This is a genomic window from Erythrobacter sp. SN021, from assembly GCF_021864455.1.
Map to the genome: position 1 here is coordinate 170,444 of NZ_JAKKUW010000002.1, position 223,408 is coordinate 393,851.

Sequence of the window (223,408 nt, forward strand, 5' to 3'; positions counted from 1 at the left end):
CATAGGCCGGATAGGTCGCATCCGCGCCACCAAGGTGCCTTTCCAGCGCCTCGCCGCGCTCGCTGCGCGCGTTGGAATGGACCGAGATCGTTCCCTTGAGCAGGCCTATCCCGCGTATCGCTTCGATCCGTGTCTTGACCGAGTCCGTCATTCCCCATTCGAACATGATGTTCGCGCCCGCACTTGCGCCCGACAGCACTACCCCCCTTTCATAAGCGCGCCTCAATGCGTCGTCGGCAGACCATTCGCGAAGCAACGTGCGGAGATTCCGCGTCGAACCGCCATCGACATATACTGCATCTGCGCCTTTGAAGAACGTGTCCGGATTGTCGTCCTCGAGCGCGAAGAGATTGAGATGGCGTGGGTCGAAACCGGCGCGCCTGCCGAGGTCGCAAAATTTGCTGACCTTCTCCGATGAGTCGCCGTTCGCCGCGCCGACATGGACGATGACCGGGCGTTCCTTGCCTGTAAGCCCGACGAGATAGCGGGCAAGACAGGGTGGGTCCGGCGGTTCCACAAAGTACGCGGACGAGTTGCTCATCGCCAGGATCTGTTTGCGTTTCTGCATAATGGTTCGTCAGCCTATCCGCCGATCATGCCCATCAACTCGGCTGTCAGGATCTCCGCGTAGGTACCCAAGGCATACCCAAGCACCATCAGCAGGACACCGACCGCGGCGGTGAAGAACACCATGATGAGCGCCTTCGGCCCGAGACCGAGGGTCACGCTGTCGTCGGTTATCATGGCGCGGTCCCATCGCTGCCGCTGTCTTCGGTGCGGGGATCGATTGCCGGAAGGTCCGCTTCGTAGGCTTCCCGTCCAAGGTGCTCCGCATACCACGCAAGTTCGCGATTGATCTTGAACAGCTTATGCGACGGTCGCCGGAAATTGTGCGGTTCGCCCTTACCCAGATAGAGCGCGGTCGGTGTTCCCGTGTCACGCACTGCACGAAACATCAGTATCGCCTGAGTAGGGGGTACGCGCTCGTCATCTCCGCCGCTCCAGAACAATGTCGGCGTGCGGACTTTCCAGGCGTCGAACACCGGCGATTGCGAACGGTAGGATGGCAGCGGGGCGTTTTCCTGCCAGGGCGTCCCGCCGAACCAGCGTATCCTGCCCGACCTGCGGTCGCTCTCGCCGAACAGCGAAACCCAGTCGGCAACGCCGGCACCGGACGAGGCCGCCACGAAACGATGGGTCATGGTGATCAAGCGGTTGGTCATGTGACCGCCCGCGCTCCACCCCATCTTGATCAGGCGGTCCGCGTCCGCGATCCCGTTCGCGACCAATGCGTCCACTCCGCTCAGCACGTCGGTATGCGCATTGCGGAAGTAATTCCCGACCATTGCACGCATGAATGCATCGCCATAGCCAGTGCCGCCCCGATGGTTGGGCAGGAAAACGGCGTAACCTTGCCCGGCGAGCACCGGCACATAACGCGATGCATTCCAGCTTCCGAACTGCGCCGAAGAGCGCGGGCCGCCATGGGTGATCGTCACCAGTGGGTAGCGTTGGCCCGTTTGGTATCCGACCGGATACACCAACAGTCCCTCGAGCTTTTGTCCGTCGGCGGCCGACCACGTGAACGCCCGCTGTTTGGGTAGCGTCAACCCACTGAGCGCAGCCGAGTAGATCGCAGACCTTTGCCGCAAGACGCCTGTCCGCGGGTCGATCTCATGGATTTCACCCGGGCTGTACTCGTTGGCGAAGCGCCCGAAATGCCGCCCACTCTCCGAGTCATAGGTCCAATCGCTCAGCGAGTGATCGCCGAAGGTTACTTGAGTCAGCGCGCCCCCCCTCAGGCTTACGCGATAGAGCTGTGATCGCAATCCGCTGTTGCCAACCACCCAAATCGAGTCCCCCGACCGGTCCCATGCGAAGTCCTGCACTTCGAGCGGCTCATGCGGAAACAGCAGGCGAGGCGCCTCCTCGCCAACCGCCTGCACAAACAGATTGTCTTCGTAATAGGGCTCGCCCCCCGCATTGACGGAGGCGATGTAAGCGAACGTCTCGCCATCGGGCGCGAGACGGGCGCCGTTTTCCCGGATACGGTTGTCGGTCAGCTGGCGCGATTCGCCGCTGCGCAAGTCGATCCGCCAAAGTTCGGCTGCATCGCGGTCTTCCGCTACAGGGTCGAACCGCTGGCGCACGATCAGATACCGCCCATTTTCGGAAAGCGAATAGCCCTCGATCAAGCCGGCGCTCGCGAAAACCACGCTGGTTTCGCCGCTCGTCGTGTCGACCCGGTAGAGCGCGTCGGCATCGGCGCTCCCGAAGGGTTCGATGCTCCATTCGTTTGCCGCGTCGTCCTCGGCCTCGGCATCGCTTTCGTAGATCAGCGCGCTCCCGTCGGGCAGCCAGCTCACCTGACGGACACCACCTGGATGATTGGTGACTTGCGATGCTTCGCCCGTTTCCGGGTCGAAGAAATGGATTTGGTCACCACCCTCCTCCTCGACTTCGGCAACGACGACGAATTGATGCGATCGGGGGCGCCAAATCGCTTCGGTCTCGGGGCTTTCGGGCAGATTGTTCAGCGCCGTCCGGGCACATCCGTCATCTCCGCAGCGCAGGATTCGGAGCGTCTCGACCGTCTCGTCCTCGGCCCAGTCGGGCGCCGAGAGGACATAGCTTAGATAGCGACCGTCGTGTGACGCCGATACGCTCGCCACGCGTGGCAGTTCGAGGAATTCGACCGGATCCAGACTGTTGTCGCCCTGCGTCGCGTCCTGAGCGTAGGTCTGAATCGGCATGGCCATCGCCGACATCGAAAGGACCGTCAACGAGCCGCGAATTGACGATAATTTCCCCATTTGCCCCCTCCGTTTGGGTGCGGCGCCAATCCGCCGAGCCGGTCCGAACGAGGCAGCAAATTGAAATCGACTTCCAGTTCCGATTTCGTTACCTTCAATGCGAAAAATGCAAGATCATGAAAGGCAAGGGCTTTGGAGCTAAAATGGCTGGAAGACCTGGCCGCGGTTGCGCGAATTGGCCACTTCGCCAGAGCTGCGGAAGCGCGCTACGTTACCCAATCCGCACTCAGTCGGCGCATCAAGGCACTCGAGGCCTGGGCGGGTGCGGAACTGGTCGACCGGACCGAGCATCCGATCCGCCTGACTGCCGCCGGAACCGAATTCATGAGCAGCGCAAGCGCGATCATAAAACAGGCAAGCGAGGCGCAGGCTGCAGCAGCCAATTATGCCCGTATCAGCGAGCGCGGCATAACGATCGCCTGCCTGCACACGCTGGCGCTGAACTTCCTCCCACGCCTGGTGGCAGAGCTTCACCGCAAGGTCTCTCCCTTCGAAGCAGCCATCGTTCCGGAAACGCGCACCATCGAGGAATATCTATACGCCTTGCGCAACGGCACGTGCGACTTCTTCATCTGCTACAATCACGCGGCCATTCCCTTCAATGTCGATGTCGACGATTATCCGCGGCTGGTTATCTCGCGCGACCGCGTCCTGCCCTATGGCAATGCGGCGAAGTTCGCCGACATTCTCGAACCCGATAACGAAAGGCCGATACCGCTGCTGGAATATGGTCCGACCTCGATCATGGCGCGAGTGTTGCGAAACGTGCTCAGCGGTGCCGAGTTTGAGCGTCGATTACGGACTGTTTACCGAGCCACTCTAGCCGAAAGCCTGGCCACGGCTGCGCGCGAAGGCCTAGGCATAGCCTGGTTGCCGGAATCGATCGCGGAGCACATTCGCGGGGACACGGCTCTCGATCCGATTTCGCACGACTATACGGCCGAGCTCGAAATCATGATCTTCGGCTCCCGCCACAATAAGCGCCCGGTCGTGCGGCGTATTTGGGAATCTCTTGAGGCAGAATAGCGAGCCGGGAGCTGTCTGCCGTGACACCATTCAGCATCCAGGAATCTGCGACGAGCCCCCAACTAGCGGAGTCACTGTGTCCTGCGCGAACGAGGAAATTCTGAGCAATTTGCGCAGGCGGAAACCGAGCGAAGGGCGAATATCCATCAGATCTTCAAATCACGGGGTTTTTGGATGGCGGTGGTGGACAGGGCTGGATTCGAACCAGCGTACGCTTGCGCGGGCAGATTTACAGTCTGCTGCCTTTAACCACTCGGCCACCTGTCCACACGGGCCATTTCGCTTAGGAAATCGAGGGATCGCGTTGACGATCCCGTGCCGAGAGGCGCCCCTTTGGCGAAGCGAGCCTTGCCTGTCAATGCCCTCGCTGGCACAGGCGCAACCAAAGCTGCATACAGGACGAATTCGATGGCGAAGGGTGAGCGCAAGCGCGCACTGAGAGGACGGGCAGGCCGGATGAAGGGCGGTCGCGGGAGCGGGCGCGCGAGCACGGGCCAGGTCCGATTATGGGGGCGACACGCGGTCGAGGCCGCGCTCAAAAATCCCGATCGGGTGCATCGAAAGCTATGGGCTACCCGCGAAGCGATCGAGGTGCTCGACGGAGAGTTGCCCGACGATTTCCCGCTGGAATACGCCGATGTCACGGATCTTGCACGCTTGGTAGCGAAGGATGCCCCGCATCAGGGTCTGGTGCTCGAATGCGCTCCGCTGGAAGACATGCATCTCGACGAGATCCTCGATGGCGACCCCTCCAGGCCCATCGTCGTGCTCGACCAAGTCACCGATCCGCACAATGTCGGCGCGATCATGCGCTCCGCCGCTGCCTTCGGCGCCGCGGCGCTGGTGACGCAGGATCGCCACGCCCCGCCCGAAGGCGGCGTCATCGGCAAGGCCGCTTCGGGTGCGCTCGAAATCCTGCCCTGGGTGCGCGTCGTCAACCTGGCCCGCGCGCTCGAACAGATGGCCGAAGCCGGATACTGGCGCATCGGCCTGACCGGAACGGCCGAGGCAACGCTTGCCGAAGCCCTTCCCGCAGGCCCCGTCGCGCTCGTATTGGGTGCCGAAGGAGAAGGAATGCGCCATAATATCGAATCGCATTGCGATGCGCTGGCCAAGCTACCGATCGGAGACCGGATCGAAAGCCTGAACGTCTCCAATGCCGGCGCGATCGCGCTCTACGCCGTGGCCACGCGGGAGTAATCCATTGGGGAAGAAAACAATGCTGACCAAAAGGTTTCGCACGGTCGCGCTCGCCGGTGTGGGGAGCCTGGCGCTGTCGGGCTGCTTTCTCTCGCCAGGCCAGTTCACGAGCGAGCTGGAGCTCATGAAAGACGGTAGCTTTGCTTATCGCTACGATGGGGAAATCCAGATGCTCGCGCTGAGCAAACTGGCAGAGATGGATAGCGAAACGGACGAACCATTCGAGGCCGCGTGCCTCGATGACGATTACGAAGCCCGCGAATGCACTAGCGCGGAAATTGCCGAGCAAAAGCGCGAGTGGGATGCAGAAGCCGAAAGCCGCCGTGCCAGGAAGAAGCGCAAGGCCGAGCAGATGAAGGCGTTCCTGGGCGGAATCGATCCGTCGGATCCGGACGCTGCGCAGGAGCTCGCCGAAAAACTGGAGCGTCAGCGCGGCTGGAACACTGTGGAATATAAAGGCGACGGCCTGTTCGAGGTCGATTTCGCGATCTCCGGCCGACTGACGCACGACTTCTCGTTTCCGACGATCGAACGCTTCGCCATGGCGAATACCTTCGTCAGCGTCATTTTGCGCGACCAAAGGCAAGTGCGGATCGATGCGCCGGGCTTTGCCGCGCAAGGCAGCGGCAATCCGATGCAGGGGATGGTAGCCGGCATGGCCGGACTAGCCGACCTGTCTCCGAAAGACGAGGAAACCCCTCCCCGGATCGCAATCGCCGAGGGCCGGTTTTCGATCGTGACCGATGGGCGTATTTTGGCGAACAATACCGACGCCGGTCCCAGCCATCATTCCGGCGGTCAGGTCCTGACGTGGGAAATAACGCCGCGCACCGAACAGCCCCCCATGGCCCTGATTTCTTTCGACTAGCTTCAGTCTCGCAATGCCAACGAAAACGCCGCGCTTCCCATTCTGGAAAGCGCGGCGAAGTTCGATCCCTATCGTTGCACCGCGAGGCGTGGCGGTGCGTCGGTCAGGAGGTTCCGCTTAGTTCACAGCGTCCTTGAGGCCCTTGCCTGCCTTGAACTTCGGCTGGTTCGAAGCCTTGATGGTCATCGGCTCACCGGTACGCGGATTGCGACCGGTCGAAGCCTTGCGCTTGGCAACGGAGAAAGTGCCGAAGCCGACCAGGCGGACTTCGTCGCCGCTCGACAGGGACTTGGTGATTGCATCGAAAACACCTTCGACGGCGCTCGAGGCATCGCTCTTGGAAAGGCCGCTGGAATCGGCGACTGCGCTGATCAGGTCGTTCTTGTTCATCGGTGTAAACCCCCTTGTTCTTATCGTCAGATTAGGTTGGCTGAATCGCCTCGGTGAAGGCGGACGAATTGAGAGTTTTTTAGCCGAAGTGTCAAAGGCAAATTCCGTAAAAACCGGCGGTTTTCGGGGCCAGACCGAACAAAAACAGGATGAAGCGCGGGTTCACCATACAATGCTGCACCGCACCGCCGTGAAAAGGGCCTCGGCAACCCCGAGGCAAGCTTCACGATTCGCTGCAGCGCAGCATGTCCTATGTTAATGCGCGGTTGGCGATGGCACCTGGTGCGCGTGGTCGGGCTGACTGGCGAGGTCGTCCGCCTCGGTCCATTCGATGGGCTCGGGGACACGACACAAGGCTTGGGCCAGCACCTCATCGACATGAGCGACCGGTACAATCTCGAGACCGTCTTTTACATTGCCCGGGATTTCGGCGAGGTCTTTGACATTCTCTTCCGGAATGAGGACCTTCTTGATCCCACCACGTAGGGCCGCCAGCAGCTTCTCTTTCAGGCCGCCGATGGCAAGCACCCGTCCCCGCAAGGTTACCTCGCCGGTCATGGCGACATCCGCCCTGACCGGAATCCCCGAAAGCGTCGAGACGATGGACGTGACCATTCCCACACCTGCGCTCGGCCCATCCTTGGGCACCGCGCCCTCGGGAAGGTGGATGTGAATATTGCGCCGGTGAAACAGGCTCGGCTTAATGCCGTAATGCGGCGCGCGTGCCTTGACGAAGCTGAAGGCGGCCGCAACGGATTCGTTCATCACCTCGCCCAGCTTACCGGTCGTCTTTATCTCGCCCTTGCCGGGGGTCGTCACGCTTTCGATCGTCAGCAGTTCGCCGCCGACCTCGGTCCATGCGAGGCCGGTAACGGCCCCGACCTGCGGCTCTTCCTCGCTCATGCCGTGCTTGAACTTGCGGACACCGGCAAAGTCGCTGAGATTTTCGGGCGTGATCGTGACGCTCTCGACCTCGTTCTCCAGAATCTTGCGCAGCGATTTGCGCGCCAGCCGTGCCAGTTCGCGTTCGAGCGTGCGGACGCCCGCCTCGCGCGTGTAGAACCGGATCAAGTCGCGCAGTCCGTCTTCGGTCAGCTCGAACTCGCCCTTCTTGAGGCCGTGTTCCTCGATCTGCTTGGGCAGCAGATGGCGCTTGGCGATCTCGACCTTTTCGTCCTCCGTATATCCTTCCAAGCGGATGATCTCCATCCGGTCCAGCAGGGGCTGCGGCAGGTTGAGGCTGTTCGCGGTGGTCACGAACATAATGTCCGACAAGTCCAGATCAAGTTCGAGGTAGTGGTCCTGAAACCGGTTGTTCTGCTCCGGATCCAGCACTTCGAGCAGCGCCGAAGCGGGATCGCCACGGAAATCCTGTCCAAGCTTATCGATCTCGTCGAGGAGAAACAGCGGATTGCTCTTACCTGCTTTCTTGAGATTGGTGACGATCTTGCCTGGCAGCGATCCGATATAGGTGCGCCGATGGCCCCGGATTTCGGCTTCGTCGCGCACGCCGCCCAGGGACTGCCGCACGAATTCACGCCCGGTCGCCTTGGCGATGCTCTTGCCGAGCGAGGTCTTGCCGACACCCGGCGGCCCCACGAGGCACAGGATCGGCCCCTTCAGCTTGCGCGTGCGCGCCTGAACCGCGAGATATTCGATAATCCGATCCTTGACCTTCTCGAGGCCATAGTGATCGGCATCGAGCACCTCCTGCGCCTTGCCGATATCTTTTTTGACCTTGCTCTTCTTACCCCATGGCAAGCCGAGCAGAACGTCGAGATAGTTACGGATGACCGTCGCCTCGGCGCTCATCGGTTGCATGCTGCGCAGCTTCTTGAGCTCGGCCTCGGCCTTTTCGCGCGCTTCCTTGCTGAGCTTGGTCTTGGCGATCTTCTCGGTCAGCTCGGCAATTTCGTTGCTGCCGTCATCGTCGCCGCCAAGCTCGTTCTGAATCGCCTTGAGCTGCTCGTTCAGGTAATATTCGCGCTGGGTCTTTTCCATCTGCCGCTTCACGCGGCCACGAATGCGGCGCTCGACCTGCAAGACCGAAAGCTCACCCTCCATATAGGACATGACCATTTCCAGCCGCTTTAGCGGGTCCTTTTCGACCAGCAGCGCCTGTTTGTCGGAAACCTTGGCGCTGATTGCCGCGGCGATCGTATCGGCCAATTCGCCTGCATCGTCGATGTCGCTCAGTTGTTCGGCAGCTTCCTCGCCCAACTTCTTGTTGAGCTTGGCATATTCACCGAATTGTTCGACCACTTGGCGCATCATCGCGACGACTTCACTGCCGGATGCCGTCATGGTCTCGGAGATCGAAACCGCAGCCTCGACATAACCGCCCTTCGGCGTCGACTGGCTCAATACACCCCTCGCGGTTCCCTGTACCAGCACGCGTACCGTCCCGTCGGGCAGCTTGAGCAACTGCAAAACCTGCGCGACAACGCCGACATCGAACAGATCGTCGCGTTCAGGATCGTCGCAACCGGGATCTAGCTGGGCGAGCAGGAAAATATCCTTGCTGCCTTCCATGGCCGCCTCAAGGGCAGCCACAGATTTGTCGCGTCCGACGAACAGGGGAACCACCATGCCGGGGAAGACCACGATGTCGCGCAGGGGAAGGAGGGGAAGGGTCTGGGTCATCTATCAATTCCAATGGAGCCGGTCTGGCCATTCCTCGGGAATATGGTGAGCCCTGCCCCACATCGCAACGTCGGCAATTAAAGTCATGTGGATGACGTGAAATTACAATCCGGACGTCATGATTATAATCTATTAACTCTAGTTTGAAGCGCAAGGAAATATCAATTTCCCATTGGAGTCAAAATGATGTTCGATTCGATGATTTGTAGGATCAGCGATCATCGCGTGAATCGGCGGCGTGTTTGGCACGATGGTGTGCACTTTCGGACGAAATGCACCCGATGCGATACGCCGCTGATCCGCGATTCTCGGGACGGATGGCGACGTTTCGACGAAGAGCGCGACCTCGCGTTCGAGCGCCAGCCTCACCCGCGCAACGCATAGGGGGCGTATACAACCGTCAGTATCTCAGACCGGGATGCTGACGGTCATTCCTGTAAATTTCTTAGGAAAAATGACCCGACGTGTCGCGCGCGCGTCTCTGCGTGCCCGCTGCATGAGTACCAAAGGTTCGTGTCCACGTGAAAGACCGTGAGGCGGGTACACCCGATATCGATGTGCGCGGCGCTTAAGATCGACGCGGTACGGTAGCGGAGCGAGGCGAAGCGGGGGGGCGATTTTCGCGGGATGTGCAGCGTCGGCCACACCCACGGCCTCACATGCCGGGAAGCTTGAACCCCGGCGGCAGGCCTACGCCCTGCTGGATCTTGGCCATCTCTTCGCCCGATACGCGGTCTGCCCGATCACGCGCATCGTTGAACGCCGCCGTTACGAGATCTTCGACGATCTGCTTCTCTTCGGGCTTCATCAAACTCTCGTCGATCGTCACGCCGATGATACGACCGCGCGCGCTGGCACGCACCTTGACGAGGCCACCTCCGGCCGTCCCTTCCACTTCGATCTCGTCGAGCTTGGCCTGGGCATCGCCCATTTGTTTTTGGATGGTTTCCGCGGCCTTCTGAGCCTGCGCGAGCATCTCTTCCATGTTCATGCTTTTCTACTCCATGGTATTTCGCGGCGCTCGGGGGGTGCGCCGCCGTCTTCGATCAATTCGGCATCGGGAAAGGCATCGAAGGCGGCCTTTACCAGCGGATGCGCACGTGTGGCAGCGGCAGCGGCTTCACGCTCCGCCTGCTGCACCTCGACCAGCGACGGCCGTCCGACCCCGCCGGACAATTCTTCCACCGTCCAGCGCCTGCCGGTGTGGCGGTGCAGCGTTTCTTTCAGCACGGGAGCGATGTCGTCCGAAAACTTGGTATCGCGTCCGTATCGCAGCACGCCATCCTCAAGCTCGACCACGCGTACCTGCAAGCGCATGATGCTGGCTTCCTGCATCAGGCCGGATGCGTCAATCGCCTCGACAAGGCGCTCCCAGTCGAGTGACGCCCGAGGCGTATCGGTGGGGGCGGCATCCGATCCCGTCGGCGCGGGCACGGGTCCCGCCTCGGCCAGCGCTTCGATTTTCTTCGCGAGCTTGCCGGGGTCGGGCATCTGTCCGGCATGCAGGGTGCGCAACAGCGCCATCCGCAATGCCACCAGGGGATCGGGCGCTACGCGTACCTCTTCATGTCCTTTCAGCAGCAACTGCCACAGACGGTGCATCTGCGCCACCGGGACCCGGCTGGCCCAGCCCGCAAGCTCGCCGCGTTCGTCGGGACTGACTCCTTCGGGCTCGCCCCCAGAAACCTGCGCCACGGTAATGCGGTGGGCCAGGTCCATCTGGGCGCGCATAAGCGCCAGAGGCTCGACGCCCAGCGCATACTGCTCGTCGATCGCGTCGAGAAGCGCCTTGCCCTCGCCCTCCAGCATATGCGCGAAGAGTCTACGCTGCGCACCCTTGTCCGCAAGGCCGAGCATGTCGCGAACACGCTCTGCGGTGACCCTGCCTTCCGTATCCAGATCGGCATGGGCGATCGCCTGATCGAGGATCGATAGTCCATCGCGAACCGAACCCTCGGCCGCATTGGCCACGATATGCAGCGCTTCGGCATCGGCCTCGACACCTTCCTTGCGACAGATTTCGGCGAAATGGCTTTCGAGCAATTCGACCGGAATGCGCCGCAGATCGAAACGCTGTGTGCGGCTGAGAACCGTGACAGGCAGCTTCTCGACTTCGGTCGTCGCGAACAGAAGTTTCACATGCGCGGGTGGTTCTTCCAACGTTTTGAGCAACGCGTTGAACGCATTGCGCGAAAGCATGTGAACTTCGTCGATGATATAGATTTTGTAGCGTGCCGAAACCGCAGCATAGCGCACCGCCTCGATGATCTCGCGCACATCGTCGACGCCCGTGTGGCTCGCGGCATCCATCTCGATCACATCGATATGGCGGCCTTCCGCAATCGCACGGCATGGCTCGCATTCTCCGCAAGGGCTGATTGTCGGACCACCCTGCCCATCCGGACCGATGCAGTTGAGCGCCTTGGCAATCAGGCGTGCCGTCGAAGTCTTGCCCACCCCGCGCACGCCGGTCATCAGAAACGCATGCGCCAGCCGGTCACGGGCGATGGCATTGGCCAGCGTGCGCACCATCGCTTCTTGGCCGATCAATTCGGCAAAGGTCTGCGGGCGGTATTTGCGAGCGAGCACGCGGTAAGGCTGCGCCGGTGCGGCCTTCGGCGCCTCGCTATCGGCCCGATCAGCGCCTGCGGGTTCGGGAACGGGTTGCGCGCCGGTTCCCGAAGTCGGCGTCACACCGAAGATCGATTCCTGTCCAGCCTCCTCGAGTTCCGCCGCGCTCGGCGCGTCGGCCTCTTCGGCCCCACTCTCCCAAGGAAGACCATCTGGATTGTCCGGTGAATCACCCATGCCTCACTAGGTAGGCATTGGCGCGGCAAAAGTCATGCCGTCGCCGCTACGAATTGTGGGTGAAAATTAGGAGCCGACCGACCCGCCGCAATCCACCTGGGCTGCTTCCTTCCGGACCTGACCCGGTGAGCGAACGCTAACGTCCGACCGACTCCCGAAGCGCCATATGGCGGTATGTTGGCACAGTTTCAAGCTCTCAGTCATTGCGAGCAAAGCGAAGCAATCCAGTCCTGTGCTTACTGGATTGCCGCGTCGCCTTACGGCTCCTCGCAATGACTATCAGCTACCGAAAATTATCGGAGTAGGCCTGGAGTTTGAGGCTCTTCGGAGGGGGCGCGTGCACACGGGCCGATACGCCATATTTTTCGGCATAGGCCTTCGCCTCGTCCTTGCTCGGAAAGGTCAGCGAGACTTGCGCCTGCGTATCGCCGCTGCCAGTCCACCCCATCAGCGGATCGGCATGGCGCGCTTCGGACTGCTCGAATTCGAGCACCCATTCATCGGTGCGGGCCTTGCCCGACTGCATGGCGTTTTTCGGTCGCTGGTAGATTCTCGCGGTCATGGAACTGCCCTGTAATTCAACCTTCCGAACGTGAAAAGGCGTTCTTCGTCTTCAAACTGGGCTTTTCCGCCCAAGGTTCCTCGGGCCAGCGGTGTTTCGGGTAGCGGCCCTTCATATCCTTGCACACGTCCGCCCAGCTTCCCCGCCAAAAACCGGGCAGGTCGCGAGTCGACTGGATCGGTCGCCCGGCGGGACTGGTGAGCTTCAGCAGAAGCGGCGTGTCGCCGACCATCGGGTGGCGCTCTAGCCCGAACAGCGCCTGTACGCGGACTTCGACGCTGGGGGCATCGTCGCCGGTATAATCGATACGGTGCCTCGTACCTGCGGGCGAGGTGAATTCGCGCGGAGCAAGCCGGTCGAGCCGCTGGCGGCTGTCCCAATCGAGTTGACCGAGCAGAGCATCGACCAGTTTTCCCTTGGACAGGCGAAGATCGCGCCGACCTTGCAGCAGGGGCGCCAGCCAGATCTCCGCGGTGTCTGCCAGTCCGTGGCCTGTCAGCCCCTCGACACCAGCGAAACGCGCGCGAGCCAGCAACTCGGCAGGAAGCAATTTTGCCGGATTCTCCAGAGTCTTTTCCACAAGCATATCCACAATGGCCTGGGGATCGGGCGCGGGGTCCGGGCCGCGCGCAAGCGTGATCGCGCCGAGCTTTCGTTCGAGTAATGCCTCGACCCGCTCTCCGGTCCAGCGCAGGACCTGCTTGCGCTCGATCCGATCGGGTAACCATTGCTCGATATCGATTTCTTCGAGCGCGATGGCCGAGGTTATCCGCGCGCCTTTCGCCTGCCCCTGCGCATCGCCGACGACCAGAAACTCCGCTCGCGCCAGGGACGACACAGGATCGAGCACGAAACCGCGTCCTCCCGCCGCGACCCAGTTCTCGCCCGCCTTGTCGCGGCGCTTGGCGATAAACTCGGGTCGCCCTGCCGCGAGCAGTATCCCGGGTGGAGGCAGCGCGGTCGATCGCTGGTCATCGGCAAGTGCCTTGGCACGTTTCGCCCAGCGTCCTGCAAGCTTCCGACTCGCTTCCGCCCTCGGCCCGCGATCGGTATTCCAGCGGGACAAGCGCGCTTCGAGATCGTCGCCCCGCCCCCCAAGCCCGCGCTCCTGCAGCAACAAGGCGATCCGCGCAGCCTGATCGGCAGCCCCATGCTCGGCACCGAACAGCACGGTCGCCGCTCCCTGCGGGTCGAGCGGGAGTTGCGCGAGCTTTCTGCCGCGTTCGGTGATCCGGCCTTCCGCGTCGAGCGCTGCCAAGGCCGATAATGTTTCCCGCGCCGCGCCGACCGATGCGGAGGGCGGTGGATCGAGCCACGCCGGCTCTGCGGGATCAGTGCTCCCCCATTGTGCGAGCGCCAGCACCAAGGGCGCAAGGTCGGAGGTCAGCATTTCGGGTGGATCGTAGCGGGGACGTCCACCATGGCCCGCTTCTTCCCACAGCCGATAGGCTACGCCCGGCCCTTGCCGCGCCGCGCGCCCGGCACGCTGTGCAGCCGCCGCCTGGCTTGCGCGATGCGTGACGAGATGCGTGGTCCCCGCCGCCCGATCGAATTCGGCCCGGCGCGACAATCCGGCATCGACCACAACCGATACGCCATCCAGCGTCAGCGACGTTTCGGCGATGGCCGTTGCCAGCACGATCCTGCGCCGTCCTTCAGCATCGCGGCGGATCGCGGCGCGCTGACCGGCCGGGTCGACCTGGCCATGGAGCGGCAGCACGATTGCCGACGGTAAGCGCGCCTCCACGCGCTCCCGCGTCCGTTCAATTTCGCGCACGCCGGGCAGGAAGGCGAGGATATCGCCCTCCTCCTCGCGCCATGCGGTCGCGATGGCCTGCGCCATGGCATCCTCCACCGGCACCTGCGGCGACGAACCGAGCCATTCCACGCGCAGCGGATGTGCCCGGCCTTCGCTTTCGATCACCGATGCACCGGCGCCCAACAGTTCGGCGAACCGCGCGCCGTCGATAGTCGCCGACATGACCAGCACACGCAGATCTTCGCGCAGAATGCTGCGGCTCTCAAGCGCGAGCGCAAGACCGAGGTCGCTGTCGAGATGCCGCTCATGCGCCTCGTCGAACAGCACGGCGGAGATACCCGCAAGTTCCGGATCGGCGAGAATCGTGTTCACGAATATCGCCTCGGTCACGACCAGAACGCGCGTTTTTGCGGAGCGCTTGCTGTCGAGCCGGGTAAGGTAGCCAATCGTCTCGCCGGGCTTTTCGCCAAGCATCTGGGCCATCCGTTCGGCAGCGGCGCGCGCAGCGACCCTGCGCGGCGATGTCAGGATGATGGTCCCCGTGCACCAGTCTTCGCCCAAGAGCTCCGGGGCGACCGCCGTCGTCTTGCCCGCCCCCGGAGGCGCGACGAGGACCGCTCCGGTCTGCTGGCGCACAGCCCCGAGCAGGTCGGGCAGGACGGAATGGATGGGCAAATCGGGCACGCCTGCGGCCCTAAGACGGATCAGTACCCGCGCGCTACCGCAAACAGCGCGGCCTGGGTCATCGCCTGGCGCGCCTTGCTGTCGGGGAAGATCGACAGCGCATCGATTGCCCGCTGCGCGAAATGGCGGGCACGGGCCTTGGTATCGTCCACGGCGTTGTGGCGCTCGATAAGCGCGATGGCGTGATCGAGATCCTCGTCGCTCGTCTTGAAACCACCGATAGCGGCTTTCCAGAAGGCGCGCTCCTCCTCGCTGCCGCGCGCATAGGCGAGGATCACCGGCAGCGTCATCTTGCCTTCCCGAAAATCGTCGCCACGATCCTTGCCCATGGCGGCAGCGTTGGAATCGTAATCGAGCGCATCGTCGACCAACTGGAAGGCGACGCCGAGATTGCGGCCGTATTCGTCGAGCGCGCGCTCCTTTTCATCGCTGCATTCGGCTACGACGGCGGCAATCCGGCTGGCGGCCGCAAACAGGGCAGCGGTTTTGGCACGGATGATATGAAGATAGCGCTCCTCGCTGGTGTCGATCTTGCGCTGAGCAGTAAGCTGGTCGACCTCACCTTCCGCGATGATCGCGCTGGCCCCCGACAGAATTTTGAGGATCTTGAGGCTGCCATCCTCGGTCATCAGCTCGAAGCTGCGGCTGAACAGGAAATCGCCCACCAGCACGGTGGCGGGATTGCCGTAGATGATATTGGCCGCCGCCTTGCCGCGCCGCAAATCGCTGCCGTCGACGACATCGTCGTGAAGCAGCGTTGCCGTATGGATGAACTCCACGGCGGCGGCGAGCTTGTGGTGGCGCGCCCCGCTGTAACCCACCAGTTCCGCCCCGGCGAGCGTGAGCATGGGGCGCAGGCGCTTGCCGCCCCCCGAAATCAGATGACCCGCCAGCGCCGGGATCAGCGGCACCTCGCTCTGCATCCGGTCGAGGATAACCTGATTGACCTGGTTCATGCCATTCGCGGTCAACGCCAGCATGGGTTCGATGGAGCCTTCCGGCTCCTTGCGCTTCAGGGGGATTACGTCGGCAGACATTTCGGCTTGGCCATGGTCTGCCCAAGCTTTCTTGGCAAGCCGGGATTTGGTGTTAGCCTGATCGCATGACCACATCGTCCCAGCCCGATCCGATCCTGGCCCGTTTTCGCAAGAGTATCGACAATATCGATGCCGCGCTCATCCACATGCTGGCCGAGCGCTTCCGGATTACGCAGTCCGTCGGCGAATATAAAGCAAAGGTGACCCTGCCCCCGGCCGACCCTGCGCGCGAACAGGAACAGATCGCGCGGCTGCGCAGACTTGCCGAGGAAAGCGAGCTCGACCCCGAGTTCAGCGAGAAATTCCTGCGTTTCATCATCGACGAGGTTATCCGCCACCACGAACAGGCTGCAACTCGCTAACGGGCTGCGTCTGAAGCGACCGCACTCCGTCGGCGCCAAGCCGTTTACTGCGCACTTCTTGGCAATGTCAGCTTCACCAGCAAGCCACCCAAATCCTCGCTTGTATCCAGCTCCACCGACCCGCCGTAGATCTCGGCCACATCGCGAACGATGGCAAGGCCCAGCCCCGTCCCGGGCTTGCCCGTATCCAGCCGGGCGCCGCGATCGAAGATCCGCGTCCGTTCGTTTTGCGGGATCCCTGTACCGTCATCCTCGATCCAGATTATGCAGTCTTGCGCCTCGCGATCGGCATCGATGGTGACGAAAACACTGCCCCCGCCGTATTTCGCCGCATTCTCGATCAGATTACCGAGAATTTCGTCGAGATCCTGGCGCTCGATCGAGACCACAGCCTGACGATTACCATCGAGATCGAAGCGGGTGTTCTCGTAAATGCGGGTTACCGCGCGCAGCACGCTTTCAGCGCTCGGCCAGACTTCGGCGCGCGAATGTCCGGAGGCACGTCTGCCAACCGCGCGTGCACGCGCCAGATGATGCTCAACGTGCCGCTGCATGGTCTTGGTTTCCCGGCAAACGAGATCGGAAAGCTTCGGATCGCGCGCGGTTGCCGCGTTGGTAAGCACGGTAAGTGGAGTTTTGAGTGCATGGGCAAGATTGCCGGCATGCATCCGCGCTTCTTCGGCCTGCTGTTCGGTATGGGCAAGCAGCGCGTTGATTTCGTCGACCAGGGGTTCGACTTCGAGCGGAAGCGGCTCGGTAATGCGGTTGGCCCCTTCATTGCGCATGGCCTGGATTGCATTGCGCACGCGGCGCAGGGGCGAAAGACCATACCAGCTCTGCAGCATGGCCATCGCCAGCAGGCCGATGCCCAGGACAGCAAAGCTCCAGAACAGGATCGATCGAATACGACTGATCTGAAAGTCGAGCTCGTCGCGCGCCGACGCCACCGCGAAGGTCCAGCGCGTATCGCTGTCGGGCAGGATCACCGTACGTTCGACCATCCGCAGAGGTTCGCCCTCGAACTGATCGGAATCGTAGAAATGGGGCTCGTCATCGACATACCCCCCTTCGACCTCCAGGCTGCGATCCCACAGGCTGCGGCTCGGAAAGGGTTGATGCCCTTCCCCCGTGATCTGCCAGTAGACACCACTATTGGGCTCGAGGAAACGCTGGTCGCCGAGCGAGCGGTAAAGCTGGACGTCGCCGAAACTGTCTATTTCCGCCGAGGTAATCAGCGCCGTCTGCACATATTCGAGCTGCTCGTCGAAATTGTCCTCGACCAGTCGGACCAGGGTGCGATCGAGCGCAAACCCACCCGCGAGCAGCAACACGCCTATCCATAACGCGGCAATCGCCATCATCCGCCGCGCGAGGCTGCGTTTCGCCTTTGGCGTGACGATGGTCGCCGAATTTTCGGCAGCAGCGCCCGATGGCGGGGCCAGCCCGCCGATCAACCGCCCGCCAGACGCTCCTTCAGGCGCGCGGCTGGTCGGCGGGGTCGTCGAGGCTGTACCCAAGTCCACGGATCGTCGTGATCACTTCCGCGCCCAGCTTCTTGCGGATGCGGGTAACGAAAACCTCGATCGTATTCGAATCGCGGTCGAAATCCTGATCGTAAATGTGCTCGATCAGTTCGGTTCGGCTGACCACCTTGCCCTTATGGTGCATGAGATAGCTCAGCAGCTTGTATTCCTGCGCGGTCAGCTTGACCGGCTCGCCCTTCAGCGTAACGCGGCCCGAGCGCGTATCCAGACGCACGTCGCCCGCGGTAAGCTCGCTCGACGTGTTACCCGATGCCCGGCGGATCAGCGCACGCAAACGGGCGATCAGCTCTTCGGTTTGGAAGGGCTTGGCGAGGTAATCGTCGGCTCCGGCGTCTAGGCCGGCCACCTTGTCGCTCCAGCTATCGCGGGCGGTAAGCACCAGGACAGGGAATTTCCGCCCTTCCTTGCGCCACATGCCCAGAACGGTCAGCCCGTCGATTTCCGGCAGGCCCAGGTCGAGAATGACCGCGTCGTAATCTTCGGTACTGCCGAGAAAATGGCCATCCTCGCCATCGGTGGACAGGTCCACCGCATAGCCGTTCTGTTCGAGCGTCGACTTGAGCTGCTGGCCGAGCGTGGGCTCGTCCTCGACGATCAGGATACGCATATATGTCCGTCCTCGGATAGTTTGGTCCGCGTTTCGTTCATGTAGATGAACGCGTCAACCTGAACGCAGTTTCGCCGCATCGGTTCAGCGGCTGCGGCGCAGCACCCTGCCGGTGCGTGCATCGACATCGACATACATTACCCGTCCGTCACGCAAGAACTTGAGCCGGTAGGCCATCGCCGTGGAGTCGTAAGCCGGGCCGAGATATTCCGCGCCCCGCATCGTCGGCAGGATGCGTGCCTCGATATCGCGCAACTGCATGATATTGCCCGCACTCATCTCGCGACGCGCCTCGCCCTGTTCGGAACGACGCTGCGCGAAAGCAGGTTCGGCCATGATCGGACCCGCAATCAGCCCGAAGGCCAACAAGGAGGTAGCAATGCGTTTCATGATGCCTCCCTGCCTAAGCCCGACGCATTGAACAAGGTGTGAATGTCCACGACGCTCGGCATTCAGCCTATCGGGTCATCTCGTATTTGACCGTGATAGTGACACCGGTGCCCACCTCGCCCGGCTCGATGGGTGTCGCCTGATCTGATCCGGCATCGCTCGCCATCTTGACCATTGCTTCCGGGCGCGGCCCATAACTTTGGAAGCTCTCCGAAATCTCGAGCAGGCGCACACCGGAATATCCCGCCATCTTTGCATAGTCTTCAGCCATGGTGCGCCCGCTCTTGAACGCGCTCCGACGCGCCTCGGCCTTGGCCTCGACATCGTCCTCGAGCATGAAATTGGGACCATAGATATTGTTCGCGCCCGCGCCGACCAGCGCATCGAGAACCTCGCCCGCGCGCTTCAGGTCGCGCAGTTTCACGTTCACCTGATTGTTGACGTTATAGCCAGCGAATGTCTGCTCGCCCGTCTCCCGGTTGTAATTGTAATTTGGATTGAGGTTGAAGTTTGAAGTCTGGATGTCGCGGCGTTCGATGCCGAGCTTGCGCAGTTGCGCGATCAGCTTATCCATTGCCTCAGCATTCATTTGCACCGCCGCTTTCGCAGTGGGCGCACGCGTCGATACCCCCGCTCCGATCTGCGCGACGTCGGGTGCACGGTGGACGATCTCGTTGACGGTCAGCTCGACGACCGGCCCCTGGCTGGCAATCTGCACTTCGGCGGCCTGAGCGCCCGGGGCCATGGCGGCGGCGGCAAGAAGAGGGATGGCGAAACGGATCATAAAGGTGCTCCTCACTGGTCGAACCGGTTGTCGGCCTTTCCGCTTTACGGCTTGCTGAACGGATGTGTTCCCGCTTTCCTCCAAACGCACATGCCGCTAGCCCCTGGATCGAAAGAGGGGAAACGGATGAAATTCTGGAAAGTCGTATTCGCATCGCTGGCCGCAATGGGTGCGCAACCGCTCGCCGCGCAGATGGAATCCGTGCCCGACCGCTCGGCGCAGGAAGGCGAAGGCCCCTTCGACAAACTGCTGATCCGCGGCGCGACCGTGATCGAGGGAACCGGCGCCCCGCCCGCCGGCCCGATCGATATCCTGGTCGAAGGCAACCGGATTGCCGCGCTTTACCCTGGCGGCGCGCCGAAGGACAAGGCCCGGACAGTCCAACGCGTTATCGATGCCAAGGGCATGTATGTCCTGCCCGGCTTCGTCGACACGCACGGACATAATGGCGATCCGGCCAAGGCGCCCCAACCCTCCTACGGCTACAAACTCTGGCTTGCTCATGGTGTCACCACGGTGCGCGGGGTAAGCTTCTATTTCGGTCCCGGAAAACCGGATTTGTCCGATGCCCGCCGCAGCGCCGCCAACACCATCGTTGCCCCGCGCCTGATCCCTTACGCCGTCTTTGGCGACAAATGGTCTGGTGGAAATGCCGATACCCCCGCCAAGGCGCGTGAATGGGTCCGCTGGGCCAAGGCGCAGGGCTATTGGGGCATCAAATTCTTCAATTCGGCCACTCCAGCGGTGCTCGAAGCCGCACTCGATGAGGCGAAGCGACAACAGATGGGCACGGTTGCCCATCTCGCGCAGACCGGCGTGGCGGAAGTGAACGCCCGCAAGGCCGTGGAACTGGGCCTCGGCGGAGCAACCCATTTTTACGGGCATTTCGAAAGTCTGCTGAAGGAGGGTCTTCCCCACTACCCGGAAGACTACAATTACTTCGACGAACAGGCGCGCTTCGGCTGGGTGGCGCGGCTTGCCCCGCAGGCCGTCGAACCGGGAAGCGAGAAATGGGACGACTATGTCGATGCGCTCGTCGAAAGCGGCGTCACGCTGAGCCCCACGTTCAATATCTACTCTGCCAGCCGCGATGTCATGGCGGCCAAAACCCGCGACTGGCATGCGAAATACAGCCTGCCTTCCTTGATGGAATTCTACGCGCCCAGCGCGACCAATCATGGTAGCTATTACAAGGACTGGACCAGCGAGGACGAGACCGCCTGGCGCAATTTCTATTCCAAATGGTTCAAGCTGACGAAGGACTTCCATGATCGCGGCGGGCGCGTCACGGCGGGATCGGATCCCGGCTATATCTACCAGACCTGGGGTTTCGCCTATATCGGCGAGCTCGAAATGCTGCGCGAGGCGGGGCTTTCCCCGCTCGCGGTCATCCGGGCCGCCACGATCGACGGCGCGCGCGAGATTTATGAGCCGCGCGGGCAGGAACCACCGATGGGGCGGATCGCGGTTGGCCAGCTCGCCGATCTCGTGATCGTGCCCGAAAACCCGCTGGCCAACTTGAAGGTGCTTTACGGCACCGGCCATACGCGGCTCAATTACGAGACCGGCGCGATCGAACAGGTCGGCGGCGTGCGCTGGACGATCAAGGACGGCATCGTCTACGACGCGCCCGCGCTGCTGGCCGACGTGGCCCGCATGGTCGAGGAGCAGCACGGCGAACGCTAGACGCTTGCAGCCGGGGCCGCGCGCGCCTACCTCGCGCGGCCTATGGCACAGCCTCCCATCCTCAGCCTCGAAGGCATGGCCCTGCAACAGGGCGGCAAATGGCTGTTCGGCGGGCCGGATCGCGATCCGCTCGACCTCCATATCGGCCCACGCGACCGGATCGCGCTGATCGGCCGCAATGGCGTCGGAAAAACCACATTGTTCCGTATGATCGACGGGGTGATCGAAACCGATTCCGGAACACGCAAAACCAAGCCCGCGATGCGCATCGTCCTGCTCGAACAGGACCCCGACCTGTCCCGCCATGCCACGCTGATGGACTGGGCGCTGGCGGGCGAACACGCGCCGCAGGAACACGAAGTCGAGGCAATCGCCGGGCAGCTCGGCATCGATATGAGCCGCGAGACCAAGGGCGCGAGCGGCGGCGAGAAGCGCCGCGCCGCGATCGCCCGCGCGCTGGCGCAGGACCCCGACCTGCTGCTGATGGACGAGCCGACCAACCATCTCGACCTCGGCGCGATCGATTGGCTGGAAGGGTGGCTCGAACGCTATCGCGGCGCCTTCCTCGTCATCAGCCACGACCGCACTTTTCTCAAACGCCTCACGCGGACAACGCTGTGGCTCGACCGCGGGAATCTGCGGCGCAAGGAAGTGGGATTCGGCGGCTACGAGGCCTGGGAAGAGCAGGTCTATGCCGAGGAAGCACGCGCGGCGGAGAAGCTGGACGCGAAGCTCAAGCTGGAAGCGCACTGGCTCGAACGCGGCGTGACCGCGCGGCGCAAGCGCAATCAGGGGCGGCTCGAAAAGCTCTGGCAAATGCGCGCCCAACGGGCATCGATGATCAGCGCAGGCGGCACCGCCAAGCTCAAGCTGGCGACCGAGGAAGACTTCAAGTCCAAATCGGTGATCGTCGCGCAGGACATTACCAAAGCTTACGGCGACCGCACGATCGTCAAGCCATTCAGCCTACGTATTCAACGCGGCGACCGGATCGGCATTGTCGGCGCGAACGGTGCGGGCAAGACGACGCTGCTCAAAATGCTCACCGGCGAACTGGCACCAGACAGCGGTACGGTGGAAATCGCCAAGACGCTGACGGGCGTGATGATCGACCAGCAACGCCAGCTTCTCACGGCGGACAAGACCGTGCGGCAAGTGCTGGCAGAAGGCGGCGACTGGATCGACGTGCGGGGCAACCGCAAGCATGTGCAGGCCTATCTCAAAGACTTCCTGTTCGACCCAAAGATCGTCGACATGAAGGTCGCGGTGCTGTCAGGCGGCGAACGCTCGCGATTGCTGCTCGCCCGCGAGTTCGCCAAGGCTTCGAACCTCCTAGTGCTCGACGAGCCGACCAACGATCTCGACCTCGAGACGCTCGACCTCCTGCAAGAGGTCATCGCCGATTACGAGGGCACCGTGCTGATCGTCAGCCACGACCGCGACTTCCTCGACCGCACCGTAACCATCACGCTCGGTCTCGACGGAACCGGCAAGGTCGATGTCGTCGCGGGTGGCTACGAGGATTGGGAACGCAAGCGCCGCCAGCCCGTCGCAACCAAGGCGAAGGCTGCCAAGCAGGCCAGCAAGCCCGCACCAGCCCCATCCCCGGCACCCAAGTCGAGCAAGCTCTCCTACAAGGACCAGCGCGATTACGAGCTGCTGCCCGCGCGGATAGAGGAACTCGAAGTGGCGATCGCAAAGGGCGAGGCGATCCTCTCCGACCCCGATCTCTACAGCGCCGACCCGCAGAAATTCGCCAATATCTCCAAGGGCCTGGAGAACGCGCGCGCCGAGAAAGATGCGGCCGAGGAGCGCTGGCTGGAACTCGCCGAGCAAGTGGAGGCATGACTCTGCAGGCCGAGATTGCGGCCTGCCGAACCTGCGCCAAGCACCTGCCGCATGGCGTGCGGCCGGTAGCGAGTTTCTCATCCACCGCGCGGCTGCTCATCATCGGCCAGGCTCCGGGATCGAAGGTCCATGAAAGCGGTATTCCGTGGGATGATACCAGCGGCGATCGCCTTCGCGAATGGACCGGGCTTACCAAGGAGCAGATGTACGATCCGGCTCGTGTCGCGCTGGTGCCGATGGGCTTCTGCTATCCCGGTAAGACCAGCGGCGGCGACAAGCCGCCCCGCCCCGAATGCGCGCCGCAATGGCATGGCCGCGTGTTGGAGCAACTGCCCGAAGAGCGGCTGACGCTGCTCGTCGGCACTTATGCACAGGCGCATTACCTGCCGAACGCAAGCAAGCTTTCGATGACCGATCGCGTTCACGCCTTCCGCGATTTTCTACCGCGCTACCTCCCCCTGCCCCATCCCGCCTGGCGCTCCGCCATCTGGATGCGCAAGCACCCGTGGTTTGCGGACGAGGTCTTGCCCGAGCTACGGCGACGCGTTTCCGACAGCCTCGATTAGTCGACGCCGACTCGGAGTATGTGTGATACTCTCGCTCGCGGACGGGCACCGAAAGGAATGCGAGATGGCAATCGACCAGATGGCGAAAGACTTCACCCAAGCTGTCGCGGAAGAACGGGCCGACGATTACCAGGCCTATTGGGCCGATGATATCGTCAGCCTCGAACCCAATGACGGCCCCATGTCGCGCGTCGAGGGACGCGAGCAATTGTTGCAGAAACATGCCTGGTGGAACGAGAATGCCGAGGTCCATTCGAGCAACACCGATGGCCCCTATGTCTTCGGCGACCAGTTCGCGGTAAATTACGAGATGGACGTGACCATCGACGGCGAACGCAGCCAAATGAAGGAAGTCGGTCTCTACACCGTGAAGGACGGCAAGATCGCCGAGGAACGCTTCATGTACGGACAGCAATAGGCTGTATGTCTGGAATAGGAGTGGTGGAAAGCGTTTCCGCCGATATGGACCGCATGGACCACCGTCTTGGAATAAAGAGCCCGCCTCACCGGATTCGATAGAATTCAGCCACCCGGTCGAGCGCCAGCCGGAGCACCAGCTTACCGCTGCGGGCGGGCCATTCCAGCGCCTTTTCGGCCGCCGGAAGTCCCTCGCCCGCACAGGCGACGCGCCAAAGGATATCGCGCAAACCCGGCCCCGCCGCCGCCATCGCGCGATCGAAGCGGTCCTTCGCCGCGATCTTGCGTTCCGAGTCGCTAAGGCCATGGCTGCCCGAGCCCCCATCCACGCGAACCGGGTCCCAGCGCATGGTCACCGATGGCGCGAGCTGCGCATGCTCGTAATCGGCGCGCACCCGCTCGCCAGCGTCCAGTTGGCGATCGGTCAGATGGCCACGCGCATGCAACCATGTGAGCGGGTTTTCGCCTAGATTGACGGTAACGCTACGCTGCCGCGCACGCCGTCCATCTCCGCGGCGGGGGCCTTCTGGGGTCAATTCACGTTCGACAAGCTGGCGGGGCATCGGGATCTCCTTATGGGGAGATTTCTCCTTGCGCTGCTTCGGTTCATGTAGGAAAGGTCAAAAACCAAATCGGTTATTGGTGGGGCCGACCGAGTGATCAACCGTATCCGCGACATCCGCAAGCAGAAGGGCTGGACGCTTGCCGATCTGGCCGGGGCTTGCGATCCGCCGACTACGCCTCAAACGGTCGGACGGTTGGAAACCGGCATGCGCAACCTCTCGCTCAAATGGATGGAGCGCATCGCCGCCGCGCTCGAGGTCGATCCCGAAATGCTGGTGCGCAGCGAGAAGGCGGATCATCCGCAAGTGGTCGCCGCGCTGGCGAAGGACGGGCCGGAAGCCCTGCCCGCGACGCGCGATGCGCTGCTTGCAATCGACCTCGGCGGCGACGGTGTGCTGATGGTGCTCGACATCGACTATCCTCACGGCGAATACCGGCCCGGCGACCAGCTCTGGTTGCGCCAGCTCGACCCCGCCGAGCTAGGACGCGCGATCAACCGCGATGTGCTCGTACCGAAAAAGGGCGGCCGATTTGCCTTCGGGCGCCTTATCGATCGGCAGGGATCGCTCGTCGGCCTCCTTCCGCCCGGCCACGGCGAGAAACAGCAGGTGGTCGACAATCCAGCGTGGGTTGCGGTTGCCGAAATGCTCGTGCGGCGCCTGTGAGCGTGCGAAAAACCCGCCGTGTCCTGTCGCTTTCGACACTGTTCCCCAACTCGCTCCATCCGCGTTTCGGTATCTTCGTAGCGAAATCGCTGGAAGCGCTGCAGCGCGATACGCAGTGGGACGCGACCGTCATCAACCCGATCGGTCTGCCACCCGTGGCCCTGGGACGGTACAAACCGCTGGCGGCGGCGGCCCGGAACGGCCACGAATTCGGCTTCGAGATCCATCGCCCGATCTTCCGCCTGCTGCCCAAGGTCGGCGGCCGGCTTAACCCGAGGCTGATCGCCAAGTCGGTTCTCCCACTTGCGCGGCGTCTGCACGCCGACCGGCCATTCGACCTCGTCGATGCACAATTCTTCTATCCGGACGGTCCGGCAGCGATGATGATCGCGCGCGATCTGGGCTTGCCCCTTTCGGTCAAGGCGCGCGGCGCAGACATCCATCACTGGGGTGCGCGCGCCTATGGTAGAGCAGCTCTGCTCGAAACCGCGCGGGAAGCGACGGGCGTGTTGGCCGTCTGCGAGGCGCTGGCCGACGACATGGCTACACTTGGGATGGAGCGCGAGAAGATCACCGTGCATTACACCGGGCTCGACCGCGACTTGTTCCGTCCGCTCGATCACCTGGGGCTGCGTGCCCGGTTAACCAACACCTTTTCGGTCCCGATCGCAAATGACGACCTCTTGCTCGTCACGGTGGGCGCGCTGATCGAGCGCAAAGGCCAGGCTTTCGTTATAAAGGCGCTCGCAGACCTGCCGAAAGCAAGGTTGGTGCTCGTCGGCAAGGGAGAGGACGAAACGAGCCTGCGCGCTCTGGCGAAAGAGGTTGGCGTGGCCGAGCGCGTCCATTTTCTCGGCAGCTTGGCGCCGTCAATGCTCCCACCGATCCTTTCCGCGGCCGATGCCATGGTCTTGCCCTCTGCCAGCGAAGGACTGGCCAATGCCTGGATCGAGGCACTCGCCTGCGGCACGCCGATCGTCATCACCGATGCGGGCGGAGCGCGCGAAGTCGTTACTTCGCCCGAGGCCGGCGTCATCGTGGCGCGCAACTGCCGCGCAATCCGCGAGGGGATCGAACTTGTCGCCGACCGCCCCCGCGCACCCGAGGAAGTCGCGGCAGCGATCGATAAGTTTAGCTGGAGTATAAATGGCCAAAGTTTGGCCGAATTCTATTGCCAACTTTTAGATCAATAATGTTAAATGCGCTCAAGCGTGATCCCAGCAATATGCTGCATTGCCGCCGTTGTATATACAAATAACAAAATCTACTGCCCACAAGTCATTCTTCGATTCTGCAATTTTCTCAATAGTTACAACAGAATCACCTTCAAGAACTCTATGCTCGACTTTTTTAGATTTTATCTCATCGAGCCCTGGCATGCCCGCAGCATCCACTCCAGTCGAGACAATCGAGAGGGCCAAAGTCGCAATTATAGTTGCCATTTTCATACAATTATCCTTCCTAATACCCCAACTGGGAGCATCAAGGTATCAACCAGAACGAAAGAGTCAACAATAGCATTGATATTTAGGACTACTAACTCCCGTTAGTCATTTCCCTTAAATACTTCGCGCCTTCTTTTCCTGCTGGTCCGCAACCGTTTCGGTCGGCACGAAGCTGTCACTCGTGACGCCCAACCAGACGAGGATCGGCGCTGCCGAATAGACCGAGCTGTAAGTACCCACGAATAGCCCCAGCGTGATTGCCGCGACCATGCCCAACAGGCTGGCCGGGCCGAACAGCAGCAAAGGCAGCAATGCAACCAGCAAGGTGAGCGAGGTCATAACTGTTCGGGCGAGTGTTTCGTTGACCGACAGATCGAGCAGCGCAGGCAGTTCCATCTTGCGGAATTTCTTCAGATTTTCGCGAATACGGTCGTAAATGACGATGGTGTCGTTGAGCGAATAACCGATGATAGCCAGGATCGCCGCGATGATTTGCAGGCTGAATTCGAGCTGGAACAGCGCGAACATGCCCAGCGTCAGACTGACGTCGTGAAACAGCGCGAACAGTGCACCCACGCCGAACTGCCATTCGAACCTAATCCAGATGTAGAGCGCGATGGCGGCCATGGCGGCCAGCAATGCCAAGACGGCTTTCTCACGGAATTCACCTGAGACCTTGCCCGAAACGTTGTCGTTCCCGTCGAGCCGGAAATCCTCATACTCGGCCTGCAACGTGCTGACGATGGTATTGGCCGCTTCCTGCGCGGCTTCCTTGTCGGCCGATACTTCATCGGGCAGGCGCACACGGATCGAGACCTGATTGTCCTCGCCGAAACGCTGGACCACGGGGCTGCCATAACCGAGGGCCTCGACCTCGCTGCGCAGCTCCGCGATCGGTGCCTCCGTGCTTTGCGTGAAGGTCGCGCGCACCTCGAGGCCGCCAGCAAAATCGACGCCGTAATTAAGACCCTTGGTGAGTACGAGCGCCCAGCTCGCCGCGATCAGCAGAATACTGATGGCAAAGAAAGGCACGCGCCATTTGAGGAATTTGATGTTGGTGTCGTCGGGGACGAGCTTGAGCAGTTTCATATCGTCGCCCTCCTTACAGCACGATGTCTTTGGGCTTGGCCTTGCGCAGCCATCCGGCAACCCACATGCGGGTAAGCGTGACTGCGGTGAAGACGCTGGTGAACAGTCCGATGATCAGCACCACCGCGAAACCACGTACCGGACCCGATCCGAACAGAAACAGCAGCACACCGGCGATGAAGTTGGTGATGTTGGCATCGTAAATCGCGCGACTGGCCTCGTTATAGCCGTTCTCGATCGCCGCGATGACCCGCCGTCCGCGCTTGCGTTCCTCGCGGATACGTTCGTTGATCAGCACGTTCGCGTCGACCGCCGCACCGATGGTCAGCACGAAGCCGGCGATACCGGGCAGCGTCAGCGTGGTGTTGAGCGCCGCCATGATGCCGAGCAACATGGCCACGTTGATACCCAGCGCCGCGGTCGCATAGACACCGAAGCGGCCATAGGTAGCAATCATCAACACGATCACCATGACCGAACCGACTGCCATGGCCAGCATGCCGCGCTTGATCGAATCCGCGCCCAGATCAGGCCCGACTGTACGCTCCTCGATCACCGCCAGATCGACCGGCAGCGCACCCGAACGCAGCGAAATCGCCAGCTGGTTCGCGGTTTCGACTGAGAACCCGCCCGAAATCTGCGCCGATCCCCCGCGGATCGGTTCGTTGATATTGGGCGCTGACAGAACCTGCCCGTCGAGGATGATCGCGAAAGGCTTGCCGACATTGTCGGTCGTCAGCTTGGCGAAGCGACGGCCCCCGTCGGTGTCGAACTGGATGTTGACCACCGGTTCATTGGTCTGCGGGTCGAAACTCTGCTGGGCGCCGGTGAGATTGTCGCCGCGAATGCCGCCCAAGCGGCGGACCGCGAGCGAGCTGCCCGCGAAATCGCTCGTTTCCGCGTAGGGGAAGATTTCCGAGCCCGGAGGGGCAAGGCCTTGCTGCACGTCGGAAGGAAGGGCGTTCTGGTCGACCAGCTTGAACTCGAGCTTGGCAGTCTGGCCGAGCAGCGCCTTGAGCTGGTCGGGGTCCTGAAGGCCGGGGACCTGAACGACGATACGCGTATCGCCCTGCCGGATGATCGTCGGTTCGCGCGTACCCAGCTCGTCGATGCGCTTGCGCACCACTTCGGTTGCGCTCTCCATGGCATCGCTAACGGCCTGGTCGATCCCCTCAGAGGTGGGCGTGAGGATCATGCGGTTGCCGTCCTCGACCGTCAGATCCCATTCACGCACGAGGCCCGTGCCATTTATTGAAGGCAGCAGCAATTCACGCGCGCGATCCACTTCGCTGGAATCGTCGAGCATGAAGCTCAGCCTGCCGTCCCGGGTCGAAACGTCGCCGATACGGATACGCGGTTCGGCACGGCGCATGGTGCCGCGCACGTTTTCTTCCATGTTCTCTAGCCGCTGCGCCGCAACCTGCGCGGCATCCGCCTCAAGCAGGATATGGCTGCCGCCGGCGAGATCGAGACCGAGATTGACCATCGGATCGGGCAGCGCATCGGGCCAACGCACGCTGGTTGCCGACAACAGCGAGGGCAATGCGGCAAAGACGCACAGGCCGGTGATCAGCCAGAGCCAGATCTTACGCCAGGTGGGAAAGTCGAGCATGGAAAACTGCGCTCCCGCCTCAGTCGTTCGCCGCGGACTTGCCGCGCGACGACAGCACATCGCCAATCGTATTGCGAACCGCCTTGACGGTCATGCCCTTGGCAAGTTCGACATGGACGAATTGCTCTTCGACCTTGGTTATTTTTCCGACGAGGCCGCCCGCGGTGACCACTTCGTCGCCCTTGTTGAGCCCGGCAACCCGTTCGCGATGCTGTTTCTGCTGACGCATTTGCGGACGCAGGATGAGAAACCACAGGATCAGAAGCATACCCAGCGGCAGAACCCAGCCGGTCCAGGCGGGCGGCTCGGCGGCGGCGCTTCCGGCGGCGGCGAGAATATCGATCATCGTGAGGAATACCTGTCGGAGAAGTGTGTCTGTCTGATCCGTAATTGGGAGATGTCAGCCGCGCGTTCAAGCGGCTGATACGCTCCGTCATGCGGAAGTGCGGGGCGGTTAGCAGCAATGCGGGACCGGGGCAACGAATTGCCTGCGAACTGTGCTTGCCATGCACAAAACCGCACCCTATAGGGCCGCCTCCACTGGTTTCGGGATGTAGCGCAGCCTGGTAGCGCACCATACTGGGGGTGTGGGGGTCGCTGGTTCGAATCCAGTCATCCCGACCAGTGGTTTCCCTTCACGATTAATATCCTTCCGATCACTCGCAGGCGCGGAGCCGAGCGAGACCTTCAGGGTTGCAGTGCCCGACGATGCGCCTGCGGATGCGACGATATGCTTGTCGCACCTCGGCAGAAGGAGGAATCGGCCTGATGGTCGATGGTCATTTGGCCAAGACCGGCCCTTGCTGCCCTATCGAAAGGACCGGTTCCGGACATACCGCTTTCCTACACGAACCGATATGGTTATTCACAACCTCTTTCCCAATCGGAGGTACGCCATGTCGCTACTGGAAACGCTCATTGGTCCCATCACCTCGATTATCGACAAGGTGATTCCCGACAAGGAAGCGCGCGCAAAAGCGAAGCTGGAGCTGCTCGCGCTGGAAGGCACGCAAGAATTGAAGCAGATCGAAGCCCGCCTGTCGGCCATCATCGCCGAGGCGCAGAGCCGCGATCCCTGGACCAGCCGCGCACGGCCGAGCTTTCTCTACGTCATGTACGCACTGATTCTGGTCAGCGTGCCGATGGGCGTGATCGCCGCCTTCGACCCCATCGCGGCGCGTGCAATCGGGGAAGGCATGACGCGCTATCTCTCCGCCCTTCCTGAAGCGCTCTACGCCCTCTTCGGCACCGGCTACCTCGGCTACACCGCCGCGCGCCAATGGGGGAAGGTGAAAGGGGTGGATCAATAGATCAATAGCCGAGAAGTCGGTAATCGGGTGAAAAGCGGATGCTCTTGTGTCTTTCTGCGAATGCGCGTTTGGCGGGACACTGGTAATATTTGTCTCTAGGAGTTCGAAGTCCGCTCATTAGAATTCGATGATCACTGACGGTGTGCTGCGTAGCGCTTCGCCATGGTACACGACCTCGATGTTGTTTCCATCGGGGTCGAGCACGAAGGCCGCGTAATACGCTGGGTGATAGGGTCTCTCACCGGGCGCACCGTTATCCCGCCCTCCATGAGCCATAGCTTCGCGATAAAAGGCGTCCACTGTCGCACGGTCCTTTGCCTGGAAGGCTAGGTGGTGGCGCCCTGTCAGCATACCTTGGGCCGCTGGACTTTCAGCCGAGGACACGACAAGTTCATCGGCCCAGAAAAAGTCCTCGGTCACAGTCACGATGGGGATATCTAGAACGGCCAGAATGGCCTCGTAGAAGTCCCTGCTGGCCTCGAGATCGCGAACGACGAGCTGGACGTGGTCGATTAGCCGTCCACGATGCAGTTGGTTTGTTTCCATGGCACTTCTCCATCCTTGATACGGCCGCGGTCGGCGGACGCGCTTCCAAATTTCGCAAGCGCCGATCTATCGAGCAAGAGCGGCAGGGGTATTGACAAAGATCAAGCAGCAGCGACTCAGGCAAAAGCAGCCCTTCGCTGCAACATCCTCGAACTTCACAACTCGGGCCGTCAGCCGACCTTTCGCTTTTCGCCTGGACATACAGCCGCTAACCCCGGCGCATGACCGACATCGTCTTCGTCCTTAACGGCCCCAATCTCAACCTGCTCGGCACGCGCGAGCCGGAGATTTACGGCTCGGACACCCTCGCCGATATCGAAGCGATTCTGGCGGACAAAGCGCGCGAACTCGGGCTCGTCATCGATTTCCGCCAGACCAATCATGAGGGCGAGCTGGTAGACTGGTTGCACGAGGCTCGTATAACGGGCGCCAAGGCGGTGCTGCTCAATGCCGCCGCCTATACCCACACGTCCATCGCCCTGCTGGATGCAATCCGGGCAATCGACGTGCCGGTAATCGAGGTTCACCTCTCCGATCCTGCCACACGCGAGGAATTCCGTCACATATCCTATGTCGGCATGGGCGCGGTGGACGAAGTGAAGGGGCTGGGTCCGCGCAGCTATGCCGTAGCGTTGGAGAAGGCGGCGGCGCTCTAATTCGCGCGCTCACCCCTTGCCCTACGCCTCCGCGCAGAGCATAGGCGGCGCAAACAACACACAAGGGGTTCCATGGCCGATCGTAAAGGCAGCGCCGGCAAATCCGGCATGAATGTCGACACCGCACTCGTGCGCGAACTCGCCGAGATGCTGGGCGACACCGGGCTCACCGAAATCGAAGTCGAAGATGGCGATCGCAAGATCCGTGTTGCGCGGGGAGGCGGCGTTCCAATGGCTGCCGCTCCAGCGCCGATGCACGCCCCGGCGGCCGCAGCGCCCGCTCCTGCCGCCCCCGTCCCCGAAAACACCGCGCCGGCCGCCGACACTGCGGGTGCGATCAAGTCGCCCATGGTCGGTACGGTTTATCTCGCCCCCGAACCCGGCGCGGCCGATTTCGTGAAGGTCGGCGACAGCGTCAAGGAAGGGCAGACCCTTCTCATCGTCGAGGCGATGAAGGTCATGAACCCGATCACCGCCGACAAGGCCGGGACGGTCAAGGCGATCCTCGTCGAGAACGCCCAGCCGGTCGAGTTCGACCAGCCGCTCGTCGTCGTCGGCTGAGGTCGGCCGTGAGTATCTCCCGCATCCTGATCGCCAACCGTGGCGAAATCGCGCTGCGCGTCCACCGCGCCGCGCATGAGATGGGCATAGAGACGGTCGCGGTGCACTCCACCGCCGATGCCGATGCCATGCATGTCCGGCTGGCCGACCATGCCGTCTGCATTGGCCCTCCTCCCGCCACCGACAGCTATCTCAACATAGCCAACATTATTTCGGCAGCCGAGGTGAGTCATGCGGATGCGATCCATCCGGGTTATGGCTTCCTCTCGGAAAACGCCAAATTCGCCGAGATCGTCGAGGCGCACGATATCGCGTGGATAGGCCCCAAGCCCGAGCATATCCGCACGATGGGCGACAAGGTTCAGGCAAAGAAAACCGCAGGCGCGCTGGGCCTGCCGCTTGTCCCCGGCTCCGATGGCGCAGTGTCAACGATCGAAGAAGCGCGCGAAATCGCGGCGGAAATCGGCTACCCGGTCATCATCAAGGCCGCCAGCGGCGGCGGCGGGCGCGGGATGAAGGTCTGCGAGAGCGAAGACCAGCTTGAAAGCCTGATGAAACAGGCCGGCAGCGAGGCAAAGGCAGCCTTTGGCGATGCCACCGTCTATATCGAGAAATATCTCGGCGATCCGCGCCATATCGAATTTCAGGTCTTCGGCGACGGCAATGGCAATGCCATCCATCTCGGCGAACGCGACTGTTCGCTCCAGCGCCGCCACCAGAAGGTGCTGGAAGAAGCCCCCTCCCCCGTGCTGGGCGAGGACGATCGCATGCGCATGGGCGAGGTTTGCGCGCAGGCCATGCGCGACATGGGCTATCGCGGCGCGGGCACGATCGAGTTCCTGTGGGAAAACGGCGAGTTCTACTTCATCGAAATGAACACCCGCCTGCAAGTCGAACACCCTGTGACCGAGGCGATTACCGGCGTGGACCTGGTGCGCGAACAGATCCGCATCGCGGCGGGTCATCCGCTCTCGGTCAAGCAGGACGAAATCGAGTTCAAGGGCCATGCGATCGAATGCCGCATCAACGCGGAGGACCCTTGGACATTTGCCCCCAGCCCAGGCGAGGTGACCTATTACCACGCGGCCGGCGGCATGCATGTGCGCGTCGATAGCGGCCTCTATCAGGGCTACCGCATTCCGCCTTACTACGATTCCATGATCGCGAAGCTGATCGTCTACGGGCGCACGCGCGAGGGCTGCATGATGCGCCTCAAGCGCGCACTGGAGGAAATGGTGGTCGAAGGCGTGAAGACATCGATCCCGCTACACCAGGAACTGCTTCAGCAGCCGGATGTGAAGAGCGGCCAGTATTCGATCAAATGGTTGGAAGAGTGGCTTAAAACGCGCGAGAGCTAACGTGGGCACTGCGGCCCGGCAGGGGCGGTGCCACGCATATTCCGGAATTCCTCGTGTCGACGCGGAAACTCGCCCCGCCGACACCGTTCTGCCCCACGTCGATCTATTCCGGCGTACCGGGAACCGCTCTCAGGCGCGCTCGAGCTGAAGGCGGCGTTGGATGACTTCGTCATCCAGACCACATCTCTCGAGCAGTCTGGCGGCGAGCTGGAGGCTTGCCTCGACCGTTTCCGGGACCGCGGCGGTTGCCCCTGCATCGGTCAGGCGATCGGCCTGCTCCTTGTCCCGCGCCCTTACGAACAGCGGAACATGCGGCGCCGCTTCTCGCATGCGCTGGGTCAGCAATTCCGTATTCTTCGCGTCCCCGAGGGTTATGACCAAGGCTGCGGCCTGCCTTACATGGTTGGCCTGGAGGATCTCCAGCCGCGACGCATCGCCAAATCGCACGGGCAACCCGGATGCACGGGCTTCGGAGGCAATGATCGGGTCTTTGTCAATCGCGATATAAGGGAGCCCTTCCCGATCGAGGATCGAGGCAATCATCCGGCCCACCCTTCCAAAGCCCGCGATCAGAACATGTCCCTCCATATCCTCCATCTGATCGACCGCATCCGGATGCCTTTCGTTTTGACGATTTTCGATCCTGTCCGCCAGCTTGCGGGCAAGCCCGGCCAGTCCCGGAGTGAGGACCATGGTCAGGCTCGCGACGATCAACATGAACTGGCCCGTGCTTCCCGGGAGCAGGTCAAGAGACATCGCCAGGCCCACCACGATGAATGCAAACTCACCAGCCTGGGCCAGAAGGAGACCGGCTTCCACCGCACGGTGGATCGGGGTTTTCCAAAGGAGGAAAAGGCTCACATTCAAGACCGCCTTTATAGCGATCAGGCCGATGACCGACGCGGCGATCAACAGGGGCGTTTCCATCAGGACCCGCCAATCGATACCCATCCCGACAGACATGAAGAACAGCCCGAGCATCAGCCCCTTGAACGGCTCGATATCGACTTCGACCTGATGCTGGTATTCGGTCTCGGCAATCAGCAGACCGGCAAGGAACGCCCCGAGCGCCATGGACAGGCCGACTGCTCCGGTAATGGCTGCGGTACCCAGAACGATCAGCAGGATCATGGCCATGAACGCTTCCCGGCTTCCGGATTGCGCGGTGGCCCGGAACAGGGGCCGCAGCACCAAACGGCCTACCGCATAGATGACCACGACAGTGATAGCCGCCTCTCCGAGAGCGAGGGCCAGCCCACCCAGGACCCCTTGCCCTTCGGAAACCGTGCCCAGCACTCCGACAATGAAAAGGATGGGCACGACCGCCAGATCCTGCATCAGGAGGACTGAAAACGCCGATCGTCCCACCGGGGTGGTGAGGCGGCTTTTCTCGATAAGCAACTGCATGACGATCGCCGTGGACGAGAGCGCAAGGCAAGCACCCAGCACGAGCGCAGCCGGACCGGAATTGCCCCAGGCATACGCCACCCCGCCGATCACCACGCCCGTCAGGAGAATTTGGGCACTGCCCAGTCCGAACACCAGGCGGCGCATTGCCCACAAGCGATCGAGCGACAATTCGAGACCGATTGCGAACAGGAGGAAAACGACGCCGATCTCCGCCAAGGCCCGTACGCCGTCGAGATCGTCGATCACCAGAAACGCGGCAAGCGGAAAGGCTTCTGCCAGAAGCCCCAGGCCATACGGGCCGATCAGTCCGCCTATCAGCAGATAGCCAAGAACCGGGCTGACCCTGCGTTGCAGTAGCGGAACCGCGAATCCGGCCACGACAAGGAAGAGGATGACCTCTCTCAAATAAGGGATGTGTAGCTGAGATTCCATTGCGCCGACCTTCGGGAAAACAGCCTGCCTTGTCGATACGCGATCGGCTGAATTTCTTGTCCCCCCGGTAATCGCGTGGTACCCGGAAACCGAGGATGGGTATATCATTCAAAAGGTATAGCCATGAGTAAAAAGATAGTAGTCGGTACGGACTTCCGGGCAGAAGCGGATCGGGCAATTGACCGGGCGTTGAGCCTGGCGGAGGAGTGGGACGCAGAGGTCATACTCGTCCATGCTCTCGACCCGGCTTTGGGCGACCCTCCATCGAGAGGCGAGCTTGACCGACGGATGCGCTCGGTACTTCCGCATCCGGATGCGCGGGTCACATTCCGATACCCGATAGAGCGCGCCGATCTGGCAATCGTTGGCATTGCCGAAGAAGAACAGGCCATGCTGATCGTGCTCGGTGTGGCACGGTTCAACAACATGCGGGACTTCTTTCTGGGAACGGCAGTGGATTACGTAATCCGCCACTCCTCGATACCCACATTGGTGGTCAAGAACCGACCGGTCGATTCCTATAACCAGATCGCTTCAGCAACGGATTTCTATCCACCCTCCCGCTATGCTCTCGAAGATACCGCAGACCTGTTTCCCGAGGCCGATTTCCAGTTGATCCACGCGTATCGTGTGCCGTTCGAAGGGTGGCAGAAGGCCGCATATGTGCGTAACGAGGTGAGAGAGGCCGAAAGCAAGGTCTTCAGGGAGTTCATGAACGAGCTGCGACCTGAAACGCAAAAGAGGGTCACGCCCCACCTCGTCTATGGAAGTCCCGGCGGTGCGCTGGCGAAAGAAATCCGTGAAAGCGAAGCGGGTCTGCTTGTGCTGGGAACGCATGGAGAATCCGCCCTTAGGCACGCGACGATCGGCAGCACGGCCAGCGAACTGCTACGCAGCCTTCCCATAGACACGCTCATCATCAAGAGCGGGGATCGAGACTGAGCGAAGGCGGGCTTATCGCTTTCGGTCCCGCCATCGCGCGGATCAGTCGAAGCGAAAGCCCGCCGCCTCTGCCTCGGCAATCACTTCTTGACCGGTCTGGCGCGGATGGTCGCCTTCGATCCGGCACCAATCGGCGCGCTCATCGACGAAAATCTCTTTCTCGACGGCGAATTTAACCGCCGCATCGAACAGGCCGGCGGAGAAACTGCGATTGCCGGTCGGTAAAAAGCGGTACCAGAGGTTGCTGCCGCATTTCGAGCAAAAGGCGCGTTCGGCCCATTCGCTCGAACGGTAAGCAGTAATAGCATCATCGCCGGAAACCTCGGCATTTTCACCCGTCTGTGCGCTGTAGAAAGAACCGCCCCAACGTCGGCACATGTCGCATTGGCAGATTTCAATCTCGTGCTTGGGGCCATCGAGCGCGATGGTGACCGCGCCACACAGGCAATGCCCCTCGATCCGCTCGGCGCCGCTCACAACGGAACACCCGGTTCGTGCTTGCTGGTGCGGATGGTGAGCGAGGTCTTTACGCTCTCGACATTGGGTGCCGGGGTCAGCTTGCTGGTCAGAAACTCCTGAAAGCTCTGCAGGTCCTTGCTGACGATCTTGATTATGAAATCGATCTCGCCGTTGAGCATGTGCACTTCGCGCACATCGGGCAGGTCCTTCATGGCCGCTTCGAATTCACGCAACGCATCTTCGGCCTGGCTCTTGAGGCTGACCATGGCGAAGACCGTGATCGAAAAGCCCAGCTTCGAAGGGTCGAGATCGGCATGATAGCCCTTGATAACCCCCTCTTCCTCCAATGCACGCACGCGGCGCAGGCATGGCGGAGCCGTCAATCCCACCCGGTGGGCTAGCTCGACATTGGTGATCCGCCCCTCATCCTGGAGTTCACCCAGCAACCGGCGGTCTATATCGTCGAGATTGGCCATAGATTGTGTCCCTGCTACCCTTGTGCCAAAGGCAGGGCATCGCGAAACTTCCACGAAATGTTGACAACGCGATGCAGCCCTCTTGGCTAACATTATTATCTTTGCCAGCAATTGTCCCGCTTTGCAACGCGCAGGCAACTTTCCGTTCAGCCTAAGTTTTACGGCTGTAGAAACCCTGGGCTGCGACAAGGTAAGGCCCGCCTGCCGCCACCGATTCCGGAGAACCGATGCATTTCGACGACCGCCTTGCCACCGTGCTGCGCCACCGCGCCGCCGGCGAGCGTGCGGCGAAAACGCAGTTCCGCCAGTTGCTCGATCTGCTCGGAGAGCGTCCGCAAGCGGGCGATCCAGCGCTGAAAGCGGCGGCATATTTGCGCCTGATCGCGCTGGCGGAAGTCATATCCGTGGCTGATCGAGCCGCCATCCTGAGCGAGAATGGTTGGCGCTTCCGCAATCCCGAACTGGTACGTTGGTTCGGCGAAGCACATCCCTCGATCGCCGGGGCCGCACTTTATCGTGCGCGGCTCACGGGTGAGGAGTGGGCAGAGCTCATTCCCCGTTTACCGATCCGCGCGCGTGGTTTCCTGCGCCATCGCAAGGATTTGCCAGAGGCGGCGATTCGTATTCTCGATCGGCTCGGCGTGTCGGATCGCGCTTTGCCCGTGCCGGTCCATCCGGAGCGGCCCCAACAGATCGAAGAGCCGGAGGCGCGCCCTCTCGACCTGCATGAGCCCGAACCGCTGGTATTGCGCCCCGCGAATGAAAACGGCGCCTCCGACGATCCGCTGGAAGAGCCCCCCCCTTCCGCCCCACCTGGCGCGGTTGGGGAAGCTTCCATGCAGCGTGTGCCAAGCGAGCCCGCAGGTAAATCGGAAAACATCCGGGCCTTGGTCGAACGGATAGAGAGCTTTCGCAAGACGCGCGCCCCCGCTTCGCCCTCAGGCGACGCGCCGACGCTCCCACTGGCTGAACTCGACGATATCCCCCAGCGCAAACCGCTCGACACTTTCAGTTTCGGGACCAATTCGGAAGGTCGCGTCGACTGGGCAGAGCCGCATATTGCGCCGATGGTTGTCGGGATCGACCTGTCGCAGCGCCGCAACGGTACGCAAGCCGGGGAAGATTTTGCGACGGCATTCGTCAATCGCCAGCCCGTGCGGGGCGTGGCGGTTCATCTGCGCGGTGCGGAGACGATCGAGGGTGAGTGGATCGTCGATGCCGCCCCCCGTTTCACGCACAGCGATGGCCGCTTCTATGGTTATGTCGGGCGGTTTCGCCGCGCGGTTGCCCCCCTCGACAATCGAGCCCAGCGGGGGGCCGACCGCCTGCGCCAACTGCTTCACGAATTGCGCACCCCAGTCAATGCGATGCAAGGCTATGCCGAGGTCATCCAGCAGCAGGTTTTCGGCCCGACACCGCATGAATACCGCTCGCTTGCCGCGTCGATCGCAGGGGATTCCGCGCATATCCTGGCCGGGTTCGATGAATTGGACCGGCTGGCCCGGCTTGAAACCGGAGAGCTCGACCTGGAGTCGGGCGAAAGCGATTTCGCGGCCATCGTCCGCGCGCAACTGGACCAGTTGCAAACCGTGCTGGGCCCGCGCGTGGCGCGTTTCGACGCTCGCATTGCCGACCGACCCGCCGCGCTCGCGCTCGCACAGAAAGAAGCGGAGATGCTCGGCTGGCGGGTGTTGGCAACGCTCGCCGGCGCGACCGGTGCCGGGGAAACCGTATCGCTTGTCATGGGACTCGACGATGAACAGGTAACGCTTCGCGCGGGGCTTCCCGCCAAGCTGGCGGATGCGGACAACATTTTCGCATCGGAAGTCCGCTCGGGCGGCAGCACTTTGAGCTCGGGTATCTTCGGGGCAGGCTTCTCGCTGCGGCTTGCCCGTGCGGAGGCCCGCGCAGCCGGCGGCGACCTCTCACGCGTGGAAGACGTCTTGGTGCTGAGCCTCCCGCTCTTGACCGACACCCGGACGCTGCCTAGCCCTGCCGATGCGCCAGATCGCGCAACCGGCTAGGATACGTCCGCTATTTCAAACGCCAATCTCCTCGATCCGCCGAAGCCTGCTCAGATGGCCAGGTTCGCGGATGGCTTCGGCCAACGCACATTGTTGACGGTCGATACCGAGGAAGAGTTCGAGTGGAACGACAGCTTCCGCAGCGATGGGTATGGCCTTGCCCATGTGCGCTGGATTGCGAAGTTCCAGCAATTCTGCGAAGGGATCGGCGTGGTGCCGGTCTATCTTGTGGACTGGCCAATCGCGAAAGATCGGCAAGCGCAGGACATTATCGGCGATGCCGTGGCGCGCGGCAAAGCCGAAGTGGGGGTACAGCTGCACCCCTGGGTCAATCCCCCGCTGAAGGAGGAAATCTGCACTCGAAACAGTTTTGCCGGCAACCTGCCTCCCTCGCTCGAAGAAGAGAAGTTCCGGCGCCTGCGCGATGCGATCGAAAAGGGGTTCGAGGCAGCACCGCTGATCTATCGTGCTGGACGGTATGGCCTCGGCACACAGACCGCCCGCTATCTTTGCGCACAGGGCATTGCGATCGATAGTTCGGTCCGCTCGCGCTACGATTATTCGCGCCGTCATGGACCCGACTACAGCCGCCACCCAGTGACGCCCTACTGGGTCGATCCCGAAAGACGATTGCTCGAACTTCCACTTACCACGGTTTTCTGGGGCATGCTGCGCCAACAGGGACCGCAGATCTTTCCGCTGGTCGAAAAGCTGCCTCGACTAGGGGGGCTCCTCGCCAAGACCGGCATGCTCGAACGCATCGCCCTGACACCCGAGGGAGTTTCGCTGGACGAGGCTCTTCGCGGCTGCGACATCGCGATCGACGATGGTCTCCCGGTTCTGGTGCTGAGCTTCCACAGCCCCTCCTTGGCCCCGGGTCATACGCCCTATGTGCGCGACGAGGACGACCTCGACACCCTCTATGACTGGCTACGGGGCGTCTACGCCTATCTTGATTCGCGCGGGGTGCGGCCGACCACGGTTGCGGAAATCATGGCGGCAGTCGACTCCTAGTGCTTGCAAGGCTCCCTCGGCGAGGCTAGGCGCCCTGTTCCGCACGGCGTGGCTGGGGGCCTGTAGCTCAGTTGGTTAGAGCTGGCCGCTCATAACGGCTAGGTCGCGGGTTCGAGTCCTGCCGGGCCCACCAAGCCTGGCGCCTTGCGGAAGAAATCGGTCGGGGAGTGGCGCAGCCTGGTAGCGCACTTGTTTTGGGTACAAGGGGTCGCTGGTTCGAATCCAGTCTCCCCGACCAGCATTTCATGACCCAAGCCGCCCACGGGCGGATCTCGTCGGAAATACTCGAGCGACAACGCGGGAGTTGCACCGCTTGAACACCTCCGCTTCTTCCAGCATCGATACCCGCCTGATCTGGGCAATCGCGCTGCCCGCCATGCTTACCAATGTTGCGACCGCGCTGATCGGCGTGGGCGATATGTGGATCGTCGGGCGCCTCGGGGATGCGCCGACCCAAGGCGCGGTCGACGTCGGCGCGAAACTGTTTGCCGCCTTGTTCACCGTGATGAACTTTCTCAAGACCGGCACGACCGGCCTGGTCGCGCAGGAAAGCACACGTTCGGGTGCGCGGGCGCAGGCTGAAGTGCTGCTGAAGGGGCTCGTCGTCGGTCTGTCGATCGCCGCTTTGCTGTTGGTCGCCAAACCGTTCCTGATGCCGCAGCTGCTCGATGCGCTGGGCGCGCAGGCCCAGGTTCGCTCCGCCGCCATCGTTTATGCGGATATCCGTTATTGGAGCGCCCCTGCGGTGTTGGTCAATTTCGCCCTCATCGGTTTTCTCATCGGGCGCAGACAAATGCGAGAAGTCTTGGCGATCGAGGTCTGTTACAATCTTCTCAACGTCGCCCTGGGCCTCTTTCTGGCGCTGGGACTGGACTGGGGAATCGCGGGAATCGGTTGGTCCAGCTTCATTGCGGAGTTCGCCAAGCTGACCGTGACTGCCGCGTTGATCTGGCACCTAGCGGGGCGCGACATCCGCGCAGCGCTGGCGGCTAGGACAAGCTTGTCGCCCCGCGCACTAAGGCCCTTCCTTGCCATCAATCGCGACCTGTTTCTGCGCACGGTCGTGCTGATGATCGCGATTGCCGCCCTCACTCGCCTGGGCGCCGAGCGCGGCCCGGTGGTGCTGGCCGCGAATGGCATAGTCTACCAGCTTTTCGTGCTCGCCGCGCTCTTGCTCGACGGGTTCGAAAACGCCGCTCAGGTTCTCAATGGCGAGCGCGCCGGAGCCGCGGACAGGCAAGGATTTACCGCTCATATTCGGGCGATATTGCTGCGCTGCCTCGGCGTGGCGATCTTGCTGGCGATCGTCTTTTCGTTTTTCGGCGGAATGATCACCGACAGCTTCGCCGCGACGCCTGCGGTTGCGGCCGAAGCGCGCAGGCTGTGGCCGTGGCTGGTGGCGATACCGCTGGCAGGCTTCGCCGGCTTCGTACTCGACGGCGTGTTCGTGGGCGCGAGCTGGACTCGTGCGCTTCTGAGCTCAATGGCGGGGGCTGTGGCGGCTTACGGCCTTTTTCTGTGGCTGAGCTGGCCGCTCGGAAACCATGGCCTCTGGGCTAGCTTCATCGCTTTCTTACTGCTTCGTCCGGCGCTTCAATTGGCAATGCTGCCAGCGCTGCTACGCAAGAGCTTCGGCTAGGTGCCCACCTCGCGCAATTCGCCGACTGTCTTCTTGATCGGAGTGATAATGGTGCGCTTCTTGCCCGCACCGTCGCGTACCGTGCGGTTCCGCCCGCCTTCCTTCGCCCGATAAAGCGCCGCATCGGTCCGCGCGAACAGCCTGCCATACCCTTCGCCCTCGCCGCGCCCGGCAACGCCGAAGCTGGCGGTGAGGCGGTGATCTTCGGGCATGCCGACGACCTGTGTCTGCGCAAAATCGCTACGAATACGCTCGGCCAGCGTCTCTGCGGCCTTTGCGTTGCAGTTCCAGGCGAGAATACAGAATTCCTCGCCGCCGATTCGTCCTGCAATATCCGTCTCGCGGATGGTGCTCTTAATGACATCGCCGAACTGCCTGATCGCCATATCGCCAACCTGGTGGCCCCAGACATCGTTTACCGCCTTGAAATGATCGATATCGGCCACGACCAAGGCAACGGGGACGCATTCCAGCTTCGCCCGTTCGATCATTTCCACCACGTTCTGCTCGAACGCGCGCCGCGTACGCAGGCCGGTCAACCCGTCCAGCTCGGCCTGTTCGCGCACAGCCTTGATCTGGTCGTAGACGCAGGCCCCAACCAGCACCATCGCGGTCATAAGCGAGATCACCGCTAAAGACAGGTTGAGAACCGAATAATAGATCGACTGCCGATAAACGTCAGCCGGGATGCTTTGTTCGACCAGAAGCGTGAGCACGGGGCGGATCATAAACTGCGCAGCCAGCAATGCGTGCATCAGGATGAGTAGCTTGTCGATCGCTTCTCGCCGCTGGGCACCGAGCAGCGCCATGACGAGCACGAGATACATCGCCCCATACCCCACATTGACGATAATGAGGCGGGACGAAATATCCGGACTTGTCGCGACGGCGACCGCCAGTGTCGCCGCCGAAAACCCGTAGATCGTCAGCAGGACTCCGAGAAAATTTGGCTGATTTGCACGCTTGGTAAGCGCCCAGGCACCCGATGCGACGCTCAGAGAATAGAAGAACTGCGTGACGTGAAAAACGTAGGGTGAACCGGTATCCAGCAGATGCGTGGCCGCGAAGCCGAGCGCGAAGAACAGATAGCCCGCAGCAAAACCAAGCACATAACTACCCATTTTCCCGCGCCACCACATGATGACGAAGACCGCGAGAAACACGATCGCCATCGTCGGTGTGATCAGACCCATAATCTGTTCGCGCATGGAATGCCCCTGCCCTTCCTGCCCTTCTAATAGGCAGGCCCGGTTAATTGTTGGTGTAAGTAATATCCCCGATTCCGGCCTAAATTCGGACGTTTTGGAGGCAAAGTCCACCAAATATACGGTTTTATTTTCGAAATGATGGGCAAGTTTGGCTTGCACACCATCAAGCGTCCAGGGTGCTTGCCCCTTTGCCGCGGGGCGACTATCTGCGCCTGCAAACCTTGCGGGCAGATGTGCCCGCCCTTCCATTTTTATCCCGAGGACCCAGCCCGATGGCCGCCCAATACGCTTTCGTCATGAAGGACATGACCAAAACCTTCCCCGGTGCTTCCAAGCCGGTGCTCAGCAACATCAACCTGCAGTTCTATCAGGGCGCGAAGATCGGTATCGTCGGGCCTAACGGCGCGGGCAAGTCGACGCTAATGAAAATCATGGCCGGGATCGATACCGATTTCACCGGCGAGGCGTGGCCGGGCGAAAATATCACGGTCGGCTACCTGCCTCAGGAACCTACGCTCGACGAGAGCAAGACCGTCCTGGAAAACGTCAAGGACGGTGCGCGCGAAATCGCGGACAAAGTCGACCGTTTCAACGCCATCAGCGCCGAAATGGGTGATCCCCAGGAAGACACCGACTTCGACGCCCTGATGGAAGAGATGGGCACGCTGCAGGAGGAGATCGATGCGGTCGATGGCTGGACACTCGACAACCAGCTCGAGATCGCAATGGAAGCGCTGCGCTGCCCTCCCGGTGACTGGCCGGTCACCGACCTGTCCGGCGGCGAGAAGCGCCGCGTGGCGCTCACTCGCCTACTGATCCAGAAGCCCTCGATCCTGCTGCTCGACGAACCGACCAACCACCTCGACGCCGAAAGCGTGCAATGGCTGGAAAACCACCTCAAGGAATATGCCGGTGCGGTGTTGATGATAACCCACGATCGCTATTTCCTCGATAATGTGGTGGGCTGGATCCTCGAGCTCGATCGCGGCTCCTACTATCCGTACGAAGGCAATTATTCGACCTACCTCGAAAAGAAGGCCAAACGCCTCGAGCAGGAAAACCGTGAGGAAAGCGGACGGCAGAAGGCGCTATCGCGCGAACTCGAATGGATCCGTCAGACCCCTTCGGCGCGCCAGACCAAGTCGAAGGCGCGTATCCGCAAGTTCGAACAGCTCCAGGATGCCCAGGGCGATCGCAAGCCGGGCAAGGCGCAGATTGTCATCCAGGTCCCCGAACGCTTGGGCGGCAAGGTTATCGAGGCCAAGAACATTTCCAAGGCCTATGGCGACAAGCTGCTCTTCGAAGACCTTTCCTTCATGCTGCCGCCGGGTGGCATCGTGGGCGTGATCGGGCCGAACGGCGCAGGCAAGTCCACACTGTTCAAGATCCTCACCGGCAAGGAAGAACCCGACAGCGGCACGGTGGAAGTCGGCGACACAGTACGATTGGGCTATGTCGACCAGAGCCGCGACCACCTCGATCCGAAGAACAATGTCTGGGAAGAAATCTCGGACGGGCTCGATTACATGAAGGTCAACGGCCACGACGTCTCGACCCGCGCCTATGTCGGTGCGTTCAACTTCAAGGGGCCGGACCAGCAGAAGAATGTCGGCAAGCTCTCGGGCGGCGAACGCAACCGCGTGCACATGGCCAAGATGCTGAAGGAGGGGGGTAACGTCCTGCTGCTCGACGAGCCGACGAACGACCTCGATGTCGAAACGCTGGGCGCGCTCGAAGAAGCGATCGAGAACTTCGCCGGCTGCGCCGTGGTCATCTCGCACGACCGCTTCTTCCTCGACCGGCTCGCCACACACATTCTCGCCTTCGAGGGCGATAGCCACGTGGAGTGGTTCGAGGGCAATTTCGAAGCTTACGAGGAAGATAAGCGTCGGCGTCTGGGCGATGCGGCGGACCGCCCCACCCGGCTGGCTTACAAGAAGCTCACGAGGTAATTCCCAATGAGGTGGAGCGCGGAGACCGAGCATTTGCGCCCACTCGCCATCATTCGTGCGCGGAGACACCGGTCGCTACTGCGTGGCCGGGTGGGTGCCTGCCCGCAGGCCGTCCCAGAAAGCCAGTTACCGCATGACAAACTCGCACGCTGGACCTAACTGCCGACCATGACGAAGCTGGCTTGGTTATATAGCGATGGGAAGCGGTGGCTGTCGGACACCTTCGGGGCATCAGAGGATCTGCTGCACATCCATGCCGGCCTGTTGATATTTGTCGTGGCAGCCCTGCTTTTCCGCCATCGCATGCGATCGAGAGTGCCCATTGCACTCGTCTATCTTTTCGCGGTCGGGAACGAGATCGTGGACGTTTTCGGACCAAGCCCGAACGCCAGCCGACTGGAACCATGGCTGGATATCTTCAACACCGTCTTCTGGCCCACCATCCTGTTTGTCATTGCGCGCAGGCGCGCCCGCGCGGGCGACGTCAACCGGACAGCGTGATCGAACCGCCGGGCTGAGCGCCTGACATTGAGAGAGCCAGAACGCAGCGTTCAGCGCAGAAACAGGCCAGCGCGCCTATTGTGCGTCTATGAGATACTTCTTCGCCCTGATCGCATTGGCACTGGCCCAGACCGGCATCGCGGCTCATGCCACCCCTCCCGCAATGGATTGGGAAATCGGTCCGATCATCCGTGGCCAGAACTATTCACTGAACATGCCGCTGGCCCCGATGCAGACAGAGGGCGGCTGGGCGTTCAATTTCCCGAATTCCACCAAGGCCGACGGGCACGTCCATTATGTGACCTTCGATCCCGGTTCACTGAGAAACGCGTCCCTGATCAGAGTTCGCTATCGCGTCGATGCGCGGCAGGGAACGCGGTTCGTGCCGCAGGAGGATTCTCACAGGCCCGGCACGGTCTCGCTGTTCTTTCAGCGCCGTGGTGACAATTGGAGCGCGAGGGGCCGTTACGCCCTCTATCGCTGGTATGCCCCCGCTCATACAGTGCAGGAAATCGCGCCAGGCATTCACGAGATGAGAGTGAGGCTGGATGACCCCGCATGGGGGTCGGTAGTGGGCGGGATAAAAGCGGGAGATCGGCCACGTGCGTTTGAAAGATCGCTGGCCAACGCAAGCCGCGTGGGGCTGGTTTTCGGATCCACTGCAGCGCGTGGCCATGGCGTCTATGCGACGGCACCCGCCAGGTTCGAATTGCTCGATTTCGAGATTCGGTAGCGGCTCCTTGTCGCCGAGGCGGCGCATATCACCCCGCTTCGAAACAAAGCCGTGAATGCCTTGATCGCAAAGATGTCCAAGCCTGAGCGGGCATGCGGGCGTCCTAGCCCTCCTCGCCCTCTATCCGGTCCTTGGCCGTGTCTTCCTCGAACTCCTCCATCACTTCGCCCGCTTCCTCTTCGTCCTCCGCATCGGGGGCTTTCGCCTTCTCGTTGCGACCCACAGCGGCGTCTGGGTCGAGGCACAGGCGAGCGATCACCGGACGATGATCGGAGCCGACGCTTTCGCCCACGCGCATGTCGGCCAGAAGGAATTCCTCTGTCGCGAACAAATGGTCGAGCGGCCAGCCCAACCACACCATGCCCGACGGGAAGGTCGCATAGGTCCCGCGCCCGATCCGCGGGTCGAGAAAACCGCCAATATCCTTGAACAGACGCGTCGTGTCCGACCAAGCGACATCGTTGAAATCGCCGATCGCCAGCACCGGCATGGCCAGGTCCTGCGATTGCTTGGCTGCCATGATGATTTCTGCATCACGCTCTTCGGTATCCTGCTTGGGCATTGGCGGGCGGGGATGAAGCGCAATCATCCGAAAGCGATGACCACCGACCGCCAGCGTGGCCAGAACCGACGGCGTATCTTTCTGTGCCAGGTCCTGGATCGAGGCATTGTCCATCGGCAGTCTCGAGGCAAACATGATGCCATAGGTATTGTCCAGCGGGCGATCGATCCGGCCGGGATAATTCGCGAGCACCGGTGCCATTGCATCGGCCCACGCCTGATCGGTTTCCATCAGCAGGACGATATCGGGATCGAGGCCGCGGATGAGATCGGCCGTGCGCGCATATTCACGATTATCCTGCAGGACGTTGAGCGTGAGGGCCGTGAAACAGGCTGTAGCGCTGGTTTCATCGGGAGCCACGCGCGATACTTCTGTCGTGGCCAGCGGCGTATAGGGAAATACTCTGTAGAACTGCCACACCGCAAAACCGGCGAGAGCCAGTGGGAGCCACGGCCGCCAGGCACGGTCCAATTTCCACAGTGCGGCCGCGATAAGAACCATTGCGACCAGAATCTGCAACCGCGGGAAATCCCAAATGCGGATCCACCACTGATTGAGATCGGTCGTGCTGAGCACCGATCCGAAAACGAGCAGCGCGGCAATGACCCTGAGAAGCCAGAGTAAGGGCGCACGCCATCCACTACCGGACCTGCTATCCATACGCTTTCTCTCCCAACCCCTTGTTCTCGATCAGTACCCTATAGGGCCAATCCGGCAACTAGCCACCGAAAGTCCGGAGTGAGATTGCGCCAATTGACTAGCGCGGTACGAATTGCGAGACTCGCTGCAAGGCGCTCGGTGCGCGAGCGCGTTTCTTGTCGGCGCATTACCGCCGCGAACACGAAATCCGAAAAAGGACATTCATGACCACACCCAACAACGGTGACACCGTAACCATCGACTACGTGCTCAAGCGGGGCGACGGCGAGGAGGTAGGCAGTACCGCGCAGGCCGGTCCGCAGGCCATCGAACTGGGCGGAGGCAACACTTTCCCGCAGATCGAAGAAGCGCTCACCAGCATGCAGGTGGGCGAGGAACAATCGGTTGCCATACCCTGCGACAAGGCTTTCGGCCCACGGCGCGAAGATCTCGTGCAGGACATTCCCCGATCGCAACTGCCCCCCGGCCCCGATCCGCAGCCCGGCATGGCGCTGCAGGCACAGAGTCCGGATGGCAACCCGATGATGCTGCATATCGTCGAGGTCGGCGATGATTCGATCAAGGTCGATGCAAATCATCCGCTCGCTGGCGAGGATCTCACTTTCGATCTAACTCTGCGCGCTATCGACTCCGCATCCTGACATGATGGCGGCGGGCGGTGAGCAACCCGCCCGCCGCCCCGATCGCTTTCGGCAGGGCTTAGCGCTGGATCGACACGTGGCGTTTCGCCTGCTCCAGAACGCGCTCGTGCAATAGGCGCATCGGCGCTCCGTCCTTGCCGCCGGCGATTACTCCCTCGACCGACAGGCCGATGTCGGCAAGATCGCCGATGAAGATGACCAGCACTTCCGAGCGCGCATCATCGGACACAACCTTGTGGAACTGCGCGCTGAAGGTTTCCACCGGAAAACGGTATCCCGCACGCTCGACCATCTGGATCACCCGTTCCGCTTCCGATCCTTTCGGCGGCTTGTCATAGGCGGCTCCAAATCGCGCACGATAATAGAGGTCCATCGCGCCCAGCGTCACCAGCGGCCAGCCCGTATCGGCAAAGTCGTAGCGTGCATTGGGAACGGTCGGTAGATAGCTTTCGAATTGGATCCACCAGGCGCGCTTTACGACACCGGCTGCATCGGGCTCTACGAACAGGTGAATTTCCGCATCCGCGACTTCTTTCAGATCGAAACGCGTCGAGCCGATATAGCGCGCCGCCTTCGGCATGACGAAACGCGCTGCGGGCATGGTTTTCGATACCACCGCCGAACCATCCACCGTACGCACGGGAGGCTTCGTACCTATGTGGAAGGGCTCGGGTCCGCCGCTCGCACAGGCAGAGAGCATGGAGGCGGCGATAATGGCTGTCGGGACTTTCATGAACGTGCTCTAGGTAGCGGACGACAAAAATGCGGCAGGTGTTCTACAAGGATAGAACAGTGGACGACGAATGGCACAGTCACAAGGTGCCTCAGCATGTCTTCTTCGGGTTTTCGAAGCGCAAGGTGTGATGCCACGCAGCCCGGATACAGCTAGGCTCGAAGGACCTGGACTTGGCCCGTCAGGCCACCCCGACCTTTCCGTCCGTCCATCGGCATCGACCGCTACGGACCAGGTCGCGCCACGGCGAACCTTGGCGGATTACGGGGCGATCCATTCGCCGCCGATGGGCGTCAGAAGCGCGCGGCGATGCCCGGTATGAGCTAGGCTGAACCAGTCGATTTCCTCCACTTCGACCAGGAGAATCGCGAAATTTTCCCGCGCGCGTCGGATTTGGTCGTCGTCGGGTTCCACACCCTCGAGATGTTGGGGCAAACCCGATATCGGCTGGTCGGCGCTCGCGCCCGGCGCTTCGCCCAGATAGCAGCGACGTGCGAAATTCGTGCTGTCCGCCCAGGCAGCATCCACAGCCGCACCCTCCCGTTCTATCCGCCCCGAACCGTGCAGCCGCAGTTGGACCTTTCCCGGTTGATCATAGGCGACCACGGTTAATCGCGCATCTGCCCCGATCGCGGCGACCTTGGGTGCGCGGGCATCGGTATGGAACCGCAAGGTCCATCGCGCGGGATCGAAGTCGCGCAGTACCATCACCCGCGCATCGGCATCGGCGGTAACCACCACCGGAGTATGCATGGGGACGCGGCGGTCCCGCGCAGCTTCGGTCAGTCGCGCGGCGATATCGGTGCGTACTTCTTCGAGTGTGTCGTACATGGACGCCTGCATGCACCGGGCATGTCATGGAGCCAAGCCTGCAATTCGTTCATAAAACCCTATTAAAAGATGAACAATAGGGCGGTGAACCGGTTCAGTTTGGGGTCAGGCCGTTCTGATACACTGAGCGACATCAAGAACGGCCGCTGGTGGTGGAGCGGCACCGACCCATAAAAGGACACGCTCCATGCATCTGACCCAGCTCTTAAAAGGCAGCGCGTTGAGCGCCCTCGCCGTGGCGATGGCGATCACTGCCCTGCCCACCGAAGCCGAAGCGCAATCGCGCGAGCGGCAGGAACGCATCGAGCGAGACCGGGGCGAGCGCGCCGCGGCCCGCCAAGAGCGCCGTGCACAGCGGGCCGAGCGCCAGCAACGCACCGAACGCCGTGCGCAAGGGGAGCGCCGCCGCGACCGGCTGAAGGCGACCGAATCGACCGGAAACAACCGCGTCGACATCGCCCAAGCGCGCCGCGAACGTCGCGAGAATGTGCGCGAGCGGCGTGCCGACAGGCGTCAGGACCGCCGTGAAACCCAGAGCCGCAACCGGACCTACCGCGCCGAGCGCAACCGTACCTATGTCGATCCCAATCGTGCAGAGCGGCGCGCAGAGCGTATTGCCGAGCGTCGGCGGGACGCGCGCCGCGAGGCCCGGCAAGATCGCCGTGCCGAACGTCGACAGGATGCACGTCGCGAGGCTCGTCAGGACCGTCGTGTGGAACGTCGCCAGGACGCACGTCGCGAGGCTCGTCAGGACCGCCGTGCCGAACGTCGGCAGGACGGGCGCCGCGAGGCCCGGGAAGACCGGCGTATCCGCCGCGATGCCTATCGTGACGGCCGCAGGGCCGAACGTCGCCGGGATCGCTGGGAAGACCGCCGCATCCGCCGCGACGCGTATCGCGATGGCTACCGCGAGGCGCGCCGGGATCATCGCCGGGCACGCTATTACGATGGCCGCCGGTGGCGCGATTACGACCGGTGGGACCATCGCCGCTGGCGCGACAATCGTCGTTATGACTGGTACCGCCACCGTTACCACAATCGCGATATCTTCCGCCTCGGTCGCTATTACGCGCCTTACCGGGACTATCGCTATCGCCGCCTGAACATCGGTGTGCAGATTGGCAATCTGTTCTTCGGTAGCCGTTACTGGATCAACGACCCCTGGCGCTATCGCCTGCCGAATGTGTACGGTCCCTATCGCTGGGTTCGGTATTACGACGACGTGCTGCTGGTCGATGTATACAATGGCGAAGTGGTCGACGTGATTTACGACTTCTTCTGGTAGGTTTTACAGCCCACCGGTATTCGAGAGTGGTCCGGTTGGCCCTTGGAAACCCCCGTCGCGCGATCGGCGGGGGTTTCTTACGTCAGCGTCACTCCGGTACCTTGCCGAAAGGCAGCATCCGGAAAATGCCACCGTTCTTGTCGAAGAACGTATGCTTGAGCGCACCGAGAATATGCAGGCCGATCAGATAGAGGAAGATCGTGCCGCCCAGCGCATGCATATCGAAGATCGATCCGCCAAGATCCTTGTTGGCCCCCACTGGAAGCGGCGGGATCGTGAACAAACCGAAGAAATCGATATCCCGGCCCGTCATCGAATTGGCCAGCCAGCCGCCCAGTGGCAGGCCGATCAAGAGGACATAGAAGATGATATGTACCGTGCGCGCGAGCACGGCTTCCCATTTGGCAAGATCGTTCGGCAGCGGTGGAACGGGGTGCGTCCAGCGCCAGGCGAGACGGCCGAGAGTCAGAACGAGGATGAGTATGCCGAGCGCCTTGTGATTCGCGAATATTTCCGCCTTGGCTGGCATTTCGGCTTGCTCGGCCGCTTCGGCGATCCGCCAGTTCACGATCACCGCGATGGCGATCGCCCAGTGAAATAGCATGGCCCCAGTCGAATAGCGGCGCGCGGCTGTCTGGTTCATAGATCCCTCTCCGATATGGTGCAGCCAATCTAGCGGACTGATATCGTGCGGCAAGCCGCCATACTTGATGCAGCGCGCGCGATTGCTAACACAGTGCCACCATGACCAAGACAGCTTCCGTACCCGATCAGGATGCACTGAAGCGCGCTGGCGCGCTTGTCCGCAAACGGCTCGATTCCGATCCGCAGGCTTACAGGATTCCCTCCGACAAGGCGGAGATCTACGCTATCGGCAACTTCCTGTCCGGGGAAGAATGCGCTCGGCTGATGCAAATGATCGACGCCGTCGCACGGCCGAGCGAGCTACATGAAACCGCTTATGTCGCCAAATTCCGCACGTCCTATTCGGGCAATTTCGACCCGCACGATCCCTTCGTGAGGGCGATTTCCCGCCGAATCGACGACAGGCTGGGCCTGCCGGGCAAAGTCGGCGAGAACATACAGGGCCAGCGCTACCTGCCTGGGCAGGAATTCAAACCGCATAATGACTGGTTTTATACCGATCAGGAATATTGGAAGCTGGAACGCAAGCGCGGTGGCCAGCGCTGCTGGACCGCCATGGCCTTTCTCAACGAAGTCGAGGAAGGCGGGCACACCCACTTCGTCGAGGTAGGCGCGTCGATCGAGCCCAAGCCGGGCGTGCTGATGGTATGGAACAATGCCACGCCCGAAGGCCTGCCCAACGAAAACACACTGCATGCCGGCACGCCGGTCATCAAGGGGCAGAAATACGTGCTGACCAAATGGTACCGCACGCGAAAACATAGCTGAGCCTTATCGCCAGGGCGATAATCGCCATCTCGCTGCGCGAGAGAGAGGCAAGGCCCTGCGTCTTCGCTATTTCACGCCTTGGCCAATGCCTCGGCAATCAGCTTGCGGCTGTTCTCGATCCCGTAAAGCGCGATGAAGCTGCCGATCCTCGGTCCCTGATCGCTTCCGAGCAACGTCTGATAGAGCGCCTTGAACCAGTCGCGCAGGCTCTCGAAACCGTATTCCTCACGTTTGCCGATCTCATAAACCTCGGTCTGCAAATCCTGGGCACCGGTATCTGGCGCAGCATCCGCCAAATACGCGTCGAGTGCACGCAGCGCTTCGGCTTCGTTCGCCGCCGGTGCACGCTTGTTCAGTGTCGGGACGATATAGTCGCGGGTATAGGCGATGGCCGTGCCGATCAGCGCCTCCAGTTCGGGCGTGATCTTGCCAGCCCCGATATAGCTTTCGAGATAATCGCGCAGCGCCTCCTCGTTCGCTTCCGCGCCCAAGACGCTGGCGAGGTTGAGCAGGAGGCCATAGGTTACCGGCAGGCTGTCGCCCGCACCCGGCGCTTCGCTACCCTCGAACCCGCCATTGGTGCGCGCCAGATGCCACACCGGATTGCCAAGCTGTTTGTCGAGAGGCTGTTCGGCCAGCCGCTCGCGGAACTGCCAGTAATCGTCGACCGCACGCGGAATCACGCCGACATGGAGTTGCTTGGCGCTCTTGGGATTGGGGAAGATGTAGAATCCCAGGCTCTCCTCCGAGCCATAGGTAAGCCATTCCTCGATCGAGAGACCGTTACCCTTCGACTTGGAGATCTTCTCGCCATTCTGGTCGAGGAACATCTCGTAAATCAGCCCTTCCGGCTTGCGGCCGCCGAGCACCTTGACGATCCTGCCCGACTGCACCCCGCTGTCCGTCAGATCCTTGCCGTACATTTCGTAATCGACCCCCAGCGCATACCAGCGCATGGCCCAGTCGACCTTCCACTGCAGCTTGGACATGCCGCCGAGCGCCGATTGTTCGACCACCGACCCGTCCTCGTCGGTAAAGCGGATCAGGCCCGCTTCGGGATCGACCACCTCGACCGGCACTTGCAGCACGCGGCCCGTCGAGGGCGAAATCGGCAGGACGGGCGAATAGGTCTGTCGGCGTTCTTCGCGCAGCGTGGGCAACATGATGTCCAGAATGTCCTGGTTCTTGCGCAGGACCTGGCGGAGCGCATCGTCGAAGCGGCCGGAATTATACATGTCGTTCGAGGCGATGAATTCGTACTCGAACCCGAAGCGGTCGAGAAATTCGCGCAGCTTGGCGTTGTTGTGCGCGGCGAAGCTTTCATGCCCCTTTTCGAATGGGTCGGGCACACGGCTTAACGGCAGGTGCAGATTGGCCTCGAGCAATTCTTGATTGGGCACATTGTCCGGAACCTTGCGCAGCCCGTCCATGTCGTCGGAAAAAGCGACGAGCCGGGTCTTGCCGTCTTCGGGCTTCGCGCCGATCATGGCCTCGAACGCGCGCCTTACGAGCGTTGTGCGCAGCACTTCCTGGAAGGTGCCGATATGCGGCAGGCCCGACGGGCCATAGCCGGTTTCGAACAGCGCAGGCGAACCATCCGGCTTCGTGCCGTCGGGATAACGTTTGAGCAGGCGCTGTGCTTCCTGGAACGGCCAGGCCTTGGACACACGTGCGGCGGCGATCAGATCGGTCATGCTCATGCCTCGGCCTCTCGCGAAAATGCAGCACCGACGCAAGCAGCAAGTTGCCCTGCGCAGATATGTCCGATTCCGTGGAATCTTCTTCAAGCCGCTTGGCGCGCCTTGGGCGATTGCAACCTTTGTATGCGCCACCATGGACTGAGTCGGATTCGAAAAGCTTTGCCGAAACAGAAACAATCTCCGTGCGGCAGCTAATGTCGCGAACAACCAAACTAGGAGGTTACAATTATGGCAAACTTTCCAAGCTTCAACCAAGAAAAGGTCGAACAGGCACTTGATGCCGCGCGTCGTCATAACGAAACGGTAGGCATCGAAGCCTCCGATGGCAGCCCGAATATTCTAGGAGGCGGCGAGTATGCCGCACTGGCCGAATGTATCAGCGTAACGGTGAAGGACCATAAGGTCTGCCTGGACCTGCCGCTGGGCATCGGATCGGTGTGCATCCCGATCCCGATTTCGGTTCCAGAAGGCACCGCTGCGCAGGCCTGCCTGAGCATCTGCACAACCTGGGGCTTCCCGACCGGCGTGAAAGTGACCATTTCGGTCGCCGGTGTGACGATCATCTCCAAGACCTTCGGCAAATGCTGAACGCGCTCCGGAACGCGATATTCCGGTAAACAGGGGCGGGGTCGGCGAATGCCGACCTCGCTCGTTTGCATAACTCCCTAGGGAAGCTCGACGGTATCCTTGATCGTACTGTAGACTAGGCTGGTATTGATCGTCGCTATTCCGGGTGTCGTGTGCAGCGTGTTGCGCATGAAATCTTCATAGGCATCGAGCCCGGCAACCACGATCTGCAACATATAGTCCGAGCTGCCTGTCAGCAGGTGGCAGGTCAGGATCTGGGGCGTCTCCCGCACACGCCGCTCGAAACCTTCGACCACTTCGCGATCATGCCGATCGAGTGTGACCTGCACGAAAGCTGTAATCGGATAGCCGGCCGCCTCACGGTCGACGATTGCGACATAGCGGTCGATCACTCCCGCTTTTTCCAGATTGCGAACGCGCCTGAGGCACGGCGACGGCGAGAGGTTTACCCGCTCGGCCAGTTCAGCATTCGTTAGCCGACCATCGCGCTGCAACTCGCGCAGAATATGGCGGTCTTTCGTATCCATCCACCCCTCCGATTAGCATAATATGCCAAAGAAGCCTTTTTCATTGGCACAATTTGCAGGCATATTCCATCCATTTGGCTGTATATTGATCCCCAAGACGTATTGAAAGGTCAGTATCATGAGCCGCACGCCGTTATCCGGGTTTTCCAGCCGCGCTATCCATCACGGGTACGACCCGACCGAGAACCATGGCGCGCTCACTCCGCCGATGCACATGGCCTCCACTTTCGCCTTCGACAGCGCGGAACAGGGCGGTGCGATCTTTGCAGGCGAACAGCCGGGCTATTTCTACAGCCGGATATCCAACCCGACGCTCGACTTGCTCGAACAGCGCATCGCCACGCTCGAAGGGGCCGATGCTGGTGTCGCCACCGCCAGCGGTATGGGCGCGATCACTGCGGTTATGTGGACGCTGCTGAGTGCAGGCGACGAGATCGTTACCGACAAGACGCTCTATGGCTGCACCTTCGCCTTCTTCCGTCACGGCCTTACCAAATTCGGAGTGAAGGTTACCCATGTCGATCTGACCGATCCGTCAGCGCTAGAAGCGGCGATGAACGACAGGGTGAAACTGGTCTATTTCGAAACCCCGGCCAACCCCAATATGCGGCTGGTCGATATCGCCGCGATCAGCGAAGTGGCCCATGCCCGTGGCGCCCAGGTGGTGGTCGACAACACCTATGCCACTCCCGCCATCACCCGTCCGGTCGAACTGGGCGCGGATGTGGTTGTCCACTCCGCAACCAAATATCTCGGCGGCCATGGCGACCTCGTCGGCGGACTCGTGGTCGGAAGCGCCGAAACAATGCAGCGCGTGAGGCTCGAAGGCCTCAAGGACATGACCGGTGCGGTGATGAGCCCCTTCACCGCCACGCTCATCATGCGCGGATTGAAGACGCTGGCGCTGCGGATGGAGCGGCACAGCAAAACCGCGCTGGAAGTGGCGCGGTGGCTCGAAGCGCAACCGCAGGTTGCCGCTGTCCACTATCCCGGCCTCGAAAGCTTCGGCCATCACGCCCTGGCCCGGCGCCAAATGGCGCTGCCTGGCGGGATGATCGCCTTCGACCTCGCCGGTGGCTACGATCAGGGCATCCGTTTCATGAACCGGCTGAACATGATCGTCCGCGCGGTCTCGCTCGGCGATGCCGAAACGCTGGTCCAGCACCCTGCGAGCATGACCCATTCGACCTACACGGCGGAGGAACGCACCGCGCATGGTATCGGCGAAGGCCTGCTGCGCCTCTCGATCGGGCTTGAGGATGCCGAGGACATCTTTGCCGATCTCGAACAGGCGCTCACAGCGTCCGATCTCTCCATCGCTGCGTGACACGGCAATAGGGGCGCCTTCCTTGTGGGAGGGCGCCCCTACCGCTGCGACACCATTCGAGGGGTCGGGAGGGGTTTAGGCTGCCGCAGGACGCCAGCCGCGCAGTTCCGGCCAGACATTGGTGTACTGGCTCAGATCGATGCCCGGCTTGCGATTGGTGAAACGGGTTCCGATCGACTGGAGGATCAGGCGGGCACGTTTGGCACGCGCCTTGTACGAGCGGAATGGATTGGCCCGGTCGGGACGCGCTTCGATCAGGCTCCGCAGAAGACGGCCGCGTTCGCGGCGGCTTTCAGGAAGCTGTACGGGAAGCGGCACGGCAACATCGCTGGTCGGCTGGGTGGGGGCCGGATCAACCGGAAGTTCGCGATGGGGCGCTTCGTCAAGGGCGGTCACCACCGGCTCGCGGTCGATAGTCATCGGTGCGGCTACTACCGGGCGCTCAATCGTCGGCACATCCGTAGTACGGCGACGGCGGCGCATCAGAAGGAAGGCAACCAAACCGATGCCGCCGATGCCCAGCAGGGCGAATAAGAGCGCAGCGGAACTTTCATCTCGGATGGGCTCAGGGATCGGCGCAAGCTCGCTTTCCGCAACAATCGGTGTTTCCATTGTATTGTCAGTCACCGGCATGGCCGAAGCGGCTACTCCTTCATTTTCCGACACGGAAATGGCAGCAGCCGGTTCTGAAGCGGGCGTCGACTCTCGGGCGTACGTCTCTCGGACATTCGTGGCCGGGCGGACGGGCGCAGGGTCCGCGCTCACCGGCTCGACCGGCTCAGCTTGCTCGATCTGCACCGGCTGGGTTTCGGGGAGTACCGGTTCGGCTGCAACGGGCTCGACGGGGAGCACCGGCGCGGTTGCCGTTGGCGTGGTCGCAGACGCAGCCGCGGGCGGTTGTGATGCGATGGCCACGGGGGCCGGTGCCGGAGACGAAGCCTGCGGCAGTGTCTCCAGAGCCAGAATGGGCGCGTCCTGAGCACTCGCAGGAGGGGCCTCCTGAGCATGCGCAGGAAGGGTATGAAGCGCGGCCATTGCAGCAATCGCTATGGGGGCGCTGGCGATCAGATGACGGGTCTTGGTCATGCCCAGAAAACGAACACGATTTCGCCACAGTTCCGATGAACGGTTGTTCAGGAAGGTTTAAAAATCTGATTTTTCGCGATTTTTCCAATTCAATTCGCGACTAACCGCTAAATGCTTGCGATGAAGCGAACATGCCTCGGCATAGTCTCGCCGCCCTCTGTTTACTTTTCGTTCCGGCGCTTTCATTGTCGATATGTGACTCAGCCGGTGCCCCTCCCTGCCTTGCACGCAAGCCATGCCGGGACCTGGCTGCGCGACCCGAACGGGCCGACACGCGGTTGCTCCAAGGGTGAGGCGGTTATGGCGGCTGCCGATACGCCTCAATTGCTGATGAATGCTCCGCTGGTGGCAAGCAGGTTGGGTTATCCCGACCTGTCTGGCCTCGACCTGCTGGAACTCTTCGCGTTCGTCCATCCGGCGAGCTTTTGCGTGCCCACGCCCAAGGGGCTTGCCCATGCGCTGGGCCTCGACGAACCGGCCGACGATGCTGCCGTGCCCCTGCTGCTCCAGCAGGCCGCCGGCGCATTGCTCGCAGCCTGCGAGAGCGAGGACTGGGAGCAGCGCGAAGGGGCATGGTCGAGCTTGCAATCGCTCGCACGGCTGCGCTGGCCCTGGGCGAATGTGCTCGCTCCGCATGTGAGGAAACCGCAACGCGCCGAAAAGTGGCTCTTCTCGCGGCTGCCCGAGTGGGAGGAGGCCCCCGAACGAGCGCAACCGGCGCAGGTTCTGATCGAAGAGCCCGAAATCGAGGCGCACCTTGAACGGCTTACCGGAGAAGGTGCCGAGAGGCGCGAGGGGCAGAGGCTCTTCGCGCGCGACGCGGGCAGTGTATTCAGCCCGCGCGACAGGCAGAAACGCCCCCACCTCCTGCTGGCGCAGGCAGGCACCGGCATCGGCAAGACGCTGGGCTATCTCGCACCCGCCTCGCTGTGGGCGGAACGGTCGGGCGGGACAGTCTGGGTTTCGACCTATACCAAGAATCTCCAGCGCCAGTTGCGGCAGGAAAGCAGGCGCGCCTGGCCCAATATCCGCGCGGATGGTTCACCGCCAGTAGTCGTGCGCAAGGGCCGGGAAAACTACCTTTGCCTGCTCAATCTGGAAGACGCGCTTCAGGGCGGCTTTACCGGTCGCCCCGCCATTCTCGCGCACCTTGTCGCGCGCTGGGCAGCCTATTCGCAGGATGGCGATATGATCGGCGGCGATCTGCCGGGCTGGCTCGGCACGCTGTTCCGCAAACGGGGGGTCGCGGCGCTGACCGACCAGCGCGGCGAATGCGTCTATGCCGGCTGCCCGCATTACCGGAAGTGCTTTATCGAGCGCAGTGCGCGTAATGCCGCCCAGGCCGATCTGGTGATCGCCAACCATGCGCTGGTGATGATCAATGCAGCTCGCAGGCGCGATGTGAACGGACGCCCGACGCGGATCGTTTTCGACGAGGGCCATCACGTGTTCGACGCTGCCGACAGCACGTTCTCCGCCGCGCTGACCGGGCAGGAGGCAATCGAGCTGAGGCGCTGGATCATCGGGCCGGAAAAGAACAGCCGCGGTCGGCGCCGGGGCCTGTCCGCCCGTCTCGCAGATGTCGCCAGCTATGACGATGCGGGCGGCGAAGCGGTGGAAGACGCAGTCGAGGCCGCGCATGCCCTGCCCTCCGATGGCTGGCTCGGACGTCTGGCGGAAGGCTCGCCTATCGGGCCGCTGGAAGAACTCCTCGCCGTCGTGCGCGCGACCACCTTCGCGCGCGACGAAAAGGGGCTTGAGGCGGGCTATGGCATCGAGACCGAAACCGCTCAGCTTCCGGGCGAACTGGTCGAGACGGCAGGCACGGCGGCGCAGGCCCTCGCCTCCATCCGTGCGCCACTCCTCAAACTCGCCGGTCGGCTCGAAGCGGTCCTGGAAGACGCGCCCGACTGGCTCGATGGCCAAGGCCGCGCGCGGATCGAGGGGGCGCGCCATTCGCTCGCCTGGAGGATCGACCTGATTGCCGCATGGGAGGCGCTGCTTTCGCGCCTGGGCGGCCCGGCCGATCCCGAATTCGTCGATTGGTTGCAGGTCGATCGCAACGATGCGCGCGAATTCGATGTCGGGCTCCACCGCCACTGGCTCGATCCGATGAAGCCCTTCGCAAAAGTGGTGCTCGAATCGGCACATGGCGTGATGCTGACCAGCGCCACGCTGACCGATCGGGACGAGAGCGGCCCCGATTGGGCTCACGCCATCGCTAAGAGCGGCGCGCCGCATCTAGAATTGCAACCCAAGACCGCGCAGGCGGACAGCCCGTTCGACTATGCCAGCCGCGCCGAGGTGCTGATCGTCACCGACATCAGGCGCGGCGATATTCCCGCGCTCGCGGGTGCCTATGCACGGCTGATCGAGGCTTCCAATGGCGGCGTGCTTGGCCTGTTTACGGCGATCCGGCGGATGCGCGCGGTCTATGGCCGGATTGCCGACCGGCTCGCGCGGGCGGGGTTGCCGCTCTATGCCCAGCATGTCGATCCGATCGATACCGGCACGCTGACGGATATCTTCCGCGACGATCCGCACGCCAGCCTGCTCGGCACCGACGCGCTGCGCGACGGGGTCGACGTGCCCGGCAAAAGCTTGCGCTGCGTGGTCATGGAAAGCGTACCCTGGCCACGCCCCACCATCCTCCATCGCGCGCGCCGCGCCGCTGCCGCCGAGGAAGCAGGAGGTGCCCAGCGCTATGACGACCGGATCATTCGCGCCCGCCTCGCGCAGGCCTTCGGGCGGCTGATCCGCACGCGCGAGGATTCGGGCCATTTCGTCATGCTCTCGCCCGCCTTCCCCAGCCGGTTGCTTTCCGCCTTTCCCGAGGGCACGCCCGTCACGCGGTTGACACTCGAAGAGGCTTTACAGCGCGTTGCCAAGGGTGTTGTTAGCCCCGAGCAGATGGCAGCGGAGACCCAGCCCCAGTGATGACGCGCGCATGAAGATCCTCGGCCTGCTCCGCCACGCGAAGTCCGATTGGGGGCAAAGCGACAAGCGCGATTTCGATCGCGGGCTCAATGATCGTGGGCGCCAAGGGGCGCAGGTGATCGGCGAGCATATCCGCGCGCATGGCGTAGACTGGGACAGGCTGGTCGCCAGCCCCGCCGAACGTGTGAAGCAAACGCTGGCTGCGGCGCTTCCCGCCTTCGTACCGCAATGGGACGAACGGCTCTATCTCGCGGGGACCGACACGATCATGGACGTAATCCGCGAAAAGGGCGGCGATGGCGATGCGCTGCTGGTTTCGGGCCACAACCCGGGCCTCGGCGACATGCTGTTCGAACTGGTCGCGCCCAAGAACGAGAACGCGCTCTACGACGAAGCCAAGGTAAAATTCCCCACCGCCGCCTATGCCGTGTTCGAACTCGACATCGAGGAGTGGACCGACCTGCGCGACGGCTGCGGCGTGCTGGTGCATTTCGCCCGGCCCCGCGACCTCGATCCGGAGCTGGGGCCGGAATATTGATGCCGACCCTCCGGTCTCAGACGCAGGACGCTCCCTAGGTCTTGACCGTTTTTGGGCCGTAAGCCGAAGTCAGGCTCCGCTTTGATAAGCGTCGAACGTGAACACGGCGACCCCACCTAGAAACCAAGGCACTGCATACGCCAACACAGTGGGCCAAGAAATGTCAGAAGCGACCACCACTATTACGGCGGCCAAGAAGGGTATCGCACTTAAGACCTTCGCCAAGGTTGACGTCGGTGTGGGCGCCACGAAGATACGGCCAGTTTGAACGAGACTATCAAGCACGCCTGCGATAGCTCCTCCGACAACCGCAATGAGAAGAAAGCCTGTTTGCTCCGCGAGCAGGAATGCGCTGGTGTATAACGACAACAGGATAAGAAGGCGCGCAAGGTACATCAATTCGCACCCTGTATAGCCTGCACGATATGTCCGCAATCGAGTCGCTAGCTGACCGTCGGCAATCACCGCAGCACCCTCGGCCCCGGCCCGCCCTCGGCGGCGATGTCGTCGGGGTTGTAGAGCTTGCAGGTCTTCAGGCTCAAACAGCCGCAGCCGATGCAGCCGTCGAGATTGTCGCGTAGGGCCTGCAATTGCTCGATCCGGCGGTCGAGGCTTTCGCGGATCGCCTCGCTGATCTTCCACCAGTCGAAGCTCGACGGGGTGCGCCCTTGCGGCAGGCTGCGCAAATGGTCGCCGATCTCTTCGAGCGAGAGGCCGAGTTTTTGCACGATCAAGATAAAACTCAGCCGCCGGATATCGCTGCGCAGAAAGCGGCGCTGGTTGCCCGCGGTGCGGTGCGCCTGGATCAGCCCCTTATCCTCGTAGAAGCGGATCGCCGAGGCCGAGAGGCCGGTGCGGCGCGCGAGGTCGCCGATGCTGAGAAGGTCGTTCGAGTTCATCGATTTCACTGATAGGACTTTTGAAACTTGACCTCAAGTGAAGTTGAGGTTGCAAAGGTATGTGCATCGCAAATGCGGGCGGTCGGCCGGTACTCGGCCCCGCCCCGGAAAAGGAGATGCACGATGGTTACAGGACGCCTCGAACACGCCAATATATCGGTGACCGATCCCAATCGCAGCGCCGCGCTGTTCAAGGACTTACTCGGCTGGAGAGAACGCTGGCGCGGCCAGTCGCAGCTAGGCGGGCGGACGATCCATGTCGGCGAAGCTCACGATTACATCGCGTTATATACGGGCGAGCATGTGAGGGGGGACTATCGCAAAGGCCAGCCGCTTAACCACGTCGCCTTCACCGTCGACGATCTCGATGCAGCGGAGAAGGTCGTCATCGCGCATGGCCTCGAACCCTTCGGTCATGACGATTACGAGCCTGGCCGCCGGTTCTATTTCCTGGACTGGGACGGGATCGAATTCGAGGTGGTCAGCTATGAATGAGCCGATCCTGCGCGAGCCTCTATTCGCGCCGCGCGAGCCTCGCCTGCGGACCCGTGAAAGCCGGACATCGCCGCCAACGGCACGTCCTCGAAACGCCCCAGCCAGCGGCGGGCCATCTTCGCCAGCGGCACCGGGTTGAGATAGTGCCGCTTGCAACGCCCGTCGCGCTCGGAGGCGACCAGTTCGGCCGCCTCGAGCACGGCGAGGTGCTTGGCCACCGCCTGGCGTGTCATCGGCAGATCTTCCGATAGGTCCGACAAAGTCAGCCCGCCCTCCTCGCTCAGCCGGTCGAGCAGCAGCCGGCGGGTGGGATCGGACAGGGCGACGAAAGTGTCGGTCATGGCGGCAAGGTTAAGAAACCCCTGCCGAGTCGCTCAAGTTTCGGGTGCCCGGCTGCGCCTACTTGTCCACTGTGGGGCGCTAGCGCGGGAGCGTGCCGGTCTGCCGCAGTGCCTCCGCCAATGCGATCGCCGCGCTGGTCGCGACATTGAGAGAACGCACTTCCGACCGCATCGGCAAGCGCACCTTCGCGTCGCTCGCCTCGACCACATGGTCGGGCACGCCCGCGCTTTCCTTGCCGAACAGCAACACGTCGTCGGGGGAATAGGTGTAGTCGTAAGCCGACTGGCTTGCCTTGGTGGTGAACAGAACCAAGCGCCCCTCGCCCAGAGTCCCGTAGAAAGCCTCGAAGCCTGCATGACGCACCACTTCGACGTGATCGATGTAATCCATCGCCGCGCGGCGCACGCGGCGGTCATCCCACACGAACCCCATTGGTTCGATTAGATCGAGGCGCGCGCCCAAACACGCACAAAGCCGCATCACTGCACCGACATTGCCGGCAATTTCGGGTTCGAACATCGCGATGCGCATCGGGTCAGGCGTTCCCCACCACGAAGCAAGCGGCGGCGACCAGCGCGCCGGTCCAGCGATTGGCCCGGAAACGGTCGAGCGGATTGCCCGGATCCCCGCCATCGAGCGTTGCCACCTGCCAAGCCAGGTGCCCCGCGGCGGGAAGCAGTGCCAGCAGCGCGACCCAGTCGGCACGATACAGCCAGAAAGCCAGCGCCCACAGCGCGACCGCTCCGCCATAAAACACCGCCACGCCGCCCTGCACGCGCCCGCCGAGCCGCAGAGCGCTCGACCGGATGCCCACCAGCGCGTCGTCCTCGCGGTCCTGCATCGCGTAAATCGTGTCGTAGCCGATTACCCAGAGCGCGGAGCCCGCATACATCGCCAGGAGCGCGTCCCAATTGTCCGCCCGCAATTCGGTCCAGCCGACCAGCAGCCCCCAGGTAAACACCAGGCCGAGCCAGGCCTGCGGCCACCAGGTAATGCGCTTCATAAAGGGATAGGCAGCGACCAGCACCACACTGGCGAGCGCCACACCCTGCGCGAGCGGACGCAGTTGTAACAGCACCAGCAGGCCCACGGCGCACAGGGCTGCCAGCCAGCCCCATGCCAGCTTCTTCGAGATTCGGCCGCTGGCCACAGGCCGCGCGGCGGTGCGCGCCACCTTCCGGTCGAGATCGGCGTCGACGATATCGTTATAGACGCAGCCCGCCCCGCGCATGGCAATGCTGCCCAGCAGCATCCAGCCCAGCAGTTCGAGCTGCCACCCTGCTCCTGTCAGCCACACGCCCCAGGCGCAGGGCCAGAACAGCAGCCACCAGCCGATCGGGCGGTCGAACCGCGCCAGTTGCGCAAGATCGCGGGGAAGCTGTGGCAGGCGCGCGACAAGGCCGCGATGCTCGCTGTCGGGAACGATATCGCCTGTGCCGGTCATACCAGCCCGCATCCGGTTGACAAAGGCGACACGCTGTCACCCGCGAAATTTCCAAAATACATGTTATTATTCAACGATCTGAGTTCCGACTTCAGGGGTGACACACACGCGCACCGGGGGGGGGCGGGTGCTGATGTCCGAGGCACGGCCATGCCTAAATTACGGGTGCCAGATAATGCGCGCGTAGGAAACCGTCGATCGATAAGGGTGACGCGCGCGCGCGCGAACGCTACCGCAGCTTCATGCCTGCCACCCCCGCCTGGCCCCCGAAGAGCGCCCCGCGCCTGTTTGTCGAACAGGAACTCTCTGCCACTGCCGCAATGCAGGTCGAGGGCAATCAAGCCCATTACCTCGCGAAAGTAATGCGCGTTTCCCTGGGAGACGCGGTGATCCTGTGCGACGATATCACCGGCGAATGGGCCGCCGAAGTGGTCGAGGCAGGCAAGCGCCATGTCCTGCTCCAACCCAAGCAGCATCTGCGCCCGCGCGAACCGGTGCCCGATTTCTGGCTCTGCCCCGCCCTGCTCAAGAAAGACCGCTTCGACCTCGTTCTTGAAAAGGCGACCGAGCTGGGCGTCGCGCGCATCGCGCCCGTCGTCACTCGGCGCTGCGTCGCCGACAAGCTCAATGCCGACAGGGCCGACACGATCGTCACCGAGGCGGCCGAGCAATGCGCGCGCACAGCGCTGCCCGAAATCGCGCCGGTGGCCAAGCTCGACGCGCTGCTGCGCGACTGGCCGCAGGAACGTCACCTGTTCTTCGCCGACGAGGAAGGCGGCGAACCCGCAGCCGATGCCTTCTGCTATGCCGAAGGCCCGGCAGCGCTTCTGGTCGGCCCCGAAGGCGGGTTCGACGATACCGAACGCGCCGCCATCCGTGCCCACCCCGCCTCGGTCGCCATCGGCCTCGGCCCGCGCATCCTGCGTGGTGAAACAGCGGCGATCGCGGGCATGGCGGTGTGGATGGCAGAGGCGGGCGACTGGCTCGACGAAGATTAATTTCCTTTCCTCGCAACGTTCGGTTGCCTATCGCCACGCGTCATGAGCACGCGTGAGACGTCAGGGGCGGAAGATCCCGTCATCGAAAACCGCGACCAGTTGGTCGCCCCGATGCAACGCGGCGAGAAGCCGAAAAGCAAATGGCGAATCGGTACCGAGCACGAAAAGCTCGTCTATTGCTGCACGGAACACCGCGCGCTCAGCTATGACGAGCCCGGTGGCATTCGCGATATCCTGTTGAGCCTGCGGGAGTACGGCTGGGAGCCGATCGAGGAGAACGGCAAGGTCATCGCGATGAAGGGCGAGGACGGCACGGTCAGCCTCGAGCCTGCCGGTCAGCTCGAATTGTCCGGCGCCCCGCTCGAGAATCTGCACGATACCTGCGCCGAGACCGGCCGCCACCTCGCGCAGGTCAAGGAAGTGGGCGAACGCCTCGGGGTCGGTTTCATCGGTCTTGGCATGTGGCCCGACAAGACACGCGAAGAGCTGCCGGTCATGCCCAAGGGCCGCTATGAAATCATGATGCGGCACATGCCGCGCGTGGGCAGTCTCGGCCTCGACATGATGCTGCGCACCTGCACCATCCAGGTGAACCTCGACTATTCCACCGAAGCCGACATGGTACAGAAATTCCGCACCGGCCTCGCGCTCCAGCCGCTCGCCACTGCCCTGTTCGCCAATTCGCCTTTCACCGAAGGGCAACCCAACGGTTACCTGTCCTACCGCTCGCATATCTGGAGCGATACCGATCCGCATCGCACGGGCATGCTGCCTTTCGTCTTCGAGGACGGGTTCGGCTACGATCGCTGGGTCGACTATATGCTCGACGTGCCGATGTATTTCGTCTTCCGCGACGGGAAATACATCGATGCGGCAGGTCTGAGCTTTCGCGATTTCCTCGACGGCAAGCTGGAAGTGCTCCCTGGTGAAAAACCCACGGAAAGCGATTGGTGGGACCACCTTTCCACCGCCTTTCCCGAGGTGCGCCTCAAGAGCTTTCTCGAAATGCGCGGTGCGGATGGCGGCCCCTGGAACCGGATCTGCGCGCTTCCCGCCTTCTGGGTCGGCCTGCTCTACGAACAGGGCGCGCTCGATGCGGCATGGGATGTGGTCAAACACTGGACGATGGAAGAGCGCGAGGAATTGCGCAATGCCGTGCCCAAGCTTGCGCTCGATGCCCCGATCCCGGGTGGCGGCAAGCTGATCGATCTCGCCAGGGAAGTGCTGGCCATCTCCCGCGCGGGCCTCGCCGCGCGCGGTCGTCTCAACACATCGGGCGATAACGAAACCGGCTTTCTCGAAACGCTCGACGAGATCGTCGCCGGTGGCAAAGTGCCGGCGCAGGTCCTGCTCGACCGCTATCACGGGGATTGGGGCGGCGATATTTCGCGCATTTACGAACACAGCTTCTGAGAGCCGAGGGAGACAGGCAGTGATCCAGATCAACGGGACGATCAAGCTGGGGCGTCCGATCGATGCCGCCACGCGCAAGGCAATCGTGGAGATGGTGCGCGCCAGCCGCGCGGAAGATGGCTGTCTGGACTACACTTTTGCCAGCGACATCGCCGATCCCGATACTCTGATACTGTTCGAAAGATGGCGTGATCGCGAGGCGCTCGATACGCATGGCCAATCGGAGCACATGGCCGAGTTTCAGAAGGTGATGGCCGCCAATCCGCCGCAGTCACGCGATCTCAGAGTCTACGAGACCGACGAGGGCCAACCGCTCGGCTGACTATTCGGCGGGTTGCGGCGCGATGCCGGGACGCGGCTTCAGGCGGCTCCACAGCTTCGTCAGGGGTGCGGTCAGAAGACCGTGCCGTGCCATCCAGGCGTGATATTCGCGATATTTGGGGTCCTCGGCGAGGAGATGCGCCTCTTCGGTCTTTGCCCGCCAGAAGTAGATGGCATTGACCACCAGGAGGAAAAAGCAGTTGCGGATCGCCTCCACGATCGAACCGCTGGTGACGAGAAAAGGCAGGATGGCAGCCCACCAGAACAGATTCTTCGAAACATAGGCCGGGTGCCGCGTGAAGCGGTATGGGCCGTTGGTCAGCACGCCGCGATAGGTGAGGTTGGAAAACCGCAGACCAAAGGCGAAGGTTGCCCAGGCATAGATCCCGGTCAGGAAGACGAGCAATGCGCCCCACAGTGCGATCAGCGCGTCATTGCCCGCCATCCAGTGTAGCCAGCCAGCCGTCTCGAATTCGTAATTGATCGCCTTGCCGCCGCCGAGAATGCCCCAGACGATGGGTGGATAGCAGATGAGCGCCGCCACCCAGCCGCCCAGTAGCGGGTTGCCCGAGCGGATATGCGCATCGAGCGGGCGCATGGTTACGATATAGCCCACCGTACCGATCATCACATCGATCATGAACATCGCCTCGATGATCGTCAGCGCAATGCGTTCGGGACGCGCGGCGACCTCGGCAAAATCGGCGCTCACGATCGTGCGGAAGGCAAATGGGATGATGGAGATCATGAAGGCGGTGAAGAAGGCCTTGATGATCCAGATCTGCCAGTGCTTTTTCACCTCTGCCAAGTCCCAGCCGGGTCGCATCAGCAGCAGCGCGCCGAAGTGCCAGGCATGGTCGCGCTGGTTCACCAGAGCACGGTCGATCCAGAAAACATAGGGTACCGAAAGAACGACCAGCGGAAGTGCTGCGTAGCCGAGCACCTGCATGGAGAAAACGTACTGCCCATCCCAATACCAGCGGCACAGGCTGTAAAGGCCGGCGATAATGGCCCAGGTCGCCCACAGCCCGGCCAGCTTGACCCAGGTGGCCCCGCGATCAGGCCTGCGCGTCCGCCTTAACGACCAGTCGAGCCCCGTCGAGGGACGAAGATGGACCTTTTCGACGAAGATCGACCATGCCGCCATCGGGATCGCGGCGGCCAGCAGGCCAACCAGCGCAGAATTCGGGCCACCCAGCGTATCGCGGGGAACCGCCCAGCCGAAAGCGTCGGCGATATCGGGAAAAGCGCGCGCGAAGACGACCCAGGCGAACAGCCCGGCAAGACCCACCAGTCCGACGGCCGAAGAGACATCGCTCTTCGGCCGCGCTTGGGGTACATGCTTCATCGCGCTCATGACCGTGCCTTGCTTAACCGGTGTTGGTTAACACAGTGGCCATGCTAGCATGAAAATCACCGGAACGCGGTAATCCGCCCGCTGTCGTCGAGGATATAGAGCGTATTGTTCGCAACGACCGGCGCGAGCGAGATCGGCTGGTCGAGATCGGTGAACAGGCTGGCGGAGCCTTCGCCCGTACTGATCCTATAGACGTGCCCTTCGGAATTTACCGCCCACAGATTGCCGCCGGCCAGTACCGGACCCGACCAGAAGATCGGCCCTTTCTTGTCTTCTTCATTCCGCCAGCGCGGCAATTGGGTGAGCCAGCGAACCTTGCCCGTGGTACGGGCGATGGCCAGCAGACGCGCATCGTCGGTCAGGGCGAAGATCCACTCGCCCGCAATGGCGGGGGTGGAAATTCCGGCAAGGTTGAGTTCCCAGATACGCTGGCCGGTGACCAATTCGTAGGCCGCCATGCGACCGCCCTGACCCAGCGCGTAAACGCGGCCATTGTCGATGATCGGATCGGCATCGATATCGGTGAGCGAACCGACCGAAGTCGAAATCGAGGTGCGGGCAAGCGCGTCCGCCCATAGAGTTCGGCCGTTTTCGTACCGGTGCGCAATCAGTTCTCCGGAACTGTAGCCCGCGATGACGGTGCCCTGTCCCGCGGCTGGCGCGGCCACCCCGAAGACCCCTGCCTGGGTCGAAGAGCCCGACTCCTGCCACTGGATCGAACCATCGCTGGCATCGAGCGCGAAGATCTGGTTGTCCTGCGTCATCACGAAGACCGAACCGAAGGCGATCGTCGGCGATCCGCGTAGCGGGCCGGACGGCTTGACCTTCCATAGCACCGACCCATCGGCTGCATTGAGCGCGATCACATCGCCGGCGCCATCGGTCATATAGACCTTGCCGTCATCGTAACTCGCACCGCCGCCGAAGGCGGACGGCTTGAGGTCGCTTTCCAGTCCCGGATCGTAGGTCCAGCGCTGCGCGCCGGTCTGTGCATCGAAGGCGGACAGCCTCCCGTCTCCGCCGACAGCGAACAGGATGCCATCGCCCACGACCGGCGATGCGCCGAGACGACGGCGATTGGTGGCCCCTTCCACATTGACCGCGAACACGCGCGTAGGCGACGCCCCCAGAGCCAGATGGCCATAGGACTTGTTGGCGTTGCCTCCCGCCTGCGCCCAGACGTCGTTCGACTGTGCCGGCGGCAGGACGACCGAAACGCCGGCCAGCGCCGGATCGACTTCGGCTCCGGTCTGGATACGCGAAAGGATCGGCTGGCGTTCCCCCATGGTCGGCGTGACCCGTTTGTTTTCGCCGCCGCCGAAAAGGCCGCCACTGCAAGCGCCGAGGCCTGTGGCCAGAACCGCGACAAATGCCGTTCGCGTAAAGTTTGTGCGGTGCTTCATCTATATCCTCGTTCCGTAAATCCTGAAGGGCCGCAATCGGCCTTATTCGGTTGCGACCACGGCGCCTTCGCCATCGGCCCCGCCGCGTTCGACCCTTTGCTCTTCGAGCAGTTCGTTCACATCCTCGATCGCATCGACGCCCAGTACGCCTGCCATCTGACGCGCTCTCGATCGGAGCGATTCCGGACTTTCCTCGTCTTTGGCGATCTGGGCGAAAAGGGTGCCTGCCTCGTCGCGCTTGCCCTGATCGAGATAGGCATGGGCGAGCAGTTCACCGGCGCTCGCGAAATAGGCCTTGCCCGGCACCGCCAGCGGTTTGAGAGCAGCGATAATCTCCGCACTTTCCATGCTATCGTAATCGATTGCAATCGCCCGCAGGCGCGCAAGGTCCCGCATGGCAGGTGCAGCGTCGTCGTTATCGGCAACAGCCTTGAACAGAGTCACGGCCTGCTCGGTATCTCCGCGCTGTTCGGCAATACCGGCGCGCATCATCGCCGCCGCGGCCGCGGCACCGCTACCTTCCTTGCCGGCGAGGTCTTCCAGCCGGTCGAACCCGCTGCCGACATTGCCCGCCTGTATCTGGTCGAGCGCACCCACCAGCGCTTCGGAATCGCTCTCCATCGCGGCTTCCTGGCGGCTGTCCCAATAAAGGTATCCGCCGAATGTAGCCAAGCCCAGTATCAGCAAACCGAGCAGCGGCTTGCCCCATTTATCGAGGAATTCCTGGGCATCGCCTTGACGCACGGCATCGTCGACCTCGCGCAGCAAGGCCTCCTGCTCGGCACTCTGCTGCTTGGCGCGCTTTTCTTCATGGGACAATTGGTTCTTGGGCGTCAGGGCCACGGCGGCGGGCTCCATCTGGATAGGTATCGGTTTGCGCGGCTCTTTACGGACAGGCGAGGTCGAGGGCAATGGTCGGCTAAGCCTGTCCCCGCCCGCGTGAATGCTGCCTGAAACGCCTTACAGGTCAATGCGCATCGCGCTCGAATAGAGACGGCGATAGGTCGCAACCATTTTCGCCTCGTCGAATTCGGCAACTGCCTTCGCCCGATTGGCCTCGCCGACTTCCTTGCGAAGCTCTTTGGACACGGCGAGCTGGACCAATGCCATGCCCAGTTCTTCTTCGTCGCCCGGCGGCGCAATGAACTCCGTATTGGCCTCTGACACCATTCCCGCAATGTCGCCCACGGCGGGTGCGACAACGGGAATCCCCGCCGCCATCGCCTCGACCACCGATAGCGGGAACTGCTCGGAATCGCTCGATAGCGCGAAAATGTCGAACAGGCCGATGACCCGCGCGGGAATATCGACCGCCCCCGGCAAGTGGACACGGTGATTGATCTGCAACCGGTCGGCTTCAGCCAGAATCGCCTCACGCGCCTCGCCTTCGCCGAGGATGACGAGCTGCCAGTTGTCCGCCAGCTGGGAAAAGACCCGCACGAGCCGGGGCAGATTCTTGACCGTACGCAGGCCGGCCAGCGTGCCCACCCAATATTCGCCCGGATGCTTGATCAGCCGCAGCGCATCCTTTTTGGGACGCATGGCGAAGGCTTTGGTATCGATACCGTTGGGAATGCGTTTTACCCTGCCGAGCGGCTGCTGCCAGTCGACCAGGGCGATTTCCTCGAGCCGCTCGGATGGAACCACGAGCCCGGCTGCCCTGCCCAGCGCGATCCGGCGATACCAGGTTCGACTCGTCTTGAGCTTCCTCGCCTCGCTCTCGTCGAAACCGTCCTCGTGATGGATCAGCGGAGGCAAGCCGTGAAGGTCCTTGAACAGCGTGTGCGCCATGACTGCGTCCATCGCGCCCCAATTGTATGTGCACACGAGATCGTAGCCGCGCATCGCCCTGGCAAGTTTCTGCAATCGCCCGGGCGTGGGCCGGCCTTTGAGGCTGGGAAATTCGGGTTGCAGGCGAATATCCACGCCCTTGGCGATCCGGTCCGCGGCGCCCAGCCTGTCGGGCTCGGCGGATATGATCGTATGCCGCGCCTTTTTCCCGAACGCATTGATCAACTGGACGGTGCGCACTTCCTTGCCTCCGGGGGCGAAGGTGGATTGCAAATGAAGGATGTGCGGCACCGCACCGCCCCGCGCCCGGCTCACGCGATCAGCGCCAGCAGCCGGTCGACTATGGCACGCGCTTCCGGCTCGTCGAGCGTCGGAGCGTGGCCGACGCCGGGTACCGTGGCGCAGATGGCTTGCGGCGCGCGGCGCTGCATCTCGGCAAAGGCCTGTTCCGAAAGCAATTGCGACAATTCGCCGCGCAGCAGCGCGAGGGGCTTTTCCGCCAGCGCATCGAAAGCGGGCCAGAGATCGGGCGGTACGGCCGCTTCGTCTGCGGCAAGAATGGGTTCGGCGATCTTCATGTCGTAATCGAAGGCGATCCGGCCGTTGTTGCACAGGGTGAGCGTGCGCTTGGCCATGACGATCCATTCCTCGGTCCCGAAGTTCGGAAACGCGGCGCCATGCACGTCCTCGAGCGCGCGCGCGGCGTGCATCCAGGTCGGAAAACTGCGCCCCTGGCCGATATAGGATTTGATCGCGTCGAGCCCTGCGGTCTCAAGCACCGGCCCCACATCGTTGAGCAGTGTCCCGGCAACACGCTGCGGCTGTGTCGCCGCGATCATCAGGGTGATAAGCCCGCCCATCGAGGTGCCGATCGACACGAAACTGTCGATCTGCTCCGTGTCCAGCAGGGCCAGAACATCGAGCGCATAGGTCCCGACATTGTAGCTGGCTGGATCCTCGGAATAGTCGCTGTCGCCGCGTCCGCGAATCGAAGGCACGAGCACCTGCCAACCCTGCCCGGCGATATGCGGCGCAAGACTATCGAAATCGCGCGCGTTCCGGGTCAGGCCATGCAGACAAACGACCGGCGGGCGATCGTTGGCAGCGCCATATTCGCGGAAGTGAAGGGTGAGACCGTCGGCGCTCTGCCAATGGCGGTCGGTATAGCTGATGTCCATTCTGGCGGCAAAAACCTTAGTCGCTTTGCGTTGCTGCCCTTGTTTCGGGCCGTCTTGCCGCCCACTATCGCTGTATGCGCGCCGAACCGCAAGCCGCGAGCTATCGCCCCGATACACCCATCGAAACACTGGGACACTGGATCGGCGATCCGGTAGAGCCCGCCGATTTCCCGAAAACGGTCCTGCGCTTCCGCAACGATCGTCACGCCGCGAGCGTGGGCCTTGCCGGGTTGTCGGATGACGAATGGCTTGCCCGGTTCGGGCGGTTCGAACCGCTCGAGGGCAACCTCCAGCATCCCCTCGCGCTGCGGTATCATGGGCACCAATTTCGCGTCTACAATCCCGAGATAGGCGACGGCAGGGGCTTTCTCTATGCGCAGATGCGCGACGCTGAGGGGCGCCTTCTGGATCTGGGCACAAAGGGATCGGGGCAGACGCCGTGGAGCCGCAAAGGCGACGGGCGGCTCACTCTCAAAGGGGCCGTTCGGGAAATTCTCGCGACCGAGATGCTCGAAGCGCTGGGCGTCGATACATCGAAAACCTTCAGTGTGGTCGAAACCGGGGAGGAATTGTGGAGGGGTGACGAACCCTCCCCCACCCGCTCTGCGGTGATGACCCGGCTCAGCCATGGCCATATCCGCATCGGCACGTTCCAGCGCCTCCTCGCCCTGGAAGAACCCGATCATATGGCCCAGCTCGTCGATTATTGTCTCGGCAATTTCCCCGGCCCGCCCCCGCCCGAGGACGCGCCCGGACGTGACGAACCGGCGGTCCGTCTGATGCATCTGGTGGTCGAGAGACTTGCCGATCTTGCGGCGAGCTGGATGGTCGCTGGCTTCGTCCACGGCGTGCTCAACACCGACAATATGAATATTTCGGGCGAGAGCTTCGATTACGGCCCATGGCGCTTCCTGCCAAAGTGGGACCCGCGCTTCACCGCCGCCTATTTCGATCATCAGGGCCTTTATTCCTTTGGCCGCCAGCCCGAAGCGCTGCACTGGAACTGCGGCCAGTTCGCCGTCGCGCTTCGGTCGATTGCCGAGGCACCGCCGCTGATCGCGGCCATGGAGCGGTTCGGGCCTCTCTACATGGCAGCCGTCGGCAGACGGTGGTGCTGGCGGCTCGGCATTGAATCGCGCGGCACCAAGGCCGATACCGCGCTGGTCGGGGCTTGCGAGAAAGCGATGACCGAAAGCGGCATCGCACCCGATGCGTTTTTCTTTTCGTATCGCGGGGGCAGGAATGTGCCGGGCGAACTCGCGGATGCCTTCGCGGAGTATGCACCGGTCGCGAGCGATCACCCCTATTGGGAGGACGATGCGCCGCAATCGATGTTGATCGACGAGGTCGAGGCGATCTGGGCCGCCATCGCGGACGGTGACGATTGGCAGCCCCTTCAAGCCAAGGTTGCCGCCTTGCGGAGAATGGGCCAGGCGCATGGCTCACCCCCCATACCGGCAGGCCATTCAGGGCCTTTCCCGTCGAGTTGAATTGACGCGGCCCGTCTAACCTCCCACCTAGGCCGCGCATACAGAGACATGAAGGATACGAATAGCGCCATGGCGACCGATCTGGTTTCAACCGAACCTGCCACTGGCAGTGAAATCTGGCACGGCACATCGGGCAATGTCGACGCCGCTGTCGAGCGTGCGCGCGAGGCGATGCGCGATTGGGCACGCGAACCGCTCGGTCGGCGGATCGAACTCATGCGACGGTTCGCCAATCAGGTGCGCAAGCATTCCGAACAATTTGCCGAACTGATCGCACGCGAGACGGGCAAACCACTGTGGGAGGCCCGCACCGAGGTGGAATCGGTCATCGGCAAGGTCGAGATATCGATCACCGCCTATGCCGAACGGACCGGCCAGAAGAAGCTGAACAGCGCCCTGCAGGGGACCGCCGCGCTCCGCCACAAACCCCATGGCGTCATGGCGGTGCTCGGCCCATACAATTTTCCGGCACACCTGCCCAACGGACACATCGTTCCGGCCCTGATCGCCGGCAATGTCGTGATCTTCAAACCAAGCGAAAAAACGCCGGCCGTGGGCGAATTTCTCACCCGCTGCTTTCACGAGGCCAAGGTCCCCGAAGGCGTGGTGCAATGCATCCATGGCGGCGTCGAAGTGGGACAAGGCCTGGTCGAACACTGGATGGTCGATGGTGTTCTGTTCACGGGTTCAGCGCGGGCGGGCATTGCGATCAATCGCAAGCTGGCCTCCGATCCTGGCAAGATCGTCGCGCTGGAAATGGGCGGCAACAACCCGATCGTCATGCTCGACACCCCAAAGATCGACGATGCCGCGGCAACGATCGTACAATCGGCATTCACATCCGCAGGGCAGCGCTGCACCGCAGCACGGCGGCTGATCGTGGTCGATTCGATGTTCGACAAAATCGTCCCGGCGGTGAAAGAACTGGCGGAAAAGCTGATCGTCGACGAACCATTCGCCGATCCGCAGCCCTTCATGGGCTGTGTGATCGACAACGGCACCGCCGATTTGCTGTCCGAAAGCTTCGTTGCGCTGATGAGCCGGGGGGGCAAGCCGATCATGCATATGCGGCGGCCCGACGAGAAGCTGCCCTTCCTGTCGCCCGCGATCCTCGATGCGACCGAGATTCACGAACGCCCGGATATCGAACTGTTCGGCCCGCTTTTGCAAGTGATCCGCGTGGCCGATTTCAACGAAGCGATCTATGAAGCGAACAATACGCGGTATGGCCTTTCGGCCTCTCTGATCGGCGGAAAGCCCGAAGATTTCGAACTGTTCTGGCACGAGATCCGCGCCGGGATCGTCAATTGGAACCGGCCGACCAATGGGGCATCGTCGGCAGCACCCTTCGGCGGTGTAGGGCTGTCGGGCAATCACCGCCCCGCTGCCTTCTATGCCGCGGATTACTGCGCCTATCCTGTCGCCAGCACGGAAATGGAACAGCCACGCGCAAGCATCGGCGTGGGCATCAAGGAAGGCTGAGCGCGGACTACTCGGTGGTGACCAGATCGATCTCGGTCACCCCTTCGGGCAGTCGGCGTCCATAGACGACATAGGCCGAGGATCCCTTGGTTCCGCTCAGAATGTTGTCACCCGCGCTGGTGACATGCTCTACGCTGAATCCCGCAGATTTCGCCCGCGTGCTGTAGAATGCCAGTACTTCGTCGAGCGCGACCGGCGTCAGGAAAGAGACGACCCTCAGTGCGCAATCGCCTTCGTCGGTACCGGCAGCTTCCTGGGTATTGCCACGGGGATAGACGGGGAAGGCCGCAGGCAGCTTGGCCGCCCAGGCCGAAGTGTATTTCACCCTGTCGCCGCAATTCGCGTCGCCCGGCGCAACGGCGGCGCGCGCGGCAGCTACCATCGCGGCGCTTGGTGCGGCATCGTCGCCCAGCGCCTTGGCAGCCGGGGCCGATGTCAGTTTACTGTGCCCGCCGACCAGTTCTGCGGCGCGGCTGCGCGCGGCCTCGATCGCACGGGGCGATTTGTCGATATTCGGGATGGCGGCATTGCCCGTCCCCGACAGGGCGGCATTCGCCTCGTTGCGACCGGCCAGATCCGGATCGGTCATCAATTCATCGTTGAGCGCCTGTTCGCTGGCCGGGTCCATGGCGTCGCCCGCCGCCTCGTCCTCTGCCTTGTCGCCACAGCCGGCAAGCAGGGCGATCGGGAGGACGGAGACGAGCAGGCGACGTTTCATAGGTAGACCTTCAGCTTGGAACGAGGCCGACATAGGAACCAGAACCGCCGGGGTTCCAGCCTGTCGGCAGGGCCTGCACCATAGCGGGACATGGACCGCCGCGAAAGCTAATGGGCGCCGCCCGCCCTCCCGGTGGAGAACGAACGACGCCCGCACGGCTCGGTGGGAACCGTGGTATCCGACCGCGGGTGGGCACGGCCGAAACTCGTAATGATTGTCAGCCGCAGCGCGTTTTGGAGCGATCGATCGTACGCCCCAGCAAGGCGCCTGCGGCACCGCCGAGGATCGCGCCGAGCGTGCGGTCGCCACGACCGGCGACTTCGTGACCGATCAGCGCGCCGACACCGGCACCGACAAGAAGGCCGGTGGTGCCATTGTCCCGCCGGCAATAATATCGCCCGTCACGCCCGCGCCAGATGCGCGTATCCGAGCGGACGGGCTGGCCGTAATGGCGATCGTAACCCATGTAATAGGGGCGCGCGTCGTAGCGGCGATCATCGCGGTAATCCCGATAGTCGCGGTAATCGCGATCTCGGTAGTGGCGATACTTGCGTTTCTTTTTGTGCTCGTAGGTCATGTCGCCGGTCACAGTGGCATGAGCCCCTTGGGGTGCATGCAGCGCCGGGGCCGCGCTTACCGGCATGGCAAAGGCGAGGCCCGATGTGGCCAGCGCCAGCGAAACGGTCTTGAGAATCGTCGACATGGGTTCGTCCTTCTTTATTTGGGCTGGCCACCACAGCCGCGTCGATGATGCCGTTAAGCTTTAAGCCCACAAAGATGAACCGAATGCAACGGCGTCGTCAGATTTGCGATTTTCGACGAACCGAGGCCGCAGCGAGGACGAATTGAGGCTTGCGGGGCTCTCCGCAGCCGCCTAGCGCGCCCCGATGGACGCAGGCGCCCCACCCCAGCATGACCGGACGGGCCTCGCCGCAGCCTTCGGGGCCTATGTCATCTGGGGCTTTCTGCCGCTCTATCTGATTCTCGTTCAGAGCGTTCCCGCGTTCGAATTTGTCGGCTGGCGCATCATCTGGACGCTGCCCCTGTGCCTGCTGATCGTGCTGATACGCAGGCAATTGCCCGCATTGCGCGCCGCGCTGGCCAATCGCCGCACACTCGGCTGGCTGGCGGCGAGTGCGGCGCTGATTGCGGTGAACTGGGTCGTGTATGTCTGGGCGATCCAGAATGGCCAGGTCTATGCGGCCAGCCTGGGCTACTACATCAACCCGCTGCTGAATGTGCTGCTGGGCACACTTTTGCTCGGCGAGAAGCTGACCCGGCCGCAATGGGTTGCCGTCGGCATTGCGGCGGTCGGCGTATCCCTGCTCGCCGCGGGCGCGCTGACGACTTTGTGGATCAGTCTGACGCTGGCGCTGAGCTTCGGGACCTACGGGCTTATCCGCAAGCAGGTCGATGTTGGGTCGGTCCCCGGGCTGACCATCGAATCCGCGCTGCTGCTGCTGCCATCCATGGGAGTCGCTTGGTATTTCGCGCAGACGCAGGGTTCCTCTTTCGCCGTTTCGACCGAGCTGAGCCTGGCGATCGTGGCGGGCGGCGTGTTGACCGCCTTTCCGCTGCTGCTCTTCGCCATTGCGGCGCGCAAGCTTCCTTATTCGACGCTGGGTTTCATCCAGTTCCTCGCACCGAGCATCGTCTTCATCCTCGGCCTGACGGTCTTCGGTGAAGAGCTGAAACCCGTGCAGGCAGCCTGTTTCGCCTTCATTTGGACCGCTGCTGCGATTTTCGTCTGGGACCTTGTGGCCCGGTCTAGGAAGCCAGCCGCCAGCTGAGCGTTTCGCCCGCATGGAAAGGCACGATCGGTGCCTCGCCCCCATCGATCTCGGCGGGAACCTCCACCGGCGCTTTTTCCAGCGTGATCCGTTCCTCGTTAGGCGCAAGGCCGTAAAAGGCCGGGCCGTTGAGGCTGGCAAAGGCCTCGAAACGATCGAGCGCGCCTTCGTCCTCGAACACCTTGATGTAGCTCTCCAGCGCGAAGGGCGCGTTGAAGATGCCCGCGCAGCCGCAGTCGCTTTCCTTGGCATGGCGATGGTGCGGCGCGCTGTCGGTGCCGAGGAAATACTTTGCCGAGCCACTCGTCGCCGCGCCGCGCAGCGCCAGACGGTGCTGTTCGCGTTTGGCCACGGGCAGGCAATACATATGCGGGCGGATGCCGCCGACGAGGATATCGTTGCGGTTGATATGCAGGTGCTGCGGCGTGATCGTGGCGGCGATGTTCGGCCCCGCGCTCTCGACGAAGGCCACCGCCTGCATGGTGGTGATATGCTCGAAGATCACCTTCAGGTTCGGCAGCCGGTCGACCAGTGGCTGAAGAACACGGTCGATGAACACCGCTTCGCGGTCGAAGATGTCGATGTCCGGCGTGGTCACTTCGCCATGGACGCACAGGGGCATGCCTATCTCCGCCATGCGCTCGAGCACGCCCATGATGTTGGCGATATCGGTCACGCCGTGGGCTGAATTGGTTGTCGCCCCCGCCGGATAGAGCTTGGCTGCGGTCAGCACGCCATCCGCATGACCGGCCGCTAGATCGCCTGCATCGCTCTCGTCGGTGAGATAGGCGGTCATCAGCGGCGTGAAATCCACGCCCTCGGGCACGGCCGCCAGGATCCGCTCGCGATAGGCGGCGGCGAGTGCGGTGGTGGTGACCGGCGGCGCGAGATTGGGCATCACAATCGCCCGAGCGAACTGACGCGCCGTGTGCGGCACCACCGCGCGCATCGTATCGCCATCGCGGAAATGCAGGTGCCAGTCGTCGGGGCGGCGGATTGTCAGCGATTCGACCATGGTGTTGCCTATGGCGGCGAGCGGCCTATCTGTCACCCATGACTGCCACTCGCCTGACCAACCGCGCCGTGATCCGCCTCTCCACCGAGGACCCGGCGGAGGACGTCGTCGACTTCCTGCAGGGCCTCGTTACCAACGATGTCGCAGGCCCCCTGCCCGCCTATGCCGGGCTGCTGACGCCGCAGGGCAAGACGCTGTTCGATTTCCTCGTCTGGCCGGGCGCGGAAGGAGAGCTGCTGATCGACTGCGAGGCGGATGCGGCGGAGGATCTTGCCAAGCGCCTGTCGCTCTATCGCCTACGCCGCAAGATCGCCATTGCGGTCGACCCTTCGGTTGCGGTCCACTGGCAGGCGCATCAGGGCGATGGCGGAGCGCCCGATCCGAGAAACGCGGCACTCGGGCAGCGTTGGCTTGCACCGACGGATGACGGCGATCGTCCGGCGGACGGGGCGTGGCTGGCACATCGCCTTGCTCTCGGCGTCCCTGAAACCCGTGCGGAGCTGGGCGATATCCTGTGGCTTGAAACCAATGCGGTCGAGCTGAATGGCGTCAGCTTTTCCAAAGGCTGCTATATCGGCCAGGAAAACACCGCGCGGATGAACTGGCGCAGCAAGGTCAACCGGCGCCTGATGGTGGTCCCGCTCGCCCAATCGGCCGAAAAGCGGCGCAAGGCGGCCTATCCGGAACTCGATCTGGCGGTCGACCATTTGCGGCTCGATGCAATCGACCCTGCCATGACGCCCGACTGGCTGAAATCGGCATTGGCAGAGTAAGACTGGGCGGAATCCCATCACACTGGCTCTGTTTCGCAAAGGGTTGTTTGGGAGGATTACATCCGTGTTGAGGAAACTGTCTGCATTTCTTGCTCCACTCGCTCTCGCCGGCACAGTACAGGCGCAAGATGCGCCCGATCCACCGTTCAGCGGAAAGGCCAAAGCCGAAGTGGTAGCGACGCTGGGAGAGAAATTGCGCTCCAATTATGTCTTCCCCCAAATTGCCGAGAGTGCATCCGCTACGCTCGCGCGCCTTTCTGCGAACGGGAAATACGACCGAATCGACAATCCGCAGGCCTTCGCCGATGCCCTCCGCGGCGATTTGCGCGAAGCGGGCAACGATCGACATTTGCAAGTGCGCCATGATCCTTCGTTTCGCGAAATGTCGCCTGAAGAGCGTGGTGCCGCGCCATCGGAAAAGGAAGTTCGCGAAACCAGGCGGCAGCTTGGCATGCAGGCCTTTGGCATCCACCGCGTTGCGCGATTGCCGGGAAATGTCGGCTATCTCGATGTCCGCTTCTTCGGGCCGACAGAGTTTGTCGCCCCCGGCTACGAGGCTGCCATGCAGATGCTGTCGGGGATGAGCGCGATCATCATCGATTTGCGCTCGAATGGCGGCGGCGATCCTGCCAGCGTGGCGCAGCTTGCCAGCCACTTCTTCGCGCAAGGCGACGAGCGACACCTCAACAGCATTTACAACCGGGTTGAGGACACCACACGCGATTTCTGGACCGTACGCTCGGCTGCCCCGCGTTACACTGGACCCGTTTTCGTTGTGACGTCGGATTATACGTTTTCGGGTGGCGAGGAACTCGCCTACGACCTCCAGACGCAGGAACGCGCGACCTTGGTCGGGGAGACCACGGGTGGCGGGGCGAATCCCGGCGAGCCGATGTCGCTCGGTCATGGGTTCTACGCCTTCATCCCGACCGGACGCGCCATCAATCCGGTCACCGGCACGAACTGGGAGCATGTCGGTGTAAAGCCCGACCATCCGATCGCAGCCGAGGAGGCGCTGGTCGAAGCTTATCGCCTCGCGCTGGTAGAAGTCGCTCGGAACGAACCGGACGCGCCAACGCGTGCGGAATACGAAGCGCTTGCCAAGAGCGAGCTATCCGACATTGCCGAACTCCCGCGCTGGAAGCACCCCCGCGAATAGGAAGCTATTTTGCCGGAGGTGGGATCTCCATCGATCGCACGAGCATCCGCTCCGCCCGGTCGCGCGCCGCTGTTTCCGGCAATCCCAGCGAGCGAGAAAGGGCCGTCCCGATGAGGGCATCGCCCATCGCCAGCAGCACCAGTGCCAGCGTTTCTTCGTGAAGCTGCATCGGCGCGTTGCCATGCGCGGCTTCTTCCGGTGCGATCTCGTCGACCAGTTGGTGGATGGTTTCCACGATCGGCGTCAGCGCATCTTCATTGCCCGTCAGGATCATCCAACTCGCGAGCGCCCCGGCACCCTCCTTGTCGAACGCATCGAACGCCAGATCGACCACTTCGCGCGGGCTGCCCAGCCCCGCCCGGCTTGCCCTGACGGCGTCGATGATCGTGTCGCACACAGTGCCCGCCAGATGCCCCGCCAGCGCCTTTTGAAGGCCTGCCGCCGAGCCGAAATGGTGCAACAAATTGGCATGGGTACGCCCGATTCGCGCGGCGACCGCCTTGAGTGTCACCGATTGCGGTCCGGTCTCGATAAGGAGCGAGCGGGCCGCCGCGAGCGCGGCGAGGCGCGATTCTTCATGAGAAAGTCGTTTGCGTGTCGCCATGCGCCGGGGGCCTACCTCATCGGCCAAAGGCTGGGAAGGCACAGCACCTCTTTATTGACAGTGGTGTAAGCAGTCCTTACTTACACTGATGTAAGTTAACTCAGCGGAGCCCATGATGAACGCCCCTGTTTCGATCGATACCACCGTTCGTAAAGCCGCGCCGACTCCGGCCGACCTGACTATCACCGTACGCGACGAACGTTTCAACCGCAGCACCAGCCCGCGCCGTTGGTGGGCGGGCGAGCCCTTCGGTACCGCATGGCACAATGCACTTTCAGCCACCTTCCCGAGGGGCGAAGCCTTCTTCATCGAAGCGGTAAAGGCGCATCGCGAAGGAGCCGACCCCAAGCTCGAGGCCGAAATTCGTGCGTTCATCAAACAGGAAATCAACCACACGCGCGAGCATATCGCCTTCAATCGCCTGGCCGAAGACGCCGGTTACGACATCAAGGCCATCGATACGCGCGTGGCCGAGATGCTGGCCCTGACCAAGGACCGCCCGGCAATCGCCAATCTGGCCGTTACCATGGCGCTGGAGCACTATACGGCCATGATGGCCGCCGAATTCCTCGCCAATCCGAAGCATTTTGCCGAGGCCGATCCGGAGGTCCGCGACATGTGGCGCTGGCACGCGGCCGAGGAAATCGAGCACAAGGGCGTGGCCTATGACACATGGCTGCATGCCACGCGCGACTGGTCGGGCTGGAAGCGCTGGAAAGTTCGCAGCCTGGTGATGATCAGCGTTACCGCGCGCTTCTTCAAGAACCGTTGGACCGATTCGCTCGAACTGCTGAAACAGGATGGCATCGCCGGCTGGAAAGCCAAATGGGGCCTGCTTAAGTATCTCACGGTGAGCCCCGGCGTTGTCCGCCGTATTTTCCCCGCATGGCTGGCTTACTTCAAGCCCGGCTTCCATCCGTGGGATCATGACGATCGCAAGCTCATCGAGCTTTATGAGGGCGATTTCGAAGACGCCTTGATGCCTGCGGAGTAAGCGGCCTACAAAGAGGATAAGGCCCCGCCAGCATATCGCCGGCGGGGCCTTTTGCTTTGTTCACGCCGCCATTTGCGGAGCGATGGCGGCACTGTCGTCGAGATCAAGCCGATAGAGCGCGCAGTCGGCATCTTCGCCCCGGCCGCAGCTATGTCGCGCGGCAATCTTGCCTGTCGGTACGAACCCGATCTTGCGCAAGACGCGCCCCGAAGCGGGATTGTCGGTGAAGTGCCCCGCCACGATCCGCGTGTGACCGAGCAGCTTTGCCACGTCCAGCACACCGCGCGCCGCCTCGCTCGCGAAGCCGTGTCCCCAGTGGTCACGGGCAACCCAATAGCCGAGCTCAACATCGCCATTGCCCATTGGATCGATACCGATGCACCCGATCACTTCCGATCCCGACTGGGTGGGCAGCGTAATCAGGAAGCGCGGAAAGTGCGGGTCCTGCGCCTGCATGACGAATTCACGCGCATGTTTGGGGAGATAGGGCCAGGGCGCGCGGGCAAGATTGCGGACGATGCCTTCGTCGGCAATGCCACCGAACAGCGCATCCGCATCTTCGGGCCAGGCAGGCCGCAACAGCAGCCTCTCGGTTACATGGAACATCGGTATTCTCCCCTTGGATCCACGCTCCGGGCTCCTAGGCCGGACGCGTGACAATTGCGTGATGACGAAACAAAGTTTCGCCAGCGAAATCGAAGAGGGAGAAACGACAAGAGGGAGACGGGTTGGCCCCATCTCCCTCTTCGGTTGCCGGATCATGGACCCGGCTGGGACCGTCCCGTTTGGACGATCCCGTTATCGGAGCGTCCGGTTATTCGGCGGCTTCGGCCATCATGTCGACCGAGACGAACTTTCGGTCGAGCTTGCCCTTGTGGAAGCGCACAATACCGTCGGTAAGGGCGAACAGCGTGTGATCCTTGCCCATGCCGACATTGGTGCCCGGATAGAACTTGGTGCCGCGCTGACGCACGATGATGTTGCCGGCGACGACATTCTCGCTGCCGAACTTCTTCACACCAAGGCGACGACCGGCTGAATCGCGACCGTTGCGCGACGAACCGCCTGCTTTCTTATGTGCCATCGTCCGTGTTCCTTACTTCTTGTCTTCGGTCTTTTTGGCGGCGGCCTTCTTGGGCGCTGCTTTCTTGGCCGGAGCCTTCTTCTCGGCAGCGTCCTTCTTCGGAGCAGCCTTCTTCTCCGCGGTATCGGCCTTCGGAGCAGCTTCCTTCTTCGGCGCGGCCTTCTTGGCGGTGCCGGTGCCGACGTCGGTGATACGCAGCAGGGTCATCTGCTGGCGGTGGCCGTTCTTGCGGCGATAATTGTGGCGGCGACGCTTCTTGAAGACGATGACCTTTTCGCTCTTAGCCTGCGCAATGATCTCCGCCGAAACGGTGACCTTGCCGGCATCCGAAAGCGTATCGCCTTCGCCTGCAAGCAGGACGTCGCCCAGCGTGATGGTGTCGCCGGCTTCGCCAGCCAGCTTCTCAACCGCGATCTTGTCTCCGGCGGCAACCCGGTACTGCTTGCCGCCCGTGCGCACTACTGCGAACATGGTACGTATCTCTCGTTCAAATTGCTGTGCCCTAACCCACAAGACGAACTCTTGCGAATAAACGGCGCGCCCGTCTGGCCGCCTATGGCAGCCCCGGAAAGAAGCGTGCCGTTAAGCGAAAGGAGGGGCCAAGTCAACGCTTGCCGAGAGGAAAATTGCATCCTCGCTGGCGCGCTGCGGAGTGCGTGATATGGAGGGCACGATGATCGATCGCAAGCTTATTGTCGCCCCCCTGTGCGCTGCGCTGCTAGTTGGTTGCGCCGGTACCGCCTCGGATCGCTATCCCTCGCTCGCAGTTCGCGACGTAGAGCGAGCGGAAGGCACCTTCCAGCCGGTACCGGGGCGAAAGCTCGACGTTCCCGAGGTGGAAACCGATCTCACGGGCGATCTCGACACGCGGCTCGCGGCACTGGTCGGGCAGGTCCGCAGTTCCCATGCCGATTTCTTCGGTGCGGTGCCGGATGCAGAACGCATGGTGGGTGCCGCAGTCGGAAGCAGCATTGGGAGCGACAGTTGGGCGGCAGCGCAGGTTGCGCTGGCCGATCTCGATTCGGCACGCAGCACTTCGGCTGTCGCGCTGGGCGACCTCGACATCCTCTATGCCGCCGCGCGCGTGCAGGCGCAGGACGCCGAGGCCATCGAGGCCGCCCGTAATGTCGTGATTGCGCTGGTGGCCGAGGAAGACGCGGTGCTCGAGCGATTGCGCGCGCAAATTCGCTAGCGGGCGGAAGAGCAAGCGAAAAGCGCGGAACCGGTTGCCCGACCCCGCGCTTCCCCCCGGCTTGCCGCGCGCTCAAGTCAACGCGGCAATCGTCCTTTCAGCGAGACCCCAGTCCAAGACGAGCGCCGGAAAAATCGGTTCTGATATCGATAGCCCCGCCGCCATCATGGCGAGGAAGGCCAGATAAAGTGCCACCGTCATGATATAGAGCCACCTCGGCAATTCGAACCCGCGCTCCACCTTGCAGGCGGCGACGGCGTGCCTGGCGACAAGTTCACGGGTGAGGCGCTTCGACATGGTCAGCTCCTTTGCGTTCCAATGGATGCGCCGAAGCCGGGACACGGTCCTTGATGCCGATCAACAAGAACCGCTTTTTCCACCATGCCGGATCGCAGCGGTCTCGATCCTCCTTCCGGAACCCGCAACCGGTATCCGGTCGCTCATCGAATCATCGTCGGCCTCGAGAGCGTTCCGCAGGTCCGAAGCAGTGTGCGCTCGTGGCTCAGATTTCCAGGTACTGACCGGTGATCCCCGGCGCGCCGGCGAGATACGCTTCGGTAGCGTCTACGGCTTCACCTTGGCCGGCCACCATATTGATCCGCCGGGGCGCGTGCTTGCGCGCCAGCCCCGCGACGATCGCCAGCCGCCATTCGCGATGGCCGTGATCTGTCGGCGGCAGGAGAAGCAAGACATCCTCCCCCGCTATCAGCCTGCCTTCGACATGGGCCAGCCAATGTTGGTGAAAAACACCCGCGGCGGCGAGCGGCTCGTCGGGCAATCCGTCGACCGCGATGCGCTTCATTCGCGGCGCTCGCGGTGGAGCGTGATGCCGATCTTCTCGCCCGCTTCGGCAATTGCCAGCTTGACGATCTTCACCGTCACCGCCTCAACGCGCGCATCTTGCAGGAACAGGGTTTCGCAGACGTGGTCGGCCACCGCTTCGATCAATTTGAAATGCACGCCCTCGGGCAAGGCATCGGACGCGGCGAACTTCAGATCCATGTAGTTCTTCGAATCGTCGAGCGGCGTGTCCGCATCGTAGTGGTCGAGCGGTTTCATCCGCACCTGAATGGTAAAGCGCAGCGGCTGGGGGCGGCCGGTTTCTTCCGAGTATATGCCGGTGAGCACGTCATGCTCGAAATCGGCCACTTCGAGGATCAGCGAATCGTTCATTGCGGGGGGCTTTAGCGCGGATTCGACCAGCGCGCGAAGATCGCCGTAGGCAACAGGCGGCCCGAGCCATCCTCCTGCACCGCCAGGTCGCCGTGCTCGATCGCTCCGGGAAGCCCTTCGAAGACCTCGGCGAGCAGGCCCGCCAGCGCGAGGCTGCTCATCCGCACGGCATAAACGGTAAGGAAATGAAACCGGCTATCGCCATCGAGCAACTGGCGACAATCGGAGACGAGCCCGGGCAGGCCCTCTTCCAGCCGCCAGACCTCGCCATCCGGGCCGCGTCCGAATTTGGGCGGATCGAGAATGATCCCATCGTACCGCCGCCCACGACGAACCTCTCGCGCGGTGTATTTCACGGCATCCTCGACCAGCCAGCGAATCGGACGATCCTCGAGACCCGCCAGCGCCGCGTTCTCGCGCGCCTGGCCGACCGACTTCTTGCTCGCATCGACATGGGTCACGCGCCCGAAGCGCGAGAGCGCCTGCGTGCCGACACCGGTATAGCCGAACAGGTTCATGGTTTCGGCGTCGGTGCAGCCTTCGAGCTGGTCGCCCATCCAGTCCCACACCGGCACCATATCGGGAAAGAAGCCAAGATGACGGAAAGGTGTGCACTGGGCGGTGAAGCGCGCTTCCCCTCCCCAGCCAAGCTCCCACCCATCGTCGGGAACCTGTTTGGTATAGTGCCAGCGCCCGCCGCCATCCTCGTCGCTGCCGGGAACGAATTCGCCATGCGCATCCCATTGCTCCAGCCGGGGCGACCACATGGCCTGCGGTTCGGGCCGGATGAAGCGGTAGGGGCCATACGCTTCCAACTTGCGACCATGCCCGCTGTCGAGCAGGCGATAGGCATCCCAGCCCTCGCCTATCATCAGGACAGGATTGCGGCGCAGTTCGGCCATTATCTCCCCTCCCCAAGGAAAAGGGAGTTGGTTGCGCGTTGGCTCACGACGCGTGAACCAGGATATGGTCGCGCACCGCCTCATAGGTGCCGGGCAGTTCGGTATAGGCTTCTTCGCGCGCGAACAGATCGCCCACTCGTGCGGGAAGCGCCGGGCGCGATCCGGTGGCGCGCTCCACCGCGTCCGGAAATTTCGCCGGATGCGCCGTCGCCAGCGTGACGACGGGCACATCCCCCGACAAATCGCTTGCACGCGCGGCATGCAGGCCGATCGCGGTGTGCGGATCGACAATCTCCGCGCAATTCTCGCAGGCCCAGCGCATCGCGCGCGCCATATCGTCCTCGTCTGCGCGCATGCTGGTAAATAGGGCAGAGGCGCCTTCCCGCTGCGCATTGGTCAGGCGCATTGCCCTTGCGGCCTCGAAACCACGCATCTGTTCCGCCATGGCCGCGCCATCGCGCCCGCCGACGTCGTACAACAGGCGCTCGAAATTCGAGCTTACCTGAATGTCCATGCTCGGCGCGGCAGTGGGCGTCACGCTGTCGGTCGAATAGTCACCCGCCGACAAGGCACGGTGGAGGATGTCGTTGACATTGGTCGCCACGATCAGCCGCTCGACCGGCAAGCCCATGCGCGCGGCCACATGGCCGGCAAAGACGTCGCCGAAATTACCCGTCGGCACACTGAAGGCCAGTTTGCGTTCCGGCGCGCCCAGTTGGAGCGATGCGGCGAAGTAATAGACCACCTGTGCCATCAGCCGTGCCCAGTTGATCGAATTGACCGCGCCGATCCGATGCTTTGCGGTAACGTCGCGGTCGGTAAAAATTCGCTTCACCATCGCCTGCGCATCGTCGAACGATCCGTCGATGGCGATATTGTGGACGTTGGGCGCGCGCACCGTGGTCATCTGGCGGCGCTGGACATCGCTTACGCGGCCTTTGGGGTGGAGCATGAAAATCTCGACTCGGTCGAGCCCGGCTACGGCGTCGATCGCCGCGCTACCCGTATCGCCGCTGGTCGCGCCCACGATGGTCAGGCTGCCATCGTCGCGTTCGAGAAACTCCTCGAAGAGCAGGCCGAGGAGTTGCAGCGCAACGTCCTTGAACGCCAGGGTCGGCCCATGGAACAGTTCGAGCAGCCATTGCCGCTCATCGAGTTGGGTCAGCGGAACAACCGCAGCATGGGCGAACCGGCCATAGGCTTTCGCGGTAAGCTGGCGAAGGCGGTCGGGGCTGAGGCAGTCGCCAACAAAGGGCTGCATCACCCGCGCCGCCAGTTCGGCATAGGGCAGCCCGCGCATCGCCGCGATCTCATCGAGCGAGAATTGCGGCCATTCCTCGGGCACATACAAGCCGCCATCGCTGGCGAGGCCCGCCAGCGTGACACCGGCGAAATCGAGCGCGGGCGCGCTGCCGCGAGTTGAAACGTACTTCATCGGAAAAGGCGGTTAGCGGGGCGCAGGGGCGCGGGCAAGCAAGCGGCTCTTTAATCCGCCCTAGCGCGGGTCGAACGGCGGCGCAGCGCAAGGATGTAGATCACCAGCGCGGTCAACGCGAAAAAGAACCACTGACCGGCATAGGCGAGGTGGTTGTCAGGCAGATCGCGCGGATCGGGTGGAGCAAGCAATTCAAGGCCCGCGACGTTTTCTGCGGCGACGATCCTCCCGCCGGGAGCAATGGTCCCGCGCACGGTGCCCCCGCCCCAATCCACCGGGGCCGGATTGCGGGAGAAGCCCAGGTCGACCCGCAGCTTCGTGCCATCGGCAAGCGAACAGCTTGCCCGCTGCGCCACGCCCTTCTCTCCCCGCTGGCTGGTGCCAGCCACGGTGGTGACGCCCTCGATTTCAACGCATTCGATCGTCGTGCGCCGATAGAGGACACCTTCCAGCGCATCGGGATCGCGGGGATATTCGACCTCCGCCGACATTGCCAGAGATTGCTCGGCCCGGGCGATTAGCGCTGCCTTTTCGTCCATTCGGCCCAATTGCCAGAAGCCCAACGCAACCATCGTTGCGATCGCCGCCGCCACGATCACGGTCGGTATCAGCGGAATGCGCATTTACAGGTCCCTCCTGCCAGCCTCGCGGGCATCGTTGAGGAATTCGCTGGCGAGCAACCACGCCTTGGTCACGCGCAGCCCGCCGATAACGAGTGCGAAGGTGAGCGGAACCCAGAGAAGCGCATGCACCCACCAGACCGGTTCCAAAGACAGCTCCACCCATATGGCCAGCGCGACGGTGATCGTACCCACTGCAAGCGTCACCAACGCCGCAGGCCCGTCTCCGACATTGAAACGCGAATAGTCGAGGCCGCAAGCGCGGCACGTCTTCGAAAAGGCCAGCATGCCGGCAAACATCGTCTTCGCCCCGCAGCGAGGGCACAAACCGAGAAGGGCAGCCTCGGCGATACCGGGCTGCCCTTCGCGTGTTTCAGGCCTGTCGGAAGGCATCAGTGGACGGCAGCGCCCCAGCCGCCCCAGACATAGACTGTGACGAAGAGAAACAGCCACACGACGTCGACAAAGTGCCAGTACCACGCAGCGGCTTCGAAGCCGAAATGCTGGCGCGGGGTGAAGTGGCCCTTATAGGCACGTACCAGGCAGACGATCAGGAAGATGGTGCCAACGAGGACGTGGAACCCGTGGAAGCCGGTCGCCATGTAAAAGGCCGAGCTGTAGGTGTTGCCACCGAAAGCGAACGGCGCATGGGCGTATTCGTAGGCCTGGATCGCGGTGAAGATCGCACCGAGGATGATCGTCAGCCACAGGCCCTTTTTGAGGCCTTCGCGATCCCCGTGGATCAACGAATGGTGTGCCCAGGTAACGGTGGTGCCCGAACACAGCAGGATCAGCGTATTGAGCAGCGGAAGGCCGAACGGATCGATCACCGCTTCGATCGCCTGCGGCGGGAAGACCCCGCCGACGACCTCGGAAATCTCGCTGGGGAACAGCGCGAAATCGAACCAGCTCCAGAACCAGCCGACGAAGAACATCACCTCCGAAGCGATGAAGAGAATCATGCCGTAGCGCATGTGGAGCTGGACGATCGGCGTGTGATCCCCGCGCTCCGCTTCTTTCACGATATTGCCGAACCAAGCGAAAAAAGTGGCGATCAGGCCAGCGATGCCGAGGCCGAGCACGAGATGCCCGCTGGCCATTTCGTGCATGTAGAGCACCATGCCGCTGGTGAAGGTGAGCGCCGAAATCGAGCCGATCAGCGGCCAGATATCGGGTTCGAGAATGTGATATTCGTGATTGACGTTGCCAGCCATAGTACTCGCGTCCTGGGTTTCGCTTTGCGGGTGCCCTTAATGCGCCATGGCGCGCGGGTCTAGGGGCTACTCGGCAGAATCCAGAGCCCGGTGGAAAGTATAGGAGAGCGTGATCTGCTCGACACCCTCCATATTCGGATCGTCGAGCGCCTTCGGATCGACAAAATAGAGCACGGGCATGCGCACCTCCTGCCCCGGTTCAAGCACCTGCTCGGTAAAGCAGAAGCACTGAATTTTGTTGAAATAGGCGCCCGCCTGCTCGGGCTCCACATTGAAAGTGGCGGTGCCGGTAATGGTCTCGTCCGAATTGTTTTTCGCCAGATAGATCGCCATGTCGCGCTGGCCGATGGTGACGGTGTCGGTCACCTGTTCGGGGCGGAAGCTCCAGGGAACATCGCCTGCCGTGGTCCCGTCGAACCGGATCGAGATCGTCCTGCCCCCCGCGCTCGCGGCCAGGCGTTCGGCCGTGGCGGCGTCACTCTCGCTCGCACGCTGGGTTGTCCCGCCAAAACCTGTGACCTGACAGAACAGTTCGTAAAGCGGGACGGCGGCATAGCCGAGACCGAGCATGGCGAGTGCGCCGCCGAAAGCCAGCAGCGCGGTACGATTCTTGCGGGTTTCGAGAGTCGCGGCCGTCATGAAATCCTCACATCCGGGCGATGGTGATAACGTAGAACAGGATGGCGAGAAACAGCAGGATGCCACCAACCACGAGGTTCCGGCTCTTCTGGCGGCGTTTGAATTCGGTTTCTTCTTCGGGGGTCATCATATCCATCCCTGATAGGCCAGCATACGGTCCACCACCAGCGCGGCGAAAAGCGCGAACAGGTAGACGATGCTGAAAGCAAACAAGCGCTTTTCGGGTTTCATCGTATCGTTTTCGCCAGCCTGGCGGAAAGCCACCGGAAACGACAGCGCCAGAAAGGCGAACGTCAGCGCAAGCGAGGCAACACCATAGACGTAGCTCGTTCCGCCGATAAACCACGGCGCGGCGGCAATCGGCACCAACAGCACCGCATATATCAGGATCTGGCGGCGGGTCGATCTCTCGCCCTTCACGACCGGCATCATCGGGATCCCGACATTGGCATAATCCGTCTTCACAAACAGGGCGAGCGCCCAGAAGTGCGGCGGGGTCCACATGAAGATGATGAGAAACAGCAGCACCGGCATCAGCGTGATGTCGCCTGTGACCGCCACCCACCCGATCATCGGCGGGAAAGCCCCCGCCCCGCCCCCGATAACGATGTTCTGCGGCGTGCGCGGCTTGAGCCAGATCGTGTAGATAACCGCATAGTAGAAGATCGACAGCGCGAGGATCGCCGCCGCGAGCCAGTTCACGCCCAGCCCCATGATGACGACCGAGGCGGCCGAAATAAATATTCCGAAATCGCGCGCGTCGGTGCGGTTCATGCGACCCGCGGGAAGCGGCCGCGCGGCAGTGCGCTTCATCCCCGCATCGATATCGGCTTCCCACCACTGGTTGAGCGCTGCCGCCCCGCCCGCACCCAGTGCAATACACAGGATGGCCGTGAAGCCGAGCACGGGATGGATGCTGCCGGGAGCCGCAAGCAGGCCGCACAGGCCGGTGAAGATCACCAGGCTCATCACGCGCGGCTTGGTCAGCGCAAAGAAATCGCGCCATTCTGCGGGGAGCTGGGTAGGAACTGCCTGAGTCATGGAATCGAGCGCCATATAGGGCTTCAGATGCGGTTTAGCCAGTCAATCAGGATGCGATTCACCACATCGGGCCGCTCCTGCTGCGTCCAGTGGCCGACACCCTCTAGAATGTGACCTTCGGCCTTCGGCGCAAACATCTTCACCAACGCTATCGGGTCCTCGACAGCGCCGAACAGGAAGGTCGCGGGGTCGCGCGTGCCGCCGATGAACAGCGCGGGCTGCTCGATGCGCTTCCCGGCCCAGCCCTGCAGCCATTCGTAGTCCGCCTCGTGGTTACGATAGCGGTTGAGCGGTCCGCGAAAACCGGACTGCTGGAATTCGGCTTCATAGAAATCGAGATCGTCTTCGTTCAGCCACGAGACGGGGGCAGGATCGGGCAGCCCCTCAAGGAAGGTCGCGCCATAGGGCTTGTCCCAGTAATCGCCGGGGGGCACGTCGCCGCTGATCGAATACATCATACGCTGGATGAAATCGCGCGGGTCTTTTTCCGCTTCGGCCTCGGCGATGCCGGGCTTCTGGAAGTATTCCTGGTAGAAAAAACGCCCCTGCGAGGTGAAATGTTCGTGAAAGACCTCGGTGAACGGGCGCTGGGGCACACCGGCGAAAGGCACCGATAGGCCGGCGACTGCCCGGAAATCCGCAGGATGGGTGAGCGCCGAATTCCACACGATCGGCGCCCCCCAGTCGTGACCGATCAGGATCGCAGGGCGATCGGGCGAAAGCGCCTGCCGCAAACCGACCAGATCGCCCACGATCCGCTCCATTGCGTAGGCCTCGACCGGATAGGGCTTATCCGAACCGCCATAGCCGCGCACATCGATGGCGCAGGCGGTAAAACCGGCCCGCGCGATCGGTTCGATCTGATGGCGCCAGGAATACCAGCTTTCCGGAAAACCATGGACCATCAGAACGAGCGGACCCTCACCCGCGATCGCGCAGCGCAGGCTCACCTCGCCGGTATCGATGGTACGCATTTCGGGCATTGGGCGGATACTCCGGACAAAAGAAAACGGCCGGTCCACCATGGGACCGGCCGCTCTCATCTGTCCAGTGCCGTGGCGTTTAGGCCGTGGCCGGCTTGCTCATGTGATCGTGGGCCGTGTGGTGGTCCTCGATCACGGGGAGCGTTTCGAACTGGTGGAACGGCGGCGGGCTCGACAACGTCCATTCGAGCGTGGTCGCACCTTCACCCCACGGATTGTCGGCGGCCTTCTTGCCAGCCACGAAAGCGTAGACGATGTTCACGAAGAAGAAGATCATCGACAGCGCCATGATGGTGTAGCCGAACGAGCTGATCTCGTTCCAGTAGGCATAGGCATCGGCATAGTCCGGATAACGGCGCGGCATGCCCTGCAGGCCCAGGAAGTGCTGCGGGAAGAACAGCACGTTCACGCCGATGAAGAAGCCCCAGAAGTGCAGGTGCGAAAGCAGTTCGGAGTGCATCCGGCCGCTCATCTTCGGGAACCAGTAGTAGAAGCCGGCGAACATGGAGAACACCGCGCCCATCGACAGCACGTAGTGGAAGTGCGCCACCACGAAATAGGTATCGTGGACCACGTCGTCCACGCCGCCATTGGCGAGATAGACGCCGGTCACGCCGCCGACGGTGAACAGGAAGATCATGCCGATCGCCCAGACCATGGGTGATTTGAACTCGATCGAGCCGCCCCACATCGTGGCGATCCAGCTGAAGATCTTTACGCCCGTCGGGACCGCGATGACCATGGTCGCCGCGGTGAAGTACATCTTCGTGTTAACGTCGAGGCCGACGGTGTACATGTGGTGGGCCCACACGACGAAGCCTACGACGCCGATCGCGACCATGGCATAGGCCATGCCGAGATAGCCGAACACCGGCTTGCGGCTGAAGGTCGATACGATCTGCGAGATCATGCCGAAGCCCGGCAGGATCATGATGTAGACTTCCGGGTGACCGAAGAACCAGAAGAGGTGCTGGTAGAGGATCGGGTCACCGCCGCCTGCGGGATCGAAGAAGGTCGTGCCGAAGTTACGGTCGGTGATCAGCATGGTGATCGCCGCGGCAAGGACCGGAAGGGCCAGCAGCAGCAGGAACGCGGTAACCAGCACCGACCACACGAACAGCGGCATCTTGTGCAGGGTCATGCCCGGCGCACGCATGTTGAAGATAGTGGTGATGAAGTTGGTCGCACCCAGGATCGAACCCGCGCCCGCAAGGTGGAGCGAGAAGATCGCGAAATCGACTGCCGGACCGGTCGAACCGGTCGTCGAAAGCGGCGCATAGACCGTCCAGCCCACGCCCGCGCCCGGACCCGTGCCGCCCGGCACGAACAGCGAGAACAGCAGCGAGACGAAGCCCGCCACGGTCAACCAGAACGAAATATTGTTCATGCGCGGGAACGCCATGTCCGGCGCACCGATCATCAGCGGCACGAACCAGTTGCCAAAGCCACCGATCATCGCCGGCATGACCATGAAGAAGACCATGATCAGGCCGTGCGCGGTAATGAACACGTTCCACATATGCAGGGAGGTGTCGAAATCGGGCGTCCCGCCCATGAATTCGGCCCACCACTGCAAATACTGGATGCCGGGCTCCGCCAGCTCCATACGCATGATGCCGGAGATAGCACCGCCCACGATACCCGCCATGATCGCGAAGATCAGGTAGAGCGTGCCGATGTCCTTGTGGTTGGTGGACATGAACCAGCGCGCGAAGAAACCGGGCTTGTGGTCGGCGTCGTGCGCGTGGTCGTCGGTGTGAGCCTGGAAGCTGTCGGCGGTGGTTGCCATCGTGCTATACTCTCGAGCTAATCGTAAATCTTATGCGGTGGGGGCGACGGGGGGAGCGCCCGCACCTGCTGCGCCAGGCGCAGCGCTTTCGGGATCCTGAAGCGGAACAGCCGACGGATCGGCCTCCATGCCAACTTCGTCGGCACCGGCGATCGTGCCGCCCTGCGCCAGAACCCAGGCGTTGTACTGATCCATCGGCAGCGCCTCGATCGCGATCGGCATGTAGCCGTGGCGGGCGCCGCACAGTTCCGAGCACTGGCCGTAATAGACGCCCGGCTCTTCGATCATAAGGAGCTTTTCGTTCAGCCGACCGGGGACCGCGTCGAGCTTGAACCACAGGCTGGGCACGGCGAACGAGTGAATGACGTCGGCTGCGGTGGTCTGGAAGCGGATCGGCACACCGGCGGGAACGACCATGCGGTTGTCGACCGCAAGCTGATGCGGTTCGCCGCGCGCTTCCGCTTCTTCCTTGGTCAGCATGTTCGAGACGATCTCGAAATCGCCATTGTCTGGATAGGCATAACCCCAGTACCACTGATAGCCGATCGCCTTGACGGTGATCGCATCCTTGGGGGGCGACTTGTACTGCGCGCTGAGCAGGCCGATCGAGGGCACGGCGATACCGAGCAGGATCAGCGCCGGGACGACCGTCCAGATAACCTCGATCATCGTGTTGTGGCTGGTCTTCGAAGGCACCGGATTGGCACGCTTGTTGAAGCGCAGGATGACATAAACGAACAATGCCAGCACGAAGAGGCTGATCAGCACCATCACCCAGACAAGCCCGATATGGAGCGAATTGGCCTGATGGCCGATCGGCGAGAACTGCTGCTGCACATCGATACCGCCGGCAACCGGCATGCCCTTGCCTTCGGTGGGCTGCATCGGCGTGTAAGCCCCCGAACCCGCAGCGACCGCATCGGGATCGGCCACATCGGCCGCTTCGGCGGGATCGATCTGTTCGAGTTGTTCGGTCGCGGTCGCTTCGGCGGCATCTTGCGCCATTGCACCCTGCGCGCCGAAAGCCAGCATCGCCGCCATCGCCAGGCTGGCGACAATCCGGTGGAACCCGTTGAGGGAGCCGAGAATTTTCATCGTCTTGGCACTCTTTCGTGTCGTGTCTCGTTTCGGGTCCGCCACTTTCGCGAATCCCGCGTGCGCGGCGGGACGCGCCCCCTGACAAAGGACCCGATTGCGCCCGCCCTATAGGCAGGCTTTGCCAATGCCTCAAGCGGGTGGCGGATAAAAATGTGCATGCAGCTTTGCCTCTTGCGCAATCGAGCGCGAGGCGCTTTGGACGCTAGCGCCATGACAGAAGAAGAAATCCTCTCCGAATTTCGCGCCAGCGAAGCCCTGCTCGAAGGCCATTTCATGCTTTCCAGCGGACGACACAGCGGACACTATCTACAATGCGCGCGCGTGTTGATGAACCCCGAGCGTGCCGGTCGATTGGCCTTCGCCCTCGCGCAGAAGATCCCGCGCGACATCCGCAGCCGGATCGATGTCGTCGTCAGCCCGGCCATGGGCGGCATCATCATCGGTCAGGAAATGGGCCGCGCGCTGGGCAAGGATGCCATGTTTCTCGAACGGCCCGAGGGCGAATTCCACTTGCGTCGCGGTTTTCGACTCGAACCCGGCGCCAAAGTTCTGATGGTGGAAGACGTGGTGACCACGGGCCTTTCAAGCCGCGAGGCTATTGCGGCTATCGGGCGCGAAGGCGGCGAAGTCATTGCCGAAGTAGCCCTCGTCGACCGCAGCAATGGTTCCGCCGATCTCGGCGTTCCTTTCTTCCCGTTGGTCGAGATCACTTTCCCCACCTATGCCGAGGATGAGTTGCCCGAAGAACTGGCGGCCATCGAAGTGACCAAGCCCGGGAGCCGCAAGGCTTGAGCACGCCCCTTCGCCTGGGGGTCAATATCGACCACGTCGCCACCATCCGCAACGCGCGCGGAGGCGATCATCCCGATCCGGTGCGGGCGGCGGAAATCGTGGCCGCGGTGGGCGGTGATGGCATCACCGCGCATCTGCGCGAAGACCGTCGACATATCCGCGATGCCGATCTCGAGCGCATTCAGGCCGCGACCGACCTCCCGCTCAACCTCGAAATGGCGGCGACCGAGGAAATGCTGGCGATTGCCCTGGCCCACAAACCGCACGCCGCCTGCATCGTGCCCGAAAAGCGCGAGGAGCGGACCACCGAGGGCGGGCTGGATGCGGCTGGCCTGCACAATACGCTCGCGCCCATCGTGTGGAAACTGCGCGACAATGGCATTCGCGTGAGCCTGTTCATCGAGGCCCACGAACGCCAGCTCGAGGCCGCCGGGCAACTTGGCGTGCCGGTGGTGGAATTCCACACCGGTGAATACGCCCATGCCGGGCTCGACGGGGATAGCGCGCGCGAGCAGCGCGAGATCGAGCGTATCGCCGCCATGTCGAAGCTTGCGCGTGAAATGGGCATCGAACCGCATGCGGGGCACGGTCTCACCTATGAGAATGTGAAGCCGATCGCCGCAATCCCCGAACTGGCCGAGCTCAATATCGGTCACTACCTGGTTGGCGAAGCGGTCTTCGTCGGGCTTGAAGCCGCAGTTCGGCGGATGCGCCAGCTTATGGACGAGGCGCGGTGAGCGAAATCAAGCCCAGATTCTGGGTCGCGGTGCTGATCGGAATTACTTTCGCCGGCTTGCTGGCGGCGTCCAGTATCATGTTCCTGCTGGGATATGCCTGGGCCACCCAACCAATGGGTTGGGAGAGTATGTCGGCTCTGGATTACGTCGCCATGTTCGCGCCAATCCTGTTGACGCTGCTTCTGGCCGCGTCGAGCTGGGTATCGTGGAGGATGGGGAAGTCCGGACATTCGCTGGGAGTTGCGGGATTGGCAGCGCTCTTGATGGTCCTGTTCGTGTTGCTGGTGGTGGTGTAGGAACGCGCGAATGATCATCGGCCTCGGCTCCGACCTCTGCAATATCGAGCGAATCCAGAACTCTCTGGATCGTTTCGGCGAGCGTTTCGAGAACCGCGTCTTTACCGACATCGAACGCGCCAAGGCGCGGCGGCGCCCGTTTACCATCGCTGGAACCTATGCCAAGCGGTTCGCCGCCAAGGAGGCGTTCTCCAAGGCGGTGGGTACCGGGTTTCGCCGCGGCGTGTTCATGAGGGATATCGGCGTGGTCAACGCCCGGTCCGGCGCGCCAACGCTGGCGCTGACCGGTGGCGCGGCAATCGTGCTTGCGGAAATGGTGCCGCACGGCCATGAGGCCCGTATTCATCTCACCCTCACCGACGACCATCCATGGGCACAGGCCTACGTCATAATCGAGGCCATACCCCAGTGACCACCGGCGCCACGGCAGTGAACAAGAAATCCAAGAAATCCGACGAAAAGGTCGACTGGATCGCGGAAATCCGCGGCCTTGCCCTAATGCTGCTGGCGGTCTTCGCCTTCCACAGCTTCATTGCCAAACCCTTCTACATCCCGTCGGAATCGATGATGCCCAACCTGCTGGTCGGCGACCGGCTGGTGGTGAGCAAATATCCCTACGGCTGGAACTGGAGCTCGATCAGCTTCCACTTGGCCCCGCGCGGTGATTGGCGTGTTGCCGGATCGACGCCGGAATATGGCGATATCGTCATTCCCGTGCATCCGCAACGCGACGAGGATTACATCAAGCGCGTCGTCGCCCTGCCCGGCGATCGCATTGCGGTCAGCAATGGCCAGATCATCCTCAACGGTACGCCGGTGGAACAGAAGGTCGAACCGGCTATCGATCTGCCGCTCGATGCCAATTCGCGCTGCGACGGGTTCGGCTTCGACGATTTCCGGGCGAGCGAAGACGGCAAGCGCGTGTGCCGCGTACCCGTCCTACGCGAAACGCTGCCCAACGGGGCGACCTATCTAGTCATCGATCACCAAAACCAGGCACTCGACAATTTCGCCGAGATCACGGTTCCTAAGGATCACGTTTTCGTGATGGGCGACAATCGCGATCATTCGGCCGACAGCCGCGAACTCGATCATCCGCGTGGTCTGCTGGGACCCATTCCGCTGGAAAATATCGGCGGACGTGCCGAATTCATCACCTTTTCGCTCGACGGGACGACCTCGCTCAACCCGATAAGCTGGTGGACGAGCCTGCGCGAAGGCCGTGCCTGGTCGACCCTGCGCCCTGCCGTCGCGGAACGAAATCCCGGCTCCGAACGCTAGGATCCCCATAGAAAGGGCGTAAATGGCGGAAGAGACACAGGAGCTTCAGGACCGGGACCTCGGCACCAGCCCTTCGCGCATCAACGATCCCCGCATCCGACTGGAGGTGTCGCGCGCCATGGTATGGGTCGCGGTGGTTGGCACCGTCGCGCTCGCCGTGTGGATTGCGCGGCCCTTGCTGGTCATTTTCGGGGCCATGGTCTTCGCCTCGATGATCGATGGCGGGGCGCGCTTGCTTGGCCGTATACTTCATATCGGACGAAGCTGGCGGGTAGCGATCGTGCTGGTAGGGACGGTAGGTTTCCTGCTGTGGCTCGGCTATTTCGCGGGTGCCACGATTTCGCAGGAAGCGGCGCAATTGCCGGCCATCATCGAACGGCAGCTCGAAGAACTCTTCGCTTGGGTCAGCAGCCAGGGTATCCAGATCAACCAGGACTATCTGCAGAATTACCTCGGCAGTATCGGCAGCGGCATAAGCACCGTCACCCGCGCATTGGGCGGGATTCTGGGCGGGGTGGCAACCATAGTCCTCATCCTCGTGATCGGGGTTTACGTCGCGATCGACCCGCAGCTATATGAACGCGGGGTCGCCTGGATGCTGCCACGCCAGCAACGCGGCCGCTTCTACAAAACCGCCGAGCGGATGGGCCAGACGATGCGGCGCCTCATGGCGGGTCGCCTGCTGGGCATGGTGGTCGAAGCCGTGTTCACATACATCATGCTGGCGGTCGTCGCGCCGCTGATCGGTATCGGAGCCGTGCCCATGGCGGCGCTGTTGGCAATCCTTACCGGTCTCCTTGCCTTCGTCCCCAATCTCGGCGCGATCGTCTCAGGCGTATTGATGGTGCTCGTCGGCTTTTCCGGCGGCGTCGAGATGGGCGTTTACACCATCGTCGTCTATCTCTTCGTCCAGAATTTCGACGGTTACGTGGTGATCCCGATGATCGCCAAGAAGACGGTCGATCTCGCCCCCGCGCTGGTTCTCGCCTTCCAGCTCATCATGGGTATTCTGTTTGGCATTCTCGGCCTCTTCCTGGCCGATCCGCTTCTGGCCATGCTAAAAGTTGCGCTCGAAAGGCGGGCTGAGCAGGCGAGCGAAGAACAGCTAAGAGAAGGTGCCGAAAATGGCGCGTAAATTCCTGTATTTCGTTGCATTCTGTATCGTTCTGGTCATCGTTGGCGGTATCGCGCTATCGATCTGGTCGCGCGAAGCGACGGAAATCGCCTTCGTCCCTCGCGGCGAATTCGTCGAACAGGAACCGTTGGCGGCCAATGCCTATCGGGACCCGGGCATGTGGTATTCGCGCCCGGGGATCGGCACTAGCGATCCCGCGCGCTACCAGCCGGCCATCGCCGAGAGCGCGCCCGACCCTGCCGAACGCGAAGCCTCGCCCGACACGCCTGCGGCCGAACGTAGCCTGGACGCTCCCGATCCGCTCGCGACCACCGGTTCGCGCAGCGGAGAAGCGGCGGATAGCGATACGCTGCCCAGGTTCGTGGTCTTCTTCGTACCGCCGACCAGCTATACCAAGGGTGCCCTGGGTGATTGGAACGCCGCCTTGAATGATGCGGACACCGACCGGCTTGCCGCCGTTTTCCTGCGCGGGCTGGCCAGCCCTTTCAACCGTGCGGAAGAACTGTGGGCACCCAAATACCGACAGGCCGCCGTCGGCGCCTTCCTGACTGACAAGGCCGACGCCACCAAGGCCATCGACGCGGCCTATGCCGATGTCGCGCAGGCCTTCGAATATTTCCTGACGAGCGTGGGTCCGGATAAACCGATCGTGCTCGCCGGGCATAGCCAAGGCTCGACCCATGTGCTGCGCTTGCTGCGCGAAAAAGTAGCGGGCACACCGCTGGAGGACCGGATCGCCGCCGTTTATGCCCCGGGGTGGCCGATTTCGGTCGAGCACGATTTGCCCGCCCTCCCCCTGCCGGCCTGCGCCGCGCCCAATCAGTCCGCCTGCCTGATCGCCTATGCCAGCTTTGCCGATGATGGCGATGCGGGTCAGCTTCTGCGCCGCTACAGCGCCGTTCCGGGCCTCGATGGAAAACCGCGGGGGGTGGACGATCCCATCGTCTGCGTTAACCCCCTGACAGGCACGGCGGGCGGTTCGGCAGTGGCCTCGCGCAATCTCGGTACGCTCGTCCCCAGCAGCAATCTTGCCACAGCCGAACTGGTTGCCGGTGCGGTGCCTGCGCGCTGCGACGATCGGGGCCTGCTAAGGATCGGCGATCCGCCCGAGCTGGGCGAAGGCGTTCTGCCGGGTGGCAACTACCACGTTTACGACATTCCGCTATTCTGGAAGAACATCCAGGAAGACGTCGTCGCGCGAGTGAAGGCATGGACGAGAGCACGGGCATCGTAACCGATAACGCGCTGACCTATGGTGATGCGTTGCCCGAAGGCGGCGCTTTGCTCGCGCTCGATCTCGGCACCAAAACCATCGGAGTCGCCACATGCGATGCCGGATGGCGCTATGCCACTGCGGGAAAAACCGTGCCGCGCAGCAAGTTCACAAAGGATATCAGTTCCTTGCGCGCGATCGTTGACGAACGATCGATCAAGGGCGTCGTCCTCGGCCTGCCGCGTAACATGGATGGCAGCGAAGGGCCGCGCGCGCAGGCGAGCCGCGCCTATGCCAAAAACCTCGCCAAGGCGCTTTCGCTACCGGTGCTGCTGTGGGACGAACGCTGGTCTACTTCCAGCGCCGAAGCCGCCATGCTCGGGCAGGATATGAGCCGCGCCAAGCGCGCGGAGAAGATCGACAGCCATGCGGCGGCAATCATTCTCCAGGGTGCAATAGACACGCTGGCGGGCGGCGGGTTCTAGCGATGCCCGAAAGGGGGGCGGATCGATGCTCTCGGGCACTTCGCCCAGAGCGAAATGGCGTATTCTCATACCGAGCTTACCCCCGCAACTCAGCCCCGCTCCGGACCACAGGGGATAATCGAAATCGTGTCCGCGATCTGCGGGTGCGCTCTGTTCGCCGGGTTTCATAGGTGAAGCATGGCGCGGCGGAGTTGAGCCTCACGCGCCAGCATCAAATCTCCTGCCAGTTCGGCGTCGCGCCACAGATCGTCACGCTCGGCATCGCTGTGCAGGAGGCCCGCCCGCGCCTCGAAGCAGGCTAGCCGCATGCGCCCGCTGGGATGGTCGCGACCGAACTGCTCCGCAAGGTCCAGAGCCTCGACGCTTTCGAGCGCAACCGCGCAGCGCAGGAATGTCTCGTTTGCGCAAGGATTAAGCCGACATGTGACCGAGCCGCGATCGAGATCGAAGCCGTACTGGTCGAACCACTCCTGCCCTGCATCCACACGCATGATGTTGAGCGAAACCGAAGTCGATTCGGGCGGCAACTGGGAATGCACATCCCTATGCGCGCGATAATGCAGCAGCCTGCCCCGTGCCAGCGCGCTGCGTTCCACAAATCGCAGTTCCGCCCTCTCGCCGCAATATCCGGCAATGTCCTCATAGACGATTTCGAAATAATCGCTGCGATAGCCGGGGCCGAAATAGCCTGCGGTGAGGAAATCGAAATTGTGATCGTGCGGGACACCGTAGACGAAGCTCTTCGCGCCGCTGGTCCGAAAACAGGTTTCGCTCTCGCTCGGCCAGATGTTGGCACGCAGGAAGCAGTCTCCGACCAGCGGTGACAGCACAATCGCCTGCGGGCCGTAAGCGCTGTCTTCGAAGGTATCGCGGTGCCGCTCGCGCAATTGCTCGATCATCAGATCGCCAAGGAAGGTTCGGTTATTGGCCAGACGTTCCAGCGCGGCGGCGGCTGCGTCGGTGCTGGCATCATCCCGGGGATCGAAGCCCTCGGCAATCGCGTCGACGGTTTCCTCGAGGCTTGCGGCAGCCGACTGGGTATTGGCGATCACGCGCGGCATGGCATTCCTTCGGCCTGTTCCAGTTCTGGATAACGCTCGACAAGCTGAGAAAGCAGGGCATTTGCGTGGGAAGAGAGCGGATCGGAAGCGTCCGACGCCAGTGTTCTGAGTGTATCCATGCCCTGACTCGTATTCAGCGCCAGGCATTCGCGCAGTGCCTGCCAGCGCACATGATCGCCCCCCGATCGGGCAACGTCCGCAAGTACGGGCGCGGCATCGCTCCGCTTCATCCGCCCCAGCAGCGCAACCATCATTTCATGCTGGCTTTCACGCCGGTTTCCACTTGCCTTGTGAACCACCCTTCCCGAAGCGAGATCGACCTGACGGGTCGGGCGCGGGCGATCCCCTACCCGCGCCAGCCGCAAGGTGAGCATGCATCCATGCACCCGTCGCACGACGCGCGAACAGTCGGCGTCGGCAAGTACGATGCAATCGCCCCGGTCGACACGCCGAACAGTACGAGCGACTTCCACCCGATCTCCGCAATCCGTCACGATCCGGAGGGGTTCGATCTCGGCCTCGCCGACAAGGACTATCTCATGCCGCTCCGCATCGGGGAAGGTCGCGACGGGGTTCGATGTAGCGGGCACCATTCCATCATGGAGCGCCAGGCCCATCGTGGCCGAACCCTTGGCCGCGAGTTGGAGGAAATGAAAACCCGCGCCGGACTGATGGCGCAAGGAAAGTTGCGCCAGCGGTGTCTCGCGCTGTTGCCTCACCAGACGCTCTATCATCGGCAGGATGACCGCCCGCGCCGCCTCCTCCGCGCCGACCAGGCGTTGCAGCGCCTCGCATTCCGCCAGCTCCGCCCCAGCTCCATAGTCCTCCAGTTCGCCGATAACCCGGGATAGCCCGCCCTCCCTGCGGCAATCCTCCGCGGCCGACAAAACCGCTTCTTGCATTGCGCGTTGCGCGATACGGTCCCCGCGCAACGCGCCTATCCGCGGATCGACATGCATGATCTTCGCTATGCGCTTAGAACAACAGGTCGACCTGCGTCATATCGTGGACGTAGACCATGATCGCCACGATCGTATCGTCCGACGCCACAGCAGCCAGGCTGCCAAAGAGGCCCACGGCCCCGTCCAGTTCCGCCAGGCTGGCCAAATCGATCTTGGGTAAAGTCATGAAATGCTCCTGCAATCCGGCGGACCCCGACCCGATGCCCCCGTCCGCCGCCGGCAAAGCTGGCGGCAAGGTACGTCGAACTGAAATTAAAACATTGAAAGCCCCCGATTTGTGCGGCTATCGCACCCGGCAATGAGCGAGAAAGCGCGAAAATTCGATCCATCGAAGGCCACCTCCTTCCTTACGGGTCGGGGACATGCGGGCTGGCTCGGGCTGCAATATTCCGACCACGGCGACGATTGGGTCGAGCTGCAACTGCCCTGGCGCGAGGACCTGCTCGGCGAAGAGGGGCAGCGGGTATTGGCTTCCGGCCCCATTCTCAGCCTGATGGACATGGCCAGCGGCATGGCGATCTGGCGCGCGATGGACGATTTCACCGCCATCGCCACGCTCGATCTGCGCGTCGATTACGTGCGCCCTGCCCGCGAAGGGGCCAGCGTGTTCGGGCGTTCGCAATGCTATCGCCTGACGCGCAGCGCCGCCTTCGTCCGGGGCCTTGCCCATGATGGCGATGCGGAGGATCCGGTGGCTCATATCCAGGCGGTGTTCATGAAAATCGCCGCCGCCCCGAGGCTCTGACATGGCTCAAGAAATCGAAGCGCTCACACCCTATGCCCGTTCGCTCGGCATTACTGTCGAAAGCTGGGAGGACGGTATCCCGATCCTCTCGGTTCCGTTCGAAGAAACCGTGGAAGGCCGTCCCGAGCATTATCACGGAGGAGCCACCGGGGGGCTTCTGGAAACGGCGGGCTACGCCGCATTGCGCGCGGAACTTGGCCGCCAGAGCCGGGCGGCGATGCTCAAGCCGATCAACATCACGGTGCAGTATCTCGCGGCCGGCAAAAGCCGCACCAGCTATGCGCTGGGCCGCGTGACCAAACTGGGGCGGCGCAGTGCCAATATCACTGTCGAAGCATGGCAGGACGATCGCACTCGCCCGGTGGCGACAGCCGTGATGAACGTTCTGGTGGCCAGCCCGGAAGGTTAATTACCGGCGTCCTGTTCCATTTCGCGCAACCTTTCGTCGCGCCGGTCGCGGATGACATCGTAACGGCGCTCATCGGCTCGCCTGCGCGCTTCTTCGATAGCTTCTTCGTCGATCGCCACGCCGCCTTCACCGAAGGTAATATCGACCGGAATCCCGTCGATTTCCGTCGAAAAGATCGCTTCGCCCTCGCGGATGCGCAGGCGTGAATTGCCATCGCCGATCGGAATATCGTCGATTTCGGGGACGTCGAGCGGCTCGATCGGTCCGCCCGGGTCGTCCTGTTCGCGGGGCGCAGGCTGGCTCGGTGCCGCTTTCACATTCATCGCGCGGTTCATGAAATCGCGCCAGATCCGCGCCGGCAATCCCCCGCCGCTGATCCCCCCGGCGAGCGGCGAATTGTCGTCATTGCCGATCCATACGCCGACCACGAGATCACCGGCATAGCCGACGAACAGCGCATCGCGATTGTCCTGCGTGGTCCCGGTCTTGCCATAATTCGGCCCGCGCAACATCGCAGCGCGCCCCGTGCCCTCGTTGATCGCCGCGCGCAGCATCCGCTCCATCTCCGAATGGGTCGAGGACGACAGGCTCGACGGGCCGTCCCACAAATTCTCGAAGAAGCCGCGTTCCGGCCGCGCGAAGGCATGCGGCTCGACCGGATATTCATTGGCGGCAACCGCGGCATAGGCGGAGGTCAACTCGAGCAGCGACATGGTCGAAGTTCCCAAGGCGAGGCTCGGATCGCCCTGGGCGAGAGGTGACGTGACCCCGAGATCACGAGCGGTCGCGATGACTTTTTCGCTGCCCACCTCGCCCAGCAGGCGGACTGCGGCGACATTGCTCGACTGTGCGAAGGCCTCTTCCAGCGTCAGGTTTTCCGAATAGCGTTCGCGCGCATTTTTGGGGCGATAGCTTCCCTCGGTGATCTCGGTATTGGCAATTCTGTCTTCGGGGCTCCACCCGGCACGCAGCGCGGCCAGATAGACGAACAGCTTGAAGGTCGATCCGGGCTGGCGTTTGGCCTGCGTCGCCCGGTTGAACGGCGATTTCGCATAGTCCTTGCCGCCGATCATGGCGACGACCTCGCCGTTCCGCCGCATCGCGACGAGCGCGACTTGTGCCTCGCCCAGCGGTGCGCGCTGCGTCACTTGCCGGGCGATGTTCTGCAACCGGCTGTCGAGCGTGGTCGTCAGCGTCTGCCGGGCATAGCCCTGTTCGGTGAACTCACGTGCCTCGGGCAGCGCCCAGTCGGCGAAATAGGTACCCGTGGGCAAATCGTTGCGCGTGCGCACATCGAGCGCGGGAGGCTTCATCGCGCGGGCTTCCGCCTCCGTGATATAGCCCGCGTCGACCATCGACTGGATGACGATCCGCATGCGCTTTTCGGCACGGTCGTAATGCTTGGTTGGCGCATAGGCGCTGGGCGCCTGGAGCAAGCCGGCAAGCATCGCAGCCTGATTCGGCCTGAGATTTTCGGGCTTGCGATAGAAATAATGCAGGCTCGCCGCGCGCAGGCCGTACACATTGTCACCGAAATAGGCGTTTGAGAGGTAGCGGCTGAGGATTTCGTCCTTGGTCAGCCAGCTTTCCAGCCAGAAGGCGATCAGCGCCTCGCGCGCCTTGCGGGTCAGCGTGCGTTCGGGGGTCAGGAAGGTGAACTTGGCGAGCTGCTGGGTAATCGTGCTGCCGCCGCCGGTGCCCGTCCAGGCGGCGCGCGCGATCCCGCGCGGGTCGACGCCCCAATGCGAATAGAAGCGGCGGTCCTCGGTCGCGAGAAATGCCTCGACGACATGCGGCGGCAGCTTCGCCACCTCGACCGGCTCGTCGGTAATCGCGCCATTGCGCGCGATCGGCGTGCCATCGGCCGCCAGAAGCGTGATCTGCGGCGCTGCGATCGGTTCGAGCGACTTGGACAGCGGCGCGGTGATCGCCAGCCACGCCACCAGCGCAATGAACAGGCCGATCAGCCCGGCAAGAATGCGCCCCGCCCACCAGCGCTTGCGGCGGCCTCGCCAGTAGTCGCGCTGCCAGAAGCGCAGGCGCTTCTTCTCTTCGGCTGCCAGCGCATCGTCGAGACGGTCCAGCCGATTGTCCCAATCCTCGTAATCGAGCCCGTCATGCGTGGCGTAATAGCCGCGATGCGGAGAGAACTCCGCCTGCGGTTCGGGCTTGCGCCGGAAGGAATCGAAAACGCCCATCGCCTACTGTGTTAATCTAACAACACAGTAATTCATAGGGGGTCTATCCTTAACTCTTCCCGACCACGCTTTCGGGCAGGTCCTCGCCGAACACACGCTGGTAGTATTCGGCCACCAGCATGCGTTCTTCCTCGTCGCATTTGTTGAGGAAGCTGAGGCGGAAGGAGAAGCCGACGTCCTTGAAGATGGCGTAGTTCTGCGCCCAGGTGATGACCGTACGCGGGCTCATCACGGTGCTGATGTCGCCGTTGATGAAGCCCTGGCGCGACAAATCTGCGACCTTGATCATGTCGGCGAGAATCTTGGGATCGATCTCCGGATTCTTCGCCTCGACGATCTTCTGTTCGGTCTCGGCCGGAAGGTAGTTGAGGCCGACGACGATGTTCCAGCGGTCCATCTGGCCCTGGTTGATCTGCTGCGTGCCGTGATAGAGGCCGCTCGTGTCGCCCAGTCCCACCGTGTTGGCGGTGGCGAAGAGGCGGAAATGCGGGTCGGGCCGGATCACGCGGTTCTGGTCGAGCAGGGTCAGTTTGCCCTGCTGTTCGAGCACGCGCTGGATCACGAACATCACGTCGGGACGGCCCGCGTCATATTCGTCGAACACCAGCGCGACCGGATGCTGCAGCGCCCAGGGCAGCAGACCTTCGCGGAACTCGGTGACCTGCAACCCGTCGCGCAGCACGATGGCATCGCGCCCCACCAGGTCGATACGGCTGATATGCGCATCGAGGTTGATGCGGATGCACGGCCAGTTGAGGCGCGCGGCGACCTGTTCGATATGGGTCGACTTCCCCGTGCCGTGATAGCCCTGCACCATCACGCGGCGATCATGCGCGAAGCCGGCAAGGATCGCGAGCGTCGTGTCCGGATCGAAAACATAGGCTTCGTCGAGATCGGGCGTGCGTTCGTCCGGCTTGGAGAAAGCGGGTACCTGCCAGTCGATATCGATCCCGAAGGTCTCGCGCACGTCGACGGTGATGTCGGGCGCGGCGAGCACGGTTTTGGCGGAAGCGTCGAAGGTCTTGTCGGTCATATCGTTCATCGCGAAAGGCGGGTTAGACGGATGGGTAGGTGGCTGCAAGCAACGAAATCGCGGTACGGCCCAAGCGGCACTCGACTCTCCCCCCGGGCCGCCGCATAGTCGCCCCCGATGCCGCCGACACCGCTTTCCGAACGCCTCCGCCTAAAGCTCGTCGAGCGAGTACGCGGTGTGTTCAACGATGTGGAAGGGGGGCAGAAGCCGGTGCCGCCGTCCGACGAGGCGCTGTTCGAGCGCGACAGCCCGATTCGCATGGTCCACGCCGATATCGTGGCGATGATGGTCGGCGGCATTCGCGGTTTGTTGCTGCAGATGCTCCATCCGCACGCCTTGCAGGGCGTGCTCGACCATTCCAATTTTCGCAGCGACATGCATGGGCGGCTGCGACGAACGGCGCGATTTATCGCCGTTACCTCCTTCGGCCATCGCGATGACGCCATGGAGGCAATCGAGCGGGTAAACCGGATACACGCGCGCGTTTCCGGTACATTGCCCGACGGTTCCCCCTATTCGGCTACCGACCCACGCACCCTCGCCTGGGTCCATGTGGCCGAGGCGACCAGCTTCCTCGCCGCCTACATCCGACACGTTAAGCCGGACATGCACGGCGCTGAGCAGGACGAATACTATCGCCAATTCGCTCTTGTCGCCCGCGCATTGGGCGCCGATCCGGTGCCGGAAAACCGCCGCGAGGCCGAAACGATATTTCGCGACCTTCGCGCCGACCTGACCAGTTCACCGGCTGCGCGGGAGATTGCCCAACTCGTGCTTACCCAGCGCCCCGAAGGCTCGCCCCCGGCCGTCCAAGCCCTGCTCGGAGCGGAAGCGGTCGCCCTGCTCCCGCCATTCGCCCGCTCGATGCTCGGCCTGGAACGACCGGGCCTCGCGGCGATACCGGCACGCGCGGCGACGTGGGGCATGGGCAAAACGCTGCGCTGGGCCTTCCGACAGGGCTAGCCAAAGCAGTTGTGTGCCGGGTTCCATCATCCGCGCGGCGCGAAGAGCGTGATACCGTCCCGGCTCCGCGGAACCCGAAGCGCGGAAGTCGCTTGTTGTAGAAAAAGGAGGCCCCCCATGTCGTATTATCTGTCCACCCACATGCATGAAACCTTCGAAGATGCGATGCCGCAAGTCGAACGTGCCTTGGCGGATCAGGGCTTCGGCATCGTCACCCGGATCGACATGAGCGCGACATTCAAGGACAAGCTGGGCAAGGATTTCAAGCCCTATACCATCCTCGGTGCATGCAATCCGGAGGCAGCGCATGCCGCTCTGCAGCTCGAAGACAAGGTGGGTACCATGCTGCCCTGCAATGTTATCGTGCAACAGGTTCACAAGGGCCTGGTCGAAGTCGCCGCCATCGATCCGGTCGCTTCGATGCAGGCAATCGACAATCCCGATCTCGACCGGGCGGCCCGCGAAATCCGGAACAAGCTGGCAGCTGCGATCGACATGCTAGGGGGCTAGGCGATCGCGCGCGATTTCCGTAGCATTTGATAGGCTTCCACCACCCGGTTGAGCCGCGCCTCATATTGCCGATCGCCCCCGTTTCGGTCGGGGTGATAGCGGCGCACGAGTTCCGAATAGCGACGGCGCAGGCGGCGGCGATCGGTGTCGAGCCCCAGCCCCATCGCCTCCAGCGCCTCGGCCTCTTCGCGGCTGAAGCGGCCATCCATCGCCATTTCCGCTTCGCGTTTTGCACGGCTCTTGATCCCGGCGGCGCGCGCCGAAATCGCATCGAGCGGATCGTCGAAATCGGCCCAGCGGGGCATGCCATCGACACCTGCAGTGGGGCGGAAGCTGGGGCTTTCGGTGCGCCAGCCCGCGCCGGGGGATTGTGCGGCAAAGACTTCCTCGGCGCTCATTCCCTCGAACCAATCATAGCCCGCGTTGAATTCGCGTACATGGTCGAGACACAGCCAGCGCCATTCCCCCGGACCGTCGAATCCATGCCCGCGCCCGCCCGGCGCGCGGAACTCGCCAGCCTCCTCGCAGGTAGGGTGCGCGCACACTTTGCCGCTTTCTCCGTACCTTCCGTGAAACCTTGTCCGGCGCATTCGTTCTAGAATGGGGAGCGAAACGCGCTATGCAAACCCCGAGAAGGAGATTCGAACCCGTGGCAGGAACCGTCCAACAGGAAATGGAACGCCGTTTGATCGATGCGTTCGAGCCCACCCGGCTCGAGGTAATCAACGACAGCGCCAAGCACTCCGGTCACGCGGGCGACGACGGCAGCGGAGAATCGCATTTCACCGTGGTGATCGAGGCCGCCGCCTTTGCCGAGAAGTCGCGTCTCGAGCGCCAGCGAATGGTCAACAAGGCGCTGGGCGACATTCCCGGCGAGCGGGTTCACGCCCTCGCCATTCAGGCCTCGGCACCCACCAGTTAGGAGAGTAAACGCATGGCACTGTTCGAGCAGACGCTGACCCCGGTCACTCACGATCTCGGACAGTTCCAAGTGCGACGGGTGCTGCCGTCCAAGGCACGCAGCATGGTCGGCCCGTTCATCTTTGTCGACCAGTTCGGCCCCGCGCAGCTCGACCTGGGCAGCGGCATGGATGTCCGCCCTCATCCGCATATCAATCTCGCCACGGTCACTTGGCTGTTCGAGGGAGCGATCGACCATCGCGACAGCCTGGGCAGTTTCTCGACCATCCGGCCCGGCCAAGTCAATCTGATGACCGCCGGCAGGGGCATCGTTCATTCGGAACGCTCGCCGCAGGCAGAACGCCAGGCAGGACCGAAGCTCTACGGCATGCAAACCTGGCTCGCCCTGCCCGACGGACGCGAGGAGATCGATCCGGCCTTCGAAGCGATCACCGCTCTGCCCGTGATCGAGGATGGCCGCGCCACGGCCACGGTCATCATGGGCGAACTATGGGGCGAACGCGCGCCGACCACGACCTATGCCGACACCATCTATGCCGAAATCGTCCTCGGTGCAGGCGGGGCGATCCCGCTGGAGGAAGACGCCGACGAAAGGGCGGTCATGCTGGTGGGAGGCGAGGCAAGCGTGGACGGCCATGCGCTCAAGGAATTCGAACTCGCCGTCCTGCAGCCCGGGCGCGACATGACGCTCGAGAGCAAAAGCGGCGCGCGGGTCATGCTGCTCGGCGGCGAAGCGTTCGAGACGAAGCGCCATGCCTGGTGGAACTTCGTCAGCTCCAGCCGCGAGAGGATCAACCAGGCCAAGGACGATTGGCGCGAGGGCCGCTTTCCCAAAGTTCCGGGCGACGAGGAGGAATTCATCCCCCTACCCGAAGGGGCGCCCAAGACCGTTACCTATCCATAAAGGGGAATTCATGAGTTTCGAAGGCAAGACCGCCTGGATCACAGGCGCGAGCAGCGGCATCGGCGCGGCCCTGGCGCGCGAATGGGCAAGCCGCGGTGCGCGTATCATCCTGTCGGGCCGCGACCAAGCGAGGCTCGCCAGCGTGGCGGAAGGCATCGAAACGGAGACGCTGATCCTGCCCTTCGACGTGCGCGACGACGAGGCCATGCGGGCAGCGACGAGCAAGGCCATCGCCTGGCAGGGCGGTGTCGATATCTTCGTCGCCAATGCAGGTGTATCGCAGCGCAGCGCGGCGATCGACACCGACATTTCCGTCTATCGCGAAATTATCGATATCGACCTCACCGCACAGATCGCCGCGACGCAGGCGTTGCTGCCGCATCTGGTCGAACGGCAGAGCGGCACGCTGCTGTTCATCAGCTCGATCGCCGGCAAGGTCGGCGTGCCGATGCGAACCGCCTATTGTGCGGCGAAGTTCGGGCTGATCGGCTATGCCGACGCGTTGAGGGCCGAGCTTTCGCAGGAAGGGGTTTCGGTCCATGTCGTGTGTCCCGGTTCGGTCGCGACCGATGTCAGCCGCAACGCGCTGACCGCCGACGGCAGCAGGCGCGGACGCAGCGACCAGGTGATCGACAACGGCATAGCCCCTGCCGAGGCCGCCAGGCGGATTGTCGATGCGGTCGCGGCCAACCAGCGCGAAATTATCGTGGCCGAAGGCATGGAAGAGGCGATGGGCGAAATGCGCCGCACGCCCGATCAATTGCTCGACCAGGTCGCGGGCATGGTCGCGGCGGGCTATATGGAAAAGATGAAGGCGGAAGGCTGAGCATGACACTCGAACAGAAGCGGGTCGTGCTCGCCAACGGGATCGAACTCGACGTGGTCGACGAAGGGCCGCGCGATGCGCCGGTTTTGATTTTCCTTCACGGCTTTCCCGAAAGCCACCGCACCTGGCGCAACCAGATCGCACATTTCTCGGACAGGTTCCGTTGCATAGCGCCCGACCAGCGCGGCTATCGCGGATCGTCCAAGCCTCAAGAGGTCGAGGCCTATACGCCCGACAAGCTGGTGGGCGACGTCTTCCTTCTGGCCGATGCGCTGGACGTCGATACATTCACCATCGTCGGACACGACTGGGGCGGCGCGATCGCCTGGGGTGTCGCCTACGGTGGGATGATGAACGGGCGCGTGACGCGCGCGATTATTGCCAACGCGCCGCACCCGGTGCTGTTTCCCAAACTGCTCTACACAAACCGCGAGCAGCGCGAGGCGAGCCAGTACTTTCGCGATTTCCGAGACACCGGCAATGATGCGCTGGTGCGCGAGCATGGCTTGGCCGCCCTCCTCATGAAAGTCTTCGAGGGCCAGGTGATGGCCACCATGGAACCCGAGGAACAGGCCGCCCTGCTCAAGGACTGGTCCGATCCCGATGCGGCAATCGGCATGCTCAATTACTATCGCGCCAGCCCGATGGAGGTGCTGCCGATGGATGCCCCATTCGAGCTGCCCGAAGGGTACCAAGCGGTCCCGCTACCCAAGCTGACCATTCCCACGCTGGTGATCTGGGCGATGGAGGATCAGGCACTGCCGCCTGCCAACCTCGACGGCCTTGACGAGGTGATCGAGAATCCCGAGCTGGTGCAGGTGCCTGGATGCGGCCATTTCGTGCAGTGGGAGAAGCCCGAAGCCTTCAACGCTGCCGCCGACGCTTTCCTCTCGAAAACCGGCTGATCAACCGCGCCATTCGATCCACTTGCCGTGGGGATGCGCCGTTGCCAGCCTTCGGCGCATGTCGCCATCCGGCCAGTAGCTGACCGTCAGTTCGTGCCGATGCGTATCGCGATTGGCCTCAAGGCTGACCCAGGCCAGCGGCGTATCCTCGCGTGCGCGGTCGCCCGCTGCCTCGATCAGCTCGACGATCCGATCGCGCTCGGGCTGCGGGATATATTGCCAGACCACCGAATGCATCAGCACACGCGTCGTGCCTTCTTCCTGCGGTCGTTCCAAACGCTCGGCGAGAAAATCGGCTGCCCGCATGCGCACGATCTCGGGCGGAAACGTCTTCGCGGCTTCGATCGCCGCATCCATGCGGGCAAACCTGGCGGTGAATTCGGGCCAGATATAGGCCTTGAGCCGCAGCGCCTGCGCCTCGTCGGTCAGATCGACCGGCGCGACATCGCAGCCCGCCGCCCCGACGATATCGAAATTGCCCTCGGGCGGCGGACTGCCGCGCCATTCGGGCGTAATCTGCATGCGCGAAGTCTTGGGTCCAACCTTCACGCCGCCCAAATCGTAGCGATAGCGCCGCATCATCAGATTGATGCCCGCGCTGGAGCCGATTTCGAGCAGATCGAAATTGCCCGGCAAGCCCTGGTCGACGAGCCAAAGGAAAGCGGCTGCGAAGCTTGCCGAGCGCCCCGCCTCGTTGGTTTGGGGCGGACCGTCGAGCCACGGCATCAGAAAGGCTTCGTGCCGCTCGATCGCGTAAGCGATTAGCTCGGTCGCGTCGGTCGGCCCAAGTCCTTCGTAAATCGCGGACAAGGCAGGTTCCTCGCCGCCAAGATGGAGCGCGTGCAGACCACCCGCCACGCGCAGAGGCAATGCATCGGAAAGGGCTGGCCCTGCCCAGCGCCTTACGCGGCGCATGACCGCCCCTCCCCGGTCGGTGTCGAGCAATTCTCGCAAGGATTGGCAGATTTGGGCGGTGATCGGCGCACCATTGTCGCGGCAATAGGCAACCTGGTTCTCGAAGGCTCTGGCAACCGCTTCCGGTCCGGTCGCATCCGGATCGATCGCCACGTATCTCGCCTTGTCGATCGCCATTGCCCTTTGTCCCGCTGCTGCCTATCTGCCCATGCCATGAACGACAGCCTGACCTTCGCCGTTCCCAAAGGCCGCATTCTCGACGAGGCGCTGCCCGTGATGGCCCGTGCCGGCGTCGTGCCCGAAGAAGGTTTTCACGACAAGGCCAACCGATCGCTGACCTTCGCCACCACGCGCGAGGATATGCGCCTGATCCGGGTCCGCGCCTTCGACGTGGCGACATTCGTCGCCCACGGCGCGGCGCAGATGGGTATCGTCGGATCGGACGTGATCGAGGAATTCGATTATGCCGATCTCTATGCGCCGGTCGATCTCGATATCGGGCATTGCCACCTGGCCGTGGCGGAGCCGAAGGAAGGCGGGGCGAGTATCGACGGGGCCAGCCATCTGCGCGTCGCGACCAAATATCCCAATCTTACCCGTCGCCATTTCGAGCGGCAGGGAATCCAGGCCGAGTGCGTGAAACTGAACGGCGCGATGGAAATTGCGCCCGAACTGGGCCTGGCCGGACGGATCGTCGATCTCGTTTCCACGGGGACGACGCTGCGCGAAAACGGACTGGTCGAGACGAGCCGTATCCTCGACATTTCGGCGCGGCTGATCGTCAACCGCGCTGCACTCAAGACCGATCTCCGCGTCGCCGCGCTGGTCGAGGCATTCCGCGCAGACGCGGCCCGGCGCGAGGCCGCCTGATGCAATTGCTGCGGATTTCGGACGATGGCTTCGAGAAGGCCTTTGCCCGCGTGGTGCGCAACCGCCGCGAGAGCGACCGGCAGGTCGGGCGCGACGTGGCCGCGATTATCAACGAAGTACGCGAGCGCGGCGACGACGCCTTGGTCGACTATACCGCGCGCTTCGACAATCATGGGCTTGGTGACGATGGCAACTGGCAGATTTCGGCGGAAGAATGCCGCGCCGCCTATAGCGCGCTCGATGCCGATCTGCGCGATGCGCTGGAGATGGCGGCGAGCCGCATCCGCGCCTATCACGAAGGCCAGCTCCCCGACGATCGCGACCATACCGATGATATCGGCATGCGGCTTGGCGCGCGGTGGAATGCGGTCGATGCGGCGGGACTTTATGTGCCCGGCGGACGCGCGGCCTATCCTTCGTCGCTGCTGATGAACGCGATCCCCGCCAAGGTGGCGGGCGTCGGGCGTCTCGTCGTCACAACGCCGACACCGAAGGGCGAAGTCAATCCGCTGGTGCTCGCCGCGGCGCATATCGCGGGCGTGGACGAAATCTGGCGCGTCGGCGGCGCACAGGCCGTGGCCGCGCTCGCCTATGGCACGCACCGGATCGGCAAGGTCGATGTGATTGCGGGTCCGGGCAATGCCTGGGTCGCCGAGGCCAAGCGACAGCTCTACGGCGTGGTCGGCATCGACATGGTGGCCGGGCCGAGCGAAATCCTCGTCATCGCGGACGCAAACAACGATCCCGAATGGATCGCCGCCGACCTGCTCAGCCAGGCCGAGCACGATCCCACCAGCCAGTCGATCCTGATCACCGACAGCGAGAGTCTCGCCCGGCAGGTCGAGGATGCAATCGATCTGGCGCTGATGGAACTGCCGACCGCAAAGACCGCCAGGGCGAGCTGGGAAGCGCACGGGCTGATCGTGATCGTCGACACCCTCGATCAGGCCCCCGCCCTGTCGGACCGTCTGGCCGCCGAGCATGTCGAGCTGATGGTGGACGAACCGCAAGTGCTGTTCCATCGTCTGCGCCATGCGGGCAGCGTCTTCCTCGGTCGGCACACGCCCGAAGCTGTGGGCGATTATATCGCCGGGCCTAATCACGTCCTTCCCACCGGCCGCCGCGCCCGCTTCGCCAGCGGGTTGTCGGTGCTCGACTTCATGAAGCGCACCAGCTTTATCGATGCCTCCGAAGCGGCGCTCGCGGCGATCGGTCCGGCGGCGGTCAGGCTGGCGGAGGCGGAAGGCCTCCCTGCGCACGCCCTATCGATTTCGACGAGACTGAAATGAACCAGAACTCCAAGTCCCAGGCGCGCAGCGCCGCCCGCCTCGGTGCCGTCCAGGCGCTCTATCAGCAGCAGATGGAGGGCACCAAGCTCGCCAAGCTGCTCGACGAGTTCCACCAGCACCGCCTCGGTCGCGTGATCGAGGACGAGGAATATGCCGATGCCGACGTCGATTTCTTCGACGATCTGGTGAGCGGTGTGGATGCGCGGCGCGAGGAGATCGACGAGAGACTGACCGCGCGCCTCGCCGATGGGTGGACGCTGGCGCGGCTCGACAAAACCATGCTGCAAATCCTGCGCGCGGGCGCCTATGAACTGCTTGCCCGCCCCGATGTCCCCAAGGCCAGCGCGATCAGCGAATATGTCGATGTCGCGAAGGCGTTTTTCGACGATCGCGAGGCGAAATTCGTCAACGGCATCCTCGACGCAGTGGCCAGAGAGGCCGGACGCTGAGGGCGCTCGCCTCCCTTCACCACCGTCACCCCGGACTTGATCCGGGGTCAAGCTGCTTTGCTTCCAACCGCCAATCGGCAAAGGAAGCTGGACCCCGGCTCGGAGGTCGGGGCGACGGGATAGCGTGATGGCGGAACTGGATTTCGTCGATGCGTTGAAGGCGATAGCGAACAACCCCGCCGCGCGCGGGCTCGAAGACGATGCCGCAGTGGTCGAGATTGGCGGCGAAACGCTCGTTCTCACTCATGACACGCTGGTTCTGGGCGTCCATGTTCGCGAGGACGAAGACCCCGCAGATATCGCCTGGAAACTGGTCGCGGTGAATTTGTCGGACCTCGCGGCGAAAGGTGCGGAGCCGGTCGGCGTGCTTGTCTCGCACATGCTCGGCACCGGGGACGACCGGTTCGTCGCCGGCCTTCGCGAGGTTCTGGACGAGTATAGCACCCCTCTCCTCGGCGGGGACACGGTGCGGGCCGGCGGGCGGCGCGTGTGGGGCTGCACGGCAATCGGCAGAGCCACACATACCCCCGTACCCGATAGGCGCGGCGCCCGCAGCGGTGAGGCGATCTATGTCACGGGCGCGCTGGGTCGGGCAATGCTCGGAATATCCGATCGCGACTCGGGCAGCGTCAACGACCTGGCCTATCGGCGCCCTCGCCCGCTCCTGAACGCGGGAAGCAAGCTGGCACCGCGTGTCGGCGCGATGATGGATGTCTCGGACGGGCTGCTGCTCGACTGCTGGCGCATGGCGCGCGCAAGCGGGCTCGGCTTCGCACTCGAGAGCGAGGCGATCCCCGTGGCCGACCGCGACCGCTTCGACGAGTGCATCCGCTGGGGCGACGATTATCAGCTCCTGTTTACGGCTCCGGTCTCGGCCGAATTGCCCGTGCCCGCCGCGCGGATCGGGATGGTGGAAGGGGCACAGCCGTTCCTTTCGCTCGATGGTCGCATTCTCGATCCCAAAGACGGCCTCGGCTACCGGCATTGATTGCTTGCGCGGCGGGCGATCGACACACGCGGATCGCTGCGCAGTTCGGCCTTGTCACGTAACAGATGCCGCTTATACCCCTTCCGATATGTTCCGGCGTTTCCCGCGCCGGGTCGCATAATCAAAAAACCAAACGGGAGGGGATTTTTCGTGGACTTAGTTCTCATAGCCATCGTGCTGGGACTGCTGGCCGTCGTGTACGGCTTCGTCACCAGCCGCCAGGTGCTCAATGCAGGCGCCGGCAATGAAAAAATGCAGGAAATCGCAGGCGCCATCCAGGAAGGCGCGCAGGCCTATCTGAAACGCCAGTACACCACCATCGGTTTCGTCGGCGTCGTCGTCGCAGTCCTGGTCTACGTGTTTCTCGGCACTTTTCCGGCAATCGGCTTCGTCATCGGCGCTGTCCTGTCGGGCGTCGCGGGCTTTATCGGGATGAACATTTCGGTGCGCTCGAATGTGCGTACCGCGGCTGCCGCACAGAGCGGGCTGCAGCAGGGCCTGACCCTGGCTTTCCGGGCCGGCGCCATCACCGGCATGCTCGTGGCGGGTCTCGCCCTGCTCTCGATGGCCGTGTTCTTCTGGTACCTATCGGGTCCGGCAGGATTTGCCGCTGACAGCGACGAAGTAGTCTACGGCCTCGTCGGTCTTGCCTTCGGCGCTTCGCTGATTTCGATCTTCGCGCGCTTGGGCGGCGGTATCTTCACCAAGGCTGCCGACGTCGGCGCCGATCTCGTCGGCAAGGTGGAAGCAGGCATTCCCGAAGACGATCCGCGTAACCCGGCCGTGATTGCCGACAATGTCGGCGACAATGTCGGCGACTGTGCCGGCATGGCCGCCGACCTGTTCGAAACCTATGTCGTGACTGTCGGTGCAACCATGGTGCTGACCGCGCTGCTCTTCGGCGATGCACTGGGCGAACTTCTGATGCCGATGATGGCACTGCCGCTTCTGATCGGCGGTGCATGCATCGTCACCAGTATCATCGGGACCTATTTCGTGAAGCTCGGCAAGGGCAGCACCAATGTGATGGGCGCGATGTACAAGGGCTTCATCGTCACCGCCGTGCTGGCCGTGCCGTTAATCTGGTTGGTTATGGACTATGCGCTCGGCAGCATGACCACGCAGATCCAGGGCACCGAGTTCAGCGGACGCATGCTGTTTTACTGCTCGCTGATCGGTCTTGCGATTACCGGCCTGATCATCTGGATCACCGAGTATTACACCGGCACGAACTATCGTCCGGTGCGCTCGATCGCCAAGGCTTCGGAAACGGGCCACGGCACAAATGTGATCCAGGGCCTTGCCATCAGCCTTGAATCGACCGCGCTTCCCACTCTCGTGATCGTGGCGGGCATCATCGGCACCTTCCAGCTCGCAGGCCTGATGGGCATCGCCTATGCGGCCACTGCCATGCTGGCCCTTGCTGGCATGGTCGTGGCACTCGACGCCTACGGCCCGGTAACTGACAATGCCGGCGGTATCGCCGAAATGGCCGGTCTCGACGAAAGCGTTCGTGAAAAGACCGACATGCTCGACGCCGTGGGCAACACCACCAAGGCCGTGACAAAGGGCTATGCCATCGGTTCGGCAGGGCTCGGCGCGCTGGTACTCTTCGCTGCCTACACGACCGATCTGGCAAAGCTGTTTCCGGATGCGAACGTCAATTTCAGCCTCGAGAACCCCTATGTGATCGTTGGCCTGCTCCTCGGCGCGCTGCTCCCGTATCTGTTCGGTGCGATGGGCATGACCGCCGTGGGCCGCGCTGCCGGTGACGTCGTGGTCGATGTGCGCGAGCAGTTCGCTGCCGATCCGGGCATCATGGCCGGAACCAGCAAGCCGAACTACGCAAAGACCGTCGACCTCGTGACCAAGGCTGCCATCAAGGAGATGATCATCCCCTCGATGCTGCCGCTGCTGGCACCGATCGTGGTTTACTTCGCGATCGACCTGCTGGCCGGTCAGGAACAGGCCTTCGCGGCGGTCGGCGCATTGCTGCTCGGCGTTATCATCGGCGGTATCTTCGTCGCCCTGTCCATGACCGCCGGGGGCGGCGCATGGGACAATGCGAAGAAGTACATCGAAGACGGCAATCACGGCGGCAAGGGCAGTGAAGCCCACAAGGCTGCCGTGACCGGCGACACCGTCGGCGATCCCTATAAGGACACTGCGGGTCCGGCCGTGAACCCGATGATCAAGATCACCAACATCGTTGCGCTGCTGCTTCTGGCAGCGCTTGCGGCGGGCTGATCTGTCCGATCTTCCTTATCGAAACGGGGCGGAGGGACCGACGGGTACCTCCGCCCTTTCGTTTTTGCCGCGTTAACCGAGTCTAAGCCCCTTACCCCTATACGGCCCGGGTGACGGAAGGGACCTTGTGACGCGCATCGCAGACCTCATCGACGCCCGATGGCATGGCTTGTCCGTGGACCGCAGGGCCTGTCCGGCTTTGCCGGATGGATTTTCCGTGCGGCCTTGGCAGGAGGTCATCGACACGATACCCGAGGCTGCATGGCACGAACTGGCGTGCACAGCGCCGACCCCCAACCCTTTCTGCGAGCGCTGGTTTTTGAAACCATCGCTCGAACAGTTCGATCCACAGGGGCGCGTGTGCATCGCCACTCTGGCCGTCGGTGGCAAGCTGGCCGGTATCATGCCAATCCGGTACGGCACGAACTATCACGGCCGGTTCGTCCCCCATCTTGCCAATTGGCTGCACGCCAACAGTTTTTGCGGCGAACCACTGGTGGCCGAAGGGTATTCGCACGTTTTCTGGGAGTATTTGCTCGACTGGTGCGACCGGAACCATCGCGCGAGCCTGTTCTTTCATCTTGCCAATCTGCCGACCGATGGCACCGCTTTTGGAGCGCTTCGTGAACTGGCCGCCCGTTCGGGTCGTTGCTTCAGACCGGTGAAGACAGTCCAACGCGCTGCACTGTGCAAGGGGTTGTCGCCGCAAGAGCATATGAATGCTGCCATGGAAAAGAAGCGGCGCAAGGAACTGAGCCGTAAGCGTCGGCGGCTGGAGGAAGCGGGCGAGCTCGTCTTTTCCCGACAAACGGACACCGATGCGCTCGAGGACTGGATCGAATCGTTCCTCGCGCTCGAACGCGCCGGCTGGAAGGGCGCGCGGGGATCATCGCTTTCGAGCGCGCCCGAAACCGCAGCCCTGTTTCGCGAGGGTCTGCATGGAGCGGCCCGTTACGGCCGCCTGGAACGATTGGCGTTTCATCTCGATGGCAAGCCCATAGCCATGCTGTGTACCTTCGTGACGCCGCCGATCAGTTTCGGTTTCAAGACGGCCTTCGACGAAAATCATGCGAAACTGTCTCCCGGCCTGCTCCTGCAAGTCGAAAATCTCGCTATGCTCGAACGCGGCGATATCGACGTTTCGGATAGCTGCGCCGCGCCCGGTCATCCCATGATCGAACAAATCTGGTCCGACCGTCGCGAAATCGCGATGGTGACCGTGGGAATTGGGGGAAAACTGCGTCGTTCGATCGGAGCCGTCTTGTCGGCCATCGAACTGCGCCGAGAGGAGAAACGACAATGACTGCGCACGATCCGGTGCTCTCACGCAAGGCAAGTGCGGCTTTTCCGGAAGAATCGCGCGCGGCTTTCAGCCGCGCCTATCCCGAAACCCCCCATGTCCTGCACCACAATCTGCAAGACGATGAGCGGTTAACCCTCGACGCCCTGGCCGAACTCGGCGCCGCACTGCCGCAGAGCTCGATCGAATACAATCGCGGCGACCTGCCGATCGGTATCGATGGCAAGCCCGGTGGAAACGGCATGACCATCGGCGATACGATCCGCCACATCGCCACCAGCGAAAGCTGGGCCGTGCTGAAGAATATCGAACAGGCCCCCGCATACAGGGCGCTTTTGATGGATCTTCTCGAAGAGCTGCGTCCCGCGATCGAGACCAAGACCGGCGAGATGCTGACACCGCAGGGCTTCATCTTCATCTCGAGCCCGCATGCCGTCACTCCCTATCATTTCGATCCCGAACACAACATCCTGCTCCAGCTCAGGGGTAGCAAGGTGATGACGCAGTTTCCGGCGGGCGATACACGCTACGCCCCCGACGAGGTTCATGAGAGCTATCATCTCGGTGGGCCACGCGAATTGCCCTGGACCGAGGATATGATGGCCGCGGGCACTCCCTATTCGATTGGCCCCGGCGAAGCGGTGTTCGTGCCGGTGATGGCGCCGCATTTCGTGCGCAACGGGCCGGAAAGCTCAATCTCGCTGTCGATCACCTGGCGCAGCGAATGGAGCTATGCCGAGGCAGGGGCACGGTGCTTCAATGGGCTCGTTCGCAAACTGGGCATCGAACCCACGGCGCCGGGGCGTTGGCCGACGAGCAACCAGACTAAATCGCTGGCGTTTCGGGTCTGGCGCAGGGCATTCGGAAGCTAGGAGTCCTATGCCGGAAGAGGTCCGTGACGCATAACGAGCAGCGTGTTGGCGAAGCGGCGATCTTCGATGCCCTCGCGAAATCGGGTCCGGCCGATCGCGCTTTTCTGCGCCATCGGTGGTTCGCGGTGGGCAATGCTCCGCCGGCAACCAGCTTCGTCGCGACCGATGACGCGGGCTCGCCCTGTGCCGCCTTCGCCCTTGTGGAACGCCGCAAGGGCCCGTTCGTGCTTCGCGAAGTGGGCGGCTGTTACTGGCCGTTTCGCGGAGTCCCCGTCGCCCCCCGCATAGCCGCGTCGGACCTGTCCCGCGCCCTGGCCCGGCACAAGAACGATCTGGGCCGTGTCTGGCGCCTGGGTCCCGTCGAGACAGGCGATGCGTCGCTGGAAACCCTGATACGGGCTTCGCGGATGGCCGGCTGGCAGGTTCTTTCCCGTCCACTCGGAAAAGTCTTCGAACTCGATCTCGCGGCGCTCGCCGCCGACGATGGCTGGCCCTCGACCAAGACACGGCGCAAGAACCGTTGGCGCAAGCGGCGGCTGGAGGATGACGGAGGTCCCCTGCGGACGGTGTTTTTTAACGGTGCGGACTGGTCCGCCGACCACCGCGACGCGATGGCGAGGATCGAGGCGGCGAGTTGGCTGGGCAAGCTCGGCGATGGCGGCGATACCAAGTTCCGCGATCCGGCGATGCGCCGGTATTGGGAAGACCTGTGCGACGATCGCGTGCTTGCCGAAATGCTCTTTGGCAGCGTGATGTGGATCGGAGACGTTCCGGCAGCCTTCACCTTCGGAATTCAGGCCGGCGGCGTGCGCTATTATATCGCCAACAATTACGACGAACGCTTTACCCAATTCGGCCCCGGCAGGGTCCTGCTTTACGAGGACTTCGCTCGCGCCGCCGCGCACGGAACTGAGCGGATAAGCTGGGGCCTCGGCGATGCCGGGTATAAAAGCGAGATGGGCGCCAAGGCGGGTCCCGACATGGTCGATCTCCTGTTCGTACGCGGGGCGCTTCTCGCCGCAGCCCTGCGTCCGTGGTGGGAGCGCCCCGTGTGACACGTTCGACCCGTTCCATTCTCCTCGCCGCCGGTATGCTGATCGGTTTCCAGATCGGCATGATGGCGTATGAGCAGCTTGCTTTCGGCTGGCCTTTCGCGCGCGAGGAAGCTCCGCTGCACAGCGGCTGGCATTGGATGCGGCGCAGCATATCCGCTGCGCTGTGTGCCGCGCTGGTTCTCGCCCTCGCCCGTCCCGGCTTGCGCGCCGAACCGCTTTCCCACGGTGCGCGCAGGCTCACCCGCCTGGTCGTCGCTTTGACGGTTGCCGCCACGATTCTGCTTGCCGCCAGCCCGCGCATCTATGCCCTTGTAGGCGCGGAAGACGGGGCGATCGAATGGTTCAGCGCGTTGTTGCTTTTCGGAGCTTCCGGCTTCATGGCCGCGCGCTTCCTCAACCTCTGGCGCGCCGATCGCGCCCTGCCATACCGACGCCTTCACCTGCTCGGCGCGGCCGGTTTCGCGCTTCTGTTTCTGCTCATGGGCGGCGAGGAAGTGAGCTGGTTCCAGCGCCAGATCGGCTTCGACACGCCGGAAAGCGTCGCGGCACGCAACTGGCAGGGTGAGTTCAACCTGCACAATTTCCAGACCGATCTCACGGAGCTGGTCCTTTATTCCGGTACCGGGCTGTTCCTCATGCTCCTTCCGCTTATCCGCGAAAGCGACGCCGCGCGATGGCCATTCGTCCAACCTTTTGCCGCCCTCCTCCCCGACCGCACGGTGGCGGCAATCTCGGCGCCGATGCTGGTGTTCACCTACAGCCACTGGACCCTGCTTCCCGTCCAGGCGGCCTTCTGGATCGGCCTGTTCGCCTGCATTGCTTTCGCCGGCAGCGCCGTGGCCACGCGCGAGCGGGCGCTGTGGATCGGTCTCGCCGTCTGGATCGCGATCGGCCAGCTTATCCACCTGCTCCTCGGCCCCACGATGCTGATGATGTTCGACAGCTCTGAATATCGCGAGCTGTTCCTGTCGCTCGGCCTTGCCGCCTACGCCTTCCGGCAATGGCAGACCGGTGGACGCTTGACGCAAACGTAAAGCACCCGCAAAGCGCATCAGGTGAGTACGAAAAAGAAACCTGAAGAGCTTGTCGCCGGCCTTATCCGCCTGCTGACCGTCACCCGAACCGGCGAGGACGCCTTCACCGCCCCGCAGCAACCGGGCGGCGTGGGCCGCGTGTTTGGCGGCCAGGTTATCGCCCAGGCACTGCAGGCCGCGCAGGCCACCGCACCCGAAGGGCTGGAGGCGCATTCGCTCCACGCCTATTTCCTGCGCGGCGGCAAGGAAGGCGTCGACATCGACTACACCACCGCGCGCGATTTCGACGGGCGCAGCTTCGCCAACCGGCGGGTGGTGGCGAGCCAGCCGGAAGAGGACAGCACGCAGCGCCCGATCCTCAACCTCACCGCCAGCTTCCAGCGCCCCGAGGAAGGGCTGAGCCACGACGATGTGACCATGCCCGAGGTCGCTCCGCCAGAAGAGCTGGCGAGCGACATGGAAATGCGCCGCGCCATGGTCGAGCGCGCCGGCGACCGGATGACCGAGCAGCAGCGCGCCCTCGTGCTGCGCCCGCGCCCGATCGAAATGCGCACGGTCGACAGGCTGCATTGGATGAACAGCGAGCCGCGCGAACCCAAGGCGCATAGCTGGTTCCGCACCGCCGCGCCGCTGCCCGCGATCGAGGACGACCCGGCGCTGCACCGCGCGGTGATTGCCTATGCCAGCGACTATACGCTGCTCGGCACAAGCGCGCTGCCGCATGGCCTGAGCTGGATGCGCGGCGAGCTGGTCGGTGCCAGCCTCGACCATGCCATCTGGTTCCACCGCCCGGCCCGCGCCGACGAATGGCTGCTCTACGCCACCGACGCCCCGTGGAGCGGCGGCGGGCGCGGCTTCAACCGTGGCCGCATCTTCAACCGCAATGGCGAACTGGTAGCCAGCGTGGCGCAGGAAGGCATGATGCGGAAGCGGATAAGGCGGGCCGCATGATTCGTTCAGTTTCAGAAAAGAAACCCTGAACGCGGCGGTGAAAATTTCCGTAAACTCACGCGAGTGAACACTGAAAGTCGTGTGATGATGGCCGCGCTCCGCGAGGCGCAGGATTTCGACGGTATGAAAGAGCCGATGCGAAGCTAGCACCGCCGGGGGATGTAGGAAAATCACCGGCTTGCGGACCGACTCCGCTGCGCTAGAACAGACCACGACGAGGGGAGCGCACCGTGAGTACCGACCATCTGAAAGCATACGCCCGATCGGTGCGCGACAAGCTGCGCGCCAATCCGGCGACGCCCGAAACAGGGCTGGCGCCGACCTTTCAGCAGCTCGTCGAGAACCTCCTTCCCACGCTTCCGGCGATCGAGGATTTCACGGTCTCGCCCGAATACAACAAGACCGGGGTTGGCCGCCCCGATATCGCGCTCATCAAGCATGGCGAGCTGCCCCGCGCCTTCATCGAGCTCAAGGCCCCGGCCAAGCCCGCCGAGCCGAAGAAATGGAAGACTCCTCACGACAAACGGCAGTTCGAGCGCCTTCAGGAACTGGCGCATTGGGCAACGTCGAACTTCACCGACTTCTACCTGTTCGAACGCGACAGGCAGCAAGGGCATGCGGTTATCGTCCCGGCAGAAGCGCTCGATCCCGATCTGCCCGACAAATCGGCCGACATTCTGATCGATGCGCACGATCCCACGCGGTTTCTCGATCTGCTGGCACAACTCGCCCGCGCGCAGCCGCCGGCGGCAGGCAATGCCCAGCAACTGGCCGAATTGCTCGCCCACTCCGCGCGGATCGTGAAAAGCGCGGTGCGCGAACGCGTCGCCGATTTGCAGGCGGACAAAAAGGTGAACGACCCGCTGATGATGGTCCGCCAGACCTATCGCAACGTGCTCTACGCCCATCCCGAAGCGGGCGGCTATGCGGCGAAGGATTTCGACGAACTGTTCGCCAGCGCTTTTGCGCAGACGCTGGCATTCGGCCTGCTGCTAGTGCGCGAGCATCTGGCCAATACCGAAACCGAGGCCGAGAAGCGCAAGGTCGGCCCCGATGCCGCGCAGCACATGCCCGACGAGCATCCGCTGATGAAGGGCACGCTGGAGGCGATCAGCGATCCGCGCGTGATGGATTCGGTCGGCATCGGCTTCGACGTGATGCGCGACACGGTGAACAGCTTCGATCCGAAGATCCTCGCTCCGCGCCGCGACGGGCGCGACCCGATCCTCTATTTCTACGAGGATTTTCTCAGCGTCTTCGATCCCGAAGCGCGCGAGCGTTACGGTGTCTATTACACGCCGCTGCAAGTGGTACGCTTCATGGTCGGCGCGCTCGACCGGGTGCTGCGCGACGATCTCTCCACCCAAGGCTTGCACGATCCATCGGTGACGATCCTCGATCCGGCAACCGGCACGGGCACCTTCCTGCTCGGCATTGCCGAACGCGTGCGCGAACGCATGATGGAGGAACAGGGCGGTCCGGCAGCCAGCATGGCGCTGAAGGATTTGGCGGGCCGGATGTTCGGCTTCGAGCTGCTGATCGGCCCCTATGCCGTGGCGCATTACCGGCTGCACCATGCACTGTCGCACCGCCCGGCGGACGATGGCGAGAATGCGCCGCAAGCCGTTCAATTGCCGCGGCTCGGTATCTATCTGACCGACACGCTCAGCCGCCCGGATGCGATTACGCCGATGGGTCGGCTGGGCATTCCCGGCGTACCCATCGACGAGGAGCGCGAGCGCGCCAACGAGATCAAGACGCGCAAACGCATCCTCGCGATCATCGGCAATCCGCCATACAAGCGGTTGGAGGAAGGCGAGGACGAAACGCTCGTCGGGCGCTGGATGAACGAGGAAATCTGGCCCGACCTCAAGCAGCCGGTCAAGGATGCCGGAAAGGGCGGACAGCTTAACACCTTCCCCGAATTTTCCGTCGCCTTCTGGCGCTGGGCGATCTGGAAACTGTTCGAGGCGGAAAATGCGCCAAAGAAGGGTGTGATCGCCTTCATCACCAACCGTAAATATCTGACCGGCTGGCCCTATGCGGGCCTGCGCAAGATGATGCGCGAGCGCTTCGACCGGCTCGAAATCATCGATCTGCGCGGTGATGTGCGGGCAGGCGTACGCGGCGATGTGGAGCGCGATCAGGGCGTATTCAACATTCAGGTCGGAACGGCGATCTGCGTGGCGGTGGCGGACGGCAGCAAGGCCGAGGGCGAACTGGCGGAGGTGCGCTATACCGACAGCTGGGAAGAGGAGAAATTCAGCAAGAAGGCGAAGTTGGACTGGCTGGAGGCACGACTAGAAAACGGTGAACCTCGTCACTTCGTTAGTGTCGTGCGAGGCACGCTTGATGATCTTAGACCTCAACCATTCCAGACAGGGAATTGGGTTTCTGTTGCGGAGGTTTTCCAGTTTTCCTCTTCTGGTATCGAAACGACTAGAGATCACATCTCCTACGGCTTTGATAGCGAGGACTTGAAACAACGCCTTGAAGAGATGCAGGCACTCCCAATAGCCAAAGCGCGAGAAAGGTATTCCCAGTCGCGCAAGGAAAAGTTCTCGAATGCCTATAAGGAGACGTTCGATGCGGCATTAATGAAGGAGGTTGCCTACCGCCCGCTAAGCCGAATGAAGCTCTACAACTCGACCAACTTTGTTGATTGGCGACGACCTAAGTTGCAGGCAGCGTGGGACGATAGGAATCTTGCCCTTTGGGGTATGGCGTATGGGACCAATAGAGGTCCCGCGACTTGGGCGCATGCTCATCTGCCCGACCGCCATTCGTTCAAGGGGAGCACAGGAGGCTATGCCTTCCCCCTCTACGACCGCCGCAAAGGTCCCGACGCGCATAATCTCAGCCCGGCCATCCTCACCGCGTTGGCCGAAGCCTATGGCGAGCCGGTCAGTCCGGAGGATCTGTTCGACGCCATCCTCGCGCTGCTGTCGGCGAGCAGCTACACCGTGCGCTTTGCCGAGGACCTCGAAGACACCTTCCCGCATATCCCCTTTCCCGCCGATCCCGAGCTGTTCAGGCAGGCCGCAGCCATCGGCGCGGAAATTCGCGCGCTCGAAGGGTTCCAGCGCGAACCGGCCGCCGAATTCCGCAGCAAGGACTTCGTCCGCCTGCGCAGCGAGGCCACCGGCCCGGTCGGCCTGCATGAAGAAGGCGGCGAGTGGTTCTTCTGCGCGGACGGCAGCGGCAAGTTCGACGGTCTGCCTCCGCGCGTGTGGGAATTCTCGGTCTCCGGATACCGCGTGCTGAAGCGCTGGGCCGATGCCCGCGCCGACCTTTCCGGCAGCGAATATTGGCAGCAATTCCGCGATGTTGCGGCACGTATCCACGAGCTTCTCCACTGGTTCGACCGCGCCGACCTTGTGCTTGCCGATGTGCTTGAGGATACTCTCAGCCGTGACGAGTTGGGATTAGCGGACGAGCAGGAATGACCGGCGATCAGTTCAGCATGTTCGGGGATGGCAAAGGGCGCATGGAAGAGCAGCGCCAGCCCGATATACTGCCCGATCCCGATCGTGTGCGCCGCCGCTTGCACGGCATTCTCGAGACCGCCCGCGCAGCGCCCGACGTGCCTTGGCCGGAGAAGAAACAGCGCGTCTGGCGCATCGTCTTTCCCAATATGGCCAAGTGGTTGCCCGACGACGAAGCAGACCAGTTGTGCTTTGAATTCGCACAGGAAATGGAACGGCTCGGCCTGGCGGCCTGAACCCCCTCGCACCTGCACAAAAAACAGCAAGCCAAACGGCGTCTTTTACGCTAAAGGCCCCGCACCCCCGTGCGCCCGAGCCGTGCCCCCTGCACCGCCGCGCCGGACAAGACACGAGATTCCATGGCTTTCGAAACTCTTCCGCCGGTGATCGGCGATGCACTGGCCGCACGCGGCTATGACGCACCCACCCCCGTCCAGGCCGCCGTCATCGATCCCGAAGCGCAAGGCCGCGACCTGATCGTTTCGGCGCAGACCGGCAGCGGCAAGACCGTGGCCTTCGGCATCGCGCTGGCCGATCAACTGCTCGGCGAACTGGGCGGCTCGCCGCTGAGCGAGAAACCGCTCGCGCTGGTCATCGCCCCCACGCGCGAACTGGCGCTGCAAGTCAGCCGCGAGCTTGCCTGGCTCTATGCCGGGGCGGGCGTTCGCATCGCCACCTGCGTCGGCGGGATGGATGCGAGCAAGGAACGGCGCAATCTGCGCGGCGGCCCCGCGATCGTCGTCGGCACGCCCGGGCGGCTGCGCGACCATCTCGAACGCGGGGCGCTCGACCTGTCGGGCCTGATCGGCGTGGTGCTCGACGAGGCGGACGAAATGCTCGACATGGGCTTTCGCGAGGACCTGGAAGAAATCCTCGATGCAACGCCCGAGGGGCGCCGCACGCTGCTGTTCTCCGCCACCATGCCGCGCCCGATCGAGCGGCTGGCCGAACGCTACCAGAACAATGCCCTGCGCCTCAGCCTGGTGGGCGAGACGCGCGGGCACGGCGATATCGAATACCAGGGCATCGCCGTCGGCCCGTCCGAAATCGAGAACGCGGTGGTCAACCTGCTGCGCTTCCACGAGGCGGAGACGGCGATCTGCTTCTGCGCCACGCGCGAGAGCGTGCGGCGTCTCCACTCCACGCTGCAGAATCGCGGTTTCGGCGTGGTGGCGCTGTCGGGCGAGCATTCGCAGAGCGAGCGCAACCAGGCATTGCAGGCGCTGCGCGACCGGCGGGCGCGCGTCTGCGTGGCCACCGATGTGGCCGCGCGCGGGATCGACCTGCCGACGCTGAGCCTGGTGATCCATGTCGAAATTCCGCGCGATGCCGAGACGCTGCAGCACCGTTCGGGCCGCACGGGCCGCGCGGGCAAGAAGGGCACGGCGGCCATCGTCGTACCCTATAACCGCCGTCGCCGGGTCGAAGGCATGCTGCGCGGCGCGCGGATCGAGGCCGAGTGGCTCGATGCGCCCACCCCCCAGGCGATCGCCAAGCGCGACCGGGCGCGGCTGCTCGAGACGATCACCGCAGAGCGCGAATACGAGGATGGCGACCGCAAGCTCGCCGCCGACATCATGGCGCGCATGGCGCCCGAGGACATCGCTGCCGCGCTGGTCCACGCCCACCGGTCCGAGCTGCCGCAGCCCGAGGAGCTGCTGGCCAACACGCCCGAAGCGCGCGAGAAAGCCAAGGCCGAACGCCACCGGCCCGGTTTCGAGGACACGGTGTGGTTCAAGATGGACATCGGCCGCCGCCACAATGCCGAGCCGCGCTGGCTGCTGCCGCTGATCTGCCGCCGCGGGCACATCACCCGCAACGAAATCGGCGCGATCCGCATCGGCCAGCACGAGAGCTGGTTCCAGGTGCCGCGCGCCGTGGCCGCCAAGGTCGCCGATGCCATTGGCCGCACCGCCTCGCCAGATGACGAGCAGGATGCAATCGCCATTGTCGAAGCGCCCGACGGCCCGCGTGTGGAAGCCCGGGCGAACCGCAAGCACGGCGGCGGCGGCAAGGTCCATGCCCGTCCGCATGGCAAGCCGCCTGGGGGGAAACCCTCCGGGGGCAAGCCCTCCGGCGGCAGGCCGCCCTTCAAGAAGGACAAGCCCGGCGGGGGCAAACCCTTCGCCGGAAAGCCCAAGTTCGACGGCAAGCGCAAGGACGGCGGCAAGCGGAAAGACACGGGCAAACCCGGCGGCCCGCGCAAGGGCTGACCGGGACCGCCCCCATTCCGCTCAGTTGGTCATCAGCAGCGGGATGCGCACATCCGACAGCATCTTGCGCGTCACGCCGCCGAAAATCCGCTCGGTCAGGCGCGTGCGGCCATAAGCGCCCATCACGATCAGCCCGGCCTTGCGGTGTTCGGCATGGGCGACCAGCGCCTCGCTCACGCCCTTGTCGCCCGCTTCGACCTCGATCATCTCGCAGGAGATGCCGTGGCGCGAGAGATAATCCGCCCCGTTGACCGGCGGCAGCTCGGGCTCTTTCGTGCCCTTGCCCGGCTCCTTGACCGTGGCGAGATAGACCGCCTGCGCCTTGTGCAGCAGCGGCACCGCCGCCTTGAGCGCATGCGATGCCTCGGCCGATCCGTCCCAGGCGACCAGCGCCGCCGCGTTCGGGTCGAACCGCGTGCAGCTATCGGGCAGGACGAGCACGGGGCAATCGGCGGTCACCGCCAGCTCGCCCGCAGTGAAGGACGGTGTGCCATCGACCGTATTGGGATCGCGCGCGCTCACCACGGCGAGGTCGTTGAGCGAGGATTCGCGCAGCATCGCCAGCGCCACCGGCCCCGCCGCCTCGACCCAGTTCCACGACACGCCCTCGTTCGACAGATCGTCGAGCGTCCTGTCGCGCAGCTTTGCCGCCTCCTCGCGCCAATAAGGCACCATGGCGGCAAAGGCCGCGCCGTGGAAATCGATCGCCCCGGCGGCCTCGTAGGGGATGGCGTGCAGCAGCGTGACATGCGCATCGAATGCACGCGCCAGATCGAGCACGGCATCGAGCCGCCCGGAAAAGCTCTCGTCCCCGGTGGCGTTGAACAGAATCGTCTTCATGGCGTCGTCTCCCACTGGCGGGAGGGCCACAGGGCCGCATCCCGGCTTATGATTATACCATACAGCACAAACGCGCCCGCTCATTGACCTACATCAATTTACAAGGGCGGCTGGGAAGACGCGGTGGACCGCGAACGGCGCTCGGCCAAACCATGACCTTCGGATGGCGTCATAGGGGGTGGGAAAAGGAGTGCCTGCTTGCGAACCAAATCACCTAAGCGCAACCCATCCTCAAACTCGCCAAGGACACGCATTTGGCGTGACGACCGTATGGTCTTTGATAGAGACGTTCAATGGATGACCGCCGCCCCAACCTCGCCGAGCGATTTGCCTTGGCCGCTCATTCCAACGCCGTGCTGCCAATTCTACTCGTTCTTGAGATACTCGAGACGACCATAGTCCCGTTCCCCTATGAAGCGATCTTTGTCGCCCTTTGTCTTGCCGCTCCGCAAAGAACCTGGCTCTTCGTCGCGGTGACCGTGGCGGGGAGCGCGATCGCAGGATCGATCCTGTATTCGCTGGGAGCCGGTTTTGCCGAACCCCTGGCTCGTTACCTCAACGTCCAAGAAGCAGTCGAAGCCTATAAGTCGACGTTCAGCGAACGGGGCGGCGCTCTCATTTTTCTCGGAGGTCTTACGCCTGTCCCGTCGTATTTCGTGAATTTGGTAGCGGGAGCGACAGGCTATCCATTCGCGACCTTCCTGGCGTTGTTTTCTTCCAGCCGTTTCATTCGCTTTGCCCTACTCGGCCTCTTGATCCACCTTTTCGGCGAGGCAATCCTTGCACAGTGGTCAAGACTGCCGATCGTTGTCCAGCGCACAATTCTGATCCTCTTTCTGGCGGCAGTGACGTGGTGGTCGATTGCAAATCTGGGATGATCTTGTTCGGCACCAACAAGGCAGCTCTCCAATCATCGGACCGACAGGTACAGGTCAGCAAGACAGCCGTAAGCTACCGCTCCAATTTCACCCACCCGCGTGGTAGAAATCGTAGATCTGCTGCGCCACGCCTGCGCTGATGCCGGGGGCGCGCTTCAAATCGTCCAGCGCGGCCGCACGGACCTTGCCCGCCGTGCCGAAATGCAGCAGCAGCGCGCGTTTGCGCGCGGGGCCGATGCCGGGGATTTCGTCGAGCGGTGAGGCGGTGATGGCGCGGCTGCGTTTGGCGCGGTGGGCGCCGATGGCGTAGCGGTGGACCTCGTCGCGCAGGGTCTGGAGATAGAACAGCAGCGGCGAATTGACCGGCAGCGTCTTCTCGCGCCCGTCGGGAAAATGGAACACCTCGCGCCCCTCGCGGCCGTGGTGCGGGCCCTTGGCGATGGCGATCAGGGGGACGTGCTCGATCCCCATCTCCGCCAGCGTGTCGCGCACCGATGACATCTGCCCCTTGCCGCCGTCGATCAGGACGAGGTCGGGCCAGACGGTTTCGTGGCTGTTCTTCGTCCCCGCAGGGGAGGGGCTAGAGGTGGGGGGTCCATCATCTGCCGACGAGGGCACACCCCCCCCCAACCCCTCCCCTTCAGGGGAGGGGCCTAACTCCGCCAGATTGCGGAAGCGGCGGCTCATCACCTCGCGCATCATGCCGAAATCGTCATTGGTCTGCGCGGTCCTGATGTTGAACTTGCGATACTGGCCCTTCTCGAAGCCTTCGGGGCTGGCGACGACCATCGCACCCACGGCCTTGGCGCCCTGGATATGGCTGTTGTCATAGACCTCGATGCGCTGCGGCACGTCGTCCAGTTCGAGGAATTCCGCCAGCTCGCGGTGGATCTTCGCCTTGGTGCCACTTTCGGCCAGCCGCCTCTCGAGCGCCTCCACCGCATTGCGGCTGGCCTGCTCCATCAGTCTGCGCCTTGTGCCGCGCTGGGGGATCGAGATGGCGACCGCGTGTCCGGCCTTCTCCGCCAGCGCCTCGGCGATCAGTTCCTGTTCGGTCAGTTCGCGGTCGACCAGGATCGTGCGCGGCGGCGGCACTTCCTCGTAGAATTGCAGCAGCACGTCGGACAGCACCTCTTCCTTTTCGAGGTCGCCGGTGTTGCGCGGGTAGAAGGTGCGGTGGCCCCAATTCTGCCCGCCGCGGATGAAGAAGGCCTGCACCCCCACCTGCCCGCCCTTGGCCGCCAGCGCGAACACATCGGCATCGCCCACCCCGGCCGCGTTGATCGCCTGGCTGCCCTGGATGAAGGTTGCCGCGCGCAGCCGGTCGCGCAGGATGGCGGCGGTCTCGAAATCGAGGTCTTCTGCCGCCTTGGCCATCTGCCGCTCAAGGTCCTGCTGCACCGCCGACGATTTGCCGCCGAGGAAGTCCTTCGCCTCGCGCACAAGGCTTTCGTAGCCCGCCTCGTCGATCCGCCCGACGCACGGGGCCGAGCAGCGCTTGATCTGGTAGAGCAGGCAGGGCCGGTCTCGATTGTTGAAAAAGCTGTCGGTGCAGGACCTCAGCAGGAACAGTTTTTGCAGCGCGTTGAGCGTCTTGTTGACGCTGCCCGCGCTGGCGAAGGGGCCGTAGTAATTGCCCTTGGCCTTGCGCGCGCCGCGATGCTTCTGGATGCGCGGGAAGGCGTGATCGGCGCGCAGCAGGATGAAGGGGAAGCTCTTGTCGTCGCGCAGCAGCACGTTGAAGGGCGGGCGATAGCGCTTGATCAGCTGCGCTTCCAAGAGCAGCGCCTCGGCCTCCGAATTGGTGGTGACGATTTCCATCGCGCGGCACTGGCTGACCATGCGCTGGAGGCGGTTGGTCAGCCCCTTCACCTGCGTGTAATTGGCGACCCGCGCCTTGAGGCTGCGCGCCTTGCCGACATAGAGCACATCGCCGCGCGCATCGAGCATGCGATAGACGCCGGGGCGCGGTTTCAGCGTCTTCACCGTCTCGCGGATCGCGGTGATTCCGGCCTCGAGATCGGGCTGCGCGCCGGCCACGGTCTGGCGCGCACGGTCCTCGTTGAACCGCTCCCTGCCTCTCGGATCGTGGGGTGAACCTGCCTTGCTGCGCGACATGGGGGTGGAGATAGTCCCCGCGCGCGCGCTTGCAAACCGCGATTGCAGCCACCGGAAAACTAGTTGCTTATGAAACCAATTACTGTATTACTCATGTACTACAGTAATTTTGGCAGGAGGAAGCGATGAGTGAAGGCGCCGTATCGACCACCGGCAGCGAACGAGCGAATTGGTGGATCATCCTAGAGGTCGTCGCCTTTGCCGCCCTCGCCTTCGGGTCCCGGCTGGTGTTTGCCGAGATCACGTGGAAATTCTCGGGACCCATCTCGCTGCTGTTCACACTGATCGTCCTCACCCTCTACCTGCGGACGAAAGGCGTGGGCTGGCGCGATATGGGATTCGTGAGGCTGCCGGACTGGAAATCGCGCCTGCTCGTCCTGCCCAAGGCCGGTTTCATCTTCCTGCTCTTCATCGGTGGTGTGGCGCTGGTCATCCTCGGCGGCGAGCAGATCGGTTTCATCAAGCCCGAAGGCCTGCCCGAAGGCGTCGAGGCACGCTGGGGCGATGTCGAGGGGAACCTGCCCATGCTGCTATTGTGGCTGGCGGTGGTCTGGACCAGCGCGGCCTTGGGCGAGGAGATGTTCTTTCGCGGCTATATGGTTACCCGGATCCAGGACGGGCTTGGCAGGCTGCGCGGCGCCAGTGTGCTGGCCGTCCTCCTCCCGGCGTTGATCTTCGGTTTCGCCCATTTCTATTACCAGGGCCTGTTCGGTTTCGTGATGACCGGCATGATCGGTCTCGTGCTCGGCCTCGGCTTCCTCATCCTCAGGCGAAACATCTACCCCCTGGTCCTGGTGCACGGCATGGTCGACACGATCAGTTTTATCGCCGTCTATCGAGGCGAGGCCTGACCCATCCACAACCCGGCTTGCTTGCCCGCGCGATTGCGGGCACCTCGCGAGAATGGACGGAACCAAGATCGCACCGCCGCGCACAGTCGGCTTCTGGGGGACATCGCTGTTTCCGCTGAACGGGATGATCGGGGCGGGCATATTCGCCCTGCCCGCAGTGCTCGTCGCGGCGGTCGGCAATTTCGCGCCGTGGATGATGCTGGTGGGCGGGATCCTCTTCCTGCCGCTGGCGCTGTGCTATGCCTGGATGGCCAGCCGCTTCGAACATAGCGGCGGCTCGGTTCTGTATGGCGAGGCGGCCTTCGGGCGCTTCGTCGGCTTCCAGGCGGGCTGGGCGCGCTATGCCAGCGCCATCGTGACCGCGGCGGCCAATATGCATGTGATGATCGCCTATCTCGCGGCGATTTTCCCGTGGCTGGGCGAGCCGGGCGTCACCCCGATCGCGGCGGGCATCGGCCTCGCGCTGATCACCATCGTCAATCTCTATGGCATGCGCGCCTCGGTCGGCACGCTGGGCGTGATGACCGCGATCAAGCTGGTGCCGCTGGGCCTGCTGGTCGTTTCCGCCCTGTTTGCGGGCAGCGGCCTGGGCGACGTGGCCCTCCCGCAATTCAGCGAGGTCGAAACCGTCATCCTGCTCACCTTCTACGCCTTCATCGGCTTCGAAGGCGTGGTCGAGGCGGCAGGCGAGTTCAAGAACCCCAAGAGCGACGTGCCGCTTTCCATCGTCACCATGGTGAGCGGGGTGACGCTGCTCTACATGGCGATAATCTGGGCCTTCATCGCCATCGGGCCTGAGTTCGCAGGCGAGAACAACGCACTCGCCGGGGTTGCGGGCGCATCGATGGGCCAAATCGGCTCGCTCGCCATCGTCATCGCGGCGAGTTTCAGCATCGGTGCCAACAATTTCGCCAGCGGCGTCGCGCAGCCGCGGCTGATGTACGGCATGGCCGAACGCGGCATGCTCCCGCGCTGGTTCGAATATGTCCATCCGCGCTTCCTGACGCCCTTCAACGCGATCCTGTTCTACGGCGTGGTCGCGGTGCTGTTCGGCCTGTGGGAAGGTTTCGAGGTGCTGGCCGTGGCGGGCACGCTGGTGCGGCTGGTGACCTATATCGTCACCAGCCTCGCACTGCCCGTGCTCGAGCATCGCGAGGGGCGGATCGTGCCCTTCCACCTGTTCTGCGTGATCTTCGCGGTGGGCAGTTCGCTGTTCATATCCGTACAGGCGCAGGCGCAGGCATGGCTGGTGCTCGGCGGCTTCATTGCTGCGGGCACGCTGCTCTACTTCATCGCCGCACGGCAACAGCCCGAATATCCGATCGACGAGGCATAAGTGCCCACCAGCTACGATGCGATAATCCTGGGTGCGGGTGCCGCCGGGCTGATGTGCGCCGCGCGTGCCGGACAGCGGGGCAAACGCGTGCTGGTACTCGAACGCGCCGAGAAACCGGGCAAGAAGATCCTGATTTCGGGCGGCGGACGGTGCAATTTCACCAATATCGGCGCAGGTCCGACAAACTATCTCAGCGCCAATCCGCATTTCGCCAAATCGGCGCTGGCGCGCTATACCGCGCGCGATTTTCTCGATCTGGTCGAAAGCTACGGCATTGCCTGGCACGAGAAGACGCTGGGTCAGCTCTTCTGCGATAGCTCGGCCAAACAAATCGTCGAGATGCTGCTGGAGGAATGCGCGAAAGGCGATGTGACCGTGCGCTGCAGTGAGGAAGTGACCTCGGTCGCGCATGGCGATGGCTTCGCCGTGACCACGCAGACCGGCACCTACACCGCACCCGCGCTGGTCATCGCCACCGGCGGCCCCTCGATTCCCAAGATGGGGGCGACCGGCTTCGCCTACGACCTCGCCCGCCAATTCGGCCTCAAGGTGGTCGAGCCGCGCCCCGCCCTGGTCCCGCTGACGCTGGGCGGCGAGGAAGTGCTGTTCCGCGACATTTCGGGCGTCTCGGCCCCGGTCGTCGCCACGGCGAACAAGACCCGGTTTGCCGAGGCCGCGCTGTTCACCCATCGCGGGCTGTCCGGCCCCGCGATCCTGCAGGCAAGTTCCTATTGGCGCCCGGGAGAGCCGCTGTTCGTCGACTTCATTCCCGAGCGAACCGCCGAATGGCTGATGGATGCCAAACGCGGAAACCCCCGATCGGGCGTGCGCACGCAGCTTCGCGAGGCGCTCCCGGCACGTCTGGCAGACATTCTCGCGGACAAGCTCGGTCTCGACGGCGATCTCGGCAACCTCACCGACAAGGCGCTGCGCAGCGCGGGAGAGCGCCTCAAGCGGTGGACCTTCCACCCCAACGGCACCGAAGGCTTCGCCAAGGCCGAGGTGACTGTGGGTGGAATCTCGACCGCCGAACTCTCCTCCAAGACGATGCAAGCAAAGCGCTTTCCCGGCCTCTATGCCATCGGCGAGGCGGTCGACGTGACCGGCTGGCTGGGCGGCTACAACTTCCAATGGGCCTGGGCGAGCGGTGTGGCCGCAGGTGACGCGCTCTAAACTCCTGATCCCGCTACGGCAGGTCTTTACCGGGGCGGCAAGTTGACGCGGAACCGTCACATGCTAGCCTTCGCCCATTCGGACCTGCGGAAACAGGCAGGCCGAAACAGGAGGATGCCGCTCTGCCTTCGCGCAGCACGGCGACAGCGCGAAGGGACCCTATGCAGCAGCTCCAGGGCATGGATGCGAGCTTTGTCGCGCTGGAAACGCGTAACTCGCCGATGCACATCGGATCGATCCTGATCTACAACCCCGCGACTGCGCCCGGCGGTTTCGTCCGCTTCAAGGATATCCTCGCCTTTTTCGAAAGCCGTTTGCAACTCTCCAAGACCATGCGCCAGCGCATGGTGCGCGTGCCCTTCGACCTCGACTATCCCTACTGGATCGAGGACCCGGATTTCGACCTCGAATACCATGTGCGCCACGTCGCCCTGCCCGCGCCGGGAGACTGGCGGCAATTGTGCATCCAGGCCGCGCGTATCTTCGCCCGTCCGCTGGATCTCGATCGCCCGCCATGGGAATTCACCGTGGTCGAGGGGCTCGACAATGTCGAAGGCCTGCCCAAGGGGTGCTATGCCTATATCACCAAGGTCCATCACGCCGCGATCGACGGGATGAGCGGGATCGACCTGATGGAAGCGACGCACACGCTCACACCCGACGAACCGCCCCCGCCCGGCCCCGACGACTGGAAGCCGGAAAAGGTGCCCAACCCGGTCGAACTGCTGGGCAAGAGCTATTTCAACGCGATCGCCAATCCGCTCAAGCAGCTTGAAGTGGCCGCCAAGGCCGCCCCGGGCCTCGCCAAGGCGCTGAAAGGACTGGCGGCCAAGGAATTCGACGTCTCGACCGAGATGATCGCGCCCAAGACGCGGTTCAACAGAAAGATCGGCCCCCACCGCGTGGTCGAGGGGGTCGGCGTGCCGCTGGCGGACATCAAGGCGATCCGCACGGCCGTGGACGGCGCCAAGGTCAACGACGTCTTCCTGACCATTATCGGCGGGGCGCTGCGGCGCTATCTCGACCATCACGGCGAATTGCCGAAGAAGTCGCTCACCGCCATGGCGCCGATCTCGGTCCGCTCGAATGGCGAGAAGAATGCGATGGGCAATCAGGTGGCCGCGATGATCGCGCCGCTCGGCACGCATATCGCCGATCCGCTCGAACGGCTGGCCTGGGTTCATAACCGCACGACCAATTCCAAGGCGATGACCGACGCCATGGGCGCGCGCAATATGACCGAGATGAGCAAGGTCAGCCCCGCGCTGTGGATGAGCCTTGGCGCGCAGCTCTATACCCGCCTCAGCCTCGCCAATCGCGGGGTCGGCCCTATCTTCACCACCGTCGTGACGAATGTGCCCGGCCCGCCGGTGCCGATTTATTCGGCCGGCGCGCGGCTGGAAAGCATGATGGGTCTGATCTGCCTGACCGACGGCATGGGCCTCGCGCATGTTGTGCAAAGCTATACCGAGGAAGCGACCATCGCCTTCACCGCCGACCGCGAGATGATGGACGATCCCGAATTCTACGCAGACTGCATTCGCGAAAGTTTCGAGGAATTGCGCGATGCGGCAAGCGATGACGCCAAACCCGCCAAGCCTAAGAAAACCGCCAAGAAACACGCCGCAAAGCCCGCCACCAAGAAGCGGGCCGCGCCCAAGAAGAAGCCGTCCGAACCCGCCAAGGGCGGCACTCATGCCTCCCGTGCGCGTTCGAAACCCAAGGCTGCCCATCCCCTGAAAGGTCCGACCACAGAATGACAACACAAGCAATCGAAGCCCGCCCGCCCAGCCGCCTGCTGACGCTGGCCGAACCGGGACGGGCCTTTGGCGAGCTTGCCAGCTTCTATGCCCTGCGCCCGCTGCTCTCCACCCTGCCGCGCGGCGACGGGCATGGCGTGCTGGTGCTGCCGGGCTTCATGGCGTCGGATTATTCGACCGCGCCGCTGCGTTCGCTGCTGTCGGACCTCGGCTACGATGCGGCGGGCTGGAATTTGGGTCGCAATGTGCGCATCGACAATGCCCGCATCGAGGCAATGATGGGCTGTGTCGAGGAGTTGCACGAGCGCACGGCTGGCAAGGTGTCGATCGTCGGCTGGAGCCTGGGCGGCGTGTTCGCGCGCGAACTCGCCAAGATGGCTCCCGAAAAGGTGCGCGGGGTGATCAGCCTGGGTTCGCCGATCAGCGACGATCGCGGCCATACCAATGCCGCGCGTCTGTTCGAATATCTCAACGGCAAGGAACCCGAGCCGATGCGCGGCGGCAATTTCCGCAAGCTGGCCGAAGCGCCCCCGGTGCCCACCACCTCGATCCTCACCCGGACCGACGGCGTGGTTCACTGGCGCGGATCGGTGCAATGCGGCGACCGGGAGGATTGCGAGAATATCGAGGTGCTCGCCAGCCATTGCGGGCTCGGCGTGAACCCGGCGGCGGTCTATGCCATCGCCGACCGGCTGGCGCAGGCCGAAGGCGCATGGAAACCGTTCCGCGCATCGGGCCTTGCCAGCCTGTTCTTCCCCCGCCGCGCGTTGCACTGACGGGTCAGAATACCTTCCTCACATCGATGCCGAGATAGCGGCCCACCGGATCGATCCGGCGCGGATCGTAGGCATCGGGCACCGTGCCGCTGGCATCGACCACGCGGCGCCGGCTATCGAATATGTTGTCGATCCGGAACGCTACGCGCAGGTTCTTGAGCACGCCGTCTTCGCGTTCGAAAATCTGCCCGAGATTCGCGAACAGGCGGATGTCGAAGGTCAGGAGGTCGCCGAAGAAGAGATCGCTAGCCCCTGGCAAGCCGCTGCCGCGCAGCACCGCTTCGCCGAGATAGCGGCCCGACAGGCGCATGCCGTAACCATCGAGAAACAGGCCCGTTTCCAGCCGCGAGCTGTGTTTCGGGATCGCCCCACTGCCAAGCACGAACCCGTCGAGCTGGTCGAACACCGGGCCGCCCCGCGCGAGCGTGACTTCGTTTTCGAGCGTGATCGTGTGGTTGAAACTGGCGAAATAGCGCCCTCCACCGCCGCTGCGGCGGGCGAAGGGGTTTGCAGCCGGAGCGCGGCCACCGCCGTGCTGCTCCGCGTTTTCGCCATCGGGCGCATTCGACCGGGCCGCGCACATCCGCTCGCGGAGCTGTTTCAGCCTTTTCTGGTCGATCTCGCCATCTTCGCCGCGCAGCCGTTCGAGCATGGGCGGCGGCAATCGGTCGAGCTGAGGCGGTTCGGCACATAGCGCCTCGCGCATCCGGGCCGAACGCTCGGCGTCGACCCGTGCCCCTCCGCCGGTCGCGGGTCCGCCATGGCCGCGCCCGCCCGACGCCCGCGCGCCGCGGCCATGCCCTTCGCCCTGCGACCCGCCGATACGCCCGCGCGTCGACAGGCCGAAGCTCAATGTCCGGCTCCGGGTTTCGAACAATGTCACCGGCCTCCGGTCGATGGCGAGAAGCTCGCCCGCCGGGTCTCGTTCGATCCGGTCGGGAAAAGCCTGTTCGAAGGCTGCGGTATAGGCCGGAGAGGACAAGGTGACATCGCGCGAGCGGTTGATGCCGTAATCGGCCTGGAGCCGGGTGTTGTCCCAGAATGGCAGTTGCCAGTTGGCGCCGAATTTCCAGTCCGACTGGGTTTCCTGCGCAAGGTTCGGATTGCCGCCGGTGATGACCGTGGCGAGCACATCCTGTCCGGTGGCGAAATCGAACACCGGCACGTTGAATTCGTCGATCCGCGGATTGCCGAGCGCGGATATGTCGGGCGCCACCTTGCGCCAGATGCGGGTAAGCTGGAGGTTCAGCTTGTCGAAGGGCGACCAGTTGAGCCCCGCCGTCCAGTTGGCCAGCCGGCCGAAATCGGAAAGATCCTCCGCGCCGCCTGCCAGATTGATGCTGGCCGTGCCAATGGCGCCCCAGGCCCCGCCCCGCCGGGCGATGGGTATGTTGACGTTCACTCCGCCATCGAGCCTGCGCCGGGTGATCGATGCGTCGACGGCCGACCGCGTATCCGCGCTTTCCAGCCGCTTCCAGTCCAGGCCCAGATCGATGGTGGTCGATATCTCACCGGCAGGCAGTTCGACCGGATAGCCCGTGAAAGTCGCCTTGTTGACCACCGTGCGGAGCCGCGTCTCCGCCGTATCGAAGCCGCTGCCCGTCCGCCGGTCGATTTCGGTATCACTGTTGGACAGTACCGCATCCGACGTGAAGGTCGCCTTCCATGATCCGATATTGCGATTGTAGGCCCCGCCCAGCGAGAGCGCATCGGTCCGGGTGCGCCGCTCGATAGGGTCCGCGCCCGTGCCCGTATCGCGCAGGCCCGACAGGCTCATGCTCTCCTCGCGCGACAGTGTTGCGTTCAGGCTGATCGAGGATCCGCTGTCGAGGAAGGCTTTGGCATAATTCGCCGTTCCTTCCACCTGCCACGTGTCGGCAAGGAGGCTGCGGAACGGTGCTTCATCGACGACGCCGGGAATCGCGGAAGGGACCGTGAACCCGCGCTCCGCTTCTGTCAGCAGGCTGGAATCCTCGACATCGAGATTGAAGTTGAGCCGCGCCCCGTCGGCAATCTTGAGGTAGGTTACCTCCTCCTCGTTGCGCCAGTAACCGCCACGCGCAGGCGCCTCCAACTCGCCCTCCACCGTCAGCGCCGCATAGTCGTTCTTGAGGACGATGTTCACCACGCGCTGGTCGGGATCGTAACCGAACCGCTGGGCGACCTCTTCCGAAAACACCTCGACCTTGGCGACGCTTTCGGGTGGATAGGAATGGAACTCGCGCCAGCTCGACACGCGCATGCCGTTGATGAGGAAAATTGGCCGTCCGCCCCCGCGGCCACCGCGCGCACCACCCGTCGCCGGCTCGATGGCGGCAATGATGTCGGCGATGGAGCTCGCGCCGAATGCCGCAATATCCTCGCTGTCATATTCGGCGATCGGCGGCTGATCGACAATAAGCTGACCGCGAATGCGTTCTCCGGTGACCACGATGGTGCCGGGGGGCAAGGGAATGCTCTCATCCTCTTCCGACCCGGCCTCGGCTGCCTGGGCAGTGTCCTGCGCATGGAGCGCATTCGCCCAACCAATAGCAAGAAGGGACGATGCGAAAAGTGAAAGCAATTTCAAGAAGCAAGCCTTCCCTACAGCAAAATCGTCCACCCCCTTCCAATACGGTCGATGCAGGTCGTCGGGCCTACACGCAAGGCCAATTTCGGTATCGCTTTGTCGCAGGTCGAGCCGGGACGGTAGCTCGTAGAAAGAGGTAAAACGCGCGAAGGCTTCCCTTTTCCGCCCTTCATCGCTAAAGGCCGCCGCTCTGACTGCACAAGCGAACGGATACGACAGACTACATGGCGAAAGAAGAACTTCTCGAAATGCGCGGGCGCGTGGTGGAATTGCTGCCCAATGCGATGTTCCGCGTCGAGCTCGAGAATGGCCATGAAGTGCTCGGCCACACCGCGGGCAAGATGCGCAAGAACCGTATTCGTGTGCTGGTGGGGGACGAAGTCCTGTGCGAGCTGACGCCGTACGATCTGACCAAGGCGCGCATCACCTACCGCTTCATGCCCGGTCGCGGCGGCCCCGGTCAGGGCCCCGGCCCGCAATAAGCCACCGTGGGCCAGCCCACACTTATCCTGGCATCGGCAAGTCCCCGCAGGCGTGAGCTTATCGCGCGCCTCGGTGTGACGCCTGCCGCCGTCAATCCTGCCGATATCGACGAGACTCCGCGCAAGGGCGAACTGCCCCGCGATTATGCAAAGCGCATGGCGCGCGAAAAAGCCGAAGCCGCTGCCTCGAACGACGGCCATGTCCTCGCGGGTGATACGGTGGTCGCCGCCGGACGCCGCATCCTGCCCAAGGCCGAGGACGAGGCGACGGCGCGCAAGTGCCTCGAACTTCTCTCGGGCCGCCGCCACCGCGTGCTCTCCGCGATTGCCCTACGCGCGCCCGACGGCACGATCCGCGAGCGGCTGAGCGAGACGGTGGTGATGTTCAAGCGGCTCTCGGCGCAAGAGATCGACGCCTATCTCGCCAGTGGCGAATGGGAAGGCAAGGCGGGCGGCTATGCCATCCAGGGCATTGCCGAAGGGCTCATCAGCCGCATCCAGGGCAGTCATTCGGGCGTCGTCGGTCTGCCGCTCTACGAAACGCGCGCGCTGCTCAAGGCAGCCGGATTCGCACTTGCCTGAGTGGCTAGTCGAGGAGGGTATCGGCGAGCGCCGTGCCCTGCTGATGAGCGGCGACACACCGATCGCCTCGAAATTGCGCTGGCCGGGCGAGCTTCATGCAGGCGCGGGGTTCGACGGCAAGCTGGTTCGCAAATCCGGCGCGCGCGGCATGGTACAGCACCCGTCGGGTCGCGAGGTCCTGGTGGACAAATTGCCGCGCGATGCAAGCGAGGGCGCAAACTACCGCTTCGCCATTACCCGCGCGGCCATGACCGAACGCGGGCGCTTCAAGCTTGCCGCCGCCAGGCCGGTGGCCAATGCGGGCTCTCCCGTCCCCGACCGCTTCGAAGAGGGCACCCCCGTCCGCGCATTTCCGGAAGGCGCGTGGGAAGATGTGTGGCATGCCGCATCCTCCGGCGAAGTCGAATTCCCCGGAGGCTCGCTGCTGTTCGCCGTTACCCCCGCGATGACGCTGATCGATATCGACGGCGACCTTTCGCCGCGCGAACTGGCGCTGGCCGCAGTGCCTGCCATCGCGCACTGGCTCCCGCTGTTCGATCTCGGCGGTATGATCGGGATAGATTTTCCCACTCTTCAAACCAAGGCGGATCGCAAAGCGGTGGACGAGGCGCTGGAAGAGGCGCTCTCCGACTTTCCGCACGAGCGCACCGCCATGAACGGTTTCGGCTTCGTCCAGATCGTCGCACGGCTCGAAGGGCCTTCGCTGCTGCATCGATTTGCCACCTCGCGCGTAGGGATGGCCGCCCGTATGGCGCTGCGCCGCGCGGAAATGGTCGAGGGGCCGGGCGTGACATTGCTCACCCTGCACCCTGCGTTGAAGGCCAAGCTCAAAACAGAATGGCTCACCGAGCTTGAACGCCGCACCGCGCGGCCGGTACGGATAGAGGCCGATCCGGGCCTTGCGATAGAGGCAGCCACCGCCCAGATCGTGGGTCATGACGACTAAGCCCTGCCCGATCTGCAAGAAACCGCGCAGCGAAGAGCACACGCCTTTCTGTTCGACCCGCTGCCGCGATCGCGACCTTTCCCGATGGTTCGGCGATGGCTACGCCGTACCCGGGCGCCCCGCCCTGCCCGAGGAAATCGCGGCCGAGGTCACCGGCGGCAAGGAAGACTGAATTTGCCCCTTGCCAAGGCGCGCCAGCTTCGCCATAGGCGCGCTCTCATTGCTCGCGGGGCTGTTCAAGCCCCTTCGCCGAAGCAGTGTGCCCGGGTAGCTCAGTGGTAGAGCAGACGACTGAAAATCGTCGTGTCGGTGGTTCGACTCCGCCCCTGGGCACCACTTCGCTACCCTGGCCTTTCGAATACCAGCCCCGCCAGTTCGGCGCGCCGCCGCCACGCTATTGCGCCGCGAGATCCTCGGCCGCCGAAGCGATCTCGGCCCATATCCGCGCGAGATCGGGTTCATCGATACAATAGGGCGGCATGACATAGACCGTGTTGCCGAGCGGGCGCAGCAGCAGATCGGCCTCGGGGAAACGGCGCAGCAGGCGCGGCCCCAGATCGGACAGGTAGCTACCGTCGGGATCGCCCAGTTCCAGCGCGGCGATCGTTCCGCAGCGCCGCGCATTGCGCACCATCGCATGACCGGAAAGTCCATCGAGATGCACTTGCTGCCGTGCGCCCAGTGCAGCCACCCTTTCCAGCACCGGTTCCTCGCGCCAGATGGCGAGATTCGCATTCGCCGCCGCGCAGGCCAACGGGTTCGCGGTGTAGCTCGACGAATGGTAGAAGGTCCGCGTCCGATCGGTCGAATAATGCGCCTCCCAGATCGGTTCGCTCGCCATGGTCACCGCCAGGGGTACGGCGCCGCCGGTCAGCCCTTTCGACAGGCACATGATGTCGGGCACCACCCCAGCCTGTTCGCAGGCGGTCAGCGTGCCGGTACGCCCCCAGCCGGTCATCACCTCGTCGGCAATGAACAGCGTGCCGTGGCGGGCGCAGACACTGCGCATCTCAGCCAATATATCGGGCGAATACATCAGCATGCCGCCCGCGCCCAGCACCAGCGGTTCGACGATGAACGCTGCGGCTCCGGCCGCGCATTCCGCCTCCAGCACATCGAGGGTCGCCTGCGGATCGGTGCCGGGAAAGGGCACGCGCCCCACGTCGAACAGCATCGGCGCATAAGCGGCGTTGAATACACCACGCGCGCCGACCGACATCGCGCCGATCGTGTCGCCATGATAGGAATGGTCCATCACCACGATGCGGTCGCGTTTCTCCCCACGATGGGTCCAGTAACCCAGCGCCATCTTGAGCGCGACCTCCACCGCAGTCGAACCGCTGTCGGAAAAGAACACGCGGGTAAGGGCATCGGGCAGGATCCGGCACAATTCGCGCGCCAGGTCTTCGGCGGGCTGGTGCGTCCAGCCGGCGAAGATCATCTGGTCGAGCTGCTGCGCCTGCGCGGCGATCGCCGCCATGATGCGCGGATTGCAGTGGCCATGGGTGGTAACCCACCAGCTCGAAATCGCATCGATCACGCGGCGACCATCGGCGGTATAAAGCGCCGCGCCCTGTGAATGGGTGACCAGCGTGACAGGATCGCCCAGCCCGTGCTGCGTGAAGGGGTGCCAGACGGGGGACTGGGTCATTGGAAATCCGCCAGATCGAAATTGCGCGCAAAGGCATCGGCCAGCGTGTCGGGCTCAAGCGAATCGAGCATGGGCAAGCGACCGAGCCGTTCGACCGCGCCCATCCGGCAGATGGTCGCTTCGCTATCCTCGATCGCTTCGCCGACGAAGGCGATCCCATGCACGGGCACGCCGCGCGCGCGTAGCGCCTCGATCGTCAGCAGCGAATGGTTGATCGTGCCGAGCGCCGTGCGCGCAACCACGACCGTGGGCAGGCCCCAATGCGCGAAAAGGTCGGCATAGAGCAAATCGCCCCCCAGCGGAACGAGCGCGCCGCCCGCCCCTTCCACCACCAGTGGCCGCTGGGGCGGGAGCGCCAGCCCGTCGGGATCGATGATGACACCATCGATCTCCGCCGCGCGGTGGGGCGAGCACGGCGTGGCCAGCCGATAGGCTTCGGGCAGCACCCGGTCTTCGGCCAATCCCGCCAGCCGCGCGACCTGCGCCCGATCGCCGCCCTCCTCGAGTCCGGCCTGGACCGGCTTCCAATAGTGCGCGTCCAGCGCGCCCGTCAGCGCTGCGGCGAAGACGGTTTTGCCGACATCGGTGTCGGTGCCGGTTACGACGAATGCGCTCATCAAAGAATCTCCGAAAGCGTGTCGGCCAGCGCATCGATCTGCGGCTTGCCGATATTGAGGGTGAGCGAGATGCGCAGGCGGCTGGTGCCCACAGGCACGGTCGGCGGGCGGATGCCACGAATGTCGAAGCCAGCCTCGCGCAGGTTTTGCGCAAGCTGCATGGTCCGCGCATCATCGCCCAGCACCAGCGGCATGATCTGCGATCCGCTGGCCGAAACGCCGAAGGGTGCCAGCCGGTCGGCACCATAGGACATCAGTTCGGCGAGCGCGCTACGGCGTTCGGGTTCGTCCTCGACGACCCTCAGCGCTTCGCGCACGCAGGACGCGATCAGCGGCGATGGCGCGGTCGAGAAGATGAAGGCGCGAGCACGATTGACGAGATGGTCGCGCATGACGCGCGGCCCGCAAAGCAGCGCGCCCTCGCTGCCCAGCGCCTTGCCGCAAGTGCGCAATACGATGGCATTGTCCCGCCCGGTGAGGCTGTCCGCCAGCCCCCTGCCGCCTTCGCCGAACACGCCGGTGGCATGGGCATCGTCGGCAAGCAGGATCGCGCCATGACGGTCCGCCAGTTCGGCCAGCGCGCCCAGCGGCGCACGGTCGCCATCCATGCTGTAAAGCGTTTCCACCGCGATCCAGGCAGTGCCCGTCGAATTGCTCTGCCGCCAGCGGGCCAGCGCATCGGCGAAGGCATCGGCATCGTTATGCGTCACGCCGAACCGCACCGCCCGCGACAGCCGCATGCCTTCATGCGCACTGGCATGGACCAGCTCGTCGTGAAAGATCGCATCGCCGCGCTGCGGCAGGGTTGCCAGCAAAGCGCTGTTGGCCGTGTAACCATTGGCAAAGAACAGCGCGCTTTCGCTGCCGAAGAACCGCGCCGCCTCTTCTTCGAGCAGCTCGTGCTCTGCGTGATTGCCGCGCAGCAGGCGCGATCCGCCCGCCCCCAGCGGAACGCCGCGATCCATTGCCGCCCGGACGGCCCGTTTGAGCTGCTCATCGCCCGCCAGCGCGAGATAATCGTTCGAAGAAAAGTCCGCGCCCCGCGGCAGGGTGAGAACTCTCCGGCGGTCCTTGCGCGCGAGTTCGGCGAGATCTTCCTGCTGCGCGGCGAACGGGCGAGACGTGCTGGGGGAAAACGGCATCGCGGATGCGCTAACCATCGCGCCGCGCGGCTGCAATTGCTTTCGTCCCGCCGCTTCTGTATGCGCAGAACCATTCGCCCCGGCAGCCGCAATCGCCAGTCGATTCCGTCGCCGGGGCGCAAGTCTTTGAAGCGCTAAGGAATGCACGCCCATGGCACGTCGCCGCCAGATCTACGAAGGCAAGGCCAAGATCCTCTACGAAGGCCCCGAACCGGGCACGATCATCCAGTATTTCAAGGATGACGCGACCGCCTTCAACGCCGAGAAAAAGGGCACGATCAACGGCAAGGGTGTGATCAACAATCGCATCAGCGAATATATCTTCACGCGCCTGTCGCATATCGGCATCCCGACCCATTTCATTCGCCGCCTGAACATGCGCGAACAGCTTGTCCGCCAGGTCGAAATCATTCCGCTGGAAGTCGTCGTGCGCAACGTGGCCGCCGGTTCGCTCAGCAAGCGCCTGGGCATCGAGGAAGGCGAACTGCTGCCGCACACGCTGATCGAATATTGCCTCAAGGACGATGCACTGGGCGATCCCAAGGTGTCGGAAGAGGAAATTGCCTGCTTCAATTGGTGCAGCCATGAAGAGATGCAGGATATGTCGTCCATGGCGATCCGCATAAACGATTTCCTGTGCGGGCTGTTCAGCGCGATCGATATCCGGCTGATCGATTTCAAGCTGGAATTCGGCCGCATCTGGGATGGCGATTACAGCCGCACGATCCTGGCCGACGAGATTAGCCCCGATGGCTGCCGCCTGTGGGACATCAACACCGGCGAAAAGCTCGACAAGGACCGTTTCCGCCGCGACATGGGCGGCGAAAGCGAAGCCTATCAGGAAGTCGCGCGGCGGCTCGGCCTGCTTCAGAACGACGATAGCGGTCCGGGCGAAGTGCTCGACATGAACGCCCATCGCGGGCGGCTCAGGACCCCGTCCAAGCCGAAGAAATAGTCACACGACATAGGTGAGCGCCAGCCCGCCCGGCGCGATGGCATAGGCGCAGTCGGGCATGTGGTCGCCATCGACCTGGACCGGCGTGACACAGCGGTCGAAGGCGATCCGGCGGCAGGTGCGGATATCGGCGATGCCGCGTTCGGCGAGCGACTGGCGCAGCAGCGCGGCGGTGACCAGGCGCAGTGTGTCGAGCCGGGTCGAGCGCCCGAGCGTGATGAGTTCCACCGAATCCGCTTCGAGCGCGGCGTGATGGCTGAGCCGGAACGGCCCGCCATAAAGCGCGCCGTGGCTGACGATGGCGGCCTCGGCCTCGCATTCGAAAGGCCTGCCATCGGCCAGCTCGCCGTGGATGGTCATGGGGTCGCGCGGCCAGGCGCGTATCTGCCGCATCATCGCCACCACATAGGCATAGCGCCCGATCCGCTTTTTGAGCGAGGAGGACACGCGCGCCACCGCCTGACTGTCCGGCCCGATGCTGAGACAGGCGACGATCGGCATGTCACCCAGGCGATAAAGCGGGGATTTCACCCAGCTTTCGGGGCCACGCTCCCATGCCGCGTGCAAGTGCCGCGCGAAGGCTGCAGGCTGCTTGGCATAGCCCAGTTCGCGCGCCACGAGGTTGATCGTGCCAGATGGGGCAATGCAAAGCGGGACCTGCCCCGCCCTGTCCCCGAGGGCTTGTACCGTATCGCGCAACGTCCCGTCGCCGCCATGGACACAGACAAGCTCGGCCTTCCCGCTCAGATCGATCCCGTCGATGCGCGACGGGAGCGGGTTCACGGCGAAACCCTCGCGCTCCAGCGCGGCGACGAGCGCGGTCAGCCGTTGCTGGCGAAAACTGCCCGAAAAGGGATTATAGACGAGGTCGAGAACCGGCATGCGCCAGTCCTATCGCGGTGCCGGGCAGGTGCAACCATGCAGTTGGCCGATGTCACCATGACTTCGGCGGATTTGCCCGGATGGCGGGCTTGGATTCGGAGCCTGCGGGCCATAGCGTGCCGCATCATGACTGTATCCCCGCTTCGCCCGGTGCTCGCGGCACTTCCGCTCCTCGTGCTTGCGCTGCCCCCTGCTCTCGCCGCTCAGGAAAAGCCTGCGCCCGCAGCTGGCGAAACGGCGCGGGCAAGCACCGGCTGGGGCCACCCAATCTATGATATCGCGCCCGACCCGGCTGTGCGCTTCGGCGTGCTCGAAAACGGAATGCGCTATGCGATCCTGAAAAACGGCACGCCGAAGGATACGGCGGTGGTACGCCTGGGCTTCGATATCGGCTGGATCGACGAGGACGAACACGAACTCGGCCTCGCCCATATGATAGAGCACATGGCCTTCAACGGATCGCGCAATGTGCCCGAAGGCGAGATGACCAAGCTGCTCGAACGGCTGGGGCTTGCATTCGGGGCGGATACGAACGCCTCGACCGGGTTCGAGGACACGATCTACAAGCTCGACCTGCCGCGCACCGATCCCGAACTGGTCGACACGGCGCTGATGCTGATGCGCGAAACCGCCAGCGAACTGACCATCGCCGACGATGCGGTCGACCGCGAGCGCGGGATCATCCAGTCGGAAACGCGCACGCGCAACACTTTCGCGATCCGCCGCCTCAAGCACTATCTCGGTTTCGTCGCTCCCGACACGCGGTATGCAAAGCGTTTTCGGGCCGAGGGGACCGGGGCAATCATCGACAGCGCGCCGGGCCGGGTGCTGCGCGATCTCTACCGCCGCTATTACCGGCCGGACAATGCCGCGCTGGTGGTGGTCGGCGATGTCGATCCCGACATGATCGAGGCGAGGATTCGTGAGCGCTTCGACGACTGGGCGGCCCCGCCCACGCCGCGCGTCGACGTCGAGAAAGGCAAGGTCGATCTGGCGCGCGGCCCCGCGGCTGCCAATTTCGTCGACCCCGACGTCCCGCATGTGGTCGTGATCGATCGGTTCGCACCCTATGTCGAACACCGGCCGATCATCGCCGAAACAGATCGCTCACGGCTTGTCGCCCTCGGCACGGCGATCGTCAATCGCCGGTTGCAGCGTATCGCCAATGCAGCCGATGCACCGATCATCGGCGGGCGGGCCTCGGCCTCCGACTTCTTCGATATTCAGCGGCAGGCGCAGGTGCGGGTGCAGGCGCGCGAGGGCGAATGGCAACGCGCGCTCGAAGTGGGCGAGCAGGAATGGCGCCGCGCTGTGCAACATGGCTTTACCGAAGCGGAACTGGCCGAACAGCTCGCCAATTTCGAACAGCGCTACCGCGATGCGGCCAGCCAGCAGGAAACACGGCGTAACCGCGGGCTAGCCGAGGGCATTTTGTCGACCGCCCGGCGCGAGCGCATCTTCGTGACTCCGCAAACGAGTTACGATCTGTTTCTGGCGCACAAGCCGGACATCACCGCAGAAGCCGTTTCGCAAGCTTTCGCGGAGCATTTCGCGCTGTCCGACCCGCTGATCCATGTATCGACCAAGCAGGCCATTCCCGATGCCGAGCGGGCCATCGTCGAGGCTTGGCGAACCTCAGCAGCGCAAGCTGTCGCCGCAGCGGAAGACCATGGTGGGCTGGCCTTTGCCTATGACGATTTCGGCGAACCATCGGCTATTGCGGAGGATGTGACGCTCGAGGATCTCGGTGTCAGGACCATCCGCCTCGAAAACAATGTTCGATTGAACTTGAAGTTTACCGACTTCGAGAAGGGGCGTCTGCGCTATGCGATCCGGATCGGATCGGGACAACTGGCTCTGCCGTCTACCAAAATGGGGCAGGCGAGCTTCCTGTCTTCGGTCAGTGCGCTCGGCGGGCTAGGCGAGCATAGCTATGACGAGCTGCGCCAGATACTTGCCGGGCGCCGACTGGCCTACGGTTTCGATGCCGACGAGGACAAGTTCACCGTGCGTGGGAGCGGGACCATGGACGACCTGCCGCTGCAGATGCGTCTCAGCGCTGCCTATTTCAGCGATCCCGGTCTGCGATCGGAGATGCTGACGCGCTGGCAGGCGATCCTGCCGCCCTACCTCGCCCAGCTCGACGCAACGCCGCAAGCGGTCGCGCGCGCGCAGGTGGCGCGGTTGGTAGCCGATGGCAATCCGCGTTTCGGCATCCCGTCCGAGGCGGAACTGGCTGGCGTAACGCTGGAAGAGGCGCGCCGATTGACCGCCGAACAGTTCGCCGCCGCCCCGATCGAGATCTCCGTCGTCGGCGACTTCGACGGCAACGCCGTCATTGCCGCAGTTGCCGAGACCTTCGGCGCGCTGCCGCCACGCGCGGCGACACTCGATGAATGGGAAAGCGAACGACTTGCCCGATTCACCGCCGACCGCAGCGAGCGCGTGCTGACGCATGCGGGTGCGCCCGATCAGGCGCTGGCGATGACCATCTGGCCGACCACCGATGACGACGACGCGCAGGAAGAGGCGACGATGCAACTGCTCGCCGGCGTGATGCGGCTCGAAATGCTCGAGCGTATCCGCGAGGAGCTGGGCGCGTCCTATTCGCCCGGCGCCAGTTCGAACATGTCGCATATCTATCGCGATTTCGGGACCTTCTCGACATCGGTCGTGGTCGCGCCGGAACAGGCTGACGAAGTCTTTGCCGTGGTAGATGCGATCGCCAGCGAATTCCGCGAGGGACCGATATCGGGCGACCTGATCGAGCGCGCCCGCGCGCCCCTGCTCGAGAAGATCGCGCTCAGCCGCCGCGAGAACGGCTGGTGGCTGCGGGCGATCGACGAGGCGCAATTGCGCGCCGGGCGCCTCGACCGTGTGCGCAGCTACGAGGATCGCATCCGCGCGGTGACGCCCGCCATGCTGCGGGACGCGGCTCGGCGTTATCTCGACCCGGACGCGGCTCTGCGGATCCGCATCCTGCACGAAAGCCTCGTACCGAAGCCATAGGCAAAGGGCCGGAAGGATCGCTCCTTCCGGCCCGCTGTCTCACGCCATGGTTCGCGCTCAGTAGTTGACGCGTGCCGAGATGCCGAACACCCGCGGATCGTTGACGAAGGCGGTGTTGTTGTTGAAGTCGATGCCGCCCTTCACATTGTCGGCATCGGTGATGTTGCGCACGAAGGCCGCCACTTCGAACGGACCGTCGGTCCGTGCGTAGCCGATTCGCAGGCCGCCCTCGATCTGGTTGTTCGCGGTGAACTCTTCGCTTTCATAAAGGAAGAAGTTGGTCTTCCCCTGATAGGCCCAGTCGGTGAAGAAAAAGACTTCGCCCGTATCGCCCACCGGGAAGGCATAGCGCGCGGTCACGTCGGCGATCCATTCCGGCGCGTTGGGGAACGGGTTGCCGTCCACCAGCGCGCGGGTATTGCCCGACAGCACGACGGTCGGGTCGGTGACGGTGCACTGCGCACAGATGCCCACCGCCAGCGCATCGTCCTGGATCTTGGTGTCATTCCAGCTCAGACCGGCGGTAATCAAAAAGTCCGGCGTCACCTGAAACGCGCTGTCGAGCTCGAAGCCGAGGCCGCGCCCTTTATCGGCATTGACCAGCTGCACCAGATTACCCGCGCCGCCGACGGCGGAAAACTGCGGGTCTTCGATCGTGTAGTAATAAACCGCGCCGTTAAGGCGGATCGTCCGGCCGGCGAATTCCGACTTGAAGCCGGCTTCGTAGCTCATGATCTTTTCCGAAGTTGCCACCGAGGGCGGCGAACCGAAAGCCACGTCGCGGCCCTGGATCGTCGGCGCACGGAAGCCGTTGGCGATACGCGCATAGACGCTGGCATCATCGCCGACGTCGACGAAAGCCGAAAGATCCCAGCTCAGGCGATCGTCCTCGACGATGCGGTACTGAGCGCCCGGCCCCGAGATGAACGAAGGCGAGACGACCCGGAACCGCTTCTTGTCGTCGGTCCAGCGCACGCCGCCGGTGAGCTTGACTGCGTTGCTCGCCTGCACCGAAAGCTGGCCGAAGGTCGCCCAGGCATCGTTGGTGTGGCGCACGGTAACCGATGGCGGAAAGCCGAAGCCGACTGTGGTGACATCGAAATCGCTCTGGAACACGAACATGCCGACCTGCCAGTCGATCATGTCGCCGGGGTTCGAGGCCAGCCGCACTTCGTGAGTGAACTGGTCGAGATCGATCGAGTCCTGCGTGTCCGATTCGAACCAGATGAGGCCCGGGCCGGTCTCTATCACATCGCCATTGGCATCACGCCGGATCCAACCGCCATCGATGTCGCCGCGGCTCGAACCGTCGCTTTCGGCATAGGCCGTGATGCTGGTCAGCGTGGCGAAATCGGCTTCGTAATCGAGGCGGAAGCTGGCGATCAGCGCATTGTATTCGGCCACATTGCCGCCGCCGGCATCGTAGAACACCGTGTCGCGGTCGTAATTGTCGTTGAGGTCGTTATTGCCCGGGCCAAGGATATTGGCGCGAAACGGCGTCGAGGTGCCGTCGAGATCGCGGAACGCCACGGTGCCGAGCATCGACAGGCGGCTGTCGGGCGTGATCAGCAACTGCGCGCGTCCGGCCAGTTCGTCATAACCGCCAAGCACATCGTCCTGGCCGGTGAAGCCGTTATCGATCCAGTCGTCGCGATGCTGGTAAAGACCCGAGACGCGCAGCGAAGCGACCCCGGGGGCGATCGGCACGGTAACGCCGCCGTCGAGCGAGAGCGAACTGAAGCTGCCGTAGCTGGCCGAGAACCGGGCGGCGAATTCATCGCCCGGACGGGCGGTGTCGATCTTGACGATCCCGGCGGGCGTGTTGCGGCCGAACAGCGTGCCCTGCGGGCCGCGCAGCACCTCGATGCGCTCGACATCGAAGATCGGGAAGGCCTTGAGCGTCACGTTTTCGAGGACGATTTCGTCCATCACCACAGAAACCGGCTGCGAAGCTGCAAGATCGAAATCGGTATTGCCGAGACCGCGAATATAGAAACGCGGTGCGGCGCGTCCGTTGGAGCTTTCGACGAACAGGCCGGGCACGCGCGCGGCGAGCGCAGTCACTTCGGCACCGGCATCGAAGATCGTCTTCACAGTGTCGGCATCGAGGGTCGCAGCCGAGACGGCGACGTCTTGGAGGTTTTCCTCGCGCCGGTTCGCGGTCACGATGATGGTGTTGAGCTGGCCGGCGGCGGTTTCTTGGGCACCGGTTACGTCTGCATCCTGCGCCAGGGCCGGTTGCGCCGCCAAGGTTGCAAAGGCGAGAGTGCTGGTCCCGAGAAAGCGGGTAGCGGTAGAACGAATGGTCATGAGAAGGAGGATTCCTGCTTGAGCACGCATTGGTCTGGCGGGCATTTGGAGGGGTATGGCTGTCTGTGCCGTGCGGTCCCGATAGCAGATTGATCGCAGAAAAGGCGCTTCGGCGCGCGGTGTACGACAGAATCATTGCATTTGTTGCAATCATGCGACAGCGCGTGGCCCGCACGCCACTTGTCTGGCGATCTCCTGCGCAACTGCGCGAGGAGCTTGAATGCGCGGGGACGCTGCGCCATAGGCGCGCCAACACGAAAGGCCTCATCGCATGAAGATCCGCGTCCATGTTTCGCTCAAGCCCGGCGTTCTCGATCCACAGGGCCGCGCTGTCCACCATGCTCTCGAGGGCCTTGGCTTCGAAGGTGTCGAAGACGTCCGCGTCGGCCGCCTGATCGAACTCGAGGTCGCCGATAGCACCAGCGATGATGCGCTGACCGAGATGTGCGACAAGCTGCTCGCCAATACGGTGATCGAAAACTACCGTATCGAGAAGGTCGGCTGATGGCTTTCCGCGCCGCCGTCATCACCTTCCCCGGTTCGAACTGCGACCGCGATATGGCGGTTGCGATCGAACGCGTTTCGGGCATCGCGCCGATGCGCGTCTGGCATGGCGACGCGCATCTGCCGGAGGATCTCGACTTCATCGCCCTGCCCGGCGGTTTTTCCTATGGCGACTATCTGCGCTCGGGCGCGATGGCGGCCAACAGTCCGATCATGCGCAGCGTCGCGCGCCGGGCCGAACGCGGCGTCCCCGTTCTGGGCGTGTGCAACGGCTTCCAGGTGCTGACCGAAGCCGGCCTGCTGCCCGGCGCACTGATGCGCAATGCCAGCCAGAACTTCATCTGCCGCACGGTCGATCTGACGGTCGAGAACAGCCAGTCGCTGTTCACCGGTGGCTACGACAGCAGGCAGACGATCCGCATTCCCGTGGCGCATCACGACGGCAATTACTTCGCCGACGACGATACGCTCGACCGTATCGAAGGTGAGGGCCGCGTGGCGTTCCGCTATGTCGAGAACTGCAACGGCTCGCGGCGCGGCATTGCCGGGGTTCTCAATAGTGCTGGCAATGTGCTGGGCATGATGCCGCATCCGGAACGCGCGGTCGATCCGGCGCATGGCGGGACCGACGGCCTTGCCCTGTTCGAAAACGCGGTGAAATCGCTGGTCGAGGCCTGATCAGGCGCGTTCGCGCCGCTGGTTCGCCAACCGCCGCGAAAACAGGGCGCTGGCATCCTCTGCAGGCATCGGGCGTCCGAAGTGGAAGCCCTGGATCTTGGTGCATCCCATCCCGCGGATCATGGCTGCCTCTTCCTCGTTTTCGACCCCTTCGGCGGTTGTGGTCATGTCCAGGCTCTCGGCCATGGCGACGACCGCCCGGATGATGGCGATCGATTCGGGGCTGTGTTGCGCGGCGCCCTGCACGAAGGTTCGATCGACCTTGATCGTCGAGAATTTGAGCTTGCGCAGATAGCCGAGCGAGGAATAGCCGGTGCCGAAATCGTCGAGCGCGATCGAACAGCCCAGCGCCATGCACTGTTCCAGCGCCTGCCGGGCGATACTTGCGTCGCGCATGAAAATGCTTTCGGTCACTTCGATCTCGAGCCTCTTCGGATCGAGGGCGCTATGGGATAGCGCGCGGACGACGGTGGCGGCGAAATCGGGCTCGAGCAATTGTTCGGGTGAGACATTGACGTTCACCTTCACATGCTCGGGCCAGCTCTGGGCTGCCTCCCGGCACGCCTCCTGCATGACCCAAGTGCCGATCGGCACGATCAGGCGCGTATCCTCCGCCAGCGGGATGAACTTGCCGGGGCTGACGAAGCCGTGTTGGGCGCTATTCCAGCGGAGCAGCGCTTCGAAGCTGACCACATCTTCCGACCGGGTATCGACCACGGGCTGGTAGTGCAGCGTGAACTCGTCATTCTCGAGCGCATGCCGTAGCGCATGCTCGAGCTGGCGCCTTTCTTCCGCATTGGCATGCAGGGCCGGCTCATATTCCCGGTGCATGCCGCCGCCCCGATCCTTGGCACGATAGAGCGCCAGGTCGGCATTGCGCAGCATTTCCTCCACCGACTTACCATCGCGGGGGCCGATGGCTGAGCCGACGCTGGCGCCGACATAGAGAACGTGGTTTTCGATCTCATAGGGTTCGGACAGACGCTCGATAATGGCCCGCGCCAGAAATTCCACGCGTCCATTGTCCGAGGCGTCGGGGATGACCACCGCGAATTCGTCTCCGCCCAGACGCCCGCAAATCTCCTGATCTCCCACAAGGCTCTCCAGCCGCGCGGCAACTTCGCCAAGCATCCGGTCGCCGACCAGATGACCCAGCGAATCATTGATCGCCTTGAAGCGGTCGAGATCGATCATCAGAAAAGCGCAGCGCGACCGCCATCGATCGGCATGGGCCAGCGCTTCGCCAAGCGCCTCGTTCAGCATCCGCCGGTTGGGCAGTTGGGTCAGCGTGTCGTAGCGCGCCAGAAATTCGATCTTCTCGGACGATTCGCGCTGTTCGGTCACATCGGACCCCACGCCGCGAAAGCCCTGATAATTACCCAACTCGTCGATGATCGGCGTGCCCGAAAGCTCCCACCATCGATCTTCGCCGCCGATGGAAACCCTCACGCCGAGATTGGAGAAATTCTCCCTGCGGGTCAGCTTGTCCGTGAGATCGTGGAGGCTCGGCGGGAACTGACCCGTCTCCCAGCCATCGCCGGAAATCATCTGGAGAAAGGATTTGCCTTCGATCTCTTTCGGTTCCTTGCCCAGCGCATATGCGAAGCGGGGCGATATCGCCTTCAGTCGGCGCTGAGTATCGATCTGCCACAGCCAATCGGCCTGGCCTTCCTCGAATTCGCGCAGCAGCATGGACACCACTTCGCTTTTTTCCTGCATGGCATAATCGGAAAGGCGCGCCGCGACCGCGACACGCGCGCTTTCGATTACGCCAAACGTCGCGAGCAAGGTCGTGCCGACCACAACCGCCGCGAGGGTCCACTGCATTGCCATCAGGCTCGCGACAAGGCCGCCAATGCCGACCGCGCCGGCGAAGGCCATCGAACTTAGCGGAGCACTGAACCGGCTCGCACAGCTCCCGACCACGAGCATAGCCGCCGCTGCCCAGACGATACCCATCGCCCCTATATCGGCGAAGAGCGCCGCAAGGATCATGCCGACCGCCCACAGCGCGCCCTTGCCCGCCGTCATCAGGGCGTGCGATTTCATTTCCGAATAGGATATCTTGCGGTTTCCGGCATCCGCGAGCCTGATGTCCGCGCGTGCCGAATATCCCACGGCCACCAGCAGACCGATCCCCCATGCGGCCAGAAGCGCGACTGGTATTGCCCCGTAAAGCGTCGCCGCGACCATCAGAAAGCCGACCAGATGGAGCACGGCCCGGGCAACCACACGCTCTTTCAACAGAGCATATTGCTGTCCATGCACGAGCTTCCAGTCGGTGCCGGCAGGCGCATCGAGCCCGATGACCTGCCGGATGGACAGCGCGCTATTTCGCTTGTCTGGAGAGGAAGTCTGCTCGCTCACATACTCACGGTTAACCGCAAATTGTTATCTCCGGGTAAAGGCGATGCACACCATTCGCCATGCAGGTGCCCGCAGAGCGCAGGGCTCGCATCGCCCGGATCACTCCACGGTCACCGATTTCGCGAGGTTTCGCGGCTGATCGACATCGGTGCCTTTGACGCAGGCAACGTGGTAGGCGAGCAACTGGACCGGGATCGCATAGACCAGCGGCGCGATCAGCGGGTGCACACGCGGCATCTCGATGGTTGCGAGGCACCCTTCGCCGGCATGCTCCAGCCCCTCCGCGTCGGATATCAGGACGATCTGCCCGCCACGCGCCCGTACTTCCTCCATATTCGACACTGTCTTCTCGAACAGCGGGCCAGAAGGCGCCAGCACGATCACGGGAACCTCGTCGTCGATCAGCGCGATGGGGCCGTGCTTCATCTCTCCGCTGGCATAGCCTTCGGCGTGGATATAGCTGATTTCCTTCAGCTTTAACGCCCCTTCCAGAGCCAGCGGGAAATCGGGACCCCGGCCGAGATAGAGAACGTCGCGTGCCGGGGCGATGAGATGGGCCATGCTGGCGATATCTTCGTCATGATCAAGCGCTGCATTGAGGCATGCCGGTGCTTCTAGCAGATGGGTGACGACTTCCTGTTCCTCGGCCCGGCTCATCAGGCCTTTCTTCACCGCCATATGCGCGGCCAGAGCGGCCATGACCGCGAGCTGACAGGTGAACGCCTTGGTCGACGCGACGCCGATCTCGGGTCCGGCATGGGTGGGAAGCAGCAGGTCCGCTTCACGCGCCATCGAACTCGTCGGCACGTTGACGATCACGCCGATGGTCTGGCCATTTTCCTTGCAATGCCGCAGCGCCGCCAGCGTGTCGGCGGTCTCGCCGCTCTGCGAGATGAACAGGGCCAGCCCGCCCTTCTCCAGAACCGGCTCGCGATAGCGGAATTCGGACGCGACATCGATGTCGACCGGCACACGGGCGAACTGTTCGAACCAGTATTTCGCCACCATCCCTGCATAGAACGAGGTGCCGCAGGCGACGATCGTAATGCGCTTTACGCTCGACAGGTCGAAATCGAACTGCGGCAACGCGACAGAATTGTCCGAGCGGCGCAGATAGGAACCCAGCGTCTGCGCGACCACGGTCGGCTGTTCAAAAATCTCCTTCTGCATGAAGTGGCGGTAGTTGCCCTTTTCGACGGCCGTAGCGGAGGCGCCCGAAAAGCGGATTTCGCGTTCGACCTCGTTGTTCTCCGAATCGTGGATCGTCGCTCCCTCGCGGGTAATGACGACCCAGTCGCCTTCCTCGAGATAACTGATCTGCTGGGTCAGCGGTGCCAGTGCCAGCGCGTCGGAGCCGATATAGGTTTCGCCCTCGCCATAGCCGACTACCAGCGGCGATCCGAGCCGCGCGCCGATCAGCATGTCGGGATGATCGCGGAAAGCGATGGCCAGCGAAAAGGCCCCGCGCAGGCGCGGCAAGACATTGGCGACGGCTTCCTGCGGCGACTGCCCCTGTTCGACCAGCCAGGAGATATGCTGCAGCACTACTTCGGTATCGGTGTCGCTTTCGAGATTGCGCCCGGCTTGCGTCAGTTCGGCGCGCAGTTCCTTGTAATTCTCGATAATGCCATTGTGCACCAGTGCCACCCGGTCGGTCGCATGCGGATGCGCATTCGTCGCGGTCGGCGCGCCATGCGTGGCCCAGCGCGTGTGCGCGATCCCGATATCGCCGGGTGCGGGGTCTTTGGAAAGATTGGCGACCAGATTGTTGAGCTTGCCTTCGGCACGGCGGCGAACGAGCCGACCATCGTGCAAGGTGCAGATTCCGGAACTGTCATAACCCCGGTATTCCATCCGGCGCAGGCCATCGACGAGACGATCCGCGACTGGCTGACCGCCCACGATACCGATAATTCCACACATGAACCGCAATCTCCAAACAGCTTCAGGGGCGGAGACTTAGCGGTTCCTGACCAGCAATCAATCGTGCTGCCGTAAAGCCGGGGCCGGAGTGCCATCCATCCCCGCGACGGCGGGCCTGAGCAGCCCTGTCCGAGCCCCGGCCCATTAGGGAAAAATCAAGGTTTCTTTCTTATTCACCACATTTCGAGAGATCGGGTTTGCCGTATTGGCACAGGGTTCGGCTCGACAGAACAAGAGTATCTTCGGGGGTAACCGGAATGAGCGCATTCGGACGGAAGAACGGACCGGCAGGAATGGGGGCCGGTGCCCGTCCGCAATTCGGTTTGGCCAAGCCCATGCGTGGCGACACGCCGACCCCTGCTCAGACGAGGACAGACCGCAAGCATGGCGGCGAACAGTTCCCGCCGCTGCCCGAAACCGAGGCCCCGCCTCCCGGCGCCGGTGGCGGCCCGGGCGGCGACGCGATGTCCCGCCTCGAAGAGCGCATGAACTCGACCCATTCGGGCCAGAGCGAGGTTGGCGGCTTCGAAGCCAGCGTCCACAAGATCAAGGAACAGGTTCTCCCGCGCCTGCTCGAACGCGTCGACCCGGAAGCGGCCGCCACGCTGACCAAGGATGAGCTGTCGGAAGAATTCCGTCCGATCATCATGGAAGTGCTGGCCGAGCTGAAGGTGACGCTGAACCGCCGCGAGCAGTTCGCGCTCGAAAAGGTGCTGGTCGACGAACTGCTCGGCTTCGGACCGCTCGAAGAACTGCTCAACGATCCCGATGTTTCGGACATCATGGTGAACGGCCCCGACCAGACCTACATCGAAAAGAAGGGCAAGCTGGTCATTGCGCCGATCAAGTTCCGGGACGAAAGCCATTTGTTCCAGATCGCGCAGCGCATCGTGAATCAGGTCGGTCGCCGCGTCGATCAGACCACCCCGCTGGCCGACGCCCGCCTCAAGGACGGCAGCCGTGTGAACGTCATCGTGCCTCCGCTGTCCTTGCGCGGCACCGCGATCTCGATTCGTAAGTTCTCCGAAAAGCCGATCACGCTCGACATGCTCAAGGATTTCGGTTCGATGAGCGACAAGATGTGTACCGCGCTGAAAATCGCGGGCGCATGCCGGATGAACATCGTCATCTCGGGCGGTACGGGCTCGGGTAAGACCACCATGCTCAACGCCCTGTCGAAGATGATCGACCCGGGCGAGCGCGTGCTGACCATCGAAGACGCCGCGGAACTTCGCCTGCAGCAGCCGCACTGGCTGCCACTCGAAACGCGTCCGCCGAACCTCGAAGGTCAGGGCGCCATCACCATTGGCGACCTCGTGAAGAACGCCCTTCGTATGCGCCCCGACCGCATCATCCTGGGCGAGATTCGCGGCGCGGAATGTTTCGACCTACTCGCCGCGATGAACACGGGCCACGACGGGTCGATGTGCACGCTGCACGCGAACAGCCCGCGCGAGTGCCTCGGCCGTATGGAAAACATGATTCTGATGGGCGACATCAAGATTCCGAAGGAAGCGATTTCGCGCCAGATCGCGGAAAGCGTCGACCTGATCGTGCAGGTGAAGCGCCTGCGCGACGGGTCTCGCCGCACCACCAACATCACCGAGGTGATCGGGATGGAAGGCGACGTGATCGTGACGCAGGAACTGTTCAAGTTCGAATATCTGGAGGAAAGCGAGGACGGCAAGATCTTGGGCGAATTCCGCTCGTCGGGCCTGCGCCCGTATACGCTCGAAAAGGCGCGCCAGTTCGGCTTCGACCAGGCGTATCTCGAGGCCTGCCTCTAAAAACACACTTCAAATCCGGCGCTTCGCCGCAAAACGGGCCGCGCCTCACGGCCGGACCTACGATGTGAGGAGCGCGGGGATCGCGGCCGCCAGCAATCCGCCACCGATCACGGCAAAGGTCAGGAACAGGCCGGTCCACGGCATCCAGCCGACCCGGTTGATTTCGCTCCGCTTCATCCGGCGCCGTTCCATTAGCATGCAAAGCAACGCGACCGCCAAACAGATCCCGCCCCAATAGGCGGCCAGTTCCGCATCGCTTGCGAAGAGAAGAAAGTCGGGTTCGGGCACAGTCCGGGCATATGGGTATATCGCCGAACCGCCGCAACCGGCCGGGGAACCACTTGTCACGCCTTACGTTACATTTTCCGGAACCCCGGTCACGGGCCCTTTGGGAAGGAAGATGTTATGGTCAAGAAAATCCTGCTCGCTTTCGGCATCACGTCGATGACCCTCACCGCAGCAGCCTGCAACACCGTCCGCGGCGCCGGCGAAGATTTGCAATCGGCCGCCAACGCCGTCGACGAAGAAACCTGAACCTTCGCGATATGCGATATGGAAACGCCCGCCCCGATGGCGGGCGTTTTCGTTTCAGCCGTCAATTCCGCCGATAGACCAGCACGAGATTGTTGGCGGGCATAATGTGCCGCGCAGCGCGTGATAGCCTATTTGCGCGGGCGAGCCCGTCGAGTTCACCGACCTGGCGCAGCCCCCATGCCGGATCGCGCGTCTTCAGACTTTCATCGAACGCCAGATTCGACGGAGCCGGGTCGACATCGGCTTCGAGAAAAGGCCCGTAGAGGATCAGCGGTGCGCCGGAGGCCAGCACCCTGCCCGCGCCCTCGAACAAGCCCACGGTCGCCTGCCACGGGCTGATATGGACCATATTGACGCACAGGACCGCGTCTGCGCTCTCGACCGGCCAGTCGCCCGCTGCCGCATCGAGCGCGATCGCGGGGCGCAAATTGGCCAGCCCGGCCTCCTGCGCCCAGGCATCGACCGAGTGCAGTGCATCGGTCGCGCAATCGCTGGGTTGCCAATCGAGCGCGGGAAAGCGCCGCGCCATGAATACGGCATGTTCGCCGGTCCCGCTGGCGATTTCCAGAACCAGGCCCTCATTGGGCAACTCCCCGGCCAAAACTTCGGCCAGGGGTTCCGAATTGCGCGCGGTGGCCGGGGCATGGCGTTTCAATTGACCTGCCTGTCATGGTCTTTCCAATAGGGCGCGCGCAATTCGCGGCGCAGGATCTTCCCGCTGGCATTGCGCGGCATCGCCTCGATCACGTCGACCGTCTTGGGCACCTTGAACCCCGCCAGCCGCTCGCGCGTGAAGGCGATGATATCGTCCGGGTCGACCTCGCTGCCCGGCCTGGGCACCACGCAGGCTTTTACCGCCTCGCCCCAAATATCGTCGGGTACGCCGATCACCGCCACTTCGCCGACCGCGGGATGGCCGTAGATCGCGCTCTCGACCTGCGCCGGATAGACGTTTTCGCCGCCGGATATGATCATGTCCTTGATCCGGTCCTGAATATAAACGTAGCCATCGTCGTCCATATAGGCGGCATCGCCAGTATGCATCCAGCCATCCTTGAGCGCCCCCCGCGTCGCGTCGGGCAGGTTCCAGTATCCCTGCATGTTGGATGGGCTCCTGCAGATCAGCTCGCCGACCTCGCCGCGCGGCAGTTCCTCGCCATCTTCGTCCACCACCCTGAGCTCCGCGCCCGGCACCGCCTTGCCCGCCGATTTCATTCGCTGATTGCCTTCGAGCGTGTGATCTTCGGGCGGCAGCATGGCGATGGTGCCGGTGGTTTCGGTCATGCCGTAGCATTGCAGGAAACCGGCTTCGGGAATCGTCTGAACCGCCTCGCGCAGCAAATCGAGCGGGATAGGCGCAGCGCCATACATCACATATTTGACCGCCGACATGTCGGTATCCTTCGCGCGCGGATGCTGAACCACCATCTGCAATGCGGCGGGTACGATGAACAGGCGCGTGATCCCCTGTTCGAAACCGTCGAGCACGCCATCCGGCGTGAATTCGGCCTGCACGATCGCGCGGACACCTGCCGCCATGGCCATAATGCCAAGGCCGGTCCCACCGATATGCGCGCAAGGCATGCAGACCAGAATCGCCTCGTCCTCGTCCCAGCTCGACCATGGCTGTGCGGCTTCTTCGGCAGGCTGGCGCAAGGCAAACAGATTGGCATTGGTCAGCACCGCGCCCTTCGGATTTCCAGTCGTGCCCGAAGTGTAAAGCTGGAGCACGGCGTCATCCGGCCCCGCCCCCTCGAAATCGTCCGCCGGGGCCGCGGCAATGTCCGATTTCGCGGTTGGCGTGTCGATTGCTTTCGGCGGGTTTTCCATGTCGCCGCAGGCCCCTGCCGCAAGCCCGGCGAATCCTTCATCGATAAAGAGCAGCTTCGCCCCGGTATCGCCGAGAATATAGGCGATTTCCGGCGCGGCCAGCCGCCAGCCGATCGGGACCATGACCACGCCCATCCGCGCGGCGGAATAGAACAATTCGAAATAGAGCCGCGCATTCTTGCCGAGCCAGGCCACCCGGTCGCCCTTCGCGAGCCCCTGCGCCTTCAGCATGGCCACGATCCGGCGCGAGCGTTCGTCAAGCGCCGCGAAAGTCAGTGCCTTACCGTCCTGTTCGAGCGCCACCTGCCCCGGCTTTTCGCGCGCCCAGTGCCGGATCAGCCCATCGAAAGTGAGCATCTCGCCATCTGCCATTCAACCTCTCCGCTGTATTCAGCTATTCGAGGCATCATGGCAGGCCGGTTGCTATGCACAACCCGGTTTCGGAAGAGGATTATCGCCAGCGCCCCTGCTCGCGCGCGCGCTTTTCGCGAATGGCGAGCCAGAGCAACAGCCCCAGCGGTCCAGCAAGGAAGGTCGCGAGCAGGATCGGCGCCTGAATCAGCCGCGAAAATCCCTTCGCATCGGCATCGCGCGCGATCCACAGACCGACGAACAGATCGAATGCGAGATAGTGAATCCAGCCAATCGTCACCCCGCCATCGCTGGCGAAAATCGCGCGAACCCCCTCAATCGTCGTAAAATCGGCCGAGCCGGCCGGGCCTGCCGCATCGAAAGCGCCGGACAGCAGCCCGATAACTCCGACCGAATAGGCCAGACACAGCAGGCCAATACCCGCATACAGCACCGCCGCCAGCAAGGCAGGCCAGCGCGGTAGCAGGATCAGCGCCGACCACATGATCAGCGCCAGCAGATTCGCCATTCCGAAAGCGGTGTCCCACATCAGGCCTCTCCGTGCTCGATCCGCGGCAGCGATTTCGCCGCCCGCAGAATGGCGTCATTGTCATGCACGAAACGTCCGCGCGCTGCCCGCTTGGCCAGGGCCAGTGCGGCCTGCGCAACGATGTCCGCCCTGATCGCCCGATATTGCCGATATTTGCCATGAAGCAGCAGGTTGACGATCGGCGCGGCCGCGATACCCAACCGCTCCGCCAAACGGCGATCGTTCTCCCGCTGGCCGCGCAGCAGGCCGGGGCGCAGAATATCGAGCCGGTCGAAGCGGAGCTTCGTCAGCTCGCGCTCCACCTCGCCCTTCACCCGCAGGTAGAAGTTTTTCGAAAGCGCGTCCGCTCCGACCGAGCTGACATGGACGAAACGCTCGACGCCGAAGTGTTTCGCGGCGCGCGCCGTATCGAGCACCAGATCCTGATCGACAGCCCGAAACGCGGTTTCGTCCTCGCCCGCCTTCTTCCAGGTCGTGCCCAATGCGCAGATGATCGCCCGTGGACGCACGGCCTCGATCACTTCACCCCATTTGGCGGGTTCGGCCACGAACATCTCCATGCGGATACCGCGCGGCAGCCTGGCTTCACGCCGGGCGATGCCCGTCAGCCGCACGTCCTCGCGCCCGATGCACTGTTCGATCACGGTGGAACCGATCAGCCCCGTCGCGCCGATCAGGCCGATGCGGATTGCATCAGACATTGCTCAATCCCTCGGGCGCGCGTCCGTAGATCCTTCGGCACTGGTCGATGGCATAGCGATCGGTCATGCCGGCGATGAAATCGGCGATGTGACGGCTGCGCCGGGGCTCGTCTTCGGGCTGCGTCGACAGCCATTCATCGGGCAGTTTTGTCGGATCCTGGCGATAGGCCACGAACAGCCGGGCTATGACATCGCGCGCACGTTCGGCCGTGGCAATCTGCTCGTCATGGTAATAGAGCCGGTCATACATGAAGCGTTTCAGTTCGCGCTCCTGCGCCTTCATCGTCGGCGAGAAGCCGGCCAGTTGCCGATCCGCGCCGCGCACTTCCGCCACGCTGGCGATGTCTTTCACCTGTTCGCGCGTATGGGTCAGCACATCGTTGACCATCAGGCCGATCTGCGAGCGGACCAGTTCGCGCAATTGGCGATCACGCGGGGCATGGGGGAAGCGCCTTTCGACCGAGCGCCATTGGTCGGCGAGCCAGTCGAGCGCGAGCAGGTCGTCGAGATCGAGAAAGCCCGCGCGCAGGCCATCGTCGATATCGTGATTGTCATAGGCGATATCGTCGGAAATCGCGGCCACCTGTGCCTCGAGCGAAGGCCAGCTTGACAGGTCGAGCGGGAAAGCGCTGTCGATCTCGGTCAGCGCCCAGTTGGGTGCGACCACCGGACCATTGTGCTTGGCCAATCCCTCCAGCGTTTCCCAGGTAAGATTGAGCCCGTCATGGTCGCAATAGGGGCTTTCCAACCGCGCCAGCGTGCGCAGGCCATGCGCGTTGTGATCGTAGCCGCCGGCATCGGCCATGGCCTGTTCGAGTGCCTCTTCGCCCGCATGGCCGAAGGGCGGATGGCCGATGTCGTGGCCAAGACACAGCGCCTCCGTCAGATCCTCGTCTAGGCCCAGCTCGCGCGCCAATACGCGGCCGATCTGGGCCACTTCGAGGCTGTGGGTCAGCCGGGTGCGATAGTGATCGCCATCGGGTGCCACGAAGACCTGGGTCTTGGAGCGCAATCGGCGAAAGGCAATCGAATGGACGATCCGGTCGCGGTCGCGCTGGAACTCGCTCCTCGGCCCGCGGGCGCCTTCGCGTTCCTCGGTGAATTCTCGGCCGCGACTTGCGGCGGGATCGGAGGCGAAGGGGGCTCTGGGCATGCAGCGGCGAGGCTTAGGTCAGCCTGCCCGGGGCGACAACGTGAACGAAATGCGAACCCATGCGGTTTTCGGCAGATTGTGCCCGATTGCGGCCGAGGTCCGGCCCGGCGATCTCAGCCGAGAATCCAGTCTGCAGCCGCCCGGCAATGGATGTCGGTCGAATCAAACACGGGAAGGACATTCGCATCGGTATCGACGACAAGTTCGAGCTCGGTACAGGCGAGCACGATGGCCTGCGCCCCTTCCTTCTCCTTCATCGTGATAACCGTCTTCAGGGCACGTTCGGCATCGCGTGTGACGCGCCCCAGCATCAGTTCCTTGTAGATGATTCCGTCGACCAGTTCGACATCGCCCGGATCGGGCGGCAGCAGATTGACGCCATGCGATACCAGCCGCTGACGATAGAAGCTCTCCGTCATCACGAAGCGGGTGCCCAGCAGAGCCGCGCTTTCGCATTCGGCCTCCTTCATCGCCTTGCCCACGCTGTCGGCTATATGCAGCACCGGGATCGAAACCGCCTCGGTCAGTCGGTCGTAAACCTTGTGCATGGCGTTGGCCGCGACCACGAGACCTTCCGCGCCCGCACTTTCGAGCCGCCGGGCGGAATCGATCAGCGTGGAAGCGATCAAGTCCCAGTCGTCGGCATTCTTGGCTGCCGCGATGGGGCTGTAATCGAGGCTTTCGATCAGTAGCGGAGGGCTCGCCATCGGGGCGGCGCGCTTCTGCACGAATTTGTTGATCCGTTCGTAATAGGCGCGGGTCGAGATCCAGCTCATACCCCCAATAATGCCGAGCTTTCGCAAGCGTTGATCCTCTTATCCGCCCTGTTGTTCGCAGATCGCGGTTTCTCCGCGTATCCGGGGCTTAGAACGGACGGATTACGAGGCGGTTCCTCCGCTTTGCTCGTTAGTCGACGCGAGCACCTTCTCCAGCCATACCTGCAGGTCGGCAACGCTCTCTTCGGCAGCCTCTTCCATCGGAATGTGGCCGATTCCGGGATAGCTGGCCAGCGTCGCATTGGGCAGATGCTCCATATACCAGGCCGCCGCTTCATAGGGGATCAGCGCATCCTCCTCGCCCCACATGACCAGCGTGGGGACGGCGACCTTACCGACCTCATCGACAGCGAAATTCTTGCGTCCGACCGAAAAGCGCTTGCGCGTCGCGGCGCGATTGCCTGGATAGCGGGCCAGTTCCCAATAGCGATCGACCGCCTCGGGCGTCACGACATCCTGATTGCTGACGCTTTGCGACAGGCTGCGCGCGACCAGCGAACGCGGGAGCATCTGGCTCATCGCATCGCCAACGACCGGTATTCCGGCAAGCGTAAAGGCCAGATTCCCGCTGCCTTCGCTTTCGATCGGGGCACCGCCGGCATCGACGAGCACGAGCGCGTCGAGGCGCTCGGGCTTGGCAATCGCGTATCCCATGGCGATCGCCCCGCCCATCGAATTGCCCGCCAGAGTGAACCTGTCGATATCGAGAGCGTCGGCAACTTCGTCGATATCCTCGACAAAGGACCCGAGCGCGTATTCGCCATCCGCGGCAGGCCCTGTCAGCCCGTGTCCGCGCTGGTCGAAGCGGACCACGCGATAATCGCCCTTCAGCGCATCGGCCCATTTCTGCCAGGTGTGCAAATCGGCATTCGACCCGTGCAACAATATGATGACCGGCGCATCGCGCGGCCCCTCGTCGCGCACATGCACGCGCCTGTCGCCGTCGATGGCCAGCATGCGCGAGGGCGGCGTTCCGTATTTCGCCTGCATCTCCGCCGGATCGGTATCGGGGACGCGGAAGATAAAGAAGGCGACCACCAGCGCGAGCGCCAGCCCGCCAAGGATGCGCCAGAACCACTTCATGGCGCCATTTCCTCGATCCAGCGACGCACGATATCGAGCCCTTCCTCGTCCACGGTGGATTTACCGAGTTCGGGCATGGCAACGCCCGGTTCCGGGCTGGCCATGCGATAGGTCAGGATCGAGCTGTCGGGCGAGCCGGGGACGATGTCGAACAGGTGCCCCCCTGCTCCACGTCCGGCGGCTACCGGGCGCTTGCCGATGCCGATAGCCTCGGGGTTCTGCTGTTCCCAGCGCAGGTCCAGTCCGCTGTTTGAGGCGGTCGCGCCGGGCCGATGGCAATGCGCGCAATTGACGTCGAGATAGGCGCGTGCAGCGGCAGTAAGATTGGCGCTTTCGCGCTGCTCCCAAACCGGGAACTGATCCGCATCTTGCGGTAGCGTGTCGAGATGCCCTGCCGATACCATCTCGCTCAGCCAATCGTGCGAGAGATTGCGCGCCTTGGGACCAATCGGGACGACCTCGCCATCGAGGCCGTGGCATTCCTTGCACTGGTTCTTATTGGGTATGCGGTAGCTGATCGCCTCGCCCTTCGGCGTGGTCAGATCGAGCCGCGCACCTGCCACCGCCAGCCGCGCATCGGTCTGCTCCTCGTTCCACATATAAGGCAGTGCCAGCCATCCATCGGCTCGGTGGAGCAGAACCCGGGTTTCGATCAGGCGGCGCTGGCCATCCTGTTCGAAGGCGAAGGTCTTGATCAGCGCCGTGCCGACGGGGAACTCGGGCAGTCCTTCGCCCTGCGCCGCCATTGCCGTGCCTTCGGGCAGGTAGACGAACCGCAGTTTCTCCGCCCCGTCCGAAAAGAGCGGCGTGTTCAGGCGGTAGGGCGTGACACGATCGACCGGGACTTGCGCGCTTGCATCGCGGAAAAAGCGGAAATGCGACAACAGGCGCGGCATACCCTGTGCGATCGCCTCGTCATTCACCGGCTCGACGATCGCGGGCTGCGAGAACACTTCCGCCCGCGCGACGAACGACCCGGCAAGCGCAAGGCTTGCGGCACCCAGCAAGGCGGTTGCGTACTTCATCCCCCCAACCGCGCCGCGAGTTCTGCCGGCGCGCCGATACCGCTACGGTCGAACTCGCCGCTGGGCGCGGGAACCGACAGGGGGCCGGGTTGCGCGCTGTCGAGGCCGGCGCCCGCCTCTGCCAGATTGAGGCTCCAGCCTGCCGTACCCTCGACCGCGGCGAGCGAACCCAACCCGTCCCACAGCACCGGCGGCAGTTCGCCGCCAAAGGCCTCGAGCAGCATCTCCGCGCCCTCGAGCTGCGGATCGTAGCCGCCGCCATTATAGATATTCTCGCCCACCACGACCTCGCGTGGCAGCGGATTGTAACGCTCGTCCTCGAAGCTCTGCGTATAGGCGATGACCATCACCGGCGCGGTCGGATTGCCCGAGAGGATGTTGTCCTCGATCAGCACCTTGTCATTGGCCATCACCATGATGCCAGTGCCGCGCCGAACGCCCGCCACGATATTGCCCGGAGGTGCGAAATTGGGTGTGTCGTTGGCCACCACCAGATTGTTGGCGACGATCACATTGCCGCCCCCCATCACCGGCAGATCGGGCAGATCGAAGACCAGAATTCCCCCAGTATTGCGCGTGGCGATATTATGCTCGACCAGCGCATTGCGGCTGTTTTCGATCTCGATCCCGGCAACATTCGCCTCGGCGATCGAATTGCGCACGGTAATCCCGTTCGACTGGCCGACATAAATCCCAGCATCGCTCGCGCCGGTGACCTTCACCCCGTCGACCAGCACGCCGGTGCTTTCCACCGGATAGATGCCATAGGCGCCGTTTTCGGGATGCGGCCCGCGCGTCCAGGTCACGCGGATGCGGTGATAGACGATGTTGTCCGCGCCCTTGGACTTGATCCCGTCGCCCTTGGGGTTTTCCAGCGCGAAATCGCGCACGGTCACGTTGTCGCTGGTGATCAGAAAGCCCTCGCCCGCATCCGCTTGCGTGGTGAAGTCGAGCACGGTTCCGTCCATGCCCGCCCCGCGCACGGTCACGCCATCGACATCGAGGCTGATCCCGTCGGTCAGCATATAGCGTCCCGCAGCCAGCACGATTTCGTCGCCCGGCTCGGCCAGGATCAAGGCTTCCTGCAGTTCCTGCTGCGCGTTCTCGCCCGGCGCGACCTCATGCGTGGCGGCGAAGGCAGGGGCAGCGGATGCGAGAAGCGCGGCGGCAATCGACAGTTTGATGGTCATGAGTCTCTCCCTTGCAACCTATTGTGCCGCAAGAGCGAATGATTGCAAGTGTTTCAGCCACTCGCGAAGGCGCAAATCGCGGCGGAACTCGCCACGACTTCAAGGACTTCCCGATCGTCGACGCGCCGTACCCGCTCCAGAAATTCGGCTATGGTGAGCGGAATATCGGGTTCGCCCGCCTCCGCCTGGAGATTTTCGAGCTTGCGAAGCTGCCCCACCGAAAGCCGCTCCGCCATGCGTCCGGCCATGCATTCGGCCATCGGCTGCGGCAGGCCGCGCGCGATCATCTGTTCCTCGAGCCGGTCTTCGACCGTGCCCCGCATCCCGCCGCCGATCGTCGCCCATACGATCACGCCGACAATGGCCAGCAGCGCAAGCGCGATCAGCACGCGCTTCATGTCAATCCAGCGCCTTGACGATTTCCTCGACCATCTTCTTCGCATCGGATAGCAGCATCATTGTCTGGTCCATGTAGAAAACGTCGTTGTCGACGCCCGCATAGCCCACGCCGCCCATGCTGCGCTTGATGAAGAATACCTGCTTGGCCTTGTCCACATCGAACACGGGCATGCCGTAAATGGGCGATGACTTGTCGGTCTTCGCCGCCGGGTTCACGACATCGTTCGCGCCGATGATGAAGGCGACGTCGGCCTGCGCGAATTCGCTGTTGATATCCTCCAGCTCGAAGACGTTTTCGTAAGGCACCTGCGCTTCGGCGAGGAGCACGTTCATATGCCCCGGCATGCGCCCGGCGACGGGGTGGATGGCGTATTTCACCTCCACGCCCTTTTCTTCGAGCATGTCGGCCATTTCGCGCAGCGCGTGCTGCGCCTGCGCCACTGCCATGCCGTAGCCGGGGATGATGATCACCTTTTCCGCCTGCTCCAGCATGAAGGCCGCATCGGCCGCGCTGCCCTGCTTGTAGGGGCGCTGCTCCTTCGCCTCGCCGCTGCCTGCGCTGGCATCGGCGCCGAAACCGCCTGCGATCACCGAGATGAAGCTGCGGTTCATCGCGCGGCACATGATGTAGCTGAGGATCGCGCCCGACGAGCCGACCAGCGCGCCGGTGATGATCATCGCCGTATTGCCCAGCGTGAAGCCCATCGCCGCCGCGGCCCAGCCCGAATAGGAATTCAGCATCGAGACCACGACCGGCATGTCCGCCCCGCCGATAGGGATGATCAGCAGGAAGCCGATGAGGAAGGCGAGCACGGTCAGCGCCACGATCAGCGGCAGCGTTTCCGCGGGGCCGGTCGCCATGGCGAACAGCGCGGTCAGCACGATAATCGCCGCCAGCGTGCCGAGATTGATAACATGGCGCGCGGGCAGCAGGATCGGCGATCCGCTCATCCGCCCGGAGAGCTTGGCAAAGGCGATGACCGAGCCGGAAAAGGTGATCGCCCCGATGGCGATGCCGAGACCCATTTCGACCTTGCTCACTGCACCGATGCTGTCGCCGACAAGCAGGCCGAAAGCGCCCGGATTGAGATAGGCCGCCCAGCCCACCAGGACCGCGGCCAGGCCGACGAGCGAGTGGAACGCCGCGACCAGTTCCGGCATCGCGGTCATGGCGATGCGGCGGGCGATGAGAAATCCGATCATGCCACCGATAGCGATGGCGATTGCGATCTCGACGATATTGGCGACGTCATGCGTGACCAGCGTCGTCACCACCGCAATCAGCATACCGGCCATACCGAAGCGATTGCCCCGGCGGCTACTGGCAGGGCTCGAAAGCCCGCGCAGTGCGAGGATGAAGAACACGCCCGAGACCAGATAAGCCAGCGCAACCCACGGATTCACCGCCTCGCCAGTCGCGGCATGGGCGGGGGTGGCAAAAAGACCGGCCAGAAGGGCAAACGTCACGCCGGACTTGCTCCGGGGTCCCGCTGTCTTCGGCCCGACCCGCAAATAAAGCGGGACCCCGGCTCGTGGGCCGGGGTGACGGCTGTTGGAGAGGAAGCGCATCATCACTTCTTCTCCTTCTTCTTGTACATCGCCAGCATGCGCTCGGTAACGGCAAAGCCGCCGAAGATGTTCACGCTCGCCAGCACCACGCCCGCCAGCCCCAGCCATTTGGCTGCCGGACTACCGGCTTCGGCCGCCGCGATCAGCGCGCCGACGATAATCACCGAGGAAATCGCATTGGTCACCGCCATCAGCGGCGTGTGCAGCGCGGGCGTGACCGACCAGACCACGTAATAGCCGACGAAACACGCCAGCACGAAGATCGACAGGATCGAAATGAAATCCACTAACCAGCCTCCCCGGCACGGGGAGGGGGACCAGCCGGAGGCTGGTGGAGGGGATCCGCCAACCACGCGACAATCGCTTCTGCGGTATCGACCGCATCGGCGAGGACGCGGGTGGCGTTGACCCTGAGGACCCTGAACCCGTTTTCTCTCAAATATTGCGCGCGTCGCTCGTCGAACTTGGCGCGGTCGGAATTTTCGTGAGCGCTGCCATCAACCTCAACGACGAAACGCTCGGACAGGCAGCAGAAGTCGGCGATATAGGGACCGATCGGATGCTGCCTGCGGAACTTGGATCCGCTCGGACGCTGGCGGAGTTGTTGCCAAAGCATCCGCTCCGGCTTGGACATATCCCTGCGCAGCTTGCGGGCGCGAACCACCTCCGGTCTCGCAACGAACCTCGAATCCCCTCCACCGCGCTTCGCGCGGTCCCCCTCCCCGTTCCGGGGAGGCTGGGAAGCGCTTGCGATCAAGCGAGTAGCCTCTCGTTCACGACCTTGCCGCCTTGCGTCAGCCGCACGGCGTCGCCGATTTCCTCGTCGAGGACGGGCTTGCCCGCCTCCTTGTCCCAGAAGGCGGAAAGGAAATTGTAGTGATTGCGCGCGAACAGTGCCGATGCATCGGCGGCCAGATGGCCAGCGGTATTGGTGTAACCGACGATTTTCACGCCGTGCCTTTCCACTACCTCGTCAGGCTTGGACCCTTCGACATTGCCGCCTTGCGCAACCGCGAGATCGAAGATCACGCTGCCCGGCTTCATCGTCGCGATCTGCGCGTCGCTGATAAGCCGTGGAGCAGCGCGCCCCGGAATCAGCGCAGTGGTGATGACAATGTCCTGCTTGGCGATATGCGAAGAGACGAGTTCCGCCTGCGCGGCCTTGTATTCCTCGCTCATTTCGGTGGCATAGCCACCCGAACCCTCGCCTTCGATCCCGGCGACATTCTCGACGAAGATCGGCTTGGCGCCCAATGACTGGATCTGTTCCTTGGTGGCGCTGCGCACATCGGTCGCGCTGACCTGCGCGCCCAGCCGCTTGGCCGTGGCGATCGCCTGGAGGCCCGCCACGCCCACGCCCATCACGAAGACCTTGGCCGCCTGCACCGTGCCGGCGGCGGTCATCATCATCGGGAAGGCGCGGCCGTATTCGTTGGCTGCGGTCAACACCGCCTTGTATCCGGCAAGGTTCGACTGGCTGGAGAGCACATCCATACTCTGCGCGCGGGTGATGCGCGGCATGAATTCCATCGACAGCGCTTCGAAACCGCCCTTCGCGTAAGCCTCGACCAGTTCGCGATTGCGAAACGGATCGAAGGTGGCCGCGACCCATGCCCCGGGCTTCGCGCCCGCCAGCGCGGCGACATCGGGCGCCTGCACACCGAGCACGATATCCGCACCCTCGACCGCTTTCGCACCGGGAACGACCTCCGCCCCGGCTTGCGCGTAAGCTTCGTCGGTGATCGCAGCGCCCAGACCGGCGCCCTCCTCGACCGCGACTGTGGCCCCGAGACCGGCGAATTTCTTCGCCGTCTCGGGCGTCAGCGCAACCCGGCTCTCGCCCGGCGCGCGCTCCTTAAGCACCGCGATACGTAGCGCCATGCGCTTATTCGGCAATCAGGATGACGATGAGCAGGGTAAGGATGGCAACGAGCGGCACCGACCATTTCAGCAAGCCGATGAAAGACTCGTAGGTTTTGTTGTGCGCCTTGTGGTCGTTGGCGGAATCCATGACGATATGTCCCCGTTTGGAATTGATTTCCCGGTCGGTCTATCGCGGAGGTGCCCCGCGCTCAAGCCCCGCCGTCGCGCCAGTGCCCGTGAAACAGGCTTAATCGGCTCTTTACCCGTTTCGGATAGAGGGTGGGGACAAGAACATGATCTGATATCCGAGCGTTGCGAGGGAGCACGGCAAAACACATGGCGACCCAGGAAAACCGCCTGTTGATGCTGATCGACGACGAACCGGCGCAGAGTCGGCTTGTGTCGGCGCTGGCCGCGCGCGAAGGCTGGCGGACATTGACTGTCGAAACCAGCGAAGCGGCACTCGAAACGCTCGCCTCTCCCGAGGGCAGCGACGTGCAGGCCATCCTGCTCGATCAGTGGGTCCCGGGCGATGCGGCCTGCGACCTGATCCGCGAACTGCGTGCGGCGCGGCCCGATCTTCCGCTGCTTATGCTAACGGCGAGCACATCGCCCTTGCTGGCGGTAGAGGCCATGCGCGCGGGCGCGACCGACTACCTCATCAAGCCCGTCGGGTCGGACCGATTGCTGCAGGCGCTCGCCAGTGCGACCCGCGCCGAACGGCCTCGCGCCGAACTTCAACCAATGGCCGAAAAGCTGCCCCATCCACTCGATTTCGACGCCATGGTCGGAACGGCGGCCCCTTTCCGCACCGCGCTGGCCAAGGCCGCCACGGCAGCGCGCGGCCACGCCCACGTCTTGGTCGAGGGCGAAAGCGGCACGGGTAAGGATATGCTGACCCGGGCCATGCATGCCGCCAGCAGCAGGGCCAAGGCGCCGATGCGGGTGGTGCATTGCGGTGGCATGCCGCCCGCCTCGCTCGAATCCCTGTTGTTCGGACATGAGAAAGGCGCCTTTGCCGGAGCCTTCGACCGCCAGACCGGACTGATCGAGTATTGCGATGGCGGCACTCTCATCCTCGACGATATCGACCGCCTGCCCACCACCCATCAGGCGCGCCTTGCTGAGACACTTGCCAGCGGCATCGTGCGCCCCACCGGCGCGGCGCACGGCTTCAAGATCGACCTGCGCGTGATCGCCACCAGCGATTTCGCGTTCGACGAGCTGGTCGCCGCCGGCGAGTTCTCGCAGGACCTTTACGATCAGCTTGCCGCCACCCGCATCCGCCTTCCTGCCCTGCGCGAGCGGCTCGGCGACATCCCCGCCCTCACCCGCTACTTCCTCGCCAAGATCGGGGAACAGCCGGGACTCAAGCATCATTCGATCGCCGACAGCGCGCTCTCGCTTCTCGAAGCCTATGACTGGCCCGGCAATGTCCGCCAGTTGCAAGCCGTGCTGTTCCGCGCCTGTGTTTTCGAACAGCGCGAGGCACTGACCGCGCACAGCTTCCCCCAACTTGCCGAATTGCTCGGCGATCTGGCCGACCGGGGCGAAAGCCGCGCGCGCGGGCTGGGCGTGCTGCTCTATACCGATGATGGCAATGTCCGCCCGCTTGAAGAGATCGAGGCCGACATCATCCGCCTGGCCATCGGACACTATCGTGGGCGCATGACCGAAGTGGCCCGCCGTCTCGGCATCGGGCGCTCGACTCTCTACCGCAAACTCAGCGAACTCGGCATCGACAATGCGGCGTGAGCTGGCCATATAGAAGGCTCGCGAAAGGGAGCGCCTCAGGTGAACAAAAGCCACCGCTAAGTCGGACACATGCTCGACCGGGCCGGACAACGCCCGGACTCTCACCTGAATTTCCCGAGGTCTCTCAATGCAAAAACTGAACGACATGCTCTGCGTGGTAACCGGCGGTGCGCGTGGCATCGGCAAGGCCGTGTGCGCAGCTTTCCTGGCCGAAGGCGCGCGCGTCGTCCTCACCGATATCGACGAGGAGGCGGGCAAGTGCGCCGCCAGGGAACTGGGCTGCGAATGGCACCCGCTCGACGTTGCGAGCGAGGCGGAGTGGGAGGCGCTGGCCGAGGCCTTCCCGGCGATCGACGTGCTGGTCAACAACGCCGGCATCACCGGCTTCGAAGATAGCCCCGTAGCGCACGATCCCGAGCACGCCAGCCTGGCAGAATGGCACAGGGTCCATGCGGTCAATACCGACGGCTGCTTCCTTGGCTGTCGCTATGCCCTGCGCGCGATGAAGGCGCAGGCGAGTTCGGGCGGCACGGGCTCGATCATCAACATGTCCTCGCGCTCGGGCCTCGTCGGCATCCCCGGTGCCGCCGCCTATGCCGCGAGCAAGGCGGCGATCCGCAACCACACCAAATCGGTTGCGCTCTATGCCGCGCAGCAAGGCTGGCAAATCCGCTGCAACTCGATCCACCCCGCCGCCATCCTCACCCCGATCTGGGAGCCGATGCTGGGCGACGGGCCGGATCGTGAAGCGCGAATGGCAGCGCTGGTCGCGGATACGCCGCTCAAGCGCTTCGGCACGGTCGAGGAGGTCGCCGCGCTGTGCGTCTTCCTCGCCAGCGCCGACAGCGCCTATATGACCGGCTCCGAGCTTACGCTCGATGGCGGGTTGCTGGCGGGATCTGCGGCCTCGCCGGGGAGCTAGTCCGGCAAATCCCCGAAATCGGTCAGCGCCGCGTCGCGCAGGCCCCGCCAGACATTGCGCGCCTGGAGGGTTTCGGGGACGTCGTGGACGCGGTGGAGCTGAACGCCCGCATCCATGCCCTTCACCGCCAGCGCCACGCTTCCGCCCAGGCGGTCGGACGCTGCGACTTCGTTCGACAGAGCGCCGATCATCCGCTTGCGGCTCGCCCCCAGCAGCAGCGGGTGGCCCAGCGCATGGAACATCGGCAGCGCATTGATGAGCGCGAGATTGTCGGCCAGCGACTTGCCGAAACCAATGCCGGGATCGAGCAGGATGCCCTGCGCCTCAACCCCTGCCGCCAGCGCGGCATCGCGCCGGGCGCGCAGTTCGTCGAACACGTCGAACACCACATTGTCGTAGGCCCCTCCCTCATGCAGATCCTCGCCGCTGCCGGGCGCGTGCATCAGCACCACCGGGCAAGCAGCGCGCGCGACCACTTCGGCGCTGCGCGGATCGTGGGTGAGGCCCGACACATCGTTGACCAGATGCGCCCCGGCCTCGAGCGCAGCCTCCATCACCGCCGCCTTGCGCGTATCGATACTGACCGCCGCGCCCATGCCCGCGCAAGCCTCGATGGCGGGCACGACGCGGGCGATCTCGTCGCCTTCCCACAGCGGTTTGGCGCCGGGCCGGGTGCTTTCTCCGCCCACATCGATGATGCTGGCCCCAGCCTCCACCATCGCCGCCGCATGCTCGCGCGCGGCATCGGGGCTGTCATGCGCGCCGCCGTCGCTGAAGCTGTCAGGGGTGACGTTGAGGATGCCCATCACCTGCGGCTGATCGAGCCGCACCGTGCGCGCGCCCAGCTCGATCGGCGGATGAGCGAGCGTCAGATTGGCCCATTGTGCTTCCGCCTCCGCGCCGACTTCATCGGGCAACGCTGCCAGCACCTCCGCCATTGTATCGGGCGCGGCGGGCCAGCGTTCGGCTATGTCGCCATCCCGCCGCAGCACCACGGCAAAGCGGCTTGCATAGACCATCCCGCCCGCGAGGCGGATGGCATTGCCATGTTCGGATTGCGGGCCGGGCACGAAGCCGATGGGGCGGATATAGATGCGGTCGGTCATGTGTCCCTCATCTGTGACGCGCTTGCTGCATAAGCTTCGCGCGACAGGGTGTAGATTGCCACGTCGCAAATCCCCTTATGGGTTTCTTCGTAAGAGAGATGCAGCGCCTCGCGCACAAAACCAAGCCGTTCGAGCAGGCGGATCGATGGGACGTTATCAGCATCGACTTCCGCTTTAAGCCGATGCGCCGGTTTATCGCCTCCAAACAGGTGGGCTATCAAGGCGGCAGTGCATTCAAGCGCGATCCCCTTGCCCTGCTGGTTGGCGCAGGTGATGTAACCGATCTCCTCCACCCCGGCCTCGTCCTGCGGAACGGCGACGAACCGCCCGACGACTTGGCCATCGGTATCTTGGGCAATCCACGTACGACCGGTCCAGCTCGGATCGGCGAGCCAGCTCCACAGCTCTTCTTCCGACGAGAATGCGGGCCGCGAGAGATAGCGGCACTGCGCCTCGTCCCCCAGCGTCGGCAGCAGGGCCGCGGCATCTTGGCGCTGCAATTTGCGCATGGTGAAACGCGGCGTCTGAAGAGTGGTGACAGGCTTGATCATGGTATGCCCTGCCTTGGCCGGTGCTCGACTGGAAAGTCGCTCAATCCTCCACCGCCAGCAGATAGAGCTGCCGCGCGGCGTCGATGGGCTTCACGTCTCCATCCACTTCGTAGTGCCAGAAAGTCCATCCGTTGCAGCTCGGCGCGCCTTGTAGCTCCTTGCCGAGGCCGTGGATGCTGCCGGTCTGTTTGCCGCTGGCCAGTGATCCGTCGGCCCGCACCGTCGCGATCCAGCGGCGCTTCTTGTCGAACAGCTCGGTCCCCGGCTTGATATAGCCATTTTCGACCAGCGCGCCGAAGGCCACCTTGGGGGCGCTGCGGCCGGCCTGCATCGTGGTGAGCGCACTTTCGTCGAGCGGGAGTTCCTTCTCGATCCGCTTCAGCGCGGCCTCGCGGTAATTGCCTTCGCGCTCGCAGCCGATCCATTCGCGGCCCAGGCGCTTGGCCACCGCGCCGGTCGTGCCGGTGCCGAAAAACGGATCGAGCACCACATCGCCGCGCTCGGTGGTGGAGAGCAGCACGCGGTAGAGCAGGCTTTCGGGCTTCTGCGTCGGGTGGACCTTGTGGCCGCCCTCTTTCAGCCTTTCCGCCCCGTTGCAGATCGGCAGGACCCAGTCGCTGCGCATCTGCAGCTCGTCATTGAGCGTTTTCATAGCGCGGTAGTTGAAGTGGTATTTCGCCTTCTCGCCCTGGCTGCACCACAGCAGCGTCTCATGCGCATTGGTGAAGCGCGTGCCGCGGAAATTGGGCATGGGGTTGGACTTGCGCCAGACGATGTCGTTCAGGATCCAGAAGCCCAAATCCTGCAGGATCGCACCGACGCGGTAGATATTGTGATAGCTTCCGATCACCCACAGCCCGCCATCGGGCTTCAGGATACGCTTCGCTTCGGTCAGCCATTCGCGGGTGAAACGGTCATACAGCGCGAAGCTGTCGAACTGGTCCCAGTGGTCGGTCACCGCATCGACATGGCTGCCGTCGGGCCGGTTGAGATCGCCGCCGAGCTGGAGATTGTAGGGCGGATCGGCAAAGACGAGGTCCACGCTGGCATCGGGGATCGAACGCATCGCTTCGACGCAATCGCCCGGGATAATCTGCCCGAGCGGCAGCAGCTCCTTGGGCGTTTCCGTTTGTTTTACAGTCGCTTTCGCGCGACTCTTCGTGGTCGTGATGACCCCCATGACGCATACCCCTGTCCGTAGTTATCCACAGGGTGAGTCCAAATGGATTCCCGGTCAAGCACGAAAATTCCGACACATCGTGATTGTCGCCCGATTGCTCAGAGAGAACAGAAGGTGCCCGGCACAAGATATTGAGTCCGTATGGAATCCGTCGACTCAAGATGGTGCGGTGTGGCACGGAGGACTCACGGTGCCGGTCAAGCGAACAGCAGCACCGAATTGGCGGCGAAGGCTGCCAGCAGAAGCGCGCCCAGAGCCCGCCCCGCCCGTTTGGCGAAAGCGCACAGGCCGAGCAGCAGCGCAGCACTGGCAACGAGCAGCGGCCATTCGATATCGAGCAGCTCGACCGGGATCGCGAGCGGCGCGATGGTCATGGTCACGCCGCCGATCAGCAGCAGATTGAAGGCGTTCGAGCCGACGACATTGCCCAGCGCCAACCCCGGCTGACCGCGCCAGGCGGCCGCGACCGAGGCGGCGAGTTCGGGGAGCGAGGTGCCCACCGCGACCACCGTGGCGCCGATGGCCACTTCGCTGACCCCGGCCACACGAGCGATCTCCACCGCGCCTTCGACCAGCAGATGCCCGCCCGTAACCAGCGCGCCGACGCCAACGAGAAACAGCGCGATTGCGAGAATGAGAGCCATCTGCGGGCCGTCTTGACCGTCTTCTTCGACCGCCTCCGTCTTGCGGGGATGGGTCACGCGCCACAGGACATAGACTGCCAACGCGGCGAGCAGGAAAATGCCGATGCCGATCGAATGCAAACCGGCGAAGGCGATGCCCGCCAGCAGGACCGACGCGATCAGGCCGACCACCGCGTCACGCTTGCCCGCGCCGGTCAGCGGAAACGGAAACAACAGGGCCACCGCGCCCAGGATCAGCAGGCTGTTGGCGATGTTCGATCCGACGATATTGCCCCAGGCGATACCCGGCGACCCCATCAGCGCGGCGTCGACGCTCGTAACCAGTTCGGGCATGGACGTGGCCGCGCCGACAATGACCACGCCGGTCACAACCGTGGGCAGGCCTAGGCGGCTGGAAATGGAAACCGCACCGCGCACCAGCAGTTCGCCGCCGACCGTCAGCAAGACCAGCCCGCCGAGAACCATCATTATCGTCAATGCCATGCGCTGCTCCTAGCCTGCCGCAGCGCCGCCGCAAGCGCTAAAGCAGCGCAAGCTGGGCCACGGGCGCGAAACTGCGGCGGTGGAGCGGTGTCGGCCCATGCCTGCGCAGCGCCTCCATATGCTCGGCCGTGCCGTAGCCCGCATTGCGTTCCCAGCCGTAATGGGGGTGCGCATCGGCCGCTTCGCGCATCACGCGGTCGCGGTGCTCCTTCGCGAGGATCGAGGCGGCACCGATGCACTTTTCCTTGCCGTCGCCGCCGACGATCGGGCGGGCATCGGGCCAGCGCCAGCCGGGATTTCGGCCATGCGGACTCATATTCCCGTCGATCAGCACCTGGTCGGGGTCGCTCCCCAGCGCATCGACCAGCCGAGTCACGGCCAGCGTCATCGCCAGCATGGTCGCCTGAAAGATGTTGATCCGGTCGATCTCCTCGGGCTCGACCACGGCCAGCCCCCAGGCGCAGCTTTCGCGAATCCGCGGTTCCAGCAGGCCACGCTTTTTCGACGAAAGACGTTTGGAATCGTCCAACCCTTCGGGGCAGGGCTTGCACAGCACCACGGCGGCTGCGACTACGGGGCCTGCCAGCGGCCCGCGCCCGGCTTCGTCCACACCGACGATCAGCGGCGCGGCGCCCAAACCTGTTTCGGGAGTTGCACTCAACATGGCCCACTATCCATTACTCGCCGTCATCCTACCCCTCGCCATCGGGCTCGCAAGCTGCAGCAATGCCGCCAGTGTGGATACAGACGGCGCGGCGAAGGCGGCGGTCGCCGATACTGGTGAATTCGATGGCACCTTCGCCGTCGCCGAAATGGGCACTTACGACGAGCCCTGGGCGGTCACCTTCATCCCGGGCACCGAAATCGTGGTGGTCAGCGAAAAGGCAGGCGGGCTGAAGGGCTACGATACCGAGGCGGGCAAGGCGTTGTTCTTCACCGGCGTTCCGGAAGTCGACTATGGCGGCCAGGGCGGGATGGGCGATGTCGCTTTCCTGCCGTCGCAGGCGGGCAGTCCGCTGTCGGGGCGCACGATCTATCTGAGTTGGGCCGAGGCCGGGAGCGGCGACACGCGCGGCGCGGTGGTCGGGCGCGGTACATTGTCCTGCGAAGACCACCAGACCTGCGCGATCGAGGATCTCGCGGTGATCTGGCGCCAGGACAAGGTCACGGGGCGCGGCCACTATTCGCACCGCATCGTCTTCAGCCCCGACGAGCAATACATGTTCGTTGCCAGCGGCGACCGGCAGAAGCTCGACCCGGCGCAGGACACCGCCAACAATCTCGGCACCATCGTCCGCCTCAATCTCGACGGCACGCCCGCCCAAGGCAATCCGCTCGCCGGCCAGGGCGGTGCATCGCCGGACATCTGGAGCTGGGGCCACCGCAACATCCTCGGCATGGATTTCGATGCGCAGGGACGGCTGTGGGACATGGAACACGGCCCGCGCGGCGGCGATGAGCTGAACCTCGTGCGCGAGGGCGCGAATTACGGCTGGCCAAATGTGTCGGACGGCATTCATTACGATGGCGATCCGATCCCCGACAACGACACCAGCGATGCCTATGCCCTGCCCGCGATCACCTGGACCCCGGTCATCGCGCCGGGATCGATGATCTTCTATCGCGGCGACATGTTCCCCGGCATGAAGGGCGACGCGCTGATCGCGGGGCTGTCGTCCAATGCCATCATCCGCGTGGCGATCGATGGCGAGGACGCGCGCGAAGTGGCCCGCTATCCGATGGAACAGCGCATTCGCGGCGTGACCCAAGGGCCGGATGGCGCGCTATGGGTGATCGAGGACGGCGAAGGCGGGCGGCTGCTCAAGCTAACACCGGGCTAAGCCGAAATTGATCGACAGCGGCAGGGGGCGGCCCTAAGCGGCGCGCCCTATGGCGAGCCTCGTCCCCCTTTCCGCGATCGATCCGGCGCTGGTCGAAGATCTGCTCGACGCCGCGTTCGGCGAAGGGCGTCATGCGCGCACCGCCTATCGCATCCGCGAAGGCATGGACTGGCTCGAGGGGCTTAGCTTCGCCGCGCTCGACGACGAGGATTATCTCGCCGGGACGATCCAGCTCTGGCCCGTGGCGCTGACCGACCCGCAGGGCCGCTCGCATCCGATGATCATGGTCGGCCCCGTCGCGGTCATGCCCGGACGGCAGGGCGACGGGTTCGGCAAGGCGCTGATGGCGGCCAGCCTGGGCGCGATCGATACAGGTTTCGAAGATGGCGCCGCACCGCTGCCGCAGATCATGATCGGCGATCCGGAGTACTACGACCGCTGGGACTTCACTGCTCGGCACACCGGGGGCTGGCACTGCCCCGGCCCGTTCGAGAAACACCGCCTGCTGGCGCGGACCGGAAATCCAGCGATCCTGCCCGCCGAAGGAATGCTGGGGCCGTGGGAAGGGTAGTTTTTTGGTGCGTGCGATCAGGACATCCGTCCTGACCTTGCGGCGGCACCGGCCCACTCCCCCACCCGGCCACCCAATCAGTATCGTGCCGTGGGTGGGGGAGTGGGCCGGTGCAGCAAGCCTTCGACGGATGTCGAAGGCGCACCCGAAGAAAGACACGGATTGTCTCTCCCACCACCTTCTGCCATCGCTGGCGCCGTGCCTTACACCCCACCCCCCGAACTCGCCGGACTGTCGCTCGCCCAGATCGCCGAAGCGGTTGCCGAACGCAGGCTGCCGCCGGTGGAGGAGTGGTCACCGGAACATGTCGGCGAGAGCCATATGCGCATTGCCGCCGACGGGACTTGGTATCACGAGGGTTCGCCGATCGCGCGCCCAGCCATGGTCCGCGCCTTTGCCGGGCTGCTCAATCGCGAGGAAGACGGCAGCTATTGGCTGGTGACACCTTATCAGAAGCTGTCGATCGAAGTCGAAAACGCCTGTTTCATCGCCACCGATGTCAGCGAGACCGAAGGCGATCTCGCCTTTCGGCTGAACACCGATGAATTGGTGGTGGCCGGGCCTGACAATGCGATCCGGGCGGCGGGCAATGCCGATCGTCCTGCCATCTACGTTCATGTCAGGCGTGGATGCGAAGCGCGGCTCAACCGCTCGACTTATGAACAGCTCGCCCGGATCGCGCTCGAACGCGGAGACGACTGGACGGTGACGAGCAGTGGCCAGAGCTTCACTCTGCTGCCCGCATGAGTGCGATCTTCGACCGCCTGACCCGCTTGTTCGAGCATGGCCACAGCCGCGATATGACCGATCTGATGTCGGACAGCCGCTTCGCCGATGCGGAACGCACGGCCGACGCCGCCGTGCTGATAGCCGTGACCGAACAGCCCGACCCCACCGTCCTGCTTACCCAGCGCCCACGCACCATGCGCGATCATCCCGGCCAGGTCGCCTTTCCCGGCGGTAAGCTTGACCATGGCGAAGATGCGGTGGAGGCGGCGCTGCGCGAAGCATGGGAAGAATTGCATATCGAGCCAGAGCAGGTCCGCGTCATCGGCACGACCGATCGCTATCAGACAGGCACGGGGTTCGACATCACCCCGGTACTGGCAACGGTACCGCACGATCTGCCCATTCGCCCCGACCCGCGCGAAGTCGAAAGCTGGTTCGAATGTCCGCTCGACAAGCTGATGGATGCATCGCAATGGGGCCGCAATTCGGTATTCTGGAAAGGCGCGATGCGCGAATATCTCGAAATGGACCACGAGGGCTACAGGATCTGGGGCGTGACGGCGGCGATCTGCTGGAACCTGTCGCGGCGGATCGCCTGGCTGGAGGCCCACCGATGAGCACGAGTGCGCGCCTTCCCCGGGCCGCGTGGACGCAGCGCGCGAGCCTTGCGAAGCTGGTCGATGCCTTGGGGGCGCAGAATGTCCGCTGGGTCGGCGGCTGCGTGCGCGATACGCTGTTGGGACACGAGGCGAACGATATCGATGCGGCGACGCGGCACTTGCCCGCGACCGTGATCGACCGCTGCAAGGCTGCCGGCATCCGCACCATCCCCACCGGAATCGATCACGGCACGGTCACCGCGGTCCTTTCCGACGGCAGTGTCGAGATCACGACGCTGCGCCGCGATGTCGCCACCGACGGGCGCCGCGCGACGATTGTCTTCAGCGAGGAATGGCGGGACGACGCCGCGCGGCGCGATTTCACCATCAACGCGCTTTATGCGCATCCCGAAACGCTGGAGATCAGCGACTATTTCGGCGGGCTGGACGATCTCGCCGCGCGGCACGTGCGCTTCATCGGCGATGCCGCGACGCGGATCAGGGAAGATCATTTGCGCATCCTGCGCTACTTCCGCTTCGTCACGCGCTTCGGCGATTCCTGGGATGCGGAGGCAACCCGCGCCTGCAGCGAACTCGCCGCGACCCTGAAGGGACTGAGCCGAGAACGGGTCGGTCAGGAATTGCTGAACCTGCTGGCCCTGCCCGATCCAGCGGCGACGCTCGCGAAAATGCGCGAGTTGGGAGTACTCGATCATGTGCTGCCGGAAAGCGGCAGACGCGAGGTCGACCAGCTCGAACGCCTGATCGCTGCCGAAAAACACGCCGCTATCGCAACCGATCCCATGCGCCGCTTGGCAGCCCTGCTTCCCGCGATTCCGTCAGTGGCCGAAACGGTGGCCGCCCGCCTGCGCCTTTCGCGCAGCCAGCGCAGCCGGTTGGTATGTGTCGCCCGCCGCGAGATAAGTGACGGCGAACACCCGCGCGGACTCGCCTATATGGTCGGCATGGAATGCGCGATCGATCGCCTGTTGATCGGTGGCGCGGATGCGGCGCCGATCATGGGATGGGAACCGCCCGTTTTTCCCTTGAAGGGGGGCGAGATCGTCGCGCGCGGTGTGGGCAAGGGGCCGGAGGTCGCGCGCATTCTCCAGCGGATCGAGACATTATGGGTCGAGGAGCATTTCCCGCCCCGTGAAAGGGTGGAGGCCCTCCTCGACGAAGAACTCTCTGCCCGCTGACCACGGGCAATTGCGATCCTTCAGCTTGGCTTAAGGTGCAATGTAGCATAAATGCCACGCGGTTGCAGAAAGATGCGATCCGTGAAATAGAGCGCCGGTTCCCTTTGGGGAACTTGCGGGTGGCGCAGAATATCCACTCTCGCCCGCGTTTTCCAGTTTGATCGGCTCGATCGCGCGTTTCGCGCGTGGGGGAGCCGCGTCGTAAGAATAACAAGTCTTGGAGTTGCATTATGAAATTCGCGAAGCTGGCCGTTGCCGCCATCGCCCTCGCCGCCACCCCCGCCCTGGCCAACGAGCAGGTCGTTGCCGGTGCAGTCGTGACCGGTCCCGAAGGCAATGCCGTGGGCACGATCGTTTCGGTCGAAAACGGCCAGACCGTCCTCGACACCGGCAAGCATAAGGTTCCGCTGGCGGTCGACATGTATGGCGAGGGCGAAGCCGGCCCGACCATCACCGTCACCAAAGCGCAGATCGACGGCATGATCGACGCGCAGCTTGCCGAAGCCGCTGCCAAGCGCGATGCCGCGCTGGTCGTGGGTGCGCAGGCGATGGACGCGGAACACGCACCGCTCGGCACCGTGCTCGAAATCAACGGCGACAACGTCGTGATCGCTCGCGGCGGCGACGAAACCGATAAAGTCACGCTGCTGCGCGAACACTTCAGCGGCGGCGAGCATGGCCTGATGGCGCTGCTGACCAATGCGCAGATCGAGGCAGCGATGGCGCAGGCTGCCCCCGCTGGCGACAGCGCCGGGGAATAATCCCACTACCCTTGGACGGGTTTACAAAGGCCGGGGGCGAGGAATCGCCTCCGGCTTTTTATTTACATGTAATTCGCGCGCGCGATCGAGACCTCTGCTCCCCATACACGGACGACATCAGAACTTATTGTCGCGCGGGAAACCCTGCGGCGGGAGGCGTCCGGCGCCGCCGCGCGCAACCTTCCATTGCCACATTTCGCCTTCCGTGCGCGTGCGGTCGCCCTTGCCGCCCATCTGCCAGGACAGGCCCTCTGCGAGCGTGAACGTGGTCGCATCCGAGAGCCCCCCATCGCGATAGTTCTGCAGCTTGACCCCCTGCCCTTTCGACAGTGTCGGCAGTTCTTCGAGGTTGAAAACCACCAGCTTGCGATTGTCGCCCACCACCGCGACATGATCGTGGCCCGCCGCGATTGGCCGAACCACCGCGAGCCGCGCATCGCCCTTCAGATTGACGACCTGCCTGCCCTTGCGGGTTTCGGCCAGCAATTCGTCGGTCGTGGTTCCGAAACCCTTGCCGGTGCTCGCGGCGAGCAATAGCCGCTTGCCCTTTTCGTGCACCACCACCGCCACGATCTGCGCGGTTGCATCGATGTCCAGCGTATTCCTCACCGGCTCGCCGAAGCCGCGCGCACCGGGCAGTTTGTCCGCGCCCAGAGTGAAGAACCGGCCCTTGTCGGTCGCCAGCAGCAACTTGTCCGTGGTCTGGGCGTGAAACACGAAGGCAGGCCCGTCGCCTTCCTTGTGTTTGAACTCCTGGTCCAGAGGCAGATGCCCCTTGGCCCCGCGGATCCAGCCCTTCTGCGACAGGATCACCGTGACCGGTTCCTTTTCGATCATCGCATCCATGCTGAACTCGACTGCGGGGGCGGCCTCATCGATCGTCGTGCGTCGGCGGCCGAGATCGGTATCTTTGCCATATTCCTTGTGCAGGGCGTTCAGGTCTCGCTTCAATCGCGTGCGCTGGCGGGCAGGCGAACCGAGCAGTTTTTCCAGCTCGTCCTGTTCCTTGAGCAGATCGTCCTTCTCGCCGCGAAGCTGCATTTCCTCCAGCTTGCGCAAACTGCGCAGCCGCATGTTGAGGATCGCCTCGGCCTGCCGGTCGGTGAGGCTGAATTCCTCCATCATCACCGGCTTGGGCTCGTCCTCGGTGCGGATGATTTCGATCACGCGGTCGAGATTGAGGAAGGCGATGATATAGCCTTCGACCAGCTCCAGCCGGCGGGCGATCTGGTCGAGCCGGTGTTGGCTGCGACGTTGAAGGATGTCGATCTGGCTGGCGATCCAGTGGGTCAGGACTTCCTTCAGTCCCATCACCATCGGCGTGCGCCCGGCATCGAGCACGTTGAGATTGAGGCCGAAGCGCGTTTCGAGATCGGTCAGCTTGTAGAGCGATTCCTTGAGCAGTTCGGGATCGACATTGCGGCTGCGCGGAACGAGCACGATGCGGATATGCTCGTCGCTCTCGTCGCGCACGTCCTCGAGGATCGGCAGCTTCTTGTCGGCGATGGCCTGCGCGATCTGTTCGATCAGCTTGCCCTTGGGAACCTGGTAGGGAATTTCGCTTACCACCAACTGCCATTGCCCGCCGCCCAATCGCTCGATGCCCGCCTCGCGGTCCTCGGCCTTTTCGGCTTCGGCGGCGTGGAACCGGCCCCGCACGCGGAAGCTGCCGCGCCCGGTCTCGTAGGCCGCGGCGACCGTCTCGGCGCTTTCGGCCACGATCCCGCCGGTGGCAAAGTCCGGCCCCTTGAACAGTTCCATCAGCCGTGCGTGTTCGACATGCGGATTGTCGATCACCTCCAGCGTCGCATCGACGATTTCGGCGACATTGTGCGAAGGGATGTTGGTCGCCATGCCCACGGCAATCCCGCTCGCGCCATTGGCCAGCAGATTGGGGAAGAGGCCCGGCATGATCTCCGGCTCTTCTTCCTCGTTATTGTAGGTCGGGATGAAGTCGACCGTACCGGCGTCGAGGCCCTCCATCAGGCGCATCGCGGTCTTGGTCAGGCGCGCTTCGGTATAGCGATAGGCAGCGGCGTTATCGCCGTCGATATTACCGAAATTGCCCTGCCCTTCCACCAGCGGATAGCGCAGCGCGAAATCCTGCGCGAGGCGGACCATCGCATCATAGGCAGCCGTATCGCCATGCGGATGATACTTACCGATGACTTCCCCGACCACACGCGCCGATTTCTTGAAGCCGCTCGTGGGATCGAGCTTTAGTTGGCGCATCGTCCACAAAAGGCGGCGATGGACCGGCTTCAACCCGTCGCGAAGATCGGGCAGCGAACGTGCGGTAATCGTCGAAAGCGCATAGACGAGGTAGCGTTCGGACAGCGCGCTGTCGAAAGGCGCGTCGACAATCGTGTCGAACGGATCGGAATCGGGAATATCGGTCACATCGGCCATTCGACCTCTCTAGCAAGGCGCTCGGCCCTGCGGGAGGCCGCTGAGCAAAAAGCGGGGCTTAATCCTCACCTCTTTTAAGACCGGCTATGTCTTCGCGCAGGCCTTTGAGCTCCCGCAGGATTTCCTCGCGTTCGTCATGCGCTTCGTCTTCGGTCGCCTCCGCCATCGCGTTGACGATCACACCGATGAAAAGGTTGAGGACGATGAAGCTGGTCAGAAGGATAAAGGGCACGAAAAAGGCCCAGGCGTAGGGGAAAACCTCCATCACCGGCCGCACGATGCCCATCGACCAGCTTTCCAGCGTCATGATCTGGAATAGCGAATAGAGCGAGGCTCCCAGATTGCCGAACCATTCGGGGAATGCCCCGCCGAACAGCTTCGTCGCCATCACCGCGCTGATGTAGAACAGGAGCAGCAGCATCACGATGACCGTGCCGATGCTGGGAATGGCGCTGAACAATCCGATGATAACCTTGCGCATGCTCGGCACCACCGAAATCAGGCGCAGCGCACGCAGGATACGCAGCGCACGCAGGACCGAGAATGCGCCCGCTGCCGGCATGAGCGCGACAGTCACGATGGCGAGGTCGAACACGTTCCAGCCATTGCGGAAGAAGCGCCAGCCATAGGCGAAGAGCTTGAGTGTCAGCTCGACCACGAAAATACCGAGCGCGATCGCATCGAGCGCCACTATGATAGGTCCGAACCGCGCCATAATTGCAGGCGAGGTCTCCAGGCCGAGCCCGATCGCATTGATGACGATAACCGCGATGATGAAACGCTCGAACGCGCGTGTCTCGACCAGCTGGCGCACCTTATCGCGCAGGCTCATTTTCTTACACTCCAGATAGGAAACAGGCCGGATCGCGCGGCCATCTTCGACCCGCCCTACCACCGCCACGCCTCGGCTGTCACGGCGGAACGTGCGCTGCGCGCCAACCGTTGGACAGGCAACACGAAATCAAGGAGTTACACTATGACCAAGCGCGTGATGATCCTCGCTACCGATGGCTTCGAACAATCGGAGCTGATGAAACCCAAGGCCAACCTCGAGAACGCCGGTATCGAAACCGAAGTGGTCAGCCTCGAAAGCGGAGAGATCAAGGGCTGGCAGGACAAGGACTGGGGCGAAAGCGTCGCGGTCGACAAGAGGGTCGACGAGGTGTCGAGCTGCGAAGGCTATGATGCATTGCTGCTCCCCGGCGGACAGATGAACCCCGATATCCTGCGCATGAACGAGCGCGCCGTCGCCATCGTCCGCGAATTCGGCATGGCGAACAAACCGATCGCCGCGATCTGCCACGCTCCCTGGCTGCTCGCCGAGGCGGGCCTGATCGACGGCAAGACCGTGACCGGCTGGCCCTCGATCCGCACCGATCTCAAGAATGCGGGCGCGAATGTGGTCGATGAAGAGGCCGCCGTCGACGGCAACCTCGTCACAAGCCGCAATCCCGACGATATTCCGGCCTTCAGCAAGGCGTTGATCGAAATGCTGGGCGAGAGCGTCGACAAGCGCGAGCTCGAAACCGCCTAAACGACCGAATACTCTTCACAGCGAGAAGCCCCGTCGCAGCGATGCGGCGGGGCTTATTGCGTGAAGCGCGCTCGCGGATTTCTCCACCCCTCGCCTGGGCCGCTTTTGTTACATTGTAACATTTATGGGAAATGTGTTTTGATTGTGTTAATATTGTGGCGAAAATAAGGCGCAACCGGGACGAATGAAGGAAGAGGAGAGAATCATGAGGAAACGTTTGCTTGCTGGGTCCGCATCATTGCTGGTTCTGGCTGCGTGCAGCGGCGCAGAAAGCGATACCGTCGAACGCGTGACGACGATGGACATCGAGGCGGCGGATGCGGCCAGCTATGAAATGGCTGCACCGCCTCCCCCGCCGGCGATGGCATCCCAGGCCTCCGAGGGCGAAGCCAGTGATACCATCTCCGGCGGCGGCGAGATCCCGGTGGGCAGGCCGCAGGTCGCCTATCGCTATGCCTACGGCTTCCGCCTCCCTTCCAACGCGATCCGCCCCCTGCAGGAACGTCACGCCGACATGTGCGAGGCCAAGGGGCCGGACGTGTGCCGCATCATCTCCATGGACCAGGCGGAGAACGAGGGCGACTACGCCTATGGCAGCCTGACGCTGGCCGTGCGCGCCCGCGATGCCCGCAGCTTCGGCAAGGACCTCGCCAATGCGAGCGGCAAAGTCGATGGCGAGCTTGTTTCCTCCTCGATCGAGGGCGAGGACCTGTCCAAACGCATCGTCGATACAGAAGCACGGTTGCGGGCACGTAGCGTGCTGCGGGACCGGCTGATGGAGGTGCTGCGCAATCGCCGCGGCACAGTTTCTGAATTGGTCGCGGCGGAGCGCGGCGTGGCGCAGGTCAATGAAGAGATCGACCAGGCGCAAAGCTGGTTGGCTGAAATGCGCGGACGCGTCGCCTATTCGAACATGACCGTGACCTATGAAAGCGGCAAACCGGCTATTGGCGGCTTCGCCCAGCCGATCCGCAATGCGTGGAACTCGCTGGGCGGCATCTTCGGCACGATGATCAGCATACTGATCGTTCTGCTCGCCGTCCTTGTCCCGCTGGGGCTGCTGGCGTGGCTGGGCGTCAAAGTCTGGCGGCGTTTCGGCCTGTCAACGGGAATTGGAGACGGCTGGACAAAGCCTGAGAACACCGAAACCTCCTAAAACCCCCGCATATCGTGGCTTGTCGCGGGGATGCGCACGGTTAGGCCGTCCATTTCCGCCGTTAGCTCGATCTGGCAGGACAGGCGGCTGGTGCGCGCGACCCCGGCGGCGAGGTCGAGCATGTCCTCTTCCTCCTCGCTCGCTTCCTCGAGCCGGTCGAACCATTCGGGTGCAACAATGACGTGGCAGGTGGAGCAGGCCATCTGGCCCTCACAGGTGCCCTCCAGCGGCAAGCCCGCCCCTTGCGCTACACGCAGCAGATTGTCGCCCGGTTCGGCTTCGGCGGAGACGGTTTCGCCCTGCGCGGTTTCGAATTCGATTTTCACAACCCTTGCGCCTCCGCAGCCGCGTTGATCCTGCTCGCAGCGGCCTCGATCTCTTCCAACGTGGTATAACGCCCGAAGCCCAGGCGGATCGAGCTTTTCGCCTGTCTGTCCGAAAGACCGATCGCCTTGAGCACATGGCTCGGGCGGCCCGAACCGCTGGCGCAGGCCGATCCGGCGGAAAACATCACATCGCGCACATCGCTCATCAGCCGGGCGACGTCGAGGCCATCGCGGCGGATGTTGAGATTGCCATGCCAGCGCGCCTCCTCGCTGCCATTGACCGTCCAGTCGCCGAAGAGTTCGCGCGCGCGCCGCCAGAGGTTTTCGACATGTTCGCGGTCCTGCTCCATCCGCTCCTTCGCCTCTGCCGCCGCCGCGCCCATGCCCGCGATCAGCGCAGGGCTGAGCGTGCCCGAGCGCAGGCCGAATTCCTGCCCGCCGCCGGTCTGCACCTCGTGCAGATCGACCCCGTCGCGCACCCACAGCGCGCCAATCCCCTTGGGGCCGTGGAATTTGTGCGCCGATATCGCGATCATATCCGCGCCGGTCAGCTCGATACGGCCATAGGCCTGCACCGCATCGCACAGGAACAGCGCGCCCGCTCCCTTGGCCTTGCGGTGCCATTCGATGGTCGGCTGGATGGTGCCGATCTCGTTATTGACCTGCATGACGCAGACCAGCCGCGTGTCGGCCGGAAGGTCCTGCTTCGTATTGCACTGGCCGGTATTGGCGACGTTGAGCACATGGCTCTCGCCCGCGTCCTGCGCGGTATCGCCGACCGCCGAATGCTCGATCGCCGAATAGGAGACCGTGCCGCCCCGTCCGGAGCCGCGAATGGCGAGATTGAGCGCCTCGGTCGCGCCCCCGGTGAAGATCACGCGGCCATTGGGCGGAAACAGCGCGGCGACCTGGTCGCGCGCCAGCTCGATGGCGGCCCGGGCCTGCCTTCCCATGCGATGCGCCGAATGCGGATTGCCGAAACCGGTGCCGCCCGGCCCGTCGAGCCAGCGCAGCATCGCATCGCGCGCCTCGGGCGCGAGCGGAGTGGTGGCCTGGTAGTCGAGATAGATCATGCACCCTGCCCCGGCACACGAACAGCCGGGTGACGAAGGTGACACCGTGTCATCCATGAAGAACCGCAAAGAATTTCTTCAATTACAGTGCGTTGCAGAAACTCGCGGTGAGTGACACTTGCAGGGTGGGCCGGGGGGGCTGTCAGTTCGAACATGGCGCAGAACCTGCCGTGCAAATGTCGAGTAGGGAAGCGGAATATTCATCGCCGTCGCGCGTCTCGGGGACAGGCGGAGTGGCGGCCTGACAGGCGAGATGGATCATCTGCGCGTTCTCTCTAGTCCATGGCACGGGCGCGTAAGGACTTTATCACGCAAAGGCGCGAAGGCGCGAAGGGTGAGCGCCGCAGGCATTCATAATTTGCTCACACGAAGACACGAAGACACGAAGGGGTCGGGGACGAGAAGCATCTTCGTGCCTTCGTGTCTTCGTGTGATAGCGCGCCGCAGACAGAGCCTTTGCGCCTTTGCGCCTTTGCGTGAGCAAATCAGCTCTTCGCCAGTTCAAGCCACACTTCGCAAAAGCGTTCCACCTCGGCGCGGGTCGTGTTCCAGCCGACCGAGACGCGGATCGTGTTGGCGGCGATTTCGGGCTCGACCTGCATCGCGTCGAGCACGCGGCTGGTCTTCATCGTGCCGCTCGAACAGGCGCTGCCCTGGGATACGGCGATCCCCGCCATGTCGAAGCGCATGACCTGCGCCGTGGCGCTCATATTGGGCATGGCGACGGCGCGGATATAGGGTGTGGGATCGGCAAGGCGGTCGGAAAGCCATGCGCCACCGATGTCGCGGCATGTCGCCGACAGCTCGTTGAGCGGAGCGAGAATATGGGGATCGAGGAAAGGCTGGTCGCAGGCCTCCAGCGCCGCCGCCATGGCCAGCACGCCAGGCATGTTCTCGGTCCCGCGCCGGTAACCACGCTCCTGCCCGCCCGATGGCGCCAGCATGGCGTAATCCCGCACCAGCAGCGCCCCCACGCCGATCGGCCCGCCGAACTTGTGCGCGGCGAGGACCGCCATGTCGCACGGCGGCAGCGGCATCTTTCCCGCCCCTTGCGCACAATCGGCGAGGAGCAGGCCGCCCGCCTGGTGGACGATGCCCGCAATGGCCGCCAGGTCCTGCCGATTGCCGGTTTCCGAATTCACCTGCTGGACGGCGACAAGCGGCAATTCGCGCTGCACCGCTTCGCACAGAATATCGAGGTCGAGCGCGCCATCGCTGCGTACCGGCAAACGCTCGGCATCGGGCGCAGCCTGCAACATGCAATCGTGCTCCACGGTGGAGACGAGCCGGGCACCGGCCTTGGCATGCCGCAGCGCCAGCGCTGCCGCCTCGCTCGCACCCGAAGTGAAGATCACTTCCCCCTCCCAGTCGAGAGCTGCCTTCACCCGTTCGCGCGCATCCTCCAGAAGCTTGCGTGCTTTGCGCCCCTCGGCATGCGGGCTGCTGGGATTCGCCCACTGGTCGAACCCCTCCTCCATCGCTGTGCGCGCTTCGGGGCGCAGCGGCATGGTGGCGGCATGGTCGAGATAGATACGGTCTGGGATGATACGGTCTCGAAATGATTGCGATTTGGGCAATAAACCCTATATAGCGCGCAACCTCGCGCAAGTCCTGATCGGGCGCCGCGCCCATGAAAATTTCGACCAGGGTATACCTCCCATGCCGACCGTGATCTTTCCCGGCCCCGAAGGCCGCCTCGAAGGCCGTTTCTCCCCCGCTCCGCGCCCCCGCGCACCCGTGGCGATGATTCTCCACCCGCATCCGCAGGGCGGCGGCACGATGAACGAGCAAATGACCCAGCGGCTGTACAAGACCTTCGTCAATCGCGGGTTTGCCACGCTGCGCTTCAATTTCCGCGGCGTCGGTCGCAGCCAGGGCAGCTTCGACAACGGTATCGGCGAACTTTCCGATGCGGCCAGCGCGCTCGACTGGGTGCAGCAGGTCCACCCCGAAGCGCAGGTGACCTGGGTCGCCGGCGTCAGCTTCGGCGCGCTGATCGGCATGCAGTTGCTGATGCGCCGCCCCGAAATCCGCGGCTGGATCAGCATCGGCGCACCCGCGAGCATGTATGACTTCTCCTTCCTCGCCCCCTGCCCGGCCAGCGGCATCTTCATCCACGGCGCGCAGGATACGGTGGTCCAGCCGCAGGCGGTGACCAAGCTGGTCGAAAAGCTGCGCACGCAGAAGCACATCACCGTGCATCACGAGGAAATCCCGCGTGCGAACCACTTCTTCGAAAACGAGCAGGAAGAGCTGATGAAGTCGGTCGACAACTATCTCGACTTCCGCCTCGACCCGAGTTGCCCGATCACGTGATGGCCTAGACGCATCAGCCCGATGGGCGGTGCCTCCTATTAATTCCAATTTTCGACCCCGCCTCTACGGGTTCGTCGTCGCTGGATATGCGGTGCGCTGTGCCCGGCGCGGCGAAAACGCGTTGCGATCTGCAATGCGAAATCTCTTGCCTCGGTATTGTTACGTTGTAACATTCCTAAGATGAGGAGTCGGGTCGCCGTCTCCCACATTGGAGGAGGATGAAACCATGTCTTACGTGGATCAGACACGCAGGCCCTCGCCCGCCGGAATGGCCGCCGTCATCGGTGTGCACGTTGCGGTCGGCGCCTTGCTGGTCACCGGCCTTACGGTGACCGGAACCTTGCCGCCGATCATCAACGAGATCGGTGCGACCAATATTCCCATCGAACCGCCCCCGCCGCCCAAGCCAGCCGATCCGGTCGAGGCGAAACCGGCCGAGCCGACCCAGCCACTGGTTCACATTCCCCAGCAGAAGCTGAACCTGAAGCCGGTCGAACCGACGATTCCCTCGACCCCGCTGATTTTCCCGCCGCTTCCCAAGCCTTCGCCCGGCCTCGGCGTGGAGATTCCCAAGCCGACGCCGCAGCCGAGCTTCGATCCGGTCGGCGCGAGGCCGAAGAACGATCCCGGCGCATGGCTGTCGAACAATGACTATCGCCCGGTCTGGATCAGGAAGGAACTGACCGGCCTGGCCACCTTCCGACTTGAAATCGCCGCCAACGGACGTGTCACTGGATGCACCGTCACCGGCTCGACCGGCCATGGCGAACTCGACGCGGCCACCTGCCGTCTGGTCAGCAAACGTGCCCGGTTCGAACCGGCGCGCGGCGGCAATGGCGAGGCGGTGGCAGGCAGCTACACCGGATCGGTGCTCTGGCAGTTGCCCGAGTAAACCGCAGCTAGCGGGCGCCCTGCTCGAGCCTGTCGAGCGGCGCCTCGCCGCCCGCATCGGGCAGCGTCCAGATCGCGACATTCATCAGCGCCACGGCAGCCAGCAGCACCATCAACAGCGCATTCTTCACATTGCCTGTACGGCGCCACAGAAAAAAGGCGCCGATGATCAGCAGGATCGCGGCGAGAACGGTTATCGAGAGCACGGCATCGAGCATGCGCGTCGCCATACGCAGCTTGAACGGTATTTGACACCCCCGCGCGTGCGAAGCACACCCGCGCGCATGACTATTGCCAGCACAGCCATCACCCGTCGCCAAGCCCTTGCCGGTCTCGGCGCGACGTCCGCCCTCGCACTTTCCGGATGCGCCGCCACGGCCCGGCCTGAGGCCATATCGCAGGCGCGCTCGATCGGGGCGCAGCGTCTGCTCGAGGTCGTGGGGTATAACCTGCTCGAACACGAACCCGAACGCGCGACGGCGCTGGGGGTCGACACGGGGCGATATGCTTACCTGCGCGGCAGGCTCGAGAACCAATCGCCCGAGGGGCAGGAAGCCTATGCCGCGACATTGCGGCAGGATCTCGCCCGCGTCCGCGCTTTCCCGCGCGAGGGACTCGATAGCGACACGCTGACCAGCCTCGACGTGGTCGAAAGCGCCTACGACCTGGCGCTCGACGGCTTTGCCCTGCCCTATGGCGATACGCCCGTCGGCAACTGGCGCACCGCACCCTATGTCGTGATTCAGAATGTCGGCGAATATCTCGCTCTGCCACGGTTCATGCAATCGAACCACAAGGTCGAAAATGGCGACGATGCCGATGCCTATATCGAGCGGATGGAACAGATGCCCGCTGTGTTCGGTGGTGAACTTGCACGCATTCGCGCGGCCCGGGGCATGGGCGTGGTGCCGCCTTCCTTCCTGCTCGACAAGGCGCTTCGCCAGATGGAACAGACCATCGCCAGCGCCGGAAAGGGCGAGCTTTTCGCCGACGATCTGCGCGCGAAGCTGGCGGCCAAGGGCATGCCGGAAAGCCACGCCAACCGCGCGAAGAGCATCGAAGCTGGCCCGATCGCCGAAGCGCTGACCCGCCAGCTCGAGGAACTGCGCGCCGAGCGAGCCGTGGCGACGGACGATCCCGGCATATCCGCGCGCCCCCATGGCGACGCATTCTATGGCTGGGCCTTGCGGTCGAGCACGACCACGCGCCTGACGCCCGACGAGGTGCATCGGCAGGGTCTGGAGGAACTCGACGCGCTGCATGCGCGCATGGACCCGATCCTGCGCGATATCGGCTATACCAGCGGCACGGTGGGCGAACGCATGCAAGCGCTGTCGCAAGACCCGCGCTACCAGTTCGCCGAGGGCGATCCGGGCCGTGCGGAGATCATGGATTTCATCGCCGAACGGGTCGAATGGATCAAGGCGCAGATGCCGCGCGCCTTCAATACGCTGGTCGATCCGAACATGGAAGTGCGCCGTATCCCGCCCGCCGAGGAGGTTGGCGCACCGGGCGCCTATGGCGGCGCGGGCAGCAAGGACGGGACGATCCCGGGACGCTTCTGGATCAATCTCAGGACCACCGACCTGCATCGCAAATACGATCTTGCCGACCTGACCTATCACGAAACCATTCCGGGCCATGTGTGGGAAGGCGAATATTCGAACCGCCTGCCGCTGATCCGCTCGATCCTCGCCTTCAATCCGTTCAGCGAAGGCTGGGCGCTCTATGGCGAGCAACTTGCCGACGAACTGGGCGCCTATGACGATTTCACCGTCGGGCGTCTGGGTTACCTGCAAAGCCTCGCCTTCCGCGCCTGCCGGATGGTGGTCGATACCGGCCTCCACGCCAAGGGCTGGAGCCGCGCCAAGGCGGTCGATTTCTTCGTCACGCGCAATGGCAGCAAGCCTGCCGAGGTCGAAAGCGAAGTCGACCGCTATTGCAGCTGGCCGGGCCAGGCGACCGGCTACAAGCTCGGCCACAGCCGTATCGTCGACCAACGCGCTCGCGCGCAGCGAGAATTGGGCACAGCATACGACTTCAAGGCATTCAACGATGCCGTTGTGCTGGGCGGCAATGTTCCGATGGACGTTCTGGAGAAGAATGTAGGCCGCTATATTGCAAAAAATAGCAGCTAGACTTCATATTAGGACTTCAATCGCTGAAATCATCATGCAATGGTCGGCCCGATTGGATTTCAGGGGTCGATTTGATGAAAAGGGTTCTACTTCTCCTTGCAAGCTTGGTCTTCGCGGTTCCCGCGCAGGCCGATTGGTATGTGGCGGAATCGGACCATTTCGTCGTCTACGCCGACGATCGCTGGCAAGACGTGCAGGAATTCGGCGAAGCGCTGGAACGCTATCACGCAGCCTTGAATGTGTTGAACATACGAGAAGACACAAAACCCAGCCCGTCGAACCGCGTGACCATCTTCGTGGTCGGCAGCGAAAACAAGGTCCGCAAGCTCCTTGGCGAGGGCGCGAACAATGTCTCGGGCTTCTATCTCTCGCGTGCCGGGGCTTCGCGGGCTTTCGTGCCCGATATCCGCATGTACAAGCAGCGGACGGACTTTTCGGTCACTATCCTGCTGCATGAGTATGCGCACCATTACCTTATGTCGAATTCGCCCTATGCGTTGCCGCGCTGGGTCAACGAAGGTGCGGCGGAATTCTATGCATCGGCGAAGTTCGAAAAAGATGGCGGTATCTCGATCGGCGGCCCGGCTCGCCATCGGGCCGGCGAACTCTTCCACGCCAAGGATGTCAGCGTTCGCGAACTGATCGATCCGGAACTCTACAGAAAGAACCGCAGCAAGCGATACGACGCCTTTTACGGTCGTGCCTGGCTGCTGTACCATTACCTCTATTTCGCCGAAGATCGTCGCGGGCAACTCGGGCAGTACCTCGTCGCGATCACGCGTGGCACCGACCAGGTCGAAGCGGCCAACCAGGCCTTCGGCGATTTCGACGAACTTCAGAAAGACCTCGACCGTTACCTCCGCCAGCGCAGAATGAAGGTATGGAACCTGGGGGCCGACGCGCTCCAGACAGCTCCGGTCCGGGTGCGCAAGCTGTCGGAAGGCGAAGGGGAGGTTATGCCGTTCCGCATTCGTTTGCAGCGCGGCGTGACGCGCGAAGACGCGCTCGAACTACTGCCCGACCTGCGCGAGGTCGCCGCCGAATTCCCGGACGATCCCGCAGTGCTCGCGACGCTGGCGGAAGCCGAGTTCGACGCCGGCAATTACGATCGCGCCATCGCCGCCGCCGATGCCGCGCTGGCGATCGATCCAACGGTAAAGAACGCGCTGATCCAGAAAGGCTACGCGCTTTTCGGAAAGGCCGAGGACGCCGAAGACCCGGATGCTGCCTACGGGGTGGCAATGCAGCCCTTCTCCGCCCTCAACAGGATCGAGCAGGATCATCCGATACCGCTGATCTATTACTACCGCAGCTTCGTCGAGCGCGGCGTGGAACCGAATGAAACCGCGCGACATGCGCTCGAACGCGCATCGCAGCTTGCGCTGTTCGACCAGGGCCTCGCCATGAACAAGGGGCTCATGCAGGCCAGCGAGGGCAAGATCGCCATCGCCCGCAGCAGCCTCGATCCGGTGGCGGCCAATCCGCATGGCGGCCCGCTCGCGCGCGAAGCTCAGCGCTATCTGGAGGAACTGGCCGAGGTTGCGGAAGGAACTGAATGGCACCCCGGTCCGGCGATCGACCTGACCGGCACACTCGAAGCGGTCGCGGACGACAACACCGAAGAGGCCGAGGACGGCGAAGAAGAAAGCACTTAACCGCATTCGGTGAATGCGCCTTCGCGCAGGCCATCCATTCGGCAAAACCCCCGGTCCGCGATTGCTCGCGGCCGGGGGTCTCCTCTCCAACTCATGGGCTCCTCTGGCGGAGCCGATTTGGTCAGGCAGCTACTGCCGTGGTCGGTGCCGCATCGCGCACACCCTGATCGACATGCGCGGCGAAAGGTTCGAAATTGTCAACGAAGAGCTGGACCAGCTTGGCCGCCGTGCGGTCGTATTCGTCCTTGTCGGCCCAGGTCGAACGCGGGTCGAGAATGGCATCCTCCACACCGTCCACACTCACCGGCACGTCGAAACCGAAATTCGGATCCTTGCGGAATTCCGCATTGTTCAGGCTGCCGTCGAGCGCGGCGTTAAGCAGCGCGCGGGTGGCCTTGATCGGCATGCGATTGCCGGTGCCGTATTTGCCGCCGGTCCAGCCGGTATTGACCAGCCAGCAGGCGACCTCGCCCTTGGCGATACGTTCTTTCAGCAGATTGCCGTAAACGCTTGGGTGACGCGGCATGAAAGGGGCACCGAAGCAGGTGCTGAAGGTCGCTTCGGGTTCGGTCACGCCGATTTCTGTGCCGGCCACCTTCGCCGTATAGCCCGACAGGAAGTGGTACATCGCCTGGTCGGGCGTCAGCCGCGCGATCGGAGGTAGCACGCCGAAGGCATCGGCGGTCAGCATGATGACGTTGGACGGCGGCGGCCCCATATTCTCTTCCGAGGTATTGGGGATCGAGGACAGCGGATAGGCGCCACGGGTATTCTCGGCGAGGCTGTTATCGTCGAGGTCGATCTCGCCCGCATCGTTCATCACCACGTTTTCGAGCACGGTGCCTTCCATCTTGGTGGTGGCGTAGATTTCCGGCTCCGCTTCGGGGTTGAGGCGAATCATCTTGGCATAGCAGCCGCCCTCGAAGTTGAAGACCGCCGTGTCCGACCAGCCATGTTCGTCATCGCCGATCAGCGTGCGGCTGGCATCGGCCGAAAGCGTCGTCTTGCCGGTGCCCGACAGGCCGAAGAACACCGCGCTCTTGCCGTCGGGGCCGATATTGGCCGAACAGTGCATCGGCATGACGCCCTTGGCCGGCAGAAGATAGTTGAGGATGCCGAAGACGCTTTTCTTCATTTCGCCGGCATATTTAGTGCCGCCGATGAGGATCAGCTTTTCAGACAGGTTCACCGCAATCACGGTTTCGCTGCGGCAGCCGTGACGTTCCGGATCGGCGCGGAAGGTCGGCAGATCGATGATCGTGTATTCAGGCACGAAACCGTCGAGCTCGGCCTCGGTCGGGCGAACCAGCAGCGTGCGGATGAACTGGTTGTGCCAGGCAAGCTCGTTGATGACGCGCACATTGACGCGATATTCGGGCTGCGAACCACCGAACAGATCGGCGACGTAAAGGTCCGACTTCTCGGCAACGGCCTCGAGGAAGTCCTCCTTGAGTGCGGCGAAATGCTCGCTCGTCACGGAAGCATTGTTGTCCCACCACACCGTATCTTCGGTTTCGGCATCGCGGACGATGAACTTGTCCTTCGCGCTGCGTCCGGTGTGCTTGCCGGTTTCGACGACCAGCGGGCCGTCCTTGGCGCGGCGGCCCTCGCCATTGTCCAGAGCGGCGGCGGTCAGCTCTTCCGAGGTCAGATTGGGATGAATGGTGGCAGTGGTCTCGATGCCCTGCGCGGCAAGCGAGTGGGAAAGCGGAAAGGTCACTGAATCCTCCAGCGCATGATGCGGGTTCGTCCGGGAATCGCCTTCGCATACGAATGCGCGGCCTTCCCGATGGCCAATAGTCGTCCCACGCCGTTGCGTCAAATTGCGGCCCGGCATTGAGTGCCGCTGTGGAACAGCGCCGCGTTGTTTTGCCACGACAATAGGGCTAGTCACCAAACGATGGAAAGCACAGGGCCAGAATCCATGCCTGCGGGCGAGGAAAACCGGACAGTCATCGCGCTGGTCGACGATGATCGCAACATTCTCACTACAGTTTCGATCGCCCTGCAGGCCGAAGGTTTCGACACGCGGGTCTATTCGGATGGCGAAGCGGCGCTGGGCGCCTTGTTGTCGAACCCGCCCGATCTGGCGATCTTCGATATCAAAATGCCCAAGATGGACGGGATGGAACTGCTTCGCCGCCTGCGCGAACAGTCCCCGCTGCCGGTGATCTTCCTGACCAGCAAGGATGACGAAACCGACGAGGAGGCCGGATTCGAAATGGGCGCGGACGATTATATCGCCAAGCCCTTTAGCCTGCGCCTGCTGCTGGCGCGCATCCGCGCGATCCTGCGCCGCAGCGGCGGCGATCATCCGCTGCTGCTGTCCGAACAGTTCGACGACAAGCCGGGCGAAGTGCTCGAGCGCGGGCGGCTGTTCATGGATCCGGCGCGCCACCACGTGACCTGGGGCGGGCAGGCGGTGTCATTGACGGTAACCGAATTCCTGTTGCTCGAGGCGCTGGCCGCACGTCCGGGCGTTATCAAGAGCCGCAACCAGTTGATGGACGCGGCCTATCCCGACGATGTCTTCGTCGACGACCGCACCGTCGACAGCCACATCAAACGCATGCGCCGTAAGTTCCGCAGCATCGACCCGACCTTCTCCGCGATCGAGACCCTCTACGGCGCGGGCTACAGCTTCAACGAAGGCTGAGACGGAGCGCGGAAACCATGTCCGAAACCGGCAGCGTGCTCAAAGGCGATCCGCGGCTCGAAAAGCTGCGCTGGTCGCGGCGGCTTTCACTCACCAGCCGCATCCTCTTCGTCAATGTCCTACCGCTGGTCCTGTTGGGCGGCGGGGTGATCTATGTCGATGCCTATCGCAAACAATTGCTCGACGAGCGCTTCAAGCTCGCACTGGTCGAAGCGCAGATCACCGCCGAAGCGCTGGCCGGGGCGACACCCCAGCGCCAGGAAGCCTTGCTGATCCAGATCGGCAAGGAACAGCGCCTGCGATTGCGCGTCTACGATCCGGACGGCAAACTCGAGGCCGACAGCTTCCAGCTCGCCCCGCCCAGCTTCACCCTGCCGCGCGCAGAGGACGTGGATCAGGGCGCCTTCGCCTTGCAGCTCGACCGCTGGTTCGACCGGGTAGTCGGCGCGCCCGCCCTGCCCGATTATCTCGAACCCGAAAGCGACGATGCGGAGGACTGGCCCGAACTCAGCCGCGCGCGCGAGGAGAGCCTGACGCAGATCGTGCTGCGCGATGCACCCGACGGCACCCATGTCATCAACGCCGCCGCCCCGGTCGGGCTCGACGGCGATACACTGCTGCTCACGCGCAATCCGGTCGACATCACCGAAAGCGTGCGCGAGGCGCGGTCAACCGTCGCGCTAATCGTGCTGCTGGCGCTGGCGATCTCGACCCTGCTATCGCTGTTCCTGGCCCAAACCATCGTGCGACCCCTGCGCGAGCTGGTGCAGGCCGCGATCCGCGTCCGCCAGGGACGGGACCGCCAAGTGGAAGTTCCGCGTCTGCCGCAGCGCCGAGACGAAATCGGCATGCTTGCCCGCTCGATATCCGACATGACCGCCGCGCTGCGCCAGCGGATCGATGCGGTGGAACATTTCGCCGCCGACGTGGCCCATGAAATCAAGAACCCGCTCGCATCCTTGCGCAGCGCGACCGAATCGCTGGGCAAGGTCGAGGACCCGGCCCTGCGCGCGCAGTTGCTCGATATCGCGACGCATGACGTGCGCCGGATCGACCGGCTGGTCACCGAGATTTCCGATGCCAGCCGCATCGATGCCGAAATGTCGCGCACCGAGTTCGAGCGGGTCGATCTGGCCCGGCTGCTTTGTACGATCTTCGAAAGCCGCGAGGCGCGCGACGAGAATGAAGGGCGCAGGCTGGAGATATCCGGGGCCGAGCGGCCGGTATGGGTCATGGGCGTTCCCGTGCGGCTCGAACGCGTGATCCAGAACCTGCTCGACAATGCGGTATCCTTCTCCCCTCCGAATGGTCGTATCTGGGCCGACATTTCGCGCCGCGACGATTGGGTGACGCTGGCAATCTGCGACGAAGGGCCGGGCATTCCGGAAGAAAAGCGTGAAAAGGTTTTCCAGCGCTTTCATTCCGACCGGCCCGAGGAAGAGGATTTTGGAAACCATTCGGGTCTCGGCCTTGCCATCGCGCGCACGATTGCCGAAGCGCATGACGGTACGCTGATCGCCGCATCGCGTGAGGACGGCGAATCCGGCGCGTGTCTCAAGCTGGGCCTACCGGCCGCTCAGAAACGATGAGCGCCACTGTTCTTGCCAATGTCACCGGCGTGATCGTCGGCGGCAGGGCGCTGCTGATCGCGGGGCCTCCCGGCGCCGGGAAATCGGCGCTTGCGCTGGCACTGATCGACCGTGGGGCGATGTTGGTGGGCGATGACGCGGTAAGCATCGCCCGCGAGGGCGGGTTCCTCACCGCCTCTCCCCCGCCCAATATCAGGGGATTGATCGAAGTGCGCAATGTCGGGATCGTCGAACTGCCCGTGGCCAGCGGTCCCGTGGCGCTGATCCTCCAGCTCGATCCGGAAGCTCCGCGCTATCCGCTGGACGTCGCGCTGCGCTCGATAGAAGGTCTGGAGGTCCCCGTCCTGAACTTCGCGGCAGGTGATGCGGTACAGGCATTGCGCGCGGAATATGCACTCTCGCTACATGGACTGCCCCTCCCCAAACGCCGCGAAAACGCATAGGCACCGCCGCTGATGGCCGACGAATCGATTCCCCCCCAGCGTATCCTGCTCGTCACCGGTCTGTCGGGCGCGGGCAAGACCACCGCATTGCAAGTGCTCGAGGATCTGGGCTGGGAGACAATCGACAACTTTCCGATCCGTCTGCTCGGCGGCCTCCTCGCGAGCGAGGGCAGCGCTGTCAGCGACACGCCCTTGGCGATCGGCTTCGATTCGCGCACGCGCGGTTTCGTCCCCGCCGAAATCATCGAAATGTGCAAGCAGTTCGAAGCGCGGGAGGATGTCGAAATCACCGCTCTCTTTATCGATTGCTCCAGTGCCGAATTGCAGCGACGCTACAACGAAACCCGGCGCCCGCACCCGATGGCGCGCGGTCGGCCTGCGCTCGACGGGATCAAGGCAGAGCGCGAACTGCTGGAGCCGCTGCGCCGCTGGGCCGATATCGTCATCGACACGACCGATTACGCGACCAATCATTTGCAGCAGCTCGTGCGTGAACGGTTTGCGGCCCATGCCGAGGGCAATATGACCGTGACCATTTCGAGCTTCGGTTTCGCCCGTGGCATGCCGCCGCTGGCCGATTTGCTGTTCGACATGCGGTTTCTCGACAATCCGCACTGGGTCGAAGGGCTGCGCGAGAAAACCGGATTGGACAGGGCCGTGGGCGATCACATTTCCGCAGACCCCGCTTTCGCCCCGGCTTTCGAAAGGATTATCGAACTGCTGCACGAAGTCATGCCGCGCTATACGGCGCAGGGACGCAGCTATCTCAACATCGCTTTCGGCTGTACCGGCGGTCGGCACCGCTCGGTCTATAGCGCGGAGCGTGCAGCCGAAGCCTTGCGCAAGGCGGGATTTTCGCCCACGGTCATCCACCGAAATCTCGGTTCGCGTCCCGCCGACCCGCTCGAGCGACGCTAGACCCCGGGGCAAGGAATGGTTAAGCGCCAGACACGCATATCCTTCGGCATCGCAAACGGAACTGAAGCTGCATGATCGGCATGATCCTCGTCACCCACGGCAGACTGGCCGAACACTTCATCGATGCGATGGAACATGTGGTCGGCAAACAGGAGGACGTGGCCACCATTTGTATCGGTCCCAACGACGATATGGAACAACGCCGCACGGATATCGCCGATGCGATCAAGCAGGTGGATACCGGCGCGGGCGCGATCATCCTGACCGATCTGTTCGGCGGCACGCCTTCCAACCTCGCCATCTCGCTGCTCGACACCGGCCACATCGAAGTGATCGCAGGCATCAACCTGCCGATGCTCATCCGCCTGGCTGGCGCGCGCAAAAGTATGAATGTGGTCGATGCGGTCAATGCTGCGCAGACCGCAGGCCGCAATTACATCACCGTTGCCAGCGAGTTCCTCGGCCAGGATCTCGACAGCGCGCGGAAAGCATCTTGAGCGAGCTGCGCAAGCGCATCGAGGTGGTCAATCAGCGCGGCCTGCACGCGCGGGCCAGCGCGAAATTCGTCAATGCGGTCGCCGAACTGCCGAACGGCTGCACCGTGCGCGTCGCCAAGGGCGACAACGAGGCCGCGGGCGGATCGATCCTCGGGCTCATGATGCTGGGTGCGGCCAAGGGCGATACGATCGAGATCATCGTCGCGGGCGAGAATGCCGATACGGTCATGGCCGACCTCTCCGCCATGGTCGAGGACGGCTTTGGGGAGCCGTGAAATGACCCGCGAACGCCGGGTCATCACCGGGTTTTCCAATCCCACCGTCAAGGCCCTGCGCGCGCTGCGCGAGAAGAAGCACCGCAAGGCCGCGGGCAAGTTCCTCGCCGAAGGACTGCGCCTGCTGACGGATGCGCGCGAGTGCGGCCATGTGCCCGAAACGCTTGTGCTCGCCGACCGACGCGATCCGCATCCGCTGCTGTCCGCGCTCGAAGAATCGGTCGAGGCCAGCGGCGGCGAGGTGATCGAGACAAGCGCCGACATCCTCTCCAAGATCACGGGGAAGGACAATCCGCAAGCGGTCGCGGGGGTCTTCGGCGAGTTCGACACGTCGCTTGCCGCGCTGGACCGTGGCGGCGCAGATATCTGGCTGGTGGCGCAGGCGCTGCGCGATCCGGGCAATCTCGGCACGATGCTGCGCACCGGCGACGCGATCGGCGCGGGCGGGCTGATCCTGATCGACGACTGCGCCGATCCCTTCAGCGTGGAGGCGGTGCGCGCCAGCATGGGCGCGGTGTTCACGCAGAGAATAGCGCAGGCGCGGTGGGACGAATTCGAGCCATGGTTGCGCGGCGGACCCGGCCAGCTCGTCGCCGCGAGCCTGCGCGATGCGCAGCCCTATCGCGGCGCACCCTATGCCGCGCCCTGCTTCGTCATGGTCGGCAATGAAAGCCGCGGCCTGCCCGAAGCCTACGAGATGGCCTGCGACCTGCGCGTAACCATGCCGATGAAAGGCCGCGCCGACAGCCTCAACGCGGCCGTAGCCGCGGCGGTGCTGGGGTACGAGGTGTTGGCAGAGCTGGATAGCTGACCGGAGCGCGCCCTGGACCACCGGCAAAGGGGGTCTTGCGACACTGCGCGAGCCAACAGCGAGGCTTTACCGCCGATTTGCCTTGAACCCGAGGCCGCTATACTCAAATAATACACCCTTCGACCTGCAGATTTCTGCGCTTGTGGATCACACCCATGTCATTTCGCCCCATGATTCTGGTCTCGATATTCCTTGCAGCGGCATCGCCATTCCAGGCATTCGCTACGGCGGACGAGAGTGGTCGCGCTACACTCGTCATCGACAATATTGGCGTCATCCCCATGACCGAAAGCGGCGCGACGCTGACCGACAGAACCGTGGTGATCGAAGGCGATCGCATCGTCGCTATCCTGCCCGCCGACAGGAGCCGGGACTACCCAGGCGCGACGCGGATCGACGGTTCGGGAAAATGGCTCCTTCCCGGTTTCAGCGACATGCATGTGCATCTCGGCAACGATCGCATGTTGCGGCTGCTGACCGGGCAAGAGACACCCAGGGACGGAACCGCCGTCCTCCAAGACCTCTTCACGCCATATATCGCCAATGGCGTGCTGCAGGTCTTCGATCTCGCTTCTATGCCCGAAACGATCGGCCAGCGGATCGAGATCGAAAGCGGACGCATTCTCGGCCCGCACATCGTCACCGCCGCCATGATCGATGGCAAAGAGCCCATCCTCCCGTTCGGGATTTCGAAGGCCGCCGCCACGCCCGCAGACGGCCGGCAGGCGGTCAGGGACGCGCAGGCCGATGGCCATCGTTACGTGAAGATTTACGGGCGCGTGGATCTGCCGACCTTCACCGCTATCCTCGAAGAGGCCCGTTCACGCGGTATCCGCGTAGTCGGTCATATTCCCCAGCGCGGTCAGGGGATGACCGGATCCTTTTTCCAGCCCGGCTACGATCTGGTCGTCCATGCGGAAGAATTCGCGCAGCAAACCGCAGTACCGGACAAGACCGCCATTCCCGCTTACGTGCAGATGGCGCGCAGCAACGGCACGGCGCTGGTTGCGACCCTGAGCGCCAACAAGCGTATTCTGGAAATCGCCAGCGATCCGACATCGCTCGGCACGCGCGAGGACCTGCGCACGCTCTCGCCGGAATTCTACAGTCTCAATGCCGACCACAATCCCTATGCCGCGCAGTCGAACGAGGGTTTCGCCGAATATGCAGGCAGCATAGTCGATTTCAACGGCCCGTTCGTGCGTGCCTTCTCACAGGCCGACCTCACGGTGCTGACGGGATCGGACGCCGGCGTGCCCGGCATTGCGCCCGGATATTCCCTGCACGACGAATTCGAAGCGCTGGCAGAGGCCGGACTGGACAACCGGACCATCCTCGAAGGATCCACCCGGCTTGCCGCCAAGTGGCTCGGGGTCGATGACGACAGAGGAACGGTAGCTGCCGGGATGAGAGCCGATCTCGTGCTTCTGGAAGCCAACCCGATCAGCGACATCCGCAACACACGCAAGATCGCGGCCGTCATCCGGAACGGGAGATACATCGACCGCGCCGTACTGGATGGCATGATTGCCGACCTCAGAGAGCGCAACCGCCGCTAGCTATTCGGCCGCCTCGCGCCCTTTACCGGTTCCGTCCTCGATCTGCGCGGCGTCTTCGGCATTGTAGCGCGGGGTAGCTTCGACCTTGGGCACTTCCTCGATCTCGCGCTTGCCGATTTCGATGCCCTTTTCGTGCAGGCGGCGCCCGGCGGACAGCACGTTGCGTTCGAAGCTGCCGACGAACTTGTTGTAATTGTTGACTGCGGTTTCGAGCCCCCCGCCCACGCGCTTCATGTGTTCGGCGGCGACGGCGAGGCGATCGTATAGCTCGGCCCCGGCCTTGCCGATTTCCACCGCCTCCTGCGCGATCGTGTCCTGCCGCCAGACCTGAGCCACGGTGCGCGCGATGGCGACGAGATTGGTCGGCGTTGCCAGCAGAACCTTGTTACGGAAGGCGAAATCCCACAACTCGGGATCGTGTTCGAGCGCGGCGGCAACGAAATGCTCGCCCGGCACGAACATCACCACATAGTCGGGCGTGTCGTCGAACTGGCTCTGGTAGCTCTTCGAACCCAAGGTCTGGACGTGGTTGCGCATCGATTTCGCGTGGAGATCGAGATGGCGGACGCGCTCGCCCTCGTCATCGGCCTCGAAGGCGGCCTGGTAGGCGTTCAGCGACACCTTGGCGTCGATCACGAGGCGTTTCTGGCCCGGTACATGCACTACCGCATCGGGGCGCAGGCGCCCTTCCTCGGTATCGATCGAGTGTTCGAGATTGAAATCGGTGTGTTCGGACAGGCCGCATTGCTCGAGCACGTTCTGCAGCGCCCGCTCGCCCCAGCGCCCGCGCGCCTTGGGCGCATTGGTGAGGCTGTTGCCCAGCCGCTGCGCCTCACGCCGGACCTCTTCCTGTCCGCGCTGCATCTCGGTGATCTGCTGGTACAATCGCCCGAAAGCGTCGGTGCGCTTTTCTTCCAGCGCGGCGACCTGTTTCTCGTAAGCCTCCAGCCGCTTGCCCACCGGATCGAGCAAGGCCTTCAATTTTTCCTCGCTGGTCTTTTCCGAATGGCCGAGCCGTTCGTTGGCGCGTTCGAGAAAAGCTTCCTGCGCCTTGGTCAGTACCGCCGACCCGGTGTTCTGAAATTCCTTGAGCAGTTCCTCGCGCGCTTCGATCAGCAGGCGCTTCTGCTCGTCGAAATTGGCGGTCTTTTCCTTGAGGGTGGCGAGTTCTGCGGTGAGCGCACCATTACTACGACGCAGTTCATCCAGCGCCGCTTCATGGGTCTTGCGCGTCTCGCGCAGCTCCGCATCGAGCGCATCGGCGCGGTCGGCGCGCACGCTGGCGTTTTCCAGATCGACGATCGCCTTGCGGAACTTCTCGTCGAGCTCCTTGGCGCGCGTCTCGCTCTCGCCATGGCGCGCCTGCCAGTCCTTGACCGGCGCCATGCCGAAGCGATGGCCGAGAAAGTATCCCAGCCCAAGGCCGAGAACGAGCGCGATGATAGCGAAAAGCGTCGGGTCCATCGCGTGACAGTAGGCGGAACGGAGGGGGAACGCCAGCCCCTCGACCACCCTACCCACAATCGTCGCCCCGGCCTGCGAGCCGGGGCTAGGCTTGCTTGCGCCGACTCAGCTACCGCGAAGACAAGCGGGACCCCGGATCAAGTCCGGGGTGACGATGATTGGGTACGGCGAGAGAGGCGGATTTACGCCGCTTCGCGCAGCTTCTTGAGCTTCTTCAGCGCCATGTTGCGCTTGAGGCGCGAGAGGTGGTCGATGAAGAGGATACCTTCGAGATGGTCCATCTCATGCTGGAGGCAGGTGGCCATCAGCCCGTCCAGGTCTTCTTCATGGGTCTCGCCCTCGAGGTCCTGATAGCGCACGCGGCAGGTCGCCGGGCGATCGACATCGGCGAAGATGTCGGGGACCGAGAGACAGCCTTCCTGGTAGGTCGCAAGTTCATCCGCCGGGTCGAGGATTTCCGGGTTGATGAAGACGCGCGGTTCTTTCTTCACCGGATAGTGCACATGCTCGTGACCGTCATGGTTGCAAGGTTCGGGCTCGGCGTCGGTATCCTCGGGCTGGAGGTCGATCACCAGCACGCGCTTGGGCACGCCGACCTGAATCGCGGCAAGACCGATGCCAGGCGCGGCATACATGGTTTCGAACATGTCGGAGACGAGGGTGTTCAATTCGTCGCCGAATTCGTCGGGTTCGACCTTCGTAGACACGGTCTTGAGCCGGGGGTCCGGCACTTCGAGGATTTCACGGATAGCCATATGCGGCTCAGATAGGCGCGAGCGCGAGATTCTTCAATTGTTCGTTGCGTGAGTTCATTGCGTGCGGGAAGCGCCTCCGCGCTTCCCTTGCGGCTGCACCGGCCCACTCCCCCACCCGGCCACCCATAAGATACCGTGCCGTGGGCGGCCGGGTGGGGGAGTGGGCCGGTGCAGCAAGCCTTCGACGGAGGTCGAAGGCGCACCCGACAAAACCTACCCCACCGGCCTTCTGGCTCTCAATGCCTGCGCCAGCGTGCCCTCGTCGAGATAATCCAGCTCGCCGCCGACAGGCAGGCCATGGGCGAGCTGCGTGATCCGCACCGGATGCTCCTCCAGCCGTTCGGCGAGGTAGTGGGCGGTGGTCTGACCCTCCAGCGTGGCGTTCATGGCGAGGACGATCTCGTCGATCCCACCCTCCTCCACACGCGCCAGCAGCGAAGCGATGTTGAGGTCCTCCGGCCGCACACCGTCGAGCGCGGACAGCTTGCCGCCGAGCACATGGTACTTGCCGGTGAACAGCTTCGCCCGGTCGAGCGCCCAGAGATCGGCGACGTCCTCGACCACGCAGAGCGATTTCGTGTCGCGGCGCGGGTCTGCGCAGATGGCGCAGGGATTGGTGGTGTCGACATTGCCGCAGGTGTCGCATTCGACCAGCGCTTCGCCCACCGTCGCCAGCGCCTCGAGCAGCGCGGGCAGCGCGCTTTCGCGGCGTTTGACCAGCCACAGCACCGCACGCCGCGCCGAACGCGGGCCGAGGCCGGGCAGGCGAGCGAGCGCGGCTGCGAGGGTTTCGATCTCTTGCGATGCCATGAGGCGACAGATAGGGGCCGCAGCGAAACAGAGAAAGGCCGTCATGCGCATTATCTTCATGGGATCGCCCGATTTCGCGGTGCCGACGCTGCAGGCACTGGTCGATGCGGCGCATGAGGTGGTGTGCGTCTACACCCAGCCGCCGCGCCCCGGCGGGCGACGCGGCAAGGAGTTGACGAAGACGCCGGTGCACCAGCGCGCCAGCGACCTGGGCATCGAGGTGCGGCATCCCAAGTCACTCAAACCCGCCGAGGAGCAGGAGGCCTTCGCCGCGCTCGATGCCGATGTGGCGGTGGTTGCCGCTTATGGCCTGATCCTGCCGCAGGCGATCCTCGACGCGCCGAAGCACGGCTGCCTCAACGTCCATGCCTCGATCCTGCCGCGCTGGCGCGGTGCCGCGCCGATCCACCGCGCGGTGATGGCGGGCGACCCGGTGACCGGCGTCACGATCATGCAGATGGAGGCGGGCCTCGACACCGGCCCCATGCTCGCCTTCGCGCGCACCCCGATCGAGGACAAGACCACCGGCGAGCTGACCGAGGAGCTGGCCGAAATCGGCGCGCAATTGATGGTCGGCACGCTGATCGATTTCGGCGTCCTTCACCCGCTTCCCCAGGACGATGCGGAGGCGACCTACGCCGCCAAGATCGACAAGGCCGAGGCGCGGATCGACTGGAACCGCCCTGCCGAGGAGGTGGTTCGGCATGTCCACGGCCTGTCCCCCTTCCCCGGCGCGTGGTTCGAACTGGGCGGCGCGCGCGTCAAGCTGCTGCGCGCCGAGGTGGTCGAGGGTTCGGGAACGCCTGGCGAAGTGCTCGACGACCGGCTGGCGATCACCTGCAAGGAGGGCGCGATCCGCCCGCTCGAACTGCAGCGCGCGGGCAAGCCGGCGATGGACCTCGACACCTTCCTGCGCGGCAATGCCGTGGCAAAGGGGACCACGCTGGCGTGACCACTCCCCCTCCCCCGTCATCCCAGCGAAAGCTGGGATCTCTCGCAACGAGGCGCGAAGCCGGTGACGATCCCAGCTTTCGCTGGGATGACGGACTTGCCTTATGACCCGCTTCGCCCTGACTCTCGAATTCGACGGTACGCCCTTTTACGGGCTCCAGCGCCAGAAGGACGGACCCAGCGTGCAGCAGGCGGTGGAGGAAGCCGCTTTCCGCATACTCGGCGAGGAGGTGCGGCTGCACAGCGCGGGACGGACGGACACCGGCGTCCACGCACTCGCCATGCGCAGCCACATGGATGTCGAGAAGGAAATCAAGCCTTTCCGATTGATGGAGGCGCTGAACGCCCATCTGCGGCCCGATCCGATCGCGGTGACGCATTGCGAGGTGGTGCCGGGTGACTGGCATGCGCGCTTCTCCTGCACGGGGCGATCCTATGTCTATCGCATTGCCAACCGCCGTGCGCCGCTGACGCTCGACCTCGACCGCGCCTGGCAGATTGGCACCCCGCTCGACCACGAGGCGATGCACCGCGCCGCTCAGGCGCTGGTCGGCCTCCATGATTTCACCACCTTCCGCTCGGCCCACTGCCAGTCGGACAGCCCGGTCAAGACGCTCGACCGGCTCGATGTCGAACGCCAGGGCGGCGAGGTACGCATCCATGCCGAGGCGCGCAGCTTCCTGCACCACCAGGTCCGCAGCATGGTCGGCTGCCTGGCGCTGGTCGGCATGGGCCGCTGGCGCGAGGAACAGGTGGCCGAGGCGCTGGCGGCACGCGACCGGCAGGCGCTTGGTCTCAACGCGCCGCCGCACGGGCTCTATTTCGTCCGCGCGATCTATCCCGAAGACGCTTGACGCAACGTCGCCCTAGCCAAGCGTGCGGCAGCGAGGTAGCGATGCTCCATAAACCGGATTCGAATATGGAGAATGGACATGCCAACCACCGGAAAGCAGCTTTTCACTACTCTTGAAAGCGACGGTACGCTTACGGTCGAAATCGCGAACAGCGAGTTTCGCGATCCCACGGGCAATCAAGTGCTGGTCAAGATGGAAGCTGCGCCGATCAACCCTTCGGACCTCGCGATCCTGACCGGCGCGGCCGATTTCGAGAATGCCGAATACTCGCCCGGCAAGGTCGTCGCCAAGATGCCCGAACCGTTCAATTCGGGGCAGAAGGCGCGCCACGGCCAACGTCTTCCGGCAGGCAATGAAGGTGCCGGCACCGTCGTCGCCACGGGTGACAGCGACATGGCCAAGGCGCTGATGGGCCAGCGCGTCGCCTGCGTACCGGGCAGCGCCTATGCCGAATACGCCATTGCCGACGCCGCCATGTGCCTGCCGCTGGGCGATCACAGCGCCGAGGCCGGTGCATCGAGCTTCGTCAATCCGATGACCGCTCTGGGCTTTGCCGAAAATGCCAAGATGGACGGCCAGAAGGCGATCCTGCACACGGTCGGCGCCTCGAACCTGGGGCAGATGCTGGTCAGGATCTGCCAGGAAGACGGGCTGGACCTCGTCAACATCGTGCGCAAGCAGGAGCATGTGGACCTGCTCACCGGGCTCGGCGCGAAGCACGTGGTCAATTCCTCGGACGAGAACTTCTTCGCCAATCTCAAGGCGACCATCGACGAAACCAACGCCTTTTACGGCTTCGACCCGATCGGCGGCGGCCAGATGGTCGACACCTGCTTCAAGGCGATGGAGCAGGTCGCGGTTTCGAAGATGACCGAGTATTCGCGCTACGGTTCGAACCAGGCGAAGCGCATGTTTATCTATGGCCGCCTCGACTTTTCGCCGACCACGCTGACGCCCTCCTACGGCTTCGGCTGGACGCTGTCGGGCTGGCTGCTGACCCCGTTCCTGCAGCATGCGGGCATGGAAACCGTGATGCGGATGCGCAAGCGCGTGCTCGACAACCTCACCACCACCTTCGCCAGCAGCTACAAGACCAAGGTCGATCTCGAAGGCATGCTGACCAGGGACGCGATCCTCGACTATCGCCAGATGAAGACGGGCGAGAAATATCTCGTCGTGCCGAACGGATAACCTCCGGAGCAGTCATTGCGAGCGAAGCGAAGCAATCCAGGGCCGGTCGGTACCACTCTGGATTGCCGCGCGGCTTCGCCGCTCGCAATGACGTGATCGCTAGCGGGCGTCGAAGGCGCGCTGGATGGCGGCGGGGTCGGTCTCGCCGCCCGCCAGCAGCAATTGCAGCAGAATGCGCGCCTTTTGCGGATTGAGCGCGCGCGCGGCGACGAAGCGGTTTTCGCTATCTTCTGGCTCGCGGTCGACAAGGCCCTCGTCGGCGCGGCTTGCACGAACCACGGGGATGCCGCGATGGGCGAACTTGACCAACTCGGTCCGCGCGCTCTCGGGCATATTGCCCTCGCCCACGCCCGCAACCACCACGCCGCGCGTGTTCTCGCCGATTTGTCGCCTCACGGCCGCCCCGTCGAGCCCTGCATGAGCGAAGACGACAATCACCTCGGGCAGTGTTTCGGGCCAGGCGAAGGCGGTCTGCGTTTCGCTGCGCCAAGGGGCACCGAACCATTCGAGCGAGGCGGGCGTTACCAGCCCGACCGATTCGCGCGGGAAGCCGCGAAACGCTTCGGTCCCGCGGGTGCGCACCTTGCGCACATCGCGCGCGGCGAACACGCGGTCGCCCATCACCACCAGCACCCCGCGCCCGGCGGCTTGCGCATCGCTCGCCACGCGCACGGCATTGGCGAAGTTCCTGAGCCCGTCATAACCGACCGCATCGGCGGGCCGCATTGCCCCGACCACCACCACCGGCTTGGCCGCAGGCAGTGTCAGGTCGAGCAAAAAGGCGGTTTCTTCCAGCGTATCGGTGCCATGTGTAACGATAATGCCCTGGCAATCCCCGTCTGCCAGCGCGGCCAGCGCGGCGATATGCAGCGAGTGCCAAGCATCCGGCCCAATATCCGCCGAATCGATATTGGCGATCTGCGTGCCCGACAGCTCGGCTTCGAGACCAAGCCCGCCGACGCGTTCGAGATAGTCCTCGATCCCGATCTCACCCGCGCGATAATCATGCGCGATGGCAGACCCGGCAATCCCGGCAATCGTGCCGCCGGTGGCGAGAACCGTGAGCTTTGTCGTCATGGCTGCACCGCCTAGCGCCGCCGATGCAAACTCGGCAATTGATTTTGACGATTTGGACGCTATGTGCAGCACACCGCCGACATGGCGGTTCCCGTGGTTGGGGCGATTAGCTCAGTTGGTAGAGCATCTCGTTTACACCGAGAGGGTCGGCAGTTCGAGCCTGTCATCGCCCACCACTTCCCGCAGATACGCCGAGCACTACTCCGCGATAGCCGCGTCGATGGCGGCGCGGGCCTCTTCCGACGACCAGTCGTAATCGCCCTGCACGCGCCAGACTTCGCGGCCGAGCGAATCGTAAAGCACCGTGGTCGGCATCATTCCGCCGCCGATCGCAAAGCCGAGTTCGTTCTGCGGGTCCATCCACGGTTCGAGCATGGCGAAATCGCCCTGCGCGAAGAACGGCTCCACCTTGTCCGCCCCCTGCATGTCCTGGCTGACGGTCAGGACCCTCAGGCGCCCCTCGTATTCGCTCGCCAGTTCGTCGAGCAGCGGCATCTCCTTGACGCAGGGTGCGCACCAGGTGGCCCAGAGATTCACTAATACGGGCATACCCTGCAACGCGCCGAGATTGAGCACGCGTCCATCGGTATCGGTGACATTGGCCGCCGGCATCAGCGTCCCTGCCTCGCTGGCGTCGATCCGGCCGGTTGGCGCGGATGAAGCGGTGCTTTCTTGCGTCGCATCGGACGCGCCCCTATCGCAGCCCGCGACAGCAAGACCGAGGGTAATGGCAAGCGTGAACGACAAGCGGGACAAGGAAAGCTCCAATTCGATGTGGGGCGGCAGGTTCGCCGAGGGGCCTAGCGCGATCATGCGCGAAATCAACGCCTCGATCCCCTTCGACAAGGCTCTCTGGCGCGAGGATATAGCGGGCAGCCGCGCGCATGTCGCCATGCTGGCCAAACAGGGCATCGTGAGTGAGGCCGACGCCAAGGCCATCGACGAGGGTCTTCAACAGATCGCGGGCGAATACGAGCGCGATGGGGTGCCCGAGGACTGGGATCTCGAAGACATCCACATGACCGTGGAAGCGCGGCTGACCGAAATCGTCGGCCCCGCCGCCGGGCGCCTCCATACCGCGCGCAGCCGCAACGATCAGGTGGCGACCGATTTCCGCATGTGGGTGCGCGTCGCCATGCAACGCGCCGTCGCCGGGATCGACGCCGTGCTGGGCGCGCTGGTAGTCCGGGCGGAAGAGCATGCGGACAGTATCATGCCCGGCTTCACGCATTTGCAGACCGCGCAGCCGGTGACGCTCGGCCATCACCTGCTGGCCTATTTCGAGATGCTGATGCGCGACCGTTCGCGCTTTGCCGATGCGCTGACGCGGCTGGACGAGTGCCCGCTGGGTTCGGCGGCGCTCGCGGGCACCGGATTCGATCTCGATCGCGACATGACCGCCGCAGCGCTCGGTTTTGCAAGGCCGACGCGCAACAGCCTCGATGCCGTATCCGATCGCGATTTCGCGCTCGATTACCTGATGGCGGCGAGCCAGTGCTCGCTGCATCTCAGCCGTCTGGCGGAAGAGTTCATCATCTGGGCGAGCCAGCCCTTCGGCTTCGTCAAGCTGCCCGATACGCTCTCGACCGGCAGTTCGATCATGCCGCAAAAACGCAATCCCGACGCCGCCGAACTGGTGCGCGGCCATGCGGGCCGAGTGATCGGCTGCGCTACCAGCCTGATGGTCACGATGAAGGGCCTGCCCCTAGCCTATTCGAAGGACATGCAGGACGACAAGCCGCCGGTTTTCGAAGCGGCGGGCCTGATCGACCTGAGCCTCGCCGCCATGGCGGGGATGGTGGCCGATAGCAGGTTCGATACCGTCCGGATGCGCAAGGCGGCCGAGGCCGGGCACGCCACCGCCACGGACCTTGCCGACTGGCTGGTGCGGCAAGCGGACATCCCGTTCCGCGAGGCGCATCACATCACCGGCGCGGCGGTCAAGCTGGCGGACGAGAAAGGTGTCGCGCTAGACGGCCTGGCCATCGACGATCTCACGGCGATCGACCCCCGCATCGACGAGCGCGTGTTCGATGCACTGTCGGTCGATGCCTCGGTCGCGGCGCGCGCTTCCTATGGCGGCACGGCGCCGGTTCGCGTAAGGGAGCAGGTGGCCGCGGCGAAGCAGCGCCTCGGGATGGAGGATTGATGCGTTACCGGGTCACACTTGTCGCCGCACTAATGCTGGGCGCCTGCGGGCAGAAAGCCCCGCTCGAACCCGTGGAAGGCGCCTCGCTGCCCCCGGCTCCCTATGGCGCGGCGGTGCAGCCCGATGCCGACGAGCTGCTCGTGCTCGATCCCGAAGCGGCACCGGCTCGCAATGTCGAATTGCGCACCCGGTCGGAAGAACGCGAAGACGATCCCTTCGACCTCCCGCCCGAGTGATATCAAGATAACAAGCAAGCCTTGCTCGACATAGGCGCGGGCTTTCGGCACAGGCGCGCGCATGGATCATTTCCAGCATCGAGACGGCGTGCTGTACGCCGAAGACGTTCCCCTGCCGCGCATTGCCGAGGAAGTGGGGACCCCTGTCTATGTCTATTCGCGCGCGACGCTGGAACGGCACGCGCGCGTATTCCGCGAGGCGCTTTCCGGCCTCGACGATCCGCACATCGCCTTTGCGGTGAAGGCCAATCCCAATCTTGCCGTGCTGAAGATCCTCGCGAACGAGGGGTACGGCGCCGATGTCGTCTCGGGCGGGGAGCTGACACGCGCACTGGCTGCCGGAATGAAGCCGGAAGACATCGTGTTTTCGGGCGTCGGCAAAACCCATGCCGAATTGCTGCAGGGTCTCGATGAAGGCATTGGCCAGTTCAACATCGAGAGCGAGGAAGAGGGTTACGAACTGGCCGCCATCGCCCGGCGTCACGGCAAGCGCGCCGCCTGTGCGCTACGGGTCAATCCCGATGTCGATGCGCGCACGCATGAAAAGATTTCGACCGGCAAACGCGAAAACAAATTCGGTGTCCCGCTGGATCGCGCGGCGGAAATCTATGCGGGGCTGGCGCGTGAAGATGGCCTCGATATGCGCGGTATCGCGGTTCATATCGGCAGTCAGCTTTCCTCGCTGGAGCCGCTGGAAACCGCTTTCGTCAAGGTCGGCACACTGATTGCCGAATTGCGCGACAAGGGTTGCGCGGTGACGCACGCCGATCTCGGCGGCGGGCTCGGCGTGCCTTACAAGGCGGGCGAACAATTGCCCGCCCCCGCCGATTATGGCGCGATGGTGGCGCGCGTCACCAAGGGCTGGAATGTCCGTCTCATGTTCGAACCCGGCCGCGTGATCGCCGGCAATGCAGGCGTATTGCTGACCCGCGTGATCCGCTCGAAGCGCAGCGGAAACGGCCCTCCCTTCGTCGTCGTCGATGCGGCGATGAACGACCTTGCGCGGCCTGCCATGTACGGCGCCTGGCACGATTTCGAAGCAGTGGAGCCCACGGGCGAGAAAATGACCGCGCATATCGTCGGCCCGATCTGCGAAACGGGCGATACCTTTGCCATGGACCGCGAATGCGATGCCCTGGTAGCTGGAGACCTGGCGGTTTTTCGTACTGCCGGAGCCTATGGCGCGACCATGGCCTCGTCGTACAATTCGCGCGGCTTCGTGGCCGAAACGCTGGTCGACGGCGACCGCTACGCCGTGGTCGCCGACCGGATCGCGGCCAGTGCGATCATGGATGCGGAGCGCGTTCCGGAATGGCTCGGCTGATGCGCCGGTACCATGCATAGCCTTCCTCTCTTCCACCGCATCCGCGGAGAGCGGGTGGTGGTCGTGGGGACGGGCGACATGGCTGCGGCGAAGGCCCGGCTGGTGGAGCGTTCCGGGGGCCTGCCCTGCCCCGAAACCGAAGCCCATCACGCGAGGATCGCTTTCGTCGCGCTCGAGGACAGCCGCGCTGCAGAGGCGGCCGCTCTGCGACTCAAGCGCGCGGGGCTGCTGGTGAACGTCGCCGACAGGCCCGATTTGTGCGATTTCACTCTGCCGAGTGTGCTCGACCGCGATCCGGTGCTGGTGGCGGTGAGCACGGGCGGTGCCTCGGCAGGGCTTGCCAAGCACCTGCGGCTGCGGCTGGAGGCGATTCTGCCCCAATCGCTAGGACCGCTGGCGACGGCACTGGCAGCAGCGCGCGATGCCATCCGTGCCCGCTTCCCCGATGGCAATGCGCGGCGACGGGCGATCGACACCGCTTTGCAGGAAGGGGGCGCGCTCGATCCATTCGCGAACTTCGAGGCCGGGACAGTGCAGCAATGGCTGGCCGCGAGGAACGCGACCAAGCGGAGCGAAGTGCTGGATTTCACGCTGACCAGCAGCGATCCCGAGGAACTGACACTGCGGCAGGCACGCGCGTTGGGCATGGCCGATACCGTATTGCACGATCCGCAGGTGTCCGAAGAAGTGCTGGTCCGGGCGCGCGCCGACGCGGTGCGCGCGGCGCTTCCCGCCACGCCGCCGGAAGATGGGCTGACCGTCATCCTGAGACTGGGTCAGATAACCGCCAGTTCCCCGGCACGCACTTCGGCGAAATAGCGCGCCATTGCATCGGCAGTGTTGTCGGCCAACGCAATATAGGCTCGGCGGCGATCGTGCGGGTCGGAAACCCGCACCAGGAGATCGGCATCGACCATCTGGCCGATCCAGCGCAGCGCAGTCGTCGCCGGGACCCCGGCCGCAATACACAGCGAGGTGACGCTGACCTGCTGCCGCTCAGCCCGTGCAGCCGCCAGATCGAGCAATATGTCCCAGGCGGGATCGGCGAAGTGGTCGGCATCGAAATAACGCGCGCGCAACTGGCGGGCCTTGATCAACCGCCGGATGACGGCAGCATCGGGAAGGCGGGGACGGTCATCGTCCTTACGGGTCGGCTCATATTCGTGCCCCTCGCCCTGCCAAGCCGTGGTCGGCGCTTCGAAGCGGAACGCCCCGCCCCCTTCGCGCTGGCCGGGCGAGAGCATCTCGAGCCGTTCCGCAAGCCGACCGACCTGCTCGGTCAGGCGCAAAAGCATGATCCGGTCCTCCTCGCCCATTTCGCGCAATCGCAGATTGGAAATGCGCGCCAGCACCCGGCCGATGGCGATCACCCGTTCGGCCCTTCCGGGATCGACGAGGATCTGCGGAGACGACATGGAAAAGCAAGCGAACACGCTGTCGAGCGCGGCCATTGTTGTCGAAACCACCATCTGTGCGCCCGCCTTGCCGCCGCGCATGTCGAGCCGGGAAAACAGCGCCAGCGCATCGGCACTCGCCTGCCCACAATCGATCA

At 63.4% G+C, this 223,408-nt stretch carries 224 protein-coding genes, 6 tRNA genes and 1 other RNA gene (2 of these 231 cut by a window edge); 118 read left to right on the top strand and 113 right to left on the bottom strand.

Annotated elements, in window-relative coordinates; translation table 11 throughout:
• The 3 genes in view from L5849_RS05415 to L5849_RS05425 are tightly spaced (at most 14 nt apart) and all read right to left on the bottom strand, a layout consistent with a single transcriptional unit that may run on beyond the window.
• A protein-coding gene (locus L5849_RS05415) for a Type 1 glutamine amidotransferase-like domain-containing protein (RefSeq protein ID WP_236924745.1) crosses the window boundary here: on the bottom strand, positions 1-568 show its 5' portion. It extends 161 nt beyond the left edge of the window; the window shows 568 of its 729 coding nt (coding positions 1-568); it begins with the start codon at positions 566-568; its stop codon lies off the left edge, out of view.
• Between the two features lie 14 nt (positions 569-582).
• Entirely contained in the window at positions 583-744 is a 162-nt protein-coding gene (locus L5849_RS05420; RefSeq protein ID WP_236924746.1) for a hypothetical protein, read from the bottom strand.
• Positions 741-2,753, bottom strand: a complete 2,013-nt coding sequence (locus L5849_RS05425) for a prolyl oligopeptidase family serine peptidase (protein WP_236924747.1) — start codon at positions 2,751-2,753, stop codon at positions 741-743. Before L5849_RS05425 ends, L5849_RS05420 begins: the two co-directional genes overlap by 4 nt.
• Positions 2,754-2,945: 192 nt before the next feature.
• Between L5849_RS05425 and L5849_RS05430 the strand changes: the two genes are divergently transcribed.
• Positions 2,946-3,839 (top strand): LysR family transcriptional regulator, encoded by an 894-nt coding sequence (locus L5849_RS05430; RefSeq protein ID WP_236924748.1) that lies wholly within the window; start codon positions 2,946-2,948, stop codon positions 3,837-3,839.
• Between the two features lie 181 nt (positions 3,840-4,020).
• On the opposite strand, the gene L5849_RS05435 is transcribed toward L5849_RS05430, so the two are convergent.
• Positions 4,021-4,106: transfer RNA gene (locus L5849_RS05435), tRNA-Tyr, on the bottom strand.
• 141 nt (positions 4,107-4,247) lie between these two features.
• Between L5849_RS05435 and rlmB the strand changes: the two genes are divergently transcribed.
• Complete coding sequence (gene rlmB / locus L5849_RS05440; RefSeq protein WP_236924749.1) at positions 4,248-5,039, top strand: 23S rRNA (guanosine(2251)-2'-O)-methyltransferase RlmB; 792 nt, start codon at positions 4,248-4,250, stop codon at positions 5,037-5,039.
• Between the two features lie 19 nt (positions 5,040-5,058).
• On the top strand, positions 5,059-5,907 hold the full coding sequence (locus L5849_RS05445; protein WP_236924750.1) for a hypothetical protein: 849 nt from the start codon (positions 5,059-5,061) through the stop codon (positions 5,905-5,907).
• A 117-nt stretch (positions 5,908-6,024) separates the two neighbouring features.
• Here the strand turns inward: L5849_RS05445 and L5849_RS05450 are convergent, their stop codons facing one another.
• The 8 genes from L5849_RS05450 to L5849_RS05485 form a co-directional block, all read right to left on the bottom strand.
• Positions 6,025-6,327: an HU family DNA-binding protein gene (locus L5849_RS05450; protein WP_255704078.1), complete on the bottom strand. Its 303-nt coding sequence runs from the start codon at positions 6,325-6,327 to the stop codon at positions 6,025-6,027.
• 225 nt (positions 6,328-6,552) lie between these two features.
• Complete coding sequence (lon, locus tag L5849_RS05455) at positions 6,553-8,940, bottom strand: endopeptidase La (protein WP_236924751.1); 2,388 nt, start codon at positions 8,938-8,940, stop codon at positions 6,553-6,555.
• A gap of 655 nt (positions 8,941-9,595) precedes the next feature.
• Positions 9,596-9,931 (bottom strand): YbaB/EbfC family nucleoid-associated protein, encoded by a 336-nt coding sequence (locus L5849_RS05460; RefSeq protein WP_236924752.1) that lies wholly within the window; start codon positions 9,929-9,931, stop codon positions 9,596-9,598.
• Entirely contained in the window at positions 9,928-11,748 is a 1,821-nt protein-coding gene (locus L5849_RS05465) for a DNA polymerase III subunit gamma/tau (protein WP_236924753.1), read from the bottom strand. The genes L5849_RS05460 and L5849_RS05465 overlap by 4 nt, the downstream gene beginning before the upstream one ends.
• A gap of 62 nt (positions 11,749-11,810) precedes the next feature.
• Positions 11,811-11,907: signal recognition particle sRNA small type (ffs, locus tag L5849_RS05470), an RNA gene on the bottom strand.
• A gap of 124 nt (positions 11,908-12,031) precedes the next feature.
• Positions 12,032-12,310 (bottom strand): ETC complex I subunit, encoded by a 279-nt coding sequence (locus tag L5849_RS05475; protein WP_115416400.1) that lies wholly within the window; start codon positions 12,308-12,310, stop codon positions 12,032-12,034.
• A 16-nt stretch (positions 12,311-12,326) separates the two neighbouring features.
• Positions 12,327-14,753 (bottom strand): ATP-dependent helicase HrpB, encoded by a 2,427-nt coding sequence (gene hrpB, locus L5849_RS05480; RefSeq protein ID WP_236924754.1) that lies wholly within the window; start codon positions 14,751-14,753, stop codon positions 12,327-12,329.
• A gap of 20 nt (positions 14,754-14,773) precedes the next feature.
• Entirely contained in the window at positions 14,774-15,790 is a 1,017-nt protein-coding gene (locus L5849_RS05485; protein WP_236924755.1) for a polyprenyl synthetase family protein, read from the bottom strand.
• Positions 15,791-15,855: 65 nt separating this feature from the next.
• Here L5849_RS05485 and L5849_RS05490 point away from each other — a divergent pair, with 65 nt between their 5' ends.
• A complete protein-coding gene (locus L5849_RS05490; protein ID WP_115416397.1) occupies positions 15,856-16,152 on the top strand; it encodes a chorismate mutase in 297 nt (98 codons plus the stop codon).
• Between the two features lie 44 nt (positions 16,153-16,196).
• Here the strand turns inward: L5849_RS05490 and L5849_RS05495 are convergent, their stop codons facing one another.
• The 4 genes from L5849_RS05495 to L5849_RS05510 all read right to left on the bottom strand — a co-directional run bounded on the left by L5849_RS05495 (position 16,197) and on the right by L5849_RS05510 (position 19,477).
• Entirely contained in the window at positions 16,197-17,675 is a 1,479-nt protein-coding gene (locus L5849_RS05495) for an ATP-binding protein (RefSeq protein ID WP_370459140.1), read from the bottom strand.
• Positions 17,626-18,303, bottom strand: coding sequence for a response regulator transcription factor (locus L5849_RS05500; RefSeq protein WP_115416396.1), 678 nt, complete (start codon positions 18,301-18,303; stop codon positions 17,626-17,628). The genes L5849_RS05495 and L5849_RS05500 overlap by 50 nt, the downstream gene beginning before the upstream one ends.
• Positions 18,304-18,387: 84 nt before the next feature.
• A complete protein-coding gene (locus L5849_RS05505; RefSeq protein ID WP_115416395.1) occupies positions 18,388-18,693 on the bottom strand; it encodes a PepSY domain-containing protein in 306 nt (101 codons plus the stop codon).
• A 67-nt stretch (positions 18,694-18,760) separates the two neighbouring features.
• Complete coding sequence (locus tag L5849_RS05510) at positions 18,761-19,477, bottom strand: SIMPL domain-containing protein (protein WP_115416394.1); 717 nt, start codon at positions 19,475-19,477, stop codon at positions 18,761-18,763.
• A 126-nt stretch (positions 19,478-19,603) separates the two neighbouring features.
• Between L5849_RS05510 and L5849_RS05515 the strand changes: the two genes are divergently transcribed.
• The 4 genes from L5849_RS05515 to L5849_RS05530 all read left to right on the top strand — a co-directional run bounded on the left by L5849_RS05515 (position 19,604) and on the right by L5849_RS05530 (position 23,995).
• On the top strand, positions 19,604-21,163 hold the full coding sequence (locus tag L5849_RS05515) for an amidohydrolase family protein (RefSeq protein ID WP_236924756.1): 1,560 nt from the start codon (positions 19,604-19,606) through the stop codon (positions 21,161-21,163).
• A 42-nt stretch (positions 21,164-21,205) separates the two neighbouring features.
• Positions 21,206-23,011 carry an ABC-F family ATP-binding cassette domain-containing protein gene (locus L5849_RS05520; protein WP_236924757.1) on the top strand — a complete coding sequence of 602 codons (1,806 nt, stop codon included), beginning with the start codon at positions 21,206-21,208 and terminating at the stop codon, positions 23,009-23,011.
• Complete coding sequence (locus L5849_RS05525; RefSeq protein ID WP_236924758.1) at positions 23,008-23,577, top strand: uracil-DNA glycosylase family protein; 570 nt, start codon at positions 23,008-23,010, stop codon at positions 23,575-23,577. Before L5849_RS05520 ends, L5849_RS05525 begins: the two co-directional genes overlap by 4 nt.
• Before the next feature lie 64 nt (positions 23,578-23,641).
• On the top strand, positions 23,642-23,995 hold the full coding sequence (locus L5849_RS05530; RefSeq protein ID WP_115416390.1) for a nuclear transport factor 2 family protein: 354 nt from the start codon (positions 23,642-23,644) through the stop codon (positions 23,993-23,995).
• An 85-nt stretch (positions 23,996-24,080) separates the two neighbouring features.
• On the opposite strand, the gene L5849_RS05535 is transcribed toward L5849_RS05530, so the two are convergent.
• The gene (locus tag L5849_RS05535; protein ID WP_236924759.1) at positions 24,081-24,557 is read right to left on the bottom strand and encodes a DUF6456 domain-containing protein; all 477 of its coding nucleotides are present in this window, start codon (positions 24,555-24,557) and stop codon (positions 24,081-24,083) included.
• Positions 24,558-24,650: 93 nt separating this feature from the next.
• Between L5849_RS05535 and L5849_RS05540 the strand changes: the two genes are divergently transcribed.
• Entirely contained in the window at positions 24,651-25,223 is a 573-nt protein-coding gene (locus tag L5849_RS05540; RefSeq protein WP_236924760.1) for a helix-turn-helix transcriptional regulator, read from the top strand.
• Positions 25,224-25,225: 2 nt separating this feature from the next.
• Positions 25,226-26,416: a glycosyltransferase gene (locus L5849_RS05545; protein WP_368735722.1), complete on the top strand. Its 1,191-nt coding sequence runs from the start codon at positions 25,226-25,228 to the stop codon at positions 26,414-26,416.
• 12 nt (positions 26,417-26,428) lie between these two features.
• On the opposite strand, the gene L5849_RS05550 is transcribed toward L5849_RS05545, so the two are convergent.
• The 4 genes from L5849_RS05550 to yajC all read right to left on the bottom strand — a co-directional run bounded on the left by L5849_RS05550 (position 26,429) and on the right by yajC (position 29,715).
• Complete coding sequence (locus L5849_RS05550) at positions 26,429-26,671, bottom strand: hypothetical protein (protein WP_236924762.1); 243 nt, start codon at positions 26,669-26,671, stop codon at positions 26,429-26,431.
• Positions 26,672-26,782: 111 nt separating this feature from the next.
• Positions 26,783-27,757 (bottom strand): protein translocase subunit SecF, encoded by a 975-nt coding sequence (gene secF / locus L5849_RS05555; protein WP_236924763.1) that lies wholly within the window; start codon positions 27,755-27,757, stop codon positions 26,783-26,785.
• Between the two features lie 13 nt (positions 27,758-27,770).
• A complete protein-coding gene (secD, locus tag L5849_RS05560; protein ID WP_236924764.1) occupies positions 27,771-29,369 on the bottom strand; it encodes a protein translocase subunit SecD in 1,599 nt (532 codons plus the stop codon).
• A 19-nt stretch (positions 29,370-29,388) separates the two neighbouring features.
• Complete coding sequence (yajC, locus tag L5849_RS05565) at positions 29,389-29,715, bottom strand: preprotein translocase subunit YajC (RefSeq protein WP_115416384.1); 327 nt, start codon at positions 29,713-29,715, stop codon at positions 29,389-29,391.
• Positions 29,716-29,916: 201 nt separating this feature from the next.
• Here yajC and L5849_RS05570 point away from each other — a divergent pair.
• Positions 29,917-29,993, top strand: a tRNA-Pro gene (locus L5849_RS05570).
• A gap of 272 nt (positions 29,994-30,265) precedes the next feature.
• The gene (locus tag L5849_RS05575; protein WP_236924765.1) at positions 30,266-30,679 is read left to right on the top strand and encodes a holin family protein; all 414 of its coding nucleotides are present in this window, start codon (positions 30,266-30,268) and stop codon (positions 30,677-30,679) included.
• 117 nt (positions 30,680-30,796) lie between these two features.
• Here the strand turns inward: L5849_RS05575 and L5849_RS05580 are convergent, their stop codons facing one another.
• Positions 30,797-31,225, bottom strand: a complete 429-nt coding sequence (locus L5849_RS05580; protein ID WP_236924766.1) for a VOC family protein — start codon at positions 31,223-31,225, stop codon at positions 30,797-30,799.
• Positions 31,226-31,446: 221 nt separating this feature from the next.
• Between L5849_RS05580 and L5849_RS05585 the strand changes: the two genes are divergently transcribed.
• The 3 genes from L5849_RS05585 (at position 31,447) to accC (ending at position 33,800) form a co-directional block, all read left to right on the top strand.
• Complete coding sequence (locus L5849_RS05585) at positions 31,447-31,881, top strand: type II 3-dehydroquinate dehydratase (protein WP_236924767.1); 435 nt, start codon at positions 31,447-31,449, stop codon at positions 31,879-31,881.
• A gap of 72 nt (positions 31,882-31,953) precedes the next feature.
• Positions 31,954-32,442, top strand: coding sequence for an acetyl-CoA carboxylase biotin carboxyl carrier protein (accB, locus tag L5849_RS05590; RefSeq protein ID WP_236924768.1), 489 nt, complete (start codon positions 31,954-31,956; stop codon positions 32,440-32,442).
• Positions 32,443-32,450: 8 nt separating this feature from the next.
• Positions 32,451-33,800 carry an acetyl-CoA carboxylase biotin carboxylase subunit gene (accC, locus tag L5849_RS05595; RefSeq protein WP_236924769.1) on the top strand — a complete coding sequence of 450 codons (1,350 nt, stop codon included), beginning with the start codon at positions 32,451-32,453 and terminating at the stop codon, positions 33,798-33,800.
• A gap of 129 nt (positions 33,801-33,929) precedes the next feature.
• Here the strand turns inward: accC and L5849_RS05600 are convergent, their stop codons facing one another.
• The gene (locus tag L5849_RS05600) at positions 33,930-35,642 is read right to left on the bottom strand and encodes a cation:proton antiporter (RefSeq protein WP_236924770.1); all 1,713 of its coding nucleotides are present in this window, start codon (positions 35,640-35,642) and stop codon (positions 33,930-33,932) included.
• Positions 35,643-35,765: 123 nt separating this feature from the next.
• Between L5849_RS05600 and L5849_RS05605 the strand changes: the two genes are divergently transcribed.
• Complete coding sequence (locus tag L5849_RS05605; RefSeq protein ID WP_236924771.1) at positions 35,766-36,584, top strand: universal stress protein; 819 nt, start codon at positions 35,766-35,768, stop codon at positions 36,582-36,584.
• Between the two features lie 42 nt (positions 36,585-36,626).
• Here L5849_RS05605 and L5849_RS05610 read toward each other — a convergent pair whose 3' ends face one another.
• Both L5849_RS05610 and L5849_RS05615 read right to left on the bottom strand, forming a co-directional pair.
• Positions 36,627-37,061 carry a GFA family protein gene (locus L5849_RS05610; RefSeq protein ID WP_234041360.1) on the bottom strand — a complete coding sequence of 145 codons (435 nt, stop codon included), beginning with the start codon at positions 37,059-37,061 and terminating at the stop codon, positions 36,627-36,629.
• Positions 37,058-37,519 carry an Lrp/AsnC family transcriptional regulator gene (locus L5849_RS05615; RefSeq protein WP_115416375.1) on the bottom strand — a complete coding sequence of 154 codons (462 nt, stop codon included), beginning with the start codon at positions 37,517-37,519 and terminating at the stop codon, positions 37,058-37,060. Before L5849_RS05615 ends, L5849_RS05610 begins: the two co-directional genes overlap by 4 nt.
• Before the next feature lie 227 nt (positions 37,520-37,746).
• Between L5849_RS05615 and L5849_RS05620 the strand changes: the two genes are divergently transcribed.
• From L5849_RS05620 to L5849_RS05640, 5 genes are all read left to right on the top strand, one after another.
• Positions 37,747-39,543: a sensor histidine kinase KdpD gene (locus L5849_RS05620; protein ID WP_236924772.1), complete on the top strand. Its 1,797-nt coding sequence runs from the start codon at positions 37,747-37,749 to the stop codon at positions 39,541-39,543.
• 54 nt (positions 39,544-39,597) lie between these two features.
• Complete coding sequence (locus tag L5849_RS05625) at positions 39,598-40,557, top strand: polysaccharide deacetylase family protein (protein ID WP_236924773.1); 960 nt, start codon at positions 39,598-39,600, stop codon at positions 40,555-40,557.
• Positions 40,558-40,613: 56 nt separating this feature from the next.
• Positions 40,614-40,690 (top strand) — tRNA-Ile (locus L5849_RS05630).
• Between the two features lie 28 nt (positions 40,691-40,718).
• Positions 40,719-40,795, top strand: a tRNA-Pro gene (locus L5849_RS05635).
• 75 nt (positions 40,796-40,870) lie between these two features.
• Entirely contained in the window at positions 40,871-42,196 is a 1,326-nt protein-coding gene (locus L5849_RS05640; RefSeq protein ID WP_236924774.1) for an MATE family efflux transporter, read from the top strand.
• Here L5849_RS05640 and L5849_RS05645 read toward each other — a convergent pair.
• Complete coding sequence (locus L5849_RS05645) at positions 42,193-43,404, bottom strand: GGDEF domain-containing protein (RefSeq protein ID WP_236924775.1); 1,212 nt, start codon at positions 43,402-43,404, stop codon at positions 42,193-42,195. The genes L5849_RS05640 and L5849_RS05645 overlap by 4 nt on opposite strands.
• A gap of 272 nt (positions 43,405-43,676) precedes the next feature.
• On the opposite strand from L5849_RS05645, the gene ettA reads away from it, so the two are divergent.
• From ettA to L5849_RS05660, 3 genes are all read left to right on the top strand, one after another.
• The gene (gene ettA, locus L5849_RS05650) at positions 43,677-45,356 is read left to right on the top strand and encodes an energy-dependent translational throttle protein EttA (protein ID WP_236924776.1); all 1,680 of its coding nucleotides are present in this window, start codon (positions 43,677-43,679) and stop codon (positions 45,354-45,356) included.
• 168 nt (positions 45,357-45,524) lie between these two features.
• Positions 45,525-45,857: a hypothetical protein gene (locus L5849_RS05655; protein ID WP_236924777.1), complete on the top strand. Its 333-nt coding sequence runs from the start codon at positions 45,525-45,527 to the stop codon at positions 45,855-45,857.
• An 88-nt stretch (positions 45,858-45,945) separates the two neighbouring features.
• A complete protein-coding gene (locus L5849_RS05660; RefSeq protein WP_236924778.1) occupies positions 45,946-46,590 on the top strand; it encodes a hypothetical protein in 645 nt (214 codons plus the stop codon).
• Between the two features lie 103 nt (positions 46,591-46,693).
• On the opposite strand, the gene L5849_RS05665 is transcribed toward L5849_RS05660, so the two are convergent.
• The gene (locus L5849_RS05665) at positions 46,694-47,812 is read right to left on the bottom strand and encodes an endonuclease/exonuclease/phosphatase family protein (RefSeq protein WP_236924779.1); all 1,119 of its coding nucleotides are present in this window, start codon (positions 47,810-47,812) and stop codon (positions 46,694-46,696) included.
• 203 nt (positions 47,813-48,015) lie between these two features.
• On the opposite strand from L5849_RS05665, the gene L5849_RS05670 reads away from it, so the two are divergent.
• Positions 48,016-48,453, top strand: a complete 438-nt coding sequence (locus L5849_RS05670; RefSeq protein WP_236924780.1) for a peptidylprolyl isomerase — start codon at positions 48,016-48,018, stop codon at positions 48,451-48,453.
• A 58-nt stretch (positions 48,454-48,511) separates the two neighbouring features.
• Here the strand turns inward: L5849_RS05670 and L5849_RS05675 are convergent, their stop codons facing one another.
• Both L5849_RS05675 and L5849_RS05680 read right to left on the bottom strand, forming a co-directional pair.
• A complete protein-coding gene (locus L5849_RS05675; RefSeq protein ID WP_236924781.1) occupies positions 48,512-49,186 on the bottom strand; it encodes a hypothetical protein in 675 nt (224 codons plus the stop codon).
• A gap of 261 nt (positions 49,187-49,447) precedes the next feature.
• Positions 49,448-50,017 (bottom strand): flavin-binding protein, encoded by a 570-nt coding sequence (locus L5849_RS05680; protein ID WP_236924782.1) that lies wholly within the window; start codon positions 50,015-50,017, stop codon positions 49,448-49,450.
• Between the two features lie 220 nt (positions 50,018-50,237).
• Here L5849_RS05680 and L5849_RS05685 point away from each other — a divergent pair, with 220 nt between their 5' ends.
• Entirely contained in the window at positions 50,238-51,302 is a 1,065-nt protein-coding gene (locus tag L5849_RS05685; RefSeq protein WP_236924783.1) for an RcnB family protein, read from the top strand.
• An 88-nt stretch (positions 51,303-51,390) separates the two neighbouring features.
• Here L5849_RS05685 and L5849_RS05690 read toward each other — a convergent pair whose 3' ends face one another.
• On the bottom strand, positions 51,391-51,945 hold the full coding sequence (locus L5849_RS05690; RefSeq protein WP_236924784.1) for a cytochrome b: 555 nt from the start codon (positions 51,943-51,945) through the stop codon (positions 51,391-51,393).
• A gap of 101 nt (positions 51,946-52,046) precedes the next feature.
• On the opposite strand from L5849_RS05690, the gene L5849_RS05695 reads away from it, so the two are divergent.
• Positions 52,047-52,715 carry a 2OG-Fe(II) oxygenase gene (locus tag L5849_RS05695; RefSeq protein WP_115416363.1) on the top strand — a complete coding sequence of 223 codons (669 nt, stop codon included), beginning with the start codon at positions 52,047-52,049 and terminating at the stop codon, positions 52,713-52,715.
• Positions 52,716-52,786: 71 nt separating this feature from the next.
• On the opposite strand, the gene L5849_RS05700 is transcribed toward L5849_RS05695, so the two are convergent.
• Positions 52,787-54,415: a lysine--tRNA ligase gene (locus L5849_RS05700; protein ID WP_236924785.1), complete on the bottom strand. Its 1,629-nt coding sequence runs from the start codon at positions 54,413-54,415 to the stop codon at positions 52,787-52,789.
• 228 nt (positions 54,416-54,643) lie between these two features.
• On the opposite strand from L5849_RS05700, the gene L5849_RS05705 reads away from it, so the two are divergent.
• A complete protein-coding gene (locus L5849_RS05705) occupies positions 54,644-55,003 on the top strand; it encodes a hypothetical protein (RefSeq protein WP_115416361.1) in 360 nt (119 codons plus the stop codon).
• Between the two features lie 77 nt (positions 55,004-55,080).
• Here the strand turns inward: L5849_RS05705 and L5849_RS05710 are convergent, their stop codons facing one another.
• Positions 55,081-55,530: an Lrp/AsnC family transcriptional regulator gene (locus L5849_RS05710; RefSeq protein WP_115416360.1), complete on the bottom strand. Its 450-nt coding sequence runs from the start codon at positions 55,528-55,530 to the stop codon at positions 55,081-55,083.
• A 118-nt stretch (positions 55,531-55,648) separates the two neighbouring features.
• On the opposite strand from L5849_RS05710, the gene L5849_RS05715 reads away from it, so the two are divergent.
• Entirely contained in the window at positions 55,649-56,857 is a 1,209-nt protein-coding gene (locus tag L5849_RS05715) for a methionine gamma-lyase (RefSeq protein ID WP_236924786.1), read from the top strand.
• A gap of 75 nt (positions 56,858-56,932) precedes the next feature.
• Here L5849_RS05715 and L5849_RS05720 read toward each other — a convergent pair whose 3' ends face one another.
• A complete protein-coding gene (locus L5849_RS05720; protein WP_236924787.1) occupies positions 56,933-57,943 on the bottom strand; it encodes a hypothetical protein in 1,011 nt (336 codons plus the stop codon).
• A gap of 195 nt (positions 57,944-58,138) precedes the next feature.
• On the opposite strand from L5849_RS05720, the gene L5849_RS05725 reads away from it, so the two are divergent.
• Together L5849_RS05725 and L5849_RS05730 are read left to right on the top strand one after the other, a co-directional pair.
• Positions 58,139-60,880, top strand: a complete 2,742-nt coding sequence (locus tag L5849_RS05725; protein WP_370459144.1) for an ATP-dependent DNA helicase — start codon at positions 58,139-58,141, stop codon at positions 60,878-60,880.
• Positions 60,881-60,890: 10 nt separating this feature from the next.
• Positions 60,891-61,418, top strand: a complete 528-nt coding sequence (locus L5849_RS05730; RefSeq protein ID WP_236924789.1) for a histidine phosphatase family protein — start codon at positions 60,891-60,893, stop codon at positions 61,416-61,418.
• 461 nt (positions 61,419-61,879) lie between these two features.
• Here the strand turns inward: L5849_RS05730 and soxR are convergent, their stop codons facing one another.
• Complete coding sequence (gene soxR, locus L5849_RS05735; protein ID WP_236924790.1) at positions 61,880-62,317, bottom strand: redox-sensitive transcriptional activator SoxR; 438 nt, start codon at positions 62,315-62,317, stop codon at positions 61,880-61,882.
• Positions 62,318-62,440: 123 nt separating this feature from the next.
• Between soxR and L5849_RS05740 the strand changes: the two genes are divergently transcribed.
• Complete coding sequence (locus L5849_RS05740) at positions 62,441-62,812, top strand: VOC family protein (protein ID WP_236924791.1); 372 nt, start codon at positions 62,441-62,443, stop codon at positions 62,810-62,812.
• Here L5849_RS05740 and L5849_RS05745 read toward each other — a convergent pair.
• The 3 genes from L5849_RS05745 to ubiA form a co-directional block, all read right to left on the bottom strand.
• Positions 62,803-63,153, bottom strand: coding sequence for a helix-turn-helix transcriptional regulator (locus L5849_RS05745; protein WP_236924792.1), 351 nt, complete (start codon positions 63,151-63,153; stop codon positions 62,803-62,805). The two genes, L5849_RS05740 and L5849_RS05745, sit on opposite strands and share 10 nt — an antisense overlap.
• Before the next feature lie 79 nt (positions 63,154-63,232).
• Complete coding sequence (locus L5849_RS05750; RefSeq protein ID WP_236924793.1) at positions 63,233-63,685, bottom strand: tRNA (cytidine(34)-2'-O)-methyltransferase; 453 nt, start codon at positions 63,683-63,685, stop codon at positions 63,233-63,235.
• A gap of 4 nt (positions 63,686-63,689) precedes the next feature.
• Complete coding sequence (ubiA, locus tag L5849_RS05755) at positions 63,690-64,598, bottom strand: 4-hydroxybenzoate octaprenyltransferase (RefSeq protein WP_236924794.1); 909 nt, start codon at positions 64,596-64,598, stop codon at positions 63,690-63,692.
• Between the two features lie 242 nt (positions 64,599-64,840).
• On the opposite strand from ubiA, the gene L5849_RS05760 reads away from it, so the two are divergent.
• From L5849_RS05760 to L5849_RS05770, 3 genes are read left to right on the top strand one after another with little or no spacing between them, the layout of a single operon-like run.
• Positions 64,841-65,596: a 16S rRNA (uracil(1498)-N(3))-methyltransferase gene (locus L5849_RS05760; protein ID WP_236924795.1), complete on the top strand. Its 756-nt coding sequence runs from the start codon at positions 64,841-64,843 to the stop codon at positions 65,594-65,596.
• Between the two features lie 42 nt (positions 65,597-65,638).
• Positions 65,639-67,009 carry a glutamate--cysteine ligase gene (locus L5849_RS05765; RefSeq protein ID WP_236924796.1) on the top strand — a complete coding sequence of 457 codons (1,371 nt, stop codon included), beginning with the start codon at positions 65,639-65,641 and terminating at the stop codon, positions 67,007-67,009.
• A 19-nt stretch (positions 67,010-67,028) separates the two neighbouring features.
• On the top strand, positions 67,029-67,331 hold the full coding sequence (locus tag L5849_RS05770) for a putative quinol monooxygenase (RefSeq protein WP_115416347.1): 303 nt from the start codon (positions 67,029-67,031) through the stop codon (positions 67,329-67,331).
• On the opposite strand, the gene L5849_RS05775 is transcribed toward L5849_RS05770, so the two are convergent.
• From L5849_RS05775 to L5849_RS05795, 5 genes are all read right to left on the bottom strand, one after another.
• On the bottom strand, positions 67,332-68,687 hold the full coding sequence (locus L5849_RS05775) for an isoprenylcysteine carboxylmethyltransferase family protein (RefSeq protein ID WP_370459146.1): 1,356 nt from the start codon (positions 68,685-68,687) through the stop codon (positions 67,332-67,334).
• Positions 68,688-68,743: 56 nt separating this feature from the next.
• Positions 68,744-70,090, bottom strand: coding sequence for a PQQ-binding-like beta-propeller repeat protein (locus L5849_RS05780; RefSeq protein WP_236924797.1), 1,347 nt, complete (start codon positions 70,088-70,090; stop codon positions 68,744-68,746).
• A gap of 42 nt (positions 70,091-70,132) precedes the next feature.
• Positions 70,133-70,933 (bottom strand): tetratricopeptide repeat protein, encoded by an 801-nt coding sequence (locus tag L5849_RS05785; RefSeq protein WP_236924798.1) that lies wholly within the window; start codon positions 70,931-70,933, stop codon positions 70,133-70,135.
• Positions 70,934-71,050: 117 nt separating this feature from the next.
• Positions 71,051-72,196, bottom strand: coding sequence for a glycosyltransferase family 4 protein (locus L5849_RS05790; RefSeq protein WP_236924799.1), 1,146 nt, complete (start codon positions 72,194-72,196; stop codon positions 71,051-71,053).
• Positions 72,193-73,059 carry an alpha/beta fold hydrolase gene (locus L5849_RS05795; protein ID WP_236924800.1) on the bottom strand — a complete coding sequence of 289 codons (867 nt, stop codon included), beginning with the start codon at positions 73,057-73,059 and terminating at the stop codon, positions 72,193-72,195. The genes L5849_RS05790 and L5849_RS05795 overlap by 4 nt, the downstream gene beginning before the upstream one ends.
• Before the next feature lie 74 nt (positions 73,060-73,133).
• On the opposite strand from L5849_RS05795, the gene L5849_RS05800 reads away from it, so the two are divergent.
• Both L5849_RS05800 and astD read left to right on the top strand, forming a co-directional pair.
• Positions 73,134-74,549, top strand: coding sequence for a protein adenylyltransferase SelO family protein (locus L5849_RS05800; RefSeq protein WP_236924801.1), 1,416 nt, complete (start codon positions 73,134-73,136; stop codon positions 74,547-74,549).
• Between the two features lie 69 nt (positions 74,550-74,618).
• Complete coding sequence (astD, locus tag L5849_RS05805) at positions 74,619-76,031, top strand: succinylglutamate-semialdehyde dehydrogenase (RefSeq protein ID WP_236924802.1); 1,413 nt, start codon at positions 74,619-74,621, stop codon at positions 76,029-76,031.
• Positions 76,032-76,038: 7 nt separating this feature from the next.
• On the opposite strand, the gene L5849_RS05810 is transcribed toward astD, so the two are convergent.
• On the bottom strand, positions 76,039-76,749 hold the full coding sequence (locus L5849_RS05810) for a hypothetical protein (RefSeq protein WP_115416341.1): 711 nt from the start codon (positions 76,747-76,749) through the stop codon (positions 76,039-76,041).
• 217 nt (positions 76,750-76,966) lie between these two features.
• Complete coding sequence (locus L5849_RS05815; RefSeq protein WP_234041585.1) at positions 76,967-77,452, bottom strand: glycine zipper 2TM domain-containing protein; 486 nt, start codon at positions 77,450-77,452, stop codon at positions 76,967-76,969.
• A 184-nt stretch (positions 77,453-77,636) separates the two neighbouring features.
• Between L5849_RS05815 and rarD the strand changes: the two genes are divergently transcribed.
• Positions 77,637-78,539, top strand: a complete 903-nt coding sequence (gene rarD, locus L5849_RS05820; RefSeq protein WP_236924803.1) for an EamA family transporter RarD — start codon at positions 77,637-77,639, stop codon at positions 78,537-78,539.
• Here rarD and pyrC read toward each other — a convergent pair.
• A complete protein-coding gene (pyrC, locus tag L5849_RS05825) occupies positions 78,517-79,554 on the bottom strand; it encodes a dihydroorotase (RefSeq protein ID WP_236924804.1) in 1,038 nt (345 codons plus the stop codon). The two genes, rarD and pyrC, sit on opposite strands and share 23 nt — an antisense overlap.
• A gap of 38 nt (positions 79,555-79,592) precedes the next feature.
• On the opposite strand from pyrC, the gene L5849_RS05830 reads away from it, so the two are divergent.
• Entirely contained in the window at positions 79,593-80,327 is a 735-nt protein-coding gene (locus L5849_RS05830; protein WP_236924805.1) for a folate-binding protein YgfZ, read from the top strand.
• Positions 80,328-80,391: 64 nt separating this feature from the next.
• Positions 80,392-81,486, top strand: coding sequence for a S41 family peptidase (locus L5849_RS05835; protein ID WP_236924806.1), 1,095 nt, complete (start codon positions 80,392-80,394; stop codon positions 81,484-81,486).
• Between the two features lie 4 nt (positions 81,487-81,490).
• Here L5849_RS05835 and L5849_RS05840 read toward each other — a convergent pair whose 3' ends face one another.
• Positions 81,491-82,090, bottom strand: a complete 600-nt coding sequence (locus L5849_RS05840; protein ID WP_236924807.1) for a TetR/AcrR family transcriptional regulator — start codon at positions 82,088-82,090, stop codon at positions 81,491-81,493.
• Between the two features lie 115 nt (positions 82,091-82,205).
• Between L5849_RS05840 and L5849_RS05845 the strand changes: the two genes are divergently transcribed.
• Positions 82,206-83,084, top strand: coding sequence for a metal-dependent hydrolase (locus L5849_RS05845; protein ID WP_236924808.1), 879 nt, complete (start codon positions 82,206-82,208; stop codon positions 83,082-83,084).
• A 60-nt stretch (positions 83,085-83,144) separates the two neighbouring features.
• Here L5849_RS05845 and L5849_RS05850 read toward each other — a convergent pair whose 3' ends face one another.
• The 3 genes from L5849_RS05850 to rplU all read right to left on the bottom strand — a co-directional run bounded on the left by L5849_RS05850 (position 83,145) and on the right by rplU (position 84,639).
• On the bottom strand, positions 83,145-83,690 hold the full coding sequence (locus tag L5849_RS05850; RefSeq protein ID WP_236924809.1) for a GNAT family N-acetyltransferase: 546 nt from the start codon (positions 83,688-83,690) through the stop codon (positions 83,145-83,147).
• 208 nt (positions 83,691-83,898) lie between these two features.
• Positions 83,899-84,168, bottom strand: a complete 270-nt coding sequence (gene rpmA / locus L5849_RS05855; RefSeq protein ID WP_067673038.1) for a 50S ribosomal protein L27 — start codon at positions 84,166-84,168, stop codon at positions 83,899-83,901.
• 12 nt (positions 84,169-84,180) lie between these two features.
• Positions 84,181-84,639, bottom strand: coding sequence for a 50S ribosomal protein L21 (gene rplU, locus L5849_RS05860; RefSeq protein WP_115416334.1), 459 nt, complete (start codon positions 84,637-84,639; stop codon positions 84,181-84,183).
• Between the two features lie 202 nt (positions 84,640-84,841).
• Between rplU and L5849_RS05865 the strand changes: the two genes are divergently transcribed.
• Positions 84,842-85,360, top strand: coding sequence for a hypothetical protein (locus L5849_RS05865; protein WP_236924810.1), 519 nt, complete (start codon positions 84,842-84,844; stop codon positions 85,358-85,360).
• A gap of 72 nt (positions 85,361-85,432) precedes the next feature.
• Here the strand turns inward: L5849_RS05865 and L5849_RS05870 are convergent, their stop codons facing one another.
• From L5849_RS05870 to coxB, 13 genes are all read right to left on the bottom strand, one after another.
• Positions 85,433-85,657 (bottom strand): hypothetical protein, encoded by a 225-nt coding sequence (locus tag L5849_RS05870; protein WP_236924811.1) that lies wholly within the window; start codon positions 85,655-85,657, stop codon positions 85,433-85,435.
• Between the two features lie 205 nt (positions 85,658-85,862).
• A complete protein-coding gene (locus L5849_RS05875; protein WP_236924812.1) occupies positions 85,863-86,162 on the bottom strand; it encodes a Rossmann fold domain-containing protein in 300 nt (99 codons plus the stop codon).
• On the bottom strand, positions 86,159-86,533 hold the full coding sequence (locus tag L5849_RS05880; RefSeq protein ID WP_236924813.1) for a dihydroneopterin aldolase: 375 nt from the start codon (positions 86,531-86,533) through the stop codon (positions 86,159-86,161). Before L5849_RS05880 ends, L5849_RS05875 begins: the two co-directional genes overlap by 4 nt.
• A gap of 11 nt (positions 86,534-86,544) precedes the next feature.
• On the bottom strand, positions 86,545-87,435 hold the full coding sequence (locus L5849_RS05885) for a class I SAM-dependent methyltransferase (protein ID WP_236924814.1): 891 nt from the start codon (positions 87,433-87,435) through the stop codon (positions 86,545-86,547).
• 43 nt (positions 87,436-87,478) lie between these two features.
• Positions 87,479-88,870, bottom strand: a complete 1,392-nt coding sequence (gene thrC, locus L5849_RS05890) for a threonine synthase (RefSeq protein WP_236924815.1) — start codon at positions 88,868-88,870, stop codon at positions 87,479-87,481.
• A 50-nt stretch (positions 88,871-88,920) separates the two neighbouring features.
• On the bottom strand, positions 88,921-89,493 hold the full coding sequence (locus L5849_RS05895) for an SURF1 family protein (protein ID WP_236924816.1): 573 nt from the start codon (positions 89,491-89,493) through the stop codon (positions 88,921-88,923).
• Positions 89,494-89,883 carry a DUF983 domain-containing protein gene (locus L5849_RS05900; protein WP_236924817.1) on the bottom strand — a complete coding sequence of 130 codons (390 nt, stop codon included), beginning with the start codon at positions 89,881-89,883 and terminating at the stop codon, positions 89,494-89,496.
• Positions 89,883-90,704, bottom strand: a complete 822-nt coding sequence (locus tag L5849_RS05905) for a cytochrome c oxidase subunit 3 (RefSeq protein ID WP_236924818.1) — start codon at positions 90,702-90,704, stop codon at positions 89,883-89,885. Before L5849_RS05905 ends, L5849_RS05900 begins: the two co-directional genes overlap by 1 nt.
• 66 nt (positions 90,705-90,770) lie before the next feature.
• Entirely contained in the window at positions 90,771-91,343 is a 573-nt protein-coding gene (locus L5849_RS05910; protein WP_115416326.1) for a cytochrome c oxidase assembly protein, read from the bottom strand.
• Between the two features lie 126 nt (positions 91,344-91,469).
• Positions 91,470-92,384: a heme o synthase gene (locus L5849_RS05915; RefSeq protein ID WP_115417842.1), complete on the bottom strand. Its 915-nt coding sequence runs from the start codon at positions 92,382-92,384 to the stop codon at positions 91,470-91,472.
• A 23-nt stretch (positions 92,385-92,407) separates the two neighbouring features.
• Positions 92,408-93,367, bottom strand: a complete 960-nt coding sequence (locus L5849_RS05920; RefSeq protein WP_236924819.1) for an alpha/beta fold hydrolase — start codon at positions 93,365-93,367, stop codon at positions 92,408-92,410.
• Between the two features lie 79 nt (positions 93,368-93,446).
• The gene (gene ctaD / locus L5849_RS05925) at positions 93,447-95,156 is read right to left on the bottom strand and encodes a cytochrome c oxidase subunit I (protein ID WP_115416325.1); all 1,710 of its coding nucleotides are present in this window, start codon (positions 95,154-95,156) and stop codon (positions 93,447-93,449) included.
• 30 nt (positions 95,157-95,186) lie between these two features.
• Positions 95,187-96,251 carry a cytochrome c oxidase subunit II gene (coxB, locus tag L5849_RS05930; protein ID WP_370459147.1) on the bottom strand — a complete coding sequence of 355 codons (1,065 nt, stop codon included), beginning with the start codon at positions 96,249-96,251 and terminating at the stop codon, positions 95,187-95,189.
• Between the two features lie 213 nt (positions 96,252-96,464).
• Between coxB and pyrE the strand changes: the two genes are divergently transcribed.
• From pyrE to ruvX, 8 genes are read left to right on the top strand one after another with little or no spacing between them, the layout of a single operon-like run.
• The gene (gene pyrE, locus L5849_RS05935) at positions 96,465-97,046 is read left to right on the top strand and encodes an orotate phosphoribosyltransferase (RefSeq protein ID WP_236924820.1); all 582 of its coding nucleotides are present in this window, start codon (positions 96,465-96,467) and stop codon (positions 97,044-97,046) included.
• On the top strand, positions 97,043-97,783 hold the full coding sequence (locus L5849_RS05940; RefSeq protein WP_236924821.1) for a pyridoxine 5'-phosphate synthase: 741 nt from the start codon (positions 97,043-97,045) through the stop codon (positions 97,781-97,783). Before pyrE ends, L5849_RS05940 begins: the two co-directional genes overlap by 4 nt.
• Positions 97,780-98,079 carry a hypothetical protein gene (locus L5849_RS05945; RefSeq protein WP_236924822.1) on the top strand — a complete coding sequence of 100 codons (300 nt, stop codon included), beginning with the start codon at positions 97,780-97,782 and terminating at the stop codon, positions 98,077-98,079. The genes L5849_RS05940 and L5849_RS05945 overlap by 4 nt, the downstream gene beginning before the upstream one ends.
• 10 nt (positions 98,080-98,089) lie before the next feature.
• Positions 98,090-98,491 (top strand): holo-ACP synthase, encoded by a 402-nt coding sequence (acpS, locus tag L5849_RS05950; RefSeq protein WP_115416321.1) that lies wholly within the window; start codon positions 98,090-98,092, stop codon positions 98,489-98,491.
• Positions 98,449-99,360: a signal peptidase I gene (gene lepB, locus L5849_RS05955; protein ID WP_370459149.1), complete on the top strand. Its 912-nt coding sequence runs from the start codon at positions 98,449-98,451 to the stop codon at positions 99,358-99,360. Before acpS ends, lepB begins: the two co-directional genes overlap by 43 nt.
• Before the next feature lie 22 nt (positions 99,361-99,382).
• Positions 99,383-100,495 (top strand): AI-2E family transporter, encoded by a 1,113-nt coding sequence (locus tag L5849_RS05960; protein WP_236924824.1) that lies wholly within the window; start codon positions 99,383-99,385, stop codon positions 100,493-100,495.
• Complete coding sequence (locus tag L5849_RS05965) at positions 100,485-101,729, top strand: DUF3089 domain-containing protein (RefSeq protein WP_236924825.1); 1,245 nt, start codon at positions 100,485-100,487, stop codon at positions 101,727-101,729. Before L5849_RS05960 ends, L5849_RS05965 begins: the two co-directional genes overlap by 11 nt.
• Complete coding sequence (gene ruvX, locus L5849_RS05970; RefSeq protein WP_236924826.1) at positions 101,705-102,193, top strand: Holliday junction resolvase RuvX; 489 nt, start codon at positions 101,705-101,707, stop codon at positions 102,191-102,193. Before L5849_RS05965 ends, ruvX begins: the two co-directional genes overlap by 25 nt.
• 164 nt (positions 102,194-102,357) lie before the next feature.
• On the opposite strand, the gene L5849_RS05975 is transcribed toward ruvX, so the two are convergent.
• Genes L5849_RS05975 through L5849_RS05985 form a run of 3 tightly spaced genes read right to left on the bottom strand, consistent with a single transcriptional unit; the run spans position 102,358 to position 104,382 of the window.
• Positions 102,358-103,254, bottom strand: coding sequence for a transposase (locus L5849_RS05975; protein ID WP_236924827.1), 897 nt, complete (start codon positions 103,252-103,254; stop codon positions 102,358-102,360).
• Positions 103,242-104,213, bottom strand: a complete 972-nt coding sequence (locus L5849_RS05980) for a hypothetical protein (protein ID WP_236924828.1) — start codon at positions 104,211-104,213, stop codon at positions 103,242-103,244. The genes L5849_RS05975 and L5849_RS05980 overlap by 13 nt, the downstream gene beginning before the upstream one ends.
• 16 nt (positions 104,214-104,229) lie before the next feature.
• Positions 104,230-104,382, bottom strand: coding sequence for a hypothetical protein (locus L5849_RS05985; RefSeq protein ID WP_236924829.1), 153 nt, complete (start codon positions 104,380-104,382; stop codon positions 104,230-104,232).
• Positions 104,383-104,514: 132 nt separating this feature from the next.
• On the opposite strand from L5849_RS05985, the gene L5849_RS05990 reads away from it, so the two are divergent.
• Positions 104,515-104,961: a PaaI family thioesterase gene (locus tag L5849_RS05990; RefSeq protein WP_236924830.1), complete on the top strand. Its 447-nt coding sequence runs from the start codon at positions 104,515-104,517 to the stop codon at positions 104,959-104,961.
• Between the two features lies 1 nt (position 104,962).
• Positions 104,963-105,370 carry a PaaI family thioesterase gene (locus tag L5849_RS05995; RefSeq protein ID WP_115416313.1) on the top strand — a complete coding sequence of 136 codons (408 nt, stop codon included), beginning with the start codon at positions 104,963-104,965 and terminating at the stop codon, positions 105,368-105,370.
• Here the strand turns inward: L5849_RS05995 and L5849_RS06000 are convergent.
• Positions 105,367-107,568, bottom strand: coding sequence for a transglycosylase domain-containing protein (locus L5849_RS06000; RefSeq protein WP_236924831.1), 2,202 nt, complete (start codon positions 107,566-107,568; stop codon positions 105,367-105,369). The genes L5849_RS05995 and L5849_RS06000 overlap by 4 nt on opposite strands.
• Before the next feature lie 49 nt (positions 107,569-107,617).
• Complete coding sequence (gene cobS / locus L5849_RS06005) at positions 107,618-108,610, bottom strand: cobaltochelatase subunit CobS (RefSeq protein ID WP_115416311.1); 993 nt, start codon at positions 108,608-108,610, stop codon at positions 107,618-107,620.
• Positions 108,611-108,718: 108 nt separating this feature from the next.
• On the opposite strand from cobS, the gene L5849_RS06010 reads away from it, so the two are divergent.
• Positions 108,719-109,564 carry an oxygenase MpaB family protein gene (locus tag L5849_RS06010; RefSeq protein WP_236924832.1) on the top strand — a complete coding sequence of 282 codons (846 nt, stop codon included), beginning with the start codon at positions 108,719-108,721 and terminating at the stop codon, positions 109,562-109,564.
• A gap of 117 nt (positions 109,565-109,681) precedes the next feature.
• The gene (locus L5849_RS06015; RefSeq protein ID WP_115416309.1) at positions 109,682-110,074 is read left to right on the top strand and encodes a DUF302 domain-containing protein; all 393 of its coding nucleotides are present in this window, start codon (positions 109,682-109,684) and stop codon (positions 110,072-110,074) included.
• On the opposite strand, the gene L5849_RS06020 is transcribed toward L5849_RS06015, so the two are convergent.
• Positions 110,071-110,664 carry a DnaJ domain-containing protein gene (locus tag L5849_RS06020; protein ID WP_236924833.1) on the bottom strand — a complete coding sequence of 198 codons (594 nt, stop codon included), beginning with the start codon at positions 110,662-110,664 and terminating at the stop codon, positions 110,071-110,073. The two genes, L5849_RS06015 and L5849_RS06020, sit on opposite strands and share 4 nt — an antisense overlap.
• An 83-nt stretch (positions 110,665-110,747) precedes the next feature.
• On the opposite strand from L5849_RS06020, the gene L5849_RS06025 reads away from it, so the two are divergent.
• The 4 genes from L5849_RS06025 to L5849_RS06040 are packed head-to-tail and all read left to right on the top strand — an operon-like array spanning position 110,748 to position 113,630.
• Positions 110,748-110,996: a BolA family transcriptional regulator gene (locus L5849_RS06025; protein ID WP_174223772.1), complete on the top strand. Its 249-nt coding sequence runs from the start codon at positions 110,748-110,750 to the stop codon at positions 110,994-110,996.
• 12 nt (positions 110,997-111,008) lie between these two features.
• A complete protein-coding gene (locus L5849_RS06030; protein ID WP_236924834.1) occupies positions 111,009-111,899 on the top strand; it encodes a pirin family protein in 891 nt (296 codons plus the stop codon).
• 10 nt (positions 111,900-111,909) lie between these two features.
• A complete protein-coding gene (locus L5849_RS06035) occupies positions 111,910-112,725 on the top strand; it encodes an SDR family NAD(P)-dependent oxidoreductase (RefSeq protein WP_236924835.1) in 816 nt (271 codons plus the stop codon).
• Positions 112,726-112,727: 2 nt separating this feature from the next.
• On the top strand, positions 112,728-113,630 hold the full coding sequence (locus L5849_RS06040) for an alpha/beta fold hydrolase (RefSeq protein WP_236924836.1): 903 nt from the start codon (positions 112,728-112,730) through the stop codon (positions 113,628-113,630).
• Here L5849_RS06040 and L5849_RS06045 read toward each other — a convergent pair whose 3' ends face one another.
• Entirely contained in the window at positions 113,631-114,722 is a 1,092-nt protein-coding gene (locus tag L5849_RS06045; protein ID WP_236924837.1) for a DUF2332 domain-containing protein, read from the bottom strand.
• 36 nt (positions 114,723-114,758) lie between these two features.
• Here L5849_RS06045 and hisG point away from each other — a divergent pair, with 36 nt between their 5' ends.
• The 13 genes from hisG to L5849_RS06110 all read left to right on the top strand — a co-directional run bounded on the left by hisG (position 114,759) and on the right by L5849_RS06110 (position 131,298).
• Positions 114,759-115,415, top strand: coding sequence for an ATP phosphoribosyltransferase (hisG, locus tag L5849_RS06050; RefSeq protein WP_236924838.1), 657 nt, complete (start codon positions 114,759-114,761; stop codon positions 115,413-115,415).
• Positions 115,415-116,704: a histidinol dehydrogenase gene (gene hisD / locus L5849_RS06055; protein ID WP_236924839.1), complete on the top strand. Its 1,290-nt coding sequence runs from the start codon at positions 115,415-115,417 to the stop codon at positions 116,702-116,704. Before hisG ends, hisD begins: the two co-directional genes overlap by 1 nt.
• Positions 116,701-117,153: a transcription antitermination factor NusB gene (gene nusB, locus L5849_RS06060; RefSeq protein ID WP_115416301.1), complete on the top strand. Its 453-nt coding sequence runs from the start codon at positions 116,701-116,703 to the stop codon at positions 117,151-117,153. Before hisD ends, nusB begins: the two co-directional genes overlap by 4 nt.
• 127 nt (positions 117,154-117,280) lie before the next feature.
• Entirely contained in the window at positions 117,281-118,141 is an 861-nt protein-coding gene (gene thiL / locus L5849_RS06065; protein ID WP_236924840.1) for a thiamine-phosphate kinase, read from the top strand.
• 150 nt (positions 118,142-118,291) lie between these two features.
• Positions 118,292-120,388, top strand: a complete 2,097-nt coding sequence (locus tag L5849_RS06070; protein ID WP_236924841.1) for a sodium-translocating pyrophosphatase — start codon at positions 118,292-118,294, stop codon at positions 120,386-120,388.
• 217 nt (positions 120,389-120,605) lie between these two features.
• Complete coding sequence (locus tag L5849_RS06075; protein ID WP_236924842.1) at positions 120,606-121,691, top strand: GNAT family N-acetyltransferase; 1,086 nt, start codon at positions 120,606-120,608, stop codon at positions 121,689-121,691.
• A complete protein-coding gene (locus L5849_RS06080; protein ID WP_236924843.1) occupies positions 121,688-122,560 on the top strand; it encodes a cupin-like domain-containing protein in 873 nt (290 codons plus the stop codon). Before L5849_RS06075 ends, L5849_RS06080 begins: the two co-directional genes overlap by 4 nt.
• A gap of 23 nt (positions 122,561-122,583) precedes the next feature.
• Entirely contained in the window at positions 122,584-123,615 is a 1,032-nt protein-coding gene (locus tag L5849_RS16120; protein ID WP_236924844.1) for a GNAT family N-acetyltransferase, read from the top strand.
• On the top strand, positions 123,612-124,649 hold the full coding sequence (locus L5849_RS06090) for a hypothetical protein (RefSeq protein ID WP_236924845.1): 1,038 nt from the start codon (positions 123,612-123,614) through the stop codon (positions 124,647-124,649). Before L5849_RS16120 ends, L5849_RS06090 begins: the two co-directional genes overlap by 4 nt.
• Positions 124,650-124,670: 21 nt before the next feature.
• Positions 124,671-125,600 carry an acyl-CoA thioesterase domain-containing protein gene (locus L5849_RS06095; protein ID WP_236924846.1) on the top strand — a complete coding sequence of 310 codons (930 nt, stop codon included), beginning with the start codon at positions 124,671-124,673 and terminating at the stop codon, positions 125,598-125,600.
• Between the two features lie 230 nt (positions 125,601-125,830).
• The gene (locus tag L5849_RS06100) at positions 125,831-129,046 is read left to right on the top strand and encodes a type ISP restriction/modification enzyme (protein WP_236924847.1); all 3,216 of its coding nucleotides are present in this window, start codon (positions 125,831-125,833) and stop codon (positions 129,044-129,046) included.
• A complete protein-coding gene (locus L5849_RS06105) occupies positions 129,043-129,321 on the top strand; it encodes a hypothetical protein (protein WP_236924848.1) in 279 nt (92 codons plus the stop codon). Before L5849_RS06100 ends, L5849_RS06105 begins: the two co-directional genes overlap by 4 nt.
• A gap of 123 nt (positions 129,322-129,444) precedes the next feature.
• The gene (locus L5849_RS06110; protein WP_236924849.1) at positions 129,445-131,298 is read left to right on the top strand and encodes a DEAD/DEAH box helicase; all 1,854 of its coding nucleotides are present in this window, start codon (positions 129,445-129,447) and stop codon (positions 131,296-131,298) included.
• Positions 131,299-131,319: 21 nt separating this feature from the next.
• On the opposite strand, the gene L5849_RS06115 is transcribed toward L5849_RS06110, so the two are convergent.
• Positions 131,320-132,138, bottom strand: coding sequence for a universal stress protein (locus tag L5849_RS06115; RefSeq protein ID WP_236924850.1), 819 nt, complete (start codon positions 132,136-132,138; stop codon positions 131,320-131,322).
• A gap of 293 nt (positions 132,139-132,431) precedes the next feature.
• Between L5849_RS06115 and L5849_RS06120 the strand changes: the two genes are divergently transcribed.
• Entirely contained in the window at positions 132,432-133,016 is a 585-nt protein-coding gene (locus L5849_RS06120; protein WP_236924851.1) for a YqaA family protein, read from the top strand.
• An 87-nt stretch (positions 133,017-133,103) separates the two neighbouring features.
• Here the strand turns inward: L5849_RS06120 and uvrC are convergent, their stop codons facing one another.
• Positions 133,104-135,134, bottom strand: coding sequence for an excinuclease ABC subunit UvrC (gene uvrC, locus L5849_RS06125; protein WP_236924852.1), 2,031 nt, complete (start codon positions 135,132-135,134; stop codon positions 133,104-133,106).
• Between the two features lie 125 nt (positions 135,135-135,259).
• Between uvrC and L5849_RS06130 the strand changes: the two genes are divergently transcribed.
• From L5849_RS06130 to L5849_RS06150, 5 genes are all read left to right on the top strand, one after another.
• Positions 135,260-135,985: a CPBP family intramembrane glutamic endopeptidase gene (locus tag L5849_RS06130; RefSeq protein WP_236924853.1), complete on the top strand. Its 726-nt coding sequence runs from the start codon at positions 135,260-135,262 to the stop codon at positions 135,983-135,985.
• Between the two features lie 52 nt (positions 135,986-136,037).
• Positions 136,038-137,321: an APC family permease gene (locus L5849_RS06135; RefSeq protein ID WP_236924854.1), complete on the top strand. Its 1,284-nt coding sequence runs from the start codon at positions 136,038-136,040 to the stop codon at positions 137,319-137,321.
• Positions 137,322-138,494 carry an NAD(P)/FAD-dependent oxidoreductase gene (locus tag L5849_RS06140; RefSeq protein ID WP_368735723.1) on the top strand — a complete coding sequence of 391 codons (1,173 nt, stop codon included), beginning with the start codon at positions 137,322-137,324 and terminating at the stop codon, positions 138,492-138,494.
• Positions 138,495-138,655: 161 nt separating this feature from the next.
• Complete coding sequence (locus L5849_RS06145) at positions 138,656-140,254, top strand: wax ester/triacylglycerol synthase family O-acyltransferase (protein WP_236924855.1); 1,599 nt, start codon at positions 138,656-138,658, stop codon at positions 140,252-140,254.
• Positions 140,251-141,030, top strand: a complete 780-nt coding sequence (locus tag L5849_RS06150; RefSeq protein ID WP_236924856.1) for a triacylglycerol lipase — start codon at positions 140,251-140,253, stop codon at positions 141,028-141,030. Before L5849_RS06145 ends, L5849_RS06150 begins: the two co-directional genes overlap by 4 nt.
• A 4-nt stretch (positions 141,031-141,034) precedes the next feature.
• On the opposite strand, the gene L5849_RS06155 is transcribed toward L5849_RS06150, so the two are convergent.
• A complete protein-coding gene (locus L5849_RS06155; protein ID WP_236924857.1) occupies positions 141,035-143,599 on the bottom strand; it encodes a TonB-dependent receptor in 2,565 nt (854 codons plus the stop codon).
• A 224-nt stretch (positions 143,600-143,823) separates the two neighbouring features.
• Between L5849_RS06155 and infA the strand changes: the two genes are divergently transcribed.
• The 5 genes from infA to L5849_RS06180 all read left to right on the top strand — a co-directional run bounded on the left by infA (position 143,824) and on the right by L5849_RS06180 (position 145,945).
• Entirely contained in the window at positions 143,824-144,081 is a 258-nt protein-coding gene (gene infA / locus L5849_RS06160; RefSeq protein WP_006833527.1) for a translation initiation factor IF-1, read from the top strand.
• Between the two features lie 6 nt (positions 144,082-144,087).
• Positions 144,088-144,663, top strand: coding sequence for a nucleoside triphosphate pyrophosphatase (locus L5849_RS06165; RefSeq protein ID WP_115416284.1), 576 nt, complete (start codon positions 144,088-144,090; stop codon positions 144,661-144,663).
• Positions 144,656-145,609, top strand: coding sequence for a ribonuclease E/G (locus L5849_RS06170; protein WP_236924858.1), 954 nt, complete (start codon positions 144,656-144,658; stop codon positions 145,607-145,609). The genes L5849_RS06165 and L5849_RS06170 overlap by 8 nt, the downstream gene beginning before the upstream one ends.
• Positions 145,599-145,781: a DNA gyrase inhibitor YacG gene (gene yacG / locus L5849_RS06175; protein WP_236924859.1), complete on the top strand. Its 183-nt coding sequence runs from the start codon at positions 145,599-145,601 to the stop codon at positions 145,779-145,781. The genes L5849_RS06170 and yacG overlap by 11 nt, the downstream gene beginning before the upstream one ends.
• Before the next feature lie 89 nt (positions 145,782-145,870).
• Positions 145,871-145,945: transfer RNA gene (locus L5849_RS06180), tRNA-Phe, on the top strand.
• A gap of 58 nt (positions 145,946-146,003) precedes the next feature.
• Here the strand turns inward: L5849_RS06180 and L5849_RS06185 are convergent.
• The 3 genes from L5849_RS06185 to L5849_RS06195 are packed head-to-tail and all read right to left on the bottom strand — an operon-like array spanning position 146,004 to position 149,037.
• Entirely contained in the window at positions 146,004-147,260 is a 1,257-nt protein-coding gene (locus tag L5849_RS06185) for an adenosylmethionine--8-amino-7-oxononanoate transaminase (RefSeq protein ID WP_236924860.1), read from the bottom strand.
• A complete protein-coding gene (gene bioD / locus L5849_RS06190; RefSeq protein ID WP_236924861.1) occupies positions 147,257-147,877 on the bottom strand; it encodes a dethiobiotin synthase in 621 nt (206 codons plus the stop codon). The genes L5849_RS06185 and bioD overlap by 4 nt, the downstream gene beginning before the upstream one ends.
• Positions 147,877-149,037 (bottom strand): 8-amino-7-oxononanoate synthase, encoded by a 1,161-nt coding sequence (locus L5849_RS06195; RefSeq protein WP_236924862.1) that lies wholly within the window; start codon positions 149,035-149,037, stop codon positions 147,877-147,879. The genes bioD and L5849_RS06195 overlap by 1 nt, the downstream gene beginning before the upstream one ends.
• Positions 149,038-149,170: 133 nt before the next feature.
• On the opposite strand from L5849_RS06195, the gene purC reads away from it, so the two are divergent.
• A complete protein-coding gene (gene purC / locus L5849_RS06200) occupies positions 149,171-149,974 on the top strand; it encodes a phosphoribosylaminoimidazolesuccinocarboxamide synthase (protein WP_115416279.1) in 804 nt (267 codons plus the stop codon).
• On the opposite strand, the gene L5849_RS06205 is transcribed toward purC, so the two are convergent.
• Positions 149,975-150,856: a diacylglycerol kinase family protein gene (locus L5849_RS06205; protein ID WP_236924863.1), complete on the bottom strand. Its 882-nt coding sequence runs from the start codon at positions 150,854-150,856 to the stop codon at positions 149,975-149,977.
• Between the two features lie 126 nt (positions 150,857-150,982).
• Between L5849_RS06205 and L5849_RS06210 the strand changes: the two genes are divergently transcribed.
• Complete coding sequence (locus L5849_RS06210; protein WP_236924864.1) at positions 150,983-153,865, top strand: pitrilysin family protein; 2,883 nt, start codon at positions 150,983-150,985, stop codon at positions 153,863-153,865.
• A gap of 57 nt (positions 153,866-153,922) precedes the next feature.
• Here L5849_RS06210 and L5849_RS06215 read toward each other — a convergent pair whose 3' ends face one another.
• Positions 153,923-156,175 (bottom strand): TonB-dependent receptor, encoded by a 2,253-nt coding sequence (locus L5849_RS06215; protein ID WP_236924865.1) that lies wholly within the window; start codon positions 156,173-156,175, stop codon positions 153,923-153,925.
• Positions 156,176-156,446: 271 nt separating this feature from the next.
• On the opposite strand from L5849_RS06215, the gene purS reads away from it, so the two are divergent.
• Together purS and purQ are read left to right on the top strand one after the other, a co-directional pair.
• The gene (gene purS / locus L5849_RS06220; RefSeq protein ID WP_236924866.1) at positions 156,447-156,680 is read left to right on the top strand and encodes a phosphoribosylformylglycinamidine synthase subunit PurS; all 234 of its coding nucleotides are present in this window, start codon (positions 156,447-156,449) and stop codon (positions 156,678-156,680) included.
• Positions 156,680-157,357: a phosphoribosylformylglycinamidine synthase subunit PurQ gene (purQ, locus tag L5849_RS06225; RefSeq protein WP_236924867.1), complete on the top strand. Its 678-nt coding sequence runs from the start codon at positions 156,680-156,682 to the stop codon at positions 157,355-157,357. The genes purS and purQ overlap by 1 nt, the downstream gene beginning before the upstream one ends.
• On the opposite strand, the gene L5849_RS06230 is transcribed toward purQ, so the two are convergent.
• Together L5849_RS06230 and glmS are read right to left on the bottom strand one after the other, a co-directional pair.
• Positions 157,358-159,724 (bottom strand): GGDEF and EAL domain-containing protein, encoded by a 2,367-nt coding sequence (locus tag L5849_RS06230; protein ID WP_236924868.1) that lies wholly within the window; start codon positions 159,722-159,724, stop codon positions 157,358-157,360. It lies immediately after the preceding gene.
• 99 nt (positions 159,725-159,823) lie between these two features.
• Positions 159,824-161,647: a glutamine--fructose-6-phosphate transaminase (isomerizing) gene (gene glmS, locus L5849_RS06235; protein ID WP_115416273.1), complete on the bottom strand. Its 1,824-nt coding sequence runs from the start codon at positions 161,645-161,647 to the stop codon at positions 159,824-159,826.
• A gap of 257 nt (positions 161,648-161,904) precedes the next feature.
• Here glmS and L5849_RS06240 point away from each other — a divergent pair, with 257 nt between their 5' ends.
• On the top strand, positions 161,905-163,434 hold the full coding sequence (locus L5849_RS06240; RefSeq protein WP_236924869.1) for a CpaF family protein: 1,530 nt from the start codon (positions 161,905-161,907) through the stop codon (positions 163,432-163,434).
• A 57-nt stretch (positions 163,435-163,491) separates the two neighbouring features.
• On the opposite strand, the gene L5849_RS06245 is transcribed toward L5849_RS06240, so the two are convergent.
• Entirely contained in the window at positions 163,492-163,722 is a 231-nt protein-coding gene (locus L5849_RS06245; protein WP_115416271.1) for a hypothetical protein, read from the bottom strand.
• Between the two features lie 117 nt (positions 163,723-163,839).
• On the opposite strand from L5849_RS06245, the gene L5849_RS06250 reads away from it, so the two are divergent.
• Positions 163,840-163,968 carry an entericidin A/B family lipoprotein gene (locus tag L5849_RS06250; RefSeq protein WP_115416270.1) on the top strand — a complete coding sequence of 43 codons (129 nt, stop codon included), beginning with the start codon at positions 163,840-163,842 and terminating at the stop codon, positions 163,966-163,968.
• Between the two features lie 61 nt (positions 163,969-164,029).
• Here the strand turns inward: L5849_RS06250 and L5849_RS06255 are convergent, their stop codons facing one another.
• From L5849_RS06255 to L5849_RS06325, 15 genes are all read right to left on the bottom strand, one after another.
• Positions 164,030-164,623, bottom strand: a complete 594-nt coding sequence (locus tag L5849_RS06255) for a DUF938 domain-containing protein (RefSeq protein ID WP_236924870.1) — start codon at positions 164,621-164,623, stop codon at positions 164,030-164,032.
• Entirely contained in the window at positions 164,620-166,170 is a 1,551-nt protein-coding gene (locus L5849_RS06260) for a fatty acid--CoA ligase (protein WP_236924871.1), read from the bottom strand. The genes L5849_RS06255 and L5849_RS06260 overlap by 4 nt, the downstream gene beginning before the upstream one ends.
• A gap of 79 nt (positions 166,171-166,249) precedes the next feature.
• Positions 166,250-166,699, bottom strand: coding sequence for an ABA4-like family protein (locus tag L5849_RS06265; RefSeq protein ID WP_115416266.1), 450 nt, complete (start codon positions 166,697-166,699; stop codon positions 166,250-166,252).
• The gene (locus L5849_RS06270; RefSeq protein WP_236924872.1) at positions 166,699-167,400 is read right to left on the bottom strand and encodes an NAD(P)H-binding protein; all 702 of its coding nucleotides are present in this window, start codon (positions 167,398-167,400) and stop codon (positions 166,699-166,701) included. Before L5849_RS06270 ends, L5849_RS06265 begins: the two co-directional genes overlap by 1 nt.
• Positions 167,393-168,553, bottom strand: a complete 1,161-nt coding sequence (locus L5849_RS06275) for a deoxyguanosinetriphosphate triphosphohydrolase (protein ID WP_115416264.1) — start codon at positions 168,551-168,553, stop codon at positions 167,393-167,395. The genes L5849_RS06270 and L5849_RS06275 overlap by 8 nt, the downstream gene beginning before the upstream one ends.
• Positions 168,554-168,666: 113 nt before the next feature.
• On the bottom strand, positions 168,667-169,356 hold the full coding sequence (locus L5849_RS06280) for an aspartate/glutamate racemase family protein (RefSeq protein WP_115416263.1): 690 nt from the start codon (positions 169,354-169,356) through the stop codon (positions 168,667-168,669).
• A gap of 75 nt (positions 169,357-169,431) precedes the next feature.
• Positions 169,432-170,412 (bottom strand): alpha/beta fold hydrolase, encoded by a 981-nt coding sequence (locus L5849_RS06285; RefSeq protein WP_236924873.1) that lies wholly within the window; start codon positions 170,410-170,412, stop codon positions 169,432-169,434.
• A complete protein-coding gene (locus tag L5849_RS06290) occupies positions 170,409-171,437 on the bottom strand; it encodes an SO2930 family diheme c-type cytochrome (RefSeq protein ID WP_115416261.1) in 1,029 nt (342 codons plus the stop codon). Before L5849_RS06290 ends, L5849_RS06285 begins: the two co-directional genes overlap by 4 nt.
• A complete protein-coding gene (locus L5849_RS06295; RefSeq protein ID WP_236924874.1) occupies positions 171,434-172,627 on the bottom strand; it encodes a parallel beta-helix domain-containing protein in 1,194 nt (397 codons plus the stop codon). Before L5849_RS06295 ends, L5849_RS06290 begins: the two co-directional genes overlap by 4 nt.
• 53 nt (positions 172,628-172,680) lie before the next feature.
• Complete coding sequence (locus L5849_RS06300; protein ID WP_115416259.1) at positions 172,681-173,025, bottom strand: hypothetical protein; 345 nt, start codon at positions 173,023-173,025, stop codon at positions 172,681-172,683.
• 1 nt (position 173,026) lies between these two features.
• Positions 173,027-174,478, bottom strand: coding sequence for an NAD(P)(+) transhydrogenase (Re/Si-specific) subunit beta (locus tag L5849_RS06305; RefSeq protein WP_370459168.1), 1,452 nt, complete (start codon positions 174,476-174,478; stop codon positions 173,027-173,029).
• Positions 174,479-174,597: 119 nt separating this feature from the next.
• Positions 174,598-174,882 carry an NAD(P) transhydrogenase subunit alpha gene (locus tag L5849_RS06310; RefSeq protein ID WP_047806364.1) on the bottom strand — a complete coding sequence of 95 codons (285 nt, stop codon included), beginning with the start codon at positions 174,880-174,882 and terminating at the stop codon, positions 174,598-174,600.
• Positions 174,882-175,259: an endonuclease domain-containing protein gene (locus L5849_RS06315; RefSeq protein WP_368735724.1), complete on the bottom strand. Its 378-nt coding sequence runs from the start codon at positions 175,257-175,259 to the stop codon at positions 174,882-174,884. Before L5849_RS06315 ends, L5849_RS06310 begins: the two co-directional genes overlap by 1 nt.
• Before the next feature lie 89 nt (positions 175,260-175,348).
• A complete protein-coding gene (locus L5849_RS06320) occupies positions 175,349-176,476 on the bottom strand; it encodes an NAD(P) transhydrogenase subunit alpha (protein WP_236924876.1) in 1,128 nt (375 codons plus the stop codon).
• Between the two features lie 4 nt (positions 176,477-176,480).
• Positions 176,481-176,606 (bottom strand): aa3-type cytochrome c oxidase subunit IV, encoded by a 126-nt coding sequence (locus L5849_RS06325; RefSeq protein WP_115416258.1) that lies wholly within the window; start codon positions 176,604-176,606, stop codon positions 176,481-176,483.
• Positions 176,607-176,794: 188 nt separating this feature from the next.
• Between L5849_RS06325 and L5849_RS06330 the strand changes: the two genes are divergently transcribed.
• On the top strand, positions 176,795-178,213 hold the full coding sequence (locus L5849_RS06330) for a sigma-54 dependent transcriptional regulator (RefSeq protein WP_236924877.1): 1,419 nt from the start codon (positions 176,795-176,797) through the stop codon (positions 178,211-178,213).
• Positions 178,214-178,340: 127 nt separating this feature from the next.
• Positions 178,341-179,135 carry an SDR family NAD(P)-dependent oxidoreductase gene (locus L5849_RS06335; protein WP_236924878.1) on the top strand — a complete coding sequence of 265 codons (795 nt, stop codon included), beginning with the start codon at positions 178,341-178,343 and terminating at the stop codon, positions 179,133-179,135.
• Here the strand turns inward: L5849_RS06335 and folP are convergent.
• The 5 genes from folP to L5849_RS06360 form a co-directional block, all read right to left on the bottom strand.
• Entirely contained in the window at positions 179,132-180,241 is a 1,110-nt protein-coding gene (gene folP / locus L5849_RS06340; protein WP_236924879.1) for a dihydropteroate synthase, read from the bottom strand. The two genes, L5849_RS06335 and folP, sit on opposite strands and share 4 nt — an antisense overlap.
• On the bottom strand, positions 180,238-180,792 hold the full coding sequence (locus tag L5849_RS06345) for a GNAT family N-acetyltransferase (RefSeq protein WP_236924880.1): 555 nt from the start codon (positions 180,790-180,792) through the stop codon (positions 180,238-180,240). Before L5849_RS06345 ends, folP begins: the two co-directional genes overlap by 4 nt.
• Positions 180,793-180,832: 40 nt before the next feature.
• Positions 180,833-181,972, bottom strand: coding sequence for a site-specific DNA-methyltransferase (locus L5849_RS06350; RefSeq protein ID WP_305040835.1), 1,140 nt, complete (start codon positions 181,970-181,972; stop codon positions 180,833-180,835).
• 197 nt (positions 181,973-182,169) lie between these two features.
• Positions 182,170-183,099 carry a calcium/sodium antiporter gene (locus tag L5849_RS06355; protein ID WP_236924881.1) on the bottom strand — a complete coding sequence of 310 codons (930 nt, stop codon included), beginning with the start codon at positions 183,097-183,099 and terminating at the stop codon, positions 182,170-182,172.
• A gap of 37 nt (positions 183,100-183,136) precedes the next feature.
• On the bottom strand, positions 183,137-183,763 hold the full coding sequence (locus L5849_RS06360) for a ribonuclease HII (protein WP_236924882.1): 627 nt from the start codon (positions 183,761-183,763) through the stop codon (positions 183,137-183,139).
• Between L5849_RS06360 and L5849_RS06365 the strand changes: the two genes are divergently transcribed.
• From L5849_RS06365 to L5849_RS06390, 6 genes are all read left to right on the top strand, one after another.
• Positions 183,762-184,940, top strand: a complete 1,179-nt coding sequence (locus L5849_RS06365; RefSeq protein WP_236924883.1) for a PQQ-dependent sugar dehydrogenase — start codon at positions 183,762-183,764, stop codon at positions 184,938-184,940. The two genes, L5849_RS06360 and L5849_RS06365, sit on opposite strands and share 2 nt — an antisense overlap.
• A 49-nt stretch (positions 184,941-184,989) precedes the next feature.
• Positions 184,990-185,511, top strand: coding sequence for a GNAT family N-acetyltransferase (locus L5849_RS06370; protein ID WP_236924884.1), 522 nt, complete (start codon positions 184,990-184,992; stop codon positions 185,509-185,511).
• 198 nt (positions 185,512-185,709) lie between these two features.
• Entirely contained in the window at positions 185,710-186,258 is a 549-nt protein-coding gene (locus L5849_RS06375; protein ID WP_236924885.1) for a DUF1285 domain-containing protein, read from the top strand.
• Positions 186,255-186,857 carry a CoA pyrophosphatase gene (locus L5849_RS06380; RefSeq protein WP_236924886.1) on the top strand — a complete coding sequence of 201 codons (603 nt, stop codon included), beginning with the start codon at positions 186,255-186,257 and terminating at the stop codon, positions 186,855-186,857. The genes L5849_RS06375 and L5849_RS06380 overlap by 4 nt, the downstream gene beginning before the upstream one ends.
• Positions 186,854-188,038 carry a CCA tRNA nucleotidyltransferase gene (locus tag L5849_RS06385; protein ID WP_236924887.1) on the top strand — a complete coding sequence of 395 codons (1,185 nt, stop codon included), beginning with the start codon at positions 186,854-186,856 and terminating at the stop codon, positions 188,036-188,038. Before L5849_RS06380 ends, L5849_RS06385 begins: the two co-directional genes overlap by 4 nt.
• A gap of 230 nt (positions 188,039-188,268) precedes the next feature.
• Positions 188,269-188,799: a hypothetical protein gene (locus tag L5849_RS06390; protein WP_115416247.1), complete on the top strand. Its 531-nt coding sequence runs from the start codon at positions 188,269-188,271 to the stop codon at positions 188,797-188,799.
• 117 nt (positions 188,800-188,916) lie between these two features.
• Here the strand turns inward: L5849_RS06390 and parC are convergent, their stop codons facing one another.
• Entirely contained in the window at positions 188,917-191,208 is a 2,292-nt protein-coding gene (parC, locus tag L5849_RS06395; RefSeq protein ID WP_236924888.1) for a DNA topoisomerase IV subunit A, read from the bottom strand.
• 58 nt (positions 191,209-191,266) lie between these two features.
• A complete protein-coding gene (locus L5849_RS06400; protein WP_236924889.1) occupies positions 191,267-192,040 on the bottom strand; it encodes an ion transporter in 774 nt (257 codons plus the stop codon).
• Positions 192,041-192,184: 144 nt separating this feature from the next.
• Here L5849_RS06400 and L5849_RS06405 point away from each other — a divergent pair, with 144 nt between their 5' ends.
• Together L5849_RS06405 and L5849_RS06410 are read left to right on the top strand one after the other, a co-directional pair.
• A complete protein-coding gene (locus L5849_RS06405; RefSeq protein ID WP_236924890.1) occupies positions 192,185-192,742 on the top strand; it encodes a type 1 glutamine amidotransferase domain-containing protein in 558 nt (185 codons plus the stop codon).
• Positions 192,743-192,947: 205 nt separating this feature from the next.
• Entirely contained in the window at positions 192,948-193,898 is a 951-nt protein-coding gene (locus L5849_RS06410) for a DUF4349 domain-containing protein (RefSeq protein WP_236924891.1), read from the top strand.
• Here L5849_RS06410 and L5849_RS06415 read toward each other — a convergent pair.
• From L5849_RS06415 to L5849_RS06425, 3 genes are all read right to left on the bottom strand, one after another.
• The gene (locus L5849_RS06415; RefSeq protein ID WP_236924892.1) at positions 193,895-194,224 is read right to left on the bottom strand and encodes a 2Fe-2S iron-sulfur cluster-binding protein; all 330 of its coding nucleotides are present in this window, start codon (positions 194,222-194,224) and stop codon (positions 193,895-193,897) included. The genes L5849_RS06410 and L5849_RS06415 overlap by 4 nt on opposite strands.
• Positions 194,221-195,297, bottom strand: a complete 1,077-nt coding sequence (locus L5849_RS06420) for a cysteine desulfurase family protein (protein ID WP_236924893.1) — start codon at positions 195,295-195,297, stop codon at positions 194,221-194,223. Before L5849_RS06420 ends, L5849_RS06415 begins: the two co-directional genes overlap by 4 nt.
• A gap of 485 nt (positions 195,298-195,782) precedes the next feature.
• Positions 195,783-196,841 carry a cysteine desulfurase family protein gene (locus L5849_RS06425; RefSeq protein WP_370459169.1) on the bottom strand — a complete coding sequence of 353 codons (1,059 nt, stop codon included), beginning with the start codon at positions 196,839-196,841 and terminating at the stop codon, positions 195,783-195,785.
• A 115-nt stretch (positions 196,842-196,956) separates the two neighbouring features.
• Between L5849_RS06425 and L5849_RS06430 the strand changes: the two genes are divergently transcribed.
• Positions 196,957-197,613 (top strand): alpha/beta hydrolase, encoded by a 657-nt coding sequence (locus L5849_RS06430; RefSeq protein ID WP_115417831.1) that lies wholly within the window; start codon positions 196,957-196,959, stop codon positions 197,611-197,613.
• A gap of 226 nt (positions 197,614-197,839) precedes the next feature.
• The gene (locus L5849_RS06435) at positions 197,840-198,505 is read left to right on the top strand and encodes an energy transducer TonB (RefSeq protein ID WP_236924895.1); all 666 of its coding nucleotides are present in this window, start codon (positions 197,840-197,842) and stop codon (positions 198,503-198,505) included.
• Positions 198,506-198,512: 7 nt separating this feature from the next.
• On the opposite strand, the gene L5849_RS06440 is transcribed toward L5849_RS06435, so the two are convergent.
• On the bottom strand, positions 198,513-198,722 hold the full coding sequence (locus tag L5849_RS06440; protein ID WP_067691643.1) for a hypothetical protein: 210 nt from the start codon (positions 198,720-198,722) through the stop codon (positions 198,513-198,515).
• Between the two features lie 66 nt (positions 198,723-198,788).
• On the opposite strand from L5849_RS06440, the gene L5849_RS06445 reads away from it, so the two are divergent.
• Complete coding sequence (locus tag L5849_RS06445) at positions 198,789-200,642, top strand: DUF885 family protein (RefSeq protein ID WP_236924896.1); 1,854 nt, start codon at positions 198,789-198,791, stop codon at positions 200,640-200,642.
• 74 nt (positions 200,643-200,716) lie between these two features.
• Positions 200,717-202,297, top strand: a complete 1,581-nt coding sequence (locus tag L5849_RS06450) for a tetratricopeptide repeat protein (RefSeq protein WP_236924897.1) — start codon at positions 200,717-200,719, stop codon at positions 202,295-202,297.
• Between the two features lie 121 nt (positions 202,298-202,418).
• Here the strand turns inward: L5849_RS06450 and L5849_RS06455 are convergent, their stop codons facing one another.
• Positions 202,419-204,017, bottom strand: a complete 1,599-nt coding sequence (locus L5849_RS06455; RefSeq protein WP_236924898.1) for a phosphoenolpyruvate carboxykinase — start codon at positions 204,015-204,017, stop codon at positions 202,419-202,421.
• A gap of 204 nt (positions 204,018-204,221) precedes the next feature.
• On the opposite strand from L5849_RS06455, the gene L5849_RS06460 reads away from it, so the two are divergent.
• The 8 genes from L5849_RS06460 to L5849_RS06495 all read left to right on the top strand — a co-directional run bounded on the left by L5849_RS06460 (position 204,222) and on the right by L5849_RS06495 (position 211,045).
• The gene (locus L5849_RS06460) at positions 204,222-204,953 is read left to right on the top strand and encodes a response regulator transcription factor (RefSeq protein ID WP_115416239.1); all 732 of its coding nucleotides are present in this window, start codon (positions 204,222-204,224) and stop codon (positions 204,951-204,953) included.
• A gap of 17 nt (positions 204,954-204,970) precedes the next feature.
• Positions 204,971-206,542: a stimulus-sensing domain-containing protein gene (locus L5849_RS06465; RefSeq protein ID WP_115416238.1), complete on the top strand. Its 1,572-nt coding sequence runs from the start codon at positions 204,971-204,973 to the stop codon at positions 206,540-206,542.
• Positions 206,539-206,985, top strand: a complete 447-nt coding sequence (locus L5849_RS06470) for an HPr kinase/phosphorylase (protein WP_115416237.1) — start codon at positions 206,539-206,541, stop codon at positions 206,983-206,985. Before L5849_RS06465 ends, L5849_RS06470 begins: the two co-directional genes overlap by 4 nt.
• A gap of 12 nt (positions 206,986-206,997) precedes the next feature.
• Positions 206,998-207,903, top strand: a complete 906-nt coding sequence (gene rapZ / locus L5849_RS06475; protein WP_236924899.1) for an RNase adapter RapZ — start codon at positions 206,998-207,000, stop codon at positions 207,901-207,903.
• Positions 207,904-207,974: 71 nt separating this feature from the next.
• On the top strand, positions 207,975-208,400 hold the full coding sequence (locus L5849_RS06480; RefSeq protein ID WP_236924900.1) for a PTS sugar transporter subunit IIA: 426 nt from the start codon (positions 207,975-207,977) through the stop codon (positions 208,398-208,400).
• Complete coding sequence (locus L5849_RS06485) at positions 208,397-208,675, top strand: HPr family phosphocarrier protein (protein WP_236924901.1); 279 nt, start codon at positions 208,397-208,399, stop codon at positions 208,673-208,675. Before L5849_RS06480 ends, L5849_RS06485 begins: the two co-directional genes overlap by 4 nt.
• A gap of 1 nt (position 208,676) precedes the next feature.
• A complete protein-coding gene (locus L5849_RS06490) occupies positions 208,677-209,486 on the top strand; it encodes an RNA methyltransferase (protein WP_236924902.1) in 810 nt (269 codons plus the stop codon).
• A 155-nt stretch (positions 209,487-209,641) separates the two neighbouring features.
• A complete protein-coding gene (locus L5849_RS06495; RefSeq protein ID WP_236924903.1) occupies positions 209,642-211,045 on the top strand; it encodes an amidohydrolase family protein in 1,404 nt (467 codons plus the stop codon).
• On the opposite strand, the gene L5849_RS06500 is transcribed toward L5849_RS06495, so the two are convergent.
• The 3 genes from L5849_RS06500 to recR all read right to left on the bottom strand — a co-directional run bounded on the left by L5849_RS06500 (position 211,046) and on the right by recR (position 214,074).
• Positions 211,046-212,509 (bottom strand): DNA recombination protein RmuC, encoded by a 1,464-nt coding sequence (locus tag L5849_RS06500; protein ID WP_236924904.1) that lies wholly within the window; start codon positions 212,507-212,509, stop codon positions 211,046-211,048. It abuts the gene before it with no gap.
• Positions 212,510-212,691: 182 nt separating this feature from the next.
• A complete protein-coding gene (locus L5849_RS06505) occupies positions 212,692-213,264 on the bottom strand; it encodes a peptide deformylase (protein ID WP_236924905.1) in 573 nt (190 codons plus the stop codon).
• Between the two features lie 213 nt (positions 213,265-213,477).
• A complete protein-coding gene (gene recR / locus L5849_RS06510) occupies positions 213,478-214,074 on the bottom strand; it encodes a recombination mediator RecR (RefSeq protein ID WP_236925076.1) in 597 nt (198 codons plus the stop codon).
• Positions 214,075-214,117: 43 nt separating this feature from the next.
• On the opposite strand from recR, the gene fmt reads away from it, so the two are divergent.
• The 3 genes from fmt (at position 214,118) to L5849_RS06525 (ending at position 217,070) form a co-directional block, all read left to right on the top strand.
• Complete coding sequence (fmt, locus tag L5849_RS06515) at positions 214,118-215,026, top strand: methionyl-tRNA formyltransferase (RefSeq protein ID WP_236924906.1); 909 nt, start codon at positions 214,118-214,120, stop codon at positions 215,024-215,026.
• 103 nt (positions 215,027-215,129) lie between these two features.
• Complete coding sequence (gene truA, locus L5849_RS06520) at positions 215,130-215,879, top strand: tRNA pseudouridine(38-40) synthase TruA (RefSeq protein WP_236924907.1); 750 nt, start codon at positions 215,130-215,132, stop codon at positions 215,877-215,879.
• Between the two features lie 78 nt (positions 215,880-215,957).
• Entirely contained in the window at positions 215,958-217,070 is a 1,113-nt protein-coding gene (locus L5849_RS06525) for a zinc-binding dehydrogenase (protein WP_236924908.1), read from the top strand.
• Between the two features lie 99 nt (positions 217,071-217,169).
• Here the strand turns inward: L5849_RS06525 and L5849_RS06530 are convergent, their stop codons facing one another.
• Positions 217,170-218,147 (bottom strand): asparaginase, encoded by a 978-nt coding sequence (locus L5849_RS06530; RefSeq protein ID WP_236924909.1) that lies wholly within the window; start codon positions 218,145-218,147, stop codon positions 217,170-217,172.
• Positions 218,148-218,247: 100 nt separating this feature from the next.
• On the opposite strand from L5849_RS06530, the gene L5849_RS06535 reads away from it, so the two are divergent.
• A tRNA-Val gene (locus tag L5849_RS06535) sits at positions 218,248-218,323 on the top strand.
• 22 nt (positions 218,324-218,345) lie between these two features.
• Here the strand turns inward: L5849_RS06535 and L5849_RS06540 are convergent.
• Positions 218,346-218,903, bottom strand: coding sequence for a TlpA disulfide reductase family protein (locus L5849_RS06540; RefSeq protein ID WP_306664123.1), 558 nt, complete (start codon positions 218,901-218,903; stop codon positions 218,346-218,348).
• A 16-nt stretch (positions 218,904-218,919) separates the two neighbouring features.
• Here L5849_RS06540 and argH point away from each other — a divergent pair, with 16 nt between their 5' ends.
• From argH to L5849_RS06560, 4 genes are all read left to right on the top strand, one after another.
• Positions 218,920-220,296: an argininosuccinate lyase gene (gene argH, locus L5849_RS06545; RefSeq protein WP_236925078.1), complete on the top strand. Its 1,377-nt coding sequence runs from the start codon at positions 218,920-218,922 to the stop codon at positions 220,294-220,296.
• Complete coding sequence (locus L5849_RS06550) at positions 220,296-220,532, top strand: lipoprotein (protein ID WP_115416224.1); 237 nt, start codon at positions 220,296-220,298, stop codon at positions 220,530-220,532. Before argH ends, L5849_RS06550 begins: the two co-directional genes overlap by 1 nt.
• Before the next feature lie 61 nt (positions 220,533-220,593).
• A complete protein-coding gene (lysA, locus tag L5849_RS06555) occupies positions 220,594-221,856 on the top strand; it encodes a diaminopimelate decarboxylase (protein ID WP_115416223.1) in 1,263 nt (420 codons plus the stop codon).
• Between the two features lie 12 nt (positions 221,857-221,868).
• Positions 221,869-222,675 carry a bifunctional precorrin-2 dehydrogenase/sirohydrochlorin ferrochelatase gene (locus L5849_RS06560; protein ID WP_115416222.1) on the top strand — a complete coding sequence of 269 codons (807 nt, stop codon included), beginning with the start codon at positions 221,869-221,871 and terminating at the stop codon, positions 222,673-222,675.
• Here the strand turns inward: L5849_RS06560 and L5849_RS06565 are convergent.
• A protein-coding gene (locus L5849_RS06565) for a MarR family transcriptional regulator (RefSeq protein WP_115417826.1) crosses the window boundary here: on the bottom strand, positions 222,633-223,408 show its 3' portion. It continues 196 nt past the right edge of the window; only the last 776 of its 972 coding nucleotides appear in the window; its start codon lies beyond the right edge, outside the window; its stop codon occupies positions 222,633-222,635. The genes L5849_RS06560 and L5849_RS06565 overlap by 43 nt on opposite strands.

Excerpts from the sequence above, each read along its gene's own strand:
- L5849_RS05905 (WP_236924818.1), bottom strand. The coding sequence starts at position 90,704 with ATGGCTGGCAACGTCAATCACGAATATCACATTCTCGAACCCGATATC.
- L5849_RS06020 (WP_236924833.1), bottom strand. The coding sequence starts at position 110,664 with ATGCGCCGGACAAGGTTTCACGGAAGGTACGGAGAAAGCGGCAAAGTG.
- L5849_RS06320 (WP_236924876.1), bottom strand. The coding sequence starts at position 176,476 with ATGGCGCTACGTATCGCGGTGCTTAAGGAGCGCGCGCCGGGCGAGAGC.
- soxR (WP_236924790.1), bottom strand. The coding sequence starts at position 62,317 with ATGAACTCGAACGACCTTCTCAGCATCGGCGACCTCGCGCGCCGCACC.
- L5849_RS06440 (WP_067691643.1), bottom strand. The coding sequence starts at position 198,722 with ATGCTCGATGCCGTGCTCTCGATAACCGTTCTCGCCGCGATCCTGCTG.
- L5849_RS05665 (WP_236924779.1), bottom strand. The coding sequence starts at position 47,812 with ATGGATAGCAGGTCCGGTAGTGGATGGCGTGCGCCCTTACTCTGGCTT.
- L5849_RS05550 (WP_236924762.1), bottom strand. The coding sequence starts at position 26,671 with ATGAAAATGGCAACTATAATTGCGACTTTGGCCCTCTCGATTGTCTCG.
- L5849_RS05680 (WP_236924782.1), bottom strand. The coding sequence starts at position 50,017 with ATGTACGACACACTCGAAGAAGTACGCACCGATATCGCCGCGCGACTG.
- L5849_RS05880 (WP_236924813.1), bottom strand. The coding sequence starts at position 86,533 with ATGAACGATTCGCTGATCCTCGAAGTGGCCGATTTCGAGCATGACGTG.
- fmt (WP_236924906.1), top strand. The coding sequence starts at position 214,118 with ATGCGCATTATCTTCATGGGATCGCCCGATTTCGCGGTGCCGACGCTG.
- L5849_RS06010 (WP_236924832.1), top strand. The coding sequence starts at position 108,719 with ATGCCGCCGACACCGCTTTCCGAACGCCTCCGCCTAAAGCTCGTCGAG.
- L5849_RS06530 (WP_236924909.1), bottom strand. The coding sequence starts at position 218,147 with ATGACGACAAAGCTCACGGTTCTCGCCACCGGCGGCACGATTGCCGGG.
- L5849_RS06105 (WP_236924848.1), top strand. The coding sequence starts at position 129,043 with ATGACCGGCGATCAGTTCAGCATGTTCGGGGATGGCAAAGGGCGCATG.
- L5849_RS05445 (WP_236924750.1), top strand. The coding sequence starts at position 5,059 with ATGCTGACCAAAAGGTTTCGCACGGTCGCGCTCGCCGGTGTGGGGAGC.
- L5849_RS06360 (WP_236924882.1), bottom strand. The coding sequence starts at position 183,763 with ATGTTGAGTGCAACTCCCGAAACAGGTTTGGGCGCCGCGCCGCTGATC.
- hisG (WP_236924838.1), top strand. The coding sequence starts at position 114,759 with ATGAACGACAGCCTGACCTTCGCCGTTCCCAAAGGCCGCATTCTCGAC.
- L5849_RS05990 (WP_236924830.1), top strand. The coding sequence starts at position 104,515 with ATGAGCGAGAAAGCGCGAAAATTCGATCCATCGAAGGCCACCTCCTTC.
- L5849_RS05690 (WP_236924784.1), bottom strand. The coding sequence starts at position 51,945 with ATGAACCAGACAGCCGCGCGCCGCTATTCGACTGGGGCCATGCTATTT.
- L5849_RS05885 (WP_236924814.1), bottom strand. The coding sequence starts at position 87,435 with ATGGCCGAACTGCGCCGCAATCCTGTCCTGATGATAGGCGAGGGCTGG.
- L5849_RS05845 (WP_236924808.1), top strand. The coding sequence starts at position 82,206 with ATGAACGCCCCTGTTTCGATCGATACCACCGTTCGTAAAGCCGCGCCG.
- accB (WP_236924768.1), top strand. The coding sequence starts at position 31,954 with ATGGCCGATCGTAAAGGCAGCGCCGGCAAATCCGGCATGAATGTCGAC.
- L5849_RS06560 (WP_115416222.1), top strand. The coding sequence starts at position 221,869 with ATGCATAGCCTTCCTCTCTTCCACCGCATCCGCGGAGAGCGGGTGGTG.
- lepB (WP_370459149.1), top strand. The coding sequence starts at position 98,449 with ATGGGCACAGGCCTACGTCATAATCGAGGCCATACCCCAGTGACCACC.
- secD (WP_236924764.1), bottom strand. The coding sequence starts at position 29,369 with ATGCTCGACTTTCCCACCTGGCGTAAGATCTGGCTCTGGCTGATCACC.
- L5849_RS05815 (WP_234041585.1), bottom strand. The coding sequence starts at position 77,452 with ATGTCGACGATTCTCAAGACCGTTTCGCTGGCGCTGGCCACATCGGGC.
- L5849_RS06135 (WP_236924854.1), top strand. The coding sequence starts at position 136,038 with ATGGACGGAACCAAGATCGCACCGCCGCGCACAGTCGGCTTCTGGGGG.
- L5849_RS06270 (WP_236924872.1), bottom strand. The coding sequence starts at position 167,400 with ATGTCTGATGCAATCCGCATCGGCCTGATCGGCGCGACGGGGCTGATC.
- L5849_RS05485 (WP_236924755.1), bottom strand. The coding sequence starts at position 15,790 with ATGTCTGCCGACGTAATCCCCCTGAAGCGCAAGGAGCCGGAAGGCTCC.
- L5849_RS05655 (WP_236924777.1), top strand. The coding sequence starts at position 45,525 with ATGACGAAGCTGGCTTGGTTATATAGCGATGGGAAGCGGTGGCTGTCG.
- L5849_RS06150 (WP_236924856.1), top strand. The coding sequence starts at position 140,251 with ATGACAACACAAGCAATCGAAGCCCGCCCGCCCAGCCGCCTGCTGACG.
- L5849_RS06000 (WP_236924831.1), bottom strand. The coding sequence starts at position 107,568 with ATGGGCGTTTTCGATTCCTTCCGGCGCAAGCCCGAACCGCAGGCGGAG.
- L5849_RS05710 (WP_115416360.1), bottom strand. The coding sequence starts at position 55,530 with ATGGATACGAAAGACCGCCATATTCTGCGCGAGTTGCAGCGCGATGGT.
- rplU (WP_115416334.1), bottom strand. The coding sequence starts at position 84,639 with ATGTTCGCAGTAGTGCGCACGGGCGGCAAGCAGTACCGGGTTGCCGCC.
- L5849_RS05995 (WP_115416313.1), top strand. The coding sequence starts at position 104,963 with ATGGCTCAAGAAATCGAAGCGCTCACACCCTATGCCCGTTCGCTCGGC.
- L5849_RS05810 (WP_115416341.1), bottom strand. The coding sequence starts at position 76,749 with ATGAAACGTCGCCTGCTCGTCTCCGTCCTCCCGATCGCCCTGCTTGCC.
- L5849_RS05500 (WP_115416396.1), bottom strand. The coding sequence starts at position 18,303 with ATGCGTATCCTGATCGTCGAGGACGAGCCCACGCTCGGCCAGCAGCTC.
- pyrE (WP_236924820.1), top strand. The coding sequence starts at position 96,465 with ATGACAGAAGAAGAAATCCTCTCCGAATTTCGCGCCAGCGAAGCCCTG.
- L5849_RS06480 (WP_236924900.1), top strand. The coding sequence starts at position 207,975 with ATGATCGGCATGATCCTCGTCACCCACGGCAGACTGGCCGAACACTTC.
- L5849_RS06240 (WP_236924869.1), top strand. The coding sequence starts at position 161,905 with ATGAGCGCATTCGGACGGAAGAACGGACCGGCAGGAATGGGGGCCGGT.
- L5849_RS06260 (WP_236924871.1), bottom strand. The coding sequence starts at position 166,170 with ATGGCAGATGGCGAGATGCTCACTTTCGATGGGCTGATCCGGCACTGG.
- L5849_RS05535 (WP_236924759.1), bottom strand. The coding sequence starts at position 24,557 with ATGCCCCGCCAGCTTGTCGAACGTGAATTGACCCCAGAAGGCCCCCGC.
- L5849_RS05900 (WP_236924817.1), bottom strand. The coding sequence starts at position 89,883 with ATGCCTTCCGACAGGCCTGAAACACGCGAAGGGCAGCCCGGTATCGCC.
- L5849_RS05775 (WP_370459146.1), bottom strand. The coding sequence starts at position 68,687 with ATGAGCGCGATGAAGCATGTACCCCAAGCGCGGCCGAAGAGCGATGTC.
- L5849_RS06215 (WP_236924865.1), bottom strand. The coding sequence starts at position 156,175 with ATGACCATTCGTTCTACCGCTACCCGCTTTCTCGGGACCAGCACTCTC.
- L5849_RS06025 (WP_174223772.1), top strand. The coding sequence starts at position 110,748 with ATGGAACGCCGTTTGATCGATGCGTTCGAGCCCACCCGGCTCGAGGTA.
- L5849_RS05875 (WP_236924812.1), bottom strand. The coding sequence starts at position 86,162 with ATGAAGCGCATCGCGGTCGACGGATTGCCCGACGAGCCGCTCGCCGCC.
- yajC (WP_115416384.1), bottom strand. The coding sequence starts at position 29,715 with ATGATCGATATTCTCGCCGCCGCCGGAAGCGCCGCCGCCGAGCCGCCC.
- L5849_RS06550 (WP_115416224.1), top strand. The coding sequence starts at position 220,296 with ATGCGTTACCGGGTCACACTTGTCGCCGCACTAATGCTGGGCGCCTGC.
- L5849_RS05675 (WP_236924781.1), bottom strand. The coding sequence starts at position 49,186 with ATGAAAGTCCCGACAGCCATTATCGCCGCCTCCATGCTCTCTGCCTGT.
- L5849_RS05720 (WP_236924787.1), bottom strand. The coding sequence starts at position 57,943 with ATGACCAAGACCCGTCATCTGATCGCCAGCGCCCCCATAGCGATTGCT.
- L5849_RS05645 (WP_236924775.1), bottom strand. The coding sequence starts at position 43,404 with ATGCGCGAACAGATTATGGGTCTGATCACACCGACGATGGCGATCGTG.
- thiL (WP_236924840.1), top strand. The coding sequence starts at position 117,281 with ATGGCGGAACTGGATTTCGTCGATGCGTTGAAGGCGATAGCGAACAAC.
- L5849_RS05895 (WP_236924816.1), bottom strand. The coding sequence starts at position 89,493 with ATGCGCATTCCGCTGATACCGACCGTGATCGTGGCGGCGGCGATCGCA.
- L5849_RS06210 (WP_236924864.1), top strand. The coding sequence starts at position 150,983 with ATGACTGTATCCCCGCTTCGCCCGGTGCTCGCGGCACTTCCGCTCCTC.
- uvrC (WP_236924852.1), bottom strand. The coding sequence starts at position 135,134 with ATGTCGCGCAGCAAGGCAGGTTCACCCCACGATCCGAGAGGCAGGGAG.
- argH (WP_236925078.1), top strand. The coding sequence starts at position 218,920 with ATGTGGGGCGGCAGGTTCGCCGAGGGGCCTAGCGCGATCATGCGCGAA.
- L5849_RS06325 (WP_115416258.1), bottom strand. The coding sequence starts at position 176,606 with ATGGATTCCGCCAACGACCACAAGGCGCACAACAAAACCTACGAGTCT.
- L5849_RS05625 (WP_236924773.1), top strand. The coding sequence starts at position 39,598 with ATGGCCAGGTTCGCGGATGGCTTCGGCCAACGCACATTGTTGACGGTC.
- L5849_RS06450 (WP_236924897.1), top strand. The coding sequence starts at position 200,717 with ATGAAAAGGGTTCTACTTCTCCTTGCAAGCTTGGTCTTCGCGGTTCCC.
- L5849_RS05840 (WP_236924807.1), bottom strand. The coding sequence starts at position 82,090 with ATGGCGACACGCAAACGACTTTCTCATGAAGAATCGCGCCTCGCCGCG.
- rapZ (WP_236924899.1), top strand. The coding sequence starts at position 206,998 with ATGGCCGACGAATCGATTCCCCCCCAGCGTATCCTGCTCGTCACCGGT.
- L5849_RS05795 (WP_236924800.1), bottom strand. The coding sequence starts at position 73,059 with ATGGACATCAGCTATACCGACCGCCATTGGCAGAGCGCCGACGGTCTC.
- L5849_RS06250 (WP_115416270.1), top strand. The coding sequence starts at position 163,840 with ATGGTCAAGAAAATCCTGCTCGCTTTCGGCATCACGTCGATGACCCTC.
- L5849_RS05425 (WP_236924747.1), bottom strand. The coding sequence starts at position 2,753 with ATGCCGATTCAGACCTACGCTCAGGACGCGACGCAGGGCGACAACAGT.
- L5849_RS05475 (WP_115416400.1), bottom strand. The coding sequence starts at position 12,310 with ATGACCGCGAGAATCTACCAGCGACCGAAAAACGCCATGCAGTCGGGC.
- L5849_RS06335 (WP_236924878.1), top strand. The coding sequence starts at position 178,341 with ATGCAAAAACTGAACGACATGCTCTGCGTGGTAACCGGCGGTGCGCGT.
- L5849_RS05660 (WP_236924778.1), top strand. The coding sequence starts at position 45,946 with ATGAGATACTTCTTCGCCCTGATCGCATTGGCACTGGCCCAGACCGGC.
- rpmA (WP_067673038.1), bottom strand. The coding sequence starts at position 84,168 with ATGGCACATAAGAAAGCAGGCGGTTCGTCGCGCAACGGTCGCGATTCA.
- L5849_RS05510 (WP_115416394.1), bottom strand. The coding sequence starts at position 19,477 with ATGATCCGTTTCGCCATCCCTCTTCTTGCCGCCGCCGCCATGGCCCCG.
- L5849_RS06495 (WP_236924903.1), top strand. The coding sequence starts at position 209,642 with ATGTCATTTCGCCCCATGATTCTGGTCTCGATATTCCTTGCAGCGGCA.
- lysA (WP_115416223.1), top strand. The coding sequence starts at position 220,594 with ATGGATCATTTCCAGCATCGAGACGGCGTGCTGTACGCCGAAGACGTT.
- recR (WP_236925076.1), bottom strand. The coding sequence starts at position 214,074 with ATGGCATCGCAAGAGATCGAAACCCTCGCAGCCGCGCTCGCTCGCCTG.
- L5849_RS06120 (WP_236924851.1), top strand. The coding sequence starts at position 132,432 with ATGGATGACCGCCGCCCCAACCTCGCCGAGCGATTTGCCTTGGCCGCT.
- acpS (WP_115416321.1), top strand. The coding sequence starts at position 98,090 with ATGATCATCGGCCTCGGCTCCGACCTCTGCAATATCGAGCGAATCCAG.
- L5849_RS05505 (WP_115416395.1), bottom strand. The coding sequence starts at position 18,693 with ATGAAACGCATTGCTACCTCCTTGTTGGCCTTCGGGCTGATTGCGGGT.
- L5849_RS06290 (WP_115416261.1), bottom strand. The coding sequence starts at position 171,437 with ATGAAGTACGCAACCGCCTTGCTGGGTGCCGCAAGCCTTGCGCTTGCC.
- secF (WP_236924763.1), bottom strand. The coding sequence starts at position 27,757 with ATGAAACTGCTCAAGCTCGTCCCCGACGACACCAACATCAAATTCCTC.
- L5849_RS05605 (WP_236924771.1), top strand. The coding sequence starts at position 35,766 with ATGAGTAAAAAGATAGTAGTCGGTACGGACTTCCGGGCAGAAGCGGAT.
- L5849_RS06205 (WP_236924863.1), bottom strand. The coding sequence starts at position 150,856 with ATGCCGGTTCTCGACCTCGTCTATAATCCCTTTTCGGGCAGTTTTCGC.
- L5849_RS06045 (WP_236924837.1), bottom strand. The coding sequence starts at position 114,722 with ATGGCGATCGACAAGGCGAGATACGTGGCGATCGATCCGGATGCGACC.
- L5849_RS06035 (WP_236924835.1), top strand. The coding sequence starts at position 111,910 with ATGAGTTTCGAAGGCAAGACCGCCTGGATCACAGGCGCGAGCAGCGGC.
- L5849_RS05600 (WP_236924770.1), bottom strand. The coding sequence starts at position 35,642 with ATGGAATCTCAGCTACACATCCCTTATTTGAGAGAGGTCATCCTCTTC.
- L5849_RS06040 (WP_236924836.1), top strand. The coding sequence starts at position 112,728 with ATGACACTCGAACAGAAGCGGGTCGTGCTCGCCAACGGGATCGAACTC.
- L5849_RS06330 (WP_236924877.1), top strand. The coding sequence starts at position 176,795 with ATGGCGACCCAGGAAAACCGCCTGTTGATGCTGATCGACGACGAACCG.
- L5849_RS06385 (WP_236924887.1), top strand. The coding sequence starts at position 186,854 with ATGAGCACGAGTGCGCGCCTTCCCCGGGCCGCGTGGACGCAGCGCGCG.
- rarD (WP_236924803.1), top strand. The coding sequence starts at position 77,637 with ATGGACGCAGGCGCCCCACCCCAGCATGACCGGACGGGCCTCGCCGCA.
- L5849_RS06460 (WP_115416239.1), top strand. The coding sequence starts at position 204,222 with ATGCCTGCGGGCGAGGAAAACCGGACAGTCATCGCGCTGGTCGACGAT.
- L5849_RS05580 (WP_236924766.1), bottom strand. The coding sequence starts at position 31,225 with ATGGAAACAAACCAACTGCATCGTGGACGGCTAATCGACCACGTCCAG.
- L5849_RS05705 (WP_115416361.1), top strand. The coding sequence starts at position 54,644 with ATGGCAAACTTTCCAAGCTTCAACCAAGAAAAGGTCGAACAGGCACTT.
- L5849_RS05965 (WP_236924825.1), top strand. The coding sequence starts at position 100,485 with ATGGCGCGTAAATTCCTGTATTTCGTTGCATTCTGTATCGTTCTGGTC.
- L5849_RS05490 (WP_115416397.1), top strand. The coding sequence starts at position 15,856 with ATGACCACATCGTCCCAGCCCGATCCGATCCTGGCCCGTTTTCGCAAG.
- L5849_RS06265 (WP_115416266.1), bottom strand. The coding sequence starts at position 166,699 with ATGTGGGACACCGCTTTCGGAATGGCGAATCTGCTGGCGCTGATCATG.
- L5849_RS05575 (WP_236924765.1), top strand. The coding sequence starts at position 30,266 with ATGTCGCTACTGGAAACGCTCATTGGTCCCATCACCTCGATTATCGAC.
- L5849_RS05850 (WP_236924809.1), bottom strand. The coding sequence starts at position 83,690 with ATGTTCCATGTAACCGAGAGGCTGCTGTTGCGGCCTGCCTGGCCCGAA.
- L5849_RS06030 (WP_236924834.1), top strand. The coding sequence starts at position 111,009 with ATGGCACTGTTCGAGCAGACGCTGACCCCGGTCACTCACGATCTCGGA.
- L5849_RS06275 (WP_115416264.1), bottom strand. The coding sequence starts at position 168,553 with ATGCCCAGAGCCCCCTTCGCCTCCGATCCCGCCGCAAGTCGCGGCCGA.
- L5849_RS06185 (WP_236924860.1), bottom strand. The coding sequence starts at position 147,260 with ATGACCCAGTCCCCCGTCTGGCACCCCTTCACGCAGCACGGGCTGGGC.
- L5849_RS05745 (WP_236924792.1), bottom strand. The coding sequence starts at position 63,153 with ATGACCGACACTTTCGTCGCCCTGTCCGATCCCACCCGCCGGCTGCTG.
- L5849_RS06490 (WP_236924902.1), top strand. The coding sequence starts at position 208,677 with ATGACCCGCGAACGCCGGGTCATCACCGGGTTTTCCAATCCCACCGTC.
- L5849_RS06405 (WP_236924890.1), top strand. The coding sequence starts at position 192,185 with ATGACCAAGCGCGTGATGATCCTCGCTACCGATGGCTTCGAACAATCG.
- L5849_RS05465 (WP_236924753.1), bottom strand. The coding sequence starts at position 11,748 with ATGGGTGATTCACCGGACAATCCAGATGGTCTTCCTTGGGAGAGTGGG.
- L5849_RS05530 (WP_115416390.1), top strand. The coding sequence starts at position 23,642 with ATGGCAATCGACCAGATGGCGAAAGACTTCACCCAAGCTGTCGCGGAA.
- L5849_RS06300 (WP_115416259.1), bottom strand. The coding sequence starts at position 173,025 with ATGAAGCGCGTGCTGATCGCGCTTGCGCTGCTGGCCATTGTCGGCGTG.
- L5849_RS06115 (WP_236924850.1), bottom strand. The coding sequence starts at position 132,138 with ATGAAGACGATTCTGTTCAACGCCACCGGGGACGAGAGCTTTTCCGGG.
- L5849_RS06430 (WP_115417831.1), top strand. The coding sequence starts at position 196,957 with ATGCCGACCGTGATCTTTCCCGGCCCCGAAGGCCGCCTCGAAGGCCGT.
- L5849_RS06080 (WP_236924843.1), top strand. The coding sequence starts at position 121,688 with ATGACTGCGCACGATCCGGTGCTCTCACGCAAGGCAAGTGCGGCTTTT.
- L5849_RS05420 (WP_236924746.1), bottom strand. The coding sequence starts at position 744 with ATGATAACCGACGACAGCGTGACCCTCGGTCTCGGGCCGAAGGCGCTC.
- purC (WP_115416279.1), top strand. The coding sequence starts at position 149,171 with ATGGCACGTCGCCGCCAGATCTACGAAGGCAAGGCCAAGATCCTCTAC.
- L5849_RS06420 (WP_236924893.1), bottom strand. The coding sequence starts at position 195,297 with ATGATCTATCTCGACTACCAGGCCACCACTCCGCTCGCGCCCGAGGCG.
- L5849_RS05695 (WP_115416363.1), top strand. The coding sequence starts at position 52,047 with ATGACCAAGACAGCTTCCGTACCCGATCAGGATGCACTGAAGCGCGCT.
- L5849_RS06445 (WP_236924896.1), top strand. The coding sequence starts at position 198,789 with ATGACTATTGCCAGCACAGCCATCACCCGTCGCCAAGCCCTTGCCGGT.
- L5849_RS06350 (WP_305040835.1), bottom strand. The coding sequence starts at position 181,972 with ATGGGGGTCATCACGACCACGAAGAGTCGCGCGAAAGCGACTGTAAAA.
- L5849_RS05670 (WP_236924780.1), top strand. The coding sequence starts at position 48,016 with ATGACCACACCCAACAACGGTGACACCGTAACCATCGACTACGTGCTC.
- coxB (WP_370459147.1), bottom strand. The coding sequence starts at position 96,251 with ATGAAAATTCTCGGCTCCCTCAACGGGTTCCACCGGATTGTCGCCAGC.
- L5849_RS06505 (WP_236924905.1), bottom strand. The coding sequence starts at position 213,264 with ATGGCTATCCGTGAAATCCTCGAAGTGCCGGACCCCCGGCTCAAGACC.
- ctaD (WP_115416325.1), bottom strand. The coding sequence starts at position 95,156 with ATGGCAACCACCGCCGACAGCTTCCAGGCTCACACCGACGACCACGCG.
- rlmB (WP_236924749.1), top strand. The coding sequence starts at position 4,248 with ATGGCGAAGGGTGAGCGCAAGCGCGCACTGAGAGGACGGGCAGGCCGG.
- L5849_RS06365 (WP_236924883.1), top strand. The coding sequence starts at position 183,762 with ATGGCCCACTATCCATTACTCGCCGTCATCCTACCCCTCGCCATCGGG.
- L5849_RS05910 (WP_115416326.1), bottom strand. The coding sequence starts at position 91,343 with ATGACGGCCGCGACTCTCGAAACCCGCAAGAATCGTACCGCGCTGCTG.
- astD (WP_236924802.1), top strand. The coding sequence starts at position 74,619 with ATGGCGACCGATCTGGTTTCAACCGAACCTGCCACTGGCAGTGAAATC.
- L5849_RS05460 (WP_236924752.1), bottom strand. The coding sequence starts at position 9,931 with ATGAACATGGAAGAGATGCTCGCGCAGGCTCAGAAGGCCGCGGAAACC.
- parC (WP_236924888.1), bottom strand. The coding sequence starts at position 191,208 with ATGGCCGATGTGACCGATATTCCCGATTCCGATCCGTTCGACACGATT.
- yacG (WP_236924859.1), top strand. The coding sequence starts at position 145,599 with ATGACGACTAAGCCCTGCCCGATCTGCAAGAAACCGCGCAGCGAAGAG.
- L5849_RS05960 (WP_236924824.1), top strand. The coding sequence starts at position 99,383 with ATGGCGGAAGAGACACAGGAGCTTCAGGACCGGGACCTCGGCACCAGC.
- L5849_RS05800 (WP_236924801.1), top strand. The coding sequence starts at position 73,134 with ATGCGCGCCGAACCGCAAGCCGCGAGCTATCGCCCCGATACACCCATC.
- L5849_RS05740 (WP_236924791.1), top strand. The coding sequence starts at position 62,441 with ATGGTTACAGGACGCCTCGAACACGCCAATATATCGGTGACCGATCCC.
- L5849_RS05985 (WP_236924829.1), bottom strand. The coding sequence starts at position 104,382 with ATGACTTTACCCAAGATCGATTTGGCCAGCCTGGCGGAACTGGACGGG.
- L5849_RS06465 (WP_115416238.1), top strand. The coding sequence starts at position 204,971 with ATGTCCGAAACCGGCAGCGTGCTCAAAGGCGATCCGCGGCTCGAAAAG.
- L5849_RS06525 (WP_236924908.1), top strand. The coding sequence starts at position 215,958 with ATGCCAACCACCGGAAAGCAGCTTTTCACTACTCTTGAAAGCGACGGT.
- L5849_RS05750 (WP_236924793.1), bottom strand. The coding sequence starts at position 63,685 with ATGCGCATCGCGATGTTCGAACCCGAAATTGCCGGCAATGTCGGTGCA.
- L5849_RS06470 (WP_115416237.1), top strand. The coding sequence starts at position 206,539 with ATGAGCGCCACTGTTCTTGCCAATGTCACCGGCGTGATCGTCGGCGGC.
- L5849_RS05975 (WP_236924827.1), bottom strand. The coding sequence starts at position 103,254 with ATGCCGCGCGTGATCGCCAATACCCAGTCGGCTGCCGCAAGCCTCGAG.
- L5849_RS06500 (WP_236924904.1), bottom strand. The coding sequence starts at position 212,509 with ATGGACCCGACGCTTTTCGCTATCATCGCGCTCGTTCTCGGCCTTGGG.
- L5849_RS06355 (WP_236924881.1), bottom strand. The coding sequence starts at position 183,099 with ATGGCATTGACGATAATGATGGTTCTCGGCGGGCTGGTCTTGCTGACG.
- L5849_RS06110 (WP_236924849.1), top strand. The coding sequence starts at position 129,445 with ATGGCTTTCGAAACTCTTCCGCCGGTGATCGGCGATGCACTGGCCGCA.
- L5849_RS05830 (WP_236924805.1), top strand. The coding sequence starts at position 79,593 with ATGACTGCCACTCGCCTGACCAACCGCGCCGTGATCCGCCTCTCCACC.
- L5849_RS06435 (WP_236924895.1), top strand. The coding sequence starts at position 197,840 with ATGTCTTACGTGGATCAGACACGCAGGCCCTCGCCCGCCGGAATGGCC.
- L5849_RS05620 (WP_236924772.1), top strand. The coding sequence starts at position 37,747 with ATGCATTTCGACGACCGCCTTGCCACCGTGCTGCGCCACCGCGCCGCC.
- ruvX (WP_236924826.1), top strand. The coding sequence starts at position 101,705 with ATGGACGAGAGCACGGGCATCGTAACCGATAACGCGCTGACCTATGGT.
- L5849_RS05780 (WP_236924797.1), bottom strand. The coding sequence starts at position 70,090 with ATGAAGCACCGCACAAACTTTACGCGAACGGCATTTGTCGCGGTTCTG.
- L5849_RS05515 (WP_236924756.1), top strand. The coding sequence starts at position 19,604 with ATGAAATTCTGGAAAGTCGTATTCGCATCGCTGGCCGCAATGGGTGCG.
- L5849_RS05865 (WP_236924810.1), top strand. The coding sequence starts at position 84,842 with ATGATCGATCGCAAGCTTATTGTCGCCCCCCTGTGCGCTGCGCTGCTA.
- thrC (WP_236924815.1), bottom strand. The coding sequence starts at position 88,870 with ATGAAGTACGTTTCAACTCGCGGCAGCGCGCCCGCGCTCGATTTCGCC.
- L5849_RS06370 (WP_236924884.1), top strand. The coding sequence starts at position 184,990 with ATGGCGAGCCTCGTCCCCCTTTCCGCGATCGATCCGGCGCTGGTCGAA.
- L5849_RS05980 (WP_236924828.1), bottom strand. The coding sequence starts at position 104,213 with ATGCATGTCGATCCGCGGATAGGCGCGTTGCGCGGGGACCGTATCGCG.
- lon (WP_236924751.1), bottom strand. The coding sequence starts at position 8,940 with ATGACCCAGACCCTTCCCCTCCTTCCCCTGCGCGACATCGTGGTCTTC.
- L5849_RS05730 (WP_236924789.1), top strand. The coding sequence starts at position 60,891 with ATGAAGATCCTCGGCCTGCTCCGCCACGCGAAGTCCGATTGGGGGCAA.
- ettA (WP_236924776.1), top strand. The coding sequence starts at position 43,677 with ATGGCCGCCCAATACGCTTTCGTCATGAAGGACATGACCAAAACCTTC.
- L5849_RS05915 (WP_115417842.1), bottom strand. The coding sequence starts at position 92,384 with ATGACTCAGGCAGTTCCTACCCAGCTCCCCGCAGAATGGCGCGATTTC.
- L5849_RS05615 (WP_115416375.1), bottom strand. The coding sequence starts at position 37,519 with ATGGCCAATCTCGACGATATAGACCGCCGGTTGCTGGGTGAACTCCAG.
- L5849_RS06285 (WP_236924873.1), bottom strand. The coding sequence starts at position 170,412 with ATGAAGTGGTTCTGGCGCATCCTTGGCGGGCTGGCGCTCGCGCTGGTG.
- glmS (WP_115416273.1), bottom strand. The coding sequence starts at position 161,647 with ATGTGTGGAATTATCGGTATCGTGGGCGGTCAGCCAGTCGCGGATCGT.
- L5849_RS05585 (WP_236924767.1), top strand. The coding sequence starts at position 31,447 with ATGACCGACATCGTCTTCGTCCTTAACGGCCCCAATCTCAACCTGCTC.
- L5849_RS06410 (WP_236924891.1), top strand. The coding sequence starts at position 192,948 with ATGAGGAAACGTTTGCTTGCTGGGTCCGCATCATTGCTGGTTCTGGCT.
- purQ (WP_236924867.1), top strand. The coding sequence starts at position 156,680 with ATGGCTTTCCGCGCCGCCGTCATCACCTTCCCCGGTTCGAACTGCGAC.
- L5849_RS06015 (WP_115416309.1), top strand. The coding sequence starts at position 109,682 with ATGTCGTATTATCTGTCCACCCACATGCATGAAACCTTCGAAGATGCG.
- L5849_RS05765 (WP_236924796.1), top strand. The coding sequence starts at position 65,639 with ATGAGCACGCGTGAGACGTCAGGGGCGGAAGATCCCGTCATCGAAAAC.
- L5849_RS06295 (WP_236924874.1), bottom strand. The coding sequence starts at position 172,627 with ATGACCATCAAACTGTCGATTGCCGCCGCGCTTCTCGCATCCGCTGCC.
- L5849_RS06400 (WP_236924889.1), bottom strand. The coding sequence starts at position 192,040 with ATGAGCCTGCGCGATAAGGTGCGCCAGCTGGTCGAGACACGCGCGTTC.
- L5849_RS05920 (WP_236924819.1), bottom strand. The coding sequence starts at position 93,367 with ATGCCCGAAATGCGTACCATCGATACCGGCGAGGTGAGCCTGCGCTGC.
- L5849_RS05870 (WP_236924811.1), bottom strand. The coding sequence starts at position 85,657 with ATGTCGAAGCGCCTCACCCGTGAACTTGTCGCCAGGCACGCCGTCGCC.
- folP (WP_236924879.1), bottom strand. The coding sequence starts at position 180,241 with ATGACCGACCGCATCTATATCCGCCCCATCGGCTTCGTGCCCGGCCCG.
- infA (WP_006833527.1), top strand. The coding sequence starts at position 143,824 with ATGGCGAAAGAAGAACTTCTCGAAATGCGCGGGCGCGTGGTGGAATTG.
- purS (WP_236924866.1), top strand. The coding sequence starts at position 156,447 with ATGAAGATCCGCGTCCATGTTTCGCTCAAGCCCGGCGTTCTCGATCCA.
- L5849_RS06195 (WP_236924862.1), bottom strand. The coding sequence starts at position 149,037 with ATGGTTAGCGCATCCGCGATGCCGTTTTCCCCCAGCACGTCTCGCCCG.
- L5849_RS06145 (WP_236924855.1), top strand. The coding sequence starts at position 138,656 with ATGCAGCAGCTCCAGGGCATGGATGCGAGCTTTGTCGCGCTGGAAACG.
- nusB (WP_115416301.1), top strand. The coding sequence starts at position 116,701 with ATGAACCAGAACTCCAAGTCCCAGGCGCGCAGCGCCGCCCGCCTCGGT.
- L5849_RS05525 (WP_236924758.1), top strand. The coding sequence starts at position 23,008 with ATGACTCTGCAGGCCGAGATTGCGGCCTGCCGAACCTGCGCCAAGCAC.
- L5849_RS05715 (WP_236924786.1), top strand. The coding sequence starts at position 55,649 with ATGAGCCGCACGCCGTTATCCGGGTTTTCCAGCCGCGCTATCCATCAC.
- L5849_RS05700 (WP_236924785.1), bottom strand. The coding sequence starts at position 54,415 with ATGAGCATGACCGATCTGATCGCCGCCGCACGTGTGTCCAAGGCCTGG.
- L5849_RS06130 (WP_236924853.1), top strand. The coding sequence starts at position 135,260 with ATGAGTGAAGGCGCCGTATCGACCACCGGCAGCGAACGAGCGAATTGG.
- hisD (WP_236924839.1), top strand. The coding sequence starts at position 115,415 with ATGCAATTGCTGCGGATTTCGGACGATGGCTTCGAGAAGGCCTTTGCC.
- bioD (WP_236924861.1), bottom strand. The coding sequence starts at position 147,877 with ATGAGCGCATTCGTCGTAACCGGCACCGACACCGATGTCGGCAAAACC.
- cobS (WP_115416311.1), bottom strand. The coding sequence starts at position 108,610 with ATGAACGATATGACCGACAAGACCTTCGACGCTTCCGCCAAAACCGTG.
- pyrC (WP_236924804.1), bottom strand. The coding sequence starts at position 79,554 with ATGGTCGAATCGCTGACAATCCGCCGCCCCGACGACTGGCACCTGCAT.
- L5849_RS05760 (WP_236924795.1), top strand. The coding sequence starts at position 64,841 with ATGCCTGCCACCCCCGCCTGGCCCCCGAAGAGCGCCCCGCGCCTGTTT.
- L5849_RS06380 (WP_236924886.1), top strand. The coding sequence starts at position 186,255 with ATGAGTGCGATCTTCGACCGCCTGACCCGCTTGTTCGAGCATGGCCAC.
- L5849_RS06345 (WP_236924880.1), bottom strand. The coding sequence starts at position 180,792 with ATGATCAAGCCTGTCACCACTCTTCAGACGCCGCGTTTCACCATGCGC.
- L5849_RS05520 (WP_236924757.1), top strand. The coding sequence starts at position 21,206 with ATGGCACAGCCTCCCATCCTCAGCCTCGAAGGCATGGCCCTGCAACAG.
- ubiA (WP_236924794.1), bottom strand. The coding sequence starts at position 64,598 with ATGACCGGCACAGGCGATATCGTTCCCGACAGCGAGCATCGCGGCCTT.
- L5849_RS06390 (WP_115416247.1), top strand. The coding sequence starts at position 188,269 with ATGAAATTCGCGAAGCTGGCCGTTGCCGCCATCGCCCTCGCCGCCACC.
- truA (WP_236924907.1), top strand. The coding sequence starts at position 215,130 with ATGACCCGCTTCGCCCTGACTCTCGAATTCGACGGTACGCCCTTTTAC.